Consider the following 225,338-nt stretch of genomic DNA (forward strand, 5'->3'; position numbering starts at 1 on the left):
GCTGGTCCACGTCCCGATGGGCCGGTTCGGTGAGCCAGACGAGATCGCGGCCGCGGTCGCCTTCCTGGCCAGCGACGACGCCTCCTTCATCACCGCCAACACGTTCCTGGTCGACGGCGGCATCTCAGGTGCCTATGTGACGCCGCTCTAGTCTGGTGTCATGGTTGCCCAGGCAGACGACGCGTTGTTCCGGCCGGTCCGGACCGGCAACCCGTTCGAGGAAACGGTCGAGCGGTTGCTGCAGGCAATCAAGCTGGGCGTCGTCGTGCCGGGTGACCGACTGCCGTCCGAACGCGACCTGGCGGCCCGGCTGAACGTCAGCCGGGTCACCCTGCGCGAGGCGATCCACGCCTTGACCGAGGCCGGGTACGTCGAGTCCCGGCGCGGACGGTACGGCGGTACGTTCGTCAACGAGCAGCTCCCGGCCCCCCGACGTACCTCGGCCAAGCGGTTGGCCCGCGAGCTGGGCAACGGCCTGGACGATGCTCTGGTACTGCGTTCTGCCTTGGAAACCGGCGCCGCGGAGGCGGCCGCATCCAGGGTGCTGAGCGCCGGCGAACGCGAACACCTGCAGCGCTGCCTCGCCGACACCTCGGCGGCGAAGTTGTCGGACTACCGCCGCCTGGACTCCCGTTTGCATCTCGCGATCGCCGAGGTCACCGGCTCGCCGTCGTTGACCTCCGCGACCGCTGACGTCCGGATGCGGCTCAACGAACTGCTGGACGCGATCCCTTTGCTGGAACGCAATATCCAGCACTCCAACGAGCAGCACGAGGAAATCGTCGACGCCATTCTGGCGAGCGACCCGGAGGCAGCTCGCCGGGCGATGCAGGAACATCTGTCCGGCACGGCGGCTCTGCTCAGAGCCTTTCTCAGTTTCCCTTGACACCGCATGTGGTAGGTGCCTCAATTGGTCAAAGGTCTGGGGGAAGACCATTGAGGCCGTACCGCTGCTGCCCTAGGAGGCCCGGTGAGCAAGGACGAGAGTGTTGAGCCCACGACCCTGAGCGAGGACGAGAAACGCCTGCACCAACTGGGATACGCGCAGGAGTTGTCCCGGACGATGTCCGGCTTCTCCAACTTCGCGGTGTCGTTCACGATCATCTCCATCCTGTCCGGCTGCCTGACCCTGTACGGGTTCGGGATGAACACCGGCGGCCCGGTGATGATCGTCTGGGGCTGGCCGATCGTCGGCCTGATGACACTGTTCGTCGGCCTCGCGATGGCGGAGGTGTGCTCGAGCTATCCGACCGCCGGCGGTCTGTACTACTGGTCCGCCAAGCTCGCGCCGTCCAATGGTCCGGCCTGGTCCTGGTTCACCGGCTGGTTCAACTTCCTCGGTCAGGTCGCGGTGACCGCGGGCATCGACTTCGGTGCGGCCTTCTTCCTGAACGCGTTCCTGGATCTGCAGTTCGGGTTCAGCGCGACCCCCGGCCACACCATCCTGTTGTTCGGCATCATCCTGCTGGTCCACGCTCTGCTGAACTCGCTCGGCGTGAAGCTGGTCGCGCGGCTCAACGACATCAGCGTGTGGTGGCACATCGTCGGCGTCCTGTTCATCGTCGGCGCGCTCGTCATCCTGCCGGACAAGCACCAGTCGGCCGGGTTCGTGTTCGGCGAGTTCGTCAACAACACCGGCTGGGGATCGACCTTCTACGTCGCCCTGCTCGGCCTGCTGCTGGCGCAGTACACCTTCACCGGGTACGACGCCTCCGCGCACATGACCGAGGAGACGCACGATGCGGCCCGGTCCGGTCCGCGCGGGATCGTGATGTCGATCCTGGTGTCACTCGGTGCCGGATGGGTGCTGCTGATCGGCCTGACCTTCGCGATCCAGAGCTACGACGGTTCGCTCGAGAGTGAGACCGGCGTACCGCCGGCCCAGATCTTCATCGACGCGGTCGGGCTGACGATGGGGAAGGTCCTGCTGCTGGTAGTTATCGGGGCGCAGCTGTTCTGCGGGATGTCGTCGGTGACGGCGAACTCGCGGATGATCTACGCATTCTCCCGCGACGGCGCGCTGCCGGGATCGAAGTTCTGGCACCGGATCAACCACAAGACCCGGACCCCGACGAACGCGATCTGGCTGGCCGCGGGCGGGTCGTTCCTGTTGGGTCTGCCGTATCTGTGGAACACGACGGCGTACGCCGCGGTGACGTCGATCGCCGTGATCGGCCTCTACATCGCCTACGTGATGCCGACGCTGCTCCGGCTGCTGCAGGGCAACAACTTCCAGCCTGGTCCGTGGTCGCTGGGCCGCTGGAGCCGCCCGATTGGCATCATCGCGATCGCCTGGGTGGTGTTCATCACGGTCCTGTTCATGCTGCCCCAGGTCAGCCCGGTCGGCCCGAGCACCTTCAACTACACCCCGATCGCCGTCCTGGTCGTGCTCGGCTTCGCCGGCGTCTGGTGGCTCGTCTCCGCCCGCAAGTGGTTCACCGGCCCGAAGGTCCAGGGCTCCGAGGAGGAACTGGCCGCGATCGAACGCGACCTCGAATCCATCTGATTTTCAACCAACCGAACGCGAGCGGCCGGGTCCCGGGAAACCGGGGCCTGGCCGCTCGGTCGTGCATTGTCGACAACCGGCCTGCCCCATTGGTGCCCCGGCATCATCGTGCCGTCCAGACTGCTCTGATCTGGGCAGCGACGGGTGACAGGATGGTGACGGGATGGTTTCCTCATGTGACACTCGCCGTGTCGGATGGTCGTTGACTGTGATAATCGGCGAGGGTAAACCTTCGAGGAGTTACGTGATCGATGACTGACGACGAGCTGGTCGGGCGGGCCGGGCTGGTCGAGCGTGCGCGGAAGCAGCTCGAGACCAGCGGCAGCGTGCTGCTCTACGGCCCGACCGGGATCGGCAAGTCCGCGCTCGGCCGGGCGCTCGTCGCGGACCGCACCCGGGCCGGTTGCCGTGTGCTCAGCGCAGCCCCGTCGCAGTCCGAGGCCAGCCTCCCGTACGTCACGCTCCTCGACCTCCTCTCCCACCAGCTCGAGCTCGCCTGGCAGGTCCTGCCCGACCACCTCCGCCAGCCCCTCGAGGTCGCCCTGCTCAAGGCGAGCGCGCCAGACACTGTCCGGGACGAGTTGGCCGTGCGCCTCGCCGTACTGCATGTACTGCGCCGCCTGGCAGCGAGCGGTCCCGTGTTGCTCGTCGTGGATGACATCCAGTGGGTGGACCCGTCCAGCCTCGAAGTACTCACGTTCTGCGCTCGCCGGCTGTCCGACGGCGTACACATGCTCGCCACCGAACAGGTGGCCGACGGCGACCTCCCGGTGATGGCAGAGGCGTGCCCGGAGCCGGTGCTGCAGCTGGAGGTCCCGCCGCTCACGGAGCCCGACGTACTCGGTCTGCTGCGTCAGCGTCTCTCCAACCCGCTCCCGGTGCGCACGGCACGCAGGATCTTCACCGCCAGCGCCGGCAACCCGTTCATGGCGCTGGAGCTCGGCCGAGCAGTACTGCGGCATCCGCAAGGCGTCTCGCCCAACGACCCGCTCCCGGTGTCCAGCCGGCTCAAGACCCTGCTCGGCGACCGCCTGTCCGACCTGTCCACCGGGACGCACGAGCTCCTGCTGCACGCAGCCTCGTCACCACGTCCGACGACGGCTCAGCTCGCCCAGTCGCTCGAGCGGTCGATCGACACCGAACTCGCCGAAGCGGAGGACCTCGGGCTGATCGACGTGTCCTCTGAGCGACTGCGGTTCACCCACCCGTTGCTGAGGGAGTTCGTGTACGCCGAGGCGACCTCAGCGGCCCGTAGACAGGCTCACGCCCAGCTGGCCGCCGTGGTCGACGAGCCGGTCGAGAACGCGACGCACCGCGCGCTCGCCACCCAAGAGGCCAACCCGGAGCTCGCCGTCACCATCGAGGAGGCCGCCGCGGTCGCGGCCGGCCGTGGCGCGCCCGGAGCCGCCGCAACGTTGTGGCGGTTGGCGGCGGAGCGTACGCCGATCAACCTGCAGGACGAGCGGGCTCGCCGCCTGACCCGGGCCGCTGATGACGCCGCGGCCGCCGGGCATCTCGCGGAATCGGCTGAGATGGCGCGTCTCGCCGTCATCGCGGCCACGAAGCCAGAGACCAAGGTGCCCGCGCTGTTGCTGCTGGTGGATGCTGCCTGGCCCGATCGCGACCGCCGGGTCGAGTTGCTGGCCGAGGCGTTCGAGGCCGCGGTCGGGGACCAGCGGCTCGAGGCGCGGGTGCGGATCATGCGCAGCCACAGTGAGTACTTCGACCGCCGTCTGGACGAGGCGCAGGAGGACGCTCGGGTCGCCGAGGCCTTGGCTCGGGAGTCCGGTGACATCGAGGCAGTCGTGGACGCGCTGAGCGCGGCGAGTTCGGTGCAGATCGCCCGGGACGCCGAGCAGACCGCGGACGCGCTGCTGCAGGAGGCCGCCGACCTGTCGCATGACCTTCCGCTGACCAAGACCGTGGTCAACGCGCGGCAGATGGCGGCGATGCGGGAGCTGTTCCGCGGCCGGACCGGCGAGGCGATCAAGGCGATCAGCGAGCTGGTCGACGAGGTTCGCGACGGCGGTGCGATGCGCTGGCTGGCATCCGTCCTCATCTCGGCGACCGCGATCTACGAGCGGAGCGGCCGTGGCGCGGACGCGCTCGCGGCGGGTCACGAGTGCTACCAGTTGATGCAGGACATCGGCGAAGAGGCCGAGGTCGGCATGATCATCGCCAGCCGCGCGGAGTGGGTCGGCGGTTCGGCGGCGATGGGACGGCAGCTGGCCGAGGCGGCGCTGGAAGGTGTCCGCCTGGTCGGGAACGACGAATGGACCGGCCCGGCGTTGGCGAGCCTGGGCCTGATCGGCGTACTGACCGGAGATCCGCAGCGTGCGGTCGAGGCGTTCGACGCGATCGCGGACTCGGGCGAGGCGGCGATGCCGTTCGACCCGGCCGTCATTCCTTGGCACGCGGACTACGCGGAGGCGCTGGTCGCGGCCGGACGCCTGGAGGACGCGGCTGCGCTGATCGCCGACATCCGGGCACGCGCGGAGACGCTGGACCGCGAGGTCGTGCGGGTCGGTCTGGCGCGCTCGGAGGCCCTGCTGATCGCGAAACAAGGTGACCCGGCCGCCGCGCTGGATCTGCTGGAAAAGACGATCAGTACGGCGGGGGACCGCGTCTACCCGCTGGACCTGGCCCGCTGCGAACTCACCCGCGGCCGGGTGGCCCGCCAGGCCCGCCGCCGTTCGGTCGCGCGGACGGCGTTCCTGGACGCGATCGAGCAGTTCGAGACGTACGGCGCCCCGGCCTGGCGCGAGGTGGCCGAGACCGAACTCGCCCGCCTCGACGTCCCGAGCCGCAGCCGGCAGCCCTCCGAGCTCACCGACAACGAGCTACAGATCGTCTCGATGGTCCGCGACGGCTCCACCAACCGTGAGATCGCTGCAGCCCTCTACCTCAGCGTCAAGGCGGTCGAATCCCAGCTGACCCGTCTCTACCGCCGCTTCGGTGTGGCCAATCGCACCCAGCTGCTGCGGATGGTCGATCGCCCGCAGGGCTGACGTTTTCGGTTGAACGTGGTACGGGTCTGCAGGGAAACCCTTGAGGTGACCCGTGGGTAGCTTCGGATGTCTTGCTGTCCGCCGACTGATGGACAAGTGTCGTTCGGGTGAGCTCGCCCCTCGCCCCGGGGCGGCCGAGTGAGGCGCGGCCGCCCCGTTTCGAGCGCTTGCGACAATGACCAGGTGAAACTCGAACGCAAGCACGCGCTGGTCCTGCTCGGGATCGCGGTCTGGAACGTCGTCACCTACCTGCGCTTCATCAAGGCCCTCGCCGACACCGAGGGCCGCCCGACCGGGTACTACGTCGCACACACGATCCTGATCGTGGTGAACCTGCTCATCGCCGCCCTGCTCGGCACCTGGGGCGTCCGGGCGTACAAGGCGTCGAAGGTCAGCCCTTCACAAAACTCGTCGGTGTGACCCCGAGCATCTTCCGGAAGTGCCGGTTCAGGTGTGACTGGTCGTAGAAGCCGGCCAGCGTCGCCACCTCGGCCGGCGGGCGCCCGTCGAGCAGGTACCGCCGGGCCAGATCGACCCGTCGCCCGGTCAGGTACCGATGCGGCGGCATCCCGTACTCCCGGCTGAACGCCCGGACCAGATGCGCCGGATGCGCATGCACCAGCGCCGCCGCCTGGTCCAGCGTGATCCCTTCTGGCACTGCCTCATCCAGTACTTCGCGCAGCCGTTTCGCCACCCCGGCATCGCGCCTGTCCGGTGGATCGGTGACGTTGCGGCGGAGGTGCTGCCGCAGTCGCTCCTCGATCAGGGTGAGCCTGCTCTGTGCCTCCAGGTCTTCCTTGCCGTCTCGTAGTACGCCGTGCAACTGGTGAATGCGGTGTCTCAGGACGGGATCGACGTACTCGGGCTGGTCGACGGCCGCACCGATCAGGTTGTCGCTTTCGCCGAGCCGATCGGGCTCCAAGTACAGCACCCGCTTGCGGAACCCCTCCGGCCGGACCGATCGGCCGTCGTGCGGCACGTTCGGCGGCAGGAGTGACACCTGCGCCTGAGCCAGCCCGTGTTCGCGGTGGTCGAGGTCGTACTGCACCGCGCCCTCGTCCACGATCAGCACGGTCCAGGCGTCGTGCGTGTGGCTCGGGTACGCGTGCGAGGGGAAATGGGCGTGCAGAACCTCGACGACGCCGCTCAGCGCGGGCCGCCACGCCCTGACCTCGGCGCCACCGCTCACGTCTTAGAACATACGCTGCCTGCCGTGAAGGTATACGTGAGTGTGGACATGGAGGGCATCACCGGGCTGGTCGACGCGGAGGACGTCCAGCCACCGGGACGGGACTACGAGCGCGGCCGGCTACTGATGACCGAGGACACGAACGCGGCCGTCCGGGGTGCGTACGACGCGGGCGCGACCGCCGTACTCGTGAACGACGCCCACGGCCCGATGCGCAACCTGCTCCCCGACCTGCTCGACCCGCGCGCCACGCTGATCAAGGGCCGCCCGAAGCCGATGGGCATGATGGAGGGCCTCACCAGCGAGTACGACGCCGTCCTCTGCATCGGCTACCACGCCCGCGCCGGCATCCTCGGCGTCCTCAGCCACAGCTTCATGGGCCACGAGATCGAGGACATCTGGCTCGACGACCAGGTCACCGGCGAGATCGGCCTCCTCCACGCCGCCGCAGCCGCGTACGGCGTACCGGTCGTGGTCCTGACCGGCGACGACACCGCCTGCGCCGAAATGAACGCCTGGGACCCAGCGGTCGCCACAGTCCCGGTCAAATACGCCAAGGACCGCTTCGCCGCCCAACTCGTCCCGGTCGCCGAAGCCCAAGCAGCCATCGAGTCCACCACCCTCACAGCCCTGCAGAACCTCCCCACCATCACGACGGACCCCACCGCCTTGCGCCGCCTCACGGTCCGCTGGCAATCCGCCTCAGTCACCTCCCACCTCACCGCCATCCCTGGCGTCACCCGCCAAGACGACCGCACCGTCACCGTCGAAGCCGACATGCTCCACCTCTACCGCCTCTTCAACCTCTTCCTCCGAGTAGCCACCGCAGTAACCACCAACCCGCCCTACTGCTAAGCCCCCGCCGAAGGACACCGCCTCCGGCGGCGGCTCTACTTGCCCGCCTTGGGCGGTTGGCGCCGACTGATTGCCCGGGTCGGCGGGGAGGGCGGTCAGCCACCCACCGCCGCACCCCCCGCTACTGCTGGGCAACGCGTCTTTCCGGAAGAAAAGTTGCATCGAGTGGCACCAATCATCCGGAAAGGCTTAAAACGTACAAGCCTCGGGTTGGGCGGGCGGTGGAGATTGGGCAGGTGGACAACGTGAGCGAGCCGGTCAGGTTCGAGACGAAGATTGCTGTGTTGTTGCGGGACGATCTGGCGACCTGGCAGCGGCTCAATGTGACGGCGTTTCTGGTGAGTGGAATTGCTGGGACTCACCCGGAGGTGGTGGGCGAGGCGTATCAGGACGCGGACGGGCAGGAGTACCTGCCGATGTTCAGGCAGCCGGTGTTGGTGTTCGAGGGGTCCAAGGAGTTCATGAGTACGGCGCACGAGCGGGCGCTGAAGCGGGAGATCGAGCACGCGGTGTTCACTCAGGAACTGTTTGCCACCGGCAATGATCGGGACAACCGGGCCGCGGTGAAGGCGGTGCGCACCGGTGAGCTGGATCTGGTGGGGATCGCCTTGTACGGCCCGAAGAACGCGGTGGACAAGGCACTCAAGGGCGCGCGGATGCACCACTAGTGCCTCCGGGGTGACGTGTGCAGTTCGACAGGAGGTGTCGGGCGATCGAGCCGTGTTACCGGTCCGCCCAGGGCGTGCGTCGCCGGCAGTGGCCGTATACGTCCTGTCGAACTGCAGCCAGCCAACGGTCCACGGGCCGTGTCAGCGGTTGGTGGGTTGGGAGGACAGCCGCCGCCGGAGGTGGTGGCTGTTGAGGGGGTAGCGGTTGGGGGTGAAGGGGTGTAGTTCGGGTGGGCGGAGGTTTTCCAGGACTAGGGGTACTACGTGGCGGGCGGTGCCGGGGGCCAGGGTTAGGCCTAGCATGCCGTGGCCGGTGGCTATGTAGAGGCCGGGGTGGTTGGGGATGGGGCCGATGAGGGGGAGGCTGTCGGGGGTGGCTGGGCGCATGCCTGCGAACGTTGCTGTTGACAACCCGGGGCGCCAGTCGGCGAAGTACGGCGCGGTGCGGTCGAGGATGGTAGCGAGGCGTCGTTCGGCGATCGGGCCGCCTGGTCGGCCGAGGTCCAGGCGGGCGGCGACGCGTACGCCGTCCGCGAAGGGGGTCACCGCGATGCTCGGTTCGACCAGTTTCACCGCGAGGTGCGGCGCCCGGCCGGTGCCGGGAGTGGTGATGCTGTATCCCGTTGCTGCCAGCAACGGAATCCGTACGCCGAGCACCGCGAGCAGCTCGGTCGACCACGCGCCCGCGGCGACCAGGAGCCGGTCGGCCGTGAAGGTTCCGGCGCTGGTCTCGACCCGCCAACCCGAATCAGCAGGCCCGAGCCGGCTCGCCGTACCGATCACGAGCCGCCCGCCGGCCTCAGACAGTTGTTCGCGTAAGGCACGCAGTACCTGCTCCGGCCGCACCTGCACCTCATCCACAGCGTGTACGGCGCCAATCACCGCAGAACCCAGCGCTGGTTCGCGAGACCGTGCCGCCTGGCCGTCGAGGATCTCGTAGCCGCCCTTGTAGCCGGCCGCCGTCGTGGCCTCGGCCAACTGGGCGACCTCGTCCAGACCGGCCTGCGTGACAGCGGCCATCAGCAACCCGGTCTGACGAAGTTCCAGGTCGGCCGTCTTCTGCAACCGGGCGAAGTCGTCCACGCATCCGGCACCGAGATCCAGTACGGCGCGCAGACCCGCGGTGTATTGCTGAGCGGAACCACTGCGAACGAAACCGACCAGCCAGCGCAGCAACGCGGAAGTGAGTCGGGGAGCAACGCTGAACGGGGCTTCTCGATGGAGCGCCTGGCGTGCCGAGTGCATCAGTACGCCGGGACCGGACAACGGAGCCGACAGCGCCGGCACGACCCACCCGGCCGCAGCCGGTGACGCGAAGCCGGCCTGCGGGCCCGCGTCCAGCACAGTCACCTCGGCCCCAGCACGGGCGAGCTCCAAGGCGGACCAGAGGCCGATCACCCCACCGCCGATCACGATGATGCGCATGCCTACTGCCCGGCCGCGTACGACGCGAGGAAGGTTCGCGTCCGGAGCTCACGCGGCCGGCCCAGCACCTCGGACGGCTCGCCTTCCTCGACGATCCGGCCGCCGTCGACGAAGACGACCCAGTCCGCCACCTCACGGGCGAATGGCAGTTCGTGCGTCACCAGCACCATGGTCATCCCGTCGTCGGCGAGCTCTCGCATCACTCGCAGTACCTCCGCGGTGGACTCGGGGTCCAGTGACGAGGTGGGCTCGTCGAACAGCAGGACCTTCGGCCGCAGCGCGAGCGCCCGGGCGATCGCCACGCGCTGCTGCTCACCACCCGACATCTGCTCCGGATACGCGACACCGCGGTGCGCGAGGCCGACCCGGCGGAGGAGCTGGATCGCCCGTTCCAACGCGTCGTGCTCGGGAACCCCGGCCCGCAATTGGGCGAGCATCACGTTCTCGACCGCGGTGAGGTGGGGGAACAGGTTGAAACGCTGGAACACCATACCGACGGACTGCCGCAGCTTGGCCAGGTCGCGACAGCGCATCTCCTCGCCGGAGAAGATCGTCTCGCCGGCGACCTCCAGCAGGCCGTGATCCGGTCGTTCGAGCAGGTTGAGGCAGCGCAGCAACGTGGTCTTGCCGCCGCCGCTCTGGCCGATGATCGCGACGATCTTCTTGTGCGGGACGATCAGGCTCACCTCGTCGAGCACCAGCCGTCCGTCGAAGGACTTGCTCAGGTTCTCGATCCGTACGACGACATCAGTGAGAGCGCGAACGGTCATGCCGATGCTCCGTTCTGCGCCAGGAGTTCGCGAGCGGCCTTGAGTCGCCGCCGCCGTTTCGGTGACAGCGGTACCCCGGCCCGGATCCGGCGCTCCAGCCAGAGCAGGCCCTGGGAGAGCGGGTAGCAGAGGACGAAATAGATGGCCGCGATCACCAGATAGACCTCTAGCGCGCGGAACGTCGCCGAGGTGATCAGCCGCCCCTCGGACATCAGTTCGGCCGCCGAGATGGTGACCAGCAACGACGTGGACTTCAGTAGGTCGACCAGCATCGTGTTGGTCCCGGGCAGTGCCGACCGCAGTGCCTGCGGGAAAACGACGTACGCGAAGGTGCTCACCCGGCCGAGCCCCAGCGCCTCCGCGGCCTCCTGCTGGCCGCCGTGCACACCGACGATCGCGGCGCGGAAGATCTCCGAGAGGTACGCGGCGTAGAACACGATCAGACTCACGCAGCCGGCGCTGAAGACGTCCAGCTTGAGTCCGGCGGACGCCAGCCCGAAGTACGTGACGAAGATGATCGCCAGGAGTGGGATGTTCTTGAACACCTCGGTGTAGACGGCGGCCGGCACCCGCAGCGCGCGGTGCCGGTTCACCCGCAGCAGCGCCAGCGCGAGGCCGAGAACCGCGGCGCCGGCGAAGCTCGCGACCGTGTACGCGACCGTCTTTCCGAGTCCGTCGAGCAGGGCGGGTGCGTAGTCCGACCAAGGCACCTCGAAGAGTTGCGTCAGCATCAGGAGTCCTCAGATGGTCGGCGGTTGCCAGTCCGCGGGCCGGTCGACCCCACGCCGGGTGGCGGCGATCTCCGGTGACGGCTTGAGGAACTGGTCGGGCGCGCCGCCGTACTTCTCGATCAGCTTGGTCAGCTCGCCGCTGGTGTACATCGCCCGGATCTGCTCCGAGATCGCCTTCTCCAGCGCGGTCGCCTGCTTGGGCAGGTAGAAGCTCGTCATGTACGGGCGGAAGTACTCGTACGGCGGATGCGCCTTGAGCTCCGCGTCGGACGGTGGGGTCAGGTACTGCGTCTCGACCTTGAGCTCCGGCCGTTCCTTCTGGGCCGCGAGCACCAGCAGCGGATCCAGGAAGCCGACGTTGATGCGGCCGGCGCCGAGGTCGTCGAAGACCCCGTTGCCGTCCGGGTACGCGTGCAGCTTGGCACCCGGGACGGCCTGGATCGACTTGACCCACACGTACCCCTCGACGGTGCCGAGATCCTTGCCCTGCAGGTCGTTCACGGTCTGGTAGTGCTCGCCGGCGCGGACGGCCATCGCGGGTGGCGAGTAGTACGGCGGATCGGTGAACAGCCCCTGCTTCTGCCGCTCGGCCGTCCAGGCGACACCGCCGATGGTGATGTCGACGCGGCGGGACTGGACGTTCGCGAGCATCCCGGCGAAGTCGGTGACCTCGGGCTTCACGGTCAGCCCGAGCTTCCCGGCCACGGCATTGAGGATGTCGGCGTCCAGGCCGGTCATCTTGTCGCCGACCATCGAGGTGTACGGCGCGTACGGCTGGATGGCGACCTTGAGGACACCGGGCTCGAGCGTGCCGAGCGCGGCGGCCGCGTCGGAGACCGGCGCCTTGGACTCGCCGCCGCACGCGGTCAGCGAGCCGAGTCCGAGGGCGAGTACGGCGAGCAGGTGAGCGGCCCGTGGGATCCGGGTGAGCGGAGAGTTCGACATCGCGTGCCTTTCGTGGCGGCGGCCCCCGGCTGACCTCCTCAAGGCTAGGGATCCGGTACGGCGAAGTCATTGGACGACTGATCCGGGATTCGGTGCTGAAACCGGGCTCTCGTCGTACGCTTCGTACAATCGTCCGGAGAGGGGAGCGCCATGCTCTCGGCCTCACTCGCCCAGCAGATCGCCCGGGACACGTCCGAGGTGATCGGCTACAACGTGCTCATCACCGACGAACACGGCATCGTCATCGGCAGCGGTGACACCGGCCGGCTGGGCAGCTTCCACGAGGCGTCGGTCGACGTACTGGCATCGCAGCAGGCGGCCTGGCACACGGCCGCCGAGGCACAGCGACTGCGCGGGGTGAAGCCCGGGATGACGTTGCCGATCGTGATCGACGGGGAAGCGGTCGGGACGGTCGGCATCACCGGGTCGCCGCGGCAGGTCCGGCGGTTCGGCCTGGTGGTCCGGCGGCAGACCGAGATCTTGCTGCAGGAGTCCGTCGAGCTCCGGTCGCGGCTGCTGCGGGAACGGGCGCTGGAGGAGTTGGTCCGCGACATCGGCTCCTTCGACGCCGATGTGGTCGACCCGGCCTTCGTGGTCGCGCGGGCGAAGGAGCTCGGCTACGACCTGACCATCCCGCGCACGGTGGTGATCGTCGACGTGGATGAGCCGGTGCCGGTCGGCACGGGCAACGGCGGTGTGCCGGATGTCGCCACGCTTCGGCCAGAGGTGCTCCGGACCTTGCGCCAGACCTTCGGATCGGCGGACCTGGTGGCCGCGATGACGGCCGGCCGCTTCGCCGTACTGCCGGTGCTCGACCGCGGCCGCGGTGCCGCAGACGACAGGAATGGCCGCGGCAGCGGGGCCGACCACAGGTTGCGGTTGGCGGAGGTCGCCGTACGCACGATCGCTGCGGAGCATGGGTTCGCGTCGCGGGCGGGTGTTGGCGGGGTGGCGCGCGGGATCGCTGCGCTCCGGGAGGCGCACGCCGATGCAGGGGACGCGCTCCGATTGGGTAAGGGGCCCGAGTCGGCGTACGTGATCGACGATCTGCGTGGACACCAGGTGCTGGCGGCGGTCGGGCACCGGGCCCGCGCCCGGCTGGTGTCACTCGTCGCGGGTGACCTCGCGACCCACGCCGACTGGCCCGAGCTCCGCGCCACCCTGATCGCCTGGTGCGAGAGCGGCTTCAACCTGGTGCGAACCGCGGAGGCCCTGCACATCCACCGCAACACCCTCATCTACCGCCTGGAAAAGATCGAACGCCTCACCAACCACCCCTGGCGCGACCACAAAGCCACCCTCACCACCTACCTAGCCTGCCTAGCCTCCCAACTAGACACCCCAGAACCCGAACGTCCGAAGAACTGAGGGCTATAGGCCACAGTTCTTCGGACGCAAGCACCAGGCGTGCTCAGACGCGGCGGAAGATCAGGGCTCGTTTCACTTCCTGGATGGCTTTGGTGACCTCGATACCGCGGGGGCAGGCGTCGGTGCAGTTGAAGGTGGTCCGGCAGCGCCAGACGCCTTCCTTGTCGTTCAGGATCTCGAGCCGCTGCTCGGTGCCCTCGTCGCGGCTGTCGAAGATGAACCGGTGCGCGCCGACGATCGCCTGCGGGCCGAAGTACTGGCCGTCGGACCAGAACACCGGGCAGGACGTCGTACACGCGGCGCACAGGATGCACTTGGTGGTGTCGTCGAACCGGTCCCGGTCGGCCTGGGACTGGATCCGTTCCCGGGTCGGCTCGTGGCCGCTGGTGACCAGGAACGGCATCACCGAGCGGTACGCGTCGAAGAACGGCTCCATGTCGACGACCAGGTCCTTGAGCACCGGCAAGCCCTTGATCGGCTCGACGGTGATCTCCTTCTCCGGGTTCAGGTCCTTGATCAGCGTCTTGCAGGCCAGCCGGTTGCGGCCGTTGATCCGCATCGCGTCGGAGCCGCAGACACCGTGCGCGCAGGACCGGCGGAAGGTCAGCGTGCCGTCCTGGTCCCACTTGATCTTGTGCAGCGCGTCCAGCACCCGGTCGGTCGGCTGCAGGGTGACCGAGTAGGTCTTCCACTCGGCCTCGTCGACGACCTCGGGGTTGTACCGAAGGATCTTGACCTTGACGTCCATCAGTACTTCCGCTCCATCGGCTTGTAGCGAGTCTGGACGACCGGCTTGTAGTCCAGCCTGATGTTGATGTTGCCTTCGGCATCGACCTCGCGGTACGCCATCGTGTGCCGCATGTAGTTGACGTCGTCGCGCTTGTCGTAGTCCTCGCGGAAGTGACCGCCGCGGGACTCCTTGCGCTCCAGCGCGGACACCACCAGCACCTCGGCCAGGTCGAGCAGGAAGCCGAGCTCGACCGCCTCGAGCAGGTCCGTGTTGAACCGCTTGCCCTTGTCCTGGACGCCGACCTGGGTGAACCGCTGCTTGAGCGCCGCGATGTCGACCAGCGCCTGCTTCAGCGAACCCTCGGTCCGGTACACCTGCGCGTTCAGGTCCATCGTCGCCTGCAGGTCGGCCCGGATCGCGGCGATCCGCTCCTCCCCGGTGGAGGTACGCAGACCCTCGACCAGCTCGACGACGTACGCCTCCGGGTTCTCCGGAAGCTCCTCGAAGGCCGCGGTCTCGGCGTACTCGGCCGCGGCGATCCCGGCCCGCCGGCCGAACACGTTGATGTCGAGCAGCGAGTTCGTGCCCAGCCGGTTCGCGCCGTGCACCGACACACAGGCGACCTCACCCGCGGCGTACAGACCGGGGATCACGTCCTCGTTGTTGGCGAGCGCCTCGCCCTTGATGTTGGTCGGGATACCGCCCATCGCGTAGTGCGCGGTCGGGAACACCGGGATCTGCTCGGTGTACGGCTCGACGCCGAGGTACGTCCGGGCGAACTCGGTGATGTCCGGCAGCTTCGCGTCGATGTGGGCCGGCTCGAGGTGGGTCAGGTCGAGCATCACGTAGGCGCCGTCCGGGCCGCAGCCGCGGCCCTCGCGGACCTCGTTGGCCATCGCCCGGGCGACCATGTCACGCGGCGCCAGGTCCTTCACGGTCGGCGCGTACCGCTCCATGAACCGCTCGTTGTCCTTGTTCCGCAGGATTCCGCCCTCGCCGCGGGCCGCCTCGGACAGCAGTACGCCGAGACCCGCCAGGCCGGTCGGGTGGAACTGGAAGAACTCCATGTCCTCCAGCGGCAGGCCCTTGCGCCAGACGATGCCCATCCCGTCACCGGTCAGCGTGTGCGCGTTGGAGGTGGTCCGGAAGACCTTGCCGAACCCGCCGGAGGCGAACACGACCGACTTGGCCGAGAAGATGTGCAGCTCGCCGGTGGCCAGCTCGTAGGCGACGACACCGGTGGAGCGGCCGTTCACCATCAGCAGGTCGAGCACGTAGAACTCGTTGAAAAACTCCACGTTCTGCTTGATGCACTGCTGGTACAGCGTCTGCAGGATCATGTGGCCGGTCCGGTCGGCCGCGAAGCAGGACCGTCGTACGACGGCCTCACCGTGGTTGCGGGTGTGGCCGCCGAAGAACCGCTGGTCGATCTTGCCCTCGGCGGTCCGGTTGAACGGCAGGCCCATCTTCTCCAGGTCGAGGACCGCGTCGACGGCCTCGCGGCACATCACCTCGGCCGCGTCCTGGTCGACCAGGAAGTCACCACCCTTGACCGTGTCGAAGGTGTGCCACTCCCAGTTGTCCTCTTCGACGTTGGCCAGCGCGGCGCACATGCCGCCCTGGGCCGCGCCGGTGTGTGACCGGGTCGGGTAGAGCTTGGTGAGCACCGCGGTCCGGGTCCGCTTGCTGGACTCCAGGGCGGCGCGCATTCCCGCTCCACCCGCGCCGACGATGACTACGTCGTACTGATGCCGCTGCATCTGTGAACTGTCCTTACTTGTTGCAGACCGACAGCGTGCTGCTGGGGTCCAGGCAGGGGTCGAAGGTGAAGATCACCAGGGTGCCGAGTACGACGATCACGATCGACGCGGTGATCAGCAGGGACTTCAGCCAGAACCGGGTCTGGTCCTTCTCGGCGTAGTCGTTGATGATCGTGCGCAGGCCGTTGGTGCCGTGCAGCATCGCCAGCCACAGCATCAGCAGGTCCCAGACCTGCCACAGCGGGTTGGCCCACTTGCCGGCCACGAAACCGAAGTCCAGCGCGGTGATCCCGCCGCCGAGCATCAGGTTCACGAACAGGTGGCCGAGCACCAGGACGACGAGGGCGAGCCCGGACAGCCGCATGAACAGCCAGCTGTACAGCTCGAAGTTGGTCTGACCGGACCGGTTCCGGCCGCCGCCCTTGAGCGAGCGGGAGCGGGAGCTGGACCGGGGTGCCGCGATGTCCGACATCTCAGCCTCCGAAGACATGTGAGAGGTGCCGGATCACGAACGGCACGAACAGAACCACCCAGACCACGCCGACACCGATCATCAACTGCCGCTGGTAGCGCGGCCCGCGCGCCCAGAAGTCCACCAGGATCAGCCGGATGCCGTTGAACGCGTGGAACAGGATGGCCCCGACCAGGCCGACCTCCATCAGGCCGACGATCGGGTTCTTGTAGGTGCCGATGACCTCGTTGTAGGCCTCCGGGGAGACCCGGACCAGCGCGGTGTCGAGCACGTGCACCAGGAGGAAGAAGAAGATCCCCACTCCGGTGATCCGGTGCGCGACCCATGACCACATGCCCTCCCGGCCGCGGTACAGCGTGCCGGCTGGTTTGCTGGGCAAACCGATCCTCCGATCGGACGTCAGACCGAGAGCCGATGCACGCGGCACGCCGGGACCTGAAGTGGGCCCGCGCAGATTCACGGGACGGCCGCGATCGGCTCGGCTCGGCGAAAACCGGGCCGGTTCGATGCTAGTCCTGCCGGTCGGCCCATTTTGTCCTGACAGGTGTGACATCGCTCTCCAACCCGCTCCCCAAGTGGCCCGTCGGGCGGGCCCGCGAGTGGCCCTCGACGGGCCGCCGGTCATGTTCTTGACTTCAACTGAGCTTGACATCCGAGACTCTGGAACCGAACCGGGATGTCGCCCGGGTCACAAGCGAGGGGAGAACACGGTGAGTTTCTGGATCTGTGCGACCTGTGCGGTCGAGCACTCCGAGCAGGTGGAGGTGTGCGCGATCTGCGCCGACGAACGCCAGTGGGTGCCCGCCGACGGTCAGCACTGGACCACACTCGACGAGCTGGCCGCGGCCGGCACGGAGGTCACCATCGACGAGGTCGAGCCGGACCTGTACGGCGTCCGGTCGAAGCCGCCGGTCGGGATCGGCCAGCAGTCGATGCTGCTGCGGACCGCCGGGGGCAACCTGCTCTGGGATCCGATCGGGTACCTCGACGACGACGCCGTACGGCGGGTCCGGGAGCTGGGCGAGGTCGTCGCGATCATCGCGAGTCATCCGCACATGTACGGCGTACAGGTCGAGTGGAGCCACCGGCTCGGCGGCGTACCCGTGTACGTCTCGGAGGCCGACGCCGAGTGGGTGGCCCGGCAGGACCCGGTGATCCAGACCTGGTCGGGCAAGCTCACCCCGCTGCCCGGTGTGACGGTCATCCAGCCGGGCGGGCACTTCCCGGGCAGCGCGGTGGTGCACTGGGCCGAGGCCGCGGACGGCAAGGGCGTCATCCTGTCCGGCGACACCATCTTCGCCAACCCCGACCGCACCTCGGTCAGCTTCATGCGCAGCTACCCGAACCGCATCCCGCTGTCAGGCGCCGTCGTCGACCGGGTCGCCCGCTCCCTCGACCCCTTCGACTACGACCGCCTCTACAACAACTTCGGCGCTCTCATCCCGGCCGACGCCAAAGCCATAGTCCGCCGCTCCGCCGACCGCCACGCCGCCTGGACCCGAGGCGACTACGACCACCTGACCTGAGTGGTACCGAAGAACAGGACGTGTATGCCTACTGGCCTCGTCGGGCACGCTCAGAGCGACCCGCCGAACGGCTGGATTCGGCACTACCTCCTGTTCTTCGGTCCGGTCAGGCGGCCAGTCGGGACTGGGTGAGGCGGGTGTGGAGGGCGAGCATGCGGTTGACGCAGGTGTTCCAGTCGTAGAGTTCGGCCCGGCGGCGGGCCGAAGCTCTGCGGCCGGGCACCTGCGTCAGCTCGAGTACGGCGTCTGCTAGGGCGGTTGGGGTTGCGGGGGCCCAGCGGCCGCAGGAGTCGTCTACTAGTTCGCGGGCGCCGCCGGTGTTGGCGGTAACTACTGGGGTGCCGGCGGCGAGGGCTTCCAGGACGGCTAGGCCGAAGGTTTCGCCTGGGCAGACGGACAGGGCGATGTCGGCCTCGGCGAGGTGGCGGGCGAGGGTACGGCGGCCGTCGACGTACCCGTGGAACGTCACCGGCGCCGAGCCCGCGATGGCGACCAGCTCGTCGAGGTGTGGGCCGGAGCCGTACACGTCCATCCGCATCCGCACGCCCCGGCGGTGGAGCTCGGCGGCTGTCGCCACAGCCAGATGCGGGCTCTTCTCGCGGGACAGGCGGCCGGCGTGGACGAGTTTGAGTACGCCGTCGTCCACCGGCTCGGCCAAGGACGGGTGGAAGGTGTCCAGGTCGACGCCGAGCGGGATCCGGACCAGCGGTGTGGTCACCTCGTCGAACTCGGCCGCCGCATAGCGGGACGTCACCACGACAGCGTCGTACGTCCGGCTGAGGAGTTTGTAGAGCGCGCCCACTCCGGCCGCGACACCCAACTGGCGGCCGGTTCGCAGCGACAGCATCGCGTCGAGTCGCTCGTGGCTGAACAGCACCGAGCCGATGTCGTTCTTGCGCGCCCAGCGGGCCACCGGCAGCAGCGTCGACTTGTCCGAGATCTCCACCGTGGTGGGCCGGAACTGCTCGAGCGTGTCGATGACCTTCCACGGATCGGTGATCAGCCGGTAGCCGCCGCCGACCTTCGGTGCCTTGATCCGGATCACGGTGCCGGCCTCGGTCTCGACCACGGTGTCGCGTTCGCCGGGCGTGATCACGATCCGTTCCGCGCCGGCGTCGACGTACCCCTGCCCGAGGTGTTCGATCGCGGTCCGCATCCCACCGGACGTCGGCCCGACGAAGTTGGCCAGCTGGGCGATCCGCAATCTGCTCATGCGACCCGCCGAACGGCCGCGGCTTCGGCCAGGACCTCGGCGTAATGCCGGTCGACCAGGTCGTCGACCACCGCCGGCCAGGTTCGGCTCTGCACCCGCTGGAGCCCGTTGGCGGCCATCCGGCCTCGGGCGGCGGGGTGGTCGAGCAGGGTCTTGACCGCGTTCCGCAACGAGCCCGGCTGCCCTGGCTCGAACAGCAGCCCGTTGTCACCCGGACGGATCAGGTCGAGCGGACCACCCGCGGCCGGGCCGACCGTCGCGACCCCGGAGGCCTGCGCTTCCTGGATGGTCTGGCAGAACGTCTCGTGCTCGCCGGTGTGCACGAACACGTCGAGTCCGGCGAAGACCGTGGCCAGGTCGGCGCCCCGGCGCATTCCCAGGAAGGTTGCGTTTGGCAAGGAGTTCTCCAGGGCGGCGCGGTCGGGGCCGTCGCCGACGATGACGACGCGGCAGTCCAGGTCGGTCAGTTCGGCCAGCCGGCGGACCTTCTTCTCCGCGGCCAGCCGGCCGACGTACCCGACGATCGGCTTGCCGTCGGGGGAGATCTCGCGCCGCCAGCTCTCGTCCCGGTGGCGCGGATCGAAGAGGTCCAGGTTCACGCCGCGACCCCACAGATGAACCCGCGGTACGCCGCCCTGCACGAGCTGCTGGACGGACGCGGTGGACGGCGCGAGGGTCCGGTCGGCTCGTGAGTGCACCCGTCGTACCCAGCGCCAGACACCGCGATCGGCGGCGGCGAACCAGGGGTACTGACGGGCGAACCCGGCGATGTCGGTCTGGAAGATCGCGACCGTCGGCAGGCCGAGCTTGCGCGCGCTGCGCAGTCCGTAGGCGCCGATGATGAACGGAGACGCCAGGTGAACGAGGTCCGGCTTGAACTCGGCCATCGCCCGCTCGATCGAGGGGTCGGGCAGGCCGACCGGGAACTCCTTGTAGCCCGGGATCCCGAAGCTCCGCGCCCGCAGTACCTGGACGTCGCGGTAGGTGTCGGGACCGGGGCCGGCGGCAATGATCAGCAGCTCGTGCCCACGGGCACGCAGCCGGTCGGCGACATGGCGAGCCGTGTTCGCCACGCCATTGATCTGCGGCAGGAAGGATTCAGCGACCATCACGATGCGCACACCTCGGAGGTTCCCCACCGCGCATGAACCCTCGGCGACACTCTCGTGACACCGCGTCGATTCCCTGTCGACGCGTACAGAGACATGAAGTGTCCTTCAGGTAGCCATCCGGCGGTGCCCGGTTAGTGCCACGCGAACACGAAGTGGTCAGCTCATGACCAGCCAGACTTCCTCGTTGAAGAGGGTCAGCCGGACTTGCTGACCCACCACCTGGAGGTCGACCCGCCAACCGGCCACGTAGGCGATGTGCGAGCGACCGTCGAGGTGCTGGTTCACCCAGTCCCGCACAGGCTGTACCGCGTTGCCGCTCAGGTGCCGCAGGACCTGCTCGAAGTCCGCTGAAGCGGCGGCGGTGGCGACCAGATAGGTGATGCCCACGTCGGGTCCCGAGAACTTCAGTGCCAGACCGGGCTTGCGCTGACACGTCTCGTTGTCGGCCGTGCAGGACAAGCCGTCGGCGCGCAGAGCGTCGGCCAGACCGGATTCGGTGGTGTCGAGGTGGAGGACCGGCACCTTGAGCTGGGTGCTGTTCAGCTTCGCCGCGCTGATTTCGGTCTTCTCGCCTCGGCCGACGATCTCGTATTTGCCCCAGGCACCGTCGACCCATCCGCCCCAGGCCCGGAGGACGTTGTTCACTCGCGGCAAGTCCGCGGGGAACACGATCGGCCCCACCGTGCCGGCCAGGGACCGGAGTGCGGGACCTGTCTCCCCGGTGGCCCGCACCTTGATGGTCAGCGCGGTGACGCTGCCGTCGGGCCGGTACTGGACGACGACCGCTGACGTGGTCCGCCCTGCCAGGGCGAAGCAACCCGCATGCCCGCCGTCCGCGCTGGTGAAGCGCACACTGCACTCCAGGCCGCGCGCCGTCAGAGCATCGGCGAGCGTCCGCGCCTGACCGGTGATCGAGCCGCCGGCGGTAACCCCCTCGGCCAGGGTGAGCCGGGCAGCAGCCGTGTCGGCGGTGGCCGTGTCATCCCGCCGTACGACGAAGAGCGCTGTCAGGGCGACGACCAGAAGGCCGGCGAGGAGGCCGGAGAGGATGAAGGGCCACAGTCGTCGGTGGGGACGGTGTGCCGGTGCAGGACGGTGCAGCGACATCGGGTTCCTTCCAAGGTGTGAGGAGCGCGAATGTATCCCACGGCTGTGCTGGAGCCCACACCGATGGCGTGCGCTGGTGCATACCAGTGCGGGGGTGGTTCGGCCTACCGTGGGGGGATGAGTCATCGGAGTGAGTCGGGGTTCGAGTTCGCGCCGGTGTACGGGCCGGAGGTGCTGGCCGGGTTCGAGCCGGACGCCAAGCTGGGTGAGCCGGGGCGGTACCCGTTCACCCGCGGGGTCTACCCGACGATGTACACCGAGCGGCCGTGGACCATGCGCCAGTACGCCGGTTTCGGTACGGCGGCCGAGTCGAACCAGCGGTATCACCAGCTGATCGACCACGGCACCATGGGCCTGTCGGTCGCCTTCGACCTGCCCACCCAGATGGGGTACGACTCCGACGCCCCGATCGCGCACGGCGAGGTCGGCAAGGTCGGAGTGGCGATCGACTCGATCGACGACATGCGGGTCCTGTTCGACAAGATCCCGCTGGACCAGGTGTCCACCTCGATGACGATCAACGCGCCCGGATCGGTGCTCCTGCTGCTCTACCAACTGGTCGCCGAGGAGCAGGGCGTGGCCGGTGACAAGCTCACCGGCACGATCCAGAACGACGTACTGAAGGAGTACATCGCCCGCGGCACCTACATCTATCCGCCGAAGGAGTCGCTGCGGCTGATCAGCGACATCTTCGCCTACTGCCAGGCGGAACTGCCGCGCTGGAACACGATCTCGATCTCCGGCTACCACATGGCCGAGGCCGGGGCGACGCCCGCGCAGGAGATCGCCTTCACGCTGGCGAACGGGATCGAGTACGTCCGGGCCGCGGTCGCCTCCGGGCTGGACGTGGACGAGTTCGCACCGCGGCTGTCGTTCTTCTTCGTCGCCCGGACCACGCTGCTGGAGGAGGTGGCGAAGTTCCGCGCCGCCCGCCGGATCTGGGCCCAGGTGATGCGGGACGAGTTCGGCGCGAAGAACCCGAAGTCGCTGATGCTGCGGTTCCACACCCAGACCGCCGGCGTGCAGCTCACCGCGCAGCAGCCCGAGGTGAATCTCGTCCGGGTTGCGATCCAGGGCCTGGCCGCCGTACTGGGTGGAACGCAGTCACTGCACACCAACTCGTACGACGAAGCGATCGCGCTGCCCACCGAGAAGGCGGCCCGGCTGGCGCTGCGGACCCAGCAGGTGCTCGCCTACGAGACCGACATCACCGCGACGGTCGACCCGTTCGCCGGTTCGTACGTGGTCGAGTCACTCACCGACGAGGTGGAGGCGGCCGCGCTCGAGCTGATGGAGCAGGTCCAGGAGTACGGCGGTGCGGTCGCGGCGATCGAGAAGGGCTTCCAGAAGCAGGAGATCGAGCGATCGGCGTACCTGATCGCGCAGGAGATCGACTCGGCCGAGCGGGTCGTGGTCGGGATGAACAAGTTCAAGATCGCCGAGGAGGAGCCGTACGAGCCGCTCCGGGTGAACCCGGCGATCGAGGCCCAGCAGATGGAGCGGCTGGCCAAACTGCGGGCCGAGCGGGACCAGGCGGCGGTGGACGAGGCGCTGGCCGAACTGCAGGCGGCGGCGCGTGGGTCGGAGAACTGCCTTTACCCGATGAAGAAGGCCCTGCTGGCACGCGCCACCGTGGGAGAGGTGTGCAACGCCCTGCGCGACGTCTGGGGCGTGTACGTGCCGGCCGACACCTTCTGATCCTTCAGTCCAGCAGGGCGCAGGACGCCAGCACCGTCATCCCGACGGCGATGGCGTCCTCGTCCGGGTCGAAGCCCGGCGTATGCAGATCCGCGGCGTTGTCCACACCGGCCGGGCGGACACCCAGCCGGGCCATCGCTCCTGGCACGTGCTCGAGGTACCAGGCGAAGTCCTCGCCGCCCAGGCTCTGATCGGTCGGCGCCACCGCCTCGCGCCCCATCGACAGCTCGGTGGCGCGCTGCAGCACACCAATCGCATCCGGATCGTTTATCACCGGCGGCACGCCGTGCGTCACCTCGGTGCTGACCTCGACGCCGTACGGGGAGATCAACTGCGCGGCCAGGCTCGGGATGAGGTCAGCGGCGAGCCTCCAGACGTTCGCGTCGAGGCACCGCAGGGTGCCCTCTGCCTCGCCGCGGGACGGGATCGCGTTGGCCGCCGAGCCGGCCGTGATCCGGCCCCAGACCAGCGACAAGCCGGCCCGAGGATCGACCCGGCGGGACAGGGCCGCCGGCATCTCGGTGACCAGGGTGGCGAGGGCATAGACGAGATCGCCGGTCAGGTGCGGCCGTGACGTGTGTCCGCCGTCGCCGGTCAGCCGGACGAGAACGCGGTCGGCCGCTGCGGTCAACGCGCCGATCCGGAGACCGACCTGCCCGACCGGCAATCGGGGATCACAGTGCAGGCCGTAGATCCGCCGTACGCTTTCCATCCCACCCGCCGCGATCACACCGAGTGCGCCACCGGGCATCACTTCCTCGGCCGGCTGGAAGATCAGCCGGACGCGGTGGGTCAGCAGGCCTTCGGCCGCCATCCGCGCGAGCACCACCGCGGCGCCCAGCAGGATCGCGGTGTGCATGTCGTGGCCGCAGGCGTGCGCCACACCTTCGTGGGTGGAGCGAAAAGGGGAGTCGACACCGTCCGTCACCGGCAGGGCGTCGATGTCGGCCCGGAGAGCGACGCAGGTGTCGCCGGAACCGATGTCGCAGATCAGGCCGGTGCCCGTCGGCAGCACCTGCGGGGACAGCCCGGCCGCGACCAGCCGCTGCCGGATCAGCTCGGTCGTCCGCACCTCGTGCCAGCCGAGCTCCGGGTAGGCGTGCAGGTCGCGACGGATCGTCACGATCTCGTCCCGGACCTCGGCGACACGGCTCTGCAGGTCGCTGAGCAGCACCTGCTGCGAAATCGTCATGGCGGCGATTCTCGCATCGCCGCCGCGAGACGCCGGTCCCAGGCTCCGAGACCGGACCGATCCGGTCAACCACAGCTCACCCGGCGCGTTGGTGTTCTGGCTGAGCGTCACGGCGGAAACTACGATTGAGTAACGAGCATTTCAGTCACGCATTGTCAGTGGCTGGGGGGTCTTGCCGGGTCTATCGTGTCGCTGCGAACGCCTGCACGGGGCGATCTGGATCGAGGAGGCATCTTGCGGCACACGACGAAGCTGGCGGCTCTCGCCGTCACCGTGGCGCTGGTGGTGGCGGGCTGCGCGAAGAAGGAACAACCCGGTGGTGCCGCCGCCAGTGACGAGCTGTGCGCAGACAAGTCGGGGGCGGGTCCCAAGATCGGTCTGGCCTATGACATCGGCGGTCGTGGTGACCACTCCTTCAACGACCTCGCCGCGGCGGGTGTGAAGAAGGCTCTGGAGGACCTTGACGCCACTTGTGAGGAGTCCGAGGCGGCGCTCGACGAGCCCGACTCCACCAAGGAGGAGCGGCTGCGCACGCTGGCCGAGGCCGGCTACAACCCCGTCATCGGGGTGGGCTACGTCTACACCGAAGAGGTCAACAAGGTCGCCAAGGAGTACCCGAACATCAAGTTCGCCGTGGTCGACGGATTCGCCGAGGGCGCGAACATCACCAACCTGGTGTTCTCGGTCGAGCAGGGCTCGTTCCTGGTCGGTGTCGCCGCGGCGCTGAAGACGAAGACCAAGAAGGTCGGCTTCATCGGCGGCGTCCGGGGCCCGATCATCGACCCGTTCGCGGCCGGCTACAAGGCCGGGGTGGCCGCGGTCGACCCGACCATCAAGGTCGACATGAAGTGGCTGTCAGACACTGCCGACGCGAAGGCGTTCGCGAACCCGGCCGGTGCCAAGACCGCCGCGACCGCGCTGTACGACGGTGGTGACGACGTGGTCTTCCACGCCTCCGGCCTGTCCGGTGGTGGGCTGTTCGACACCGTCGCCACGAAGCCGGACGGTGTCTGGGCGATCGGCGTCGATGCCGACCAGTACCAGACCGCGACCGCGGACCAGCAGAAGCACATCCTGACCTCGTCGCTGAAGAAGGTCGACGTTGCCGTCTTCGACTACGTCAAGATGGTCAAGGACGGCACCTCCAAGGCCGGCTACGACCTCTACGACATCAAGCGTGACGGTGTCGGGTACGCCACCAGCGGCGGGCACATCGACGACATCACCGCCAAGATCGACGAGTACAAGGCGAAGCTGGTCTCCGGTGAGCTCAAGGCGCCGTCGAAACTCTGACGACTGAAACCCTCGGGCTCGGGCCGGTGACGCGGTAGCGTGCTGGCCCGGGCCCGAAGCTCGTCCCGGCGACAACGGGGTCGCCGCAGGAGATCTGGGAGCGTGTGACATCAACACCATGACTCAGACGATGGCCGTCCGGCTGAGGGGAATCGGCAAGAGTTTTCCCGGTGTGGTGGCCAACCACGACGTCGACATCGACGTGCGGAGCGGAACCGTGCACGCCCTGGTGGGCGAGAACGGCGCCGGCAAGTCGACGTTGATGAAGATCCTGTACGGCGTGCAGAAGCCGGACGAGGGCACCATCGAGATCAACGGCGAACAAGTCGTCCTGCACTCGCCGGCCGATGCCATCAAGCAGAGCGTCGGGATGGTGTTCCAGCACTTCATGCTGGCCGACAACCTGACCGTGGTGGAGAACGTCGTCCTCGGCGCCGAGAAGCTGTACGGCATCGGCGACCGGGCCCGGGCCAGGATCAAGGAACTCTCCGACGCCTACGGCTTCGGCCTCTCGCCCGACGACCTGGTCGAGGACCTCGGTGTGGGCCAGCGGCAACGGATCGAGATCCTCAAGGTCCTGTACCGCGGCGCCAAGATCATCATCCTGGACGAGCCGACCGCCGTACTGGTGCCGCAGGAGGTCGACGCGCTGTTCGGCAACCTGCGCGAGCTCAAGGCGGAGGGCTACACGCTGCTGTTCATCTCGCACAAGCTCGACGAGGTGCTCGCGGTCGCCGACGACGTCACCGTGATGCGGCGCGGTACCACGGTCGCCTCGGTGCACCCGAAAGACATCACTGCCCGCCAGTTGGCCGAGCTGATGGTGGGCTCGGAGTTGCCGTCGCCTAGCACGGAGGAGTCGACCGTCACCGAGGACGTCCAGCTCACGCTCGAGAACGTGACGCTGGCCGGTGCCGGCGACCGCGCTCTGCTGGACGACATTTCGCTGCGCATCCACCGCGGTGAGGTGCTCGGGATCGCCGGTGTCGAGGGCAACGGCCAGACCGAGCTGGTCGAGCTGATCATGGGGATGCGGCCGGCCACCTCCGGGCGGGTCCTGCTGGTCGACAAGGACATCACCGGCTGGAGTACGGCGGACCGCCGCAACGCCGGTATCGGGTACATCCCCGAGGACCGCCACCGGCACGGCCTGCTGCTGGACTTCCCGCTCTGGGAGAACCGGATCCTCGGCCACCAGGACCGGTCGCCGAGCGTCCGCGGACCGTGGATCCACAAGGCCGGCGCCCGCAAGGACAGCGACCGTATCGTCGAGCAGTACGACGTCCGGACGCCGTCGATCGAAACCACCGCCCGGGCGCTGTCCGGCGGTAACCAGCAGAAGTTCATCGTCGGCCGGGAGATGAGCGGCGATCCGGTGCTGCTGATCGCGTCCCATCCGACCCGGGGCGTGGACGTCGGCGCCCAGGCCGCGATCTGGGACCACATCCGGGAGGCGCGGCGCCAGGGGCTGGCGGTGCTGCTGATCTCCGCCGACCTGGACGAGCTGATCGGCCTGTCGGACCAGATCCAGGTGATCCTGCGCGGCAAGCTGGTCGGCGAGTTCGACCCTGACACGGTCACCCCGGAGCAGCTCGGCTCCGCCATGACCGGGGCCGGAGAAGAGGAGTGATGGGCAAGCTGGACCTGCGCAGGATCGGGCTGGCGCTCGCCGCCCCGGTGCTCGCCATCATCGCCGCGCTGCTGATCACCTGTGTGATCCTGCTGGTCGCCGGCAGTTCGGTCTCGGGCTTCCTCAGCACGATCTTCTCGGCGCCGGCCGAACGCAACGTCATCAACATCCTGAACAACGCGTCGATCCTGTACCTGTCCGGCCTGGCGGCCGCGATCGGGTTCCGGATGAACCTGTTCAACATCGGCGTCGAGGGGCAGTACCGGGTGGCGGTCTTCGCCGCCGCGGTGTTCGCCGCGCAGGGCTGGTTGCCGGGTCCGCTCAACGTGGCCGTCGCCATCATCCTGGCGATGGTGGTCGGCGCGGTGTGGGCCTCCATCGCCGGTCTGCTGAAGGTCACTCGCGGGGTCAGCGAGGTGATCTCGACGATCATGCTGAACGCGATCGCCGTCTCGCTCACGGCGTACCTGCTCCGCAAGGTCGGTGTGTCGACGGGCAGCAACCTGGCCACCGAGGAGATCCCGAAGGACAGCTGGGTGCCCGGCATCCCGTTGTTGCCGGGGGCACCGAACGACCTGCTCGGCCTGTCCTTGCTGGCGGTCCTCGCCGGCATCGGGTACGCCGTCCTGCTGAACCGGTCGAAGTTCGGCTTCAACCTCCGGGCCACCGGTACGTCGGCCAGCGCGGCCGTTGCCAGCGGCATCGACGTCCGCCGGATGGTGGTCACGTCGATGGTGATCTCGGGTGCGGTGGCCGGCCTGATCGGACTGCCGCTGCTGTTCGGCAGCTCGCACAGCTACGGCACCACGTTCCAGGCTGGGATCGGCTTCGCCGGGATCGCGGTCGCGCTGCTCGGCCGCAACAACCCGATCGGCATCGCGTTCGGCGCGCTGCTGTTCTCCTATCTCACCGAGCAGAGCAACCTGCTCGAGATCAACGCGCAGGTCTCGCCGGACATCGTGGCGATCAGCCAGGGTGTCATCGTGCTCGCCGTCGTCATCGCCTACGAGGTGGTACGGCGGTACCGGAACGCGCTGGAGCAGCGGCAGGTGGCGGCGGAACTCAGTAGCTCGGCTCCGGCCGAGGCGACCTCGGAGGCGACCCGATGACGATGGCTCCCGAAGAGCTCCGGCCGGCCGGAGCCCCGTCCGAGGGACTCGTACCGCGCCGCCGGATCAGCATCTGGATCTGGCTGCTGATCGGCCTGGCGCTGCTGTCCGCGGTCCGGGTGCTGACCGGTGCCCACGAGGTCGACTCGGCCGGCACCATGCGCGAGGCCGTCAACGCCTCGGTCCCGATCGCCCTCGCGGCGCTGGCCGGTCTGTGGTCGGAGCGGGCCGGTGTGGTCAACATCGGCCTCGAGGGCATGATGATCCTCGGCACCATCGGCGCCGGGTACTTCGGCTACTGGTACGGACCCTGGACCGGCATCGTCGGCGCGATGATCTTCGGCATGATCGGCGCCGCGCTGCACGCGCTGGCGACGGTGACGTTCGGCGTCGACCACATCGTCTCCGGCGTCGCCATCAACATCATCGCGCTCGGCGCCGCCGCCTTCCTGGCGGACACCTGGTTCTCCGGTCTGCAGGGCGGCGGCCCGACCCAGTCACCGCCGCTCGACGCCCCGCTGTCGATCACGATCCCCGGGGTCTCGGACGCGATGATGGACCTGCAGGACAAGCACTGGTTCATCGTCTCCGACCTCGCCTCGATCGTCGCCGCGGTGACCACCGGACTGTCGACCATGACGATCCTGGCGATCGTGCTGATCGTCGGCAGCGCCCTGCTCTTGTGGCGTACGGCGTTCGGCCTGCGGCTGCGGTCCTGCGGTGAGAGCCCGGTGGCGGCCGAGACCCTGGGCGTCAACGTCTACCGCTACAAGTTCATCGCCGTCCTGACGTCGGGTGCGATCGCCGGCGCCGGTGGAGCGTTCATCGCGCTGGTCTCGTCCGGGATCTACCAGAACGGGCAGACCGGTGGGCGTGGGTACATCGGCCTGGCCGCGATGATCTTCGGCAACTGGCGACCGGCCGGCCTGGTGATGGGCTCGGCGCTGTTCGGCTACACCGACGCGCTGCAGTTGCGGGCCGGCGGTGAGGCGGTGCACGCGCTGCTGATCATCGTCACGATCATCCTGCTGGGTGTCGCCGTCCTGCAGTACCGCCGGGGACTCAAGATCGCCGCCACCAGTTCGCTGGTGATCGCGATCGCCTTCGCCGTCTGGTTCTTCACCACCGACGAGGTTCCGGCCGACTTCACCCGGATGACGCCGTACGTGACGACCATCCTGGTGCTCGGGCTGGCCGCACAGCGGCTGCGGATGCCTGCCGCCGACGGAGTCAGATACCGACGTGGTCAGGCGGGTTAGCGCCGTGCCTTCGACCGTCGACTGGCCGGCCCTACGGTCGGCTGCGGTCGAGGCGATGGGTCGGGCCTATGCGCCGTACTCCCACTTCCCGGTCGGTGCCGCGGCGCTCGTCGACGACGGGCGGGTCGTGACCGGGTGCAACGTCGAGAATGCGTCGTACGGTCTGGGACTGTGTGCCGAGTGCGGACTCGTGTCGGAGCTGATGAACACTGGTGGCGGGCGGCTGGTGGCGTTCACCTGTGTGGACGGCCACGGTGACCTGCTGACGCCGTGTGGCCGGTGCCGCCAGTTGTTGCACGAGCACGGCGGTCCCGAACTGTTGCTCGAGACAACGACGGGGAGCCGGCCGTTGGGCGAACTCCTTCCGGACGCGTTCGGGCCGGAGTTTCTGAAGGAGGAGAAGTGAGCTTCGACGCCGTCGACGTGATCCGCACCAAGCGGGACCAGGGTGAGCTGAGCGACGGTCAGATCGACTGGGTGATCGACGCCTACACCCGCGGCGACGTCGCCGACGAGCAGATGTCCGCGCTGGCGATGGCTATCCTGCTGAACGGGATGAACCGGCGCGAGATCGCCCGCTGGACCGCGGCGATGATCGCCTCCGGTGAGCGGATGGACTTCGCCGGGCTGTCCCGGCCGACCGCGGACAAGCACTCCACCGGCGGCGTCGGCGACAAGATCACGTTGCCGTTGGCCCCGGTGGTGGCCGCCTGCGGCGTCGCCGTACCGCAGCTGTCCGGACGCGGCCTCGGCCACACCGGCGGCACGCTGGACAAGCTCGAGTCGATCCCGGGCTGGCGGGCCACGCTGTCCAACGACGAGCTGATGCGCCAGTTGGAGGACGTCGGCGCGGTGATCTGCGCCGCCGGTGACGGGCTCGCGCCGGCCGACAAGAAGCTCTACGCGCTGCGGGACGTGACTGGCACGGTCGAGGCGATCCCGCTGATCGCCAGCTCGATCATGAGCAAGAAGATCGCCGAGGGGACCGGCGCACTGGTGCTGGACGTGAAGGTCGGTTCCGGCGCCTTCATGAAGGACCTGGCCGACGCCCGTGAACTGGCCGAGACGATGGTTGCGCTCGGCACCGACGCCGGCGTGAAGACCGTTGCCCTGCTCACCGACATGTCCGTCCCGCTCGGACTGACCGCCGGCAACGCGCTGGAGGTGCGCGAGTCGGTCGAGGTGCTGGCCGGCGGCGGACCGGCCGATGTGGTCGAGCTCACCGTCGCCCTGGCCGCGGAGATGCTGGCTGCCGCGGGGGTGACCGATGTCGACCCGGCCGAGAAGCTTCGCGACGGTACGGCGATGGACGCCTGGCGGGCGATGATCGCGGCCCAGGGCGGCGACCCGTCTGCCGAACTCCCGGTCGCGCCCGAGCAACACGTCGTACCAGCGCCTTCCTCGGGAGTCCTGTCGAAGCTGGACGCCCTGGCCGTCGGCGTCGCCGCCTGGCGCCTCGGCGCCGGCCGGGCCCGCAAGGAGGACCCGGTCTCCCCGGTCGCCGGCGTCGAGCTGCACGCCAAGCCCGGTGATCAGGTGGTCGCCGGGCAGCCCCTGATGACGCTCCACACTGACGACCCAACCCGCTTCGAGCGCGCCCTGGAGTCCCTGACCGACGCGGTCGACGTCTCAACGTCGTACCAGCCGAGCCCTTTGGTGATCGACCGCATCACAGCCTGACTCGGGTCACACGTGGTCGAGGTGCAGGCTGTGGCGCGATGACTCAGTGACTACTGTGAGTAGTTTGAACCCCTGACGCGGTACCGTGTGCGGACTCGTACCGGATTCTCGGAGGTGTTCGTGGCCCGCGCACGTCTCGCCGCGCTGTTGGTGGCGCCGCTCGCTTTCGGCCTGACGGCCTGCGGCGGTGACGACACCGGCGGCCTGCCGACCGTGAGTTCGGCACCGACCGAGTCCTCGAGCAGCACGCCGGCGACGTCGGCCACGCCGACCGTGGCCCCGACGACGGCGCCGGCCAGCACGACGCAGAAGTACGGCGCGTTGACGCTCGTGATCAACCACAAGCCGACGCCGCCGGCCAACGCGACGCTTGTGCTGCAGGCGTACGACGAGTTCGAGCAAAGCTCCAACAAGGCGCAGGCGACGAACGTCGAGGACCAGGTTCTCGCCAGACGAGCCACTGGGGCGGCGCTGCAATACATTCGCGACGCGTTGAAGGAGCAGAAGGCCGCGAAGGAACGCACCGGCGGCCAGATCACGGTGACCACCAAGGTCGCCAAGATCGGCTCCGGGGTCGCCGGACTCGACACCTGCTACGACCAGTCGAAGTCCACCCTGATCCGTGCCGACGGGACGAGCTACCGAGATTCCGTACTCAAGCAATATCCGCGCCTGAAGGTGAGCGTGATCCTCGTGAACATCAGTGGGATCTGGAAGGTTTCGGAGTACAACGTGAAGAGTGAGGCATGCTGACCCGGCGGGTGGCGCTGCTGGCCACCCTGGCACTGGCTGTACCTGGAGCCCTCGCGACTGCGACGCCGGCTCAGGCCAAGCGCGGCCCCGGCAACCCGACACCGGACACGTCCGGCGGCACCATCAGCATCACGGTCACCGGGACCGGCGTCCGCGGTGGTTCCGACGGCACCGGAGGCGGCACCCGGACGGTCTCGACCCCGGTTCCTTGCACCTACATCCAGTCGATGACCGGCAAGGAGTACTACGAGTACGTCAAGGGCGGCGGTCCGATGGGCCGCGACGTCGACGGCAACCCGTTCGAGCCGTACCCGGGCTATGAGCAGTACAAGGACGACGACAAGGGTCACTGGTACGGCGGGATGTGTTCGTCCGCGAACTTCGACGGCAACCTCGACGAGTTCTTCGACTTTGCCGACAAGTGGTTCGACGAGCACAAGGGTGTGTATGTCGAGGCCGGCGGCACGCCGCCGATCCCACCGGTCCCGCCGGAGATCCTGCGGAACGTGGCCTTCGACGAGTTGACCGTGCCGGCCCCGACGCTGGACTGGAACCCGAAGCACAACGGTGACGCCGCCACCCTGGTCAACCTGGACACCTGGGTCTGGCTGACCGACCGCCGGGAGGATCTGTATGTCCGCGCGTCCGTCGACACCATGGCCGGACCAGTCTGGGCGCAGGTGGACGCGAAGCTGACCGGCATGACGGTCTCGGCGCCGAACGCGGACACGGTCGAGTGCCCGGGCGGCGGCGTTCCGTACTCCGCCGGCGCGACCGGCGAGTGCGCCCTCACGTTCTTCAAGGCCAGCCCTGGCGGCGGCACCAGCCCGGTCACGGCCAAGACCAACTGGTCCACGACCTGGATCTCGTCCACCACCGCCCGGCAAGCCACCCCCGAGCAACTCGACCCGCCCCCCGCCACCACCAACATCCGCGTCATCGAGGTCCAGGTCCCGAACCGCTGACGGGCCGTCGTACCCCGGTTGTCCAGGTCAGGACCCTGAGATCTGGTACAACCGGGGGATGGTGAAGACATGGGGGACCATTGGCTGCGGGGTGGTCTTGATGGCGAGCCTTGCCGCCTGTACGGGGGGACCGTCGCTGTCCGAGCTGGGTTCTCGGCTGCAGAAGGACGGGTCCGCCCTGCTCGACGGGGCGGCCGACAGCGAGGGCGCTGACGGAGTCAAGCCCACGGTCACCGATGACGGGACCAAGGACGTGGCGTGTCCGGACGGCAAGGTGAGGCGGGTCTACGCCGGCTCGTTCCCGTTCAAGCCCAACAGCGACGTCGACACCACCTTCGACCTGGCCTTCAAGTCCGTGCTCGGACAGCTCGACAACGAGCGCTACGAGCTCACCAAGCCGCCGGACTCCGACGACCTGACCCGCCGGGAATTCGTTGCTACCAGCAAGGACGACGACGGCGGGATCACGCTGACGGTCACCTTCACCGCGAACTCCGCGCCGACCTTCGCGCTGCGCGGCGAGACGAAGTGCGTGGACAGCTGACCGTTCCGGTGACTCACCACTTGATCGTGGAGGCCAGGCCCTCGGCGTACTCGGTGCCGCCGATGAAGACCTTCTCGCCGTGGTCGATCTTGTTGTCGAGATAGTACGGCGGCTTGTCGGCCGAGTCGCTCCACTCGAAGAACTTCTGCAGCTTGGTGTCGTCCTTGGCGATCTCGTCGACGCTCAGCAGGTTGCCGTCCGCGCCGCGGATCTCGGCCGGGATGTCCGGGTGCGGGTAGTCGGCCTCCACCAAGGTGGCGGCGGAGCTGTACTTCATCGCGAGCGTCTCCTGCAGGTCCTGGCTCTCCAGCAACTGGACCCGGGTCACGCCACCCTTGACGTACTCCTTGAGGCCCGCGCCGACCAGCTTGGTGAAGCCCTTCCAGGCCCACTTGGCGGCGAAACCGGTCGGAGTGGGTACCTTGCCGATGCCGAGGGTGACGAGCTTCGACAGGGTCTCGCGGACCTTCTTGTCGAAGGCGTCCATACTGCCCCGGACATCCTTCATCGCCTGGTACTGCAGGCCGGCCAGGCTGCCGAAGGCGTCCATCGAGATCTCCCAGTTGCGCGGGTCCTGCCCGCCCTGCGCGATCACGTCGCGGTCCTTCTGGGCGGCCAACTGGGTGACCTGCTGTTGCAGGGTCCCCATCGCCTCGTCGAACGGCTCGGACAGGTTGTCGTCGTCGGCGAAGCCGTGCAGGAAGCGGTAGGTGTCCTCCGGACTCAGGAAGAAGGCGGGCGTCACGCCGGGCAGGTCGGTGAAGTCGCCCGGCTTGGTGAAGCCCGAGTCACGGGTGCCGGCATCATCGGTGCGGCCGCCGGTGAGCATTTCGTGGCTGTAGGAGCCCGCCACCTTGCCCAGGCTGTCCTTGATCGGCCAGGGGACCTCCTTGTGCTCACCGGAGGCGAGGATGAAGTCGTAGGTGAACTTGGCGGCCTCGGGGCTGTGTTTGCCTGGCTCCTCGGTGCCGGAGCCGGTGCCGGCCTCGATGGCCAGGCCGAAGGCGTCCGCGACGGTGTCGCCGGTGCCATAGCTCTTCGAGTAGCCGTAGACGCGGTCGACGACGTCCTTCATCGAGCCCATCGAGCCGATCGCGTCCCGGGCTGCCTCGGGGTTGTTCTCGAGCGCTCCGAAGGCGAGCGCCAGCACGTCCTCGGGCAGGCCGGTCGCCTGGACCTCGAACGTCGTACCACCGCGGAAGTCGGTGTTGTCCGCGTCGTCACCGGCGAAGGTGTCCAGCCCGTTCGCCCGGACCACCTTGGTCAGCCACTCCGGCGGGAAGTCACCCTCCTGCAGCAGGGCCAGCCGGCCCCAGGCGGCGGGCGTGACCAGCCTGCCGTCGTCCATCGGCGGCTCGGTGAACTGGTTCATGATGTCGACCAGGCCCTGCGGCGGGTCGGTGTCCTTGGTGGCGGCCGCGAACGCCAGGCTGAACATCTTCATGTCCTCCGCCGCGGTTTCGCTGCCGGAGGCCGTCATGATCGAGGCGAGCATCGGGGTGTGCTGCGGCCCGAGTTCGGCGAAGAAGGCGGACATCAGGTCCGGGTCGTACCCGGACGCGGCCAGCTCCAGAGCGGCCTCGTGGTAGAGCTTCGCCCCCTCCTCGTCGGTGTAGTTGTGGTTCTTGAGCCCTTCGGCGAGCTCCTTCATCCGGGCCAGGTCCTCGGCGCTCGGCAGCTTGACCGGCTCGGTCAGTTTCACCGGCTGCCCGGGGCCGGCCTGCGCCTCCAGCGCCTGCGCCAGAGTCAGCCGGCGACGCAGCATCGGCAGCTCGTCGTCGATCCACTGGCCGACGTTGATGATGTTCTGGAACTCTTTCGACCCGATCCCGAACTCGCCGGCCTGGCGTTTCAGGCCGCTGTAGCCCTGCAACTGCTCCGACTTGGCGGCGAGATCCTTGATCATCTCCGCCAGCGAACCGGGGCTGATCGCCGAGATGTCGGCGCTGCCGCCCCCGCCTTCGTCCAGCCTGTTCACGCCTCAGTACCCCCGGGTCCGTTGGTCGTTGTGGTACACCCGCGCCTCGCTCGCGGTGACCTGGGTGGGCATGGTCGAAAGCTTCGTGTCGATCTGCGCGATGATCTCGTCGATCCACGGTCCGAGCTGTTTCTTCCGCCCGTCGAGCTCGGCTTTCCAGTTCTTCGCCGCGGTCGGCCCGGTCCAGGTCCGGTTGTCGGCCATCTTGGTCGCGGCCGCGTCGAGCGCGCCGGCGATGCCGTCACGCGCTGTGGCCAGCGTATTTCGGAGGGTCGCCAGCTGCGCGCGCAGCGGATTCCCCACCATGACTTCTTCCGGCTCAGCCATCGCTGCCTCCGTGTCCACCCCGGACCCCCGTCGGCCCGCCGTGCGAGAACGACCTACGCCCCCGTGACCTGAAAAAGTACCAACCCGAAGGGGTCACTGGCACAGACCGGTTGGTGACCGGCCGTTCTGAGAGGATGCCCAGCGTGAGGACGATCAGATGACGACGCCCGCCGAGCTCGACGCGAAGGCAGCCCGGTTGCGGGAGATCGCGAGTGACCTGCGCAAGGAAGCGACCGCGGTCACCGGCTTGCTGAGTGGCGTCAAGGACCTGCACGACGACCAGACCTGGCAAGGGCCGGTGGCCACCGAGTTCAGCGGCACGCTGACCGCCTGGAAGTCGCGGATCGACGGCGCCCAGCAGGCCATCCTGGACGCGGCCGCCACCTTCGACAAGGACGCCAACGACCTGGAGACCCAGGCCGGCGACCAGCGCCGTGAGGAGAAGGACAAAGAGGAGAAGGAGAAGGGGCCGAAATGACCGGGTACGTCTCGATCACCCCGAGCCGGGTGCGGGAGCTGGTGAAGGCGCTCAGCGACGCCAGCAGCGCGGCCGAGGCCCGGCGGACCAAGTTCCGGACCCTGCTGGACCAGGGCGTCCAGAACGGTGGCAGCCCGTTGCCGCAGGTGATGGAGAACCTGCCGTTCGGCAGCGGGGCCTCCGGCAAACTGCGCGGCCTGGCCTCGGAGGCCACCGACTCCTCCCAGGCGTACACCCGCCGGGTCGACCGGTTCGAGCAGATGATGAAGGCCGTCAAGGAGGGCAAGCCGGCGCCGGATCCGCAGACCTGGTTCAACGACATGGGCCCGGTCGACCAGGCCAAGGTGGACGAGGCGACCAAGGCGGTCCGCGGCGTCATCGACGACTTCGTCCTGCTGTCGAGTGACGACCGGAACAAGGTGATGGGCCAGCTCAAGGGCCTCACCCCCGCCGAGTTGGAGGCCGTCCTCGCCAACCTGAACGACAAGGAGCTCGGCGACTTCCTGGACCGGATGAAGGACGGCGGGATGCTCGACGGGGGCTTGGACTCCACCGGCGAGCGTGAGCTGCTCAACCTCTTCGGCTCCAACGTGTCGTTGCCTGTCATCCAGCGGATGTGCAAGGTCTCGGAGTGGGCCAACGGCTACTTCCGCCCCACCACCGAAGGCGCCGGCGACTTCAAGGGCTACTCGTGGGATCCGATCACCGGGACCCTGTTCGCCCAAGGCGCCGGCGAGCGAGGCGGCGCCGACCGGACCGATGTCGACCAGATGAGCATCGGCGACTGCGGATTGCAGGCCACCCTGGCCGCGCTGGCGGACAAGAACCCCGAGCTGCTCGAGAAGATGGTGACCACCAACGCCAACGGCAGCTACACCGTCACCTTCTACGAGGACGGCAAGCCGATCCAGATCGTCGTACAGCCTGAGGTACTGCGGAAGGCGGACGGCACTCCGATCACCGGTTTCGGGGACACGCCGGACGGGGCCAATCCCGAGCTCTGGGCGGTCGTGGTCGAGAAGGCGGCGGCGCAGTGGAAGGGTGGCTACGAGCACATCCAGGGGCGCTGGCCGGGAGACTGGATGGAGGAGCTCACCGGTAAGGAGTCCGAGCGCACCGACGCGGACGACATCAGTTCGGTCGACGACATCCAGGCCCGGCTGGACGAGGGCAAGTCGGTCACCTTCAGCACCCAGAGCCCCACGGACCACCCGGGGATGAACGACATCAAGCCGAAGCCGCTCTACGGACCACACGCCTACACGGTGATCGGTGTCAAGGGCGACAAGGTCTTGCTGCAGAATCCCTGGGGCAGCGGCGAAGGCGTGACGGAGATCTCGATCGACGAGCTGAACAAGTACGGGACCAAGGTGGAGGCAGTCGATGTCAGCTGATCGCGAGGGAACTGTGACCGAGGTACGCGTACCGCAGGGCACCCGGACGAACGAGGGTGACCTGGTCATCGGCCTCGGCGGCGTCCTGCTCGACCCGCTCCGGGCGATGCTGTCGGTGTCCGACCGCAGCCGCCGGGACCAGCTGTCCAGCGACGTCACCCTGGCCGTCGGCGAGGAGACGCAGTACGGCGCCTGGACGCTCGAGCTCCTGGACATCCAGCCCGCGTACGGCGTCGACGTGGCCCGGATCGCGGTCCGGACGGAGGAGACCCGATGAAGTGGGCCGCGGTCGCGGTGCTGCTGCTGATCGGCGTGACCGGCTGCAACAAGGACGAGGCCGACCCGCGCGGCTTCAGCACCCCGACGGACGGGTCGGTCCGGATCTCGCAGGGGACGACCGGTACCACCGGCGGTGTCGAGGTCGGCGTGGGCGGTGTGCTGAAGGATCCCGACCGGGCGATGCTCTCGGTGATGAAGAAGGGTGCGGAGTCGGTGCCGCTGACTCTGGCCGTGGGCGAGAAGGGCACTGCGTTCGGGCAGACGGTGACCGTGTCCGCGATCGAGTTCGGTGATCACGACTACGCCTGGGTTAAGGTCTCGCCGAGCTGACTCGGGGTGCGGGCCGGCAACCAGAACGACGAATGGGATTGACGTATGCGGCTCATGCTCACGGTGGTCGACCCGGTCAAGGGAGTGAGTGCCGATGTCGTCGTCGACGCGGATCCCGGTCTGACCATCGGCAGTCTGTCGCCTCGGCTGGTCGAGGCCGTCGGGCGGCGGGTCGCCGTACCGGGCGCGGGCAACGTGATCGACCTTCGTGGTGCGGACCCTGCGCCGGTGGGCGGGCCACCGCTGTTCGTCGACGGGTACCCGGTCGACCCTGAGCTCTCGCTGGCTGCCTCGCCACTGCGCGAGGGGACTCTGGTCAGCGTCGGCGACTCGCGCGGCTGCGCTCCGCCGGAACCGCACGGCCTGGTCGAGGTCCGGGTGGTGAGCGGCCCCGGTGCGGGCGCCGTCCACCGGCTCGGCCCGGGCAACTACTCGATGGGCAGCGCGCCCGACGCGGACATCCGGCTGGCGGGTGGTGGAATCCCGGGGCAGGTCGCCACCCTGGCCGTGACCATCGTCGGCGAAGTCACCTTGCGGGTCGAGGAGCCCGACGGGATGACGGGAATGGAACGCCCGGTGGATCCCACCTTCGGGCCGATCGTGATTCCGGACGAGACGGGAGCCGAGGAGACGACGTACGTCCTCGAACAGGGCCAGCGACCGGGGCTGGTCGAGCTGGATCGCCGAGAGTTGGAGCAGTCCGGCGGCTGGGCCGGCTCCGAGTGGGAGCCGGGGATGCAGCTCACCGTCGGCCCGGTGATGCTGGCGCTGGCGGTGGTGGAGGCGCCCGATGCTTCGCTGTCGCCCAACCCGGCCGGTGGGCTGGTCGACTTCAACCGGCCGCCCAGGCTGCTGCCGCCGCCGCGGATGACCGACTTCTCGCTGCCGGCCGAGCCGGAGAAGTCGCAGAAGCCGACGTTCCCGCTGCTGGTGATGATGCTGCCGATGCTCGGGTCGATCGGGCTCGCGATCTTCATGAAGCAGCCGGGGATGCTGCTGTTCGGCCTGCTCACACCGTTGATGTACGTCGGTCAGTACTTCCAGAGCAGGCGCGAGGGCAAAACGACGTACAAGGAACGGATGGCGCAGTACAAGGAGCGCAAGGCGCGGGTCGAACAGGACGCCCGCCGTGCGCTGGTTGCCGAGCGCAACGCCCGGCGGCGCGATCTGCCGGACCCAGCCGCGGTGCTGCTGTTCGCGACCGGCCCACGGGCGCGGTTGTGGGAGCGGCGGCCGACGGACCCGGACTGGCTCGAGTTGCGGCTCGGGATCGCCGACCGGCCCAGCGAAGTGATGGTCGAGGACGCGACGCTGGACACCCATCTGCGGAAGCGGACCTGGACGGCTCCGGATGTGCCGGCCACCGTCCCGCTGGTCTCGGTCGGGGTGCTCGGTGTGGCTGGAACCGGAGGTACGGCTCAGCAGATCGGCGGCTGGCTAGCCGGGCAACTGGCTGCCCTGCACAGCCCGCGGACGCTTCGGCTGGTGGTGTTGTGTACGCCGGACGCGGCGCCGGCGTGGCAGTGGATGCGCTGGCTCCCGCATGTCCGGGGCACGGAGGACGACGGCTTCCTCGGGTTGTTCGGCAACGACGACGAGACCACGATGCGCCGGGTCAACGAGCTGGCCAGGCTGGTGGAGGCCCGGCGGAAGGCGTTGAACAGCTCCAACCCCGTCCCACAGCCCTCCCTGTTCGCCGAACAGATCGTGGTCGTCATGGACGGGGCCCGACGGCTCCGGATGATGCCCGGAGTCGTCGGCCTGCTCAAGGAGGGCCCGTCCGTCGGCGTCCGGTTCATCTGCCTGGACAGTGACGAGCGGCAGTTGCCGGACGAGGCGCACGCCGTGGTCGCTCCGCACGGCAACTGGTGGCGGCTGCGGCAGACCGGCGCCCCGACCGTGGACGGCATCCGGCCGGATCTGGTCAGCCCGCAGTGGATGGACCGGCTGGCGCGCTCACTGGCCCCGATCCAGGATGTCTCCGGCGGTGACGAGGCCACCGCGATCCCGGGCTCGAGCCGGCTGCTCACCGTTCTCGGGTTGGAAACGCCCGAACCGGACGGGCTGGCGCAGACCTGGGCACGCGGCGGCCGGACCACCCAGGCAGTGATCGGCGAGGGCGCCGAAGGGCCGTTCGCCGTCGACATCGTCCGGGACGGTCCGCACGGTCTGGTCGCGGGCACCACCGGCGCCGGAAAGTCGGAGCTGCTGCAGACGATCATCGGCTCGCTTGCCGTTGGCAACAGACCGGACGAGATGACCTTCGTGCTGGTCGACTACAAGGGTGGCGCGGCCTTCAAGGACTGCAACCACCTGCCGCACACGGTCGGTATGGTCACCGACCTCGACGGCCACCTGACCACCCGCGCGCTCGCCTCCCTGGCCGCCGAGCTGCACCGTCGCGAACATCAGCTGAAGGGTGCCAACGCCAAGGACATCGAGGAGTACCTCGAGCGGATGGGCCCGGACGACGAGCGGATGCCGCGGCTGCTGATCGTCATCGACGAGTTCGCCGCGATGGTGTCGGAGCTGCCCGACTTCGTCACCGGCATCGTCGACATCGCTCGCCGGGGCCGGTCCCTCGGCGTCCACCTGATCCTCGCGACGCAGCGCCCCGCGGGTGTGGTCACCAGCGACATCAAGGCGAACACGAACCTGCGGATCGCGCTGCGGGTCACCGACGCGGGCGACAGTGCGGACGTGATCGAGGCGCCGGACGCGGCGCACATCTCCAAGTCGACCCCGGGCCGCGGGTACGCCCGGCTGGGGCACTCGTCGCTGATCCCGTTCCAGACCTCCCGGGTCGGTGGCCGGCCGCCTGGCCTGGTCGCGGCGGCCGACATCGGCATCCGGCCGGTGGGCTGGCGGGATCTCGGCCGGCCGGTGCGGTTCGAGACCGAAGAGGCCGAGGACGACGTGATGGTGCCGACCGATCTGGCCACCTTGGTGAAGGCGCTGCAGGGCGCGGCCAAGGTCGCCGGGATCAAGACACCGCCGAGCCCGTGGCTGCCGCCGCTGCCGGAGATCGTCACCCTGGACGACCTCGAGGCAGCCAAGCCCGGGACCGACGGGAGCCTGCCGCCGATCCCGTTCGGATTGGCCGACGTACCCAGCGAGCAGGCCCGGTCGGTGGCGACGTACGACCTGGACGCCGCCGGCCACCTCGCCATCATCGGCGCCCCCCGGAGCGGCCGTTCCACCGTCCTGCGCGCGCTGGCCGGGTCCATCGGCCGGTTGATCGAGCCGAGCGACGTCCACCTGTACGGCGTTGACTGCGGCAACAACGCCTTGTTGCCGATGATCGGCCTGCCCCACACGGGTGCCGTGGTCGCGCGGGACCAGGCCGATCGGCTGACCCGGCTGACCGCCCGGCTGCAGGCGACCATCGGCCAGCGGCAGCAGGAGCTCGCCTCGAAGGGCTTCGCCGATCTGACCGAGCAACGCCGCGCCAGCCCGCCGGACGAGCGGATGCCGTACCTGCTGGTGCTGCTCGACCGCTGGGAGGGGTTCGTCGCGGCGTTCGAGTCGGTCGACGGCGGCCGCCTGGTGGACGCCTGGATGCAGATCCTGCAGGAGGGCGCCGGCGCCGGTGTCAAGGTCGTCATGACCGCGGACCGGTCCGCGCTGATGGGCCGGATCTCTACCCTGATGGAGGACCGGTTGATGCTGCGGATGACCGACCCGTCGGACTTCCTGCTGATCGGGATGCCGACCAAGGAGGTCCCGGAGAAGTTCCCGGCCGGCCGCGGGTTCCGCGCCCAGGGGCTGCTGGAGACCCAGGTCGCGCTGCTGACCGATGACGACGACGGGACCGCTCAGGTGGCCGCGCTGCACCGGATCGGGGCCGAGGCGACGCCGGTGAGCAAGATCCCGCAGCGGCAGCGCCCGTTCCGGGTGGACGCGCTGCCTGCGTCGATCGAGCTGTCGGCGGCCCTCGAGATAGCCTCCCGGCCGGTGCGGACGACCGAGGTCGTGGTCGGGGTCGGCGGCGACGACCTCGACGTACGGGCGTTCGACGCGTTCGACCACGGCCCAGGCCTGGTCGTGGTCGGGCCGCCACGATCAGGGCGCAGTACGACGCTCCTGACCATGATCAACTCGATGACGTCCAGGGGCTGGCAGGTGGCGGCCGTCGTACCGCGCCGGAGTCCACTACGGGACCTGGTCGGTGCTCCGGGCATCGCCGGGGTGTTCGGGGCGGATGCCGACGCGGAGCAGGTCAAGACCGTGCTGGACGGCCTGAGCAGCCCGCACGCCATCGTGATCGACGACCTGGAGTTGCTCGGCCAGGACAGTCAGCTGGCCGAGCTGATCGAGGCCCGGGTCGCGATGCTGCGTGACACCGGCAACCTGATGATCGGCGCCGGGACCGGATCCGACCTGACCAGCATGTACCGCGGGCCGGTCGTGGCGATGAAGAAGTCGCGGGCCGGGATCGTGCTCAACCCGCAGAAGTACGACGACGCGGAGATCTTCGGGATCCAGTTGCCGCGCGGGATGGCCGGTGGCGCCCCGCCCGGCCGGGCCTTGCTGGTGGCCGGCGGCCGCTGGGAGTCGATCCAGGTCGCCCGGAGCTGAGAGCCCCTGGTACGGCGAAAGCCGGCCGGACCGCGAGGTCCGGCCGGCTTTTGGTGCTTCGCCGCAGCGGTGCTGCCGGTCGATCAGCCGCCGGTCGCGGTCTGGATCGCCTGACGGTTCTTCTCGACCGCCTGGGACGCGTTCTGAAGATCGGTCTCGATGCTGGAGATGTTCTTCTTGCACTGCTCCCAGGCCGTGCGGAAGTCGTCCGCGTACTTGCCCTTCCACGTGGTGCTGGTCACAACACCCGTGGACGCGGTCTTCAGCTGGCCCAGCTCCGTCTGGAACTCTGAGAGCTTCTTCTTCAGAGCATCCATCTCCGGCAGGCTACCGCCGACCATGTCGTTCATAGGACTCCCCATCTCTGGTGGTGGTGCCTTGGCCGCACCTGTTGGCGCCAACCGTAACCACGTCATGGGGCCACTGAGCTCCATGACGCCGGCCGGCGTGACGGGATCGAGTTGCATCTTGATGCAATCGAGGGATATCACTGGCGGGGTTTGACCCCGCGCAGAGGTTAAATGTCGCGAAAGCCAAACGGGTTCTGGGCGCCGCCGAGCAGGTGTCGCCCGCTGACCCGTGGGAAACAACAGGAGGCGGGCCAGATGTCCAGTCCCGGCACGGAAGTCGTCGACCGGCAGCGGCAGCGTGCGGACCGCGCCGCCGGGCGCAAGCCGGGCGGCAGACTGCCGTCGGCGTCGAAGCGACGCCGGCCGGCCGTCGCGGCACTGGCCGCGCTGCTGATCGTCGGCGGTGCCCTGATCGCCGGTGTGCTGGCGGTCCGGATGGACCAGCGGGTCGCCGTGGTCCAGGTGTCGCACGACATCGCGGTCGGGTCGAAGATCACCAAGGAGGACCTGGCCCAGACCCGGGTGTCCGGTGACTCGCTCGACCTCGTTCCGGCCGATCGGGTCCAGGAGATCATCGGCACCTACGCGAAGGTCAACATGGTCAAGGGGCAGCTGGTCAACCCCAAGCTGCTGACCAAGTCCTCGCCGATGGAAGAGGGCAAGGCTGCGGTCGGGGTCGTGCTGCTGGATGGCCGCGTCCCCTCGGCCGGGCTGCGACCGGGCGATGAGGTCCAGCTGATCCGGATCGGCCAGGGCAACACGCCGCCGAGCGTGCTCGGCGATGCCGTCGTACTCGACGCGCCCCGGACGGCCGACGAGGGCAGCGGCCTGGGTGAGAAGGCCGCGACCGCGACCACGGCGACCATGCTCGTCGACATCTCCGATGTGACTGCCATCACCGATGCTTCCGGCAACAACCGGATCGCGGTGGCGTTGCTCGGCAGTGGCGCTTCGGTTGGTGGTAAGTAGATGGGCCTGTACGTCGTCGCCTCCGCGAAGGGCTCGCCCGGAGTCACCACGACGGCCGTTGTGCTGGCCGGCGCGTGGCCGGTCGAGCCGGTGCTGGCCGACCTCGACCCGGCCGGCGGTGATGTGGCTCTGCGCTACCGCGACGGGGCGGGTGTCCCGCTCGACCCGGACCGTGGTCTGCTGTCGCTGGGTGCGGCGGTGCGGCGAGGCAGCAGCGAGGCGCGGTTGGCCGACCACGTGCAGCAGGTGTCCGGGGGCTTGGAGGTGCTGGCCGGCGTCAGTTCGCCGAGCCAGGTCCAGGGTCTCGGTCCGGCCTGGCTGCACCTGGCCAGATTGCTGCGTGAGGTCCCCGAGCGGGACGTGATCGCGGACTGCGGCCGGCTGCTGCCGGGCTCCGCGACGGTGCCGGTGTTGCAGAACGCCGACGCGGTCATGCTGGTGGCCCGTCCGACGGTCGAGGGCCTCGCGCATCTGCGGGAGCGCCTGCAGAGCTTCGCCGAATCGCTCCAGTTCGGTACGTACGAGGCCGTTCCGGTCGGAGTCGCGCTGGTGACGTCGTACCGGGACAGCCGGGTGGTCGGCGACGTACAGGCCATCCTGGACCGGTCCCGGCTGCCGGTGACCGTGCTCGGGATCGTGGCCGAGGACCTGAAGGCCGCGGACGCGATCCGCGCCGGTGACGGGCGGCGGGCCCGCAAGTCGCTGCTGGTGCGCTCCGGCGCCGAGCTGGCCGAGCGGCTGTACCGCCTGGGCCGGCCGCGGCCGCAGGCGCAGGCTGTCGAGTGGGGGGTCGCCTGATGGATCAGGCACTGGTCCGCCGGCTCCGCGAAGAGGTCGCCGAGGTACTCGCCCGGCAGCGTCGCGAGGATGCCGCCAACGGCCTGCCCCAGATGACCGCCGAGGACGAGCGCCAGTTCGCCCGGGCGGTCGTCGGTCGCGTGCTGGAGAACCACGCACGCGGCGAGATCGCGTCCGGCCGGACGCCTCCGGGGGCAGGCGAGGAGCAAGAGCTTGCCGACGGCATCCATGCCGCCCTGTTCGGCGTCGGTCGCCTGCAGCCGCTGCTCGACGACCCGATGGTGGAGAACGTCGACATCAACGGCTGCGACAAAGTCTTCATCGGGTACGCCGACGGTCGTGAGGAACTGGGTCAGCCGGTCGCCGAGTCCGACGACGAGTTGGTCGAGCTGATCCAGACCCTGGCGGCGTACTCCGGCCTGGCCAGCCGGCCGTTCGACTCGGCCAACCCGCAGCTGGACCTGCGGCTGCCCGACGGCAGCCGGCTGTCCGCCCTGATGGGGGTCTGCCCGCGGCCCTCGGTCTCGATCCGGCGGGCCCGCCTGTCCCGGGTCTCGCTCGAGACCCTGATCGAGTACGGCACCGTGACGCCGGACCTGGCGTCGTTCCTGTCGGCGGCGGTCGCGGCCCGGAAGAACATCATGATCGCCGGCGCCACCAACGCCGGAAAGACCACCCTGCTGCGCGCACTGGCGAACGAGATCCCGCCGGAGGAGCGGCTGATCACGGTCGAGCGGTCGCTGGAGCTGGGTCTCGGCGAGTTCGAGGACCTGCACCCCAACGTGCTCGCCTGTGAGGAGCGGCTGCCCAACAGCGAGGGCCAGGGAGCCATCGTGATGGCCGAGCTGGTCCGCCGCAGCCTGCGGATGAACCCCAGCCGCGTCATCGTCGGTGAGGTACTCGGCGACGAGATCGTGACCATGCTGAACGCGATGAGCCAGGGCAACGACGGCTCGCTGTCGACCATCCACGCGAACTCGTCGCTGGAGGTCTTCAACCGGATCTGCACCTACGCGATCCAGTCGGCCGAGCGGTTGCCGGCCGACGCGACCATGATGCTGATCGCGGGCGCCATCGACTTCGTCGTGTTCGTTGAACGACGCAACGACTTCTCCCGCGGCGGCGGCCTGCGCCGGATCATCACCTCGGTCCGCGAGGTCAACGGTGTGGACGGGCGGGTGCTGTCCAGCGAGATCTTCCAGGCCGGCCCGGACGGCATGATCCACGCCGCCGCCCCGATCGCCTGCCTCGCCGAGCTCCAAGCAGTCGGCTACAAGGGCAGCGCCCCAGCCGGGTGGGCATCGTGACCGCACCCTCCTTGGACCTGGTGCTGATCGTTCTGCTCGGCGCCTTGGTCGGCGGCGCGGTCCTGGTCTTCGTCTGGGCGCTGGTCCCGCGGGCCGAGCCCGAGACGATGCGGGGACCTTCGTCGATCGTCGCGGCTCTGAAGACGGCGGGCACCCGGGTCCCGATCGCGGTGGGGGCGGCGCTGCTGGTGCTGCTGTTCACCAGGTGGCCGGTCGCGGCCGTGGCGACCGGGGCGCTGGCCTTCGCATGGCCGGCCCTGTTCGGTGGGGCGGCGGCCGAGACCAAGGCCATCGCCCGGCTGGAGGGCCTGGCCGCCTGGACCGAGTCGTTGCGCGACACGGTGGCCGGCGCGGTCGGCCTCGAGCAGGCGATCCCGGCGACCGCCTACGCGGCCTCGCCGGCGATCTCCACGGAACTGACCGCACTCGCGGACCGTCTCAGGGTCCGTGTACCGCTCCCGCAGGCGCTGCAGAAGTTCGCCGACGAGATGAACGACTCCAGCGTGGACCTGATCGTCGCCAGCCTGATCCTGAACTCCAGGCTGCGCGGCCCCGGCCTGCGTGACGTGCTCACCTCGTTGTCGGAATCGGCCCGGGCGGCGCTCGACATGCGCCAGCGCGTCAATGCCGGCCGGCGCAGTACCCGGCGCAGCGTGCAGATCGTGATGGTCGTGACGGTGGCGTTCGTGCTCGGGTTGTCGCTGTTCAACCGCAAGTACGTCGAGCCGTACTCGACCGCGATCGGGCAGCTCGTGCTGCTGCTGATCCTCGGCCTGTTCGCGGCCGGTTTCGTCTGGCTGCGCAGGCTGGCCAGCTTCGAGACCCCGGCGCGGTTCCTGCACGCACGGGATCGCGTGCCGACCGCCGACGGGGGAGGTCGCTGATGACGTTGGTGATGCTCGCCGGCGCGATGGTCGGCCTTGGCGTCCTGCTCGCCGTCCGGCTGGCCGGTGGGTCGGCGCCCAGCGGTGCGGCCGGGCTGCTGCAGCTCGACGCGGATCTGCGCCGGCAGCGCCAAGAGGTCAAGCTGACGGCGGATCGGCGGCACCGGGAGGAATCGCTGCGGATGCGGCGGCTCGGCTCCGGCCTGCGCCGTGCCATCGAGGCGCGCGGTTACCAGGTGCCCCCGTCGATCGCGGCCGACCTCGGTATCGCCGGCCGATCGGTGGAGACCCATCTGGCGACCACTCTGGTGGGAGCACTCGCGGGCTTCGTCGTACCGTTCCTGATGCTCGCGCCGCTGAGTGTCGTCACCGGCAGCCTGCCCGGCGTCGTACCGATCTGGCTCGGGATCCTGGGTGCCGCGATCGGCGCCGTACTGCCGACGGTGCAGTTGCGGACGGCCGCGGCCGATCGTCGGCGTGACTTCCGCCATGTCGTCAGCGCGTTCCTGGATCTGGTCGCGATGAACCTGGCCGGCGGCCGGGGCGTACCGGAGGCGCTGTCGTCCGCGGCCGGGATCAGTGACGGCTGGGCCTTCGTCCGGATCCGGGACACGCTCGAGACCGCCCGGTTGCAGGGCATCACGCCGTGGGCGGCGCTCGGCGAACTGGGCGACGACCTGGCCATCGACGAGTTGCGCGATCTGTCCGCCGCACTGGCCCTGGTGGCCGAGGACGGGGCCAAGGTGCGAGACTCTCTGGTCGCGCGTGCGGTCTCGATGCGGCGGCGCGAACTCGCCGACACCGAAGGCCGCGCCCAGGCGCGGTCCCAGTCCATGCTGATGGCGCAGATGCTGCTCTGCGTGGGCTTCCTGCTCTTCCTGACCTATCCAGCTGTAGCCCGGGTGATGGGGCTGTGACCCGTCACGTCGGTCCCGAGGAGGGAAACTCATGAACCAGACCATCGTCTTCCTGCGCGTCGTGCTCGCCGGACGGATCGCGCGCGCCCGGCGCGCCGAGCGAGGCGCGTCCGCGGTCGAGTGGGTGCTGATCTCGGCGCTGCTGATCGGCGTGGCGATCGCCGTCGGCGCGATCATCATGAACAAGCTCAAGGGCAAGGCCGACTCGCTGGACCTGGGCTGATCCTCGGCGATGACAGGTCAGCGATGGATCAGGCGGTTCCGGCGCCGGTGTGCCCGGAAGCGGAACGAGCGCGGTGCGAGCACCGTCGAGCTCGTTCTCTACATGCCTATCCTGATGCTGGCCATCTTCCTGACGATCCAGTTCGCGCTGATCTACCTGGGCAACCAGGTGGCGTCCGCGGCGGCTCGTGAGGCGGCCCGGGTGGCGCGGACGTCGCTGGACAGCGGCCAGGCCGAGGCGGCGGGCTACGCCTACACGGCCGACATCGGCACCGGGATCCTCGAGGACGTGCGGGTGATCGTCACCCCGGTCGGCACCGAGCAGGTCCGGGTCGAGGTGACCGGGCACGCGCAGAAGATCACGCCGTTCGTCGATCCGCCGACGGTCACGCAGGTCGTCCAGGGACCACTGGAGGAGTTCCGTGCCGACAACTGATCGCCGGCGCAGACTCCGCCGCCGCACCGGGCGTGGCTCGATGGCGGTGGAGATCGTGCTGCTGGCTCCGGTGATGATGGCCTTCATGCTGCTCGTGGTGGCCGGCGGCCGGTACGTCGCGGTTCGCGGCGACGTCGAGGCGGCCAGCCGGGACGCCGTCCGCGCGGCCAGCCTGGAGCGGACCGAGGCCGCCGCCCGCGCGACCGCGGTGGACACGGCCGACGCGGCGTTGCAGGATGTCGGCCGGTGCCAGAACGCCGCCCTCAGCGGGAACTTCGTGTCCGGCGGCACGATCACGGTCACGATCAGCTGCGAGGTGTCGTACGACGGACTCGGCCTGATCGGACTGCCTGGATCGAAGACCGTCACGATCAGCAGTTCCGCCCCCATCGACCTGTACCGGAGGACCGGATGACGAGGCTGTTCCGGAGCATCCACCGGGCGCTCACCACCCGCGGATCGCGCAGCCAGCGCGGATCCGCCACCGTCTTCATGCTCGGCTTCGCCGCCGTGCTGATGGTCGGTGCCGGGCTCGTCGTCGACGGTGGCCTCGCGCTGAACAAGCGCAGCCAGCTCACCGACGACGCCGAGCAGGCGGCCCGCGCCGGTGCCAACGCGATCGACCTGGCCGCGCTGCGCGATCGCGGCGAGCTGGTCGTGGATCCCGGACAGGCCCGCGCGGTGGCCAGCGGGTTCCTGGCCGAGCGCGGCTACACGAACATTTCGGTGACGGTGAACGGCAACCGGGTCTTCACCTCGGCCGAGTCGACGGCGGACACGGCGATCCTCGGGCTGATCGGCATCGACTCCTTCACCGTGCGCGGCGATGCGGTCGCCGAGCCTGAGACCGGGATCGGCTAGGAGACACCCATGACGCAACAGTCGAGATCCGGCCGGTTCCTGGCGAGCCCGCCGGATCCGTCCCGCTTCCAGCAGGACACCCCGCCGGAACGCCGGTCGGCCGGCCAGGTCGTGCTGGCCGCGCTCGCGCTGCTCGTCCTCGTCGTCGGCGTACCGGTCGCGCTGTGGGTCCTGAGCGGGCCGCCGCCGTTCCCGGACGGCTGGCCGACGCGGGAGGACCTGACCGCACCGATCGGTGTGGAGACACTCCTGACGGTACTGCGCGCCGTCGTCTGGATCGCGTGGTTCCACTTCCTGGTGTGCGTGGTGGCCGAGTTCTCGAGTGCCGTCCGTGGCCGCGGCGTACCGCGGGCGATCCCGCTCGGGGGTGGCAGTCAGCAGCTGGCCCGGATCCTCGTCAGCGCGTTGCTGCTGACCGGGATCGCGGCCGGTCAGGCGGCTGCGGCGACCGGCGGCGGCGCCCCGGTCGAGCCGCGGTCCCAGGTCTCCATCAGCGCCACCACGGCCACGACCCAGGCGCCGGCGACCGAGTCCATCCAGCCGATCGACCACAACCGGTTCGAGGGCCACACGGCCGAGGCCGGGACGAAGAATCCGCTGGCCGGCAAGAAGGTCTACACCGTCAAGGCGCCGGTCGGGCACCACCACGACAGCCTCTGGGACATCGCCGAGAAGCACCTGGGCGACGGCCGCCGCTACAAGGAGATCTACGAGCTCAACAAGGAGCGGGTCCAGCCCGACGGTCAGCACCTGCACCTGGCCCGGCTGATCATGCCGGGGTGGGAGCTGATCATGCCGGAGGACGCCGTCGGCGTACCCCGCGTGCCGACCGAGACCCCGGCCAAGACCACGGTCCGCACCACCGAACAGACCGGCCAGAACGAACAGGGAACGCAGACGCCCAGGACCACTCAGGGCGAGGAAAAAGGCATCAGCATCGGTGGCGAGAGTGGTGGCGGCAGCGGCGCTGTCGGTGGCAGCGGCGATCACTCGTCGGTCGACGGCGGCCAGACGCAGGACTCTCGCTGGCGGCTGCCCAATGACCTCCTCGGCGGCGGTCTGGTGGGTGCCGGCCTGTTGATGCTGCTGCTGGTCGAGCGGTATCGCCGGCGTGGACGTGATCCGGAAGCAGCGGCCACGGCCGCCGAGGTGGCGCTGCGGGTCGGCGCGGACCCGGCCCGATCGGACGCGCTGGACCGGGTCATGCGGGCCTTGGTGCGGCAATGCGAGGCAGCCGGGATGCCGCTGCCCTCGCTGTTCGGCGCGCTCGTCGACGACAACGGGGTCGAGTTGCTGCTGGCGCCGGCGCAGGAGACCGCCCCGGCGCCGTGGGTGGCGCTCGACAACGGCCGCCGGTGGCGGATCGCGCGGGCCGACATCGCCACCGAGCGGTCCGGTCCCGCGCCGTTCCCGGCGTTGGTGTGCCTGGGACGCGACGAGTACGACCGCGACGTCCTGGTCGATCTGGAAGCCGCCAGCGGTGCACTCAGCCTGGAAGGCGACACGGTCGTGGCGCGCGAGGTCGCGACGTCGGTCGCGGTGCAGCTCGCCACCAACCCGTGGACGGATCTGCTCCGGGTGACGACCTCCGGCCTGCCGGACGCGATCGAGGACGTGCTCGCCGACCGGCTGCGGGTGGTCAACGACATCGACGAGGTCCTTCCGGATCTCGAGCAGGGCACGATCGAGACCGAGGTGCTGTCCGGTCGGGTCAGCCGGTCCGCGGACGCTTCGCCGCAGTACGTCGTACTCGGAGCGCCGCCCAACGAGGTCACGGCTCAGCGGCTGACTGCGCTGGCGTCGCGGACCCGGGCAGGGTTCGGGCTGATGGTCGCCGGGACCGTCGCCGGTGCGCGGTGGCAGTTGCGGGTGGACGAGTCCGGCACGTTGCGGATCCCCGCGCTCGGGTTGACGCTGTCGGCCAGCAGGCTGTCGGAGCCGACGGTCGAGTCGCTGACCGAGTTGCTGGCGGCGGCGCGGACGCCGTCCCAGCTGCAGACGGGTCAGAACCGGATCCGGGTGCCGAACAGCGGCCGGCCCGGCGATGACGCCAGCTGGTGGACGGCGAACGTGCGGATCGGTGTGCTCGGTCCGATGGACATCCGGGCCACGAACCGCTTGGAGGCGGAGCGGCTGCCGCTCGCGACCGAGATCGTCGCGTTCCTGGCGCTGCACCCCGGCGGAGTACACCCGAGTGTGCTCGGGGCCTCGATCTGGCCGCGTGGCGTCACCAACGAGGTGCGCGACTCGACCGTCGAGCGGGTCCGGCAGTGGCTGGGGACCGACGCCACCGGTGCTCATCACCTGCGGCAGGACTCCGGTGGGCGGCTGTACCTCGGGCCCGAGGTCGCGGTCGACTGGGACTGCTTCACCGAGCTCGTACGGCGGAGCCGGACAGCCCAGACAGTGCGGGACGAGCGCGAGCTGCTGCGGCGTGGTCTGCAGCTGGTCCGTGGACCGTTCCTCAGTGGGCGGCCGCGCGGCGGGTACTCATGGATCGCCCGGGTGCACCTGGAGCGGCTGGTGCCGGATGTCGTGGTCGACGCTTCGCACCGGTTGTGGGAGCTCACCATGGGTGGGGACGATCCCGCCGGTGCGGTGAGCGCGGTGCAGGCCGGGCTGCGGCTGGCCGACAACTCGGACCTGCTGTGGCGGGACCTGCTGACGGCAGAGCACCGCTACGGCGGTGTGCCCGCGGCCGAGAAGGTGGTCGAGGCACTCGGCGAACGCATCCAGCGTCACGGCCTGATCCTGAGCCCGGAGACCGAAGCCCTGATCGAGGACCTGCTCCCGGCGTCAGCCCCCCGCTCCCGCCACGCCGGCTGAAGCCGGAACCGCCGTGTGGTGGGTCAGCCTACGAGAGTGTGGGTTGGCCCACCAGATTCCGGGGTTCCAACCCCCGCTCTGGCTAGCTGACCCACCAGAGGGTGCTAGCTCGAGGTGGAGGTGAGGCGCGCTTTCTGCTGCGTGGCAAGGGTTTTGAGGAGGGCGGTGTCGGGGCGGGGATTGGTGTCCAGGGCACCGATCTCGCGGACGGTGAGCTCGGCGACGAGAGAGCCGACGACGAAGCTGACCTCGGCGACGGCCTCGGACTGACCGGTGCCGCCGTCGTACTGGACGCGCGCGTCGCTCAACGCGTTCGGTACGCCGAAGCCCTGCTCGTGGGTGTCCTGGTTCCAGAATCCCTGCTGCAGGCCCCTCGCCTTGGCCGGGCTCGCGGCCTTGAAGAGCTGCACCGTGAACTGTTTCTTCTTGTCCGGGCTCAACCGGCTGGCGCGATAGCCCTCGATGAAACCGGCATTGAGCAGCAGCGCGCGATCGACGGCGGGGTCGGCCGACCAGTTGCCCAGGAACGCGGTGGCGGTGAAGGCACCGCTGCTGCTCCGAGGATCAGCGATGTAGCCGCGCGGCAGCACGACCAGACCGGCCAGCGTGGTCTTCGCTGCCTTGTCCCGCACGCCTGCCGGCGCTTTTGTTGCCGAGGGCGTCTGCAAGGTACCGGTCGAGGCGCCGGCATCACTTCCACAACCTGTCACGCCGAGCAACAGCGCGGTCACCACAGCGGCAACGCCTGGCGCAGTCCGCGTCATGGCTTTCTCTCCGTCCGACTTCTCACCCCGAGAGCATCAGAACGATTCCGGGCTGATGTCATCAGAGAAAGGTGAACGCCGGGCGAACGTACTGCAAATCAGCGGGAGCGTGCCCAGGCCGTGTCTGGCGATCCCGCGCCTACGGCGCGGGATCGCCAGACACGACCTACGTGAGAAGCACCTCGATCCGGCGCCTGGCGGCCTTGGGGTGCAGGGGTTCGCAGCCCGCGTCGATACAGCGGCGGACCACCTCCGGGTCGTCGCGGAGCAGCAGCAGACCGCGGCGCAACAGGGTGTACGGCGGCTTGCGGTGCTCCCGCAGATCGCGCTGGAACCGCCGGACGAAGGTGACGATCCGGTGGTGCCGGACGCAGATCGCGGCGGCGAGCAGCCCGCGATCACGCAGTACGCCGACGATCCGGTCGGCGAAGATGCCCTCGGCAATGATCAACGGGGATCCCTCGGTCGACACGGGTCGGTGCCCGACCGTCCCGTCCGCGGCGATGTCATAGATCGGCAGGTCCGCCGTACCCGTCGCACACAGGGTCTCGAGCGCCGCGACGGCGCGGTCGCCGTCCCAGGAGCGTGGGTCGTCCCAGTCCACGATTCCGAGCGGGGAGCGCGGCATCGCCTCGTCGTCGCCGTCGCGGTAGAAGTCGTCCAGCCGTACGATGGGCAGCCCCACCAGCTCGGCCAGGTGCGACTTCCCCGTCCCCGAAGGCCCCGCCAGCAACACCACACGCGAACTCACCGGGCTATTCTCTGCCACTTCCTGCAGTAACAACCAACCAGCTCCCCGCGATAGGCCGACTAGACAACCGTGAGGAGCCCCCGTGCCGAAGCTGAAACTGGGTGCGGCCTTCTATGGGCTCATCGCGATCGGCCTGGTTGTGTCGGCCGTCATGATCCTTCGTCAGGTCGGTAGTTACGCCGGAGTGCACGGCTGGCCCCTGATCGCGACGGCGGTTGTGGTCGCGCTGACGGGCTTGGTGCTCGCCGTCGGTGCTGTGACCCGCCGAGGGCTCGTCGCCGCCGACGGACCGTGGATCTGCCGGCGCGGCTGGCTGTTGGTGGTCGGGCTGACTGCTGCCGCGGCGATCATTACGTTCCTGAGCGACCAAGAGCTCACACCGTTCCCGATGGGCCCGGTCCTCCTCCTGCCGCACTTCGTCCGGCGGTTGCAGGAGAAGTACTACGACGGTGTCGCCGAGGCTGAGGTGGAGATCAGAGCAGGGCGCGGCGAAGAGTCTCCGCCTGGTCCTTGAACCACTGGTTGGTCCGGTCGGTCAGGTCAGCCTCGCCGGTGGTCCAGCGTTGGTGGAACCACGGGTGGCCGGTCTCCGCGCCACGCCGTACGTAGTCCATGCACCACTCGTGGTTGCGGGCGGTCGCGTCCACGAGCCGGGTGCGGTCTGCGCCGGAGAGCCCGTAGGCGTCCGCGAATCGCCGGAGCCGGGTCAGCGTGCGACCTCGTCGTACGTCGGTGATGTCGGCATCCGGCCGCAACGGCGCCCACAACCGGATCGCGGTCGCCACGTCCCACAACGCGGATCCCGGTCCGGCCAGGTCGAAGTCGATCAGGGCGACGGCCACACCGTCCCGGAACACCACGTTGTCCAGGTTCGGGTCGTTGTGGCTGACGAGATCCTCGACGTACGCCGATGGCACCGGCTCGGCCCAGTCCAGGCCGGAGGGATCGAATCCCGCGACCGCCTGGTGGTACTCGCGCAGCAGCCGGGCGACGCTGTCGAGCGCTTCGTCCGTCATCGACCAGGCCGGGTACGGCGCTGTGACGGTTTCGCCCGGGAGATACGACAGCACCTCCCGGCCGGTCGCGTCGATCCCGAGCAGGGTCGGCGCACCCTCGAAGCCAACCTGTTCGAGGTGTTGCAGCAGCGCATGTGTCGCCGGGCTGCTCGACCGCACCGGTCGTCGGACCGTGTCGCCGACGCGCACGACGAGGCCGCGGTTGGCGGTACCACCGAGGAGTTGAGTCTCCACCTCGCCCATCACCGCATCAGGATGTCTCGCCCAGTAGTGCTTTAGCGAGTGGAGCGTGTGTCACCAGGCCGTTGACCAGGCCGCTGCGGACCGCGGCGCGGACGGCCTCGACCTTCGCCATCCCATAGGGGATCGCGATCACCTCGTCGATCGCGTCCATCTGCTCGGCGCTGATCGCGATCACCCGGTCGGTCACCCTGGTCTGCACCGGCTCGCCATCGGCACCGACGAAAACGCCCGAGATGTCGGCGGCGACACCGCGGCGGCGCAACTGTTCACGGGCCTTCTCGTCCATCGCGTCGTACAGAGTCGACTGGCCGGCGGCCCAGGAGCCGAGCCCGACCACCGCCTTGGTGACGGACTCGAAGTGGCTGATAGCCTCGGCCACCTCCGGCTGCTGCCGCAGCGCCCGCGCGGTCGCGGCGTCCGGCACCACGAGCGGGGCATAGAAGAGGTAGGCCGGTCCACCCGACAGGCGGGCGGTGTGTCGGACGAGCTCCACCGAGTTCGCCTCGACATCCGGCCGGGTCAGGGCGCCGGTGAGCTGGACGACCGGGACCGGGGCCAATGAGGTCAGCTGCTCGGTCATCGCGGTGACTGCCCGGGCCCAGGCCAGACCGAGGACGTCCTCCGGTGTGACGATCTCGGACAGCAGGTCCGCGGCCGCTTTGCCGAGCTGGAGCCGCAGCGCCGCCGGCTCCTCCTCGGGGGTGTCCACCACGATCGCCCGGCGCAGACCGAGCGACTCCTGCAGCCGGGCGGACAGGTCGAGGTCGATGGAGCCCGGATGGCTGATCTCGATCCGGACCAGCCCGCTGTTGCGCGCCTGGTCCAGCAACCGCGCCACCTTGAACCGGCTGAGCCGGAACTCGTCGGCGATCTCCACCTTCGATCGCCCGTCGACGTAGTACCGGCGCGCGATCGACGCCGTCAGCACCAGCTGTGCCGGGCCGAAGGTGCTCTCCATGAAGCCTCCCCGCCTGTCCGGGTCCGCTCATATGAGCGGGCCTGCGCCCTAGTGTTGCACAGACTCTTGACAGGTCAAGGGGCTTGCCGGTTCACTTCTGGAGTGAGCAGACCCCTGCTCAAATGAGCGAACCCCTCGATCATGAAGGAGCGGCTCGTGTCGGGACAGCGGAAACGCCTCGGAGCGGTAGCGATCGCATTCCTGGTGAGTGTGGTCAGCGGCTGCGCCGGGTGGGGCGGCGGTGCGGGCGGCGGCGGGGCCGACAGCATCAACGTGCTGATGGTGAACAACCCGCAGATGGTCGACCTGCAGAAGCTGACCGCCGACCACTTCACCAAAGAGACCGGGATCAAGGTCAACTTCACCGTGCTGCCGGAGAACGACGTCCGGGACAAGATCAGCCAGGAGTTCTCCAGCCAGGCCGGTCAGTACGACGTGGCGTCACTGAGCAACTTCGAGATCCCGATCTACGCGACCAGTAAGTGGATCGCACCGCTCTCGGACTACATCGCGAACGATCCGTCCTTCGACCAGGACGACGTACTGAAGCCGATGACGGAGTCGCTGTCCGGTGAGGACGGCAAGGTGTACGGCGAACCGTTCTACGGCGAGTCGTCGTTCCTGATGTACCGCAAGGACGTGCTGGCCGCGAAGGGCGTCACGATGCCGGCCAAGCCGACCTGGCAGGAGGTCGCCGACATCGCGGCCAAGGTGGACAACGCACAGCCGGGGATGCGCGGGATCTGCCTGCGCGGTCAGCCCGGCTGGGGCCAGGTGTTCGCGCCGCTGACCACGGTGGTGAACACGTTCGGCGGGACCTGGTTCACCGAGGACTGGCAGGCGAAGGTGAACGCGCCCGAGTTCACCGAGGCGGTCAAGTTCTACGTCGATCTGGTCCGCGCCCATGGCGAGCTCGGCGCACCGCAGGCCGGCTTCACCGAATGCCTCAACAACACGGTCCAGGGCAACGTCGCAATGTGGTACGACGCCACCTCCGCGGCCGGATCGCTGGAAGCGCCGAACTCCCCGGTGAAGGGCAAGATGGGCTACGCCCCGGCGCCGGTGGTGAAGACCGACAGCTCCGGCTGGCTGTACGCGTGGTCCTGGAGCATCCAGGAAGCCAGCAAGAAGAAGGACAACGCCTGGAAGTTCATCTCCTGGGCGTCCGGCAAGGACTACGAGAAGCTGGTCGGCGAGCAGCTCGGCTGGTCCCGGGTCCCGGCCGGCAAACGCGCCTCGACGTACGAGAACCCGGCGTACCTGAAGGAGGCGGCCGCGTTCGCGGAGCCGACCAAGCAGGCGATCGAGACCGCGGACCCGCGCAACCCGGGCACCCAGCCACGGCCGGCGATCGGGATCCAGTTCGTCGACATCCCGGAGTTCCCGGATCTCGGCACCCAGGTCAGTCAGGACGTCAGTTCGGCGATCGCCGGGCGGATGAGTGTGGACGAAGCGCTGAAACGCGGGCAGGAGCTCGCCGACGACGTCGCCGAGCGGTATCGCTCACGAGAAGCGAAGTAGGGGAGAGCCGTCATGACCGTGACTACCGAGAAGCCGAAGAACCGGCACTCCGCTCCTCCGCCCGGCTCGCAGGGTTCGGTGATGCGCAAGACCGGCGACTGGGCCCGGCGGGCACCGTTGCTGCCGGCCCTGATCTTCATGATCATCGTCACCCAGCTGCCGTTCCTGGTCACCATCGTGGTGTCCTTCATGGACTGGAACGCCTACTACCCGGACGAGCGCGGGTTCGCCGGGATCGACAACTTCCGCCGGGTGCTGACCGACGCGAACACCCGGAACGCGATCTGGGTGACGATCGTGCTGACCGCGGGTGTCGTGCTGATCAGCCTGGTCCTCGGGCTGCTGATCGCGTTGCTGCTGGACCGCAAGTTCCGCGGCCGTGGGGTGGTCCGGACAATGATGATCACGCCGTTCCTCGTCGTACCGGTGGCGGCGGCGCTGCTGTGGAAGCACGCGCTGTACAACCCGACGTACGGGCTCTTCAACGGCGTGCTGAAGTGGTTGTTCGGCGACAACGCGCCGCAGCCGGACTGGATCAGCAACCAGCCGTTGTGGTCGATCATCTTCGCGCTGGTCTGGCAGTGGACGCCGTTCATGATGCTGATCCTGCTGGCCGGTCTGCAGAGCCGTCCGCTGGACGTGATCGAGGCGGCCGGGATCGACGGTGCGAACCAGTGGGAGATCTTCCGCTACATGACACTTCCGCACCTGCGGCAGTACCTGGAACTGTCCGCGCTGCTCGGCTCGATCTACGTCGTACAGAACTTCGACGCCGTCTTCACCATCACCTCCGGCGGCCTCGGTACGGCGAACCTGCCCTACTCGATCTATCAGACCTTCTACACCGCCCACGACTACGGCCGGGCCTCCGCGGCCGGCGTCATCGTGGTCATCGGCACCATCCTGATCGCGACGTTCGCGCTGCGGTCGGTGTCCACGCTGTTCCGAGAGGAGACGGGCCGGTGAACGAGCGAAGCGAGTTCACAATCAAGCACAGTGCGCCCCGCACATCGGCGCCCGGAGCGAAGCGAGGACGTCGATGAGCGGCCAGGTGACCATTGTGAAGGGGCATCAGCGGCGCGGTGGTGGCTGGGCTCTGAGCGGGCTGGCCTGGATCGTGGGCATCCTGTTCGTGCTGCCGGTGCTGTGGATGCTGCTGACGTCGTTCCACTCCGAGGAGGACGCGGCGAAGAACCCGCCGGACATCGCGGCACCGCTGACGCTGGACGGCTACCGGTCGTTCTTCGACACCGGGCCCTGGCCGTCGATCGCGAACTCGCTGACCGCGAGCATCCTGTCCACGGCGCTGGTGATCCTGCTCGCGTTCCCGGCCGCGTACGCGCTGTCGATCCGGCCTGTGCGCAAGTGGACCGACGTCCTGTTCTTCTTCCTGTCCACCAAGATGCTGCCGGTGGTGGCCGGCCTGCTGCCGATCTACCTGTTCGCGCAGTCGGTCGGGTTCCTGGACAACATCTGGCTGCTGATCATCCTCTACACCTCGATGAACCTGCCGATCGCGGTCTGGATGCTGCGCAGCTTCCTGTCCGAGGTGCCGGTGGAGATCCTCGAGGCGGCCTCGGTCGACGGCGCGAACCTGACCCGGACCCTGCGTTCGGTGGTCGCGCCGGTGGTGACACCGGGGATCGCGTCCGCGGCGCTGATCTGCTTCATCTTCAGCTGGAACGAGTTGCTGTTCGCCCGGGTGCTGACCGGCACGGTGGCGCAGACCGCGCCGGTGTTCTTGACTGGATTCGTGACCAGCCAAGGATTGTTCCTCGCCAAAGTCTGTGCCGCCTCCATCGTGGTGTCGTTGCCGGTGCTGATCGCCGGGTTCGCCGCGCAGGACAAGCTGGTCCAGGGGTTGTCGCTGGGGGCGGTCAAGTGACTGTGCTGTCCGCTGCCGCTTTGAGTGCCTTGGGCAACGAGGTGGGCGTGCCGTCGTACGACCGTACGGCGGTGCCCCCCGGCATCGTGCACTTCGGTGTCGGCGGTTTCCACCGGGCCCACCAGGCGATGTACCTCGATCAGCTGATGAACGACGGCAAAGCACTGGACTGGGGGATCGTCGGGGTCGGCGTACTGCCGCAGGATCGGCGGATGTACGACGTCCTGAAGACGCAGGACTTCCTGTACACACTGGTGGTGAAGTACCCGGACGGGACGCTCGAGCCGCGGGTGATCGGGTCGATCGTGGACTACCTGTTCGCGCCGGACGATCCGGCCGCGGTGCTGGACCGGCTGGTCGATCCGGAGACGCGGATCGTCTCGCTGACGATCACTGAGGGCGGGTATCACGTCAACCAGGTGACGGGTGAGCTCGATGCCTCCGATCCCGGGCTGGCGGCGGATCTGCAGCCGGGTGCTGTGCCGGTCAGTGTGTTCGGGTTCGTGGTCGAGGCGCTGGCGCGGCGGCGGGCGGCCGGGGTGGCGCCGTTCACGGTGATGTCGTGCGACAACATCCCCGGGAACGGGCACGTCGCGCGGAAGATGCTGACCTCGTTCGCCCGGTTGAAGGATGCTTCGCTGGCAGCGTGGATCGCGGACGAGGTTCGCTTCCCGAACTGCATGGTCGACCGGATCACACCGGTGACCGCGGAGTCCGATCGCGAGGCGCTCGCTGAGCGGTTCGGGGTCGAGGACGGCTGGCCGGTGGTGTGCGAGCCGTTCACGCAGTGGGTCCTGGAGGACGACTTCGGTGGCGATCGGCCGCCTTACGAGGATGTCGGCGTACAACTCGTGGAAGACGTCGAGCCGTATGAGCTGATGAAGCTGCGGCTGCTGAACGCGAGTCACCAGGCGCTGTGCTACCTGGGCTATCTGGCCGGCTACCGGTACGCGCACGAGGTGTGCCAAGACAAGCTGTTCGTCGACTTCCTGCTCGGCTACATGGACGTCGAAGGTACACCGACCCTGCCGCCGGTGCCCGGGGTCGACCTGGATCGCTACAAGCATCAACTGATCGAGCGGTTCGCGAACCCCGAGGTGCGAGACACCCTCGCGCGGTTGTGCGCGGAGAGTTCGGACCGGATCCCGAAGTGGCTGCTGCCAGTCGTCCGTGAGCAGCTGGCGGCAGGCCGGGAGATCGGGCGGTCGGCGCTGGTGGTCGCGTCCTGGGCCCGGTACGCCGAGGGCGTCGACGAGCAGGGTGAGCCGATCGAGGTGGTGGACCGGCTCCGCGACAAGCTGGTCGAGCGCGCGCAGCACAACCGGGAGGATCCGCTGACGTTCATCTCGGATCCGGACCTGTTCGGTGATCTGGCAGCCGATCCTCGCTTTGTCGCGGAGTACACCTCGGCGCTGCGATCCCTGCACGAGCACGGCGCCCGGGCGACGCTCGAAGGTCTTGGCGGTTGATGGACGCGGATATGCGAGTCGCCGTGCTTCGGGGCGTCGGAGACGTGGTGATGGAGCGGCGGGCCGTGCCACGCCCGGGTCCCGGCGAGGTGCTGGTGAACCCCCGCGACCACACCAGGTCCGGCTGCGGGTGCCGGTCCGCTTGTGGACAACGTGGTACGCGTTTTCTCGCGGGCGGTTAGGGTTGGTTTTCGCTCGCAGGACCGGCGCTGACATGGAGGCCCGAACATGAGTCAACCCAGGCTGGTCGCCGGTGTGGACTGCTCCACCCAGGCGACCAAGGTGGTCGTGTGCGATGCCGACACCGGCGCGGTACTGCGGGAGGGTCGAGCACCGCATCCGGACGGGACCCAGGTGGACCCGGCCGAGTGGTGGAAGGCGTGGGAGATCGCGTCCGACGGTCTGCTCGACGGCGTCGAGGCGATCTCGATCGGTGGCCAACAGCACGGCATGGTCCTGCTGGACGACTCTGGTGAGGTCGTCCACCCGGCCGTTCTGTGGAACGACACTGCCTCCGCCGACGCGACCCTGGAGCTGGTCTCCGAGCTCGGTGGGCCGGCGGCGTGGGCAGACGCGGTGGGCTCGGTGCCGGTGCCGAGCTTCACGGTGACGAAGTTGCGGTGGGTCCGTGGGGCCGCGCCTGACGCGGCTGCGCGCGCTGCGGCCGTCGTACTGCCGCATGACTGGATGACGCATCGGCTGGCCGCGGGCCGGAGCGGGATCTCCGGGATCACGACCGACCGGGGTGACGCATCCGGCACTGGCTGGTGGTCGCCTGGTTCGAACACCTACCGACCTGACCTGGTGGAGCTGGCTTTCGGCCGCTCCCTGGAGTTGCCGCGGGTCGCCGGGCCGGCCGAGATCGTCGGGCACACCGCCGGCGGGGCCGCATTGGCCGCCGGGACCGGCGACAACATGGCCGCTGCGCTCGGCCTGGATCTGCAACCGGGTGACGTGGCCGTCTCGCTGGGCACGAGTGGGACCGCCTTCGCGCGGTCGGCCGCACCAACCGCCGACCCGACCGGCCTGGTCGCCGGGTTCGCCGACGCGACCGGGGGATACCTGCCGCTGGTCTGCACGCTGAACGCTGCCCGGGTGCTGTCCGCGACCGCTGAACTGCTCGGCCTCGACCTCGACGCCTTCAACGAAGCCGCTCTCACGTCCTCGGGCAGCGACGGCCTGGTTCTCCTGCCGTACCTGGACGGCGAGCGTACGCCGGACCTCCCACACTCCACCGGCTTGATCTACGGCCTCACCCGCGCGACCGCCCGCCCCGCGACCATGGCGCGCGCCGCCGTCGAGGGGCTGCTGTGCGGTCTGGCCGACGCGGTCGACGCCCTCCGCGCCCAGGGTCTCCCGGTCCACCGCATCCTCCTGCTCGGCGGCGCCGCCCGCTCCCGCGCCGTCCAGGCCCTGGCCCCGGCCCTCCTCGGTGCCGAGGTCATCCTCCCCGAACCAGCCGAGTACGTCGCTCTGGGCGCTGCCCGCCAAGCCGCCTGGGCCCTCTCCGGCGCCGACACCCCACCCACCTGGCAAGTCCCAGCCGGCAAACCCGAGCCCTCCGCCATGACCGACGCGGAAGCAACACAGGTGCGCGCCCTCTACGCCCAGGTCCTCACCAACACCCGCCCCCTCCTCTCCACCCCCTACAACCGGTCTGTCTGAGGAGCGGACCGGCCCGCTGACGCGTCCCACGAACGTGAAACAGCGTGGCGGACGGACCGGCCGGCGACAGGGCAAGTACCGCGCCCACGGCCAACGCCGGTCGCGTCGGCAGGAATGGCGCTTGGGTGAGGAGCGGACGTGGCGGTCCGACCTCGAGAGCGTGATGTGCTTGGTCGCGGCGGTGATCATGGGGTTCGTCGGCTACCTCATACTGTCGGACCTGTACCTGCTGGAGCATCGTGGCGAAGTCGTGAGCGCCACCGTGCTGGACAAGTACTCCGACGGCGGCGGGTCAAGGATCGAGGTCAGGTTCGTGACGCGCACCGGCGAGACCGTTCTGGGCGACACCACGAACTACGTCGACGCCGAGGTCGGGGAGACGATCCAGATCGTCTACGACCGCGAGAACCCGGGCCGAATGCAGGCCGCCGACTATGGCTTCGACTACTGGCTACCCGGCGGCATCTTCGGCGGTGTAGCCGTCTTCTTCATCGTTTGGGGGTTACGCGGTCTCTGCCTCAGCGCTCGCCAACGGAGCTGGCGGAAGTCCGGAGGCGGTGCCTGCTGACCCGCGCTGACTACAGGCGGGGGCCGAGGGGGTCTTCGTCGGGTGGGGTCGGGGTCCGGCGCGTGGTGTTGGTGAGGGAGCGCTCGGGGAGCCAGAGGATGAAAGTGCTGCCGACGCCTACTTCGGAGTGGAGGGCGACGGTGCCGCCGTGGGACTCGGCGATCTGGCGGACGATGGCGAGGCCGAGGCCGGCCCGGCGTTGGCCGGTGGACGGGACGGTGGCCGGGGACTGGCGCTGGCCGGAGCGGAAGAAGCGGTCGAAGACGCGGTCGGCGTCCTCGGCGGCGATTCCGGGACCTTCGTCGCGTACGGCGATCCACGCCCAGCCGTTGCGGCTCCCCACAGCCAGGACCAGTTCGCTTCCACCGCGGGCCAGCCGGACCGCGTTGGAGAGCAGGTTGTCGACCGCCCGCCTCAGCGCCGACGCGTCCCCGGCCGCGGTCGGTCCCGGCGACAGACGCCGTACGACGTGAAGCTCGCGATCGGCCGCGAGGAGCTGGTACTCCTCGGCGGCCTCGCCCGCGATCGCGGCCAGGTCTACGTCCGCGTCGACGAAGGCGGGTGACGAACGGCGGGCGGACGCGAGCAGGTCCTCGACCAGCCGGGTCATCCGCTGGATCGCGCGGCTCACGATCGCGGTCGCCTGGGCCCGGTCGTCGGAGGTCGTGTCGTCATGCGCGAGGACGGCGTCCACGTTCGCCTGGATCACCGCGAGCGGATTGCGCAGCTCGTGCGACGCGTCGTCCACCAGTTGCCGCTGGGACACGAACGCCGACTCGAGCCGGCCGAGCATGTCGTCGACGGTGTCGGCCAGGTTCCGCAACTCGTCCCGGGGGCCGTCCAACGCGATCCGCCGGGACAGGTCGGTGGCCGAGATCTCCTGTGCGGTCGCGGTGATCCGCCGTACCGGACGCAACGCGCGACCCGACAACCACCAGCCGGTACCGAGGCTGACCAGGAACAGGGCGCCGATCCCCGCCACCGAGTAGTTCCGCAGCGTCTGCAGGGTCTGGTAGTTGACCGCGGACTCGATACTCGAGATCTCCGCGGCCTCGATCACATGGCCTTCCTTGACCTTCAGGTTGCCGTGGGCATCTTTGTAGACCTTGTTCACCGTGATCGGACTCAACGGCTTCGGGTCCAGGAACGCGGACAGCGCGACGTACACGCCACCGAGCAGCAACGCCGACAACGCGATCAGTACGGCGGAATACGTCAACGTCAGCCGGAACCGGATCGTCTGGGTCCAGGGCGGGCGCTTGATCTTCATGTATCACCTCGGAGCCGGTAGCCGCGGCCGATCACGGTTTCCAGGACGGGCTCCTCGCCCTCCTGGGTGAGCTTGCGGCGCAGGGTGCCGACGGTCACCCGGACGCTCTGGGTGAACGGATCGGCGTTCTCGTCCCAGACATGCTCGAGGAGCTCCTCGGCCGAGACGACGTGTCCGGGGCGGGACATCAGATAGCGCAGTACGCCGAACTCCTTCAACGTCAACGGGAGTTCGCGGCCCGAGCGGGTGGCGAGGTGGCGGGACGAGTCGAGCACGAGGTCGCCGACATGCAGTTGGGTGCTGCCGTTGGTGACGTCCCGGCGCAGCAGCGCGCGGATCCGGGCGAGCAGCTCGACCAGCGCGAACGGCTTGGTCAGGTAGTCGTCCGCACCCTCGTCGAGCCCGCGGACCCGGTCCGCCAGCGAGGCGCGCGCGGTGAGCATCAGCACCCGCAGCTCCCGGCCGGACGCCACCTCGATCTCACCCCGGCGTACGGCGCGGCACAGGTCGAGGCCGCTGGTGTCCGGCAGGGTGATGTCCAGGATCGCCAGGTCGTACGCCGTGGTCGCGAGCTTCTCCATCGCCTCGGCACCGGTCAGCGCCGTGTCCACGGCATAGCCGGCCCGGCCGAGTCCGGAGCGCAGCGCGCTGACCAGGCCTTCCTCGTCCTCCACCACCAGTAGTCGCACGAGACCAAGGTAGCCGCACGGGGCAGTGCGTCCAGCCTGCGCTTTCGCTGGACTTTCGCTCCGCTTTCCGGTCGTTTTCGCACTCCTTTGATGGTCTGGGGCCAATCGATCGAAGGAGTTTTGATGAACGTCCCAGGTAAACGGCTCATTCTCGGTGCGGCGGTCGCGGTGGCGGCCCTCGGCGTCGGCGGGATCGCGTACGCGGCGACCGACGACCCGGCTCCTGAGCAGGGCTACGTGACCATCGAAGAGGGCGCCACCACCCCGTCCCCGGGCACCGGCTCGGAGAACGGTCAGCAGGGCAACGGCACCGAGGGCCAAGGCACGCCGGGCAGCGGCAGCGCCGGCCGCAACGGCGCCGACTGCCCGGAGAAGAACGGCCAGGGCCAGGGCGAGCAGACCCAGCCGTCACAGCCCCAGACCCAGCCGTCCCAGCCGGAGCAGACCCAGCCGTCGCAGCCGTCGCAGCCCGAGCAGACCCAGCCGGACGCGGCCGAGAACGCATGACAGGCCCGCTCCGGTCGCCCCACCCGGCTTCGGTGGGGCGACCTGCAGATCACGTGGAGGTAGGTGTGGAGAGGCGTACGGAGATTGGGGTGTCGTCGGCCTTGCTCGAGCACGCGCTGTTCGAGGTGAAGCGAGTCGTGGTGGGCCAGGACCATTTGGTGGAGCGGATGCTGGTCGGGCTGCTGGCCCGCGGGCACTGCCTGCTGGAGGGTGTGCCCGGCGTTGCGAAGACGCTGGCGGTACGGACGCTGGCCGAGGTGATCGGCGGCCACTTCTCGCGGCTGCAGTTCACGCCGGACCTGGTCCCGGGCGACATCATGGGCACGCGGATCTGGCGGCCGTCGGCGGAGGGGTTCGACACCGAGCTCGGCCCGGTGTTCGCCAACCTCGTCCTCGCCGACGAGATCAACCGCGCACCGGCCAAGGTGCAGTCGGCGTTGCTCGAGGCGATGGCCGAGCACCAGGTCAGCATCGGCGGCACCAGCTACAAGCTGCCTGAGCCCTTCCTGGTCCTCGCGACCCAGAACCCGATCGAGTCCGACGGTGTGTACGCGCTGCCCGAGGCACAGCGGGACCGGTTCTTGCTGAAGATCACGGTGGACTACCCGACCCCGCTCGAGGAGCTCACCATCCTGCAGCGGATGAGCGCACACCGGCCGCACGCGAACGGCGTGCTCACCCCGGACCAGGTCGCTCAGTTGCAGGAGGCAACGGACGACGTGTTCGTCCACAACGCGGTGGCGGAGTACGTCGTACGCCTGGTGCATGCGACCCGGGTGCCGCAGCAGTACGGCATCAACGACCTGCAAGGCGTACTCGAGTTCGGCGTCAGCCCACGGGCCACGCTGGGCCTGGTCGCCGCCGCGCGGGCGCTGGCGTTGCTGCGCGGCCGGGACTACGTCCTGCCTGCCGATGTGTACGACGTCGCCCTCGACGTGATGGCGCATCGTCTGGTCCTCACCTTCGACGCCCTCGCTGACGGGGTCGACCCGCGATCCGTGATCTCGCGCATCCTGCACACCATCGAGCAACCGCACGTCGTCCCGGCAGACGACGCCCAGGGGTCGGCAGCATGAACGAGCGAAGCGAGTTCATCATCAAGCACAGTACGACTCGTGGCTCATCCGCGCCCGGAGCGAAGCGAGGACGTGGATGAGTCTCTCCGGGCCGGACCTGCTCAAGGGGCGGGAGCGGGCGTTGCGCACCCTGGAGCTTTCGGTCAAGCGGAAGCTGGAAGGCCTTCTGCACGGCGAGATCACCGGACTGCGGAGTGGTCCGGGCAGCGAGCCGAACGAGGCGCGGCCGTACCAGGCCGGCCAGGACGACGTCCGCCGGATGGACTGGAACGTGACGGCTCGATCTCTCGAGCCGCACGTCCGGGCGCCGTTGGCCGAGCGTGAGCTGGAGACCTGGGCGTTTCTCGACGCATCGGCCAGCATGGACTTCGGCACCGCGCTCAGCGAGAAACGGGATCTCGCCATCGCCGTCGTCGGGGCGGTCGGCCTGCTCGCCGACCGGCCCGGCAACCGGCTCGGTGTCCGCATCGCCGTCGGTGACCAGTTGTCCCGGATCCCCGACGTCGGTGGGGCCGCGGCCCTTCGCCGTACCCTGCGCACGTTGTTGTCGTTGCCTAGGGCAACACCTGGCGAACACCCGGCTGTCCCGCTCGGTGCGGCGATCACCCGGTTCAACCGGGACCACCCGCGGCCCGGCCTGCGGGTGGTCGTCTCGGACTTCCACGACGAGACCTGGGCGGATCCGCTGCGCCGGTTGGCGGCGCGGCACGAGGTGATCGCCGTCGAGGTCCTGGACCCGCGCGAGCTCGAGCTCCCCGAGGTCGGCCTGCTCACGCTCGTCGACCCGGAGACGGGCCGGCGGCGCGAGGTGCAGACCAGTAGCCGGAAACTGCGCCGGAGGTACGCCGACGCGATGAAAACCAAACGTGAACAGACCATTCGGGACATCCGGGCCGCCGGCGCGGCGCACCTCGTCCTGCGGACCGACACCGACTGGGTCCGCGACGTGGCCGCCTTCGCCACCGCCCGCCGCCGGGCGAGCGTCCGCCGGAACCCGATGGGAAGGACCGGTATCCGATGAGATTCGAGCAACCTCTGTGGCTCTGGCTGCTGGTGCTGGTCGTGGCGCTGATCGCCGCGTACCTGGTCGCCCAGCGCCGCCGCAGCAAGTACGCCGTCCGCTTCGCGACCCTGCCGATGCTGGAGAAGGTCGCGCCGAAGCGGCCCGGCTGGCGCCGGCACGCGCCGGCCGTGGCGTTCCTGGCCGCGCTGACCGTGCTGACGATCGCGATCGCCCGGCCGGTCGCCGATGTCCGCGTCCCGCGCGAACGCGCCACCATCGTGGTCGCGATGGACGTCTCCAACTCGATGGCCGCGACCGACGTCGCGCCGAACCGGTTCGAGGTGGCGCAGCAGGCCGCGGTCGAGTTCGTCCAGGAACTGCCGGAGAAGTTCAACGTCGGCCTGGTCGCGTTCGCCCGGACCGCGACCGTGGTCGCACCGCCGAGCACCAACCACCAGGCCACCGTGGACGCGATCAACAGCCTCACGTTGACCGACAGCACCGCGATCGGGGAGGCCGTGCTGACCAGCCTGGAAGCGGTTCGGACGATCGACCCGGACGACCCGCCGCCGAGCCGGATCGTGCTGCTCTCCGACGGTGGGAACACCTCCGGCCGGCCGATCGACGAAGCCGCCGAGGCGGCGACCCAGGCCGGCGTACCGGTCTCGACGATCGCGTACGGAACCCCCGAAGGCACCGTGAACCTCGAAGGCCGGGACATCCCGGTCCCCGCCGACACCGAGGCGTTGCAGGGCCTCGCCGACGCGACCAGCGGCGACTTCTACGAGGCCGAGAGCGACGAGCAGTTGCGCGACGTCTACTCCGACCTCCAGTCGTCGATCGGCTGGACCACCGAACCACGCGAGATCACCAACCTGGTGGCGGGAATCGCCTTGGTCGCGGCCTTACTGGCCGCCCTCGCGTCGCTGCTCTGGTTCTCTCGACTGCCGTGAAGGAGCCTTCGATGAGCCCTCATCTCGGTCACCCGTTCCGCGGGCCGCACTACGCGCCCGGTCCACCTCCTGCGGCGCCGCCGGCACCGGAACCGCAGGACCCCTTCTCCGTCACCCCGGCCTCCGCTGGGTCGGCTCCCCCCTCTCCGGCCGCGGCACCTCGGGCCGGGGTGACGGTCTCACCTCCCATTTCCGGCGCCGGTACGACGACCCGCCGGGGACGGGTCCTGGTCGCCGGCGTCGCGCTGTCGATCCTGGCCGGCGGGCTGGCCGGCGCGGTGACGGGATCGCGTGATCCCGAGACCGCGACGGCCGAACTGCCCCAGGCGGCCGCACCACCCGCGGCCGCTCAGGGCTCGATCACCGCGGCGGCGGCGAGTGTGCTGCCCGGTGTGGTGTCGGTACGGGCCGGCCGCGCGACCGGCTCCGGGTTTGCGATCGACCAGCAGGGACACGTGGTCACGAACGCCCACGTGGTGGAAGGAGCGAGCGATGTCTCGCTGGTGCTGTCGAACGGACGCCGGGTCGACGCCGAGATCATCGGATCGGACGAGGACAACGACCTCGCCGTACTCCAGGTCTCGACCGCCGATGCCGAGGGACTGCGTGCGCTCACGCTCGGCCGGTCCGCACAGCTGCGGGTCGGCGACCCGGTGCTGGCCGTCGGCTCACCGCTCGGGCTGGAAGGAACGGTGACCGCCGGTATCGTCAGCGCGGTCGACCGGCAGGCGCGGTTCGGCGACAACGGCAACCGCCAGTCGGCGATCCAGACCGATGCCGCGATCAACCCGGGCAACTCCGGCGGCCCGCTGGTCAACGCGGCCGGTCAGGTGGTCGGCGTCAACACGGCCATCGCCACCCTCGGCACCAGCTCCCGCTCCGGCAACATCGGCATCGGCTTCGCCATCCCGGTCGACCGGATGACGACCATCGTGCAGGGGCTGTTGGACTAGGGGACCGGACCGCCAGGCCATCACAATCGGCCCCATCACCGCAGGCCGGGCGTGGTGCCACCGCGTGAGCGCGGTTGTGATGGCCTGGCCGTCCGCCCGCCTACAGTGGGCAGATGGTGATCTTCGGTACCCTCCTCGGCCTGATCGGCCTCGGAACCCTGGTGTTCCGGGACGCCGAGGTCGTCGGCCTACCGGCGGCCGGTGTCGGAGTGGGCCTGCTCCTGGTGGGCGCTGCCGTGGCCGGACTCGGTGTCCTACGACGTAAGCATCTGCGGCGCCGTCGGCGGGAGCGGGGTGAACCGGAGCCGATCGGGGACGTGTTCGAGCGGGCTCGCGCGTTGCCGCGCCTGCTGAGGGCCGCGCGGCGCGGCGACTATCCAGGGCTACCCACGAGCCGGATGGCCCTGTGGGGACTCGCCTTGGTCTACCTGGTGTCGCCGATCGACATCCTGCCGGAACTGCTGCCGGTCATCGGGGTCGCCGACGATGCCGGAGTGGCGGTCTGGCTGCTCACGAGCGTATCGACGGCGACGGGCCTCTACCTCCGCCACGAGCGTGATCAACTGCCTGATCGGCGAGCCAATCCGTGATGTCGGCAGCGGCCTCCTCGGGATGCTCGTAGGCGAAGAGCTGCAAGGAGTCGGTGGGCCGGGCCGACCCGTTGAGACGGGTGGCCGCGGCCAGGAGTTGATGGGCTGACGCCAGCACGAGCTCGGCGTGAGCAACGGCCTCGGCGGGGTCGTGCAGCGTGACCGCTGACCGGGCGAGGTCGGCTACTTCACAAGCCTGGTAGGCCATCGCCAACTGAGCGCGGTTCATCCGAACGCTCGCAGGAAGAAGAGCACGGTCATCGCGATCGCGGTGGTGAGGACCAGAGCACGCAGTATGGCGGCCGGCAGCCGACGAACCAGATGAGCACCGGCATAGCCACCGATGACGGCACCGAGTAGGAGTGCGACCAGCCGGAACGGTTGCCCGGTGACGTCGGCGGCGAAGAGGAAGATGACGCCGGCCGTGAGATAGACGGCGGCGACCTGGATCACCCGCAACGGGTTGCCTTTGGCCGGGTCGAGCGAGGTGGTCGCGGTCCAGAACGCGAGCATCATCAGCCCGACCGCTCCACCGAAGTACCCGCCGTAGATCGACAGCACGAACTGCCCGGCCAGGATAACCGCCGGCCCCGGCGTGCCCAACCGGATCGCCTGGGTGAGTCGCCGCCCGAAGGCGAGCACGATCGTCGCGAATGCCAGCAACCACGGCACCGCCGCGTCGAAGGACTCCGACGGCAACCACAGCAGCAACCCGGCGCCGAGCGCGCCGCCGACCACGCTGGCCAGCGTCAGGCCGAGCGTCGACGGCTGCGCGAACGAGTGGATCTCGCGCCGGTACACCCACGCGCTGGTTGCGTTGCCCGGTAGCAGCGCGACGGTCGTGGTCGCGTTAGCGGTGACCGGAGGCATGCCGCTGGCGACCAGCGCGGACAGTGCCACGAAGCTCCCGCCACCGCCAACGGCGTTGAGCGCGCCGGCCGCGACACCGGCCAGGAGGATCATCAGCACCCTTCGAGGATCAAGGCTCGGCCGGTCCTCCACAATGCGCGATCCCCGTAGCCAGCCTAAGGCTGAGCCGTAGGCTAGGCCTCATGCGGTACGACCTGGACGATCTCAGGCTGTTCACCCATGTCGCTGCGGAAGGCTCGATCACCGCTGGCGCGCGGGTGATGCACCTGAGTCTGCCTTCGGCGAGCGCACGGGTCAGAGCCCTCGAAGCGCAGGCTGGCGTACCCCTCCTGATCCGTGAACGCCGAGGCGTTCGCCTCACCCCCGCGGGAGCCACCTTGGCCCGGCATGCCCGCGAAGTGCTGGCCGAGACCACCCGCCTCGACAGCGCCGTCGCGTCGTACGCCGTCTCCCGCACCGCACCCATCCGCCTGGTCGCCGGCGGTTCAGCGATGCACCAACTCGTCCCCGCCGCGCTCGCCACCTTCCTGCGCGACCATCCCGAGTACGACGTGAACGTGAGCGAACGCCGGACGATCCGCAGCGTGCGCCTCCTCGCCTCCGGTGAGGCCGATCTCGGCGTCATCCTCGACGACGAACCCACCAACCTCCGGACCGAGCCCCTCGCCGACGACTCGCTCGTCGTGATCGGCCAGGCCGGCGGCGTCCTCTCCGGCCGCACCTCGATCGCGTACGCCGAAGTCGCCGAACATCCCCTGGTCGGGTTGGACCGCGGCTCACCCCTGACCCAATGGATGGACGAGCGGCTGGGTCCGCACGCCCCGGCTCCGCGTTACCGGACCGTCGTACCGACACTGCACACGCTGATCACCGTAGCCACCGCGGGCGCCGGTCTCGCGATCGTGCCGCGCCGGGCGGTCGACGCCAACACAGCCGTAGAGATCTGCCCGCTCCAGGACTCCTGGTCCACCCGCGCCCACCTGCTCTGCTACTCAGCCACAGCTCCGCAGGCCGCGCACCTCCTGGCCACCCACCTCCACGCGGCGGCTAGCTCTTGAGGCGGTTCTCGATACCGTCCAGCAGGTAGCCCAATCCGAGCTCGAACACCTCGGCGGCATCGCGGTGCTCGCCGTCGTGGACCATCTCGGCCAGGACCGGATAGTCGCCGGTGGCGAGCATCCTCAGCAGGCGCGGTGCCATCGAATGCTGCCATTCCCGGTCGTCGAGGCCGCTGGCCCGTTCGGCTCGTCGGCTGGCAACCTCGCTGCGGACAGCACCGGTGAGATAGACGGTCAGGACTTCGATCGTGCTCATCATCAGGTCGATGTCACCGAGGCCGGCGGCACGCAACGCGGCCAGCGCGGCATCGCCGCGGGCGCAGGCCGCCGGGCCGATGTGCGGGCGGCTGCCGAGCAGGTCGGCGAACCATTCGTGCCGCAAGGCGGCATCCCGGGTGCCATGAGCGAACGACCGCGCGACCTCGCGCCAGCCGGAGCCGGTGGGCGCCGGGATTTCGGCGTACACGGCGTCGATCATGAGCTCGAGCAACTCGTCCTTGGTGTCGATGTAGCGGTAGAGCCGCATCGGCCCGGCGTCGAGCGCCGCCGCGACCTTGCGCAGTGAGACGGCCTCGATGCCCTCGGCGTCGGCCAGCGTCACCGCGGCGCGCACGATCCGCTCCCGGCTCAACGGACTGAGCGCACGCCGCTCGGGCGGCTCGGGCCGCTCCCAGACCGACGGGCTGTCTGCCACCTCACACCTCCGACGGCTTGCACAATACACCGCCTCGACCGATACAGTGTATCGAGAAATACAGTGTATCGACGAGAGGAGTTCAGCATGATCGCGATCATCGGAGGCGGTCCCGGCGGCCTCACGCTCGCGCGGATTCTGCACGTCCACGGCATCGACTCTGTCGTGTTCGAGCGCGACGCCGGACCGGATGCCCGCGGCCAGGGCGGCATGCTCGACTTGCACACCGACACCGGGCAGGCCGCCCTGCGTGCCGCCGGCCTCGAGCAGCAGTTCCTCGCGGCCGCCCGCCGCGAAGGCCAAGACATGCGGTTGCTGGACCACACCGGCACACTGCTGCTCCAGGAAGACACCCCGGACGATGCGCCGATGGCCCGCCCGGAGATCGACCGGTCGGATCTGCGAGACCTGCTGCTCGCGTCGCTTCCGGCCGGCACAGTCCGTTGGGGCAGCGTCTTCAGTCACGGCGAATCACACGCCGGCGGGTACGTCGTGCATTTCGCCGACGGCAGCGTGGTCGAGTGCGACCTGCTCGTCGGCGCGGACGGCGCCAACTCCCGCGTCCGCCCGCTGCTCACGGACGCACAGCCCGAGTACGGCGGCAGCACCGCGGTCCAGAGCGCCATCCATGATGCCGACCGCACCCAGCCCGAACTGGCCGCGATGGTTGGCCGCGGCAACTACTGGGTCTTCGGCCCGGACCGGCACCTGTCCGCCCAGCGCAACGGCGACGGCACCATCCGGATGGGCATCTCGCTGGCGGGCACTCCCGATCTCGACAGTGACCTGCTCCCCGGCTGGCATCCCCGGTTCCGTCGGCTGTGGGCCGCGCGTGACGAGCCGCTCGTGGTCCGCCCGGTCACCGTGCTGCCGATCGGCCTGACCTGGCCGCGCCGGCGCGGTGTCACCCTGCTCGGCGACGCCGCCCACCTGATGCCGCGGGTCGGAGTGGGAGCCAACCTGGCCATGCTGGACGGTGCCGACCTCGGCCGGGCCATCGCAGCTCACCCGGGCGATCTGGATGCCGCGTTGGCGGACTACGAACCGGCGATGCTGTCCCGCGCCGCCGAGAACGCGAAGAGGTCGGCTGCGATCGCGGAGATGATGACCGGCCCGGACGCAGCGCAGAAGCTACTGCGGTTCTTTCAACCAGAGCGGGTCGACTAGCGTGCAGGCATGAGTGACGAGGCCATCCCGCTGCAAGCGTTCAGTGCGTTGCTGTACAGCGACAACGTCGCCACTGTCTGCAGGGCGCTGAACATGTACCAGGTGGCTGCGTCGTACACGCGGTTGTCCGGGGGTAATCCGCTGGAGCCGCTCGGTGGTGAGGTGCGGCAGGTTGCGCGGGCGGTGTTGTCGCGGCCGCCGGTGGCCGGTGATGCGGAGATGCGGGCGGCGTTCGATCATCTGAGTGCGCTCAACGTGCTCACGAGTCTTGCCGAGGCCGAGGATGCGGGCTTGATCGCGGAGGTGCTCGAAGGCACCGGGGACGCGGATGTGCGTGCGACGGCTCTGCTCGCGGCGGCCGCCGTACCGGCTGATCCGGGCGCGCGGCTGGTCGGTGTGCTCGATGCGATGGTTCTGGACGAGACGCTCGATGAGCGGGATCGGGCGCGGGCGCATGCTGTCCGCGAAAAGCTGACGGGTTCCTAGGGGCTCTCGGATAGCGTGCATTCATGCGCGCGCTGACAGTCGAAGAGGCCCGGCGACGGGCGGCAGACCTTGCGGTTCGGTCGTACCAGGTGGACTTCGATCTGACCGGACCTGGCGACACGTTCGTCACGACCAGCCGGATTCTGTTCGGGGCGACGAGCGACTCGACCTGGGTGGATGTGAAGCCCGAGCGGCTGCTCGCGGTCGAGCTGAACGGCGTCGCGCTGGACGTCGGCCTGCTGGCGGAGGGCCGGTTTCCGCTGACCGGTCTGCAGGCCGAGAACGAGGTCGTGGTGACCGCGGAGCTGAAGTACTCCGTGGACGGCGAGGGACTGGTGCGATCGGTCGATGCGGCCGATGGGCGCGTCTACACCTACGGGATGTCGTCGCTCGAGTCGGCGCCGCGTTACTTCCCGTGTTTCGATCAGCCGGATCTCAAAGCGCCGTACACGGTGAAGGTGAAGAGCCCCGAGGACTGGGTTGTGCTGGGCAACGGTGCGGCGACCGCAGTCGGGCCAGGAGAGTGGGAACTGGCCGAGACGAAGCCGCTGGCGTCGTACTTCGTCACGATCGTTGCCGGCCCGTATCACCTGATCAGGAGCGAGTACGACGGGATCCCGCTCGGACTGGCCTGCCGGCAGTCGTTGAAGGAGCACCTGGAGCGGGATGCGGACGATCTGTTCCGGACGACTGGGCAGGCGTTCGACGAGTACCACCGGATGTTCCGGCAGCGGTATCCGTTCGGTGAGTACTGGCAGGCGTTCGTGCCGGACTTCAACCTCGGCGCGATGGAGAACCCGGGCTGCGTGACGTTCGCCGACCACCTGGTCTTCCGGAGCAAGGTGACCGAGGCCGAGCGCAGTACTCGGGCCCGGATCGTCGTCCACGAGATGGCGCACATGTGGTTCGGCGACCTGGTCACCATGAAGTGGTGGAACGACATGTGGCTGAACGAGTCGTTCGCCGAGTACATGGCGCACCGGGTGTCCGAGGATGCGACCGATTACAAGGGCAACTGGACCGACTTCGCCTTCGTCCGCAGGTGGTGGGGCCTGCAGACCGACCAGAGCAGCTCGACCCACCCGGTCGCGCCGGACAGCCTGAAGGACGCGCGTCAGTCGCTCGACGACTTCGACGGGATCTCGTACGCCAAGGGTGCCGCGGTGCTCAAGCAACTCGCGAAGTACCTCGGTGACGACGTGTACCTGAAGGGGGTCAACGCCCACCTGGAGTCGCACGAGTACGGCAACGCCGACCTGCACGAGTTCATCGCGAAGCTCACCGAGGCCGGCGCCAACGACCTGGACAACTGGTCCGAGCAGTGGCTGCGGACCTCCGGCCTGGACACGATCACGGCCGAGCGCACCCCGACCGGCATCGTCCTGCACCGCACCAGCCCGGACGCATCCCGCCGGCCGCACAAACTGAGCGTTCGTGGGTACGACGCCGACGGCACTGGAACAACTATCGACGTCATGTTGGAAGGCGACGCGGTGGAGGTTGCCCTCAGCAATGACCTGATCGTGCCGGACGCCGATGACGACACCTGGGCGAAGATCCGGCTCGACGCCACCAGCCTGGCGAACCTGCCGGCCGTGTTGCCGAAGATCGCCGACGGCACCACCCGCGCGGTGATCTGGAACTCGATCCGCGACGCGACCGCGCACGCCGAGCTCGATCCGCGGCAGGCGCTCGAGCTCTTCGTGACCGCGATCCAGCACGAGGACAGTGATGTCGCCGTCGGCTCGCTGGTCCGTTGGCTGGAGGACCGCGTGCTCGGCGGCTACCTTCCGTACGACGAGTCACGCGCGGCCGTCGCCGATGCCCTGGGCAACAAGCTGGCGACCACGGAGCCTGGCAGCAGCCTGCAGCTCGCGACTGTGCGCGGCTTCATCGCGACTACTGCTGACACTTCGTTGCTGCAGTCCTGGCTAGCGGGTGACAAGGCGCCGGACGGTCTGGAGATCGACGCGGATCTGCGGTGGGCGCTCGTACTGCGGCTTGTCCGGTTGAACGTGTTCGGTGCGGCGGAGATCGACGCCGAGCTGGCCCGGGACACCTCGACCGAGGGCGTCAACCACGCCGCCCGCTGCCGGTCGGCGTTGCCGGACGGGAAGGAAGCCGCCTGGACCCGGATCATGACGGATCCGACCGTCGGGGTGCAGGAGTTGCTGGCCGCGGCCGAAGGCTTCTGGCATCCCGGTCAGGCCGCGATCACAGCGCCCTACGTGGAGCGCTTCTTCACCGACATCCATCGGACGGCCGAGATCCGGTCCGGCATGGTGGTGGCGCTCACCGTGGCCCGGATCGTGCCCGAGTTCGTGATCGAGCCGGACGTGCTGGTCCGGGCCGAGGCGCTGGCCGCGGACGAGACCGTTGCCCCGAGCATCCGTCGGCAGACGGCCAACTTCGCCGACAACCTGCGGAAGGCGGTCGCGGTACGCCGGACGTTCGGCTAGCCTGGTTACGCAGAGTGTCGCCCCGAGTCCGAGGAGTCACCGTATGCGTCTGGTCAGGCTGCTGTTGGTGCTCGGACTGGTCGCCTTGGGGACGACGGCGGCCGCCGTACCCAAGGATCCGGTGGGCGAGGTGCGGGCGCGGTTGGAGGGGGTCGCCGGGCTGCGGATCGAGAGCGGGCGGCTGATCAACGGCAAGCCGTTCTTCGTGCTGTGGTTCCGGCAGCCGGTGGACCAGCATCGGCCGGACGGTGAGCAGTTCGAGCAGCGGATCACCTTGTGGCACAAGGGTTTCGACCGGCCGATGGTGCTGCACACCACCGGGTACGGCGGGCTCGGCGGCGTGTTCACCGCCGAGCCGACCCGGCTGGTCAACGGCAACCAACTCAACGTCGAGCAGCGGTTCTTCGGCAAGTCGACACCGGCGAGCAAGGACTGGACCAAGCTGGACATCTGGCAGGCGGCGACCGACCACCACCGGATCGTCCAGGCGTTCAAGGCCTTGTACGGCGGCAAGTGGGTGTCGACCGGGGCAAGCAAGGGCGGGATGACGTCGGTCTACCACCGTCGCTTCTACCCGGCCGACGTGGACGCGACGGTCGCCTACGTGGCCCCGCAGGACGTGGTGAACGAGCAGGACTCGTACGTCGACTTCGTCCAGCAGGCCGGATCAGATGCCAAGTGCAACGAGGCCCTGCGGATGGTGCAGTGGAATGCACTGCATCGTCGTACCGCGATGGTCGCCAAGCTGGTGAAACTGGGCCTGAAGTACGAGCAGACGTATCAGTCGGCGGACCGTGCCTTCGAGGCGGCGGTGCTGGACACGCCGTTCGCGTTCTGGCAGTACCACTCACAGGCCAGTTGTCTGCTGGTGCCGGGACGCAGCGCGACGTACCAGCAGCTGTTCGACTTCATCGATCAGATCGCCGACTGGTCCTTCTATTCCGATGAGGGGACGGCCGACTTCACGGCGTACTACTACCAGGCGACAGCCCAGCTCAACTGGCCGGACGTCTCGACCGGCACCACGTGGTTGAAGGGCCTGCTGCGCTATCGGGAAGCCGGTGCCGCGCCGGCCGCCGTACCGGACGCGATCGAGCCCAAGCACGACGCGGCGGCGATGGCGGACGTCGACAAGTGGCTGAAGGCCTCGGGCAGTCGTTTGATCTTCGTGTACGGCGAGAACGACCCGTGGAGCGCGGAGAAGTTCGAACCCGGCCCGGGCACCCGGGACTCGCATTGGTTCACCGTCCCGGCCGGCAACCACAACGCCACGATCGCCGGTCTTCCGACCGCTGTCCGTGCAGAGGCGACCAAGATCCTGCAGACCTGGCTCGGCGTCCCGGTCGATACGACGATTCGGGCTCTAGTGGACCGTGAGCCGCTCGGCCACGGCCTTCCGGGCCTGGTGGATGCGGGCCTTGACCGTCCCCAGCGGGACATCCAGTTCGTCCGCGATCTCGGCGTACGACATGGCGCCGAGGTCCCGTAGAACAAGCGGCTGAACCAGTTGGGGATGGCTGGATTCCAGGTTCTCGAGGGCTTCCAGCAGGTCGAGCCGGGAACCGGCGATCACCGATGTCGTCCGCGGATCGACGGCCTCCGGCAGTACTTCGGCGGACTGCTCGACTGCGCGCCGCTTGAGCGAACGGTAGGTCTGGCGGGCCTGATTGGTGGCGACGATCGTCACCCAGCCGGCGAAGCTGCCGGTGCCCTTGAACGTGTGGATCTTGTTCGCCACTTGGAGCAGGGTGTCCTGGACCGCCTCCTCGGCGTCCTCGTGGTACGGCAGGAACTTGGCCACCCGCCGCTGGATCTGCGGCCGGATCGCCTGCAGGATCTCCGGCACGACGGATTGATCCCCCGCCGCGGCCCGGGCCGCGAGTTCCTCCAGCTCCTCGTTCATGCTCCCCCAGGGTGGTGTTCGCCTGACAGCTCGGCTGTGGTCGACAATAGCCCGGATGGATGTCATCGGGAGATACCGGCTGCAGGACAAGATCGGCGCGGGCGCGTTCGCGACGGTCTGGCGTGGGTACGACGACGACCTCGACGTCGACGTGGCCGTCAAGGTGCTCGCCGACAACTGGGCGTCGCGCGCCGACGTGCGGGAGCGATTCCTGTCCGAGGCGCGGCTGATGCGCCGGATCGCCAGCGACCGGGTGGTCCGGGTGTTCGACCTCGGCAAACTGCCGGACGGCCGCCCGTACTTCGTCATGGACTACGTCGGCGGCGGCACGCTGGCCGAGGTGCTGCGGTTCGGGCCGCTGGATCCGGCCGAGGCTTTGTGGTGGGGTGCGGACCTGGCCCGCGCGGTCGCCGCTCTGCACAACGAGGGCGTCGTACATCGTGATGTCACGCCGGCCAACCTGCTGCTCCGGCCCAACCAGGGCGACGAGTCCGGCGGCGGCACCCACCGGATCGTGCTGGCCGACCTCGGCCTGGCCAAGCGGGCCGCGGAAGCGTCCGGACTGACCCAGGCCGTCGGTACGCCGTCGTACATGGCACCCGAGCAAGGCCGGGGCGACGGTGGATTCGACGAACGGGCGGACATCTACGCGGTCGGTGCGGTGACATACGCGCTGCTCACCGGGCATCCGCCGTACGCTGTGTCCTCGATCAGCGACGTGCTCAACCGCGACCCGGACCTGCCGCCGCCGAGCCTACGGCCGGTGCTACGCGACTCGGTCGGGCAGCTCGACGACATCTTCGCCCGCGCGCTGGCGTACCACGTCAGCGACCGCTGGGAGCGGGCCGACACCCTCGCCGAGCGGCTGGAAGCGGAGGCATACCGGCTCGAGCAGGAGGCACCGCTGCGCGCCATGGAGCGGACCCATATCGCCGACGACGATGACGACCTCCCGACAACGGTCGCAACAGACCCTCCGCCACGCCGAAGCCGCCGGGGACGAGCGCTGTTCCTCCTCACCCTCCCGATCGTCTTCGTCCTCGCCGGCGTGGGCGGCTGGTACCTGTTCGGCCAATGAGACGCGGGGTTTCTCTCGCGGTCTGGATGCTTAGAGTAGTTGTATGGCTACTCTGCGCAGTGGGCTGATTCTCGGGGTCGCCGTACTCCCGCTGCTGAGTGCGACCGGGGCCGAGGCGGCGCCGACGGCGAGTTACGCGTGTCGGGCGGATACGAAGTTCGGCCGGCATCTGCTGTCGCTGCGGCAGGGGGTTGACGCGAAGGCGCCGGGCACGGTGCCGCCGAATACCAGGTTCACGATCGCGGTCGACCTCAAGCCGGGGTCGCTGCCCGGTGAGGTCAAGGGCTTCAAACTGAAGGAGGTCCGGGATCTGGCGCTCCGGGTCCCGATCCCGGCGAACTCGTCGTACGTGAGCGCCACCCTGACCGGCGGCTCCGGCCTCAACTCCACGCCGACGGTGCACCTCGACCACGGCATCGTTGTGGTGAAGGTCGCCGGGCCGATCCCGGGCGGCGCCAACTACCAACTCCCGTCGCTGTCCGTCCGGCTGAAGTCAGGCCGTCGCGGCGCCGTCATCGAAACCAGGCTCAAAGGCACCAGCTACGACGACCCCGGCCTAACCCTCCAAGCCAAAATCAAATGGAAGTTCCTCACGACAACCTCGCCTGTGTCGTGCTTCCCCGACCCCAACCCAGCCCTGACCCGAACAGTGGTCCGCTGACGCCGGCTGCGATCGGCCGCATGAGCAGCACTGCTGTGGAGCGGGCCGCTCCGGGTCGGGCGGACGTGAGGTCGGGTGCTCCGGTCGGGCGGGGTGTGGTGATTGGTGGTGAGGCGGACTGTGGTGTCGCGGCTCCGGGCTGCGTGATGGTGCTAGTCGGGGTGGCGGGCGTCAAGTGCGCCTTCGGCGTCCGCTGCGCGGATCGAACAAGTTCGACACTTGACTCCCACCGCCCCGACCAGGGAAGGGCGCAGCTATCCCGGAGCTGCTCACCCGAGTGGTCTCACTCCCTGGGGTGGACACGGGAGCTGGCTGTGGAGCCGGGGGTGATGACGGGGTTGTGGGTGGGCTGGGTGCGGTGGGTCGGTGTGGTGTCGGGGTTGTGTGGATCTGCATCGGGTGGCCGGGTGGGGGGATTCGGTGGTCTGGTGTCGGTGGTGGCTCTCGTGTCCGTTATGCGGGCAGATTGCGGCCAGTGGCCGGGATCTGGGACAGGAAACGGCTGGCTGGGACCTGATATTTCGTGTCTCCGCTGCCGGTTTCTTGTCTCAGGTCCCGCCGGTTGCGCGGTTTCGGGGTTGTGGTCTCGGGATCCGGACCGAACCGGCCGGATGCTGGTCAAACCGGGCGAATCCCCGGACCTCGTACACCGGGTGGGGGCCTCGGACACCTGGTCAGATGTCCGAGGTCCCCGCCGGGTGTTCAAGGTCCAGCCGATTGCACCAAATCCCCCGGATCCAGGCCCGCCCACCGGATCCACCCCACAGCCGTGACCACTCGGGTGAGCAGCTCCGGGATAGCTGCGTCCTTCCCTGGTCGTGGTGGTGTGGGTCAAGGGGCGAAGCTCCCGCAGGGACGCCGAAGGCGCCCTTGACGCCCGCCACCCCGACTAGCACCATCAAGCAGCCCGGAGCCGCGCCACCACAGTCGCCTTCTCGCAGCACCCGACAACCACAGTCACCCTACCGAGCACCCGACGACCACAGTCGGCTTACTGGGTCACGCGAGAACCACAGTTGCCCAACCGAGCACGCGACCCCGCACTCGGCCGGCTGCGGGGGATCAGTAGGTGACGGTGATGCGGGATTCGGCTGGGTCGAGTCGGGCTTGGCCCCCGTACGGGACGACCTGCTGCGGATCGGTGTGGCCGATGTCTACGCCGAACACCAACAGGGCTGAGGGGTTGTACTCCGCCAACGCACGACGGGCGGCGGCGTATTGGGATTTGATGTACGACGTGGCTTGCTCAGGCGTCGTGTGGTTGTCGAGGGACCAGGACTTGGGGCGGCCCCAGAGGACGGCGTCGAAGCGTTCGAGCAACCCGCGTTCACCCATGTTGCGGAGGATGCGGTAGACCGTCGCATCGGTGGGCATCTCCTCGCTCGTCTCCAGGAACAGGATGCCGTCGTACGACGTGACCGGCAGCATCCAGTGGTTGGTCGAGAGTTGCCAGTCGAGGATCTCGAGGCACCCGCCCCATAGCCGACCGCTCACCGGCTCAGAGCCGCCGTACCAGGTCCAGCCGGTGCCGGGGAAGAGCGGCGGTTCCGTCTCGAGCAAGGAGGGATCGGCCCAGTCGCGGTCGTGGTCTGTCCAGCCGGTTGCCGGGGTCAGGTCGAACTCGCCCGGGGTGAACAGGGCGGCGCGCAAGGAGCTCTCGGTATCGGGGTGCATCGCGCCGCCGCGGCCGAACTGCACCATCACGCTGCCACCGTGGTACGCCGGCAAGCCCAAGGAATACAGGAAGTTGAGCAGGTTCGTGTTGTCGCTGTAGCCGAAGAACGGTTTCGGGTTCGCCTGGAAGACAGCGGGATCGAGGTGCTTCAGGACGGTGATCTGGTCGTCGCCGCCGATCGTCGCGATCACCGCGCGGATCGATGGATCCGACCAGGCCGCGTGCAGATCGGCGGCCCGGTCGGCCGGCGTCGTGCCGAGCTTGCGGGTCGTCGGGTACTCGACCGGCTCCACACCGAAGTCGCGCAGTCGCCTCAGCCCGAGCTCGTACGGCGCCGGAAAGATCTCAGGCAATCCACCCGACGGCGAGACGATCGCGACCTTGTCACCAGGTTGAACCATGCGGCGACTGTACGACGCTTCTCCTGCCGGGGTGACTGATTTAAACGCCGATCGGATGCCAGACGGTCTTCAGTTCCAGGTACTGCGTCAGGCGCGACAGACCCGGCGACTCCGACCAGTCCTCCTCGGCGGGACGCCGTACCCGCTTCAGGTTCTCGGCGGCCGCGGCTTCCAGGTCGCGGGCCTCGTCGGCGGACTCGATACCGCACAGGTCGATCGCGTTGACGTCCATGTGTGACGCCAGCCACGGGCCGATCTCGGTGGCGGATCCGGTCAGGATGTTGACCACGCCACCCGGCAGGTCAGAGGTCGCCATCACCTCGCCCAGCGTGATGGCCGGCAACGGACGCTCGTACGACGAGACCGCGACGACCGTGTTGCCGGAGACGATCGCGGGGGCGATCACGCTGGTCAGCCCGAGCAGGCTGGAGTCCTGCGGGGCCAGCACCGCGATCACGCCGGTTGCCTCAGGCAACGAGAAGTCGAAGTACGGGCCGGCCACCGGGTTGCTCGAGCCGACCACCTGGGCCAGCTTGTCGGCCCAGCCGGCGTACCAGACCCAGCGGTCGATCGACGCGTCCACGATCGCGCGGGCCTTCGCCGCCGACAGCCCTTCGGACGCGGCCACCTCGGCGGTGAACTGCTGGTGCCGGCCCTCCATCACCTCGGCGATCCGGTAGAGGATCTGGCCGCGGTTGTACGCCGTCTTGCCGGACCAGCCGCCGAACGCCTTCCGGGCTGCGACCACCGCGTCCCGGGCGTCCTTGCGGGAGGCCTGCGACGCGTTCGCCAGGAACTTGCCCTTGGCATCGTTCACGACGTACGAACGGCCGGATTCGCTGCGTGGGAAGGCGCCGCCGACGTACAGCTTGTAGGTCTTTCGCACCTCGAGCCTCGGCGTCTCTTTAGTGGGCAAGGTAGGCCTCCAGACCGTGGCGACCGCCCTCGCGGCCGTAGCCCGACTCCTTGTACCCGCCGAACGGCGAGGTCGGGTCGAAGCGGTTGAACGTGTTCGCCCAGACCACGCCGGCGCGCAGCTGGTTGGCCATCCACAGGATCCGGGAGCCCTTCTCGGTCCAGATCCCGGCGGACAGCCCGAACGGAGTGTTGTTCGCCTTCTCCACCGCCTCGGCCGGGGTACGGAAGGTGAGCACCGACAGCACCGGCCCGAAGATCTCCTCGCGGGCGATCCGGTGCGCCTGCGAGACCCCGGTGAAGACGGTCGGCGGGAACCAGTAGCCCTCGGCGGGCAGCTCGCACTCCGGCGACCAGCGCTCGGCGCCCTCGTCCTCGCCGATCTGGGACAGCTCGCGGATCTTGGCCAGCTGGGCCGAGGAGTTGATCGCGCCGATGTCGGTGTTCTTGTCCAGCGGGTCGCCGACCCGCAGCGTGCTCATCCGGCGCTTCAGTCGCGCCAGCACCTCGTCGTACACGCTCTCCTGGACCAGCAGCCGCGAACCCGCGCAGCAGACGTGACCCTGGTTGAAGAAGATGCCGTTGACGATGCCCTCGATGGTCTGGTCGATCGGCGCGTCCTCGAAGACGATGTTCGCCGCCTTCCCGCCCAGCTCCAGCGTGACCTTCTTGTCCGACCCGGCGACTGCCTTGGCGATCGACCGGCCGACCTCGGTCGACCCGGTGAACGCGACCTTGTCGACGTCCGGGTGCTCGACCAGCGCCTGACCGGTCCGGCCCGCGCCGGTGACGATGTTCACCACACCGGGCGGCAGATCCGCCTGCTGGCAGATCTCCGCGAACGCGAGCGCGGTCAGCGGTGTCGTCTCGGCCGGCTTCAGTACGACGGTGTTGCCGGCGGCCAGCGCGGGAGCGATCTTCCAGGCCAGCATCAGCATCGGGAAGTTCCACGGGATCACCTGGCCGGCGACCCCCAGCGGCTGCGGGTCCTCGCCGGCACCGGCGTACTCGAGCTTGTCCGCCCAGCCCGCGTAGTAGAAGAAGTGCGCCGCCACCAGCGGGATGTCGACGTCGCGCGACTCGCGGATCGGCTTGCCGTTGTCGAGTGACTCCAGCACCGCCAGCTCGCGGGAGCGCTCCTGGATCAGCCGCGCGATCCGGTACAGGTACTTCGCCCGGTCCCGGCCGGCCATCGGCCCCCAGACCTTGTCGAACGCCTTGCGGGCGGCCTTGACCGCCTTGTCGATATCAGCCGGACCGGCCTCGCTGACCTCCGCGAGCACCTCCTCCGACGACGGGCTGACGGTCTTGAACGGCTTCCCGTCGGTCGCCTCGACGAACGCCCCGTTGACGAAGAGCCCGTACGACGACTTGATGTCGACGATGGCCCGCGATTCGGGGGCCGGTGCGTACTCGAATCTGCTCATGCCTCAGTCCAGCGTGAAGTAGTCGGGTCCGGGGTAGTGCCCGGTGGCCAGCTTGGTGCGTTGCATCAGCAGGTCGTTCAGCAGGCTGGAGGCGCCGAAGCGGAACAGCTCCGGGTCCAGCCAATCGGGTCCGGCCGTCTCGTTGACCGTGACCAGGTACTTGATCGCGTCCTTCGCGGTCCGGATCCCGCCGGCGGGTTTGACGCCGATGTGCAGCCCGGTGGCCTCGTGGTAGTCGCGGACCGCCTCGAGCATCACCAGCGTGACCGGGAGGGTGGCCGCCGGGGACACCTTGCCGGTTGAAGTCTTGATGAAGTCCGCACCGGCCAGCATGGCCAGCCAGGACGCGCGCCGGACGTTGTCGTAGGTGACCAGCTCACCGGTCTCCAGGATCACCTTCAGGTGCGCGTCGCCGGCCGCCTCGCGGATCGCGGCGACCTCGTCGAAGACCAGCCCGTAGCGGCCGGACAAGAAGGCGCCGCGGTCGATGACCATGTCGACCTCGTCGGCACCCGACGCGACCGCGTCCTTGGTGTCCTGGATCTTGATCGCCAGGCTGGAACGCCCACTGGGGAACGCGGTTGCGACACTCGCCACATTGATCCCCGAGCCGCGCAGCTCGTGCTTGGCCGTCGCCACCAGGTCCGGGTAGACACAGACCGCGGCCACCTGCGGTGCGGTCGGATCGGCCGGGTCGGGCCGTTTCGCCTTCGCGCACAGGGCCCGCACCTTGCCGGGGGTGTCCTGTCCCTCCAGCGTGGTCAGGTCGATCATCTGGATCGCCAGGTCGAGTGCGTACGCCTTGGCGGTGGTCTTGATCGACCGGGTGCCCAGGGTGGCGGCCCTCGCCTCGGCGCCGACCTGGTCGACGCCCGGCAGGCCGAGCAGGAACCGGCGCAGCCGGTCCTCGGACGAGGTCACGTCGGCCAGGGTGTCGACGCCAGTGTCGGTGGTGGTCACCCATGGGAGTCTAGTGCCGATTCTGACGGCCGGTTACTTTGTGCTGGTGAAGCAGACGTCGCCGGAGAGCGAGCAGTACCTGTCCACGTCGAACCGGATCACCGGGGTCATCGTCCTGGTGATCGGCCTGGCCGGGCTGCTCGACATCGTGCTGGAGTGGCGGACCGCCAGCGGCCTGCTGGTCGCCTCCGTCATCGGCATCCTGATGGTGCTCGCGTACGTCGGCCTGATCCGGCCGTCGGTCACGCTCAGCCCCGAGAACCTCGTCCTGCGTAACCACCTGCGCGACCACACCATCCCGTGGCGCAAGGTCACCGGCGTCGACGTCACCGACATCCTCCGCGTGCACACCGACACGAACCGGTTCCGCGCACCCGGCGTCCAACTCGTCATGCGTGACATGAGGAAACAGCGCGTCGGCGGCCGCAAGCTGTCGGACGACAGTTCCATCTCCCGGGCCGACTTCGTGGTCAACCGGATCGAGAGCCACATGGAGCAGTACGGCGAGAAGTCCGACGGCGAGGTGGTCACCAGTTGGGCTCGGCCGGAGCTCGCCGCCCTCGGTGTGCTGGCGGTGGTCGCCGTACTGGCCGCCCTGTTCCGCTGATCGACGCGGGGACGTCGATGCGCTCGCTGTCCCGCCGCACACTGATCCGGACCGGCGTGGCCGCAGCGGTCACCGGAGTCGCTGCCGTGGCCGGGCTGGAGACCGGCGTCATCCCCGGTCGCGCCCGCGTGCACGACGTACTCGGGCTGACCGGCCCGGACGGCGTCGTACCCGATGTGCCTGCCGGACCGGTCGTGTCAGGGAAGTTCGAGTCGTTCGGCCGCCGTACGACGGTCGGCTACAACATCATCTATCCACACGGCTACGGGCCGGCCGCCGAGCTCCCCGTCGTACTCGTGCTGCACGGACGAGGCGGCGACCACACGTCCGCCGTCAACGACCTCGGCATCGACCGCTACCTGACTGCCGCGGTTGAGTCGGGTACGCCGCCCTTCGCGCTGGCGACCGTTGACGGAGGCAAGGACACCTACTGGCATCGCCGGGCCGCCGGCGAGGATCCCGGGTTCATGCTCGACCAGGAATTCCTGCCCCTGCTGGCGAACCGCGGCCTGATCACCCAACGGTACGGCCTGCTCGGCTGGTCGATGGGCGGGTACGGCGCTTTGTTGTGGGTCGCACTGCACTACTGGCAGCGACGCGTCCGGCCGGGGACCAGGGCGGTCGCGGTGGGCGCGCTCAGCCCGGCGCTCTGGCGTCGCTTCGAGGACACCACACCGGGTGCGTTCGACGGCGAAGGCGACTTCGAGAACAGTCAGGTGTTCGGCCGCAAGAGCGGTTTCCGGGATGTTGCCGTGCGCATCGATTGTGGGCGGGACGACCCGTTCGCGGAGGCGGCCGACGACCTGCGGACGGAGCTGGGTGCCGCGGGAGGCCTGCAGTTGGGCGCGCACACGCCCGGCTACTGGCGGCGGATGCTGCCCGACCAGCTCCGGTTCCTCGGCGCCGAACTCGTCGGCTGAACTCGTCCGCGGTGGGAACTGTGGCGTAGTTCGCGGCGTCGGAACCCGTGTTCAGCCTGGGATGGACCCCTGTTCACTCCAGGATGGGCACCGACAGGTCCCTAACTCGAGAGTGGAGATCATGCCCAACCTCTCCCGCAACACCCTGCGTGGGCTGGCCGGCGTCGCTGCCGTCGCCGCCTTCGCGGCCTTGACACTTCCGAACGCGCAGGCCGCCCCGACCGCGGCCGCGGGCTACCCGGTGCTGCCGCAGCCGGCCGAGACCCCGGACCAGGCGGTCAGCACGCCGCCGGCGGGCGAAGGCGTGACGGCCATGGCCTCCTCGACGACGAACATCGTGCGTTACAACCGGCTCTACAACACCCCGGCGATCACGCCGTCGAAGTGCGCGGAGGTCTACGTCTCGCTGCGCACGATCTCGGGCGTCCAGGCCTACTCCAGCAAGCTCTGGACCTGCATGTACGCGGCCTGGGCCGTCCCGCTGAAGGCGGCCGGCGCGGCGTACAAGGTGAAGCCGAAGCTGGTCGTGCACGGCGGCACCAAGATCAACACCGGCTGCGGGATCGCCTACAACACCACCGGCTACTACTGCAGCGCGGCCAACGGTGTCATCTACATCCCGGCCGCTCAGATCATGAACACCTGGAACCAGAACCCGACCTACGCGCGGGCCTGGCTGACCCAGATGATGTCGCACGAGTACGGTCACCACGTCCAGTTCCTGACCGGCATCCTGAACGCGTCGTGGCAGCGTCAGCGGGCCTTCAGCACCAACGCCGCGCGGCTCGAGGAGAGCCGTCGCCGTGAGCTGCAGGCGTCCTGCCTGGGCGCGGCCTACGTCGGCGCGAACAAGCGGTACTACCCGATGAGCGGCGGTCTGCTGACGCAGTACAACTACCTGATCACCCACATGGGCGACCAGCCGGGCCAGGTCCGTGACCACGGCTCGCCGAAGAATCACGGGTTCTGGTCGACGGCCGGCTTCAACGCGCGGCACACCTACACCGTCGCGGGCAACTGCAACACTTGGAACGCGTCCTCGACGTATGTCGCCTGACCTGTTCGACGGTCTAACGTAACTCAGCCGCCCGGTACGCGTTGGCGTACCGGGCGGCTGTTGCGTTTTGCCGACACGTACACGATCTGCGATCGTGTGGTTACTTGTTTCGGGTCGCACGCCGTACAGTTCTCCAGCGAGCAGTCTCACGGCAGGAGTAGGACAGTGAACTACGACGAGTTCAACACCGAGTACGCCAAGGTGCTGGACAAGATCAAGAGCGGCAGGTGCAGCTGGTCCGAGCTGTCCGGTCACGTGACCCGGCTGCGCCAGGCGACCGCCGGCATCACCGTGCCGGTGGAGCGGACCCAGGTGGACCACGATCTTGCCGCGCTGAGCCAGATGGTCGACATGTCCCGGCGGACCAACGACAAGGAGGACGTCTGGACGGTCACCTCCGACGCGATCCGCAAGGCCAGCAGCCAGGAGGGTACGGTCGCGGACCGGATCGCCCGGATCGAGGCCAGCATCAACGACATCGTCAGCCTCGCCAACCGGAATCCGGACGAGCGGGACGCGCTGATGCAGTCGACCAGCACGCTGCGGATCCTGCACTCCTCGCTGCAGAGCTCGCTCCGCGCCGAAGAGGCCGACGCCGCCGCTGCGGCACGCTGATCTCCGCCGGGGAGCTACCCGCCAGGTGCTCCCGGTCGTCGAACGTCAGCCGCTGACCCCCTGAGGGGTCGAGCGGCTGGCGTTTCGTGCGTTCAGAGCCCCAACGTTCAGAGCCCCAAGGCGACCGACAGGGACTGCTTCACCGCGGCCAGGTCGTCGGCCGCCTGGCTGCGGGCGGCCGAGACGTCCGAGTCCGTGACCGGGATGACCACCTCGAGGTAGCACTTCAGCTTCGGCTCGGTGCCGGACGGGCGCACCACGACCCGAGCACCCTCGGACAGCGTGTACCGGAGGCCGTCGGTCGGCGGCAGGGTCGCGGAGCCTTCGCTGAGATCGTCCACCCGCTCGACCGTGTGACTGCCCAGCGACGTCGGGGGAGTGGCCCGTAGCCGCTGCATGGCAGTCGTGATCAGCGACAGGTCCTCCACCCGGACGGACAGCTGGTCGGTCGCGTGCAGGCCGTGCTTCACCGCCAGGTCGTCGAGCAGATCCAGCAGCGTACGACCCTCGGCCTTGGCCCCGGCCGCCATCTGCAGCACCCGCACGAGCGTCGACACGCCGTCCTTGTCCTTCACCGCGTCCGGGTCGACGCAGTACCCGAGCGCCTCCTCGTAGCCGAACACCAGCCCCGGCACCCGACCGATCCACTTGAAGCCGGTCAGCGTCTCGACGTACTCGACGCCGTACGACGCGGCGATCTTGCCGAGCAGCGACGACGACACGATCGAGCACGCGGCCACCCCGGCCGGCCGCGACGCGAGCAGGAACTCACCGAGCAGCCCGCCCAGCTCGTCCCCACGCAGCATCCGCCAACCGCCCTCGGCCGCAGGATCCGGTACGGCGACCGCACACCGATCCGCATCGGGATCGTTCGCCACCGCGATGTCAGCGCCCACCGACCGGGCCAGCTCGAGCGCCGCGTCGATCGCGCCCGGCTCCTCCGGGTTCGGGAACGACACGGTCGGGAAGTCCGGGTCCGGCTCCGCCTGCGATGCCACCACGGCCGGTACGGCGAACCCCGCGCGGGCGACCGCGTCCTCGACCAGCGTCCGCCCGACCCCGTGCAACGGCGTGTAAGCCACGTTCAGCGCCCGCGGCGCGTCCTCGGGTACCAACTCCGCGATCCGGTCCAGATAGGCGCCCAGGAGCTCGTCACTGGTCGTCTGCCAGTCATCCCCGCGCGGCACCGAGTCCAGCGGCCCGACAGCGGCGATGGCCGCCGCGATCTCCTCGTCCGCCGGCGGCACGATCTGGGACCCGTCGCCCAGGTACACCTTGTACCCGTTGTCCTGCGGCGGGTTGTGCGACGCCGTCACGACCACTCCGGCCACGGCCTTCAGATGCCTGATTCCGAAAGCAACCACCGGCGTCGGAGCCGGCCGGTCCAGCAGTACGGCGTCCAGGCCGGCACCGCGCACCACGGCCGCGGTGTCCCGGGCGAACACATCGGACTTGTGCCGGGCGTCGTACCCGATCAGGACCGGGCCGCCGGTGAGTCCCTTCGCCTTCAGGTAGGCGCACAGGCCGGCGGCGGCGCGGATGACCACGACCCGGTTCATCCGGTTCGGCCCGGCGCCGACAGCGCCGCGGAGCCCCGCTGTACCGAACTCGAGGGTGCCGGCGAAGCGGTCGGCCAGCTCGCCGGCGGCGCCGATGTCCAGCAACTGGGCCAGCTCGGCGCGCGTGTCGGGGTCGGGGTCCTCGCTCAGCCAGGCTTCGGCGGCGATCCGGAGGTCATCATTGACGGTCACCTCCGAAAGATAACTAATGCCCGGACGACTGGCAGGGGCGCGCGCGGAGGTCGGCGACGTAGTCGTCCGGGGCGCCCGCGGCCTCGGCCGCCTCGGCCAGGATGCCCAGGTAGCGAGCCGAGGGGAGGCCGCCCTCGTAGGCGTTCAGCACGTACATCCAGGCCAGCTGCTCGCCGTCCAGGGTCTGCACGCGGACCTGGATCTTGCTGTAGACGTCCTGGTCGATCCATTCCCACTCGTCCAGCCGCTCGACGTCCTTGGGATGGACGTCGTACAGCGCCACGAAGACCTGGTTGGCGGGGTTCGACGGGTCCTCGACGACGGTGGCCATGGCGCCCTCCCAGCCGAGCTCCTCCCCGCCGAAGGTGAGGCGCCAGCCGGTGATCCAGCCGGTCCCGCGCAGGGGCGAGTACGGGCACCGCTCGGCCATCAGGTTCGGGTCCAGATTCGACGCAAACGCGGCGTACAGGGTCACGACGAAACAGGATACGGAAGAATGACCTCCCGTGGCGCGAGTTGTGATCATCGGTGGCGGTCCAGGCGGGTACGAAGCGGCCAGTGCGGCCGCTCAATTGGGCGGGGAGGTGACGGTCGTCGATTCCGACGGAATCGGCGGTTCAGCCGTGCTCACCGACTGCGTCCCGAGCAAGACGCTGATAGCGACGGCCGAGGTGATGACCGAAGTCGAGGAGGCCGGTCAGCTCGGCGTCCGGCTGGAGGACGGTGACGACGATCCGGCGAACTCCGTGCGTGTCGACCTCTCCGTCGTCAACCAACGGGTCAAGCGGCTGGCGGCCGCGCAGTCCGACGGCATCAGCCGGCGGCTGGATCGGGACAAGGTCCGGGTCATCCAGGGCCGCGGCCGGCTGGACGGGCCGGAGACCGTGGTCGTCGGCGACGAGCGGCTCGAGGCGGACGTCGTCCTGATCGCCACCGGGGCCAGGCCGCGGATCCTGAAGGGCTCCGAGCCCGACGGCGAGCGAATCCTGACCTGGGAGCAGGTCTACGAGCTGGAGGAGCTGCCGGAGCGGCTGATCGTGGTCGGCTCCGGTGTCACCGGTGCGGAGTTCGCCAGCGCGTACGACGCCCTGGGCAGCGACGTCGTCCTGGTGTCGTCGCGGGACCGGGTGCTCCCCGGTGAGGACGCCGACGCGGCCGCCGTACTGGAGGACGTGTTCAAGCGCCGCGGACTGACCGTGCTGGGCAAGTCCCGGGCCGAGTCGGTCAAGCGGCACGGCGACGGGGTCCTGGTGACCCTGACCGACGGCCGGACGGTGGAGGGTTCGCACGCGCTGCTCGCGGTCGGATCGCTCCCGAACACCGATGACATGGGTTTGGTCGAGTCGGGCGTGTCGCTGGGTGACGGCGGCTTCGTCACGGTCGACCGGGTCAGCCGGACGACGGCCCGCGGGGTCTACGCGGCTGGCGACTGCACCGGCGTACTCATGCTCGCCTCGGTCGCCGCCATGCAGGGCCGGATCGCGATGGCGCACGCCCTCGGCGACGCGGTCACCCCGCTGGACCAGTCGACCGTCTCCGCGAACGTCTTCACCGCCCCGGAGATCGCCACCGTCGGCGTCACCCAGGCGGTCGTCGACGCCGGCGGCAGTACGGCGATCGTCGTCAAGGTCCCGCTGGCCGACAACGCCCGGGCCAAGATGCAGGGCGTCCGGGACGGCTTCGTCAAACTCTTCTGCCTCCCGAACACCGGCATCATCGTCGGCGGCGTGGTCGTCGCCCCCCGCGCCAGCGAACTCATCCACCCCATCTCCCTGGCCGTCGGCGCCCGCCTCACCGTCGACCAGGTGGCCCAGTCCTTCACCGTCTACCCCTCCGTCTCCGGCTCCGTTGCCGAAGCAGCCCGCCGCCTCCACCTGAGGAGCTGACCCCGCCGGCCCCACTGGAGGTTTGATTGGTGCAATTCGACAGGAGGTGTCCGGCGATCGCATCGGATCCCTGGTGAGCTCAGGCGGGGAGTGGCCGGCAGTGGGTGTATACGTCCTGTCGATTTGCGCCTCGCCGACGGTTCGGCACTCCTTCGGGTGCCCGGTCTACTACCTCAAGACCTACAACGAAGCCGCGCCGTTGTTTGGAGGGTGACGTAACTTTTGCGGCCGGGGCCGTATCAAGCTCTTCGAGAGAGGGGACTTCTTGATGAGCTTGAGACGAGCTTCGGCCGCTGCGGCAACCGCCGTACTGGTTGGGACCTTGGCAACCATTCCCGCTGGTACGGCGGTTGCGTCGCCGGCTGCGGCCTGCACGATGACCGTCGGATCGATCACGAGTGGCGGTGACCTCGGCTACACGGGTATCACCGCGTCGGCGCCGCCGACCGCCAAACCGTCGACCGGCGTCCACCTGTTCACTCCCGGTGCCGCGAAGGTGAGTTCGACCTGGAGTTGGGACCCGGTTCCGGCCGGGGATGTCACCACCGCCTATGTTGTCCTGGGGTCGTCGCTGTACTCGGCGTCGTACGGCCACACTGAAACGGGCGAACCGACCAGTCGGCTGACCAGGGTCGGCGGTGGTTGGGGCAACTTCACCATGGTCGAGCAGTCTTTCTGGGGCACGTACCCGACCACCCGCTCCGCCCGGTACGGGTTGCGGTCCGATGGTGTGCTGTTCCGGTGGACGAACGGGTTCCGCACGGTTGCGTCGTACCCGGGCTTCTCCGCGGTGAAGGCGATGACGCTGATCAGTGAGACGAAGACGTACGACACGTTCCTGGCCACGACCCGCGGCGGTGCGCTGTACACGATCCGGATCCCGGCCACGACTCCGATGAAGCCGATCGTGAAGCAGGTCCGCGCGTCCACCTGGCAGGGCTTCGAGCACCTTGTCGCCGAGAAGTGCGGTGCGCAGAGCACGCTGCTGACCGCGATCGACAAGGACACCGGCTCGGCGTACCTGTACGCCGTTGGTCACGCCAACGGTACGTCGACCGTCATCAAGGGGCTCGGCAAACTCCCGGGCAGCTACCAGGACCCCGTCTACTCCCTCTACACCGCCGACGCGGCACCGCCGCTGTTCGGCGAATGACGATCCACCAGGGGAAGGGAAACCAGAGATGAAACTCAAGCGAACCGCGATGGCGGTGGCCGGGCTGGGGCTTGCGGCCGGGCTGATCACCGGCTCGGCGAATGCGGCCACGCCGAAACCGGGGCCGGCGCTGAAGGAAGGACCGCGGAAGGAGGCAACGGCCGCCAACGTCTGCGGCATGTACGTCGGGTCGATCGATGCGGCCGGCAACAGTGGCGGGGCGGACGTCGTCGCCACCCGGCCGCCGACAGCGGAACCGTTCACGCCGATCAAGCTCGTCCAGGCCAAGGAGAGCACGACCTGGTACTACAGCGCCCTGACCGCGGAGTCGTGGTGGTACGGCAAGGTGATCAGTGGCACCGGCCTGTACTCGGCCGAGATGCGCTGGGACGGGGCCGAGCCGGAGCCGGTGGTCACGACGCGCCGAATCGGCGGTGGCTGGGACCGGTTCAAGCAGATCGAGGAGTCGGACGCGGCCTTTGTCAGCAAGCCGCACAGCTACCTGTACGGCTTGCGCGACGACGGTGTGCTGTTCCGCTGGGACACCAACGGATTCCGGTCGCTCGGCTCGTACCCGGGCTTCTCCTCGGTGAAGACGATGGCGATCGTCAGCGAGACCGGGACCTACGACACGCTGCTTGCCACCACCCGCGGCGGGGCCCTCTACACCATCCGGATCCCGCTGACATCGCCGATGAAGCCGATCGTCAAGCAGGTCCGTTCCCGCACGTGGCAGGGCTTCGAGTCGATCGTCGCGTACAAGTGCGGCAAGCAGGGCACCCTGCTGACCGGCGTCGACCACGACACCGACACCGCCTACCTGTACGCCGTCGGCCACGCCAACGGCACGTCCACCATCATCCAGAGCCTCGGCAAGATCCCGGCGGCCTTCCCCGGCGTGACCCACTTCGCCATGACCGGCGAAGCCGAGGACCTCTTCGGCGAGTAGGACTCTCGGCGCTTGATGGAACGAGCCCCGGCGACCGCTGTGGTCGCCGGGGCTCGTGGTGAGCTCGGGTCAGAAGTCTCCGCCGAAATCGCCGCCGAAGTCCCAGCCGCCGCCGTCGCCGCCACCGAAGTCGCCGCCACCGTCGCCGCCGCCGTCACCCCCGCCGTCGCCGCCGCCGTCGGACTGACCGTCTTCGTAACCGGCCGCGTAGTCGCCGTACCCGCCGCCGGCGAACATGCCGCCGAGCATGGTGCCGAGGAACATACCGGTCATCACGCCGCCGAGGGCGCCGAACATGCCCTGCGCGTACGGCGAGTAGGCCGGGCCGGCCTCCCAGTATGGAACCCGCTGCGGGCCGACCATGACCTTGCGGACGTCCGGCTCGGCGCCGGCCCGGACCCGCTCGGCGTCGGCCGCACAGGCCGGCACCTCACGTGGCGCGCCACCCGGCGGCGACCAGGTCACGTCCTCGACCGACGGGCCGTGCTGCGGGTTGAAGAAGCAGGACGGGCGGCGCTGCGGCAGCGGCTCGCCGTTCACCCGGGCGCGCACGCACGCCGCCGCGTAGCGGCCGTCCTCGAGGATCTCGATCACGTGCTTGATCTCCTCGGCCTGGGTCACCTTGCCGACCGCTTCCTTGGCCGACTCGTAGGAGTCCAGGGCGCGTTGGTAGTCCTGACGGGCCCCGTCACCGAGGTCCTTGCCGACCATGTCCAGATCCAGGTCCTGCAGTTCCTCACCGAACCTGGTGATGTCCTCGTCGGCGGTGCGCTTGACCGACTCGAGCTCGGCGGCGGTGATCTCGTGCTGCTTACGGGTCTGCAGCTGGGTCCGCCGGTACGACCGGTATGCCAGAACGGCGATCACCGCGACAGCGATGATCAGGATGAGTTCCATGACGGGCCTCTTCTGCCTCTAGGGCTGGGTTCGCAGGGCTTTATGCCGAGCCTATCCAATCGCTCAACCGGAGATGTCGCCTGGGAACCCGGATGGCGCCACGCAGGGTGACCACAATCCCCGGAAAGCGGTCACCCAGCGCGCATAATCGATTACCGCCGCCCAGCGACCGTTGTACCTCCGCCGGAAGGCAGTGCCATGAGCAAGACCTCCCGACTCGTGACGCTCGCGGTGACGGGGCTCGCCCTCGCCGCTCCGCAGGTCCTGCCGGACCGCCAGTCCGTGCCTCCCACGACACCACAGCCGGCTCCGGTCGAGGCGTCGTACCAGGAACTCGCACTCGACGGTCCGTCGGTTGCCGCCGAGACTCAGCCCTTCGCGATGGTGGGCATCACTTGGCCGACTGGCGTGCAGGCTGTGCAGGCGAGGGTGCGGGTCAAGCACGGCGATCAGTGGACCGAGTGGGAGTCACTGCGGGTCGAGGACGAGCACGGCCCCTCTACCCCTGAGGGTGTCGAGCGATCCGGCACTGAGCCCCTATGGGTGGGCGACGCGACCGGTGTGCAGGCCAGTGCGGTGACATCCGCCGGTACGACGGTTGACGACGCGAAAGTGGTCCTGATCCAGCCCGGTGTGCTGGCCACGGACGCCGATGAACCAGCAGTGCAGGTCGTCGAGCCTGAGGCGACCAGAGCGCCGTACCCGATGCCGGCGTTGGTGAGCCGTAAGGCATGGGGCGCCGACGAACGGCTGCGCAGTCACAACGGCAAGGCTTGTGTGCGGCCGAAGTACACGGCGACCGTGCAGGCCGCGTTCGTTCACCACACCACCGATCGCAACGACTACACCCGGACGCAAGTCCCGGCGATGGTGCGCGCGATGTACGCGTACCACGTGAAGAGCCGCGGCTGGTGCGACCTCGGCTACAACTTCCTGGTCGACCGCTTCGGCCGCGCCTTCGAGGGCAGGTACGGCGGTGCGCAACTCCCCGTGCTCGGCGCCCACACCGGAGCGTTCAACGCGAACTCGTTCGGCGTCGCCCTGATCGGCAACTTCGAGAAGACCGCGCCGACGCAGGCGATGCTGGAGAAGACGGCCCGGGTGATCGCCTGGAAGATGGACGCGAACTACCGGTCGCCGCTGGCCACCATCGTGCTCGACGGCAGTCGGCTGCACACCGTCTCCGGGCACCGCGACACCAAGGCGACGGCCTGCCCGGGCAACCAGTTGTACAGCAGACTCGGGTGGCTGAAGCAACGGGTCAACGTACTGATCGGCGGCAGCGTCTCCACTTCGATCTACCGGTTCGCCAAACGCATCGGCTTCCGCAGCGTGGGCCAGCCGTTCTGGGGTGAACACCGGACGAAGACGGGCTGGGCGACGTACTTCGGCACCCGCGACGTCTTCTATTCCGTTGCCACCGGCACCCATTCGACCGTCGGCGTATTCCGGGCGCGATACCGCCAACTCGGCCCGGACACTCTGTTGGGTCTGCCCACTGGTGAGTATCGGAACAGCTCGGCCGGTGTGAAGGTGCAGCCGTTCCGCAACGGCGCGCTCTACTGGTCGAAGTCGATCGGCACCCGTCCGGTGGCCGGCCTGATCCACCGCAAGTACGCCGCTCTGGGCGCGGAGCGGTCGCGCCTCGGCCTGCCGATCACCGATATGTACAAGGTGAAGGGCGGCCTGCGGCAGAAGTACCAACGCGGCTGGCTCACCTACAACGAGCACCGCAACAAGGTCTACGTCCAGTTCCGGAGTGCGTCATGAAGAAGCGTGCGATCGCGGTCGTCGTCCTCGCGTCCACGGTGATCAGCGCGACGGCCGAGGCCCGGGAGATCGATCCGGCCGCCGTGCCGGACACCACCATCAGCGGCCGCGGGTTCGGTCACGGCCGGGGAATGTCGCAGTACGGCGCCCAGGGCGCGGCGATCGCCGGCAAGTCGGTGCATCAGATCCTCGACTTCTACTACCCCGGTACGACGACCGGCAAGGCGACCGGGGGCATCCGGGTCCGGATCACCGCGGACACGACTGACGGCATCCGCGTCGGCACGGTCAACCACCTGAGGGTCCGCGATCTGAAGGCCGGCAAGGTCTACACGTTGCCCAAGGCATCGACTCGCAACCAGTGGTCGATCGACCCGTACGGCGACCACGGCACCAAGGTGAGCTCGTACGACGCGAAGACGCGGAAGTGGACGCTGTGGAAGACCTTCACCGGCATGACGCAGTTCGAGGGCGCAGCGGTGACGGGCCTGATCCTGCCCAGTGGAGCGGTACGACGCTATCGCGGTGCACTCCGGGCCGTCGACGTGTCGGGAGCACACCTGGACACGGTGAACGTCGTGTCGTTGGAGCACTACCTGCGTGGCGTCGTACCGCGAGAAGCCCTGTCCACTTGGCGTCCGGCGGCTCTCCAGGCTCAGGCCGTTGCCGCACGCACCTACTCGGTCTTCCATCGGAACCGGGCGACGCGGCGCGCGTACGACTTGTGCGACACCATCTCCTGTCAGGTGTACGGCGGCTACGACTCGGAGAAGACGTCCACGAACACCGCGATCGCCGCGACCGCCGGACAGATCCGGCTGTACCAGGGCAAGCCGATCATCGCCGAGTTCTCGTCGTCGAACGGCGGTGCGACGGCGACCGGCTCGACGCCGTACCAGGTGATGCAGCTGGACGGCTGGGACGCGTACCCGGGGAACGGGAATCCGAATGTCACCTGGACCGTGACGCGGACGGCGCCCGAGATGCAGGCCGCGTTCGACGTCGGGTCGATCCGCAGCCTGCGAGTGCTCAAGCGCACCGGCGTCGGGCCGAGCGGCGGCCGGGCGCTCACGGTGGAGGCAGTCGGGTCCAAGGGGCGGCGGGTGCTGACCGCCGACCAGCTCCGCGGCCGGCTGCATCTGCGCTCGTCCTGGATCGCCTTCGTGCCCAGTCCGCTTGATATACCAACTATCCCTGATCAGATCGGCGGTCGCTGAGCCATTGACGCGATTCCCCTGCGCCGGTTAGAACGTGACATCGATGTCAACCGCCACCGCCCAGGAGGAGCAGGTCGATGCGCAGGAAAATTGGTATATCAACCAGGATCGCGGCCGGTGTGCTGGCGGTCGCCGTACTCGGGTCTCTGCACCTGACCTCGGCTGACGCCGTGACCAGTCCAGCGGACCGTGCCAGAGCGTCGTACGAGGCGCTGAACAAGTACTTCGACGCGGGGAACGATCTCCTGCTCGAGGAGTACCCGAACACGCACCCGAACCCGTACGCCTACGTCTGGCCGTACTCGCAGGCGGCGATCGCGGCCGAGAATCTGGCCGGGATCCCGGGCGCCGGGCTGAAGGCGTCGCAGGAGGCCGATCGCCGGATCGCGGCGTACGAACCGTACTGGAACGCGGAGACGACGCCGAAGGGGTACGACTCGTACGTGCGCCCGCCGCTCGGTCAGGGTGGTGACAAGTTCTACGACGACAACGAGTGGATCGGGTTGCATCTGATCCAGCACTACAAGCGCACCGGCGACCGCGCGGCGCTGGCCCGGGCTCGCGAGATCTTCGACCTGGTCGTGTACGGCTGGGACACCGACCCGACGCACCCGTGTGCCGGTGGGGTCTACTGGACGCAGGCGCCGTGGAGCCAGGACCGCAACACGGTGTCGAACGGACCGGGTGCGGAGCTCGGGGCGCACTTGTACCTGCTCACTCGCGACCGGTCGTACCTGACCTGGGCGAAGCGGATGTACGAGTGGACCCAGGACTGCATGCTCGCGCCGAACGGGCTGTACTGGGACCACATCGACCTGGCCGGCACCATCGAGAAAACGCAGTGGAGCTACAACCAGGGCGTGATGCTCGGTGCCGGCGTGTTGTTGTACAAGGCAACGGGTGACCGGCAGTACCTGGACGACGCCAAGTCGGTGGCGAACGCGTCACTCGCCTTCTACGGTGCCGAGGACCGGCTCTGGAAGCAGCCGACCCGGTTCAACTCGATCTGGTTCAAGAACCTGCTGATCCTCGACTCGGTCGCCCCCGACCGCCGCTACAAGCAGACCATGCAGGCCTACGCCGACCGAGCCTGGACCGAAGCCCGAGACCCCGCCACCGGCCTCTACCACTTCGTCGACGGCCCGGTCCAGCTCCTGGAGCAAGCCGGAATAGCCCAAATCCAAGCCCTCCTAGCCTGGCCCCGCACCAAGTACAACCTCCTAGCCTGAAAGCTCTTGCGTCCGAAGAAGTGAGGCCTATAGCGCTCACTTCTTCGGACGTAACGCGGTTCAGGCTGCTGCGGTGGCTGTCTTGATTTCGACCGGAGTCAGCGGAGTGCCGTCGGTGGGGCCGTTGACGGGGGTGACGCCGGCCTCGGCGACCTTGTCGATCAGCTTCAGGCTGGGCTCGTCGATGGTGCCGAACGCGGTGAAGTTCGGGCTGAGACCGGACGCGTCGCCGTACACGATGAAGAACTGGCTACCGTTCGTGTTCGCCCCCGAGTTCGCCATCGCGATCACACCACGGCCGTACTTCAGCGTCGGGTAGACCTCGTCCGCGAAGCTGTACCCCGGCCCGCCGCTGCCGCTCCCGGTCGGATCGCCGCACTGCAGCACCTGCAGGCCCTCGCCGACCGTCAGCCGGTGACACTTCGTGTTGTCGTAGAACTTCTGCCCGACCAGGCTGAGGAAGCTCTTCACCGCACACGGTGCGAGCGAACTGTCCAGGGTCAGCTGGAGATCGCCGATCGAGGTGTTCAGGCTGACCTTCGGCGTACCCGAAGCCTTGGTCTTGCCGTCGGCCGGCGGGTTCACCTTCTTGGCGGCCGCCTCGGCGCCCTTCTTGTACGTACACGCCACCTCGGCCGGCAGCGGGGTCTCCCGCTTCGGCGCCGCCGCGAGCGCGGTCGGGATGCTCTTCGGCTTGTTGTCCGGACCGGCCGACGCCGGCAGTTCGTTCGCCGGCGTGTCGTCACCGTTGCCGAGCACCACGAAGACCCCCACCACGACCACGACCACCGCGGCGATTGCCGTGATCGTGATCGACAGGTTCCGCCGCTGCCGTCGCCGCTCCGCGGCCCGCTCGGCCTGCCGTTGAGCCTTCCGCGCCGCCAGCTGCTGCTGATGGGTCTTCTTGGACATGCAGAACCCTCCTCACGAATGCCTGCACGGAACCTACATCCTCAACCTGAGAACTGTCTGTTAATCCCGCCGAGAAACCCGCCCGGAAAGGACACGCCTCCGGCGTGGCTGTTCTGTCGGCCGCCTCCGGCGGCGCGCGCACCGGATCACGCGTCCACGCGATACGCGAGCAGACTGCCCTCGGCGCGTGTTCTGCCCTACCCGCTGCCTGTCATACCCTGCTCATCCAGCTCGACCAGGTTCCAGCGGAGGCGGCCGTCGTCGAGGTAGGGGTGCCAGGCGCGGGGCGCTGGAGACCACGGGTCGGCCGCGTGGTTTCTGCGCGCGTAGTCCTGGAGAGCGGGCTGGTCCAGGATCAGGGCGTCGGCGACGTCGGCGAGCATCTCGGTGATGCTCATCCAGCGCGGCGTACTGAAGCCACCTGCCGGGGCGTCGTACTGGCCGACGCAGCCGTACAGGTCTCCGTCGCGAAGGTCGACGAACAGTTCGACATCGGTCCCGGCGTCCCCGATCGGGAGGAACCCGTCCAGCCATTCGAAGGTGCGTGTGCCCGCCGGTTGCTGCTCGCCCGGTCGTGCCGAGTCGGCGCAGATCCCGCGCAGCATCTCCCGTCGACCGAGCATCTCCTCGCACATCATCGGGGTGTAGAAGACCGGCAGGATATTGCCGAAGCCGCCACGGGGCTTGATGCCGTTGTTGAGGTTGAGCCAGGCGAGCAGGTCGCTGGGCAGCCTGCGACCCATGCCGGCGCGCACGGCCGAGATACTGCTCCAAGGTGCGGGTGGCTGAAGCCGCTCGTACTCACCCGGCAGGTGTTCCGCCAGCCAATCGGTGATCGTTGCCCAGGACTCTGCGACCGAACGTTCCACGAGGGCATCTTTGTGCACCGGTTGACCACGACACGCCGGGGGTGGGTGAGCAAACGGTGCACAAAGTGGTCAGTTGGGGGTTCGGGTGAAGAGGCGGCCGGCTAGGTCTATGCCGGTGATGGTGCCGTTGGGGTTTCGGCTGAAGTAGCCGCGTTGGCCGGTGAGGCCGCCTTCGATGACTATGTACTCGTCCTCGGCGGGCAGGAAGCCGATCTCGGCGGCGGGGTAGTCCGGCGGCATCTCGACGTTCGAGGCGGCGCGGAGCTCCGGCTTGATGCCGACGGCGAGGGTGAGCCGGGAGCCGTCGGTGGTGACGTCCAGGTTCATCGCGTCGATCTCGTACCGGCCGGCCACCTCGCGTGCGCGCTGCTCGTCGTACGGGATCGGCTCGGGGTCGCGCTCGACCAGGCCGAGGTAGTGCTCGAGCGCCCAGCGAACGACCGCCTGGTTGAAGGAGTACCCGTCCGGTCCGGCGTTGGTGAGCGAGACGATGGCGAAGTCACGTTCCGGTACGACGAGCAGCTCGGCGAACTGCCCGTTGCCCGAGCCGCCGTGCCCGATCGTCCGGACACCGTCGACCTCGCGCCGGAACCAGCAGATGCCGAACCCGTCCCCGAGGGTGCTGGCTCGCAGCCCGACGGTCTCGTCCCGCATTCCGTGCAGCACCTCGGCCGGCATCAGACCGTCGCCGGTGCCGAGGTGGAACTTTGCCCAGCGCAACAAATCGCTCGTCGTCGAGACGACCCCGCCACCCGGGTTGTTGCCACGCTCACCGGCTCGGTTCGCCTTCCACGGCACCGCCGGCCGCAACGTCCCGTCCTCGTCGCGGTTGTGCCCGACGACGAACTTCCGGACGATCACGTCGTCCAGGTCGTAGACCGTGTTCGACAGCTCGAGCGGCTCCAGCAACAGCGCGGCGATGGCTGTCTCGAACGGGAGACCGGTGACGTTCTCGACGATCCGCCCAGCCAGGTTGTAGCCAGCTTGACTGTACGACGCCCGCGCACCGGGCGGAGCGATCAACGGCAATTCGGCCAGCCCGGCGACGAACCCGGCCAGCGAGTCGTCCTCGACATCAATCAGGTTCCAGTCGAATCCGGCGGTGTGGTTGAGCAGATTCAGCACGGTGATCCGCTCGGCGACGTCCCCGTCCTTCAGTTCGAGCTCCGGGACATACCGACGTACCGGCGCCGTCAGCTCGACCTTGCCCTCCGACACCAGCCGCATCAACGCAGTGGCCGTGAACGTCTTGCTCACCGACGCGACGTGGAACAGCGTCCGCTCGTCGACCGGCTGCGGGTTGTCGGCACTCGTCACGCCGTACGACGCGAACTTCTCCTCCCCACCGACGAGCACCCCGACCGCGACCCCGGGAATCCCGAACTCCTCCGCCTGCGCCGCCACGAACTCCGCCAGCTCCGCCATATCCCTCACCCTTCCTGATGACTTGAACTAAGTTCAGGAGGAGCCTACGACGGGACTTGAACTATGTGCAAGAGGTTTCCTGAACATAGTTCAACCCGAGGACGGGGGAGTTCGCGCCAGCGGTCTCCGCCGGTGCTGCGGGCGTAGTTGCGCCAGACGTACCGCCACGTCGCGTCAGGCTCGGGCTCGGCGGGATGTGGGGCGGCGGATGATCCATTCGGCGATGGCGGCGTTGATGATCCAGCCGGAGCTGACGGATAGGCCGGTGCTGAGGTCGGTGGTTCCGAAGAGGCCCTCGCCGATGCCTTGGGTGAAGACCTGGGTGCCTGCGGCCACGGCGAGGGCGTAGGCGCGGATCATCCAAGCGCGGTGGGCAGCGATGTCTCGGCGCCGGATGGCGGTGAATCCGAGGATGATGCTGGTCGCGACCGCGGATCCGGCGATCAGCCGCACGGTCCACAGCAGGTCGCCACCGGGCGCACCGGGGTAGAACAAGGTCATCCAGAGCCCGGAGCCTGCGACGACCAGACCGGCTCCGACGAGGACGCGGCCGGCTCGGCGGTGCCAGGTGCGGTGCTTGCGGCGTATCCGAGCGGAGAACTGGAATGATCCGACGATCGCGTACACCGCGGCGCCGACGACGTGCAGGACGAGGGGGACTGGCGACGCGTCGATGCGCGGGTTGGTGGGCAACACCTGTGGACCTCCCGCGAGCTCGAGCAGCCGGAGCGATCCAGCGACGAGCGGGAAGATGGTGAGCCCTAGTAGTGCGGCGGGAACCCGCCAGTTCGATCCCGTGGGCTCCGGGTGCGTCGGCGTACCGGCGTTCCGGGGACCCGGCCGGCGCCGTGACGCCGGACGGGTCCGAGCGGCGGCGTACTCGGTCATTCCGCAACCGCCGTGGTGGCGTGCGGGGCGCGAACCGCGGTCGGCTGCGTCGTGCGGGCCGTGCGCCACAGCGAGTACCCGAGGCCGATCATCGCGATGCCGTTCGGGTAGGCCAGGAGCCGGTAGAAGGCGTCCGGCATCAGGGCGAGCGCGGCGGAGACGACACCACCGACGGCGAGGAGCACGGTCGCCCAGCGGGCCAACACGCGTGCCCGGTACAGCGCGATACCGAAGACGAGGCCGCCGGCAAGGTAGCCGAAGCCCTGCACCTGCTGGGCGGTCTGCAGCGCCCCGATGTCACCGGTTGCGGAGCCGCCGGTGAAAGCGGCGATGACGTCGTTCACGTAGCCGGGGCTCGTCTCGGCGATCGACGGCAGGACGTAGGCGGAGACGAAGGTGGTGAACATGATGACGAGGTAGCCCAGCGTGAGGACCAGGTAGCCGACGAGTCCAAGGAGCCCGTTCCGGCGGACCTGACTCAGGTACATGCCGGTGAAGCCTGCCAACGCCAGCGCGACCATCAGGATCTTCAGCGTGTTCCGCAGTACGACTTCGGTCGTGGTGATGGAGGCGACGTCCACGTGCGGGTGGCCGATCTGGACGCCGATGAAGATCAGTCCCGCGGCGACGGCAGAGGCGCCGGCGGCCCGGGTCAGGGTGGTTGGCGTGATGGTCATGTCCGGCTCCTTGTTCCTGCTGGTCCGTGGCGGGTGCCTCGGGATGTTCAGAACGTACGGCGCGACGTTGTGACCGGGGATCACCACATGTGGTGACTGGCGATGTGAAATCTGGCTGCGCTGAACTAAGTTCAACTAAGCTGCCGGGTATGCCGAGGGACACGTTGACTGCGGATCAGATCGTCACTGCCGCCATCGCGCTGCTGGATGAGGAGGGGCTGGACGGGCTGAATATGCGGGCCCTGGGCAACAGACTCGAGTCTGCGGCGACCGCGATCTACTGGCATATCAAGACCAAGGACGAGCTGGTGCGGCTCGCGGGGGACGCGATCTGGGGTGAGATCGAATTGCCGGATCTCGAGGGCGCCGACTGGCGAGAAGCCGCGACCGCGATGGCCACCGGGTTGCACGAGATGCTGACGCGGCACCCGTGGTTCGGCCAGGCGCTGGGGAGCTATCTGATGTACGGGCCAGGCAAGTCGCGGTACGACGACCGCAGCCTGGAACTCTACGAGCAGGCGGGATTCTCCCCGGCCGACGCGGACCGGGCTGCCGCGACCGTGTTCATTTACGTCGCCGGCAGCGCCCTCGGATCAGCCGCGCACGTCTCGCTGACCCGACGGCTGAGCCGCTCCGGCCGCGACGCCGACAAGGCCCTCCAGGACACGGTCGAGCAGGCCAAGGCTGTCGCGATGGACTTCCCCAACCTCCGCAAACGCCTGGACACCACCGCCGCCGAACAGTACGCCGCCGCCCCCGACAGCACCTTCACCTTCGGCCTCCAAACCATCCTCACCGGCCTCGAATCCCGCCTCACCGAGTCCCCCATCTCTGGGGTTGCCCCCTGAGCCGGTGGGTTCACCTGCCCGCATGCGAGTGGGCAACCCCCAACCCGAGCGGGCAACCCTTGAGCTCGGGTTGCCCGACCCACACGCGATGGCCCCGCCGACCTGGCGACACGCGAGCCGGGGGCAACCCCCGAGTCGAGGGGTTAACCCCTCAGATGGTGGGTTTGCCTACCTGTATGCGAGGGGGCAACCCACCAGCTGAGGGGTTAACCCCTGAGATGAGCAGGCACCGGCCGCCCTGTGCAGGCGGCCGCAGTACCCGCCGCGGCAGCTGAACCCCGCCGCCGAAGTTGTCAGTCCGTGCGCGTATCACGGTGGCGCGCATTCAGATCGGCGCACGCCGCCGGAGGCGGCCAGAAGGACTGCCGCCGCGGAGCGGTGTGGTTGTCAGTCTTTGATTTCGCAGAGGATGGCGCCGGCGGTGACGGTGGTGCCTACTTCGGCGGTGAGGGCGGTGATGGTGCCGGACTTGTGGGCGTTGAGGGGTTGTTCCATCTTCATCGCCTCGAGGACGACGATCAGGTCGCCTTCGGCAACGGTTGCGCCTTCTTCGACGGCGATCTTGACGATGGTGCCCTGCATCGGTGACGTCAGCGAGTCGCCCGACGCCGCCGAACCCTTGCCGGAGCCGCCAGCCCGCCGCGTCGGCTTCTTCTTGCCGCCGGCCGCACCTCCGGCCGCGACCGTCGACGAGCCGAGACCGGCCGGCAGGACGACCTCGAGCCGTTTCCCGCCGACCTCGACGGTCACCTTCTCGCGTTCAACGGATTCGGCGGGCTCAACTCCCGGTCCGTCGTACGGCGGGATCTGGTTGTCGTACTCGGTTTCGATCCAGCGGGTGTGGACCTTGAAGCCGTCGTCGCCGACGAAGGCCGGGTCCGACACGACGGCGGCGTGGAACGGGATGACCGTCGGCATCCCCTCGACGACGAACTCGCGCAGCGCCCGGCGGGACCGCTCGAGCGCCTGGGTCCGGTCGCGGCCGGTCACGATCAGCTTCGCGACCAGCGAGTCGAACGCACCCGGCACCGTCTCGCCCTGGTCGTAGCCGCCGTCGAGCCGGACACCTGGACCGGAGGGCGCGTGCCAGCGGGTCAGCGTGCCCGGTGCAGGCAGGAATCCACGGCCGGCGTCCTCGGCGTTGATCCGGAACTCGATCGAGTGGCCCGACACGACCGGATCGTCGTACCCGAGCTCCTCGCCGTTGGCGATCCGGAACATCTCCCGGACCAAGTCCAGACCGGTGACCTCTTCCGAGACCGGGTGCTCGACCTGCAGCCGGGTGTTCACCTCGAGGAACGAGATCAGCCCGTCCTGTCCGACCAGGAACTCGCAGGTGCCGGCACCGACGTACCCGGCCTCACGCAGGATCGCCTTGGACGCCGAGTACAACGTCTCCATTTGCTCATCGGAGAGGAACGGAGCGGGCGCCTCCTCGACCAGCTTCTGGTAGCGGCGCTGCAGCGAGCAGTCCCGGGTGGAGACGACCACGACGTTGCCGTGGGCATCGGCCAGGCACTGGGTCTCGACGTGTCGCGGCTTGTCCAGGTAGCGCTCGACGAAGCACTCGCCCCGCCCGAAGGCGCTCACCGCTTCACGGGTCGCCGACTCGAACAGCTCCGGCACTTCCTCCAGTGTGCGGGCGACCTTCATGCCGCGGCCGCCACCGCCGTACGCCGCCTTGATCGCGATCGGCAGGCCGTACTGCTCGGCGAACGCAACCACATCGGAAGCGTCCGCGACCGGGTCCGGCGTGCCGGGGACCTGCGGGGCGCCCACCTTGTCGGCGATGTGCCGCGCCTTGACCTTGTCACCGAGGGAGTCGATCGCCGACGGCGGCGGGCCGATCCAGATCAGCCCGGCGTCGATCACGGCCTGGGCGAACTCGGCGTTCTCGGCCAGGAAGCCGTACCCCGGGTGTACGGCGTCCGCACCCGAGCGGGCCGCGACGTCGAGGATCTTGGCGATGTTCAGGTAGGAGTCGGCCGGTGTGGCGCCGTCCAGCGAGTACGCCTCGTCGGCGAGCCGGACGAACAGGGCGTCACGATCCTGCTCGGCGTACACGGCGACACTGCTCAGCCCCGCGTCGGCGGCGGCGCGGACGACCCGGACGGCGATCTCGCCCCGGTTGGCGACCAGCACCTTGGTGATCTGCTTGCTGTCGGACACAGCGACTCCCTTCGGCCAGCCCGAGTCTAGGGTCAAGCCGCCCCTTGGGGAGACAGGGCGTTTGTCACACCTTGCCCCGGATCGGCTTGTCTTCGATCGCCTTCCCCTGGATCCTGGCGCACTGCTCGGCCTCGTACGCCTTGGCCGCGGTCCACGCCTTGCCGAGCAGTTTCTCCAGCGTGTCGCGCTCGGACGGGGTGAGCGCCTGCAGGGGCGGCGAGTCGGTACCGCGGATGTCGTTCATCCGCTCGAGCATGGCCCGGCCCTCCGTCGTCACCACCAGCGTCTTCACCCGCCGGTCGTGCGGGTCGACCTGACGCTCGACCAGGCCGGCCTTCTCCAGCCGGTCGACGAACGGCGTCACGTTGGACGGGTCGCAGCCGAGCATCGAGGCGAGCGCGCGGGTCGGCACCGGGTGGTCGGGGTCCAGTTGCAGCAGGGACCGGGCCAGGGTGTCGGTCAGGCCGAGGTCGGCGGCGAAGCGCTGGTTGTAGTGCCGCGCCATCCACAGCGAGACGTCCATCACCTCCTGGGCGAGCCCGGCCAGTTGATCCCGTTCCGAAGCCATGGGGTGAGTTTACCCAAGGATCTCGATAGTTGACTTCCTCCAGCATCTGGTTGCAAGATTAATGGAGATTCTCCATTATTGATGATCTCCAGAGAATGAGGCTCCCGATGTCCGCAACAGCAGTCGCCCCCGTCCGCACCCGTCGTACCTCCCGAGCGGTCGCCGCCGGATTGGCCGCGGTCGGCGCGCTTCTCGTCTGGCTGGTCGCCGATCCACTGCTGGGCGTCGACTTCGAGGTGACCAGATCCGGTACGACGACAGTCGTCGGCCCGGGCATGGTGGTCTTCATGGCGCTCGGCGCCGGCCTGGTCGGCTGGGCGTTCCTGGCGCTGCTCGAGCGATTCACCGAGCGGGCTCGCCGGGTGTGGGTGATCACGGCGTCCGTCGTACTGCTGCTGTCGCTCGTGATGCCCTTCAATTCAGGCGAGATCGCCACGGACGCGAAGGTGTCCCTGCTGCTGATGCATGTGGTCGTCGGCGCGGTGCTGATCCCGCTCTACGCCCGTACGGCGGGCGGTCGCTCGAAGAAGGACTCGAGTACGACGACCTGATGCAGTGCGCGGAGGGTGGCCTGGAGGTCTCAGCTGTACGTCGTGGACACCCCGGCGAAGCACATCCGCCGCTTCGACGTGGACGGCGACAAGCTGCTCGGCGGCGAGGTGTTCGCACCTTGCGAGGCCGGGATGTTCGACGGCATCAGGCTGGACAGCGCCGGCCGGGTCTGGGCGGCGACACACGAAGGCGTCCACTGATTCGACCCGGACGGCACTCTGATCGGCAAGCTCCTGCTGCCCGACATCGTGTCCAACCTGTGCTTCGGCGGCCCCAAAGGCAACCGCCTCTTCATCACCGCGACCACCTCGGTCTGGTCGTGGTTGCTGACCGCGAACGGAGTTTGATCAGCGATAAGACTTGGAGACGGCGTCGAGGAGGTGTTCGAGGGTGTCGTAGGTGGGCGTGTCGACGACGTCGAGGACCTCTCTGGCCACCGGCACGTTCTGCCGGCTGACGACCTTGTCGAACTGGTCCGCGTCGGCCGTGCGGAACCCGTGCTCAGCCGCGAGCTGCTGAAGCTCCGGATCGGTGGTCAGCAACTGGCCGAGGTTCTCGCCCTCGGGGGTGAGCGACAGCAGCGTGTGCTTGGACTGCACGGTCGGCGACGGATACATCAGCACCATGCCGGGCTTGAGCTTCTTCTGTACGGCGGCGTCCACGAACTGCGCCTCGTAGATGCACACCATCGGCGTCTTGCCCATGCCGAGCGACAGATAGTCGTCGAAGGGTCCTTCGCTCGAGTTGTCGGTGTACCCCTGGTTGACGAACATCGGCGTGACGAACGGCAGCACCTTCTGCTCCGCCTCGGCGCCCTGCACCACCGTGTAGTTGTTGGCCACATAGCTGGCGATCGACAGGAACATCGCCGCCGAGTTGGAGGTCCGCGGATCGGTCGTGGTGACCAGGATGCGCTTGCCCACCGGGTACGTCGTGTTGCCGCGGATGTCGTCCCAGCGCAACTGGGCCCGGGCGATGTCGACGTACTTGCGGATATCGAACGTCCAGATGCCGTCGACCTGTTTCGCGATGCCCTTCGCCGAGAGCAGGTTGACGATCGGCTGGAAGGTCGCGATCGCCATCGGCGACGAGAAGACGGCGTACGTCTTGCCGGTGACGCCGGGCCGGTTGCCGCTCGGCTGCTGGATCCGCTCCGCCGCGACCGTGCTGGACGGGAACGCGAATTCGTAGTTCTTCAGGTCGACCGAGGTGGCGATCTGGCGGGAGCCGGCTGTGTCGACCTTCACCGCGAGGCCGTGCTTGGCCAGTGCGGCCTGGACGTCGGGATCGTCGAAGAAGGCGCGCTTCTCGGAGCCGATCACGCCGGAGATCGTGGTGAGGCCAGGCGTCGTCTGGGCCTGTACGTCGTTGCCGTTCCGGACGATCACGACGGTGGCGATGGTGGCGACGACGAGCACACCGGCGACGGCCGCCGGCAGCGCCATCCGCCGCCGCGACCAGTCGAACCCAGCGGCAGGCGGCGTACCGTCGCCGGCCGCACCGCCGTCGTCACCGGCCGCCGAGGTGTCACCGGCCGCCGAGGCGTCGGTGGGCGCGGGGTCTTCGGCTGTGGTTTGGACCGAGGCGGCTCTGGTCCACTTCGCCATCCGCTCGGACGGCGGTTCAGTCGGATCGGGGTCGGGTGCCAGTTCCTCGCGGACGATGCGCTCGACCAGGATCGGCACGTAGTCGCGGACCGGACGATCGGCGAACTTCTGGTGGGCCGTCTGTACGGCGGCCTCGATGTCGTCGGGGCTATGGAGGTCGGCGAAGGACTCGGTCAGCCTGCGGGTCAGGTTGAGGATGGCCTTGTCCTCGCGAACGGTGTCCAGCTTCAAGGGGATTTCTCCACATCGCAGTGGGTCGACTTCTCGGGCGGCGCCGGCTCGTCGAGTCCCCGTCCGGGCGCCACGCACATCGTTCCGTACCGAGAGGTCCATTCGCCGGTCTCTCGGCAGCACCCCGGTGCGGGAAGGAATAGGCTTCCCGGACGGACCTGCAGGCGAGTCATGAGGAGCGACGATGACGGGCATTCTCGAGCCGCTGGCCGGTACGGCGCCGGCTGTCTGGGAGAAGCTGGACGACCGGTTCGCCGGGATCCGTGGAGATCGGCTGCTGGAGCGGCTGTGGACCGGTGGACGGTGGGTGGAGGGACCGGTGTACTCACCGGCCGGCCGGTATCTGCTCTGGAGTGACATCCCGAACGACCGCATCCTGCGCTGGGACGAAACGTCGTACCAGGTCTCGATCTTCCGGCACCCGGCCGGGAACACGAACGGGCACACGCTCGACACCGAGGGCCGACTCGTCAGCTGTGAGCACGGAAACCGCCGGGTCACCCGGACCGAGCACCACGGTGCCGTCACCGTGCTTGCCTCCGAGTACGACGGGAAGCGGCTGAACAGCCCGAACGACGTGGTGGTCAAGCGCGACGGCTCGGTCTGGTTCACCGACCCGGCGTACGGGATCGACACCGACTACGAGGGGTACAAGGGTGAGATCGAGACGGGTGGTTGCCACGTCTACCGGGTCTCGCCGGATGGGGTGCTGACCCGGGTCGCCGACGACTTCGACCGGCCGAACGGGCTGGCCTTCTCGGTGGACGAATCGTTGCTCTACATCACCGATTCCGAAAAGGGGACGATCCGGGTCTTCGGGGTCGACGGCGACAAGCTGACCGGGGGCGAACTGTTCGCCGAGTGCGGCAACGGGATCTTCGACGGTATCCGGCTCGACAGCGAGGGCCGGATCTGGGCGTCAGCCGCCGACGGTGTCCACGTCTACCACCCGGACGGCACGCTGCTCGGCAAGCTCCTCGTCCCCGAGACCGTCTCCAACCTCACCTGGGGCGGCCCGAAGCGCAACCGCCTCTTCCTCACCGCCACCACCTCGATCTACTCCCTCTTCACCACCGTCAACGGCGCCCCCGGCCCCTACGGCCCACGCCGCTGACCTCGCCGTACGGCGGCCCGACCCCGCAGACCGCCGTACTCGCGCCGAAGGGGCCATTTGAGGAGGTAACCCCTCAAATGGCCCCTTCTTCCGTCGAAATCCGGCCGGAGAACCGGCAACTTCAGGGGATATCCCCTCAGATTGCCGGCGGCCGGTGTGGGTCAGAAGTTCTTCTTGACCTGGTCGATGACGGTGAAGACGGCGAGGAAGCCGAACGCCAGGAAGGAGAACAGCATGATCGCCGCGCGGAGCGGGCTGATGCGGATCGACTTCGGCAGGGCGTGCGAGTTCATCCACCAGAGCAGGCCGGAGTAGAAGAACATCATCGTGCCCGCGGTGCAGGCGGAGATCACCAGCAGGACCAGCGGCTGGGTCAGGCCGGCCAGCAGCACCAGGATGCCGAAGGCAACGAGTCCCCAGACCAGATAGAAGTACAGCTTGGACTCGCTCAGCTTCGACTCGCGCAGGTACCGCGCCTTGATCATGTCCGCGGTCAGCCGGGAGGTGTAGTCGACGATGCCGGCCGCGGCCGCGAACAGCGAGAACGCGCCGATCGCCCAGAACAGGTAGCCGAACCAGCCGCCGACCACGTTCTGCAGGGTGGTGCCCTCGATCTTCAGGAAGCTGATGTTGTTCTTGACTGCCGAGTCCCCGAACAGGGTCGCGTGCGCCAGCATCGAGGTGAACACAATGGTGACGATGGTGATCGCCACGAAGGTCAGCGCCTGCTCGAGGTTGGCGAACTTCCACCAACGCCGCCAGCGGGCCATGTTCGGTTCGTCGATGGTGAAGACGTAGCCGTTCGCAGTCGGGTCCGCCTCTTTCTCACCGGTGATCGGCGAGGTCAGCCGCGGCACGTGCACACCCATCCCGAATCCCTTGTCCCGGATCCAGTTGCTCTGCACCAGGTTCTGCCCGCCACCGGCACCGGCGTACGCGATCGCACCCATGATCAGCGCGAACCCGAGCTTGTCGGCCGGGAACTGCGGGTTTGTGACCGCGTCGCCGAGCGCGCTGTACGTCTTGCCCCGAATGGCGAACGCCAGCGCCAGTACGACGAGCAGCGCGACGGCGGCGATCTTGACGAAGATCAGCCGCTCGAGCATCACGTAGACGACCGGAGCGAAGGTCAGGATCAGGCCGATCGCGGCCAGGATGCCGATCGCGATCCAGCGTGGATCACCGGCTCCGAACAGATAGGTGAGCATCGACGCCGAACTGGTCGCCCAGCCGGGCCACATGTTCGCGAAGTACGTCATGATCGCGAAGAACAGGCCCCAGTGCTTCCAGTAGCGGTTGAAGCCGGTCAACGCTGTCTCACCAGTTGCCAGCGTGTACCGCTCGATCTCCATGTTCAGGAACCACTGGATGATCACGCCGATCAGGGCGCCCCAGAGGAACACCAGGCCGACCTGACTGGCGATATAAGGCCAGAGGATGAACTCGCCCGAGGCCAGGCCGACACCGGCGCCGACCATGCCTGGACCGATGATCTTCCAGGTCTGGGTGGGTGGTTCGGGTAGGTCGCGAACCTGCGGTCCGGGCAGGTTCTTTGTGGGCAACGCGAATCTGCCATGTTCACTGGTCGTGATTTCTGCCATGGGCTCCTCACTTCCTCGGCCCCCGCACTATGTCCGGACCTTAGCGAATACTGTCGACAACGGCGACCCGACACAGCCGGGCTGGCAGACTGCGGTTCATGAGTGGGGTGACCGTGCTGGTGGCGTCGTACGCCGGGGCCGCGAGCGCTCCCGCGCATGTCCGGCTGGCGGATCTGGCCGGCACGCTGCCGGGAGAGATGCTGGTACGGCGTGATGTCACCGGGCCGGTCGTGGTGTTCGATGATCCGGTCGAGGCGATCGCGGCGGCGCGGGTCTTGCGGGCGGCCGTGGCCGACGCACCGGCGGGGGAGCTGGTGCGGATCGCCGTACACGCAGGCAATGCGACAGGCTCCGCGGTACGGCATGCCGAACAACTACTGGAGATCGCGAACCCGGGCCAAACGTTGCTGACGGCATCAGTGCCGGTGCCGCCGGAAGAGGTGACCGACCTCGGCGTACACCGGCTGCGCGACCTAGGGTCCCCCGAACGCATCTTCGAGCTGACTTCAGCTACAACCCCTGGCGCGGACCTCCGTTCACTGAACACCGTGCCGAACAACCTGCCGGTGATGTTCACCAGCTTTGTCGGCCGCCAGACCCAGTTGGCGGCGCTCAGAACCAAACTATCCGGAAATCGGTTGGTGACGCTGACCGGTCCGGGCGGAAGCGGGAAGACCCGATTGGCCGCGCACGTCGCGGCCCAACTGGCGGAGCGCTGGCCCGACGGTGTCTGGTGGGTCGAACTCGCCGCCGTCACCGAGAGTGCGCAGATTCCCGAGGCGATCGCGGCGTCGGTCGGCGTCCTGGTCGAGTCGGGTGACAGCACTCGGCTGCTGATCGGGCAATTGAGGGCCAAGCGAACGGTGCTCTGCCTGGACAACTGCGAGCAGGTGATCGACGGCGTCGCGGAGTTCGTGCTTGCTCTGCAGACGTCGTGTCCGGAGGTCTCGGTCCTGGCGACGAGCCGGGAGCCGTTGGACGTTCCGGGCGAGGAGGTCTGGCGGGTGCCGTCGCTGGCACCGGATGAGGCGATGACGCTCTTCACCGAGCGGGCCGGATCGGAGTTTCCTGAGTCCGAGCAGGCGATCAGGTCGATCTGCGTCCGCCTCGACGGGATGCCGCTGGCTCTCGAGTTGGCGGCGGCCTGGGTACGCATGTTGACGCCCGAACAGATCGAAGCCGGCCTGGACGATCGCTTCGGCCTGCTCACCCGGAACACCAGAGGAGTGGCCGCGCGACAACAGACCCTCGCCGCATCGATCGACTGGAGTCACGACCTCCTCGACGCGGACGAGCGTCAGGTCTTCCGCCGGCTCGCAGTCTTCGCCGGCGGTTTCACCCTCGACGCAGCACAGTCGGTCTGCGGCACGTCCGCCGTACTGGAGGTTCTTGCGCGGCTTGTCGACAAATCGCTGATTGTCGCCGAGGGTGGGCGGTATCGGCTGCTCGAGACGATTCGCGAGTACGCCGGTCTGCGGTTGGCCGACTCTGGTGACCGGGTGCAGGACCTTCACCTCGACTACTTCCTCACCGCGGCGGAAGCGGCAGAGCCCTTGCTGGACAGGGATCGGGACAAGTGGCGAGCCGTGATCGAGCCGGACCGGGAGAACTACCGGGCGGCGCTCGACTACGGTGTGGCGACGGACCCCGGGCGCGGCCGGCGGTTGGCGGCCGCGCTGCGGTGGCTGTGGAATCTCCGGGCGACCGGGTTCGAGGGGATCGGCTACCTGCGGCGAGCGATCGAGTCCGCGCCGGACGACCGAACGTTGCTCCAGGCCCGTTTGCTGTACGGCTACGCAACCGTCGCCGACACCGTCGATCCGTTCGGGTACGACGCGGCCGGCCGCGGACTGGAGCTCGCCACCGAGCTCGGCGACGACCGGCTGCGTTCGCTCTTCCTCGCGCTGGTTGCTGTTGGCAAGTTCTTCACCGACTTCGGGGAAGCCTGGGAGCTGGCTGCGGAAGGCCGGCGGCTGGCCGAGGGGATCGGGAACGAGCCGGCCCGCGAAGCCAATATCGCCTTACAGTGCGTCCTGCTGGCGCTGTGGGATCGGCACGACGAACTTCGACCGCTGCTCGAGCTGGTCACCGAGGGACTGATCTCCAGCGGCGAACGGGGAATCGCGTCGACCGTGCTCACGGTCTGGTCCGAGAGCCTGGCGTCGACAGGAGACTTGCACAGGGCCGTCGAGGTCGCCGAGCAGGCGCTTGCGGCAGCCGAACCGCTGGCCGACTTCCACCGGGTCGGAGCGGCGCGTGCCCAACTGGCGGCGTTGCTCGTGCGGACCGGCCGGCTCGCTGAGGCACGTGAGCTGATGGCCCCGCTGCTCGAGCTCGCCGAAACAGCTGGTGCCGTGGTGCCGAACCTCGGCCAGGCGATGGGCGTCATCTCGTACTGGAGTGGCGAGTACGACGCTGCCGTCGAGTGGATGGCACGAGACACAGCACCCGACAGTCCACTCGCCCGTACCTTCGCCCCTGCGATGCTGCTGCCTACAGTTGCGGCCGCGCTCCGCGCAGGTGGGCACGAGGCCGAGGCCGCCGAGACCCTGGAACGGGCGGTGGAGCTTGCGCGGCACTACAACCTGCCGAGGATCGTCGCCGACGCGCTCGATCAGCAAGGTCGGTCGCTGATCACCGAGCAGCCGGACCGGGCGGCAGATCTTCTGCACGAGGCGCTGACCATCAGGGTCGATCACGGGCTGCGAACATACCTCGTCGACAGCCTGGAATCCCTTGCCCTGTTGGCGAATCGCACCAACCGCACCGCGGATGCGGCCCGCCTAGCGACCGCGGCTTACGCCGCGCGTTCAGAGATGGTTTACGCCGCTCCACCTGACCTACCGACGTTGCCGAGTACGGATGAGACTCCGCTGACGCTCGACGAGGCCGTCGCGTATGTACGCCGTACCCGAGGAGCACGGGGACGGCCGTCGTCCGGGTGGGCCAGCTTGACGCCGACCGAGAGAGAGGTCGTCGCGCTGGCCGTGGAGGGGCTGAGCAATCCGGAGATCGGTGAGCGGCTGTACATGAGCCGCGGCACGGTGAAGACACATCTCGCCCACGTCTACGCCAAGCTAGGTGTCGCCAACCGCACCGAGCTGGCCTCACTCAAGCAAGCATCTCCAGAGCCTTCGTGATCCGGCGGGCCCGGGTCTCCGGCTTCTTGGCGTCGTTGATCGCGTTCACGTGCTCGCGCCGGTGGCTGTAACTCAGCGCGTCGAACGCCTTCCGCAGCCCAGCCTCCTCGAGCGCCGCAGCGAAATCTGCCGGCACCTCCACCGTCCGCTCAGCCGCGTCCCGCTCAACCGTCACAGTGACCGAATCCCCATCACCCTTACCCAGCTGACCCCGGATGCTCTTCAGCAACCCCAGCGCCATACACCCGCCCATCGACGCGATCGACCCGCGATACGCCACCCCGTCAAAGGTAGCCTGCACCGGAATCCGCCCACCCCCACCAAGCGCCGCGACCACCTCCCCCGGCACCTCAACCCAGGCACCCCCGCCGTCGTTCACCACGATGGTCCCCTCGAACGTCGCCATAGGTGAAGGATAGGAATGGAGGACGGAGATTGATATTGCCCAGCCGGCACGACCGCCGAGGAACTGCACGGGTGATCGTCCGCCGTCCCCGCGAGTGAGATTGCCGAAATGGGAGATCGTCGTGACGTGTGCAATTCCCGTGCAGGTGGATCACTGGGAGGACTGCGTGGAGCTCTCGACGGCGTACGCCGGTCCGAGCCACCGAGATGTTGATGGCGCCAATACCAGGTGTGGTCTCTCAAGCGGCAAGCCCGAGTCGGGCCAAGTCAGTGCACACCTGCCCAGTTGATCAGGGCGAATGTGGCGGCGCACGACCTGGATGGCAATCGGGACGTTGGGCAGGTTCTCGGTGGACCTTCGGCCCTGCTCGTCCTTGTACAGCCGCGATGTGGTGGTGCTGAGGGGTCTGTTCCACATGGAACCAAGACCCGGAGGGAGTGGTCTCAATGACGACTGCCATAGCGGTCTCCGGACTGGTGAAGGACTTCGGTCCCAGGACCCGGGCCCTCGACCGTCTCGACCTGCAGGTCGAGACAGGAGAGGTGCACGGATTCCTTGGGCCGAATGGTGCCGGGAAGACGACCACCATCCGCGTTCTGCTCGGGTTGCTGCGCGCCGACGACGGGCACGTCACCCTCCTCGGTGGTGACCCTTGGCGCGACTCGGTGGGGTTGCACCGACGTCTTGCCTACGTCCCTGGTGAGGTGAACCTGTGGCCCAACCTCACCGGCGGCGAGGTGATCGATGTGCTGGGCGACTTGCGGGGCGGGCTGGACTCGTCTCGCCGCGACGAACTGCTCGAGCGCTTCCAGCTCGATCCGACCAAGAAGATTCGCTCCTACTCCAAGGGCAACCGGCAGAAGGTCGCACTTGTGGCGGCGTTCTCGTCCGACGTGGAGCTCTACCTGTTGGACGAGCCCACCTCTGGGCTCGACCCGCTGATGGAGGCGGTGTTCCAGGACTTGGTCCAGGAGTTGCGTGCCGACGGACGGAGCGTTCTGCTCTCCAGCCACATCCTGTCCGAGGTGGAAGCGCTGTGCGACCGGGTCACAATCATCCGGGCGGGCCGGGCTGCCGAGAGCGGCACCTTCGACGACCTGCGTCACCTCACCCGCACATCCGTGGTGGTCGACACCGCCAAGCCGTTGGAGTCTGTGGCGCTGTGGCCCGGCGTGCACGACGCTCGGGTGCACGACCGCCACGCAGAGCTCAGCGTCGACCCGGGCGAGCTGAACCACGTGCTCGCGCACCTGGTCGACCTCGAGGTGCGGTCGATGATCACGTCGCCGCCGACGCTCGAGGAACTGTTCATGCGGCACTACGGCGACGACATCGGCGTAGCTGCCCGGGATGCTGCCGAGGTGGTGACGGCGCGATGAGCGGCTTCACTGGCACGATGCGGCTGGTTCGCCTCGCGCTGCGGCGTGACCGGATCACCCTGCCCGCGTGGATCCTGGGTATGGCTGGGTTCCTGGCCGCGACGACGGCCATGTTCGAGGACAGCTACGCGAAGCACCCCCAACTCCTGGAGCCGGACACCCGGATCGTGGTCGAGAATCCCGGCATGCGGGTGCTGGGCCTGGTGACGGGCTCGAGTGTCGGGGGTTACACCTTGCACCGGGATGCTCTCACCTTGGCCGTGCTCGCGGCGATGATGAGCGTGCTTGCAGTTGTCCGGCACACACGTCAGTCCGAGGAGCTCGGGCGTGAGGAGATGCTGGGCGCCGGCGTGGTCGGCCGCTACGCCTCCCTGGCCGCGGCCGTCCTCGTTGCGCTTGCTGCGAACGTGGTGCTGGCGGGCCTGCTCGGGCTCGGCATGGTGGTCGCTGGGCAGCCGGCGGCCGGGTCTCTGGTCGCCGGCGCGTCGGTTGCCTTGGCGGGCGTCGCCTTCACCGGCGTCGCCGCCGTGACGTCACAGCTGTCGTCGACCGCGCGCGGAGCGATCGGTCTTGCCGGCGCGGGCCTCGGCGTCTCCTTCATGCTTGCGGCTCTGGGCAACATGCTCGGGACGGTCGACTCCGCAGCGCTCCGGGTCACGAGCGCCTGGCCGGCCTGGCTCTCGCCAATCGGCTGGGGGCAGCAGATGCGGCCGTTCGCGGACAATTCCTGGTGGCCGTTGGGCCTCGCCGTGCTGGTCATGGCCTCGCTTTGCTCGTTGGCTGTCATCCTCGTCGGCAAACGCGACGTAGGTCGGGGGATGTGGCCCGAGCGCCGGGGTGCCGCCCACGCGAGCCCGGCCCTGCTGAGCTCGGCCGGCCTTGTTTGGCGGCTACAGCGTGGAGCGCTGCTGGGCTGGGTGATGGGCCTGCTCGGGTTCGGCCTGGTGTTCGGGGGGCTGAGCGACCAGATCGGCGGCCTCGAGGGGGAGGCGACCGAGTGGTACGCCACCTTCGGCGGTGACGTCGACCTGCTCGGCGCGTATTGGACCTCGATGATGCAGATGGCCGGAATGGCCGTGGCGATCTACGTGGTCACACTCCTGCTTCGACTGCACCACGACGAGGCGCAGGGGACGCTCGAGCCGGTGCTCGGCACCGCGGTTTCGCGACTTCGCTGGCTGGGGGCGTACGCCGTCAACGCGCTGATCGGGGCCGTGTTGCTGCTCCTGGTCTTCGCCGTGGCGATGGCCATCACCGGTGGTCAGGTGCTCGGCGGCACCGGATCGCTGCTACGTGACCTGATCGGCGCTGCACTTCTCCAGCTTCCTGCCATCGGTGTCCTGGGTGCCGCGGTCGTCACCGTGATCATGTTGCTACCGCGATGGTCGGTCGGTCTGTCCTGGGCATTCGTGGTTGGTTCGATCTTCGTCGGGCCGATGTTCGGCCCCTCCCTGGGGTTGCCGACATGGCTACTGGACCTGTCACCCTTCACGCACGTGCCCAACGCACCGGCCGTTGATCCCACCATCGGACCGATCTTGGGTCTGTGCCTCGCCTGTGGCCTGCTAGCAGCCACGGCAGTCCTGTTGCTGCGCCGCAGGAACCTCACCCTCCCGGCGTGACCGGCGCGTGGGGCCCGGCGCGGTCTTACGGCTCGGTGACCGAGCCTTCAACGAGTGGGCATCGAACGCCGTCTGCGTGGCAGCGTGGACACATGATGATTCGCCTGTCCGACGGAGACCGCGACCTGTCCGGACCGTCATGAACACCGACCGATCAGCCCTGTTCTGTGATGCCGACCTGGCCGAGCGGATCGAGCGGGTCGAGACCCAGCTCATCGAAGCCGCGGCCCGTGCCGCTCACCGGCGCCTCGCCGACGGGCGGGGTTTCGTGATCCCGGTCGCAGGTGGTCTCGCGAGCTTCGCCGATGACGACTCGCCGTTCAACAAGGTCGTAGGGCTCGGCTTCGGCGGAGTGCCGACCGCTGACGAGCTCGACGAGATCGAGCACAGGTACGCCGCCCTCGGTGCACCCGTGCAGGTCGAACTGCCGCACCTCGCCGACCCACACATCGGCACGGTCCTCAACCGGCGCGGATACGAGCTGGAGTCGTTCGAGAATGTGCTCGGCATCGCCGTCGACGAGCAGCATGATGTGCTTCTGCCCGACGCGATCGAGATCCGGCGCAGCGGTGACGACGAGTTGGACAGCTGGCTGGAAATGATGGCCGACGCCGTCGGCGTACCTGACACCCAAGGCGTCCCATGGCGTGAGCACTTCCCACGCGACGCCTACATCGAGGCAGAACGGGACGCCGCAGCGGCTGACATCACCCGTTACGTCGCCTTGCTGAACGGAAAAGCCGCCGGCGGCGCCGGACTACGAATCGCAGAAGGCATCGCTCAGTTCGCCGGCGCCGCCACGCTCCCCGCACACCGGCGCCACGGCATCCAATCCGCACTCCTCTCCACTCGCCTCGCCGACGCCGCGTCGACCGGCTGCGACATCGGCGTCATCACCACCCAACCGGCGTCCAAGTCCCAACAAAACGCCCAACGCAGCGGCTTCGGACTCCTCTACACCCGAGCCGTCCTCGTCAAACACCCCGGACTGTCCTGACCACCCCACCGAAATCGCCACTGCACTGACCGGGGGCACGCTGACCGGCTGCCTTACTTCTCTTGGTTGGCCAGCCTGCTGGGCCACCAGACCTTCTTGTTGAGGTCGTAGGCGAGGGCGGGGACGAGGAGGGAGCGGACGACGGTGGTGTCGAGGAGGACGCCGAAGGCGACCATGAAGGCGATTTGGACCAGGAAGAGGATCGGGAGTACGGCGAGGGCGGAGAAGGTGGCGGCGAGGACGACGCCGGCTGAGGTGATGACGCCGCCGGTGACCGCCAGGCCGACCAGGATGCCCGGTCTGGTGCCCTGTTCGCGCGACTCCTCCCGGACCCGGGTCATCAGGAAGATCGAGTAATCGATGCCTAGGGCAACGAGGAAGACGAAGGCGTAGAGCGGGATACTCGGGTCCGCGCCGGGGAAGCCGAACACGTGGTTGAACGCCAGCGCGCTGACCCCGACGGTGGCGCCGAACGAGATCACGTTCGCGACCACCAGCAGGACGGCCGCCACGATCGAGCGCAGCAACAGCATCAGGACGAGGAAGATCACCGCCAGGATGGCCGGGATGATCACCCGCAGGTCGCGCTCGCTCGCATCGAGCACGTCCAGGTTGATCGCGGTGTTGCCGCCGACCAGGATGTCCGGGCTGACCTTGTCGAGTTCGGTTCGCAGGTGTTCGACCACCTTGGTCGCCTCCGGCGAGTCGGCCCGCACCTCCAGCGTCGCCTGGACCAGGACCTTGCCGTCGACAACCTTCGGCGGTACGCCGGGTGCCACCGAGGCGGACGCCGTACCGACGCCGTCGACCTGTGACGCGGTCTGGATCACCTGGTCGGCCTGGGCGACCGGGGTCAGGATCTGGACCGGCGTACCGGCGCCGGCGTCGAAGTGCTTGGCGAGCTCAGCCTGGCCGATGACCGACTCGGGCTTGTCGAGGAACAGGTCCTCCTGTGAGATCCCGCTGGCCTTGAACGTCGGCAGGAACGCGGCACAGGCCAGTAGTGCGAGTGCGGTGATCGCCCAGACCTTGCGCGGACTGCGACCGACCAGGCCGGACACTCGTCCCCAGAGGCGACGGCCGCCGACCTGGTCGCGGGCGTGCACGTGGTCGACGTGCGGGATCGACGGCCAGAAGATCCGCCGGCCGAAGGCAAGCAGGATCGCCGGCAGAAAGCTCATCGAGGCGACCAGCGCGCCGGCGATACCGATCGCGCCGACCGGACCGAGGCCCTTCGTACTCCCCAACTCCGACAACAACAGACAGAGCAGACCGAGGATGACGGTCGCCGCGCTGGCCGCGATCGGCTCGATCGACGCCCGCCACGCGATCCGCATCGCCTCGTACTTGCTGGTGTAGTCGTGCAGCTCCTCCTTGTAGCGGGAGACGAGCAGCAGCGAATAGTCGGTCGCGGCCCCGACGACGAGGATGAACAGGATGCCCTGACTCTGCCCGTTCAGTTCGAGTACGCCGTTCTTGGCCAGCGGATACACCACCAGCGCGGCGAGGGCGAGACCGAAGACAGCGGTCAGCAGTACAGCGATCGGCAGAACCGGGCTGCGATAGACGATCAGCAGGATCACGAACACCACCGCGAGGGCGACCCCGAGCAGGATTCCGTCGATGCCGCCGAAGGCCACCACGAAGTCCGCGAACACGCCGCCCGGACCGGTCACGTAGACCTTGAGACCAGTTGGTGTGAGGTCTTGTTTGATCTCGGTCCGCATGCTGTCGGCGACGGCGTACAGCACCGTTTCGCCCTCTTTGACCACTTCGTCGGCGCGGTCTCCGTCCAGCTCGACAGTGAGTAACAGGGCCTTCTTGTCCGCCGACGGGATCACCGTCTTCGCGGGTGCGGCGAGGTACTCATCGATCGTTGTGCCGTTGCCGAGCTCCAGCGTCGGCACCTTGGCGAGGAACTCGTTGGCCTTCGCCAGGTCGGCCGGAGTGAGACCGGCGTCACGCTCGATCAGGACGAAGTACGGCAGCGCCTTCGAGTCGACGAACTTCGCGGACTCGTTACTGACCAGCGTGGATTCGGCTTGTTTCGGTAGGAAATTGGCGTTGTCGTTCTCCTGGACCTCACTCAACCGCCCGACTGTCGGGCCGCCCAGCGACCCCAGCACCAGCCAGGCGATCAGTACGGCGGCGATTCCCGCCCGCCAGGCCCAGCGTCCACCAGACCGCCCGCCCCGGCCTGCGTCCCCAGTCTCCAGACCTGCCTGCTCAGTGGTCTGCTCAGTCTGTTTCAACGTTGTCCCCTCGCCGTCGGTACCCGGCACAGTACCCAGCGGCCGGGCTTCTTCTCTCACCACCCGGCGACGGGTGTGCGGGAGCCGTTTCGGCGGCGTAACAACAAGATGACTACTCGGAAACACCCCGGTCATAGCGTCCTGGCCTAATCAGTGAGGTCGGATGATCGGAGATTGCGATGACGCTCGAGGCAGGACCAGACGTCGTCACCACGCGCGACGGCAGTGGTGCGGTGGGGACGGTTGAGGCGCCGCGGCGCGGCCGCTGGATCGATGTCTGGGACCCGGAGGACGCCACATTCTGGGCCGAGAAGGGCCGCAAAGTCGCGCGCCGCAACCTTTGGCCGTCCATCTTCGCCGAGTTCCTCGGCTTCTCCGTCTGGCAGCTGTGGAGCATCGTGGTCGTCTCGATGCCGAGGGCCGGCTTCGACTACACCACGAACCAGCTGTTCTGGCTGATCGCGCTGCCGAGCCTGGTCGGCGCGACGCTGCGGCTGCCCTACACCTTCGCGGTGCCGAAGTTCGGCGGCCGGAACTGGACCATCGTGTCCGCGTTGCTGCTGCTGATCCCCACCATCGGGCTGTCCTACTTCATCACCCAGCCGGACACACCGTTCGTGCTGATGGCGCTGGTCGCGGCCACCGCGGGTGTCGGCGGCGGCAACTTCGCCAGCAGCATGACGAACATCTCGTTCTTCTACCCGGAGAAGGAGAAGGGCTTCGCGCTCGGCATCAACGCGGCCGGTGGCAACCTCGGCGTCGCGGTCGTCCAGCTGGTGGTGCCGGTGGTGATCGTCCTCGGTGCCGGCCTGTCCCTGAACCGGGCCGGTCTGCTCTGGATCCCGCTGATCCTGCTGGCCGCCTTCCTGGCCTGGAAGCTGATGGACAACCTGTCCGCCGCGACCTCGTCGTTCAAGGCGTCGATCGCGGCGGCGAAGCGGCCGCACACCTGGATCATCTCGTTCCTCTACATCGGCACCTTCGGCTCGTTCATCGGGTTCGGTGCGGCCTTCCCGCTGCTGATCAAGACCAGCTTCCCCGAGATCACGGTGTCCCACGTCGCCTTCCTCGGTGCCCTGGTCGGGTCGGTCGCGCGGCCATTCGGCGGCAAGCTGTCCGACAAGCTCGGTGGCGCCTGGGTGACGGTCGCCGCCTTCGTGGTGATGGGTCTGGGCATCCTGTCCGCGATCGTGTCGCTGAACGCGGGCAGCTTCCCCGCGTTCCTGATCAGCTTCCTGGTCCTGTTCGTCGCCAGCGGTGCCGGCAACGGGTCGACGTACCGGATGATCCCCGCGGTGTTCCGGCTGACCACGCCGGACGACCTGGGCCGGGCCAAGCGCGAGGCGGCGGCCTGCATCGGGATCGCCTCCGCGATCGGCGCGTACGGCGGCTTCCTGGTTCCCCGCGGGTTCGCGGTGTCGACCAGTAGCTTCGGCTCGCTGATCCCGGCGCTGTACGTGTTCTGCGGCTTCTACGTGATCTGCCTGGCGGTGACCTACTTCTGCTACCTCCGCAAGGGTGGCCCGCTCAGCCGGGAGCGCGTGTGACGGGAATTCCCTCCCATTGCCCGTACTGCGCTCTGCAGTGCGCCACCTCCCTGCACCCGGTCGACCGGCCGGGTGCAGTGGAGGTGTCGCCTCGAGACTTCCCGACCAACAAGGGTGGGTTGTGCCGGAAGGGCTGGACGGCGGCTGAGGTGCTGACCGTGCCGGACCGGCTCACCAAGCCGCTGGTCCGGGACGCGGCCGGCAACCTGGTGGAGACGAGTTGGGACGAGGCACTCGACTTCGTCGCCGACCGGATCCGGTCGCTGCAGGCCGCGCACGGCAACGACGCGATCGCCGTCTTCGGCGGCGGTGGGCTCACCAACGAGAAGGCGTACGCGCTGGGCAAGTTCGCCCGGGTGGCGCTCAAGACCGCGAACGTGGACTACAACGGCCGGTTCTGCATGTCGTCCGCGGCGGCCGCGACGAACCGCGCCTTCGGGATCGACCGAGGGCTGCCGTTCCCGCTGGCCGACGTGGCCGGTGCCGGTGCTGTCCTGCTGGTCGGCAGCAACATCGCCGAGACGATGCCGCCGGCGGTCTCACACCTCCAAGCCGTACGGGACTCGGGTGGGCTTCTGGTCGTCGACCCGCGCCGTACGGCGACCGCCACGCTGACCGAGGACGGTGCCGGCATCCACCTGCAGGCGACGCCGGGGACCGATCTGGCCCTGGTGCTCGCGATGACCCACGTCGTACTGCAGGAGGGCCTGGCCGACACGGCGTACCTGAGCGAGCGGACCGACGACCCGGACGCGCTGTTCCGCTCGACCGCTTCCTGGTGGCCCGAGCGGGCGGAACGCGTGACCGGTGTACCGGCCACGACGATCCGGCGAGCAGCGCGGGCGCTGGCTGCCGCGGCACCCGTGCACGGGGGCGCCGGAGCGTTCATCCTGACCGGTCGCGGTGCTGAGCAGCACAGCAAGGGCACTGACACCGTGACGGCCTGCATCAACCTGGCACTCGCGTTGGGACTGCCCGGTCGCCCCAGCAGCGGCTACGGCTGCATCACTGGTCAGGGCAACGGGCAGGGCGGCCGGGAGCACGGTCAGAAGGCTGACCAGCTTCCTGGTTACCGCAGCATCTCCGACCCGGCGGCACGGGCCTACGTGGCTGGTGTCTGGGGTGTGGACCCGGACGACCTGCCAGGCCCGGGCAAGAGTGCAGTCGAGCTCATCAACTCCCTTGGTACGACGGGTGGCCCGAAGGCACTGTTGGTCCACGGCAGCAACCTGCTCGTGTCGGCGCCGCGACTGGCGTCGGTGCGGGAGCGCCTTGCCTCACTGGATCTGCTGGTGGTGGCGGACGTCGTACCGTCCGAGACCGCTCTGCTGGCGGACGTCGTCTTCCCGGTCACGCAGTGGGCCGAGGAGGAGGGCACGATGACCTCGCTCGAGGGCCGGGTCATCCGGCGCCGGGCAGCCATCACACCGCCAGGTGATGTGCGCAGTGACCTGGCGATCTTCGCGGGTCTGGCCGACCGCCTTGGGAGCGTGCCTTTCTCGACCGACCCGGCTGAGGTGTTCGAGGAGTTGCGGCTTGCCAGCAAGGGCGGCAAGGCCGACTACTCGGGCATCACCTGGGACCGGATCGATGCGGGCGAGGCGCTCTTCTGGCCGGTGCCCTCCGAAGACCACCCCGGTACGCCGCGGCTGTTCGCGGACTCGTTCAGTACGCCGGACGGCCGCGCACACGTGGTCCCGGTTGATCACCGCCCGGTCGCCGACGACCTGAACGCCGGAGCGCCGATTTACCTGATCACCGGCCGGCTGCTGCAGCACTACCAGAGCGGCGCTCAGACGCGCCGGGTGGTGGAGTTGCACGAGGCCGAGCCGGAGGTGTTCGCCGAGATCCACCCGCGGGTGGCCACTCAGCTGGGGATCTCCGACGGGCGCCCGATCCGGTTGCGGACCGCGCGCGGTTCGATGGTCCTTCCGGCCCGGGTGACGGCCGACGTCCGTCCGGACACGGTCTTCGTGCCGTTCCACTACGGCGGCGCCGGCGCGGTCAACGAGCTCACCAACGACGCTCTCGACCCGGTGTCCCGGATGCCCGAGTTCAAGGCCTGTGCCGTCGAAGTCACAGCCGCCAGCCTTCCGGCGACTGGAGTTCCGGCATGAACGAACGAGTGGTGATCGTCGGGGGTGGCATGGCCGGTCGACGGCTGGCCTCGCTGCTTCCGTCGTACGACGTGACCGTCCTCGGCGACGAGGGGTCGTACAACCGTGGCCGGCTGACCGAGTACGTCGCCGGTCGTGCGGCCGAGCCGGTCGTCGGTGCCGAGCCGCGGGCGACCGCGGCCCGGGTGGACCGGGCCCGTCGGGTGGTCACCGATGTCGAGGGCCGCGAGTGGGCGTACGACCGGCTGGTGCTCGCGACGGGAGCGACGCCGATCGTTCCGAAGGGCGTCGCCGACGCGCCAGGGATCCGCACGCTGCGGTCCGCGGAGGACGCACGGACGATCGTCGAGGAAGCTTCGCGAGTACGTCGCGCGGTCGTCCTCGGCGGTGGTGTGCTCGGTGTCGAGACGGCGTGCGCACTGCGCGAGCGCGGTGTCGCGGTGACGCTGGTCCACGACGGCGAAGCCCTGCTGGACAAGACGATCCGGCTCACCGCGGGCCGCCGGATCACCCGGGCGGTGCGTGAGCTCGGTGTCGAGGTGCTGCTCAACACGACCCTCGAGGGCACCGATCTGCGCGACGAGCGGTTCCGGGCGTTGCGGTTGCGCGGCGGCCGGCAGGTGTTCGGTGAGCTGCTCGTCGTCGCCTGTGGTGTGAAGCCCAACACCAACCTCGCCGCCGGCTTGACGGTCCGGACCGGCATCGTCGTCGATCAGACGTTCACCAGCCCGGACGACCCGCGCGTGCATGCGATCGGGGACTGCGCCGAGATCGACGGCCGGGTCACCGGCACGGTCGCGTCGGCGTGGGCCCAGGCCGAGGCACTGGCACAGCAGTTGCTGGGCACGCCGGCCGACGTACCGGACAACGAGGTGGTCCGGATGACGTCGGGTGGGCTGGATCTGCTTGTCCTCGGCGACAAGGAGGACGAGGGCGAAGTGGTACGGCTCGAAGACGGTGAGCGGTACGTCCGCGCCGTACTGCGGGACGGCATCGTGCGATCGGCCGTTGCGGTCGGTGCGCCCGAGGTGGCCGCGGAGCTGGTGCTGCTGGCGGACCGGGGTACGCCGGTCGCGGCCGAAGGATTGCTGGCGACTCCCGACGTACCGACGAAGAAGGTGGCCACCGTCTGCAGGTGCAACGGGGTCACCAGGGCCGCACTCGAGGCGGCCTGGCGTGGAGGTGCCGACAGCGTCGCCGGCATCGCCGCGAAGACGCGGGCGACGACCGGGTGCGGCAGTTGCACCGGCGCCGTCGGCGATCTGCTCGACCGCTTCCGCCGCGGCGAGACCGAACCAGTACCAACCAGGAGGGCGACGATGACAGAGCTGAACAAGGCCCGGCACGTAGTGGTGGTGGGCGGAGGAATGGTCGCTCACCGGTTGGTCGAGGCACTGCGTTCCCGCGACACCGAGATCCAATGGCGGATCACCGTGCTGGCCGAGGAACCGCGGCTCCCGTACGACCGGGTGGCGCTGACCAGCTACTTCTCCGGCCGCGACCCGCACGACCTCGCGCTGGGCGACCCGGAGCTCTGGGACGACCCCGCCGTGACCCTGCGCAAGGGCGTGCAGGTCACCTCGTTCGACAAGGACGCGAAGGTCGTGACGACCTCGCGTGGCGAGCAGATCGAGTACGACGAACTGGTCCTGGCGACAGGCTCGTCGGCCTTCGTGCCGCCGGTGAAGAACAACGACGCGCAGGGCTGTTTCGTCTACCGCACGGTCGACGACGTGGCCGCGCTCCGCGTGTACGTCGAGCGGCTGAAGTCGGAAGGCAAGGACGTCAGCGGCGTCGTGGTCGGTGGTGGTCTGCTCGGTCTCGAGGCAGCTGGTGCGCTCCGAGCCCTCGGTGCGGCGACCAAGGTGGTCGAGTTCGCTCCGCGGCTGATGCCGCTGCAGGTCGACGAGGGCGGCGGCGCGGCGCTGGCCCGGCTGATCGAAGGACTCGACGTCGAGGTGATGGTGTCGACCCAGTGCACCCGGGTCAAGCTCACCTCGCAGGGTGCCGCTCGTGCGATGGCGCTCGCCGAGGGCCCCGATCTGCCCGCCGACGTGGTGGTGTTCGCGACCGGTGTCCGGCCGCGGGACGAGCTCGCCCGGGAAGCCGGTCTGGCGCTCGGTGAGCGCGGTGGTGTAGTGGTCGACGAGGCTTGCCGGACCTCGGTGCCGGGTGTCTGGGCGATCGGTGAGGTCGCTTGTATCGAAGGCCGCGTCTGGGGTTTGGTTGCCCCCGGCTACACGATGGCCGAGATCGTCGCCGACCGGCTGCTCGGTGGCGAGGCGACGTTCCCGGGTGCGGACACCTCGACGAAGCTGAAGCTGCTCGGTGTCGACGTGGCCAGCTTCGGCGATGCCTTCGGTACGTCGGAAGGCGCGCTGGACATCGTCTACGCCGACCCGATCGCAGGCGTTTACAAGAAGCTCGTGCTGTCCGATGACGCGCGGACATTGCTCGGCGGCATCCTGGTCGGCGATGCGTCGGCGTACTCGGGACTTCGCCCGATGGTCGGCCGCGAGCTCGGCGCGGACCCGGCGGCGTTCCTGCTGCCCGAGGGTGCCGGGCCGGTCAAGCTCGAGCTGCCGGACGACGCGCCGGTCTGCTCCTGCAACAACGTGTCGGCCGGGACGATCCGGTGCGCCGTTCGCGACGAAGGCTGCACCGACATCAAGTCGGTGTGCGGCAAGACCAAGGCCGGAACCAGCTGTGGCTCCTGCCTGCCGATCGTGAAGAACCTGATGAACACCGAGCTGACCAAGGCCGGTGTCGAGGTCAGCAAGGCTCTGTGCGAGCACTTCGCGCTGTCCCGGGCCGAGCTGTTCGACGTGGTCCGGGTGACCGAGCTGCGCACGTTCAGCGAGATCGTCGAGCGGCACGGCACCGGCCGCGGCTGCGACATCTGCAAGCCGGTGGTCGCGTCCATCCTGGCCAGCCTCGACCCGGCCGGTCACGTGCTCGAAGGCGAGCGGGCGACGCTGCAGGACACCAACGACCACGTGATGGCCAACATGCAGAAGGACGGCACGTACTCCGTCGTGCCGCGGATCCCGGGTGGCGAGATCACCCCGGAGGGCCTGATCACGATCGGCGAGGTGGCCCGCGACTTCGGCCTCTACACCAAGATCACCGGCGGCCAGCGGGTCGACCTGTTCGGCGCCCGGATCGAGCAGCTGCCGGCGATCTGGAAGCGGCTGGTCGACGCCGGCTTCGAGTCCGGGCACGCGTACGGCAAGGCGCTGCGGACGGTGAAGTCGTGTGTCGGCTCCACCTGGTGCCGGTACGGCGTACAGGACTCGGTCGGGATGGCGATCGCGCTGGAGCTGCGGTACCGCGGGCTGCGGTCGCCGCACAAGCTCAAGCTCGGTGTGTCCGGTTGCGCCCGGGAGTGCGCGGAGGCGCGCGGCAAGGACGTCGGCGTGATCGCGACCGAGAAGGGCTGGAACCTGTACGTCGGCGGCAACGGCGGGATGACGCCGCGGCACGCCGAACTGCTCGCCTCGGACCTCAGCGACGAGGAGCTGTTCCAGGCGATCGACCGGTTCCTGATGTACTACGTCCGCACCGGCGACCGGCTGCAGCGGACCTCGGTCTGGATCAACGAGATCCAGGGCGGCCTGGACCACGTCCGCGACGTCGTCCTGAACGACAGCCTCGGCATCGCCGCCGACCTGGACGCCGCGATGGCCAAGCACGTCGACGCCTACGTCGACGAGTGGCGCGCGACCTTGAACGACCCCGACAAGCTGTCCCGGTTCGTCTCCTTCGTGAACGCCCCGGACCAGCCCGACGCCGACCTGCGGTACGTGGTCGAGCGCAACCAGCCGCGGCCGGCCACCCCGGCGGAACGCGGACAGTTGGAGCCGGTGCTGCTGGCCGGCCCCCGATTGGAGGTACGCCAGTGAAGGAGCGAAGCGAGTTCACAATCAAGTACAGCGTGCTTCGTGCCTCATCCGCGCCCGGAGCGAAGCGAGGACGCGGATGAGTGTGACGGCGATGAGCCAGACTGTGGTCTGCCGGTACGACGTACTGCTGCCTGAGCGAGGGGTTGCGGCGTTGATCGGGGATGTCCAGATCGCGCTGTTCCGCACTCACGACGGGTCGGTGTTTGCCATCGGCAACCAGGATCCGTTCAGCGGTGCGAACGTGATGTCCCGCGGCATCGTCGGCAGCCGGGGTGACGTCCAGACGGTGGCGTCGCCGATGTTCAAGCAGGTCTTCGATCTGCGCACCGGGGTCTGCCTGGACGACCCTTCCGTTTCATTGCCGGTATTCCCGGTAGAGGTTGTCGACGGACAGGTGATGGTGAACCTCGGTGAACAGTAAGCCCGGGCCGCTCAGTGGCTGCACGATCGCGATCACCGCGCACCGCCGCGCGGAGGACCTGATCGCCTCGTTCGAGCGTCGCGGCGCCAAGGTGCTGCACGCGCCGACCCTGCAGATCGTGCCGGTCGCCGACGACCACGCGCTGATCGAGGCGACCCGGCGGGTGATCGCGAACCCGCCGGACGACGTCGTGGTCACCACCGCGGTCGGTTTCCGCGGCTGGATCGAGGCAGCCGACACGGCCGGGCTCGCCGCCGATCTGCTCGTCACGCTGGAGCAGTCGCGCATCCTCGCCCGCGGTCCGAAGGCCCGGGGCGCGATCCGGGCCGCCGGACTGGTCGAGCACTGGTCCGCCCGGTCGGAGACGACCGCCGAGGTGGTGGAGTGGCTCCGCGACCAAGGGGTCAACGGGCGGAAGATCGTCGTACAACTGCATGGACTGTCGGACCCGGGCCTGCAGGACTCCCTGCGGGCCGGCGGGGCGTCCGTGCGCGGCCTGGAGGTGTACCGCTGGGGTCCGGCGCCGGACCCGGCGGTGGTCGAGCGGATGATCGGGCAGATCTCCACCGGTGCGGTGGACGCGGTAGTGCACACGTCAGCGCCCGGTGCGCAGGCCATGCTCGACGCTGCGGCGCTGTCCGGTCAGTACGACGCACTCGTCTCGTCACTGCGGACGGGACGGGTGCTGAACGCGTGTGTGGGTCCGGTGACAGCTGTGCCCTTTCACACGTTGGGATTGGAACCGCTCGTCCCGGATCGGTTCCGGCTGGGCGCGTTGATCCGGATCGTGACCGATCGGCTTACGGACGACAATGCGCGGTCGATCGAGACCGAGTTCGGGCAACTGGTGATTCGTGGTGGTGCCGCGGTCCTGGACGGTGTGGTGCTGCCACTCGGTCCGGGGCCGCGCGCCGTACTGGCCGCCCTGGTCGCGGCCGGTGGTGATGTCGTGTCGCGACCGGAGCTGCTCGCGGTGCTTCCTGGAGCTGAGGACGTACACGCGGTGGAGGTCACGGTGAACAGACTGCGGACGGCGGTCGGCCGGCCAGAACTGGTGCGCACGGTAGTGCGACGCGGCTACCGCCTCGCCGTCGAGCCGGCCGGGGTCGCGTCATGACTGTTGACCTGATCGCGGCTGCACACGGTACGGCGGATCCGCGAGGGATCCGCGAGATCCACGCGCTGGTCCGGTTGATGGCCGCTCAGCGTCCCGACGTACCGGTATCCCTCGGGTTCGTCGATGTCGACGTACCCGCGCTGCCCGGCCTGGTCAGCCGCGTGGTTGCCGACAGCAATCAAGCCGTCGTGGTGCCGTTGCTGCTGTCGAGCGGCTATCACGTGTACGTCGACATCGCGGCGGAGGTGGATCGTTGGCGAGGCCGCGTCGACGCAGCCCCCGCACTCGGACCCGACCCGGTCCTGGCCGACGTCATGGCCGACCACCTCGGCGACCTGAGCCAGATCGGCCGGGTCGTCATGGCGGCCGCCGGCTCCTCAGATCGCCGGGCCTTGAACGACTGCGTTGAGACGGCCGAGTTGCTGTCGGCCCGCATCGATCGTCCGGTCGACGTCGGCTACGTCTCCGGCGCCGGCGAACACCTCACCTCAGTCCTCGCCCGAACCCCAGGCCGAGTCGCAGTGGCAACGTACCTGCTGGCCCCCGGCTTCTTCGCCGACCGAGTCCGCCGCATCGCCGCCACCCGCCCCGTCAGCGCCCCCCTCGGCGCCGACCCCAGAATCGCCGCCCTCGCCCTAACCCGCTACCAGGCTGCCCTCCGAGAAGCTGCGATCGCCGTCTAATCTCCGCGGCCGGCGTACCCGAAGGACGGGTAGTAGTGGGCGTGCCGCCCCGGTTGAGCGGTCTGCCGCGGTCTGCCGGTGCGGGGACTGCCGACGACTACCCGTCCTTCGGTACGGCGTGCGGCCTGCACGAGCGAGGTGCGCGCAGATCGACAGTCAGGCCGCGTCGAGCGCCGGGCCCAGGTGGGCTTCCTCGTAGGTGTAGTGGGCTTCGAGATCGGCGGCGATCCGGTTGAGGTCGTCGCGGAGCAGTACGGCGATCTCACGCGAAGGTGCTGTGGACAGCTGTTCCAGAGTCTCGGTGATTTGGGTGTTGAGGGTGGCTACGGTCTCGTGCTCGCGGGTGAGTCGGTCGAGGGTGGGCTTCAGCTCGGGGAAGTTTGCGGCGAGGGTGGGGAAGACGCCGTCCTCGCGGGAGTGGTGGGCGTGCAGGGCGCCGCAGAAGGTGAGGCAGTGGCGTTGGAGTTCGTTGGTTGAGGCGGGGAGTTGCCCGTCGCCGGTTAGGTAGGCGTCGACTGCCTTGAGCGTGTCGGCCAGCTGCTTGCGGAGGCCGGCGTGGATTTCCTTCAGTTGCGCGGTTGCGGCTCCGAGCCGGGCGGGGGTGAGTGCGACCACCTGGATCACGCGTGAGGTGTTCTGCTGGTAGGCGGCGAAGGCAGGGTCGCGGGTGGCCTGCTCGTCGTACAGGCGGTCGCGTTCGGCGCCGGTGAGCTCGGTGGCGATGGCGTCGTACCTGGTGTCGCCGATCTCGACGGTGACGGTCGGGTTGGCGCGGAGGTTGTGCAGCCAGGCAGGCGACTGCGGCCGCCCGGCGTTCGAGGCGAAGATGATCAGGCGGCCGGCGTCCTCGGCGTACACGGTCGGTGTGGTGACTGGGCGGCCCGATCGGGCGCCGGTGGTGGTCAGCAGAAGCAGGTTGGTGTCCTTGAACAGGCCGCCGAGCGCTGCCGGGACACGGCCGGAGTTGGCCCGGAACTCGTCGATGACCTCGCGATTGGGGTCCACGCGGTTACCCTCACTGTTGGATGAAGTGATTTAGCTTTGCAAGCAAAATAGTTTTGAGGACAAAGGTATGTCAAGTGTCGACGACAGCATCCGCACGTTGCTGCTGCTGATGCCGCGGATGGTGGGGCGCACGAAGCGGCTGAAGGTGCCTGACGAACTGGCCGGCATGAACCTCGCGCCGCGGCACCTCAGCTTGTTCGCCTACCTGCTCTTCGACGGTCCGCTGGGTGTCAACGAACTGGCCGAACGCCTCGAAGTCACGCCCGCCACGGTCAGCCTGATGGTCGGCGAACTCACCCGGAAAGGCATCCTCGACCGCCGCGAGGACCCCGCCGACCGCCGTCGCGCCATCGTCAGCCTGTCCGACGCGCATCGCCAGGCCATCGACAGCTGGCTGGCCCGCGGCGCCCACGCGTGGCGCCAGGCCCTCGAACCCCTCACCGACGAAGAGCGAGCCCTCTTCGTCAACACCCTGAAGGCCTACGAAGACGCTCTCTGAGTGCGGAGGTTCTTGAGGTCGGCTTGGCAGCGAGCCTCGACCTCGTCCAGTTCGTGGAGGGTTTCTTCGATGTCGCGGCGGCGTTGTTCGAGGTCGGCGCGGCGGGTGGTGATCTGGTCGAGGAGGTAGACGAGCTGGCCCTCTTCGCCGGGCTCGGCGTCGTACATGTCGACGATGGTGGCGATCTCGTCGAGGGAGAAGCCGAGGCGTTTGCCGCGCAGGATCAGGCCCAGGCGGACCTTGTCACGCGGGTGGTAGACGCGGACGGTGCCGCGGCGCTCTGGGGTGAGCAGGCCGCGGTCCTCGTAGAACCGGATGGTTCGCAGCGTGACGTCGTACTCGGTCGCCAGTTCGGCGATCGACCAGGTCTGCGCGGGCACCCGGATATTGTGCACACACCCCAGCGTGCTTTACGTTTACGTAAGCGTCAAGCACGAGGGAGTGCGTCATGTTCGAACTGTCCGAAGAGCACCGCGAGTTCCGCCACAGCGTGCGCGACTTCGCCGAGGCGGAGATCGCCCCGCACGCCGCGGAGTGGGACCGTAAGCACTACTTCCCGGTCGAGGTCGTGCAGAAGATGGGCCGGCTGGGCCTGTTCGGCCTGACCGCCCCGGAGGAGTACGGCGGTTCGGGCGGGGACTTCACCAGTTTGTGCGTGGCGATCGAGGAGATCTCCCGGGTCGACCAGTCGATGGGCATCACGCTGGAGGCCGCGGTCGGGCTCGGCATCAACCCGATCCTCACCTTCGGCACCGACGAGCAGAAGGCGACCTGGCTGCCCGACCTGGTGGCGGGGCAGAAGCTGGCCGGATTCGGCCTGACCGAGCCGGAGTCGGGGTCGGACGCGGGCGCGACGAAGACCCGCGCGGTCCTCGACGGCGGCGACTGGGTGATCGACGGCTCGAAGCAGTTCATCACCAACTCCGGCTCCAGCATCACGTCGTGCGTGACCGTGACCGCGCGAACGGGCGAGAAGCCGGACGGCAAGCCGGAGATCTCCACGATCATCGTCCCGAGTGGTACGCCGGGCTTCACGGCCGAAGCGGCGTACGACAAGCTCGGCTGGCACGCCTCGGACACGCACCCGCTGTCGTTCGCGGGCTGCCGGGTGCCGGAGAGCAACCTGCTCGGCGAGCGCGGGAAGGGCTTCGCGCAGTTCCTCGCCACGCTGGACGACGGGCGGGTGGCGATCGCGGCGGTCGCGCTCGGCTGCATCCGGGCCTGCCTGGAGATGTCGGTCCAGTACGCCGGTGAGCGGAAGACGTTCGGGGTTCCGATCGGGCGTAAGCAGGGTGTCGCGTTCCAGATCGCCGATCTGAAGGTGATGGCGGACGCGGCCGAGCTGCTGGTCTATCGGGCCGCCGCGCTGAAGGACTCGGGCGCGTCGATGGCCGAGTTCAAGCAGGCGGCCTCGGTGGCGAAGTTGTACGCGACCGAGTCCGCGGTGACCGCGACCCGGATCGCGACCCAGGTGTTCGGCGGCTACGGCTTCATGGAGGAGTACCCGGTGACCCGGTTCTACCGGGACGCCAAGATCCTCGAGATCGGCGAAGGTACGTCGGAGGTCCAGCGCATGCTGATCGCCCGAGGCCTCGGTCTCCCGGTGGAATGATCTGTTGCGTCCGAAGATCTGTGGCCTATAGCCCTCGGATCTTCGGACGTAACAGGTAGAAAGGCAGATATGACCCACGATCACTGGACCGAGGTCAAGGTCGCTCGCGAGGCGACGTTGGCGCCGCCGGAGAAGGCGGCGGCCAAGCTCGCGTCCCAGCACAAGCTCTACGTCCGGGACCGGATCGCGCTGCTGGTCGACGAGGGCAGTTTCGTCGAGGACGCCCAGCTGGCGAACGCGCTGAACCCCGGCCTGCCCGCCGACGGCGTGGTCACCGGCCGCGCGCTGGTCGACGGCCGGCCGGCGCTGATCGTCGCCAACGACCCGACCGTGAAGGCGGGGTCGTGGGGTGCCCGGACGGTGGAGAAGATCGTCCGGATCACCGAGGTGGCGATCCGCGACGAGCTGCCGGTCTTCTGGCTGATCGACTCCGCCGGCGCCCGGATCACCGACCAGGTGCAGCTGTTCCCCGGCCGTCGCGGTGCCGGGCGGATCTTCCACAACCAGGTCGCGCTGTCCGGCAAGGTGCCGCAGATCTGCTGCCTGTTCGGCCCGTCCGCCGCGGGTGGTGCGTACATCCCGGCGTTCTGCGACCTGGTGATCATGGTCGACGGGAACGCCTCGATGTACCTGGGCTCGCCGCGGATGGCCGAGATGGTGGTCGGCGAGAAGGTGACGCTGGAGGAGATGGGCGGCGCCCGGATGCACACCAGCGTGTCCGGCTGTGGTGATCTGCTCGCGGCCGACGACGCCGAGGCGATCGAGCTGGCCAAGCAGTACTTCTCCTACCTACCCGGTTCGTGGCAGTCGAGGCCGCCGTCGTACGACGCCTCGCCGCCGGCCCGCGATTTCACCCGCGACCTGGTGCCGGCCGAGGAGAGTGTCGGGTTCGACATCCACGACGTGATCGACGCGGTCCTCGACGCGGACACGTTCTTCGAGCTCAAGCCGTCGTACGCGCCGGAGCTCGTGACCGGGTTCGGGCTGCTGGCCGGTCAGGTGGTCGGGATCGTGGCGAACCAGCCGGCCGTCAAGGGTGGCGTGTTGTTCGTCGACTCGGCGGACAAGGCCGCGCGGTTCATCTGGCTGTGCGACGCGTTCAACGTGCCGCTGGTGTACCTGTGCGACGTACCGGGGTTCATGATCGGCAGCGAGGTCGAGCGGGCCGGGATTATCCGGCACGGCGCGAAGATGATCACCGCGGTGTCCGAGGCGACCGTGCCGACGGTCTCGGTGATCGTGCGCAAGGCGTACGGCGCCGGGCTCTACGCGATGTGTGGACCCGGCTTCTCACCGGACGCGTGTGTCGCGCTGCCGACCGCGAAGATCGCGGTGATGGGGCCGGAGGCGGCGATCAACGCCGTGTACTACAACAAGATCCAGGAGATCGCCGACGAGACCGAGCGGGTCGAGTACGTCTCCCGCCTGCGCGAGGAGTACGAGACCGATATCGACATCCTCCGCCTCGCCGCCGACCTGGTCATCGACGCCATCGTCGAGCCGGAGGACCTCCGCACCGATCTGATCGCCCGCCTGGCCGCCGCCCAATCCAAAGACCGCCACTTCAGCACCCGCCGCCACGGAGTCCCCCCGGTCTGAGACGCCTGCGGTGCGAGCCTGACGCAGTACTAGGCTCGACAAGCGCTGTCCGCCGTCGAAGGAGGAGCTTTGGGGTCGAAGGAGTTCGCCGACAAGATCCGGGCCAGGGAGAAGCTGGTCGGGTACTGGGTGGTGCTGGATGCGCCGGTGGCGACTGAGCGGATCGCGCGGGTCGGGTACGACTATGTCGTGCTGGATGGGCAGCACGGGCTGATCGGATATCAGGGTTTGCTGACCGGGTTGCTGGCCGTGGACGCGGGTGCGTCGCTGGGGAGCGGGTCGGTCGGGCTGGTGCGGGTCGAGGCGAACCACCCGACGCCGATCGGCCGGGCGCTGGACGCTGGGGCGGCCGGGGTGATCGTGCCGTTGGTGGACAGTTCCGAGGACGTCACGCGGGCGGTGCAGGCCGCCAAGTACCCGCCGGCCGGCGTGCGGTCGTACGGTCCGATGCGGTCGGCTCTGCGGGTCGGTCCGGTCCCGGCCGACGCCGACGCGGCGACCGTCGTACTGGCGATGATCGAGACGCCGCTCGGGCTGAAGAACGTGGCGGAGATCTGTGCGACGCCCGGGCTGGACGGGGTGTACGTCGGCCCGTCGGATCTCGGATTGTCGGTCGGGGCGCGGTTCCCGGGAGACCCGGAGGTCGCCGGGCCGTTCGAGGAGGCGGTCGAGTTGATCGCCCGTACGGCGCAGCAGACCGGCATCGCGGCCGGGATCCACACCCCGGACGGCGAGACGGCGCAGCGGCGGCTGAGCCAGGGCTACACGTTCGCGACCGTAGCCTCCGACCTCACGCACTTGGAGGCCGTCGCCGCCTCCCACCTCGACACCGCACGCTCGTAGGAACACACCGGGGCCTTCTCGGGTTAGGTTCGGAGAGGACCGCACACCGAGGAGGCCTGGTATGAGGGCGCCCGAGCGAGGAGCACTGCCGCTGCGGCTGGCCGAGACACTGGGCCGGACGTACGGCCGAGTGACCGAGACCGTGCAGGGCCTGAGGGACGCCGACTTCGACCGCCCGACCCGCTGCGAGGGGATGCCGGTCGGCCCGCTCCTGGTCCATCTCCTGTACGACGCCGAGCGTGCGCTGATGGCGTTCGCCAGCCCGGCCACCGCCGTACCGGACCGGGACTTCGTCACCTACTGGTTGGACTCCCCGCCAGGGTCAGAAGGAGACGACGACTTCGTCCGGGCCGTCGCGGCGGCGTATCGCAGACCGGCAGTCCTGGTGCAGCACTGGCGTGAGCTGTCCGAGGCCGCCGTACGTGCGGCGACGGTTGCACTGGTGGACAAAGGGCGGCGAGTCGAGACCCAGGGGCACGTACTGCGAGCGACCGACTTCGTAGCGACGTTGGTGCTGGAGGCAACGGTGCATCACCTCGACCTGATCGTGGACCTGCCAGGAGCGCCGGAGCCGGATCCCGAGGGTCTGCAGGTCACCGCACGGACGCTGGACGGGCTGTTCGGTCCGGAGGCGTGGGACGTGATCGGGTGGGACACCACGACGTACGCTCTCAAGGCGACCGGCCGGGTGCCGCTCGACGAGGACGACCTGGAGATGCTCGGCCCGCACGCGGACCGCCTCCCGCTGCTCGGTTAAAGCGACCTAGAGCACGCCTGCGAACGGGTCGTCCAAGTCCTGCCAGTTCAGGCTGGCGAGCTCGGACTCGGTCAGCAGGCAGGCGTCCAGGATCGCCTGCAGCCGGGCCGGATCCAGACCCATGCCGGTCGCGACCACCGTGCACTCGGCGAGGTGCTCGGTGTCGGACCACTCGCCCAGCATCCCGAGGGACGCGCTGTACCCGGCGGACTCCCACCGCACCCGTTGCGTCGGCCGGTTGGCCAGCCAGACCACGCCTCTACTGCGTACGACGCCGTTCACGATGTCCTCGAGCGCGTCGTTCAGCCGGGCCGGGTGCAGCGGCCGGGTCGACCGCCACAGCACGGTTGTCACGCCGTCACCACTCGGCTGGACGCGGTCCGAGGCGGCGAGCTCACCGGCCCACGCCTCAGCGGCTTGGAAGTCGAACAGCCCGGTCCGCGCGACCGGACCGGTCGGCACGCCACCCGGATCGGCCGCGACAACCGTCGTACGCGGGTTCAGATGCGTCAGCAGGTTGTGCAGTCGCTCCGGCGCTGCACTGCGGTGTGCGTTGGCGAGTACGCAGACGTCGGCGTACTCGATCTGCCGTGCGGTCAGCTCGGCGACGTTGCGCCGGTCAGGCGGGCCGAGAGCCAGTCCGCGCTCGTCCAGGAGCTCGTCGCCGGAGAGTTGCTCGACCAGCAGTACGGCGTCGACCACGCAGGTGACCGTGTCGACCCTGATCTCGGGCATCGACGCCACCAGCGTGCCCGCCAGTGGGCGGGCTTCCATGGCCGGGGGAGCAGCCAGTACGACGTGGTCCCAGTGCTGACGTGCGACCAGGGTCTCCAGCAGCGGTAGCAGCGACTCGATCAGCTGACACGCACCGCAGTCGTCGCCAACGGTGAACTCTCCGGAGTCGATCGGACCGGATGCGTTGAGCACCCGCCAGGACAGCACGCCCCGCCCGGGCAGCTCGTCCTGGTCCACCACCACGGCCACGGTGGTGGCGTCCACCATCGTGTGCAGCACGGGTTCGCGGAGCGTCGTCGACAGGCCGACCAGCAGGGACAACGAGGTTTTCGATTGGGCGGTCATGGGGTGAGTATATGAAAACGGTTTTCATCAGTCCAGAGCGGGGGATGGCCGACTTTCCCGTCAGAACGGGAAATTTCCCGACCTCCCGCGGAATCGGCTCGGCAGACGCTGTTAACAGTTAAGGGGCCGAGGTCTGGCCCAGAACCGATGAGCTGCTTAGTGTCCGCAGTGGGGATCGGCCGGAGGTGTCGGATGGGTGAGCGGGAGTTCGCCGAGGTGTTGCGCGAGGCCATTCGGGCCCGCGGACTGGGGCTTGAGCGGATCCGCGAGCGCCTGCTGGCCCAGGGCGTCTCTGTCAGCCTGGCGACATTGAGCTACTGGCAGTCCGGACGGTCGCGGCCCGAGCGGCGCGACTCGCTCGCTGCTGTCCAGCTGCTGGAGTCGGTGCTCGAGGTTCCGGTCGGTACGTTGTCCGCCTCGCTCGGTCCGCCGCGGCGGCGGGGGCGGTGGTTGAGCACGGTGCCGGATCGGCCCGACGTGGCGGCGTACTGGCCAGAACCGGACACGGTCGAGGACGCGGTCAGTGGAGTCGACCTCCGGTGGGATGAGCGGCTGACCCGGATCAGTCAGCACGACCGGGTCTACATCGGCGCGGAGGGCGGCGAGCGCTCGTACCACTCCCGTCAGGTCCTGCGTGCCGAGGCGGACGGACCGGACCGCTGGGTGGTGATCATGCACCTCGACGAGCACGACCGCCCGCTGCCGGCGATCTGGCCGCTCCGGCACTGTCATCTGGGTCGGACGGTACGACGTCCCGCCGACGGACTGCTCGTCGCCGAGCTGCTCTTCGATCGGCCGCTCCGCAAGGGCGAGACCGTGATCACCGAACACGAGCTGGTCAACGTCGCGCCGTACCCACCGGCGACGAACTACGAGCGGAAGTTCCGGCTGCCGGTGCGCGAGTTCGTGCTGGAGATCTGCTTCGACCCGGGGCGACTGCCCGCGGTGTGCACCGGGTTCTCGCAGCTGGACGACGCCGAGGAGATCGTCCGGCCGGTCGACGTCGACACCGAGGTGCATGGCGTCGTCCTGAACTTCGGACCCGGCCGCTACGGCTTCCGCTGGAGCTGGCCGGAGTGAACTGTTAAGCCCCGGAGACTTAACAGTTAAGGGGCTTCCGGCGATTCCGCGCCGTCGTACGACCTTCTACGTTCGGGTCCACCGTCCCCGCCCGAACGCAAGGAGTCCAACCATGAAACGGCATGTGAAAGCGGCGGTCCTGCTCACTGGCGCGCTCGTCGTCATGCCCTGTCAGGCGATCGCCGCCGAACCCGGTCCACAACAGATCTCCGCCAATCTCCCGACGTCACCCGGCCAAGCCGGTCGCTGGATCTCCGATGGCAAGCTGATGGTTGCTGTGGTCAACGAGGCAGCTGCGGACCAAGTCCGCGCGGCAGGCGCCGTACCGAAGCACGTCGCGCGCAGTCAGGGCGAACTGGATCGCCTGTTCGCCCAGGTGGACAAGATCGCGCGGACGCAGCGCGGTCTGCAGAGCTGGGGGATCGATCCGATCGCCAACAAGGTCGTCGTCAAGGCGCGGGATGGCTACGGAGCCTTCGCCGGTCTTGGCGACGGGGTGCAGGTCGTGCGGGTGACCACCGACTTCCGTCAGCAGGCTGGTGAGGTGAACCCGGGTGACCCGTGGTGGCCGGGCGGCGAGAGCAACTGCTCGGTCGGCTTCCCCGCAACGGATGCCCAAGGAAACAAGCACTTCCTGACCGCGGGCCACTGCACCAACGACCCGAACCAGGCCGCGAACGGCGCGAGCGGTCAATCCAACCGGATCGGTACGTCGAACGTCGGCGGAACCCGCAGCGTCAACGTCCGCGAGGGTGACATGGGCGTCGTCGCGGTGATCGAGACCGGCTGGAGCATCTCCCCGAACGTCAACACCTGGGGACAACCGGCCGTCACGGTCACCGGCTCGGCCGACGCGATCGTCGGCGAGACCGTCTGCCACAGCGGCAACACCGCGCCGAACTGGGAGTGCGGCAAGGTCACCGCGATCAACCAGACCATCGACTACGGCAACGTGGTGATCGAGGGGCTGACGACGACCACCGCGTGTTCCCAGGGTGGCGACTCCGGCGGCGCCTGGCTGCGTGGCGACCCGATCCGGGACTTCCAGGTGACGGTCAGCCGGGTCCAGTCGACCGCGAGCGGCCGGACGGTGAGCCCGGTCAAGGTGACGGTCGAGGGCAACCACAGCTGCCTGGAGGACCTCAACATCAACCTCGTCTCCCCGAGCGGCCGGTGGTACTCCCTGCAGCGGTACGGCGGGGCGACGTGCCACCCGATGCCGGCCGGCAAGACGTACGACGTACCGGCTGACGAAACCGCGGCCGGGACATGGACGTTGCGGATCGGCGACAACGGCTACGCCGACACCGGAACCCTCACCAACTGGTCGATCACCCTCTAACCCCTGCACAGGCACCGACCGGCCACCGCAAACGCCGGCCGGTGCACTCCCCGGGACGTGGCGCCCGACGTCGTGGATCGCGTGAGTGCTGGTGGTTGCATGAAGCAGAACCTCGGACACCCTTTGGGGAGTTGGGACATCTGGTCAAATGTCCGAGGTCCCGATGTGCTGTCCGAGGTCCCGACGGTAGCCGTGGCCCGGGATCTCGCCGATGCGGACTCGCCAGACGCCGGATGCGGCGCGAGCCGGGACCTGAGACACCTAACGGCGAGCTGGGACCTGACATAGCAGGTCTCCGCCCACGCTTTCCTGTCCCAGGTCCCGGCAAGGTATCCGGTTCGGGAGTCCCGGAACGTGGACCAATCTGCCCACCTGCCGGCGGCGCGGCACTCCCTGGGAACCCAGTGCGCACTCGGTGCGCATTCTTTAGGCACTTCGCCGAAAACCCTGCGTGGTTTGTCTCGATCGTCTGGTAGGCAAGGGGGTATGGCGATCGAGATCGGGCGGTTCGAGGGTGACTGGGATGAGCTTGTGGAGCTCGTCGACCTGGCGTTCGCTGCGCCGTGGAGCGAGGAGCAACTGGAGGCCGAGCGGCGGGTGTGGGAGCCGGAGCGGAGTACGGTCGCTACCGACGACAAACAGTTGGTCGGGCACACTGGCGCGTTCTCGTTGCGGATGACCGTGCCGGGTGCGCAGATACCGGTGGCCGGGGTGACCCTGGTCGCGGTCCGGCCGACGCACCGGCGCCGCGGGATCCTGCGCGACCTGATGCGTGCCCAGTTGACCGAGATCCACGAGGCGGGCACCGAGCCGATCGCCGCGTTGACCGCGAGCGAGCCGATCATCTACGGCCGGTTCGGGTACGGGCTGGCCTCGGATCACCAGGAGATCGTCATCCGGAAGGCATCCCGTGCGCTGCGGCCGGTGGCCGGCGTGGACGACGTACGGATCAGGACCGTCCCTGTGCGCGAGGCGCTGGCCACCTGTGCGGCGCTGCGCAACGACTTGGCGGTCGACCGGCCGGGCATGTTCCAGCACGACGAGCGGTGGCAGGAGTACGTCGTCGGCGACAACGTCACGAGCAATCCGGCCAACGGCTCGCCGCGACGCTGCGTGATGGCCGAGCGAGACGGTGAGGTGACCGGGTTCGCGTACTACCGGAGCAAACGCGCGGACAAGGGGTTCATCCAGGTCGGCCGGGTCCACGCGATCGACCTCGCATCGCATGTCGCGCTCTGGCGGTTCCTGCTGGAGCCGGACCTGCTGAGCGAGACGCACTGTGGGAACCTCCCATCGGACGATCCGCTGCTCGAGCTGCTGCTCGATGCCCGGGAGGCGTCGCCGATCACGCGGGACGGGCTCGGGGTCCGGCCGGTCGACGTCGGCCGTGCCCTCGCGGCCCGGACGTACGCGCGGGAGATCGACGTGGTGCTCGCGGTCACCGACGACTTCCTGCCGTGGAACGTGGGTAGTTGGCATCTCGCCGGAGGACCGGCCGGGGCGACGTGTGAGGCGACATCGCGGCCGGCTGACCTGACCATCGACGTACGGGATCTGGGCGCGGTCTACCTCGGCAGGCCGTCACTGAGTCGGCTCGGGGCGGCAGGGCTGGTGCAGGAGCACACGTCCGGCGCGCTCGTGGCAGCCTCGGAAGCGTTTTCCGTCAGCCGCCTTCCGTGGCTCGATACGGGCTTCTGATCGGTTAGCCTTCCGAGATGCAGCGGAGCCGTCGGGGAGCGCTGACGCTGGCTGTCGTGCTGATGCTGGGCGTCGCGGCGGTCGGCTTCGTGGTGCTCGCGTCAGCGGGCGGGCCGGTGCGGCCGGTGAGTGAGAGCACCCTTCGGTCCACGCCGCAGCCGGAGCCCACGGACCCCTCGAGCGAAACCGTGCAGGCGCCGACGCCGGCCCCACCCCCGCCCGAGCGGGAGGTGAAGCAGCGGCCGATGCCGGAGTGGCTGCAGGCGCTGTGGCAGGCGTTGGTCTGGCTGGCGGCCGCGGCCGCCGCGGTGTTCCTCGGGTGGTTGATCTACCGGGTCGTCCGCAAGGTCCAGTTGCCTGAAGCCGAGACCGAGGACACCGACTGGGAGCGGATGAAGGCGGACCGGCTCGCGGAGGCGGTCGACACCGGCCTGGCCAGGATCGACTCCGGTACGGCGACCGACGCAGTGATCGCGTGCTGGGTCGCACTGGAGGACGCGGCCGCGTCGGCAGGTGTGGCCCGCGATCCGGCGGAGACTCCGGCCGAGTTCACCGTCCGTGTCCTCGGCGTCGGCGGCATCTCCGAGCCGGAACTCGTCCGCCTCGGCGAGCTCTACCGCGAGGCCCGCTACTCCACCCACGGCTCCTCGGAACAAGCCCGCGCCGAGGCCCGATCCGCCCTCCTCCGCCTACGCAACGAGCTGGCCGCGTCCAACGCAGGGGTGGCCGGATGACGTCGTCATACCAGTGGACGCCGTTGGAAGACTCACAGCGGCAGGGGGAGGGGCAGCCGCGGGGGCGGTCTGTGCGGTTGAACAAGGTGATCGTGCAGCACGTTGGAATCACCGTGCTCGGGAGCTTGCTGCTGGTCGGGGCGTTCGGGGTGGCGGGGATGTCGCCGCGGCCGTTGTGGTTCGTCGCGACGGCGCTCGCGCTCGGGTTCGGGTCGCTGGCGGTCCGGCTGATCGTGCCGCAGGTGCTGGAGACCAACTGGCCGGCGCGGCACGACGAGCGACTGGCCGCGCTGCGGCACCGGAGCAACGACAACCGGACCCAGTTCATCGCCACCTGGTTGCAGGAGGCCAGCCGTGAGCGCCGTGCGGGTGAGGGATCGCAGATGTTCGCCCGCCGGATCCAGCCGCTGCTGCTGGAGCTGACCACCGACCGGTTGGTGCACCGCCACGGCGTCGACCCGGTACAAGAGCCGGAGAAGGCCCGCGAGATCACCGGCGAGCAGTTGTGGAGCCTGATCACCGGGGACGAGAAGCGCACCGCGTCCTTCGACGAGATCGAGTACGCCGTCCAGACCATCGAGAAGCTGTGAGGAACCGTGTCTGATCCAGAACTGCGCACCGAGGACGCCGGGCGGGAGCTCGCGGTGGAGGAGGTTTCGGCGCTCAGCCGGGAGGTGCTGGATCGGGTGAGCGAGGCGGTGGTCGGGAAGACCGGCGCACTGGAGCTGGTGCTGGCTGGGATCCTCGCCGGCGGACATGTCCTGCTCGAGGATTATCCAGGGCTGGCGAAGACGCTGGCGGCGCGGTCGTTCGCGCAGGCGTTGGGGTTGGAGTTCCGGCGGGTGCAGTTCACACCGGACCTGTTGCCCTCGGACGTGACCGGCGCCTTCGTGTACGACCAGAAGGAGTCCGAGTTCGTCTTCCGGCCGGGCCCGATCTTCACCGGCTTGCTGCTGGCCGACGAGATCAACCGGACCCCGCCGAAGACGCAGGCCGCGCTGCTGGAGTCGATGCAGGAGCACCAGGTCACCGTCGAGGGCCAGACCTTCCCGCTGCCCACCCCGTTCCACGTGCTCGCAACCGCGAACCCCGTCGAGTACGAAGGCACCTACCCGCTCCCCGAGGCCCAGCTCGACCGCTTCATGCTGCGGATCGGTTTCGGGTACCCGAGCGCCGCGGAAGAGTGGGAGGTACTGCGCCGCCGGATGAGCCGCCGCAAGGAGGATCAGACCGTCGAGCCGGTCACCGACGCGGCCGGACTGCTCGCCGCACAACGCGCGATCGAGATCGTCACGGTCGACGACACTGTCGGTCAGTACTGCGTCGACCTCGCGGCCGCGACCCGTCGCGACTCGCAGGTCCTCGTCGGTGCGTCGCCGCGTGGATCGCTCGCGTTGTTGCTGACGGCACGTTCGTACGCCGTGATCCAGGGCCGGGACTACGTCGTACCGGAGGATGTGAAGGCGGTCGCCGTACCGGCGCTGGCGCATCGGATCACGGTTCGTCCGGAGCTCTGGCTGCACGAGGTGACCGGTGCGACCGTCGTACGGACTGTCCTCGGCTCGGTCCCGACTCCGCCTACCGTCGTGGGCGCATCCCGGTGAAGTGGCAGCCGACACACGCTCAGATCCGGGCGGTTTGTGCGGCTGGGCTGTTGCTGCTCGTGGCGGTGCTGGCCCGGCGGCCCGATGCCGCCGTACTCGGGCTGCCGTTGGCGTTCGTCGCTGTGTGGGGGCGGTACTTCCGGCCGCGGGAAGAGCCTGAGGTACACACCGAGCTCGATTCGGATGTGCTGTTCGAGGGGCAGGCGACGACGTACCGGCTGCGCGTCGCCGGGACGATCGATCCCGATATCGATCTGATCGTGGCGGCACTGCCGCGGACGCAGTGGTTCCAGTACGACCCACCGCAGGCCGCGGTCGCCGAGCCGGTGACCGACGGCGTGGTGACGCTCGAGGTCGGGCTGCGGTCGAAGCGGTGGGGTACGCGTGCGGTGGAGCGGCCGACCGTTGTGGCGACCTCGGTGCTCGGTGCGTATCGGATCCCGGTCACATCGGTGGAGCCGCTCGCCGTGACCACGTTGCCGTTGCGCGAGGGCTTCGAGGCGGTCGACTCCGTACCGCGTCCGGCTGGTCTGGTCGGGTTGCACCGGTCGCGGCGACCTGGTGAAGGGACCGAGCTGGCCGGCGTACGGCCGTTCCGGACGGGGGACCGGCTGCGGCGGATCAACTGGGCTGTGTCGGCGCGGACTCGTGAGCTGCACGTCACGTCGACCTGGTCCGACCGCGACACCGAGGTGGTGATCCTGCTCGACACCGGCGGTGAGATCGGTGTGAGCGAGGGGATCGACGGGCGGTCCAGCAGCCTGGACACCGGCGTACGGGCGGCCGCGTCGATCGCTGAGCACTATCTCCGCCACGGCGACCGGGTCCGCCTGATCGACACCGGGAACCTGGTGCGCGGCGTGCGCTCCGGCAGCGGGCGCGGGCATCTGCGCCGGATCCTGGACGCGTTGGTCCATGCGGATCGCCGCGGCCGGCAGCAGGACGAGCAGCAACTCGTGCGACGCAACCGGATCAGGTCCGACAGCCTCGTCGTGGTGCTCAGCCCACTGCTGAGACAGGCGATTCTCGGGTACGTCGTGACGCTCGTGCACTCGGGTTGCACAGTCATCGCCGTGGACACGCTGCCTCCGGACGTCGCGTCGGTGATCGATCTCGACGAGCACGACGTACGCGCCTGGCCGCTCGCCTGGCGGTTGCGGATGCTCGAGCGGCGTGGCGAACTCGACCGACTCAGCGACTTGGGCGTCCCCACCGTCCCCTGGCGCGGCGCCGGCACCCTCGACGAGGTACTGCGGGATGCATCGCGGCTGGCGGCTGCACCGAGGATCAGATCATGAACGAGCGAAGCGAGTTCATCATCAAGCACAGTCTCCCTCGTGCCTCATCGGCGCCCGGAGCGAAGCGAGGACGTCGATGAGCTTCGCCGAGAAGATCAGCTTGTGGCTGGCGCAGTTGCGGGCCTCGGGGCGGGCTGCGCAGTTGGCGCGGCTGACCATCGCGGTCGCGGGCGGGGTGGCGTTGCTGGTGTCGGCGATCCAGTCATGGGATCAGCTGGATCTGATCCCGCTGATCGCGATTCCTATGCTGCTGGCGACGGTCGTGCTACCGGACTCGTTGGCCGGGTTGATCTTCATCGGAACGGTCGCGATCGGGTGGCTGGTGCGGGCGCCGAGTGAGGTGAGCTGGAGTCTGGTGCTGACCGGGATCGCCTTGCTGGTGGTGCATCTGGCGACCGCGTTCACCGCACAGCTTCCGTCGTACGCGCTGGTGCACCAGCAGGCGCTCCGCCGTTGGTTGTTGCCGGGGGCAATCGCCTTGCTGCTCGGGCCGGTGGTTGCGGTCGCGGCCGCGCTGATCCAGGGCGCCGACGTGCCGGGTTCGCTGCTCGTCACCGTCACCGCACTCGTCCTCGCCACCGCGACGATCTGGTTCGCCGCCGGCCAGAAGGTCGGGCGGGACTAGTCCTCCGGGTCGTGAAAGGTCGCGGAGATCTCGTCGGCCCAGGGGAGGCTGATCGCGTCCGGACCGAGGACCTGCATGGCCGACATCACGGTGAGCAGCATGCCGGTGGAGAGAAACACCCTGGCCTCCTCGGGTGATGCCCCGGTGACCTCGCGAACGAGCCGGTAGATGCCGCCGAAGCGCTCGCGGACGACGTCGCCGATGGCGGGCTCGCCGCTGGCCGAGAAGCCGTGCAGGAGGACGAGCAGGAGTTCGCGCTCGGCCATCAGCTCGTTGTAGCTGTGGCCGAGGCTGGCCAGCGTCGGCTCACGCTCCGCGGCCTGGCGGAAGGTCTGCTCGATGGTGTCGCAGACGGTCTGCACCGCGGCCAGGAAGAGCTGCTGCTTGGTGCCGAACAGGCGGATCACGTACGGCTGGGAGACGCCGGCCAGCCGGGCGATCTCGTCCGTCTTCGTGCCGTTGTACCCGGACGCGCCGAACGCCTGCACCGCCGCCCGCAGCACCTCCTCACCACGCTCAGCCGCCGTCAGCCGCACCCTCGCACCCATGTCTCTCCTTCCAAGTCCCTTGACATGTTATCAGTCGATGCATACTTTGGTCATCAAGCTTGTTATCAGTGGATTACAACTAGGAGTTCATCATGACGTCGACCGCTCTCGATGAGAGGCTCGAACCCCCTGCGTCACCGGGTCGCAAGGCCGGGCTGGGCGCCGTACTGACCGCGGTGGGCATCCCTACCTTCATGGTCACGCTGGACAACCTGGTCGTGACGAACGCGCTGCCGGTGATCAAGGCCGAGCTCGGTGCGTCGCTGTCCGACCTGCAGTGGTTCGTGAACGCGTACACGCTGTCCTTCGCGGCCCTGCTGCTGACCGCGGCCGCGATCGGTGACCGGCTCGGCCGCCGGCGGATCTTCATCGCCGGGATCGCGCTGTTCACGCTCGCCTCGGCCGCCTGTGCGCTGGCGACCGAGCCGTGGATGCTGATCGGCGCTCGGGCGATCCAGGGCGTCGGTGCGGCAGCGGTCATGCCGTTGTCGCTGACGCTGCTGGCGGGCGCCGTACCCGAGAAGATGCGGAGTGCCGCGATCGGGATCTGGGGCGGCATCTCCGGTCTGGGCGTCGCCGTCGGCCCGCTGGTCGGCGGAGCAGTTGTCGACGGCATCAACTGGCAGTGGATCTTCTGGCTGAACGTGCCGGTCGGTGTGGTCGCCGTACTGCTCGCCGCTCGGGTTCTGAGCGAGTCCCGGGGTACGGCGCAGCGGCTGGACCTGGCTGGGTTGGTCCTGGCTACGGGCGGCGTACTGGCGATCGTCTGGGGAGTCGTGCACGGTGCTGACGACGGCTGGACGTCGGGCGGCGTACTCGGGTCGCTGGTCGGCGGGGTGGCGCTGCTGGCCGCGTTCGTGGCGTGGGAGCGTCGTACCGCGGCTCCGATGCTGCCGCTGCGGTTGTTCTCGGTACGGGCGTTCAGCGTCGTGAACATCACCGCGTTCACGTTCTCGGTCGGCGTCTTCGGCTCGGTGTTCCTGCTGGCGCAGTTCTTCCAGGTGGTGCAGGGCTACAGCCCGCTCGAGTCCGGCGTCCGGACGATGCCGTGGACGATGGCGCCGATGGTGGTCGCACCGATCGCCGGGATGATCGTCGACCGGGTCGGGGCGCGGGTGCTGATCGCGACCGGACAGGTGTTCCTCGCGGCAGCGCTCGGCTGGATCGCGTTGATCACCACGGCCTCGACGCAGTACGGCGAACTGGTGCTGCCGTTCATCCTGGCCGGTATCGGGATGGGCCTGACCTTCGCGCCGTCGGCGAGCGTCGTGATGGCGAGCGCTTCCGACGCCGACCGCGGCGTGGCGTCCGGGACCAACAACACGATCCGCGAGGTCGGTGTCGCGATGGGCGTCGCCGTACTCGCGTCCGTCTTCGCGTCAGCCGGCTCGTACGAGTCGCCGACCAGCTACGCCGACGGGCTCATCCCCGCGGTCTGGACCGGCGCCGCCATCGTCGCCGCAGGGGCGGTCGTCGCCCTGCTCCTCCCGGGACGCAAGCGCTGACATTAAGGTGTCTGCGTGCTGGGTGCAGATGACGTACGACGGATCGCGCTGTCCTTCCCGGAGACGGTGGAGAAGGAGCGCTGGGGTCACCCGACCTTCGATGTGGCCGGCCGGATGTTCATCACCATCCCCGACGACCAGACGTCGTTTGCGGTGCGGTGTCCCCGGCTGGAGCGGGACGAGCTGATCGCGGCGGAACCCGACAAGTTCTGGGTTCCGCCGCACGAGGCAGGTTCGAACTGGGTTCGCGCCCGCCTGTCCGCCCTCGAGGACGCCACCGAACTCCACGACATCCTCATCGACTCCTGGCGCCAGGTCGCCCCATCCGAACTCCACGACCACTGAGTCGAGCAACCACCGCACCACGGCTCGAGTGCCATGCCGAGCAATACAGGCTGGTGTGAGGCGTTTGGGCGTTGCCCGGCCGGCGGGATTCCTGAGCCGGAGAGGGTCTGCCGTGGTGATCTCGGGAGGGTTTCTTGCAGATACGGGGGTGGAGACCTCCCATGTCGCGGCGCTCGGAGCCGCGAACCTCGATCGCCGAGGCCATCCACCCCACCTCGCTCGCGGGAGCCCCAGAGCTGCGTCATCCCCTGGTGAATGCGAGGGGTCAGCCCACCGCACGGTGGGTTGGCCAACCAGAATCCGGTGGGCCAACCCACACTCTGGTTGGCTAACCCACCACAGCGGCATCGGCCCGACGGCAGTACCAGGCCGGATAGTTGCTGTCCACGGTTCCGGCGATCACGGGTGATCCGGGCCGGCGTGTGCAGTTCGACAGGAGGTGTCCGGCGATCGAGCAGGTTACCGGTCTGCTCAGGCGTGCGTCGGCGGCAGTGGCCGCATACATCCTGTCGAACTGCAGGCCAGCCGCCGCTTACGACCCCAACGTTCCTTGACGCAGCACTAGTATCGCGGCGTGCCTTTGCTCGTCGATCCGGCCTTGCCACGGGGGACACTGCGGGACGCCGCGCAGCCGCGTCTGGCGACCAACGACGGGCTGGTACTGCGGCCGTGGCGGGGGAGCGACGCCGCGGCGGTGCGGACCGCGTTCGCCTGCCCTGACATCCAGCGTTGGCACGTACGGCGACTCGACACTCTCGAGGAGGCAGGTGAGTGGGCCGGGCAGTGGGCCGACTGCTGGGACTCCGAGGCAGCGGCGAGCTGGGCGGCTGTCGATGCAGACGACCAGCCGCTCGGCCAGGTCGGACTGCGCAACATCTCTCTGGCCGAGGGCTCAGCCGCCTTGTCCTACTGGGTGACCCCGGCGGCCCGGGGCCGAGCCATCGCCGCGAGATCAGTGGAAGCCTTGTCCGCCTGGGCTTTCGGGCAGATCGGGTTCAACCGGCTGGACATCCACCACTCCACCGCCAACACCGCGTCCTGCCGGGTCGCCGAGCGCACCGGGTACAGGCTCGAGGGAACGCTGCGCCAAGCGATCAAACACGCCGACGGCTGGCACGACTGGCACCTCCACGGCCGCCTGCACACCGACACCTGAGCGACCACCTGGAGAAAATTTGGCCGGCGGTGTCGGATCGGGGTGGAAGTGTTCGTTGCAGAGGTGAGCGGGGGCGCTCGCCTCCGCTACTGACAGACTGTGAGTACGGCGTGACGCCTGACGTCGGCGTTGGCGTCGTACTCGCCGGACAACCGAGGAAAGGCACTATGAAGCTTCTTCTCACTTCCGCTGGCATCAAGAACGCGAGCATCCAGGACGCGTTGGTTGAGCTGCTGGGGAAACCGATCGCCGAGTCCGATGCCCTCATCATCCCCACCGGCATCTACCCCTTCCCCGGCGGGCCGCGCTTCGCTTGGCGGGCGATCAGTGGCGAGGGTGCATCGGCGTTGGCTGGATTGGGCTGGAAATCGTTGGGGATCCTGGAGCTTTCGGTGCTACCAAGCATCGACGAGGATGCTTGGGTGCCAACGGTCCGCGACACCGACGCACTGCTGGTGTGGGGTGGCGACCCACTGTTCATCGCGAACTGGATGCGGCGCTCCGGGTTGACCGATCTCCTGCCGACGCTGCGCCCCGAGGCGGTCTACGTGGGGGTGAGCGCCGGGGCGATCGCCGCTACCTCCACCTTCGTCGAGACCTACCCCGAACCGCCCCGCGGGACCGATGGACCGCTGAAATCGGAGGACGTCGTCTTCTCCACGCCCCAGGGTGACGTCGACAGAATCCTGGTCACGGGACAGGGCGCGGGACTCGTTGACTTCGCGGTGATTCCGCACCTGGACCACCCGGACCACCCCGACGCTTCCATGCCCAACGCGGAGAAGTGGGCGGCACACATCCCTGCGCCGACCTACGCGATCGACGACCAGACCGCCATCAAGGTGACCGACGGCACCATCGACGTCATCTCCGAGGGCCACTGGAAGCTGTTCCCGTAGCGGGCCCCCGGCAGAACCGGTCGCTTCGACAAACGACGCTCAAGCGCGTGTGATGTGGTACGCCTCGAAGATCCGCGCTTGGCCTGTGCACGAGACGACGTCGATGACGGTTGCTTCTACGAAACCTCCACCGACCTCTACCTCGTCGCCCAGCCGGCAGGCCAGCTGTCCAGTCGCATCAATCAGGGCAGGTGTGCCGTCACGGAGCGCGACACTCCAGCCTGGAGGCCAGGCCACATCGATGTCGACGAGCCTGTCGGTGCCGCCAGGAGTGCCGATTGGGGTGCGGACCACCAGGCAGTTCGTTGACGTGTCGATCTCGATGGTTCCGACCAACCTGGCCTGCATCGCCACGACAGGGACTTCACGTTGAACAGTCAACCCAGGCATCGGACCACCGTGGCTCTGCTTCTCGCCGCGATTCATCAGACCATCTCAAGAGGCCAGTTGCTGCGGTGTGCGGCGGGTGTGGGTCAGGTGCCGCTGCCGTAGGGGCGGGTGATGATTTCCAGCCAGTGGCCGTCGGGCCCTTCCCAGTAGAGGCCTCGGCCGCCGTCGCCGTGGTTGATCTCTTGGGGTTGGCGCTTGAAGGGGTCGGCCCACCACTGGCGGCCGTCGTCCCGCAGGCGACCGAGGATGAGGTCGAACTCCTCCTCGCTCACCAGGAAGGCGTAGTGCTGGCCGTGGATCTCGCCTTCGGTGTCCATGAAGTCCAGGCTCGCCGCGTTGTCCAACTTCAGCTCGGCGAACGGGCCATAGGCTTTCGCCTCCGGTAGCCCGAGTACCTCGGCGACATCGCGAGCCGCAGCCCAGCGGTCCTTCACGTGCACGATCGTGTGGTTCAGCTCAACACTCATCGGACTCCCCCCGGATACCGGTCATCAGCAGGCGCGTGCCCACCACTGTGCACCCCCGAACCCGTCTCCGTGAAGACCGGGTGCGGGGGTGCGACCGTTAGCTGACGTTGTTGGGGGAGGCGCTGAAGGTGTTGCAGGTGGCGGGGTTGCCGGTTTTGAAGGACTGGCCCATGAAGCGGGCCTGGCTGGCCTTGCTGCCGTGGGTGCCCTCGTTCGGCTTGTCGCCGGCGGTGACGACCCACTTGTTCCACACCTGCAGCATCAGCCCGTTGATCGGGTAGCTGCGTTTGTTGACGGCGAGGAAGACACCGGCGAAGCAGTTCGCCTGGAGTTCGGTACGGCGATTCATCCGCAACCGGTCGGCGTACGAGTTGGCGTCGTACTTGAGATCGTGAGCGGCCTCGAGGATGCCGGTGAGCTCCTGGACGTGGTGGCCGTACTCGTGCGCGATCGAGCGGGTGTACCACATCCGCGAGTACGCCTTCGACTCCGCGTCGGGGTACTCCATGTAGGTCTTCACGAAGACGTCGACCTTCATGTACATCGTCTGGTTCGACGGGCAGTAGAACGGCACCGCGACCGGGCCGCTGCCGCACGGAGTGCTGTAGCTGCTGCCCGCCCAGTACGTCATCTTCGGCGCCTGGAACTTGTAGCCGGCCTTGGCGACCAGGGGCGCCCAGCCCTGGTCCAGGCACGGCTTGACCGCGGCCCAGTACGCGGCCGCGTTGCGCTGGTTGGTCGGGCGGACCCGCGGCTCACGGCAGTTCGTGGTCGCCATCTGGCCGACCGTGTACAGCTTGTTCTTGGCGACGACGTCGATGGCCGCCGGCTCCTCGCCGTTCGTGCTGGTGCTGGTCGGCTGCTCCGTCGGCTCTTCGGTTGGCTCGGAGGTGGAGGTCGGGGAGGGCGTGTAGCGGCCCGTGCTGACCGGCGGGGTGTAGTCGTCGTCGGCGTTCTTCTTGACCGTGTTCCAGACGAACAGGCCGGCGACCGCCACCGCGAGAAGACCGAGCACCAGGACGGCGGGTCCCTTCGACTTCTTCTTCGGTCGCTGCGGTTGCCACCCGGGCTGGAAACCAGGCTGGAAGCCGGGGCCACCCGGTCCGCCGAAGCTGGGTCCCCAGCCGAACCCCTGCCCCTGCTGCGGCGCCACGGAGCCCGGTCCGTACTGCGGCTGCCCGCCGTACTGGCCGGGTGGCGGACCGTAAGGGCCCGGGGGACCCTGCGGCGGGCCCGGCTGCTGGTACGGCGGGTACTGCGGATTCTGTCCCTGCGGACCGCCGAACGGTGTCTGGCTCAACCCCGTTCCCTTCCCTCAACGTCGAAAAGCTGCACTGGACAGCGACGGCCACAGTATCGGCAGAAACGGTCAGCCGAGCGGGGGGCCTGCGGGGTAGGGTCGGCCAGGTGACAGATGCCACTGTTCCTAACAGCCCGATCGACCAGCTCTCCGAGCGCTACCTCGAGGAGTACGTCGAGCTGTCGCCGACCGCGGCGACGTTCATGGGGATCGAGGGCCACGACCACGAGTTGCCGGACTTCACCCCGTCCGGGTTCGAGGCGCGGATCGACCTGACCCGGCGGTCCCTGGCCGAAGCCCAGTCCACCGCGACCGGCAGCGCCCGCGAGGAGGTCGCCAAGGACGCGTTCCTGGAGCGGCTCGGTCTGGAGCTGGAGACGTACGAGGCCTGCGTTCCGCAGCACCAGCTGAACGCGATCGCCTCCGTCCCGGCCGAGATCCGGCAGGTGTTCGACCTGATGCCGACCGCGACCGAGCAGGACTGGGAGACGATCGCGACCCGGCTCAACCAGGTCGGTACGGCGCTGGACGGCTACCGCGAGACGCTGCTCGAGCAGGCCGGGCACGGCCGGGTGTCGGCGCTGCGGCAGGTGAACGACCTGGCCAACCGGATCGGCAGCTGGACCGGCGCCGACGGTGACGACTTCTTCGCCGGGCTCGCCGCCCAGGCGCCGGACAGCGCGGTGAAGGCGAGCGTGGAGGCGGCGGCCGCGTCGGCGCGGAAGGCGTACGAGCAGTTCGGTGGCTGGCTGACCGCCGAGATCGCGCCGCGGGCGCCGGAGAAGGACGCCTGCGGTCGTGAGGTGTACGAGCTTGCCTCCCGCAACTTCCTCGGTGCGACCATCGACCTGGAGGAGACCTACGCCTGGGGCTGGGAGGAGCTGGCCCGGATCGAGGGCGACATGCAGGCGATCGCGGCCGAGCTGACCGGCGGCGACCGCGGTATCGAGGCCGCCGCGGCGATCCTGGACAACGACCCGGCCCGCAAGATCCACGGCAAGGACGCGTTCCGGGACTGGATGCAGCAGCTGGCCGACGCCGCCGTGACCGAGCTGGGCGGCACCCACTTCGACATCCCGGACGAGATCCGCACCATCGAGTGCATGATCGCGCCGACCTCGGACGGCTCGATCTACTACACGCCGCCGAGCGAGGACCTGACCACCCGGCCGGGCCGGATGTGGTGGGCGGTGCCGAACGGTGTCGAGGACTTCGCCACCTGGCGCGAGGTCACCACCGTCTACCACGAGGGCGTGCCCGGGCATCACCTCCAGTGCGCCCAGACGATGCTGCGCACCGACCTGCTGAACCGCTGGCAGCGGATCGCCTGCTGGGTCTCCGGTCACGGCGAGGGCTGGGCTTTGTACTCCGAGCGCCTGATGGAGGAGCTGGGCTACCTCGAGGAGCCGGGAGCGCGGTTCGGGATGCTGGACGCGCAGGGATTCCGGGCGGCCCGGGTGATCATCGACATCGGTATGCACCTGGAGCTGGAGATCCCGCGGGACAACCCGTTCGGCTGGCGCCCGGGTGAGCGGTGGAACGCCGAGCTCGGGTTCGAGTTTCTCCGGGCGCACTGCCGGATGGAGGTCGAGTTCCTGCGTGCCGAGCTCAACCGCTATCTCGGCTGGCCCGGGCAGGCACCCTCGTACAAGGTGGGCGAGCGGATCTGGCTGCAGGCGCGGGACGAGGCCAAGCAGCGCAAGGGATCCGCGTTCGATCTGCGTGCCTTCCACTCCGACGCGCTGAACCTCGGCTCGATCGGGCTCGACCCGCTCCGTCGCGCCCTCGTCAAGCTGTGAGCGTCCGGTTCGTGCTCGCGTCGGCGTCGCCGGCGCGGCTGAAGACGTTGCGCGGCGCCGGGGTCGAGCCGGAGGTGATCGTCTCCGGGGTCGACGAGGACGACATCACCGCCGAGAACCCGGGTGAACTCGCGCGCCTGCTCGCGACGCTCAAGGCCCGGGCCGTGGTCGCCAGTCTGACCGAGCACGCGACCGTGCTCGGCTGCGACTCGGTCCTCGAGATCGACGGCGAGCCTTATGGCAAACCCGGTACGCCGGAGGCCGCGAAGGAGCGGCTCCGGTCGATGCGCGGCCGGACTGGCGTACTCCACACCGGGCATTGCCTGATCGACACCAACTCGAAGCAAGAGCTGCGTGAGCTCGAGTCGACCACGGTGTACTTCGCCGACCTGACCGACGAGGAGATCGACGCGTACGTCGCCACCGGCGAACCGCTCGTGGTGGCCGGCTCGTTCACCGTCGACGGGCTCGGCGGCCCGTTCGTCACCGGGATCGAAGGCGACTACCACAACGTGGTCGGCGTATCCCTGCCGTTGCTGCGCCGGATGCTGGCCGAGGTCGGCATCAGCTGGCCGGCGCTCTGGCAGTCGTCGCCGCGGATCGAGTACGACGAAGCCGAGGCCGAGAGGTACGACGACACCCGCGGCGGACCCGTTCGCGCCCAGGCCGCCGCGGAGGCGGTCGACTCCCTGCTGCCAAAGGGCGGACGGGTTCTCGAGCTCGCTGTCGGGACCGGTATCGTCGGCGCCGAACTCGTTGCTCGTGGCAACCTCGTGCACGGGGTCGACCTGTCCACCGCGATGCTCCGGCACGCCCGGGTCCGGCTGCCTGGTCACGTCGCGGCGGCCGACGCGGCCACGCTGCCGATCGCCGACCGTCGCTGCGACGCGGTCGTCGCCATCTGGTTGCTGCACCTGCTCGACGACAGCGAGCCGATCATCGCCGAGGTCGCCCGCGTCCTCCGCCCGGACGGTGTCTTCATCACCACCACCGAGAAGTCCGACGCCAGCCGCTACGCCGACGGCCGCGCCCCGAACGAGTCCCGCTCCCAGGACGCCCTCTCCCTCCTCGTCGCCACAGCGACCCGTCACGGCCTCACCCTCGACGCCGCGACCACCTTCCCCGGCCCACCCCGCAACACGGATCAGTCCCCGCTGTATCCGTTGGTCCGATTCCGCCGTACCTGACCTATCGTTCGCCTGGTGAACGAGTACATCGACGGCGTCCGGGTGCTGCGGCACAGCGGTACGCAGAGCCACACCGACGTCACCTTGACCTTTGCAGTCGGCTCGCGGGACGAGACGCTGCGGACCATCGGGGTCGCGCATGTGCTCGAGCACCTGGCGATGCACGCCGTCCGCGGGCTGCCGATCGAGATGAACGCCGAGGTCGATCTGATGACCACCACGTTCGTCGCCTCCGGGTCGGCGGCGCGGGTGGGGGAGTTCCTGACGGGGTTGTGCCGTGCGCTCGCAGAGCCGCCGGTCGAGCGGCTGGCGGTGGAGGCCGGTGTGCTCGCGGCTGAGGACGGTCACGTCGCGCATCCGGTGGTGGCGCAGTTGCTGAACGTGCGGTACGGCGCTCGCGGCCCGGGGCTCGCCTGGTTGGAGGGGCCTGGGTACGACGGGCTGACGCCGGAGCACGTCACCACGTTCGCCCGGACGTGGTTCGTACCGTCGAACGCCGTACTGCAGGTGAGCGGTCCCCTGCCGGACGGACTGAAGCTCGAGCTGCCCAGCGGGTCCGCGCCGACCCGGGTTCATCCCGTCGGGCGCTCGTTCGACGGTCCGACCGTGGTCGGGTACGGCATGCCGGCGGCCGGTGTACTGCTCACGGTCCCGCCGGACGACGACGTACGGATCTCCACCCTGACGATCGACGTACTGCGGCACCGGGTCGAGGAGGAATGTCGTCACGTCGGCGGGCACAGCTATGACATCGGTGCCGACCTGGTTGCCGGTCCGGGAGGGAGCAGCGACTGGGTCGTGTACGCCGAAGCCCGGGAGGGCAGCGAGGAGGCGGTGGCCCGGGCGTTCGTCGAGGCGCTGACCGACCTCACCGAGAACGGTCCGACCGAGGCGGAGCTCGCGTTCCAGATCGCTCGGTGTCAGGAACGTCTCGACGCCGACGAGCCCGAGTTGCGCCGTACCTTCAGCAACACGATGGGCCGGATGTTCGGCGAAGACGAGCTCGCGCCGGTCGACCGGGATCGATTGGCCGGACTGCAGCCGGCCGAGGTTGCCGCCGTACTGAAGGCTGCGCTTCCTGCCGCGGTCGGCTATGCCTACGAAGAGGCCCTGGAGGTGTGGGAGCAGGCCGGGTTCCGCCGGGGATCGGTCTGCCCGGTGATCCCGGAGTTGCCGGCCGGCAAGACGTTCAAGCCGCCGTTCGCGGCGCGTGCGTTCGTCAAGGAAGCCCGCTCGATGCTCTGGGTGCGAACCGACACAGCCCTGGTACTGCGGGATGACGACGGCATTCACGAGATCCGCTGGGACGAGATCGCCGGCGTGATGCGCAGCGAGGACGGCACGACGATCGTCCTGGGCCTGAACGGCTGCGCGATCCCGATCGACTCCGACATGTTCCGCGGCGCCGACACCCTGATCACCGAACTCACCGACCGAGTCCCGCAGGCACTCTGGTTCGACGAGACGAAGCTCGAGGTCTAGGCGGTCAGCCCCGACTTCTTGTCGAGGAGTTGGAGCAGGTCGTGGGCGGCCAGCTCGACGGCTTTGTGACGCCACTCGGAGGCGCGGTAGACGGACGCGATCAGGGCGGTCCGGTGGATCCGCCGGAAGTCACCGATGACGAAGCCATACCGGGCCTTGGTCTCGTCCTGCGGGCCGACCGTGAGGCCCAGGTGCCAGGCGCCGTACTCCTCCCAGCTGTGGTTCTCCAGATACGCGTTCTGCTGCTCCGCCCGAGGCTGCACCTCACCCCAGTCGCTGTCCAGCACGTACTGCCGGCCCTCGATCAGCCGCTTGGCCTGCTCGACCGCCGCCGCATTGACCTCGTACTTGGCCATACCGCGATTGTGACAGGCAAACGCGGAATGAACTGTTCATTGCGCGTACGTCGGGAGTGGCCGGGACGAACCGGGAGGCTGCGAGCGTTGGGTGATGGCCGACAAGCAGGTGCACGATCGGGTGTGGGAGCTGCTGCAGCGGATGCGCGACTCCGCCGAGTACGTCGGACGGTTCTACGGCGGAGGGCGACTGCAACGGCCCGACCTGGCGCGACCGCTGGTCGACCGGCATCGGCGCGGGGTGCACACGTCAGGCCGCCCGGTGATCTACGGCGCGGAGGAGCACCAGGCGCTCAAGGACTGGATCACGCCCAAGCGGTTCGGTCGCCGGCCGGGTGCGGAGGCCAAGGAGCAGCACGACAACTGGGCGATCCGGCGGGCCACGCTGATCGGATCGCTCCGGACTGCGGTGGGGACGGCTGACGGGCGGTACGGCGGAATGCAGGAAGCCGTCACCAATGCCTGGATCGCGGCGCATCTCGATCGAGTGGTGGACGATCTGCGCGGCAGCGGGCACCTGCCGTCGAACGCGGCGGAGTTCAGGCTTGAGTGGGACACCGCCGGTGACGACGAAAAGCAGCGGTTGCTGGCTGACATCCATCCGAACGCGCCGACGGCGTACGCCTTCGCCGAAGCTGTCGGTGAGCGAGCCGGCATGTCGGCCGAACGCACGCTGCACTGGCTGAACAACGCGCCGCCCTACGCGACCGCCGACGTCGCCGCGGGCCTTCTGATGCGCGACTCCGAGCAGAGCGCGACGGTGAAGGCTGAGGTCTCTCAGCTCATTCGAACCGAGTTCGAGAACGCGACGCCAGGTCGTCGTACCGCCGAACTGGCGATCGAGTTGATCGACCGGCCTGCGGTGCGCGAGCAGGCCGAGATCCAGCTCGACCCACGCGTCGGCGTAAAGGCGCCGGGCAGCCCGAGCAACGGCGCCGGCCAAGCCACTTCTGGAACGGCTACCCCGGCGACGAGCCCCGGACGATCGTTAGGGATGGGCTGACGCGCGCCACTGGCCTGGACCCGGGTGGAAGGGCTGACGGGCGTTGCGCCAGTAGGTCGCCCAGTTGCTGGCCCGCTCCGGTTCGGCCGGTACGACGGTTGCCGCCGAGCGGGTCGTGATGACGACGACCAGCGCGGCGAGCTCCTCGGGGGTCGGGTCGCCCTTGGTGACCCGCAGGATCTCGCTCACAGTGGGATGTTCCCATGCTTCTTGGGCGGCAGGGTGTCGCGTTTGGTGCGGAGCAGGCGGAGGGCGCGGATGATCTCGGCGCGGGTTTCGCTGGGTTTGATGACCGCGTCGATGTAGCCGCGCTCGGCCGCGACGTACGGGTTGGCCAGGTGGTCCTCGTACTCGGTGATCAACTGCTGGCGACGGGCCTCGGGGTCATCCGCGGCGGCCAGTTCCCGGCGGTACAGGATGTTCACCGCACCCTGCGCGCCCATCACCGCGATCTGGGCGGTCGGCCAGGCGATGTTCATGTCCGCGCCCAGGTGCTTCGAACCCATCACGTCGTACGCGCCGCCGTAGGCCTTGCGGGTGATCACGGTGATCATCGGCACGGTCGCCTCGGCGTAGGCGTAGATCAGCTTGGCGCCGCGGCGGATGATGCCGTTCCACTCCTGGTCGGTGCCGGGCAGGAACCCGGGTACGTCGACGAACGTGAGGATCGGCAGGTTGAACGCGTCACAGGTCCGGACGAACCGGGCCGCCTTCTCGGACGCGTCGATGTCCAGGGTGCCGGCGAACTGCATCGGCTGGTTCGCCACCACGCCGACCGGGCGGCCCTCGACCCGGCCGAAGCCGACGATCATGTTCGGCGCGAACAGCGTCTGCACCTCGAGGAAGTCGCCCTCGTCCAGCACCGCCTCGATCGCGGTGTGCATGTCGTACGGCTGGTTCGGCGAGTCCGGGATCAGGGTGTCCAGGGCCAGATCGGTCTCGGTGGGTTCCAGGTCGGCGGCGAAGTCGTAGACCGGCGGGTCTTCCAGGTTGTTCTGCGGCAGGTGACCGACCAGCGCCTTCACCCACTCGATCGCGTCCTCCTCGTCGCTGCCGAGGTAGTGCGCGTTACCGGACTTGGTGTTGTGCGTCCGGGCGCCGCCGAGCTCTTCCTGGGTGACGTCCTCGCCGGTGACGGTCTTGATCACGTCCGGCCCGGTGATGAACATGTACGACGACTCGTCCACCATCACGGTGAAGTCGGTGACCGCGGGGGAGTAGACCGCGCCGCCGGCGCACGGGCCCATGATCAGCGAGATCTGCGGGATCACCCCGGAGGCCCGGACGTTGCGGCGGAAGATCTCGCCGTACAGGCCGAGGCTGACCACGCCCTCCTGGATCCGGGCGCCGCCGGAGTCGTTGATACCGATCAGCGGGCAGCCGATCTTCATCGCCAGGTCCATCACCTTGACGATCTTCTCGCCGAACACCTCACCGAGGCTGCCGCCGAAGACGGTGAAGTCCTGGGCGAACACGCAGACCTGACGGCCGTCGATGGTGCCGAACCCGGTCACCACGCCGTCGCCGTACGGGCGGTTGCCGTCCAGGCCGAAGGCGATGGACCGGTGCCGGGCGAACTCGTCCAGCTCGGAGAAGGAGCCCTCGTCCAGCAGCAGCGCGATCCGTTCGCGGGCGGTCTTCTTCCCGCGGGCGTGCTGCTTCTCCACCGCGCGTTCCGATCCGGCGTGCACGGCCTCGTCGAGCCGGTGCTCGAGGTCCGCGATCTTCCCGGCGGTGGTGTGGATGTTCACGGTCTCTCCCATAATCGGGCAGCCTAACCGTGTGTACGCCGGAACGTGCTGTGACGTCCGCCGCAGCACACCAGCGTCCCCGGTGTGGCCCCGGTCACGGCTAGGTTGCTGTCCGTGGCGGACCCGAAGGCTGAAGCCCTCCTGCGCAAGCTCAACGATCTCGTCCGCGCGCGGACCCGTCGCCCGCCGGCGGCCCCGGACGCCCGGCTGCCCGAGCTGAATCCGATGAACGAATGGCTGTTCAGGCAGCTCGCGGACAACCTCGACATCCCGGCGAGACTCGCGCCGACTCCCGCGGCGCTGCTCAACCCCGGCACCTGGGAGTCGCGGGACCGGCAGGCGGGCATCCGGGCCGCGATGACGCAGATGGTGGCGGCCTGCGCCGAGAACCTGGAGCCGAACAGCTTGCTGCCGGCACCGGAAGACCAAGGCCACAGGGATCGTCTCGGGGCGGCCCTCAGTGAGGCCTTCGCCGTACAGGTGACGCCGGAGGTGGTGCCGGGGCTGATGCCGAACGGACGACCGGGCGACCTCGGGGTGTTCACGCCGCCCGTGCTGGAAGGGGATCCCGCGGCTGCCCGGGCACTCGCGCTCGCGATCGGCGCGCGGACCCGGCAGACCGACGAGCAGGTGCTGACCGCCCTCGTCGGCGCCGGCCGCGGCGGCGCGGCCCCGGCCGCTGCCCGCATGCTGCTGGACACCAAGCCTCGCTTCGCAACCCTGCCGCGACCCGAGCAGGAGGCGGTCGTGGGGAGGGTGGCCCAGGAGCTGGAGACCCGGTTCGCCTCCCGTGACCTGTCGCGGGCCCAAGCCCGCAAGCTGACCGAGGAGGTGGAGAACCGGCGCGAGGACATCACCGGGGGAGCGACTGCGGTCGACGAGGCGGGCAAAGTGGCCGCGGAGGAGATCCGAGACCTCCACGAGCTGATGGACAAACTGCCGGCGTCGCACCGCGCCAACCAGGCGAGAGCAGCTGCCGAGGCACTTGCGTCAAAGCCAGAGTCGGTTCCGCAGCTGTTCGAGCGGGTCCAGGGCGCGGTCGGTGAGCTGACCGGTGCTCCCGGCACCCTTTGGAACGGCCAGATCGAACAGATGCCGCCGGAGGGTGCCGGCCGGCGGATCGCGCAGTCCCGCGACGGAACCATCTTCATCAGTGCGCAGACGGAGGCAGCGCTCCAAGCGCTGACCGGGCCGAACGGGCGGCTCGATCCGGAGCAGGTGGCCGATGCGCGAGCGGGGCTGCAGGCGGTCAGCGGGACGCTTGCGCAGCTCGCCGTACCGGAGGATCACACCGCGGCGCACGAGGCGGCGGCCGACACGGTGTCACCACGGTTCAAGACGTTGTCCAACGCGGTGAGTCAGGCGTTCTCGGAGGACTGTCTGAACGAGATCGTCAAGCGGACCCTGCCGCCCGAGATCGCGCAGCAGCTGACGGCGCCGGAGCCGCCGCAGGCCGAGACGCGGTTCGCCCCGGCCGCCCGCGGGCTGGCGAGTGCGGTCGATGCGGCCGCGGACCGGCCGGCGGGCGAGACGTTGCGGCGAATGGCCGGCGAGGGTCGTTCCGGGATGTCGATCGCGGCCGCGGAGGTGGTCGTGTCGGACTCCGCCATCCCGAAGGTACAGCGGCCGTTCGCGGTGGCGGAGATCGCCGAGTCGATCGACAAGGGGTTCGACGACCTGCCGACGGCGGCTGCGGCGTGGGGTGACGACGCCGCCGGGCAGTCGCGCACGTACGGCGAGAACCTCGGACAGCAGGCACTCAGCATGGCCCGGGAGTTCGAGCCGCCTGGCCAGGACGCCACCACGAGGTTCTTACCAGGTCTCGACCCCGCCGTGTCAGCCCTGGACGGTGTCGATCCCCAAGCCGCCCGTCCGGGCACCGCCGCCAACGCAGCCACGGCCAACGAAGGCAAGTCGACAGGTCTCGACTCGCGCTGAGTCAGGCCGGGCCGACGGCGAAGATCTTGGTCAGGCGGGCGGCCATGGCGAGGTCGCCGCGAACCGAGAGGCGTTGTTTGAGGACAGCCATGACCGGATCCTCGACACCGGTGACCACCCGCAGCAGCGTGGCCGGGTCGGTCCGGATGGAGATGTCGGAGCCGTCGGGCTGATCGTCGAGCAGGGTGCAGCGGCCGTCGCTGATCCGGATCCAGAACTCGTCGATCTCGGCGGGACCGCCCGCCCCCGTGATCTGCCAGGCGACGACTGCGTCGAACCCGGCAGCCCGGGCGGGTCGGAGGTACTCCGGCATCCGGCGAAAGATCTCGCGCAACGCGATCTCCCGCACTCCCCCGATGAGCCGATGCCGAAGCTCCCGCTCCGACGTCCGGTCGACCAGCCGGGCCAGCTCGGCGGCGTCCAGCGACGTCAAGCCGTCCGACTCCAGCCACCCGGCAGTGCCTCGTTCGGTCACTCGACCACCCCCGGGCAGCTTCCTACCAGACCGTAGGAATTTCCTACGATGAGGTAGGTTTGTCAAGTGGTGGAGGACGGAGAACCGCGTCGCCGGGCGGCCCATCTCGGCCCGGAGCGCCGGCGCCCGATGATCCTGGACGCGGCCCTGGAAGTCTTCGCCGAAAAGGGCTACGCCGGTACGACGATGCAGTCGGTGGCCGATGCCGCCGGGGTGACCAAGCCGGTCGTCTACGACTGCTTCGCCAACCGCGACGAACTCCTGCTGGCCCTCCTCGCCCGCGAGGAACAGCACCTGGTCATCTCGATCGTCGCCGCGCTGCCGGCCGACCCGAGCGTCGGCACTCCCGAGGAGCACGTCCTCGACGGCCTGACCGCTTTCCTCAGCACCGCCGCGAAGCATCCGCAGTCCTGGCGGATCGTCTTCGGGGCTCAGTACGGCGCGGCGCCGGTGGTGGCCGAGCGGGTCCGGGCCGCCCGCGCGTTCCTGGTCGAGGGCCTGCGGCTGACCCTGCTGAAGTCGTTGCCCGGTGTCACCGACCCGGACGCGAACCTGCCGGTGCTGGCCGAGATGCTCGCGTCGATGACCGAGGCCTGTGCCCGGATGCTCGTCGTCGACGGCACCGACCGCACGCCGGCCGAGCTGGCCAGGGTCGTGTCGCAGGTCGTCGGCGGCGGTTTCGGCAACGTCTGAGCGTCGTACTGTGAAGTAGCTGGCGATGGGGTCACGATCGGGCTTCCAGCAGGCGGACTATGCGGCGCGGGCGGGCGCCCGCCGATAGGGTGGGCGAACGTGACCGAGACCGGTAGTGAGACCCGTACCCGCGCGCGTTTCGAGGTGCCCGAAGAACTTCGGGCCGACGTGCGCCTGCTCGGCGAGATTCTCGGCAAGGTGCTGGTCGAGTACGCCGGTCAGCCGCTGCTCGACGATGTCGAGAAACTCCGCGAACTCACCATCGCCGGCGACGGCGCGGCGGCCGAGCAGCTGGTCGCGTCCTGGCCGCACGAGCGGGCCGAGGACGTCGCCCGGGCATTCACCTGCTACTTCCACCTGACCAACCTCAGCGAGGAGCTGCACCGCGCCCGCGTGCTGCGCGAGCGCGACCGCGCCGGCAACGCGCCAGTCGTGTCCGAGCTGGCCCAGGCCGTCGAGCAGATCTCCCTGGAGAGCGGCGAGCAGCAGGCACGAGCGCTGCTGAACGGGCTCGAGTTCCGCCCGGTGCTGACCGCGCACCCGACCGAGGCCCGGCGTCGCGCCGTCCTCGCGACCATCCGCCGCATCTCGTCGTTGCTGGAGGAGCGGACCGACCCGCGGGCCGGCGACAGTGAGCTGGCCGAGAACCGGCGGCGGCTGATCGAGCAGGTCGACATCCTCTGGCGTACGTCGCAACTGCGCACCAGCCGGCCGTCGCCGCTGGACGAGGTGCGGTCCGCGATGGCCGTGTTCGAGGAGACCCTGTTCGATGTCGTCGGCAACGTCTACCGCCGGCTCGACGACGCGCTGGCCGGTGACGCGGCCGGGACGAAGCTCCCGGTGGTGGCGCCGTTCGTCCGGCTCGGCTCGTGGATCGGCGGCGACCGCGACGGCAACCCGAACGTCACCGCCGCGATCACCCGCGAGGCCATGCAGATCCAGGCCGACCACGTACTGCGTGCGCTCGAGCGGGCCACCGACGCACTCGGCCGGGCGATGACCCTGGACGCCGCGACCACTCCGCCGTCCGCGCCGGTCCGCCGCATCCTCGAGGACGCCCGCGCGGTCAACCCGGAGCTGATCGCCGACATCGAGACCCGCTCGCCGTCCGAGCCGCACCGCCAGCTCCTGCTCCTCGCAGCTCGCCGACTGGCTGCCACCCGCGCCCGTGACGCGGACTTCGGGTACCCGCGGGCCTCTGACTTCCTGCACGAGCTCAAGGTCCTGCAGGACTCGCTGGTGACCGCAGGAGCTCCGCGGCAGGCGTACGGCGAGCTGCAACAGCTCATCTGGCAGGTGAACTCGTTCGGCTTCCACCTGGCCGAGCTGGAGGTCCGTCAGCACTCTTCGGTGCACAGCAAGGCGCTGGAGGAGGTGCTGGGTGGTGGTGAGCTCTCCGACCAGACCGAAGAGGTGCTCGCGACTCTCCGGGTGATCGGTCAGATCCAGCAGCGCTTCGGTCCCGAGGCCTGCCGCCGGTACGTCGTTTCGTTCACTCGCAACGCGGGTGACCTCGCAGCGGTCTACGAGCTGGCGGATGCGGCGATGGACGGGCGTCCGATCGAGCTGGACGTCGTACCGCTGTTCGAGACCGGTGAGGACCTGCAGAACTCGGTAGAGGTGCTGGACAACGCGATTCAGCTCACCCGGGTCCGGCACCGGCTCACCGCCAACGACAGGCGCTTCGAGGTCATGCTCGGGTACTCCGACTCCGCCAAGGACGTCGGGCCCGTGTCAGCGACTCTCGCCTTGTACGACGCGCAGGCGCGGATCACCGCGTGGGCACAGCGCAATGCGGTTCGGCTGACCCTGTTCCATGGCCGCGGTGGTGCTCTGGGGCGTGGCGGTGGTCCTGCGAACCGCGCCGTACTGGCACAAGCTCCCGGGTCGGTGGCTGGGCGCTTCAAGCTCACTGAGCAGGGTGAGGCGATCCCCGCTCGGTATGGCAACGCCGCGATCGCGCAGCGGCACATCGAGCAGGTGACCGCGGCAACGTTGCTGGCGTCCACTCCGGCTGTGGAGGAGCGGGCTGCTGCGGCGGCCGAGCGGTTCTCGGTGGTGGAGAAGACACTCGACGAGGCTGCGCGTACGGCGTACCACCGGCTGGTGAAGGCAGACGGCTTCGCAGAGTGGTTCGGCCGGGTTACACCGCTGGAGGAGCTCGGACAACTGCCGCTCGGGTCGCGGCCTGCTCGCCGTGGTGTGGCGGTGTCGTCGCTGGAGGACCTGCGGGCGATCCCGTGGGTGTTCGCGTGGTCGCAGGCCCGTGTGAACGCGCCCGGCTGGTACGGCCTGGGCTCGGCGTTGGCCGCGGTCGGAGACGTCGCCGTACTGCGTGACGCGAACCAGAACTGGCCGCTGTTCCAGGTGATGCTCGAGAACGCGGAGATGTCGCTGGCGAAGACCGACCGGCGCATCCTCGGCCGGTACCTCGAGCTGGGTGACCGGCCGGACCTGACCCAGCTGATGCTGAACGAGCACGCCCTCACGACCGAGTGGGTGCTCAAGGTGCTTGACCAGGACCGCCTGCTGGCCGGACGCCGCGTGCTGGGCCGTGCGGTCGAGCTGCGCAACCCGTACGTCGACGCACTCAGCTACCTGCAGTTGCGGGCGCTGCGGACCCTGCGGACGGACGACTCGCTGGACGAGGAGCAGATCGTCCGGACCAGGCGACTGCTGTTGCTGACCGTGTCGGGTGTTGCCGCCGGCCTGCAGAACACCGGCTGATGTTCGGCGACCTGGAGCGACCGCCACTCGACGCACGCTTCCTGCAGGGCAGACTGGTTCGACCCGGCTCGCTGTGGACGCAGATCGACGTACTGGCCGAGACGGAGTCGACCAACGCAGTCGTAGCCGCTGCAGCGCGTGCAGGCGCGTCTGAGGGGCTCGTGGTCACTGCGGAGCACCAGTCGTCGGGTCGTGGGCGGCTGGGGCGTACGTGGACCACTCCGGCCCGGTCTGCCTTGCTGACGTCCGTTCTGCTGCGTCCGACGGCTGTGTCGGCGGCTCGGTGGCCTTGGCTGGGTCTACTGGTGCCGCTGGCTGTTGCGGCCGCCGTACGACGGGTGGGGGAGATCCCGGCCCAGGTGAAGTGGCCGAACGACGTACTGGTCGAGGACCGCAAGCTGGCCGGCATTCTGCTCGAGCGGGTGGACGGACCGGCCGCTGTGGTGGGTATCGGGCTCAACGTGACGCTGCGGGAGTCGGAGAAGCCGCATCCTGCTGCGACGTCACTGGCGCTCGAGGGTGCTGCGACGACCGACCGGGCAACCGTGCTGGCCGCCGTACTGCGTGAGCTTGCGACTCGCTATCAGGCGTGGGTCGATACCGACGGAGATCCGTCGACGATCCTGCCGGAGTACCGCGAGCACTCCGCGACGCTCGGCCGTCTGGTCCGGGTGGAGCTACCTGACGGCACCTTCCTCGAGGGCCGGGCGCGCGACCTGGACGACGACGGACGGTTGATCGTCGACACCCCCGACGGCCCGAAGCCCTTGGCCGCCGGGGATGTGACGCACCTCCGCACTAGCTCGTGAAGATCTTCGCGGCCGTGATGAGCGTCTGGATGATGCCGTAGCCGAGCAGTACGGCGACCAGCAGCCAGGAGATCACCAGGCGTGGGGTCTGGTTCATTTCGCCGCCTCCATCGTCGACTCGGACCGCTCGTGGAACCGGTCCGCGACCGGGCGGATCAGCAGGTTGGCGACGAAGCCGACGGCCAGCACGCCGACCATCGTGAACAGCGCCGGCCGGTACGCCTCGGCGGTCAGCGTGCCCGGTTTGCCTTCCCGGTCGAGGAATCCGTTGATGATCAGCGGCCCGGCGATCCCGGCCGCCGACCACGCGGTCAGCAGCCGGCCGTGGATCGCACCCACCTGGAAGGTGCCGAAGAGATCCCGCAGGTACGCCGGTACGGTCGCGAAACCGCCGCCGTAGAAGGACAGGATCACCGCGGCCAGCAGGACGAAGATCACCGTGCTGTTGTGGCCGGCCGTGGCGAGCAGGAAGTAGGCGACGATGCCGACGCCGAGGTACATCGCGTAGATGGGCTTGCGGCCGATCACGTCCGACGTACTGGACCAGCCGAACCGGCCGGCCATGTTGAAGATCGACAGCAGGCCGACGAACCCGGACGCCGCGGCGACCGCCACCGTTGACTTGCCGTCGCCGCCGCGGAAGAAGTCCTGGATCATCGGGCTGGCCTGTTCGAGGATGCCGATCCCCGCGGTGACGTTGCAGAACAGGACCACCCACAGACACCAGAACTGCGGGGTCTTGATCGCGTTCGCGGCCGACACGTGGTTGGTCGTGACGAGCGCCTTCTGCTTGACCGTCGCCGGGTCGAAACCGTCCGGCTTCCAGCCGTCGGCGGGCACCCGGATGTTGACGACGCCGAACATCATGATGACGAAGTAGCCGATGCCCAGGGTGAGGAACAACGCCACCAGCGCCCCGCCGCCGGCCACCGACGCACTGTTGCCGGGGTCGTAGTTGTCGTCGTACAGGCTGAGCAACTGACGCGACAGCGGACTGGCCACCAGGGCGCCGCCGCCGAAGCCCATGATCGCCAGGCCGGTGGCGAGACCGGGCCGGTCCGGGAACCACTTGATCAGCGTCGAGACCGGGGAGATGTAGCCGATCCCGAGCCCGATCCCGCCGATGAAGCCGTAGCCCAGGTAGACGATCCAGAGCTGGCCGGTGCCGATGCCGAGGGCACCGACGGCGAAACCGGTGGCCCAGAAGCAGGCCGACACGAACATCGCCTTGCGCGGCCCGTTGCGTTCCACCCAGGTCCCGCCGATCGCCGCGGACAGGCCCAGCATCACGATCGCGATGCTGAAGATCACCCCGATCGCGGTCTGACTGGTGTCGAAATGCTTCACCAGCGACGTCTTGTAGACGCTGGTCGCGTACGCCTGGCCGATGCACAGGTGGACGGCCAGTGCGGCCGGCGGGATCAGCCAGCGGCTGTACCCCGGCGGCGCGACGGTGTGCTCCCGATCGAGTATCGACAAGATGGCCATCACGGCTCCTTCTCTTGCCCCCCAGTAGTTACCCCTCGCGCATACTGGCGCACTGTATGCAGTTTGTGAAGTGTTAAACCACTGAGTGGAAGCCAGGTCTGCCCGCACGGGCAGTGGTAGGCCGTAACAGGGGCAGTCGTGTCGGGACGGGACAAGCGAACCCGGGAACTGTGACACTGGGGGTATGGCGATCTCGGCGAAGTTGTTGGGTGAGGACGAGTACGTCGTCGTCAGCACCCGGACGCACTGGAAGGCGCTGATCTTCCCGGTGTTCGTGCTGCTCGTGGTGGTCGGCGTGGGGAGCTTCCTGGCCGCGATCGTGCCGTCCGGCAGCCTGCAGACGCCGGCCCGGATCGCGATCCTCGCGGTCGGCGTGGTGATGCTGGTGGCGTTCGCGGCCAAGCCGTTCCTGAACTGGTTCTTCTCCACCTACACCCTGACCAACCGCCGGCTGATCACCCGCCACGGCATCCTCACCCGGACCGGCCGGGACATCCCGCTGATGCGGATCAACGACGTCTCCTACGAGCACGGCCTGATGGACCGCATCCTGCGGTGCGGCACCCTGCACATCGAGTCCGCCGGCGAACGCGGCCAGGTCATCCTGCCCGACGTACCGCACGTGGAACACGTCCACCTGCAGATGTCCGACCTGCTCTTCGGCGGCCCCGAGGGCAAACCCGGCGACGGCATCCTCGACAACGAAGAGCCCCCCGACCACATGCGCCGCCGCCCCGACCCCGCTCCCGACTCCCAAACCCTCTTCAGCTCCGACGACAAGTAGACGGGCTGATCAGGTCGCCGGAGACGTTCTCAGGCGAGGCCTTTGAGGAGCTGGCGGGCCATCACGATCCGCTGCACCTGGTTGGTGCCTTCGTAGATCTGGGTGATCTTGGCGTCGCGCATCATGCGTTCGACCGGGTAGTCGTGGGTGTAGCCGTAGCCGCCGAGGAGTTGGACGGCGTCGGTGGTGACGGCCATCGCGACGTCGGAGGCGAAGCACTTGGCGGCGGCGCCGAAGTAGGTCAGGTCGGCGTCACCACGCTCCGACCGGGCCGCGGCGGCGTACGTGAGCTGCCGGGCCGCCTCGATCTTCATGCCCATGTCGGCGAGCATGAACTGCAGGCCCTGGAACTCGGCGATCGCCTTGCCGAACTGCTTGCGCTCCTGGACGTAGCCGAGCGCGTAGTCGAGCGCGCCCTGGGCGATCCCGAGTGCCTGCGCGGCGATCGTCACCCGGGTGTGGTCCAGCGTCGCCATCGCAGTACCGAAGCCGGTGCCGAGGTCCCCGATCAGCCGGGAGGCCGGGATCCGGACGTTGTCGAAGTACACCTCGCGGGTCGGCGACCCCTTGATGCCGAGCTTCTTCTCCGGCGCGCCGAACGAGACACCCTCGTCGGACTTCTCCACCACGAACGCGCTGATCCCCTTCGAGCGCGCGTCCGGGTCGGTCACCGCGAACACGGTGTAGTAGTCGCTGACCCCGGCGTTGGTGATCCACCGCTTCACGCCGTTCAGGACGTAGCTGTCTCCGTCGAGCACCGCGCGGGTCTTCATCGAGACAGCGTCCGAGCCGGCCTCGGGCTCCGACAGGCAGTACGAGAACATCGCGTCGCCCGCGGCCACCGGCGGCAGGTAGCGCTGCTTGACCTCTTCGGACGCGGACAGCAGCAACGGCAGCGAGCCGAGCTTGTTCACGGCCGGGATCAGTGAGGTCGAGGCGCAGGCCCGGGCGACCTCCTCGATCACGATCACCGTCGCGAGCGCGTCCGCCCCGGCGCCGCCGTACTGCTCCGGGATGTGCGGGGCGTGGAAGTCGGACGCCTTCAGCGCGTCGTACGACGCCTTCGGGAACTCGGCCAGCTCGTCCACGTCACCGGCGTGCGGTGCGACCTTGGCGTCGCAGACATCGCGCACCGCCTCCCGGATCGCCTGGTGCTCCTCGGTCAGCGCGTACAGATCGAAAGAGTTACTCACGAGTTGCACTGTACGACGCAGAGCCCGCGAAACGGCACCCATCGGACGCCGAAAGTGACCAACAGCGCACGTGCCAGACATGAGCCGGTCACCGGCTGATAACCGCGGTGGGTAAAGTCCCCGGCATGAGTGAAGCGACCTCCCGCCCCCTGCGGATCGCCGTGATCGGCACCAGCTACCTCGGCGCGAACACCGCCGCCTGCATGGCCGAGTTCGGTTTCGACGTGATCGGGGTCGAGATCGACGAGCACCGGCTGAAGCTGCTGAACGACGGAAAGGCCCCGCTGTACGAGCCTGGGCTGGACCCGCTGCTGAAGAAGCACACCGACTCCGGCCGGCTGCGATTCACCAAGGACTACCGGCAGATCGCCGACTGGGCCGACGTGCACTTCATCTGCGTCGGCACCCCGCAGCAGGAGGGCAACGAGGCGGCCGACCTGTCCCAGGTCAACTCGGTCGTCGACATGCTCGCGCCGCTGCTCACCCAGCCGACCCTGATCGTCGGCCGGTCCACCGTGCCGGTCGGTACGTCGAAGGTCGTCGAGGCCCGGTTCCACGCCGAGGCCCCGGCCGGTACGGCGGTCGAGATCGCCTGGCAGCCCGAGTTCCTCCGCGAGGCGCACGGCGTGGACGACACGCTGCACCCGGACCGGCTGGTGTTCGGCGTCCAGTCCGCGGCCGCCGAGGCACGGCTGCGGGAGGTCTTTGCCACCCCGATCGCCGAGGGTTCGCCGGTGGTCGTCTGCAACCTGCCGACCGCGGAGCTGGTCAAGGGCGGCGCGAACGCCTTCCTGGCCACCAAGATCTCGTTCATCAACGCGCTCGCCGAGCTGGCCGACGCGACCGGAGCCGACGTCACCCAGCTCGCGGACGCGCTCGGCTACGACAAGCGGATCGGCCGCGGCATGCTGAACGCGGGTCCCGGGTACGGCGGCGGCTGCCTGCCGAAGGACCTGCGGTCGTTCATGGCCCGCGCCGGTGAGCTCGGAGTCGAGGAAGTGATCACGCTGCTGCGCGAGGTGGACGACATCAACCACCACCGCCGGGCCCGGATCGTCGACCTGACCCACGAGGTGCTCGGGGCGGAGTGGATCGGCCGCAACGTGACCGTCCTCGGTGCCGCGTTCAAGGCCGGGACGGACGACGTCCGCGACTCGCCCGCCCTGGACGTGGCCGGCCGGATCCAGCTGCACGGCGCCAACGTCACGGTCTACGACCCGGAGGCGATGGAGAACGCCCGCAAGGTCCGCCCGACGCTGCGGTACGCCGCTTCGGCGGTCGAGGCCTGCCAGGACGCCCACGCCGTACTGCATCTGACCGAATGGCCCGAGTTCCGCGAGCTCGACCCGGTGGCGCTGAAAGGGGTCGTGGCCATCCCGGCGCTCATCGACGCCCGGTTGCTGCTGGACCCGGCCCAGTGGCGCGCGGCGGGCTGGACCTACCGCGCACCGGGACGGCCCTGACGGGTCAGGAGACCCTGGCGTTGCGGATCGCGGGGCGGCTGAGGGCAACCAGGCCGATCAGCGCGGACGCGATCCCGATGCCCAGGAAGACGCGGTTGATGCCGACGTCGTCGAGGTCGGCGAGACTGCCGAGCAGGGGGTTCATCACGACCAGGGCCAGGCTCTGGCACAGCACGACTACCGACTGAAGTCGTGACTGGTACTCACGGTCCATCGAGTTCATCAGCAACGGCAGCACGTGGCCGGTGAAAGTGCCGACGCCGATGCCGCTGAGGATGGCAGCAGCCATGGCCAACGGCAGCGGCTCGAAGGCGGACAGGCCGACGATGCCCACCGCGGCGAGCAGCAGGCCGGTCATGGCCACGATTCCGGGGCGCTGGAACGCTCCGCGCATCAGGATCCGGATCGCGACGACACCGACTCCGACGCTTCTGGTCGCGATCAGCAACGCGGCGGTCTTCGCGTCCCACTGGTGATCCCTGGCCAGCAGCGGCAGCAGGAGCGCGTCCATCGGCATCAGCAGACCGGCTGCGACAGTCATGGTGATCAGCAGCGCTCGGGTGAGCGGCAGACTGAACGCGGTCTTCACGCCGTCGACGATCGAGCGGAACATGCCCGCGGTCCGCGACCCGTGCGGCGCGGTCGCGTCGCGCAGGATCAGCAGTACGACGATCATCGCGCCGAAGGTGAGGGCGTCGAAGCCGGCCGCGGCGGTGATGCCGTGCCAGCTGACCAGGAGACCTCCGACCGCGGTGCCGGTGACGGCGAAGACGACCCCGGTGACCTGGAAGCTGGCCAGCGCCCGCGGCACCTGCTCCGGCGTGACGAGCAGCCGGGGCATCGAGCGCGACGACGGCAGGAAGAACGCGTCGATCACGCCGATCACCAGGGCCAGGCCGACAAGCAGCGCGATCGGCTCGCCCACCACCAGCGTGGCCGGGACCAATGCGGCCGTGACGACGAACATCGCCAGACAGCTGACCAGGAGAACCCGGGGTGCGCCGAATCGGTCGCCGACCGCGCCGCCGACCAGCAGGAGGGCGGCCCGGGGAGCGGCGGCGAGGAGCAGGATCAGACCGGCGACCTGGCCGCCGTGTTGGCTGGCGGACCACCCGACGGCGAACGTCATGGTGAGGTCGCCGAGCATGGACACGGCAGCGCCGAACAGCCAGATCCAGTAGCGGACCGGGATGCGCTGCGTATCCGATTCAGCGGGCGGAGTCACGATCGACGACCTTAGACGACAACAGTTGGGATCTCACGGCTACCCGCCCCCGCCTTGTGGAAAACCGGCCTAGCTCAGCTCTTTACGCAGCTTTGCCGCGCCGTCACGGACAGTACTCCCCTTGGCCCGGGCGACGTCGGCCAGCGATTCCTGGAACGCGATCATCCGGTCCCGCAGTTTCTCATCCGACGCGGCCAGGATCCGGATCGCCAGCAGGCCCGCGTTCCGCGCGTTGCCGATCGAGACCGTGGCCACCGGCACCCCGGCCGGCATCTGCACGATCGAGAGCAGCGAGTCCATCCCGTCCAGGTACTTCAACGGCACCGGTACGCCGATCACCGGCAGCGGAGTCACCGACGCGAGCATGCCGGGCAGGTGCGCGGCCCCGCCGGCGCCCGCGATCAGCACCTTGAGACCCCGCTCGTGCGCTGACCGGCCGTAGTCGATCATCTCGGCCGGCATCCGGTGCGCCGACACCACGTCTGCCTCGAAGGGCACGTCGAACTCGGCACACACCTCGGCCGCCGCCTGCATCACCGGCCAGTCGGAGTCCGACCCCATCACGATTCCAACGGACACGTCGCCACTCCTACTCGTCGATGGTGCCGGTCAGGTACGCGGCCGCGTGCCGGGCGCGTTCACGGACGTCCTCGAGATCGTCGCCGTACGCCGTGACGTGGCCGATCTTGCGGCCCGGCTTCACGGCCTTGCCGTAGAAGTGGACCTTCAGCCCGGGATCCCGGGCCATGCAGTGCAGCAGCCCGCGATGCATGTCCTCGACGTCCCCGCCGAGCACGTTGACCATCACCGTGTACGGCGCTCGCGCGGCCGGCGATCCGAGTGGCAGGTCGAGCACCGCGCGGAGGTGGTTCTCGAACTGGGAGGTGACCGCGCCGTCGATCGACCAGTGGCCGGTGTTGTGCGGGCGCATCGCCAGTTCGTTCACCAGCAGGCGGCCGTCGCGGGCCTCGAACATCTCGACCGCGAGGATGCCGACCACGCCGAGTTCGCCGGCGATCTTCAGCGCGGTCTGCTGGGCCTGGGCGGCCCGGTCCGGGGCGAGGCCGGGCGCGGGTGCGGTGACCTCGACGCAGATGCCGTCCCGCTGCACCGATTCGACGATCGGGTAGGCGACCGCCTGGCCGTGCGGCGACCGGGCCACGATCGCGGACAGTTCGCGGACGAAGTCGACCTTCTCCTCGGCCAGGATCGGCACGCCACTCGCGAACGCGATCGCGACCGCCGCGTCGTCCGGGCCGTCGACGAACCAGACGCCCTTGCCGTCGTACCCGCCGCGGGTGGTCTTCAGGATGATCGGGAAGCCGCCGACCCGCTTGGCGAAGTCCTCGACGTCGGCGGCCGACTCGACCAGTTGGTGGGCCGGGGACGGCGCGTCGAAGGTGTCGAGGCGCCGGCGCATGACGGCCTTGTCCTGGGCGTGGACCAGGGCGTCCGGGCCCGGGTGGACCGCGACGCCGTCGGACTCGAGGGTGTGCAGCAGGTCGGTCGGTACGTGCTCGTGGTCGAAGGTGACCACGTCGCACTCAGCGGCAAAGCGCCGTACCGTCTCCGGATCGCGGTAGTCGCCGACGGGCGCGTCGGCCACCGCCTGGGCCGCCGACACCGTGGGTCCCTCGGCCAGCACGCGGAGCTGGACGCCGAGCGCGACCGCGGTTTCCTGCGTCATCCGGGCCAGTTGCCCGCCGCCGACCATGCCGACCACCGGCGTACCGACGGGGAGGTCCTTCCGTTCGAACTTCACAGTCTGGAGCCTAATGTCCATACATCACCGCGCCCGCAGCGGGCCGTCTCGGCACGCGGGGGATTTCGGAGTCGGCCGGGTCGCCGGGTACCGTGGGAAGCTGCCCTCCCGTTGCGGTGTGATCACAGAAGGTTCCGGAGACCGTTGAAGCTCGTCACCACGCTGTATCGCCAGGTCGAGCACCTGGTGCACGAAGTGGCCAAGTTCGGTCTGGTCGGTCTGCTCGGCATGGTCGTGGATCTGCCGATCTACAACTGGCTGGTCTTCAACAACCCGCTGGTCATCGCCGACTCCGGTGTCGGCATGCTGCACCACAAGCCGCTGACCGCGAAGTTCATCTCGGTCACGGCCGCGACCATCGCGACGTACCTGGGCAACCGGCACTGGACCTGGCGGCACCGCGAGCGCACCGGGCTGCACCGCGAGTACGTGCTGTTCTTCGTGCTGAACGGCGTCGGCCTGCTGATCGCGGCCGCCTGCCTCGGCTTCTCCCGCTACGTGCTGGACCTGCACAGCTGGCTGGCCGACAACATCTCCGCGAACGTGATCGGCCTCGGCCTCGGCACCCTGTTCCGCTTCTGGTCCTACCGCAAGTTCGTCTTCCGCGAGGAGATCGAACTCGACGAGGCCGAACACACCCCCGCCCCGGACTCCCCAGCCGAACTAGACGGCGAATCCACCGGCGACCTCCCAGCCGTCCGCTGACCGCCTGATCCGCTCTTTCAGGTGCTCGGCCAGAGCACGGGGTTGATGATCGGGTCGGTGTAGTCGGGGGCGTTCGTCGCTGGGTCGGTGCGGACGAGGGTGTCGTTGGGGTGCGGTCCGCCGGGGCGCCAGCGGTTGTCGCTGGGCTGGAGGTGGATGGCGAGGGAGCGCCGGGGCGCCGTACTGCGGTTGGCTGAGCTGCCGTGGACGGTTCGGCAGTGGTGGAAGCTGACCTGTCCTCTGCGCATCCGGGGTGTGACCGGGGTCGGGTCGAAGCCCTGCGCAACGAGTGCGGCATCGAGGGCCGCGCTGTCCTGGGAGAAGAAGTCCAGCCCGGTGACGTCCCACTTGTGGCTGCCCGGCAGGAACGAGACCGCGCCGTTGGTCTCATCGACGTCGTGGAAGCCGACCCAGGCCGTGAGCATGTCGTCCGACGTACACGACTGCCAGTACTGCCGGTCCGTGTGCCAGCCCACCCGAGCCTCACCGCCCGGCGGCTTCCTGAGCAGCTGGTCGTGCCACAACCGGATCCCGTCCGCGCCGGACAGCGCGGCCGCGATGGCCCCGATCGCCGGGTGCCGGACCAGCGCCGCCAGTTCATCGACCCGGAGCGAGGCGTAGTCGTTCTTCCGCAGTACGTCGCCATCGGACGGCTGCCAGCCACGTGTCGTCGGCAGGTCGGGCAGCGCGTGATCGTGGTCGCCGGCGTAGAAGCGCTCCATACCGCGCTCGGCAGCGTCGAGTACGTCGGGCGCCAAGATCACCGGCGAGATCCAGTAACCGTGCTCACGGTAAAACGCGATGTCATCAGATCCCGGCCGCATCCTGAAACCCTAGGAAGCGGCCGACGACCGGGCAAACGAATAGGGCGAGCTACGGCCTGGCCCTGAAGACGGCACGCACGGCGGCCTCGTCGCCTTCGATGTCGACAAGTTCGAGGCCCTCGTCGATGGGGAGCGCACCTGCTGCCAGCCCGAGCACGAGAGCCGCGTCGGCGTGCACGACAGCATCGAGATCGCGACCGTCATGCAGGCTTACCGTTATGCCGGAGCGCGTCGCCCGCACCTCGACCAGTTGGCCGTCGACCGCGATCCCCACTGTCGATGACCGGCGCGGGGCTGCTCTGCCGACGAGTAAGGCCTGGAGGGCGACGAGCAGCCATTCGGTGCGGAAGCGGTCGTCGCCCGGCCCACGTGCCATCAGAGGCGTGGACCAGCGGACGAGGCCCTCGATCGGCTCCCGCAGCTCGGCGCCCCACGGGGTGAGCGCATACACGATGGCGTTGCCCTCCTCGGCCAACCGCCGCTCGATCACTCCTGCGGTCTCGAGGTCGCGGAGCCGATCGCTGAGCAGGTTCGTGGCCACGCCGGGAAGTCCGTCCAGCAGCTCGCGATAACGGGCCGGCGCGATCAGGAGCTCGCGGACGATGAGCAGATTCCACCGGTCGCCCACGACGTCGAGCGCCCGGGCGAGACCGCAGTACTGGCCGTAGCTTCGACTCATTCCGCTACTTTATAATCTCAAGCTCGAAAGACAATATCCAGGAGATCGAGGAGAGGGGGCGCGGTTGTGGCTGACCCGGCAAGGCCTGCGTGGGTCGACGATGAGCTGTTCCCGTTCGAGAGCCGCTTCGTCAGCATCGACGGGCACAACGTCCATTACGTGGACGAAGGATCGGGGCCGACACTGCTGCTGTTGCACGGCAACCCGACCTGGTCGTTCGTGTATCGCGACGTGATCCGCGCCCTGCGGAACGAGTTCCGCTGCGTCGCCTTGGACTACCCCGGCTTCGGGCTGTCGTCGCCCCGTCCGGGCTACCGGTATCTGCCCGAGGAGCACGCCGAGGTCGTCACCGCCTTCGTCGACACCTTGGGCTTGAGCGGCGTCACCCTGGTGGCCCACGACTGGGGCGGACCTATCGGCCTGGCAACCGTCGAACGGCGGCCTGCCGCCTTCGAGGGGCTCGTGCTGGCCAACACCTGGGGCTGGCCGATCACCGGCGACCTCCACTTCGAGGCGGTCTCCCACCTGGTGGGTGGCCCGCTTGGGCGCTTGCTGGTCAGGCAGTTCAACCTGTTCGTCAACGCGTTGATCCCCGTGGGACACCGGCTGCGTAAGCCATCCGCCGCAGAAATGACCCAGTACCAAAAGGCTCAGCGCGACGCGTCCGCCGTACTCCCCGGGCGCATCACCGGCAGCCGGGCCTTTCTCGCCGATGTGGAGGCCGGGCTCCCCGATCTCGCGTCACTCCCGACGCTCATCGTGTGGGGCGACGCCGACTTCGCTTTCCGGGCCAAGGAACGGCGGCGATGGGAGCAGGAATTCGCCGACCACCACACCGTGATCGTCGAAGGCGCCGGCCACTTCGTGCAGTCCGACGCTCCCGACCAGTTCGCGGTGGCGATCCGCGACTGGCGGTTCGCGCCCGGCAGAGCTCGCGCCACGGACTGAGTCGATGACCGCACCCGAGACCATGGCCCAGGCCCGTGCGGCGTTGCGGGACGTTGTCCCCAACCTCGTCACCCTCCTGCAGAGCGTCCCTGACGCCAACTCAGTCTCGGTCGGAACCTGGACCGTCGGCGAGGTTGCCGCTCACCTGTCTCAGGTCTTTCGCTTCGACACCGACGCCGTCGCCGGAAAGCCCGTCCCGGAAGCCACGGTGACGACGGCGGGAATGGCCGAGGTCAACGCGAAACTGCTGGCCGACGACGCCGAACGGGACCCAGCCGCACTCGCGGATCGCATCGACACGCTGGCAAACGAGTTCGACGACGTCGCGTCGCGTTCGCGAGCAGCCACGATCGATTGGCTGCAAGGAACCCGCTTGCCGCCTTCAGTAGTGGCGTGTCACCTGCTCGAGGAATGCCTGATCCACGGTCATGACATCGCCAGAGCCAGTGGGCGCCCGTGGCCGATACAGCCTCACCATGCCCTGCTCGCGGTCGAAGGCGGCGCGCTTCCACTCATCGCGGCGCTGCCGCCGACCGCTTTCGTGGACCAGGAGCAGGCCGGATCCTTCCAAGCTCGCTTCGCGATCCACCTCCGCGGCGGGCGATCCACCGTGCTCGTCTTCGACCATGGCTCGTTGACATTCGAGGCAGCGGGCGCACGTGACGTCGACGCGCACATCTCTGCCGACCCCACCGCTCTCATGCTGGTGTTCATCGGCCGACAGGGAATCTGGAAACCGCTCCTTGGCGGGAAGGTCGCCGCTTGGGGTCGTCAGCCATGGAAGCTCGCCCGCATGCTCACCGCCATCAGCCCGCCGTAGCCAGCTGAAAAAGCGCGGGCGGTTGTCGGTGGGGCGTGTGAGGATGCCAGGGTGACTGGATTCGAGGTTCGTACGGCGGTGGCCGAGGAGTACGACGAGGTCCGGGCGGTGTTCGCCGGTGCCCTCATGTTCGAGGGGGAGGCGGATGACCTGGACCGGGAGATGTTCGAGCCGGGTCGGGCGCTGGTCGCCGTCGACGCCGGCGAGATCATCGGGACCACCAGGGCATTGACCCGTGATCTGTCCGTGCCGGGTGCCGTCGTACCCGCCGCGCACGTGACCGGCGTCGGCGTCCAGGCGACCCATCGGCGGCGCGGTGTCATGGCGGAGCTGATCACCCGGCAGTTGCGCGACGTGCCGGAGGCGATCGCGGTCCTCTGGGCCAGCGAGTCCGGCATCTACGGACGGTTCGGGTACGGCGCGGCCGCCTGGGGACTGTCGTACGAGATCGATCTGCACCGCGTCGGGCCGCCGGCCGGGCGGATCCGTCCCGGCGAGCTCAGCGAGCTGGCGCCGGACGACGCCGCGAAGCAGCTGGCGCCGCTGTTGCGGAGCCTGCAGGAGCGGCGGCCAGGAGTCTCCGGCCGGTCCGAGCTCGACTGGCAGAAGCGGCTGCAGGACAAACCGGAAAGGCGTGGCGGAAGCGTGGCCCGCCGGATTCTGGTGCACCGGGACGAGACCGGCACCGTGGACGGCTACGCGCTGTGGCGCGGCAAGATGAACTGGGGCTCGACCGGCCCGGCCAACGAGGTGAGCCTCGAGGAGCTGGTCGCGCTCGATCCGACGGCGTACCGGGCCCTGTGGCAGCACTTGCTGACCATGGACCTGGCCGCCAAGGTCGCGTTCGGTCACGCCGCGGTGGACGAGCCGCTGCTGCAGCTCGTGACGACCCCGACGGCTCTGGACCGGCGAGTGTCCGAGTCGCTCTGGGTCCGGGTGACGGACGTCGCCCGGGCGCTCGGTCAGCGACGGTACGCCGTTCCGATCGACTTGGTGATCGAGGTTGCCGACGACCTCATCCCGGCCAACGCCGGCCGGTTCAGGCTGACGGCCGGTGGCCCGGCGGCGGAGGCGCGGTGCGAACGCACCGAGGAGCCGGCTGACCTGAGCCTGGAGATGGCCGCGCTCGGCTCGGCGTATCTCGGTGGCCGGTCATTGGCCGAGTTCGCCGCCACCGGCCGGGTCACCGAGCACACTCCCGGCGCCCTCGCCACGGCCAGTGCCGCCTTCGGTTGGCCGATCCTCCCGGTCAGCATCGAGATCTTCTAGATGGTCGCGATCGCGGTGACGCCGATGGCGATGCCGACGGCATAGGTGCCCAGGGCCCCTATATCGCGGAGCGGGCCGTGCGAAGCCAGCGACTTCGACGTGAGCATGCCGACGGCGTGTGTGGTGCGCACGAAGAGAGCAGCGACGGCCAGTGCGCCGACGAGCCAGCTGTCGGAGAGCGCTGAGCAGACGAGTAGCAGGACGATCATGGTCGGGATGTACTCGGCGGCGTTGCCGTGCGCACGCACCGCGATCAGCAGCGGGTCGGCCGGGTCCGTCGGCGCCTGGTTGCCGCCGCCGCGCATCGCGCGATGACGGGTCACGTTCGCGCCCAGCACGAACAGCAGGATGCCCATGAGGGCAACAGAAACGATCGTCAAGGTGCTCATGCGGGTACTCCTTCATAGTGATGGGTGAGGCGGCTGACCATCGTGTGACTGAGCCGCGTGCCGAGCAGGGCGTCGGTCTTGTGCATCCCGCCGGGGCAGGTGACGTTGACCTCGATCAGCCGGCCGCCGATGACGTCGGCACCGGCGATGGCCAGGCCGTGGCGGACCAGCAGCGGCCGGAGCGCGTCGGCGATCGCGAGATCAGCGTCGTCGATCGCGGCCGGCGCGACCGGCGCTCCGATCCGGAAATCATCGGCGCACGGCCGCCGCAGTACCGCCCCGACGATCTCGCCGTCGAGCAGGAACAGGCGTTTGTTGCCGTACTCAACGGCCGGCAGGTACTGCTGCGCGATCACCTGCCGGCGCCCGCCGCGCGTGGCCGACTCCAGCAGCGCGACCGCCGCGTGATCGTTCGGAACCAGCCAGACATCGATCCCGGCGAACCCGTCGACCGGCTTGACCACCGCCGTCCCGACCCGCGCGACGAACTCGCGCAGTTCGTTGACCGACGTACCGACGTACGTCGGCGGGCACAGCTCGGGGAACCGCAGTGCGACCAGCTTCTCGTGGACCATCCGGATTCCGTCCGGCCGATTGACCACGCGGGTGCCGGCGAGATCGAGCAGGTACGTCGCGTGCAGATACCGATCGTCGACCGGTGGATCGATGCGCAGATGCACCACCTCGAAGTCGGCGGTATCGACGACAGCGACCTCGAGTTCGTCCCACCAGGTCGGGTCGACCACCCAGCGGTGGTCCACGCCGGGCCGTCGCGGCCGCAGCCGGATCTTGTGGGCGTGGGCCCGAACCCGGCCGTCGACGACAGCGAGCTCCTCCGGCGCACAGCTCCACACCTCGAGGCCGAGCTCCTGGCTGGCGTTCATCAGGCCGATCGTGGCGTCGATCTCGGCGAGCAGCCCGGCGAGCGGATCGGTGACGAACAGGACGCCGTTCATGCGACCAGCTCCACATCTGGAATCAGCTCGTAGCCACGAGCCGCGGTGGCCGGATCGCCCGCAGCGGCCGAGCGCCAGTGCTCAGCCAAGTGAGCACGCTCAGGCTCGAGTGCCCGCAATGCGTTGCGCCGGCGATCGTCGTCGTACACCAAACTCGTCAGTGCGCTGATGACCAGGCCGAGGCCGGCCGGCTCTTGTACGTCGAGGAAGCGGACCTCGAGGTACGTCGCCCGCGGCCGGATCGGCGGGAACATCGTGGTGAGGTGCTCGACCGGGCCGCCGCTCGTGAAGACGGTGGCACCGGCGGCGAACGCGGTGTAGGCGGCGACCGGGTCGTCGCCATGGAGGACGCGATCGTCGAATCCGGTCCGCGCCGGGTCGACCTCGAGCCACGTAGTGAGCCGTCCTTCGCGCCCAGCGCTGCGAGCGAACGCCGCGGCCAGGAACGGGCCCGCGAGGTTGAGGACCCGCCACTGCTCGGCGCCGGCGCGGCCGGGCCACCAGTCGAGGCACACCTGCGTCGAGGCGGTACGACGCATCATCCGGCGACCGGCCGGGCCGATCGAGTCGAAGTGCCGATGCATCGCGACGTACCTCGGACTGGTCAACTGCAGCGGCACCTCGTGTTCGGGGCGCGGGTCGACCGGAAGTGCGTAGGTGCTGATGTGTGCGGCAGCGAGGTGACGCTGCAGGTCGTCGGTGAGGGTGCGGACCTGGGTGACCGGGTCGAGGGTGCACGGCAGGCTCAGCTCGAGTTGGCCGCCCGGCTCGAATCCGACGTACGGCGACGCGATCGCGGCTGCGGCCGCCCGGCGGACCCGCTCGATCGGTACGGCGGCGCCCGTCGTGCTGTCGGCGACGAGGAGCTCCTGCTCCACGGCGACCCGGACGGTCCGGCGGCGGCCCTGGGCGAACAGGCCGGCGACGACCGGGCGTAGCTCCTTGGGATTCATGGATGCTCCTGATACTGTAAGGATGCCTGTCAAAATATTGGAAGGAATCCTTACGGATGTCAAGAGTCGACCTACCCCGGCTCGACCGTAAGCCGTTCATCGCACTGGTCGACCGGGCCAATCGGGCCCTGCAGACGGACATGGTCCAGACCGGGCATCGCCGCGGTCACCCGGAGCTGAAGCCAGCGCACAACGCGGTCTTCGGGACGCTGCTTCCGGACGGTTCCCGGGCCGCGGACATGGCCGTGCGGGCCGGGATCACCCGGCAGTCGATGGGCGAGGTGATCCGCGACATGGTGGCCGTCGGCATCCTCGAGATGCGCCCCGATCCCGAGGATGGCCGGGCCAAGCTGGTCACGTACTCCGAGCACGGTCGCCAGGTCGCCGCCGACGGCTACGCCCACCTCAAGGATCTGGAGGAGCGCTTCGCCGAGGAGTTCGGCGAGGAGGACTACGACACTGCCCGCAGGGTCCTCTCCCGCATCGCCGAGCTCCTCGAGCGCTGGTCCGCGGAGGAGGACGACCAGTTGTCGGCCGTTGACGGCGAAGCGGGGTAGCGCGGTCGCGCTGTGTCAGGGCTATCTTCGGATTGGGTTCGGGGAGGGGGAGGTTCGGATGGTGACACGAGAGGCGGCTCGGTCGGCCGAGGGGGTGGCCGTCGGTGCGGCCAGGTTGATCGCGCTCGGTGGTCTCTGTGGACTGGCCTGGGCGTCCGGACTGCGCGGATTCATGTCGCAGGTTGCCGGGGACGAGGCGGGGGTCGAGTGGGTCGGCACCTTTGTCTGGGTGTTGCTGCCTGGTGTGCTCGTCGGTGCGCTACTCGGGTGGGCCGAGTACATCCGTCGTACCGGCGGCCGTCCGCACTGGCGGTGGCTGGCACTGTCGCCGTTGCTCTTTGCGGCGGTGCTGACGCCTGATCCACTCGGTGTACTCGAGGAAGGCATCGGTGGCGGTGCCATCGGCGTACCGCTGTTCGGCATTCTCGGTGGTTACGCCATCGCCGGCCGCGGTCGCCTGGTGCTCCGCCTGATCGCCGGTGTCCTGGCGTTCATCTTCGTACCGGTCTGGGCGCTGACGGTCGGGTCTTTCGCGCCGCATCTCACCCTCGATACGCCGGCCGGTCTGTGGGTCGCCTTGTACTTCTACTCCTTCATGGCGCTCCTCATCCTCGCCTGCACGATCCCGCACCGGCCGGTGGTTCAGGCCTCTTGAGGCGGCGGCAGGGTGGGGTAATCGAGGATCGGGTAGAGGCCGACGGTGAAGCCGTAGGTCGTGTCGCCGGAGCGGGGGAGCTGGTCGAACTCGTGGATGATCCGGTCGACCTGCTGCCAGAACTCGCGCGCCCGCTCCTCCGGGATCCGGGCGTGCCGGATGAAGGACCGGAGCTCGCCGGCGTCGTACGCGGGGGTGGACTCCTTCGCGGCGACCTCGAAGTCGTTGAAGTCCGGGGGGAGCTGGACGCCGTCCGGTGACCGGCCGAGGCCGACGTAGAACATCCGCGCGGCGCGGCCGTAGAAGCGTTCCTCGATGGCCCGGACGCGGCGGGTCCGGACCACGCGCAGGATGCCGGCATCGGCCAGCACCTTCACGTGGTGGGCGACCGTGCTCTTCGGTCGTTTGACCGCGGTGGCCAGCTCGGTCACGGTCGCGGCCCGCTCGTGCAGCAGGCCGAGGATCGTCGTTCGCAGCGGATCGCTGATCGCGCGGACCTGCTCAGCGGTGGTGAGCTCGATGGTGTCCTCGAGCTCGTAATCCGGCACCGGAGTATTGATCGACATGATCGGATTAGACTAGCATCGCCGATTGTTCGAGATAATTGGATCATTGGAGTGATCATGGCCGAGATCGTGCTGTACCACCACTCGCAGGGACTCACCGATGGGGTGAAGGCCTTCGCCGACGAGTTGCGCCAGGCGGGGCACACCGTCCACCTGCCCGACCTGTACGAGGGACACACCTTCGCGACCCTCGACGAGGGCATGGACTACGCCCGGACGACCGGCTTCGGCACGATCAAGGACCGCGGCGTCAGCGCCGCCGAGGACCTTCCGCAGGCAGTCGTCTACGCGGGCTTCTCGCTCGGTGTGGTGCCGGCGCAGCAACTGGCCCAGACCCGCCCCGGCGCCAAGGGAGCGCTGTTCTTCTACTCGTGCCTGCCGGTGGAAGAGTTCGGCGCGTGGCCGGACGGCGTACCGGTCCAGATCCACGGCATGGACGAGGACCCGTTCTTCACCGAGGAAGGCGGCGACCTCGACGCCGCCCGCGCCCTCGTCGCCGCCACCGACCAGGCCGAGCTCTTCCTCTACCCCGGCAAGGAACACCTCTTCGCCGACTCTTCCCTCCCGGGGTACGACGAAGCAGCCGCCACCCTCCTGATGCAGCGCACCCTCGCCTTCCTGGACAAACTGGCCGGGTGACGGCGACTGGCCCGGACGACGGTCCGGCCCGGTCGAGAGTGACCGGGCCGGAAGTCGGAGGGGAGGGGTGTGGGGGGCAGACGTCAGAGGGCGTGGAGCTTGGGGAACGGGGCGAGGATCCGCATGAGCTTGCCCTCGCCGAAGTCGACCACCACCGCGTGGCCGCCGTCGACCGAGCTGATCCGGCCCAGGCCTTCCTTGTCGTGGGACACCCGCTGGCCGACCTCGAAGACCTTGACCGGGTCCGGCACGCGGGGTTTGAAGGGGCTCGTGCTGAGGTGACGACGCGTCGTCGCGCGGTAGGAATCCATCAGGGTTCCAGTATGCGCCAATCTCAAGCGCTGAGAACCTTCTCGGTCAGGAAACCGTGGCGCCGGCGGTCTGGGCCGGTACCGGTTCGGTGGCCTGAGCAGGGCGGCGCGTGGGGATGAACGAGGCAATCGCCAGCGCGGCCAGGGCTGCCGCTGCACCGATGATCAGCACGACCCGGAACCCGTTCTGGGACGGCAGCGTGTAGCCACCCAGGTTGATGGTCAGCTGGGCCAGGATGACCCCGGCGACGGCGCTGGACACCGAGGTGCCGATCGAGCGCATCAGGGTGTTCAGGCTGTTGGCGGCAGCGGTCTCCGAGACCGGTACGGCGGCCATGATCAGCGCGGGCATGGCGCCGTACGCGAGGCCGATACCGGCACCGATCAGGACCGAGACCAGGACGAGTTGCCAGACCGCGGACATCAGCACGGTGCCGACGCCGTACCCGGCGGCGACCACCACGGCACCCAGCATCAGGGTGACCTTCGGGCCGCGGGTCTTGGAGATCTTGGCCGACAGCGGCGCGGTGAGCAGCATCACCAGCCCGGACGGGCCCATCACCAGTCCGGCGCCGAGCATCGACTGACCGAGGCCGAAACCAGTGGCTTTCGGCATCTGCAGCAGCTGCGGCAGCACCAGCGACATGGCGAACATCGCGAACCCGAACACCATCGACGCGAGGTTGGTCAGCAGTACCTGCGGACGAGCCGTGGTGCGCAGGTCGACCAGCGGTTCAGGGGCACGGCGTTCCCACCAGCCCCACACCAGCAACGCGACGACCGCCAGCGCGAACAGGCCGAGCGTGCGTCCGTCGGTCCAACCCCAGTCGGCGCCCTGCGAGATGGCCAACAGCAACGAGATCAGGCCGGTCGACAGCCCGATGCCGCCGAGCAGGTCGAAGCGTCCGCCCGACCGCACCGAGGATTCCGGGACGAACCGCAGTATCAGCCCGAAGACGATCACGCCGAGTGCCGCGGAGATCCAGAAGAGTGTGTGCCAGTTGAAGTTCTCGGCGAGCAGTGCGGCCGCCGGGAGGCCCAGGGCACCACCGACGCCGAGTGACGCGCTCATCTGTGCGGTCGCCGTACCGAGCTTCTCGGACGGCAACTCGTCGCGCATGATGCTGATGCCCAGCGGGATCACGCCGGCAGCCAGGCCTTGCAGGGCGCGGCCGGCGATCATCGGCGTCAGCGAGGTGCTGAGCGCGGCGACGACCGAGCCGGCGACGAGCATCGCCACGCTCAGCAGCAGCATCCGGCGCTTGCCGTACATGTCACCGAGCCGACCGACGATCGGCGTGGCGACGGCGGCCGCGAGCAGCGTGGCGGTGATCGCCCAGGCGGTGCCGGAGGCCGAGGCGTTCAGCAGTCTGGGCAGTTCCGGAACCAGCGGGATCACCAGCGTCTGCATCAGCGCGACCGTGATGCCGGCCGAGGCGAGCACTGGTACGACGGCGCCGGCGCGCACCGGCGGCGTCTCGACCGACGAGGGGACAGCGGACATCACAGGCCTCCGAAGAGCAACTAGATAGTTGGGTTATGCAACTAGATTTTAAGTCAGGCAGTTGACTTAAACAAGTCCAACGGGCAAGCTGGAGCAGAAATCAACTCGGAGGTGGTTTCACGTGACGCACAGTGATGAACAACAGGCGGTCGTCGACTACCCGATGCCGCCGGTGGGTGCGATCGACCCGCCGCCGGACTGGGAGCGGCTCAGGCAGCAGTGCCCGGTCGCCCACGTCCGGCTACCCAGTGGCGACCAGGCGTCGCTGCTGACCCGATATGACGATGTGAAGCAGGTGCTGTCCGATCCGCGCTTCACCCGCACCGCGGAGGACGCGGCGCGAGTGAGCGACAGCGAGTCCGGCGGCGTGTTCAACAGCGAGATGGCGATGGCGCTGCCGCAGGCCGGCGACGCGCACCAGCGCTGGCGGCGGATGATCACCAAGTGGTTCACCGCCAAGCGGATGAACGCGCTGCGGCCGGACATCGAGGCGATGGCCGAGCGGCTCATCGACGAGCTGATCAAGCAGGGTCAGCCGGCCGACCTGAAGGCGAGCCTGGGTTTCCCGCTTCCTGTCTGGGTGATCTGCGATCTGCTCGGCGTACCGGAGTCCGACCGGGACCGGTTCGCGTACTGGTCCGACACCCTGCTGAACCTGACTCGCTACGAGCAGGCCGAGATCGACGCGGCGCAGGCCGAGTTCGTCGCCTACATGGCCGGGCACATCGCGGCGAAGCGTGAAGCGCCTGGCGAGGACCTGCTGAGTGAGCTGATCACCGGCACCGACTCCGCCGGGGAGCGGATGACCGATCGGATGCTCGTCGCCACCGGCATGGGTCTGCTGGTCGCCGGGCACGAGACCACCGCGAACATGATCGGCAAGATGATGGCGATGCTGCTGGCCGACCGCAGTCGCTGGGAGCAGTTGCTCGCCGACCCGTCGCTGGTCCGCACGGCCGTCGAGGAGGTGCTGCGGTACGACGCCAACCCCGGCTTCGGCATGATCCGCTACCTCACCGAGGACATCGAGGTCTCCGACGGTGTCCTGCCGGCCGGTACGACCGCGGTCTGCAGCATGGGGTCGGCGAACCGGGACGAGAACGTCTTCGCGGGCGCCGCGGGAATGGACCTCACCCGCAGCCCGAACCTGCACCTGTCCTTCGGGGCCGGTCCACATTCTTGTATCGGGCAACCACTTGCGCGGGCCGAGCTGCAGGTGGTGGTCGAGGTGCTGCTGCGCCGGCTGCCGACACTGGAGCTGGCTGTTGCGGTAGAAGACCTACGTCCCGTCGAAGGGCTCGCAGTCGGCGGGCTCCGGGAAGTGCCGGTGAAGTGGTGATGATGATGGCGAAGGAAGTCCGGACCGAACGGGTGAACGCGACCCGCGAGCTGATCATGGCGACGGCGGAACGGATGTTCGCCGAACGCGGTGTGCACGAGGTCTCCAACCGGCAGATCAGCGAGGCGGCCGGCCAGGGCAACAACACGGCGGTCGGGTATCACTTCGGCACCAAGACCGACCTGGTGCGAGCGATCGTGCGCAAGCACTCCGAGCCGATCGAGGCGCGACGCCGTGAGCTGGTGGCCGAGGTCGGAGCCACGCCGGACGTGCGGGACTGGGTGACCTGCCTGGTCCGGTCGGCGACCGACCACATGGGCAGCCTGGGGACGCCGAGTTGGCTCGCGCGGTTCAGCGCGCAGCTGATGAACGATCCGTCGTTGCGCAAGATCCAGATCGAGGAGTCGCTCACGTCGCCGACGCTGCAGCAGATCCTGGAAGGTCTCAACGAGTCCCTGGCCGATCTGCCGTTGCCGGTGCGGATGGAACGCAATGACATGGCCCGCCACCTGATCATCCAGATGACCGCGGAGTTCGAACGCGCCCTGGCCGAGGGAACGCCGACCGCGCGGGCCACCTGGGCGGAGATGGCGGACGGCCTCATCGACGGGATCGTCGGATTGTGGACAGCCCCGGTGACAACGTGACCGCAGTGATCGTCGGCGCCTCCGCGGCTGGGCTGTCGACGTTGGAAGCCCTGCGGCGTAAGGGGTATCAGGACAGGATCACCGTCCTGGGCGCCGAGTGGCACCTGCCGTACGACCGGCCGCCGCTCTCCAAGCAGTACCTGGCGGGCACGTGGGACGAGGACCGGACGAAGCTGCGTCCGGACGAGTTGCTCTCGAAGCTCGACGCCGAGTTCGTGCTCGGCGAATCCGCGGTCGGTCTCGATGTGGAACGCCGTACCGTGCACACCGCGTCCGGGCGGGAACTCCAGGCGGACTCGATCGTGGTCGCGACCGGCCTGCGGGCGCGGACGCTGCCGGGACAGGGCGAGCTCGAAGGGGTTCACGTACTGCGGACCTTGGACGACGCGGCCGCGTTGCGGAAGGACCTCCTGGAGGCATCGCGGTTGGTCGTGGTCGGAGACGGCGTACTCGGGGCCGAGGTCGCAGCCACCGCGCGAAAGATGGGGTTGACTGTCACGCTGGCTGGTCCGCAATCCACAACACTTGAAAGCCAGCTGGGCCCGGTGGTTGGCGGGTTGCTCAGTGAGCTGCACGCGGCAGAAGGTGTCCAACTAAGGCTTGGTACGGCGGTGACCGGACTGACCGAGGTGGACGGCCGCGTCACCGGCGTACTACTGGACTCCGGCGACGTACTGCCGGCCGATGTGGTCGTGGTCGCACTCGGTGCAGCGCCGGCGGTCGATTGGCTGGCCGACAGCGGGCTCACGATCGACAACGGTTTGGTGTGCGATGCGCGGTGCCAGGCTGGACCCGGCATCTACGCCGCCGGTGATGTCGCTCGCTGGCGTCAGCTGGATTCCCTGCTCCGGTTGGAGAATCGGACCAACGCGACCGAGCAGGCTGCCTGCGTCGCGGCCAACATCGTCGGCGATCCGCAGTGCTACACGCCGGTGCCGTACTTCTGGACCGACCAGTTCGACGCCAAGCTCCAGGTCCACGGCGTGCCGGCCGCGGACGCCGAAGTGACAGTTGCTGAAGGCAACATCGAGGAGCGGCGCTTCGTCGTCCACTACCGCCGCGACGACCGCGTTGTCGGCGTACTCGGCTGGAACATGCCGAAACAGACCCGCCTGCACCGGCAACAGCTGGTGCCCGCGTAACAACAGACCTTTCTGGGGAAGGATCTCTATGCAGACCGAGGAACTCCCGTCGTATCCGATGACCCGGGCCTCCGGATGCCCGTTCGACCCGCCGCCGAAGCTGAAGGAGCTGCAGGCGGAGGCGCCGCTGGTCAAGGTGAAGGTGTTCGACAAGACCGCCTGGCTGGTCACCCGGTACGCCGACCAGCGCAAGCTGCTCGCGGATCCGCGGCTCAGCGCCGACGTCACCACTCCCGGCTACCCGAGCCAGACCGCCATGGCGCCGACGTCCGAGGAGGGCGTCGGGATCGGGTTCATCCTGATGGACGACCCCGAACACGCCAGGCTGCGCCGGATGGTGACCGCGCCGTTCATGATCAAGCGGATCGAGGCGATGCGTCCCGCGGTGCAGAAGATCGTGGACGGGCTGATCGACGACCTGCTGGCCGGGCCGAAGCCTGTCGATCTGATGGAGCAGTTCGCCCTGCCGGTGCCGTCGCTGGTGATCTGCGAGCTGCTCGGCGTCCCGTACGCCGACCACGACTTCTTCCAGCAGAACAGCAAGCAGCTCATCAGCCTGACCGCGACCCCCGAGGAACGCGGCCAGGCGCACGGGAACCTGGGTGGATACCTCTACAACCTGGTCGGCGAGAAGCTCGAGCACCCGGGTGACGACCTGCTGTCCGGTCTGACCGAGCGGGTCAAGGCGGGCGAGCTGACCAAGCAGGACGCGGCCGGCATGGGTGTGCTGTTGCTCCTCGCCGGACACGAGACCACCGCGAACATGATCGCGCTCGGCACCCTTGCGCTGCTGGAGCATCCCGAGCAGCTCGCCGTACTGCGGGAGACCGACGACCCGAAGGTGGTCTCGGCCGCGGTCGAGGAACTGCTGCGGTACCTGAACATCACCCACAACGGCCGGCGCCGGGCGGTGCTGGAGGACATCGAGCTCGACGGGCAGGTGATCAAGGCCGGCGAGGGCCTGATCTTCCCCAACGACATCGGCAACCGCGACCCGGAGGCGTTCGAGGACCCGGACCGGCTGGACCTGCACCGCGACGCCCGGCACCACGTGGCCTTCGGCTTCGGCGTCCACCAGTGCCTCGGGCAGCCACTGGCACGGATGGAGCTGCAGGTCGTCTACAGCACCCTCTACCGCCGCATCCCGACTCTGCGCCGGGCGGCCGAGCTGGACGAGATCCCCTTCAAACACGACGGATCCGTGTACGGCGTCCACTCGCTGCCCGTCACCTGGTAAGAAAGGCTCATCCCCATGAAGGTCATCATCGATCAGGACAAGTGCGTCGCCTCCGGCCAATGTGTCACGGCCGCGATCGACGTGTTCGACCAGCGCGACGAGGACGGCATCGTCGTTCTGCTCAACGAGAACCCGCCCGACGACCTGGCCGCCGACGTCCACCAGGCCGCCGCCGTCTGCCCCGCCCTGGCGATCGTCATCGAGGACTGAAGGCACCCGCGTTCCGGCCGGCCCAGTCCTGAAAGGTCCGGGCCGGCCGACCGATGAGCTCCTGCACGGTCGTGGTGACGAGGTCGGAGCGCGGTCGCCGTTCGGCGCTTGTGAGCAGAGCATCGACGAGCGCCGGTGGCCGGCCGTCGGCGAGCATCTGGGCACGGGCCTCGTCGAACGGCGTCGGCTCCCAGGTGAGGGTGCGGCCGAGCGTCGTACCCAGGATGTCGACCTGATCGGCGCGACTGAGCACCTCTGGGCCGGTCAAGGTGTGGGTGGTGCCGGGTTGTGGCTCCAGCAGGACGTGTGCGGCGGCCGCGGCGATGTCGGCGGGGTCGATCACGGCTGTGGCGGCGTTGTCCGGGCCGCGGACGACGTCGCCGGCCTGGATCTGGCCGGCCCAGCCCAGTGCGTTGGATGCGAACGTGTCGGCGCGCAGGACGGTCCACCCGGCGCCGGACTGCTGGACGGCGTGTTCGAGATCGGTGTGCAGTCGGGTGATCGGGTCCGTGTCGCGACCGAACCGGGCGGCGGACGAGGAGAGGTAGACAACCCGCTCGGCGTACCGGGCGATCACGTCGAGCGTCGCCGTCGCGCCCTCGGCGGTGAGGAACGGCCAGATCAGGAACACCGTGTCCACGGCCTTGAGCGGCTCGGTCAGAGTCTCCGGCCGACTGAGGTCGGCGCCGGAACCGCGGTCGAGGATGCAGACCTCGTCCGCGGGCAGCCGGGCGACGAGTTCGCGGCCGACGTTCCCGGTGGCACCTGTCACGAGGATCATCTTTGGCACAACCCACGCGCTCGGCCGAGGTATTCCGTAGGTTTCGGGGTATGCGAGAGTTCAGGATCGATGTCCCGGACGAGGCGCTGACCGATCTGGCCGAGCGGTTGCGGCGGGTTCGTTGGCCGGAGCAACTGCCTGGGGACGGGTGGGAACGCGGGGTTCCGGTCGGCTATCTGCGCGAGGTCGTGGAGCGGTGGAAGACCTATGACTGGCGCACGTGGGAGGCGCGGCTCAACGGGTATCCGCAGTACACGACCCGGATCGATGAGCAGACGATCCATTTCGTTCATGTGCGGTCGCCACAGCCCGACGCGATGCCTTTGGTGCTCACGCACGGGTGGCCGGGGTCCGTTGCCGAGTTTCTGCCGGTGATCGGGCCGCTCACCGACCCGGCGTCGTACGGCGGTGATCCGCGGGACGCCTTTCACATCGTGGCACCGTCAGTGCCGGGGCACGGGTTCTCGGTGCCGCTCGAGTCGACTGGATGGAACCACCGCCGGATCGCGTACGCCTGGGCCGAGTTGATGGCGCGACTCGGTTATCAGCGGTACGGCGCTCAAGGCGGGGACACCGGATCCGTCGTGTCACCGCTGCTCGGTCACGTCGACGCCGAGCACGTTGTCGGCGTACACATCAATGGCGGCTTGGCTTTTCCGGCGATCGAGCCGGGTGATGTCGAGCTGCTGAACGACGTCGAACGGGCTCGGCTGGCGGCTGCGGAACGGCTGCGTGAGGTGGGGACCGGATACGCCGAACTGCAAGGGACGCGACCGCAGACGGTGTCGTTCGGGTTGAGTGATTCGCCGGTCGGGCAGCTCGCGTGGATCCTCGAGAAGTTCTGGGAGTGGACCGATCCGGCGCGCGCGTTGCCCGAGGACGCGATCGAGCTCGACCACCTGTTGACGGACGCGTCCATCTACTGGTTCACCAACACCAGCGCCTCATCGGCCAACCTGTACTACGAGAATCGCGTCGCAGCCGATGATCCGGCCGAGCCGTCCGGGGTGCCCACCGGGGTCGCGGTGTTTCCGACCGACCCCGCGATCCGGCGAGTGCTAGCGCGCCGGCACCGCATCGTCCACTGGTCGGAGTTCACTCGTGGCGGTCACTTCGCCGCCCTCGAGGCCCCGGACCTCCTGGTCGACGACATCCGGACGTTCTTCCGAAGTCTTCGCTGACACCAGGAAGTTGATCAGCGCCCCGTCGCGTTCGACCGTGGCGTCGGGCCATCGGCGGCGGATCATCCGGGCGGTCAGGTCGTTGGCCGGACTGACCACGAACAGGAATCGCGTCGCTCCCGCGGCGACCGCGTCCGCGGCCGCGATCGACAACATCCGTACGCCGAGACCGCGGCGTTGCTCGGGTTCGCTGATGACGGCGGCGAGCTCGGCGGTCGGCTCGCCGTCGCCGTGAGCCCAGGCCCACATCGCGTGGCCGACGATCGTGTCACCGCGGGTCGCGACCCAGGCACGCCCGGACGGGCAGAGCATGCGCAGCACCAGCGCGGGTCGCGGCGGCCGGCCGATGGCGGTCTGGAATCGGAAGTAGAGGCTGAGATCGGTCAGCCCGGACAGCATCGTGGTCAGGTCCTCCGCGTCGGGTTCACCGGCCGGGCGGATCTGCGGCGCCTGAGTCTGGTTCACGGATTCAGCCTTGCCTGACTTGGCTGAGTCTGTCAAGCGGACTTATCCTCGAGGTATGAGTGAGCAGGCGCCCGAGGCGATGCGCTGGTCGACGGAGAACTGCACGATCTCGCGGACGATGCAGGTCCTCGGCGACAAGTGGACCTTCCATGTGCTGCGGGAGCTGTTCGTCGGCGTCCGGCGGTTCGAGGACATCCGGGCCCGGTCCGGGATCCCGCGGCAGGTGCTGACCGAGCGCCTCGCGGCGCTGATCGAGCGCGGTCTGCTGCGGCGGCACCCGTACCGCCTGCCCGGGCAGCGGGAGCGGTACGAGTACCGCCTGACCCAGGCCGGCCTCGACCTCTATCCGGTCCTGGTGGCGATCATCCAGTGGGGCGATCAGTACCTGCCGCTCGACGGCGGACCGCCGATCATCCCGGAGCATCGCGACTGCGGTGAGCGGGTGAGCGTCGTACTGCGCTGCGAAGCCGGCCATGAACCCGACGCACGCCAGGTCGCGATCCGCCCCGGCCCGACCGCCAAACCTCGAGCCCTCGCCGGCTGACCCCCACCTCCCCGTCCCCTTTGGTTGGCTGACCCACGAAGGTGTGGGTTGGCCAACCGGATCCCGGGGTGCGAACCCACACTCAGGTGGGTCAGCCAACCAAACGGGGACCGTCAGAGGAGGTCGATCGCGTTGCGGATCAGGCGTTCGGACTCGCGGGGCTGGGCGGCGGAGATGGACAGGGTGTCCATCGTGATGGTGTAACCGTCCACCTCATCGCGTTTGTCCACGTAGACGGCGCTGGTGAGGTGCTCGATGTAGACGATGTCCGGCAGGTCGGCGTCGTTGAAGCGGAGCAGGGTGAACGCGCCGCCGGTCGCGCAGTACCCGCCGGTGTCGAACGGGATGATCTGCAAAGTGACGTTGTGCCGCTTGGACGCCACGATCAGGTGTTCCAGCTGTGCCCTGAGGATCTCCTTGTTGCCGATCGGCCGGCGCAGCACCGCCTCGTCGATGACGGCCCACAACCGGGCCGGACGTTGCCGGGTGAGCACCTGCTGACGCGACATCCGCAACGTGACAAGGCGTTCCCGCTCCTCCGGCGGCATCGGCTTGTCCCGGCCGAGCTGGAACACGGCCCGCGCGTACTCCGGTGTCTGCAGCAGGCCAGGCACGAACTGCAGCTCGAAGGTACGGATCAGGTCGGCCGCCATCTCCAGGCCGAGATACGAGTGGAACCAGGTCGGTGTGACGTCGTCGTACCGCTGCCACCAGCCGGGGTTGTTCGCCTCGCGGGCCAGGTCGAGCAACCGCTCGCGTTCGGCGTCGTCCTCGAGTTTGTAGAGCGTGAGCAGGTCGTTGACGTCGCGGACCTTGAAGCCGACCCGGCCCAGTTCCAGCCGGCTGATCTTGGACTCCGAACCGCGGATCGCCCAGCCCGCGTCGGTCCGGCTGATCCCGGCCTCCTCACGGAGCCGGCGCAGGTGAGACCCGAGCATGATGCGCAGGGCGGTCGGCCCGCCGTACGCGCCCGGCTCAGTCACCCTCGCCTCCCCAGAAGTCACCATGCGGCCGACCGATCATTTCACAACGGAATGTGACACCGTCCAACCCGACGCGCGTGACGACGTGTCCACCGGCCCTCACGGTCAGTAGAGTCGTGCCACAGACATCCCGACTCCTGCGAGGTTCGCTGATGCCCGATGCCACCAAGGCACCCAGTTCGATTCCGGTGGGCGTGGACACCACCCGGGCCAGCATCGCCCGCGTGTACGACGCCGCGCTGAACGGCAAGGACAACTACGAGATCGACCGCGAAGTGCTCCGCCAGGTCGCCATGGTGGCCCCGCAGGTCAACGATCTCGCCTGGTCCAACCGGAACTTCCTGATCCGGGCCTGCCGTTTCCTGGCCGGCCAGGCGGGCATCACGCAGTACCTGGACTGCGGCTCCGGTCTGCCGACCGCGGAGAACACCCACCAGGTGGTGCAGCGGCTGAAGCCCGAGGCCAAGGTGCTCTACATCGACAACGACCCGGTGGTGCTCGCGCACGGCCGCGCGCTGCTGGAGGAGAACGACAACACCCTGTTCGTCAGCGCCGACATCTTCGAGCCCGACGACGTGCTCGGCCTGCCCGAGGTGCACGAGTTCCTCGATTTCAGCAAGCCGATCGCGGTGATCCAGAACGGCACGCTGCACCACTACATCGGCGACGACGGCCCGCAGATCATGCAGAAGTACGTCGACGCCGTCGTACCGGGGTCGTACACGGTGATCGCGCACTTCTACGACCCGCAGACGCCGGCGCACTCCGAGATCGCGCGGAAGATGGAGGAGAAGTTCGTCCACAGCCCGATGGGCAGCGGCGTCTTCCGTACCCGCGACCAGCTCCTCGAGCTGTTCCCGGACCAGGAACTGGTGCCGCCCGGCCTGGTGCTGTGCGACGACTGGTGGCCGGACGGCCCGCGGGTCAAGCCGCTCAACCAGGTCGAGGAATGCATCGCCGGAGGAGTCGGCCGCAAGGTCTGAAGCATCGTTGCCCGGAGCATCTCTTGCTCCGGGCAACGTTTTTGTCAGGTGTGCTCCGAGACCAGGACGGCCGCGGTGCCCTCTTCCAGCGCCTGGAAGACGTGCGGGAGATCGCCGGGGTAGGCGAGGTAGTCGCCCGGGCGTAGCTCGATGGGGTCGTCCGCCGGGCCGACCAGCGCGAGGCCCGAGCTGAGCACGACGTGTTCGACGACGCCGGGCATGTGTGGTTCGGATTTCCGGCCGGGGCCGGGGGAGGCGACGATGCGGAAGATGTCGCGGCGGGCGTTCGGCGGGCAGGACGCGACCAGAGTGGCGCTGTACTCGGCCTGGTCGGAGTAGATCACCGGGCCCTCGCCGGCTCGGATCACCTGGACCTTCGGCCGGGGTGGATCGAGCAGCGCGGCGAACGGGGTGTCGAGCGCGACGGCCAGCGCCCACAGGGTCTCGACGCTCGGGTTGCCGGTGCCGGACTCCAGTTGGGACAGCGTCGACTTCGCGACGCCGGCGCGTTTCGCCACCTCGCTCAACGACAGCCCCGCGCGGGCCCGGTGCCGGCGTAATGAGGCCGCGATGACGTCGAGCGGCGCCTTGGTGTCCATCAGTGTTCGCTCCATCGGTCTAGTCGTTCGGGTTGACGAACAGGCGGAGTGCTGTTCATCATAATGCCCATGCGTTCGATCTGGCGAACACTCGACCGAGGACTGGCCCGCGACATCGGGCTGGTCTGCCTCGCCGACGGCGTCGTCGGACTCTCGTACGGCGCGATCAGCGTCGGCAACGGCCTGCCGCTGTGGGTGCCGGTGGTGTTGTCGATCGTGGTGTTCGCGGGTGCGTCGCAGTTCCTGTTCGTCGGGATCGTGGCGGCCGGCGGGAGCCCGATCGCGGCGATGATCGCCGGGTTGCTGGTGAACACCCGGCACGTCGCGTTCGGGCTGGCGGTCAGCGACGTGATCGGCGGCGGCTGGCGGCGGGTGCCGGGCAGTCACCTGATGACGGACGAGAACGTCGCGTTCGCGCTGGGACAGGACGAGCTCAGGCAGAAGCGAGCCGCGTACTGGGCCTCCGGGATCGGGATCTTCGTCTGCTGGAACGTCGGCGTCCTGGTCGGCGGGCTGGCCGGGACCGTGATCACCGACACCGACGTGTTCGGACTGGACGCGGCCTTCCCCGCGGTGCTGCTCGCGCTGGTGCTGCCCGCGTTGCGTGACAAGTCGACGCGTACGGCGGCCTTGATCGGAATCGTGGTCGCCCTGGCGGCAACGCCGTTCCTGCCGGCCGGTCTTCCTGTACTGCTCGCCCTGGTGGGGTTGGTGTTCTACCGCACCGACAAGCCCGCATTGGAGGTCTCCCGATGACTGTACTGATGCCACGCCTCCGGCGCGGCGGGTCATGGGGCTTTGACTCCCGCCCTTCCCTCGTCGCTTCAGTCGCTTCGCTCCCTACGCTCCTCAGTCCAGGGCGGGAGGCCCCATGACCGGCACACCGCTGCTGCTGGCCGCGATCGGTATCCTTGCCGTCGGCACCTTTGCCTTGCGGTTCGCCGGGCCGATGATGCGCAGCCGGTTCGAGGTGCCGGAGCGGGCTCAGCAGGTCCTCGGCGCCGCGGCGATCGTCCTGCTGGCCGCCTTGGTCGCAACCGCCGCACTGACCGACGGCCACAGTCACGCCGGCATCGCGCGCCCCGCCGGCGTCCTGGTCGGCGGCATCCTCGCCTGGCGCAAAGCCCCCTTCGTCCTGGTGGTAGTAGCCGCCGCCGTGACCGCAGCCGTCTTGAGACTGCTCGGCGTACCGTAAACCGGGGGTGGCGCTACCGTTCTGGCATGAGTACCTATCCCGGGCAGCCTGTGCCGCAGAAGAAGACGCTGACGTGGATCGCGATCGCGTGCTTTGTGGTGGGGCTTGGGTTGACCGGGTTCTTCGTCTACCGGATCGTGGCGACGGCGCCGCGGACGCCGGAGCCGATCGATGCGGGTGTCGTCACGCTGGAGAAGGAAGGGCTGACGATCTACGCGTCGGTCCCGGTGCTCACGCCGCCGTGCACGGCGAAGGACTCCAGTGGTGCCGACGTACCGCTCGAGGAGCCGAGCGGCTCGGAGCAGATCACGGTCAACTCCGAGACCTGGTACGTCATCGCCCGCTCGGTGGACCCGGTGCCCGCGGGTGACTACAGCATCTCCTGCACCGACGACGAGACCGGCGCGACGTACGCCGCCGGGCCGCGGATGTCGGTGGTCGCGTTCGTCGTCTCGATCTTCGGGGTGATCGGCTCGCTGCTGATCTTCATCGGCCTCGGCGTCGTCTTCCTGGTCGTCGGCGCGGTCAAGAACCGCCGCCGCACCCCGCCAGGCCCCACGTTCCCCGGCAGCGGTCCGGGGCAAGGTGCTCCAGGCAACTACCCGCCGCCTGGAAACACCTTCCCGAACCAGTCTTTCCCGCCCTACAACCCGGGACCGAACCCGGATCGCCCGCAGGACCGCTAACTTCGAACGACTGTGCGGACCTTCGGGGTCAGCAGGAACGCTCCCACGTAGAGCAGGGCGGCGACGATCAGCAGTCCGTCGAAGCCGATCAGCAGTGCGGCGTACTCGAGGCAGCCGCCCAGCATCGCACCGAGCAGGTTGGCCCCGAACGACGCCGTCCCGTCCGCGGTGTCGGTGAACCGCTTGGCGAAGATCACGTTCGCGGCGAAGATCGGCAGGAACGCGATCAGTACGGCGACCAGCGCGCGCAGGCCGACCGGCATCGCGAGCAGCCACTCGTCGGGGAAGATCCACGACAACGCGAGTCCACCGAACAGGACGACGTACATCACCTTCAAGGGTGGTGTTCGGAACCGTCTGGTGACTTCGACAGCGGCCAGTACGGCGACCAGGACGCCGGCGAACACGATCGCGTTGACCACCCACGTCGTACCGAACAACAGGGCGAACCCGGTGATGCTCTTGGTCTCCAGCAGCATGAAGCCGGCGCCGAGCAGGAACAGGTCGGCGTACGGCTTCATCCGCCGGTACGACGATCCGCCGCCGGCGATCCCGACACCGATCAGACCGGCGACCATGATCAGGCCGAGGGTGACCAGGTAGAGCGACGGGATCCGGTCGGTGAACAGGTACAGGAACGGCCGGTTGTCCGTCGCGGGCGGCGGGGTGATCGCCGTCGGCCCGGCCCACGCCTTGTCACCACAGGTCTGGTCGGCCTCGGTCAGCCCGACCGTCACCACCGCCTGCTGCAGGTCGTCGCCGACCTGGTCCACACACGGCTTGTGCCCGAACGCGGTCTGCGCGGTCGACGCGAGCCGGTCGATCAGCCAGGTCTCGCGGTAGTAGTTGTACATCGCGAACGCGCCACCGGGGTTCAGGTGCTCCTTGGCGCTCTTGAACGCCTCCTCGGTGAACAGGTAGCTCTCCAGCCGCAGCGAGCTCGCGCCGTTCACCAGCGTCAGCGAGTCCGGCAGGGCCAGCAGGATCAGGTCGTACTTCTTGTCGGTCCGGGACAGGAACGCCCGCCCGTCGTCGATGTGCGACGTCACCCGCGGGTCCTGGTACGGACGGTCCGGGTGCAGTTCCTTACCGAGGTCGCGGATCCGCGGGTCGATCTCGACCGCGTCGACGTGCTGCGCGCCCTTCTTCAGCGCGATCGCCACGTCCGAACCCGAGCCGGCACCGATGATCAGCACGTTCTTCGGGGCCTTGCCGGCATTCGCCCGCTCGTACGGCAGGCCGTACTGCGGCTCCCACTGCAGCCGCGCGTCGGCCGGGATCGCCTGCTGGTGCGGCACGCCGTTCACCGTGATCGTCAGCAGGGGAACGCCCTGCCACGTGTAGCTCTTGGTCTGCACCTTGTAGTACGGCGACCAGCTGTTCTCCGGCTGGCGCGACTCGTGGAACAGCACGCCCAGCATCACCAGCAGCGGTGACAGCGTGATCACCGCACTGAGCCCGGTGGCGACGACCCGCCGACCGGATCCCGCGGTCCGCGGGATCATCAGCGCGCCGAACATCCAGGTGACGATCGCGCCCCACCAGATCGGCGGCGCGCCCAGGAACGAGAGCGCGGTGAACGCCGCGATCCCGATCAGGCTGCCGACCAGGTCGAACCGGTACGCCGTCAGTCGCGGCAGCTCGGCGAAACACCGGCCGACCAGCTCGGCCGGACCGGCCAGGATCACCGCGGCGGCGATGAAGACGATCGGCAGGATCACCCAGGTCGGCGGACCGGTGGTGTTCAGGCTGGTGAAGTAGATGACGCTCTCGGAGGTGCCGCGGTTGACCGTGACCGGCTTCCAGGCGATCACCAGGACGAGCAGGCCGAGCATGACCGGTGAGTAGTACGGCAGGCGTTTCGCCCGGCTGGACCGGAGGATGCCGATCCCGATGCCGAGGAACGAGCCGAGCAGCACGAAGTTCGAGAAGTAACTGAGATGGACCACGTTCGAGCCGGTCCATCGGATCAGCGCGAGCTCGAGGAAGAGCATCAGCGCACTGGACGCGACCAGCCTGGTCCGGACCCCGAACGGGCTCGGCCATCGTGCATCGCTGACTTGGTCAGTGGAGGTGTCGACTGCCATGCGCCGCGACGTTACCGGATGTCAGGTGTTATGCGTCACTCGTACGGTGTCCCGCCCGGCCCATTTCAGGGGTCAACCCCTCTGGTTGCGGGTTGCGGAGGCAGATTTTGGGTCCGCAACCCACAAGCTCGGGGGTTGACCCCTGAAATGGCGTGAGGTGGGGGTCAGTGGCGGCGGGACGGTTTGGGGAGCTGGCAGCCGGACTTGTTCAGGTCGAGGGCGCGGGTCGCGGTCAGGCAGGTGTAGATCCACCAGGTCTGCTGGCCGTAGGCGGCACCCTGGTCGACGGTGATGTTGCCATTGGCGTCGACCTCGCACGGGTTGTTCACCGTGCAGCGCTCGCCGTCCTCGTTGCCCGTGTTGTTCACGCCGATGACCTCACCCGTCGAGGTGCTCACCACCGGGGATCCCGACGTACCGCCGATCGTCTCGCAGCCGGGCTGCTGGTACTTGATCGAGCTCTGCCAGGTCCAGTCGCCCTCGCGCAGTTGCGGGATCGTCGCCTGCACCGAGCAGGTGTAGATGCGCTTCCAGTAACCGGACACGACCGCCATCCCGGCGCCGTTCGCCGGACCCTGCTTGGCCAGCGTCAGCGGGGTGACGTTGAGCCGGGACTTGATCGACGCGTACGACTCGTTCACCTCGTAGACGAGCATGTCAGTCTTGGTCATGGTGCCGAAGACGATCCGGCTGGCCCGAACCGTGCCGGCCCGGCTCGAGTCCGGCCGGAGCAGCGTGATCGAGCGGCTCGACGGACGGTTCACCAGTACGACGCCCGGGTTCAGGAACCCGCCTTCGTAGCAGTGCCCGTTGGTCAGCACCAGCGCGCGATCCGTGTCGGCCGACTCGGCGTACCGGACCAGGGAGGCGGAACAGTTGCTCAGGGCTGCGATCCCGGCGAAGTCCGCACCAGGCGCTTGTACGGCGGGTTGCGGTGTTGCGGCCTCGAACGCCTGGGCCGAACTCGTGCCGACCAGAGTGGTGGTGACAGCCGCGGTGGCGGCCAGAAGTGTACGGAACAGTTTCATGGGCGGTTTCCTGTCCTCACTGAAGGTGCGTGCAGCACTTCGTAACGCATCCACCCACCGGCCACCATCACAACTGCGTGAAACCCGGGGTCCACAGGGTGTCTGCAGGGGTTTTCCTGCGCTGAGTGAGAAGACTGCTACTCTTCGTCTCCGGATCCGCCTCTGCTCGAACCATCACACCGCTCGGCACGTCTACTCAGTGGTGGTGGGGACGACAAGGTACGGTCGGCAGCAGCCCGCCGTACGGAGAACGGAAGGACGTCATGCCGCAGGAGAAGCCTGACCTGCGCAGTCTCAGCGAGCCGGTGCGATTCAAGCGGGCGTTGACGCTGGTGCTGATGACCCTGGTCTTGCCGGGGTCGGCGCAGATCGTGGCCGGCAGCAAGCGGGCCGGCCGCTGGGCCTGGCGGGTGATCGCCGGGCTGATCGCGATCGTCGTCTTCCTGGTCGTGCTGTCGCTGATCTGGCGGTCCGGCACGATCAACCTGATGGCCCGGCCGGGCACCCTGCGGATCGTCCAGATCCTGCTGATCGTGCTCGCGATCGGCTGGGCCGCGCTGTTCGTGGACGCGTACCGGCTCGGCCAGCCGCTGATGCTGGAGCGCAACCACCGGCTCGCCACCAGCATCCTGGACGCGGTCCTGGTGTTCGCGGTGGTCGGCGCACTGATCTACGGCAGCGTCATCGTGAACACGCAGCGCGACTTCGTCGCCAGTGTGTTCGGCAGCGGCCAGAAGTCGAAGGCCGAGAAGGGCCGCTACAACGTCCTGCTGCTCGGCGGCGACTCCGGCGCGGACCGGATCGGCACCCGGCCGGACAGCATCACGCTGGCCAGTATCGACGCCGACACCGGCCGGACGGTGCTGATCGGCCTGCCGCGGAACCTGACCAAGGTGCCGTTCCCGGCCGGTACGGCGATGGCCAAGCAGTTCCCCGAGGGGTTCACCTGGAAGAACTGTGGGTCGAACTGCCTGCTCAACGGCGTCTTCATGTACGCCTCCGAGCACAAGAACCTGTTCCCCGGCGACCCGCACCCCGGCGTGACCGCGACCAAGCAGGCGGTCGAGGCGACCACCGGGCTCAAGGTGAACTACTACGTGCTGATCGACCTGGCAGGATTCCGGGACCTGCTCAACGCGGTCGGCGGGATCACCCTGGACGTCGGCAAGCGGGTCCCGATCGGCGGTGGCAGCTCGCCGATCAAGGGCTACATCGAGGTGGGCAAGAACCAGCATCTGGATGGCTACCACGCGCTCTGGTTCGCCCGGTCCCGGGAGGGATCGACCGACTACGAGCGGATGACCCGGCAGAAGTGCGTGATGTCGGCGATGCTGAACCAACTGTCGCCGCAGACCGTGCTGACCAAGTTCCAGGGCATCGCCGCGGCCAGCAAACAGGTCGTCCAGACCGACATTCCGGCCGGCGAACTGGGCACCTTCACCGACCTCGCGCTGGACGCGAAGAAGCTCCCGGTGTCAAGCTTCTCGGCGGTCCCGCCGTTGATCCGCACCGGCGATCCCGACTTCGCGCTGATCAGGACCAAGGTCGCGGAGGCGGTCGGGAAGTCGGAAGCGCTGGACAAGGCGGGCTCGGAAGGAGACGGTAAGACCTCGAGCACTCCGCGTAGTGCGACCAGCAAGCCGACCACCAGCACCACCAAGAAGACCCCGAAACCGAGCAGCTCACCGTCCACACCCACCAACGACGTCGACGACGTCGCTTCGATCTGTAAGGCCTGACCTGATATGCCGCTGTCCCACTGGCCGCCCGTGTCCGTTGTGATGCCCGTGCTGAACGAGGAACGCCACCTGGAGGAAGCGGTCGGCCGCGTCCTCGACCAGGACTATCCCGGTGAGCTGGAGGTCGTGCTCGCCATCGGCCCGAGCAGGGACCGGACCCAGGAGATCGCGGACAAGCTCGCCGACCGCGACCCGCGGATCACGATCGTGCCGAACCCGACCGGCAAGACGCCGGCCGCGCTGAACGTCGGCATCGCGCACGCCAAGCACGACATCCTGGTCCGGGTCGACGGCCATGGAGCCCTCACCGACGGCTACATCACCCGCGCGGTCGAGGTGCTCGACGAGAGCGGTGCGGACAACGTCGGCGGTGTGATGGCGGCCGAGGGCCGGACCCCGACCGAGATGGCGGTCGCCTGCGCGTACCGGTCCCGGCTGGGCCTCGGTGCGTCGACGTTCCACCAGGGCGGCAAGGCCGGTCCGGCCGACACGGTCTACCTAGGGGTGTTCCGGCGGGCAGCGCTGGAGCGGGTCGGCGGGTTCGACGAGACCATGCACCGGGCCCAGGACTGGGAGCTGAACTACCGGATCCGCAAGACCGGCGGCCTGATCTGGTTCAGCCCGGACCTGTCCGTCACCTACCGGCCGCGGTCGTCGCTGTCGGCGGTGGCGAAGCAGTTCTTCCACACCGGCCAGTGGCGCCGTGAGGTGATCCGCCGGCACCCGGAGACCGCGAACAAGCGCTACCTGGCGCCGCCGGTCGCGGTGATCCTGCTGGCGGTCGGCACCATCCTCGGCATCATCGGCCTGATCACCGGCAACAGCTGGCTCGACCTGGGCTTCCTCGCCCCGCTCGGCTACGCGTTGCTGCTGCTGGCCGGCTCGGCCTTCGAGGGTCGCTACCTGCCCTGGAAGGCGTTGTTCTGGATGCCACTGGTCTGCGCGACGATGCACGTCTCGTGGGGCCTGGGCTTCCTGGTCGGCCTGCGCGAGAAGCCGTCAGCCGCGAGTTGATTTGATGTAGGCGGCGACCACCTCGTCGGCCGGGCCGTCGAGGCGGAGCACGCCCTGGTCCAGCCAGATGGCCCGGTTGCAGGTGTCCAGTACGACGTCCAGGCTGTGGCTGACCAGGAACACTGTGCCGGCCTGGTCGCGCAGTTCGCGGATCTTGCGTTCCGACCGGACCCGGAACTCGGCGTCCCCGGTCGCGAGGGCCTCGTCGACCAGCAGGATGTCGTGCGTCTTCGCCGACGCGATCGCGAACTTCAGCCGGGCCGCCATCCCGGACGAGTACGTTGACATCGGCAGGTCGATGAACTCGCCGATCCCGGAGAACTCGACGATCTCGTCGTACCGCCGGTCGATCTCGGCGCTCGACATCCCCATCGCGAGGCAGCCGAGGACGACGTTGCGGTCACCGGTGAGGTCGTTCATCATCGCCGCGTTGACCCCGAGCAGCGACGGCCGGCCGCCGGTGTAGATCGCGCCGGACGCGGGTGGCAGCAGGCCGGCGACCGCGCGCAGCAGCGTCGACTTGCCGGAGCCGTTGCGGCCGATCACGCCGATCGCGTCGCCCTTGTAGGCGGTGAAGGTGACGTCCTTGACCGCGTGGACCTCGCGGATCGTCGGCCGGTCCTGACGCTTCAGGATGCGCCGGAACGCGGTGGCCGCCGTACCCTTGCCGCCCTGGCCGGCGATCACCTTGTAGATGATGTTGACGCCGTCGGCGATGACCGTTGGTTCAGCCCCAGAATCAGCCACGACCATAGCGGTCCTCCGCGCGCCAGAAGTAGACGAATCCGCCGGCCAGCGCGACGACCGACCAGCCGACCGCGATCGCCCAGGCGTGCGGCAACTGGTTCACCTCGTGCTCCTCGAGCAGCGAGCGCCGGACGATGTCGATGTACGCCGAGATCGGGTTGAACGCGAGGACATGGATCACCCAGTCCGGCGCGTTCGCCTGGGTCAGCTTGGCCGGCAGCGAGAAGAAGATGCCGGACGCGTACAGCCAGGTCCGGGTGATGAACGGCAGCAGCTGACTGACGTCGGAGATGAACGTGCCGATCCGGGCGAAGATCAGCGTCATCCCGATGTTGAACATGGTCTGCAGCAGCAACGCCGGTACGACGAGCAGCCAGCGCCAGGCGAGTCCGTCGGTCACGCCGACGATGACGAACAGGATGCCCATCGAGACGAGCATCTGGTTCAGCTCGTTGAGCACATAGGCCAACGGGAGCGTCGCCCGCGGGAAGTGCAGGGTGCGGATCAGCGACAGGTTGAGGGCGAGAGACCGGGAGCCCTCGGTCATACAACGCTGCGTGTAGGTGAAGACGAAGATCCCGCTGAGCAGGAACGCGACGTAGTTGTCGATCCCGTTCTTGGTGCCGAGCAGGACACCGAACGCGAGGTAGTAGACGGCCGCGTTCAGCAGCGGGGTCAGCACCTGCCACACCGAGCCGAGCCGGGCGCCGGCGTACATGGCGTAGGTGCGTGCGGTGGCGTAGCTGAGGACGAACTTGCGACGGCTCCAGAGTTCGCGCACGTAGGCGCCGAGCGATGGGCGGAGCGAACTCTTGGTCAGCCCGTAACGTTCGGCCAGCGCCGCCGGGTCTGTCGCTCCGGTCGGCTCGGCGGCGGTCGGCATGCTGGCCAATGTACTGCGCTACGTGATGCCCTTGTGACTCAGGTCAGTCGCTTGCGCAACCGGTCGAGGTCGTCGGTGGTGAGGCCGCCGTGGCGCAGGTACGCCTCCGGGCCGCCGTACTTGTCGTCGAGGTGGCGCAGGATCGCGGTCATCGACTCGGCCCGGGTGTCGCGGAACTCGATCATCTCCGGGTGCCGCGAGGCGTCCGGCTCGTCCGCGAGTTGCTTGGCCAGCCAACCGGCCAGCCGTTCCTGGGTCAGGAAGTAGTCGCCGACGATCTCTTCCTCGGGTACGCCGGCGATACTCAGCGCCAGCGCGACGACCATGCCGGTGCGGTCCTTGCCGCCGTGACAGTGCACCACCACCGCGCCGTCCGGTGCGTCCGCAATCGCCTTCACCGCGGCCGCGAACAGCTCCGGCCGCCGGTCGAGCATCCAGGTGCACGCGTCCACGATGGTCGCCTGCCCGTGATCCGGATCCGCCGGATCCTGCAAGGCCTGCCGAACCCCCAACGGATCCCCGGTGAACGGCGTCGGCCAGTCGGCCACCTCACCATCACCGCGCAGATCCAGGATCCGTCCGACGCCGGCCCGCCGTACCGCCTCAACGCCCTCAGCGGACAGAAAGTGCAGACTGTCCGCCCGAATCAGCACCCCCTCCCGCACGACCTGCCCGTCGCGCGTAGGCAACCCACCCACATCCCGCACATTCCGGCACCCCGCCCAGTCAAGATCCACAGCCCCACCCAATCAGGAATCGAGCCAATCAGGAATCCAGGTTCCGGCCCTCGGGGGTGACCGGGGACTGGGTGCGGGCGTGGGCGTGGTCGTTGAAGTCGTGGACTTTGGCGGTGATGCGTTCGGGGGTCAGGGCGGCTTCTTCGAGGACGGTGAAGCGGCCTGGGCGGGTCTGCGGGGCGAAGGCGACGATCTCGGCGAACTCGTCCAGGGTGAAGCCGAGCTCTCGTGGCGTGACCGGCAAGCCGTGGCGGTGCAGACAGTCGACGGTGGCGTGGAAGCGGTCGAGGTCGCCGCGGAGGAACCACGCGAAGGCCGCGCCCAGCCCGACCTGCTCGCCGTGGAATCCGCTCCGCTCCGGGTACAGCAGGTCGATCGCGTGCGAGATCTCGTGACACGCCCCGGACGACGGGCGCGAATTGCCGGCGACCACCATCGCCATCCCGGACAGCACCAGGGCATCGGCCAGCGTGGTCAGGAACGCGTCGTCGCCGAGCGTGCCGCGATGGTCCATCACCGCCTGGGCCGCAGTCCGCGACAGCGACACGGCCAGCCCGTCGATCGCCTCACCGCGCAGGGTGTGCGCGGCCTCCCAGTCGGCGGTCGCGGACAGGTTCGACACGATGTCGCCGATCCCGCTGCGGACCGACCCGGCCGGCGCCTGGCCGATCAGGTCCAGGTCGACCAGGACCCCGATCGGCGCCGGCACGCTGTACGAGCCGCGGCCGGCGTCGTTGTCCAGGGTGCTGATCGGCGAGGCGATCCCGTCGTGCGCGAGGTTGGTGGCGACCGCGACCATCGGCAGGCCGAGCCGGGCGGCGGCGAACTTGGTCACGTCCAGCACGGTGCCGCCGCCGATCCCGACGATCGCGTCGTACTGCTGCCGCCGGATCTTCTCGACCAGTTTGATCGCGGCGTTGATCGTGCACCCGTCGACGGTGAACCAGTCCGCGCCGACCAGGCCGGGCTGGAAGGTCTCCCGGATCATCGGCCCGTGCGTCGGGCCGATCGCGATCGCCACCCGCCCGGACGGCGAGATCCGCTGGTCGGCCAGGATCTTCGCCAGGTCGCCCAGAGCTCCGCGCCGTACGTCGACCACCAGCGGCGCCGCGATCAACCTCGCTAGGACGGGCATACGATCTCTCGCGCCCGGGCCAGATCGTCGTGGTTGTCGATCTCGACCCAGTCGACGGTGCCGATCGAGGCGACGTCGATCCGGAAACCTTGGTCCACCAGAATCTGGTACCCATCTTCGTAGTACAGGTGCGGATCGCGTTCCCACGTCGCGCGGAGCGCGTCGGCGAGGTCCTCGGCGGCGGTCGGCTCGATCAGGGTGACACCGATGTACTCACCGGTGGCGGTGGCCGGATCCATCAGTTTGGTGATCCGCTGGACGCCGGTCTGCTCGGACCAGATCACCTTCATCTCCTCCTCGGCCAGCTTCTTCTCGGTGTCCAGCGCGAGGACGATCCGCCGGTCCTCGCCCCGGGCGTCGAGCAGCGTGCGCTGGACCGAGGCCGGATGCACTGTGTCACCGTTGGCGAGCATCACGCCGTTCTTCAGCAGATCGCGGGCGCACCACAGCGAGTAGGCGTTGTTCCAGGTCTCGGCCTTGTCGTTGTGGACCAGTTCGAGGCGTACGCCGTACCGCTCCTCGAAGCCGTCGACCCGGGCCTCGACGGCCTCGGCGGCGTACCCGACGACGATCGCGACATCGGTGATCCCGACCTCGGCGTAGTTGGCCAGGGTGAGGTCCAGCACGGTCGTCTCGGAGTCGATCGGGACCAGTGCCTTGGGCAACGTGTCCGTGTACGGGCGGAGGCGGCGGCCGGCGCCGGCGGCGAGTACAAGTCCGATCATTGCCTGATGGTACGGGTTCGGCCCGTTTGCGCGCCCTGTGTTGCGGAGTGGTGGCAGGATCGAAGACATGACGTGGCTCGTGACTGGTGGTGCCGGATACATCGGGGCGCATGTGGTGCGCGCGTTCCTCGCGGACGGTATCGACGTGGTGGTGATCGACGACCTGTCCAGCGGGAAGGCCGAGTTCGTGCCGGACGGAGTCCCGTTCGTGCGCTCGAACCTGCTCGACGGTACGGCGGTCCGCGACGCGCTGGACGGGGTCAGCGGAGTCGTGCACCTGGCCGGGTTCAAGTACGCCGGTGTGTCGGTGGACCGCCCGCTGCACACCTACACGCAGAACGTGACCGCGATGGTGTCGCTGCTGGAGGCGATGGCGGACAAGGAGATCCGCAACATCGTCTTCTCGTCCAGCGCGGGGGTCTACGGGACGCCCAAGGACGAGGTGGTCACCGAGCAGACGCCGCCGGACCCGCAGAGCCCGTACGGCGAGTCGAAGCTGATCGGGGAGTGGTTGCTCCGGGACCAGGCGCGCGCGGTCGACCTGCACCACACCTCCCTGCGGTACTTCAACGTGGTCGGCTCCGGCGACCCCACGGTGTACGACGCCAGCCCGTACAACCTGTTCCCGATCGTGTGCGACCTGTTGACACAGGGCAAGACGCCGCAGATCTACGGCACCGATCACCCGACCCCGGACGGCACGTCGGTCAAGGACTACGTCCACGTCGCCGACCTGGCCCGCGCCCACGTCGCCGCCGCCCGGGCGCTCGAGGCCGGGAAGACGCTGGAGCGCGTCTACAACCTCGGCAGCGGCACGGGTACGTCGGTCCGCGAGATCATGGACGCCGCACGCAGAGTCACGGGCATCGACTTCACCCCGACCGAAGGCCCCCGCCGACCCGGCGACCCGTCCCGGGTCGTGGCGACCGGTGAACTGGCCGCCCGTGACCTGGGCTGGAAGAACACCTCCACGGTCGACGAGATGTTCGCGACCGCCTGGGAGGCCTGGCCGAAGGGCTAATACTCCTTCCGGAAGGGACCTGACGGGGTCAGGTCCAGTGCGCCGGGACCGGTGAGGACGCCGCCTTCCACCGGGAGGGTGTGGCCGGTGATCCAGGAGGCATCGTCGGAGGCGAGGAACGCGACCGCGGCCGCGATGTCCTCGGGTTCGCCCACGCGTCCGAGCGGATACATCTTCCCGAACCTCTCCAGGGTGCCGGGCTGGTTGTCCCAGTTCGGGGTCCGGATGGTGCCCGGCGCGACGACGTTGAAGCGGACACCCATCCCGCCGTACCGAGCCGCGTAGTTCACCGTCATCGCGATCTGGCCGGCCTTCGCGGCGGAGTACTCGATGTTGCCGAACGCGGCGATGCCGTTCACCGAACTGATGGTGACGACGTTGCCGCGGGTCTTCACCAGCTGTGGGAGGGCAGCCTGGATGCAGCGGGCCGCGCCGACCAGCGTGAGGTCCAGCTGCTGGTGCCATTCCTCCGAGGTCGCGTCCTCGGGCACCGACGTGACGATGCACCCGCCCGCGTTGTTCACCAGCACATCCAGCCGGCCGAATCGCTCGATCGCGGCCGCGACCGCCGCGTCCACCTCGTCGCGGTTCGTCACGTCGACCCGTACGGCGATCGCCTGCTCACCGAGCTCTTCGGCGACCTGAGCGAGTTTCTCCTCCTGGAGATCCGTCACCACCACCGAGCCACCCTCGGCCGCGATCCGCCGCGCCACCGCGGCGCCGATTCCCTGCGCCGCCGCCGTGACCAGCGCTACCCGTCCCTCGAACCGCTGCACGTCAGCCCTCCACCACTCGGTCGACCTTTTCGTCGGACACCCGCCGCTCGAGCTTCGACGCGTCGAGGTTGCGGCAGAGCACGATCGAACCACCTCCGGCGATCACCCCGACCAGCAGGCCCACGCCTTCCCGGCTGACCAGGTCGCGGGTCACCAGGATCCGGTCAGCGATGGGTTCCGCCGTACTGATGAGGTCGTCGTGTGTCAGGTCGTCGTACGCCGGTGATGTCGGGGACGGTGGATCGAACGGGACGAACAGGTCCGGGTGGTTGTACACCTCGGCGCCGTAGTCGTGGATGCCGTCGGGGAGCGGCTCGCGGAACCGGCCGCCGAGCGGCAGCAGCGCGGACGCGACGGTCTCCCGCTCGCCGCGGATCGCGAAGTCCGGCCCGGTGATCGCGAGCGCGCCCGTGCCGCTGGTGAGCGAGGCGCCGGCCGACCAGGCCGACAACGCCCAGACGACGCCGAGCCAGTGCGGCGGGAGCCCGATCGCGACCGTCTCGCCGGCCTCCAGGTCGTACTCGTCGACCAGCAGGTTGGCGGTCTTGGCGACCCAGTTGGCGGTGGTGACGGCGCTCAGCTCGATCCGCTCACCGGTCGCGTCGTCGTAGTAGGTGAGGAAGGGGGCGCCACCGTCGCGGCTGACCGCGGCGGCGAAAAGTTCCGGCAGAACTCGTGACATATGGCCCACCCTACGGTTCGCCGGCGGACGTACCGTGGCGAGGGATTTCCGGGAAGAAGGAATTGTCATGGTGCCACTGCTCGAGCTGCCCCAAGGCGGCGAATGGATCGTCATCCTGGTCATCGTGGTGCTGCTGTTCGGGGCGAAGAAGCTGCCCGAGCTCAGCCGGAACGCCGCCCGGGCGATGGTCGAGTTCAAGAAAGTCACCGACGGCAAGGACGAGGAGAAGCCCGACGCCAAACCCGCCGAGGAGCACCGCAGCGCCTGACGTCCACCTCGACGTGTCCGCTGGGTGTCGCGCAGCACGCAGGGAGCCGAGGGACGTGCCATAGAGTCAGTGCATGCTGATCCTGGCCGGCCTGGGCCTCATCCTGGTGCTGACCATTGCCACCGGCTACTTCGTCGCGCAGGAATTCTCCTACGTCGCGGTCGACCGCCACCGGCTGCACAGGCTGGCCGAAGGCGGTAACGCCGCCGCAGCCCGGGCGCTGAAGGTGACGGCCCGGCTGTCGTTCGTGCTGTCCGGTGCGCAGCTCGGGATCACCATCACCGCCCTTCTCGCCGGGTACGTCGCCGAGCCCTACCTCGGCGAGGGGCTGGCCAACGTCCTCGGTGCGGCCGGCGTACCGGAGGCGGTCAGCCTGTCCATCGCGGTCGTTCTTGCCTTGCTCGCGGCAACGATCATCCAGATGGTGCTCGGCGAGCTGGCGCCGAAGAACCTGGCGATCGCGAAGGCCGAGGCGATCGCGCTGAGCCTGTCCCGGTCCACGCTGATGTACCTGGCCGTCGCGGGACCGCTGATCCGGGTCTTCGACGCGACCTCGAACCGGATCCTGCGCCGGGTCGGTATCGAGCCGGTCGAGGAGCTTCCACAGGGGGCGACCGCACAGGAGCTGGACCGCATCATCGTCACCTCGTACGAGCAGGGTCTGCTGGACGAGGACACCATGCGGCTGCTGGACCGCGGCCTCGACTTCCGCGGCCGGATCGCGGGTGAGGCGATGCGACCACGCCCCGACGTGATCACCATGCACCAGGACGATCCGCTCACCCGGGTGGTCGAGTTACAGGACACCGGGCACAGCCGGTTCCCGGTCATCGCGGACTCGGTGGACGAGGTGGTCGGCGTGATCGCGATCGGCGACGTGGTCGAGGTCGAACCGGCCGACCGGAACCACGTCACCGCCGGGTCCCTCGCGTCGCCGCCGGTCGTCGTACCGTTCACCCTGCCGCTGCCCGCCGTACTGGAACGGCTGCGGTCGTCGCATCGCCAGCTCGCGATCGTGGTGGACGAGTACGGCGGTTTCGCCGGGATCGTGACGCTGGAGGACATCGCGGAGGAACTGGTCGGTGAGATCCGGGACGAGGACGATCTACCGGAGACCGGACTGGTCCAGGGAGCGGACGGGTCGTGGGTGCTGCCTGCGCGCTGGCGGCTCGACGAGGTCGCGGAAGCCACCGGGATCCACCTGCCGGAGGGTGACGACTACGAGACGGTGTCCGGCCTGGTGATGGCGCAGCTCGGCCGGATCCCGGTGGTCGGTGACGACGTGATGGTGGAACTGCCCCGGCGGTTCGACCACGACGGCCGGCCGATCCCGCCCGAGATCGTCCAGTTGACGGTCCAGACCATCGAGCGGCACGTGCCGGGGATCGTCGTGATGGAGCGGGTGACGTGAGTACGACGCTCGCCTTGCTCATCTCGGTGTTGCTGCTGATCCTGAACGGCTTCTTCGTCGCCGCGGAGTTCGCCCTGGTCGCGTCGAAGCGGCATCGGCTCGAAGAAGCCGCCGCGTCCGGCAGCCGATCGGCGCGGGCCGCGATCGCCGGCGTGAGCGAGCTGTCGCTGATGCTCGCCGGCGCCCAGCTCGGCATCACCCTGTGCACCCTCGGCCTCGGATCGCTGGCCGAACCCGCGGTCGCGCACCTCCTGCATCCGCTCTTCGAGCTGATCGGCCTACCGGAAGGCGCCGGCCACGTGATCGCGTTGATCATCGCCGTCGGTGCCATTGGTCTGCTGCACGTCCTGCTCGGCGAGATGGCCCCGAAGTCCTGGGCGATCAGCAATCCCGAACGCTCCGCGCAGCTGCTGGCCCTGCCCTTCCGCGGTTTCACCTACCTCTTCCGCCCGCTGCTCCTGGTCCTCAACTGGCTCGCGAACCTCTGTGTCCGCGCGCTCAAGGTGACCCCGCAGAACGAGCTGGCCAGCGCCCACGGCCCGGACGAACTCCGCCTGCTGATCGAGTCGTCCCGGCAGCACGGCACCCTCGAAGCACCCGAGCACGACCTCCTCACCGCGATGCTCGCACTGCAGAACACCACCGTCCTCCAGGTGATGACGCCGATCTCCCAACTCAGCACGGTCCCGGCCGACGCCTCGGCCCGCGAGGTCGAGCTCACCAGCCGCCGCGAAGGCCGCTCCCGCCTCGCGGTCGTCAGCTCCGGTACGACGATCTGCGGCATCGTCCACGTCCGCGACGCGGCCCGCGCCACCACGGGCGGCGGTACGACGCTGCACGCCTCCGACCTGATGACGGCACCGCTCCACGTGTCGGCCGACACCCCGGTGGCGACCGCGATCCGGACGATGCGCGATCGCCGTTCTCAGCTGGCCGTCGTACTGGCTGATGATCAGCCGCTCGGGGTGGTCGCGCTGGAGGACCTGCTGGAGGAGGTGATCGGGGAGTTCGACGACGAGACGGACCCGATCATCAGCGCCGCGCGGGGAGAATCACCGGAGAAGTAGTGTCCGGGTGCGGCCTGACCTGCACCGGATGGCGGTAGACCTCACTCAGCAGCTCGGCCGTCAGCGTCTCCTCCGGCTCCCCGTAGGCGGCGAGCGCGCCGTGCGACAGGACGGCGACCTGGTCCGCGTACCCGGCAGCCAGATTCAGATCGTTGCCTGCTGCAACATCACGGCCCGGAGCACGCTCATCGCGACCTGCGACCAATGCTGCAACGGCTCACCGGCCAGGAACACCTCGCCCTATGAACACCGATCATGCCGATCACTCGCTGGAGATCGTCCGGGTGCCACGTTTGCCGCTGAAGTTGCTGATGGCAATCAAGTTGCGGTGCTGGTGCCGTGGTCGGAGGAGATCACCGAGCGGCCGCAGTTCCGCGCCGAGTTCGCCCGGATGTTCCGGGAGGCGACGCACGAGGTCCCGGGGGCGGGCGGGTGATCGCGGCGACCTGGTGAGTAACGGTCCTCCGGGTGGTTGGCTACCTTTGAGGCAGTAACCGTCCGGAGGAGGACTGTCGTGCCTGTGCGCCGGCTTGGGCTTGTTGTTCACGAGGGGCGTCCGCTCGCCGTGCAGACGGCCGGGACCGTGCGGGCGTGGGCCGACCGGCACGGGATCGGGTGCACCGACATCGATGTCTGGAAGGCACACGAGGACCGGCGCAGCGGCATGGACGAGCTGCATCATGCCGGCGACCCGGATCTGGTGGTCACGCTCGGCGGTGACGGTACGTTCCTGCGTGGTGCCCGGATCGCGGCCAAGAACGATGCCGCCGTACTGGGTGTGGACCTCGGGAAGGTCGGTTTCCTGACCGAGGTGGCGTGCCGGGACGTGGAGGCGGCGCTCGAGGCGGTGCACCACGGCGGGGCCAACTACGAGGAGCGGATGACGCTGACGATGCGGGCGTCCCGTCCGCTGGAGATCCCGGCCGGGATCGAGTCGCTGCTGCGGTACGGGCACGGTCCGTCGCTGCCGCCGCCGACGGTTCGGCCGGAGAGCACCGAGGGTGACGGCTGGGGTGTCGCGTTGGACGTGACGGCGTTGAACGACGTCGTACTGGAGAAGCTGGCCAGGGACCATCAGGTGGCGCTTGGTGTGTACCTGTCCGGTCGGCTGCTGGCGTCGTACTCGGCGGATGCGGTGATCGTGGCGACGCCGACCGGCTCGACGGCGTACAGTTTCGCGGCCGGTGGGCCGATCCTGTCGCCGAACACCGAGGCGATCGTGTTCACCCCGGTCGCGCCGCACATGACCTTCAACCGCTCTGTCGTGGCAGCGCCCGACGAATCGATCGGGCTGCGCGTGCTGCCGCACTCCGGGCAGGCCGCGGTCAGCATCGACGGGCAGCTGCGCGGCGTCCTCGACCCCGGCGACTGGATCGGCGTGTACGGCGCACCCCGTCGTCTGCGCCTGGTCCGGTTGCGTCCGACCGACTTCTACGGCCGGCTGCGCGATCGCTTCCGCCTGACCGACGCGCCCGCGACCGCCCAAGACGGCGAATCCGACGCCTTCTGGCGCCCGACGACACCGGTTCCGCCGGACCTCGCGCATCTCCGGCTCCCCCTACCACCTGACGACGCCCGGTAAGGTCTCTCCTCATGCGAAACGTGGTGATCCTGGCCGGAGGTTCGGGGACGCGGCTGTGGCCGATGTCCAGGGACGACAGGCCCAAGCAGGTGCTGCCGCTGGCGGCCGGGCAGTCGCTGCTGCGGGTGGCGTACAACCGGCTCCGCGGCCTGGTCGAGCCGGAGAACATCTACGTGTGCACGGTCGGTGCGTACACCGAGGTGGTCCGCAAGGAACTCCCCGAGCTCGGCGAGCACAACATCATCGGCGAGCCCGCCCGCCGCGACACCGCCAACGCCGTCGGCCTGGCCTCCGCCGTGGTCGCCCGCAACGACCCCGATGCGGTCGTCGCCTTTGTCGGCTCGGATCACCTGATCAGCCCGGAGGACGAGTTCCGTGCCGCGATCGAGAGCGGTTTCGCGGTGGTCGAGCAGCGCGCCCGGTCGCTGGTGACGTTCGGGATCGAGCCGACCCATCCGCACACCGGCCTCGGCTACATCGAACGCGGCGAGCCCATCGAGGGCACCGCGGCGTACGTCGTCGACCGCTTCCGGGAGAAGCCGGACCGGGCCACCGCCGAGGAGTACCTGGCCACCGGCCGCTTCTGGTGGAACTCCGGCATGTTCGTCTGGCGGGCCGAAACCGTCCTCAGCGTCCTCGACGAACTCCTCCCCGAGTCGGCCGCCCGCCTACGCCAGGTCGCATCCGTCTGGGACTCCCCCTCGCGTGAAGAGACGCTGGCCGAGATCTATCCGAACCTGCGCAAGATCAGCGTCGACTACGCGGTGATGGAACCCGCCTCCCAGGGCAAGGTCGACGCCGACGTGGTCGTCGTACCGATGCCAGTGCATTGGCTCGATGTCGGCTCTTGGGCCGCTTTGGCCGGCACGTACGACGCCGACGCCTGCGGCAACCGTACCGACGGGACCACGCTGAGCTGCCTACTCGACTCCCACGACAACATCATCGTCACCGACGACCCCGACCACCTGATCGCCGCCGTCGGCCTCCGCAGCCACATCATCGTCCACACCCAAGACGTAACCATGGTCTGCCCCCTCGCCGACGGCGAACGAGTAAAAGACCTAGTAGCCCAAGTCCAAGAAACCCACGCGGAGCGCTACATCTAAAGGACACCGCCTCCGGCGGGCCGGCCGGCCTGGTAGCTGCATGTAGGTGATCGGCGAATGGACTGCGGTCCCTCGACGACCGGACACCACCACCTCCGGCGGCGGCTGTTCTCTTGCCGCCTCCGGCGGGGTCGCGCGGCGTGGTAGCTGCATGCAGTCGATCGGCGAATGGACTGCGGACACGTACACGCAGCACTCTGCGCATGCGCCAATGTGCGTGCGCAGTGGGCCCTACATCAAGCCCGGACGCCACTTGAGCAGCCGCCGCCAACGGACACCACGTTCGGCGGGTCGCTCGGCAGACAACCGCGTTCGGGTGATACGCGGGTGGATGCGGACGGTGTCCGCACCGCACTCGAGAATGACGACCGTCGGTCGTGCGCTCGGGGGACGGCGGCTTGGGAGCACGTGCTCACTGGGCGGCTGTGGTGTCGCGGCTCCGGGCTGCGTGAGTGTGCTAGTCGGGGTGGTGTGCGTCAAGAGCGCCTTCGGCGTCCGCTTCGCGGAGCGAGCGAGCTCGCCTCTTGACCCACACCACCCCGACCAGGAGGGCGCAGCTATCCCGGAGTTGCTCACCCGGGTGGTCGCCTGCCTGCGTGGATGCGGTGGGGGCGCGTGGATGCGGGTGGTGAATCTGGATGGGTGGTGACTCGGGACCGGGTGGTGGTCCGTCCGCGTCATGTCACCAGCGGCTCGCTGCGACGCGTCCAGCGACGCCTGCAGCAGCCCACCATTTGAGGGGATAACCCCTCAGGTTGGGGGTTGCCCACTCAGATTTTCAGTGGGCAACCCGCAATCTCGGGGGTTATCCCCTCAAATGTCGGAGGGGCGATGGCCCGGCCGACTGGGTGCTCGCCGCGGTGGAGATCCAAGTGCTGCGCTGTTGCCGAGCAGGCGCCGGGGTCAGGACCGCAGGGCTGCGACGCTGCGGAGGAGTCCGACGTGTTCGAGGGAGTCGAGTGTGTCCTCGACTGTGCTCGGAGGGTTCCGGAAGCTGTCGGCCATGCGTTGAACCTGGGCGTAGACCGCTTGCCGGTTCAGGTCGATCAGTCCGAGCACGAAGTCGTCGGCGGTCTGAGCAGCTAGGTTCCAGGGGATCAGCACTTCCGGAGGGAAGTCCTTCGTGTTCTCTGTGACGATCAGGTGTGCATTGGCCTTGATCGCCGCGGCGAGAACATGCAAGTCGTCAGGATCGGGAAGATCCAGGATCTCGATGAGCGGTTCGTGGCCGGTGACGAGGACATCTCGAATCGCCTGGTTCATCAGCTCCCGAGTCCGGTCGAGCTTGCGCGGATCGAGGTCGGGCCGATGGTCCTTGAGATTGCGGAAGGTCTCATCGAGTATCTGGTCGGTCCACGTCGCCTGGACCAGGCCGGCCTGCGCGATCCTGATGAGCAGGTCGCGAAGGCTGTTGGGATAGAGAACGTTGGCGTCGTACATGACGATGAACGGCACGTCAGTAGAGGCCCATCTCCCGGGTGAGCTGCGTTAGCTCGTCGGCGGCCTCACGGCGGGCGTGGTCGTCTCTGCGCCTGTAGTCCAGCAGCGAGTCGGCACGCACTCGACGGTGCTTCCCGACCATGCGGTACTCGATCTCACCTGCGTCGAGTAGGCCAATCAGGTATGGCCTGGAGACGTTCAGCAGATCGGCAGCCTGCTGTGTCGTCAGCTCGGCATGGGCGGGAACCACCGACACGGCTTGGCCGGCTGCCATGTGCGCAAGGACGCGAGCCAGGAGCTCCACAGCACTCCGGGGGAGAGACAGAGCGTTGTCGGGGTCTCCCTCCACAACCACGCGGATGTCACGCTCCTCGGCGTGGCTGGCCAGGTAGCGCTTGACGCGGCGCACCGCGACGTCGGCTGTCTTGACCTCAGCAGCATCCGGCTGCACGGCGGCAAGTTCTGCGGCACTCATGGCTTCTCCTCCCGCGGGCGCTGGCCCTGATGCGCCCACAACCGAATTATCCGCAACAAACGCAACAAACGCAACGCCGGGTCGCGTGGATGCGGAAGGTGTGGGGAGCCGGCGGGCGGCGGGCGGCTCGTGGCGCCCGTGCCTGCTGCGACTGGGGCCGTCCATGCGTGCGGCTGACCAAATGAGGGGTTAACCCTTCAGGTTAGGGGTTGCCCACTCGGATTTTCAGTGGGTAACCCGCAAGTTCGGGGGTTATCCCCTCAGATGTCGGAGGGGGTGGCCTGGCCGGGGGTTGGGTGCTCGCCGTGGCGGCGGGGCGCCTGCTGTTTGAGGGGATATCCCTTCGGGTCGTGGGTTCACTGCTCGTATGAGAGGGGAGAACCCATAACGCCAGGGGTTATCCCCTGGAATGTCGGAGGGTGGCGGGTGGGCGGCGGGACGGGGCGGACGGGCGGTTCGAGTCGGCGTGGAGTCGGCGCGCGTTGGGTGGTCCGGCGTGCGGTGGGTGGTGCGGGTGTGGCGCGCGGTGGGTGGTGCGGGTGCGGGGCGAGGGGAGGGGGTGGTACGACGAACGCCCCCGCGGATTGTGGTCCGTGGGGGCGTTCGGGGGGCTTGGGTGGGTTAGCCGCCGTTGGGTTCTTGGGCGTCGGAGGCGGGGTATTTGTCCATGAATTGCTGGAGGGCTTCGCCGCTGACGGAACCGCAGAACTGGCGGTGGCCGAAGGCAGTGGTGGCGCTGGCGGCGTTGCCGCTCCAGTGGGAGAACGCGATGTTCTTGCCGTCGGGCCAGGGCTTGCCTTCGGACTCCTTGAAGGGGGCCGCGATGAACTTGCCGATCGAGCTGTCCGGGAGCTTGGCCTTGGAGATCTTCTCGATCAGGTCGATCTGGTCCTTGGCCAGGGTGTCGCGGTACCAGAGGATCGTGTAGCCGTGTTCCAGGTTGTGCACCAGGTTCGCGACCGCGGGGCGGTCCTCGACGGTGTAGAACTTCTTCCCGAACGGCGCCCAGGTGGCGTAGTGCGGGCCGGACGACGGCGGTGACACCGGGTAGGCGATGACCTCGCCGTCGGGCTTGTGGTCCTGGGTGCCGGAGGCCGGGTCGTCGATGACCTTGTCGCAGGAGGCGGATCCGGCCGCGACGCCGAGTTCGGTGATCGCCTGGTTCCTGGTCCGGGAGTCCTGGATCAGCCGGATCGCCGGGTAGGCGATGATGGCCAGCCCGACCACGATCGACGCGACCACGATGAAGAGGGTCCGGTTGCGGTCGGCCCGCGCCTGGTCCCGCTGCATCTTCTCGATCATCTCGCGGCGCGACTGCTTCTGCGACGACGCTTTACCCACAGTGTTGGTCTTCCCGGATCGGGGCGGCCGAGTCGCCGCCGTGCGGATGCAGTGTACGCATCGACCCTGAGAGGTTGCCTAGAAAACTATTTCGACCGTGAGCCGAACGTGACCGTGGCTTCACTCCCAGGTCCGGTCCGGACGGTGACGCCGTACCCCTCCGCATGCAGGAGTACGGCGAGCCGCTCGGCGATCACGCCGACCGCGACGGGTTCGTCACCGAAGACCGTGACAGCGTTGTCAAGCAGCTCGACGTGGATGTCCTCGACCTCGTCCAGCAGCCCGTCCCACAACGACGGATCGACCTCTCGAGGCCCGTCCGGCGCAGAACGGTCGAGTACGGCGGCCCGCGCGGCCTCCCGCGTCCCCAGGCTGAACATGTCCGACGAAGCGTCCCGGACCAGCGCCCGGGCACCCGGCCCGTGCTCGCCGATCGGGAGTACGACGTCCTGCAGTCCACGCAGTACGGCGACCGGCACGCCGTCGGCCTTGCCCTTGACCAACTCGCTCGCGCTCGCGATCTCGTCGGCCAGCGCCGGCTCGGTCACCGCGAGGACGTTGCCGTGGCTGTCCGTCGTACCGCGAAGGTCTTCGACCACGCGGACCCCGGCGGCGCCGATGGCCAGGTCGATCTGGCCGTTGCGCCAGGGGCGGCCGAGGGTGTCGGTGATGATGACGCCGACGTTGACGTCGTACCGCTCCTTCAATGCGGTGCGCAATTCTCGTGCGGAGAGGTCGGGGTCGACCGGGAGCAGGAGGACCGTGCCGGGCGCGGTGTTGGACGTGTCGGTGCCGGCGGCGGCCATCACCAGGCCGTGCCGGGTCTGCACGATGCGGGTGTCGCCGCGTTGGGCGACGACCCGGACGAGCTCGGCGTCGACCGCTTCCTGACGGGTCCCGGTCGTCAGCCGCCCCTCGGCCTTGCTGACGATCTTCGAGGTGACCGACACGACGTCGCCGTCGCGCAGGTCGGCCTCGTCGCCGATCATGGCGGCCAGGTCGGCGCCGGCCGCGACCTCGGGCAGGCCGGTGACCGGGTAGATCTCGAGGTGCTTCCTCATCGCCGGACTGCCTCCGCGAGGGTCAGCGCCGCGTTGGCCATGGCGGCGGTCTTGGTCTCGTCAGTCATCCACAACGGCACCGCCTGGACATGAATTCCGGCTCCGGCGATCGAATCCTGCTGGGCGTAGTCCGAGGTGTCGATCAGCCAGCCGTCCAGTACGCCGCCGGACGCCCGCGAACCGTAGTACCGGGCGACGGCCGAGGCGGTGGAGGCCACACCGACGGCGGCCAGCACCTTGTCGGCCATGCCGCGGACCGGAGCGCTGCCGATGATCGGGGACAGGCCGATGACTGGTGCGGAAGTCTCCCGGACGGCCTCCCGGATCCCCGGGACGCCGAGGATGGTGCCGACCGAGACGACCGGGTTCGACGGCGGCAGGATCAGTGCGTCGCAGTCCGCGATCGCGTCCAGTACGCCGGGCGCCGGCTTGGCCTTCTCCTGGCCGACCGCGACGATCTGGTGTGCGGTGATCTCGGCGTGCCAGCGGACCCAGTACTCCTGGAAGTGGATCGCCTTGCGTCGGCCGGGCTGGTCCGGGTCGTCGACCACGACATGCGTCTCGACCCGGTCGTCGCTCATCGGCAGGAGCCGCACCGGCAGCTTCCAGCGGGCGCACAGCGCCTCGGTGACCGCGGTCAGCCCGTAGCCGGCGTCGAGCATCTGGGTGCGGACCAGGTGGGTCGCCACGTCCCGGTCGCCGAGGCCGAACCAGGTCGGCTCCACGCCGTACGCGGCCAGCTCCTCCTTGATCACCCAGGTCTCGTCTTCCCGGCCCCAGCCGCGCTCGGCCGAGATGCCGCCGCCCAGGGTGTACATCACCGTGTCGAGGTCCGGGCACACCCGCAATCCGAACAGGGTGATGTCGTCCGCGGTGTTCCCCACCACGGTGATCTCGGCGTCCGGACGGGCCTTGAGCAGCCCGCGCAGGAAGGTGGAACCGCCGATGCCACCGGCGAGCACTGTCAATCGCATGGGAAGAGTCTGCACGAGTCGTCAATGCGTCGGACCACCGCACGACTATGCTGCGGTGGGTCATAACCAAACCGCACAGCTTGTTGTACGGCCCCCAACATCCCGAGGAGCCCTCGTGGTCACCGACGCAACCAAGAAGCTCAGAGAGCCGGTCGCGTATATCCTGCTCGTTTTCGCCGGCCTGATCGCGCTGGCTTCGCTGATTCGCCTGTTCGTCGGTGGTGCCGGCTTCACCGCGGCCGCCGGAGGTGTGCAGGGCACGCTCACGCCGCCCGGACTCACCGCGCTGGTGATCCTTCTCTCGCTGGTCGGCTCGGTCTGGCTGGTGAACGAACTCGGCGAGCGCACCCCCAACGCGCGGACCGTCACCCTCGCCTCGCTGGTCATCACCGGCGTGGTCGTGCTGCTCGGCCTGATCACGGCGTTCGCCGGGTTCGCCGAGACCAGCACCGCCGGCCTGAAGATCGTCGGCTTCATCTACGCCCTCGGTGGCCTTGCGCTGTACGGCGCTGCCGGGATCTACATCCTCAAGACCTACCAGACCCTGCCGGCACCGGTTCGCGTGCCGAAGCAGGG

At 68.7% G+C, this 225,338-nt stretch carries 215 protein-coding genes and 3 pseudogenes (2 of these 218 cut by a window edge); 132 read left to right on the forward strand and 86 right to left on the reverse strand.

Annotated elements, in window-relative coordinates; all coding sequences use genetic code 11:
- The 5 genes from V9K99_RS28695 to V9K99_RS28715 all read left to right on the forward strand — a co-directional run.
- Positions 1 to 151: the 3' portion of a 3-oxoacyl-ACP reductase gene (locus V9K99_RS28695; protein WP_337011731.1), read on the forward strand. Its footprint begins 629 nt before the window's first position; the window shows 151 of its 780 coding nt (coding positions 630-780); its start codon lies off the left edge, out of view; the stop codon is at positions 149 to 151.
- Between the two features lie 9 nt (positions 152 to 160).
- Positions 161 to 886, forward strand: a complete 726-nt coding sequence (locus tag V9K99_RS28700) for a FadR/GntR family transcriptional regulator (RefSeq protein WP_337011729.1) — start codon at positions 161 to 163, stop codon at positions 884 to 886.
- Positions 887 to 970: 84 nt separating this feature from the next.
- Entirely contained in the window at positions 971 to 2,506 is a 1,536-nt protein-coding gene (locus tag V9K99_RS28705) for an amino acid permease (protein ID WP_337011727.1), read from the forward strand.
- 251 nt (positions 2,507 to 2,757) lie between these two features.
- Positions 2,758 to 5,514, forward strand: coding sequence for a helix-turn-helix transcriptional regulator (locus V9K99_RS28710; protein WP_337011725.1), 2,757 nt, complete (start codon positions 2,758 to 2,760; stop codon positions 5,512 to 5,514).
- A gap of 183 nt (positions 5,515 to 5,697) precedes the next feature.
- The gene (locus tag V9K99_RS28715; RefSeq protein WP_337011723.1) at positions 5,698 to 5,934 is read left to right on the forward strand and encodes an SCO4848 family membrane protein; all 237 of its coding nucleotides are present in this window, start codon (positions 5,698 to 5,700) and stop codon (positions 5,932 to 5,934) included.
- Here V9K99_RS28715 and V9K99_RS28720 read toward each other — a convergent pair.
- A complete protein-coding gene (locus V9K99_RS28720) occupies positions 5,906 to 6,703 on the reverse strand; it encodes a helix-turn-helix transcriptional regulator (RefSeq protein WP_337011721.1) in 798 nt (265 codons plus the stop codon). The genes V9K99_RS28715 and V9K99_RS28720 overlap by 29 nt on opposite strands.
- A 24-nt stretch (positions 6,704 to 6,727) precedes the next feature.
- Between V9K99_RS28720 and V9K99_RS28725 the strand changes: the two genes are divergently transcribed.
- Positions 6,728 to 7,558 carry a M55 family metallopeptidase gene (locus V9K99_RS28725; protein WP_337011719.1) on the forward strand — a complete coding sequence of 277 codons (831 nt, stop codon included), beginning with the start codon at positions 6,728 to 6,730 and terminating at the stop codon, positions 7,556 to 7,558.
- Positions 7,559 to 7,803: 245 nt separating this feature from the next.
- Complete coding sequence (locus V9K99_RS28730; protein WP_337011717.1) at positions 7,804 to 8,226, forward strand: DUF2000 domain-containing protein; 423 nt, start codon at positions 7,804 to 7,806, stop codon at positions 8,224 to 8,226.
- Positions 8,227 to 8,367: 141 nt separating this feature from the next.
- Here V9K99_RS28730 and V9K99_RS28735 read toward each other — a convergent pair whose 3' ends face one another.
- Genes V9K99_RS28735 through V9K99_RS28750 form a run of 4 tightly spaced genes read right to left on the reverse strand, consistent with a single transcriptional unit; the run spans position 8,368 to position 12,097 of the window.
- Positions 8,368 to 9,651, reverse strand: coding sequence for an NAD(P)/FAD-dependent oxidoreductase (locus V9K99_RS28735; protein WP_337011715.1), 1,284 nt, complete (start codon positions 9,649 to 9,651; stop codon positions 8,368 to 8,370).
- A 2-nt stretch (positions 9,652 to 9,653) separates the two neighbouring features.
- Entirely contained in the window at positions 9,654 to 10,421 is a 768-nt protein-coding gene (locus V9K99_RS28740) for an amino acid ABC transporter ATP-binding protein (protein WP_337011713.1), read from the reverse strand.
- Complete coding sequence (locus V9K99_RS28745; RefSeq protein ID WP_337011712.1) at positions 10,418 to 11,152, reverse strand: amino acid ABC transporter permease; 735 nt, start codon at positions 11,150 to 11,152, stop codon at positions 10,418 to 10,420. The genes V9K99_RS28740 and V9K99_RS28745 overlap by 4 nt, the downstream gene beginning before the upstream one ends.
- A 9-nt stretch (positions 11,153 to 11,161) precedes the next feature.
- Entirely contained in the window at positions 11,162 to 12,097 is a 936-nt protein-coding gene (locus V9K99_RS28750) for a substrate-binding periplasmic protein (protein WP_337011710.1), read from the reverse strand.
- A 150-nt stretch (positions 12,098 to 12,247) separates the two neighbouring features.
- Here V9K99_RS28750 and V9K99_RS28755 point away from each other — a divergent pair, with 150 nt between their 5' ends.
- Entirely contained in the window at positions 12,248 to 13,465 is a 1,218-nt protein-coding gene (locus tag V9K99_RS28755) for a CdaR family transcriptional regulator (protein ID WP_337011709.1), read from the forward strand.
- 43 nt (positions 13,466 to 13,508) lie between these two features.
- On the opposite strand, the gene V9K99_RS28760 is transcribed toward V9K99_RS28755, so the two are convergent.
- Genes V9K99_RS28760 through sdhC form a run of 4 tightly spaced genes read right to left on the reverse strand, consistent with a single transcriptional unit; the run spans position 13,509 to position 16,806 of the window.
- Positions 13,509 to 14,213 (reverse strand): succinate dehydrogenase iron-sulfur subunit, encoded by a 705-nt coding sequence (locus V9K99_RS28760; RefSeq protein WP_132326561.1) that lies wholly within the window; start codon positions 14,211 to 14,213, stop codon positions 13,509 to 13,511.
- On the reverse strand, positions 14,213 to 15,955 hold the full coding sequence (sdhA, locus tag V9K99_RS28765) for a succinate dehydrogenase flavoprotein subunit (protein WP_337011705.1): 1,743 nt from the start codon (positions 15,953 to 15,955) through the stop codon (positions 14,213 to 14,215). The genes V9K99_RS28760 and sdhA overlap by 1 nt, the downstream gene beginning before the upstream one ends.
- 13 nt (positions 15,956 to 15,968) lie before the next feature.
- Positions 15,969 to 16,427 (reverse strand): succinate dehydrogenase hydrophobic membrane anchor subunit, encoded by a 459-nt coding sequence (locus V9K99_RS28770; protein WP_337011703.1) that lies wholly within the window; start codon positions 16,425 to 16,427, stop codon positions 15,969 to 15,971.
- A 1-nt stretch (position 16,428) separates the two neighbouring features.
- On the reverse strand, positions 16,429 to 16,806 hold the full coding sequence (gene sdhC / locus V9K99_RS28775) for a succinate dehydrogenase, cytochrome b556 subunit (protein WP_337011701.1): 378 nt from the start codon (positions 16,804 to 16,806) through the stop codon (positions 16,429 to 16,431).
- Positions 16,807 to 17,137: 331 nt separating this feature from the next.
- Between sdhC and V9K99_RS28780 the strand changes: the two genes are divergently transcribed.
- Entirely contained in the window at positions 17,138 to 17,953 is an 816-nt protein-coding gene (locus V9K99_RS28780; protein ID WP_337011699.1) for an MBL fold metallo-hydrolase, read from the forward strand.
- 106 nt (positions 17,954 to 18,059) lie between these two features.
- Here V9K99_RS28780 and V9K99_RS28785 read toward each other — a convergent pair whose 3' ends face one another.
- The 3 genes from V9K99_RS28785 to V9K99_RS28795 form a co-directional block, all read right to left on the reverse strand.
- On the reverse strand, positions 18,060 to 19,166 hold the full coding sequence (locus V9K99_RS28785; RefSeq protein ID WP_337011697.1) for a glycosyltransferase: 1,107 nt from the start codon (positions 19,164 to 19,166) through the stop codon (positions 18,060 to 18,062).
- Complete coding sequence (locus tag V9K99_RS28790; RefSeq protein ID WP_337011825.1) at positions 19,163 to 20,275, reverse strand: glycosyltransferase family 4 protein; 1,113 nt, start codon at positions 20,273 to 20,275, stop codon at positions 19,163 to 19,165. Before V9K99_RS28790 ends, V9K99_RS28785 begins: the two co-directional genes overlap by 4 nt.
- Before the next feature lie 159 nt (positions 20,276 to 20,434).
- Complete coding sequence (locus tag V9K99_RS28795) at positions 20,435 to 21,385, reverse strand: hypothetical protein (RefSeq protein WP_337011695.1); 951 nt, start codon at positions 21,383 to 21,385, stop codon at positions 20,435 to 20,437.
- Positions 21,386 to 21,502: 117 nt separating this feature from the next.
- On the opposite strand from V9K99_RS28795, the gene V9K99_RS28800 reads away from it, so the two are divergent.
- Positions 21,503 to 23,083: an acyl-CoA mutase large subunit family protein gene (locus V9K99_RS28800; protein ID WP_337011693.1), complete on the forward strand. Its 1,581-nt coding sequence runs from the start codon at positions 21,503 to 21,505 to the stop codon at positions 23,081 to 23,083.
- A gap of 4 nt (positions 23,084 to 23,087) precedes the next feature.
- Here the strand turns inward: V9K99_RS28800 and V9K99_RS28805 are convergent, their stop codons facing one another.
- Positions 23,088 to 24,275 carry an amidohydrolase gene (locus tag V9K99_RS28805; protein ID WP_337011691.1) on the reverse strand — a complete coding sequence of 396 codons (1,188 nt, stop codon included), beginning with the start codon at positions 24,273 to 24,275 and terminating at the stop codon, positions 23,088 to 23,090.
- A gap of 234 nt (positions 24,276 to 24,509) precedes the next feature.
- Between V9K99_RS28805 and V9K99_RS28810 the strand changes: the two genes are divergently transcribed.
- The 9 genes from V9K99_RS28810 to V9K99_RS28850 all read left to right on the forward strand — a co-directional run bounded on the left by V9K99_RS28810 (position 24,510) and on the right by V9K99_RS28850 (position 33,508).
- Positions 24,510 to 25,568 carry a BMP family lipoprotein gene (locus V9K99_RS28810; protein WP_337011689.1) on the forward strand — a complete coding sequence of 353 codons (1,059 nt, stop codon included), beginning with the start codon at positions 24,510 to 24,512 and terminating at the stop codon, positions 25,566 to 25,568.
- 118 nt (positions 25,569 to 25,686) lie between these two features.
- Complete coding sequence (locus V9K99_RS28815) at positions 25,687 to 27,198, forward strand: ABC transporter ATP-binding protein (RefSeq protein WP_337011687.1); 1,512 nt, start codon at positions 25,687 to 25,689, stop codon at positions 27,196 to 27,198.
- Positions 27,198 to 28,307, forward strand: a complete 1,110-nt coding sequence (locus V9K99_RS28820) for an ABC transporter permease (protein WP_337011685.1) — start codon at positions 27,198 to 27,200, stop codon at positions 28,305 to 28,307. Before V9K99_RS28815 ends, V9K99_RS28820 begins: the two co-directional genes overlap by 1 nt.
- The gene (locus tag V9K99_RS28825; RefSeq protein ID WP_337011683.1) at positions 28,304 to 29,566 is read left to right on the forward strand and encodes an ABC transporter permease; all 1,263 of its coding nucleotides are present in this window, start codon (positions 28,304 to 28,306) and stop codon (positions 29,564 to 29,566) included. The genes V9K99_RS28820 and V9K99_RS28825 overlap by 4 nt, the downstream gene beginning before the upstream one ends.
- A gap of 4 nt (positions 29,567 to 29,570) precedes the next feature.
- On the forward strand, positions 29,571 to 29,972 hold the full coding sequence (locus tag V9K99_RS28830) for a cytidine deaminase (protein WP_337011681.1): 402 nt from the start codon (positions 29,571 to 29,573) through the stop codon (positions 29,970 to 29,972).
- Positions 29,969 to 31,246 carry a thymidine phosphorylase gene (locus V9K99_RS28835; RefSeq protein ID WP_337011679.1) on the forward strand — a complete coding sequence of 426 codons (1,278 nt, stop codon included), beginning with the start codon at positions 29,969 to 29,971 and terminating at the stop codon, positions 31,244 to 31,246. Before V9K99_RS28830 ends, V9K99_RS28835 begins: the two co-directional genes overlap by 4 nt.
- 120 nt (positions 31,247 to 31,366) lie before the next feature.
- Positions 31,367 to 31,999, forward strand: a complete 633-nt coding sequence (locus V9K99_RS28840; RefSeq protein ID WP_337011677.1) for a hypothetical protein — start codon at positions 31,367 to 31,369, stop codon at positions 31,997 to 31,999.
- On the forward strand, positions 31,993 to 32,964 hold the full coding sequence (locus tag V9K99_RS28845; RefSeq protein WP_337011675.1) for a hypothetical protein: 972 nt from the start codon (positions 31,993 to 31,995) through the stop codon (positions 32,962 to 32,964). Before V9K99_RS28840 ends, V9K99_RS28845 begins: the two co-directional genes overlap by 7 nt.
- 100 nt (positions 32,965 to 33,064) lie before the next feature.
- Positions 33,065 to 33,508, forward strand: coding sequence for a hypothetical protein (locus tag V9K99_RS28850; RefSeq protein WP_337011673.1), 444 nt, complete (start codon positions 33,065 to 33,067; stop codon positions 33,506 to 33,508).
- Between the two features lie 13 nt (positions 33,509 to 33,521).
- On the opposite strand, the gene V9K99_RS28855 is transcribed toward V9K99_RS28850, so the two are convergent.
- Positions 33,522 to 35,486 carry a hypothetical protein gene (locus tag V9K99_RS28855; protein ID WP_337011671.1) on the reverse strand — a complete coding sequence of 655 codons (1,965 nt, stop codon included), beginning with the start codon at positions 35,484 to 35,486 and terminating at the stop codon, positions 33,522 to 33,524.
- Positions 35,487 to 35,489: 3 nt separating this feature from the next.
- Positions 35,490 to 35,813, reverse strand: coding sequence for a hypothetical protein (locus tag V9K99_RS28860; RefSeq protein WP_337011669.1), 324 nt, complete (start codon positions 35,811 to 35,813; stop codon positions 35,490 to 35,492).
- A gap of 157 nt (positions 35,814 to 35,970) precedes the next feature.
- On the opposite strand from V9K99_RS28860, the gene V9K99_RS28865 reads away from it, so the two are divergent.
- The 5 genes from V9K99_RS28865 to V9K99_RS28885 are packed head-to-tail and all read left to right on the forward strand — an operon-like array spanning position 35,971 to position 42,872.
- Complete coding sequence (locus V9K99_RS28865) at positions 35,971 to 36,291, forward strand: WXG100 family type VII secretion target (RefSeq protein ID WP_337011668.1); 321 nt, start codon at positions 35,971 to 35,973, stop codon at positions 36,289 to 36,291.
- Positions 36,288 to 37,685, forward strand: coding sequence for a C2 family cysteine protease (locus V9K99_RS28870; RefSeq protein ID WP_337011666.1), 1,398 nt, complete (start codon positions 36,288 to 36,290; stop codon positions 37,683 to 37,685). Before V9K99_RS28865 ends, V9K99_RS28870 begins: the two co-directional genes overlap by 4 nt.
- Positions 37,675 to 37,962 (forward strand): hypothetical protein, encoded by a 288-nt coding sequence (locus V9K99_RS28875; protein ID WP_337011664.1) that lies wholly within the window; start codon positions 37,675 to 37,677, stop codon positions 37,960 to 37,962. The genes V9K99_RS28870 and V9K99_RS28875 overlap by 11 nt, the downstream gene beginning before the upstream one ends.
- On the forward strand, positions 37,959 to 38,294 hold the full coding sequence (locus tag V9K99_RS28880; RefSeq protein ID WP_337011662.1) for a hypothetical protein: 336 nt from the start codon (positions 37,959 to 37,961) through the stop codon (positions 38,292 to 38,294). The genes V9K99_RS28875 and V9K99_RS28880 overlap by 4 nt, the downstream gene beginning before the upstream one ends.
- A 45-nt stretch (positions 38,295 to 38,339) precedes the next feature.
- Positions 38,340 to 42,872: an FtsK/SpoIIIE domain-containing protein gene (locus tag V9K99_RS28885; RefSeq protein WP_337011660.1), complete on the forward strand. Its 4,533-nt coding sequence runs from the start codon at positions 38,340 to 38,342 to the stop codon at positions 42,870 to 42,872.
- An 83-nt stretch (positions 42,873 to 42,955) separates the two neighbouring features.
- On the opposite strand, the gene V9K99_RS28890 is transcribed toward V9K99_RS28885, so the two are convergent.
- Positions 42,956 to 43,189 carry a hypothetical protein gene (locus V9K99_RS28890; RefSeq protein ID WP_337323601.1) on the reverse strand — a complete coding sequence of 78 codons (234 nt, stop codon included), beginning with the start codon at positions 43,187 to 43,189 and terminating at the stop codon, positions 42,956 to 42,958.
- Positions 43,190 to 43,477: 288 nt separating this feature from the next.
- On the opposite strand from V9K99_RS28890, the gene V9K99_RS28895 reads away from it, so the two are divergent.
- From V9K99_RS28895 to V9K99_RS28940, 10 genes are read left to right on the forward strand one after another with little or no spacing between them, the layout of a single operon-like run.
- Positions 43,478 to 44,191, forward strand: coding sequence for an SAF domain-containing protein (locus V9K99_RS28895; protein WP_337011656.1), 714 nt, complete (start codon positions 43,478 to 43,480; stop codon positions 44,189 to 44,191).
- A complete protein-coding gene (locus tag V9K99_RS28900; RefSeq protein WP_337011654.1) occupies positions 44,192 to 44,989 on the forward strand; it encodes a hypothetical protein in 798 nt (265 codons plus the stop codon).
- On the forward strand, positions 44,989 to 46,296 hold the full coding sequence (locus V9K99_RS28905) for a CpaF family protein (RefSeq protein WP_337011652.1): 1,308 nt from the start codon (positions 44,989 to 44,991) through the stop codon (positions 46,294 to 46,296). Before V9K99_RS28900 ends, V9K99_RS28905 begins: the two co-directional genes overlap by 1 nt.
- On the forward strand, positions 46,293 to 47,180 hold the full coding sequence (locus tag V9K99_RS28910) for a type II secretion system F family protein (protein WP_337011650.1): 888 nt from the start codon (positions 46,293 to 46,295) through the stop codon (positions 47,178 to 47,180). The genes V9K99_RS28905 and V9K99_RS28910 overlap by 4 nt, the downstream gene beginning before the upstream one ends.
- Positions 47,180 to 48,097: a type II secretion system F family protein gene (locus V9K99_RS28915; RefSeq protein WP_337011648.1), complete on the forward strand. Its 918-nt coding sequence runs from the start codon at positions 47,180 to 47,182 to the stop codon at positions 48,095 to 48,097. Before V9K99_RS28910 ends, V9K99_RS28915 begins: the two co-directional genes overlap by 1 nt.
- Positions 48,098 to 48,128: 31 nt before the next feature.
- Positions 48,129 to 48,320, forward strand: a complete 192-nt coding sequence (locus tag V9K99_RS28920) for a hypothetical protein (protein ID WP_337011646.1) — start codon at positions 48,129 to 48,131, stop codon at positions 48,318 to 48,320.
- 9 nt (positions 48,321 to 48,329) lie between these two features.
- Positions 48,330 to 48,755, forward strand: coding sequence for a TadE/TadG family type IV pilus assembly protein (locus V9K99_RS28925; RefSeq protein WP_337011644.1), 426 nt, complete (start codon positions 48,330 to 48,332; stop codon positions 48,753 to 48,755).
- Positions 48,742 to 49,170: a TadE family protein gene (locus V9K99_RS28930; protein ID WP_337011642.1), complete on the forward strand. Its 429-nt coding sequence runs from the start codon at positions 48,742 to 48,744 to the stop codon at positions 49,168 to 49,170. The genes V9K99_RS28925 and V9K99_RS28930 overlap by 14 nt, the downstream gene beginning before the upstream one ends.
- Entirely contained in the window at positions 49,167 to 49,616 is a 450-nt protein-coding gene (locus V9K99_RS28935) for a TadE/TadG family type IV pilus assembly protein (protein ID WP_337011640.1), read from the forward strand. The genes V9K99_RS28930 and V9K99_RS28935 overlap by 4 nt, the downstream gene beginning before the upstream one ends.
- Before the next feature lie 9 nt (positions 49,617 to 49,625).
- Positions 49,626 to 52,442 (forward strand): BTAD domain-containing putative transcriptional regulator, encoded by a 2,817-nt coding sequence (locus V9K99_RS28940; protein WP_337011638.1) that lies wholly within the window; start codon positions 49,626 to 49,628, stop codon positions 52,440 to 52,442.
- Positions 52,443 to 52,546: 104 nt separating this feature from the next.
- Here V9K99_RS28940 and V9K99_RS28945 read toward each other — a convergent pair whose 3' ends face one another.
- Positions 52,547 to 53,206 (reverse strand): hypothetical protein, encoded by a 660-nt coding sequence (locus V9K99_RS28945; RefSeq protein ID WP_337011636.1) that lies wholly within the window; start codon positions 53,204 to 53,206, stop codon positions 52,547 to 52,549.
- A gap of 166 nt (positions 53,207 to 53,372) precedes the next feature.
- Positions 53,373 to 53,957 (reverse strand): uridine kinase family protein, encoded by a 585-nt coding sequence (locus V9K99_RS28950; protein ID WP_337004926.1) that lies wholly within the window; start codon positions 53,955 to 53,957, stop codon positions 53,373 to 53,375.
- An 82-nt stretch (positions 53,958 to 54,039) separates the two neighbouring features.
- Between V9K99_RS28950 and V9K99_RS28955 the strand changes: the two genes are divergently transcribed.
- A complete protein-coding gene (locus V9K99_RS28955) occupies positions 54,040 to 54,471 on the forward strand; it encodes a hypothetical protein (protein WP_337004928.1) in 432 nt (143 codons plus the stop codon).
- Here V9K99_RS28955 and V9K99_RS28960 read toward each other — a convergent pair.
- Together V9K99_RS28960 and V9K99_RS28965 are read right to left on the reverse strand one after the other, a co-directional pair.
- Positions 54,431 to 55,216, reverse strand: a complete 786-nt coding sequence (locus tag V9K99_RS28960) for a phosphotransferase enzyme family protein (RefSeq protein ID WP_337005574.1) — start codon at positions 55,214 to 55,216, stop codon at positions 54,431 to 54,433. The genes V9K99_RS28955 and V9K99_RS28960 overlap by 41 nt on opposite strands.
- A gap of 7 nt (positions 55,217 to 55,223) precedes the next feature.
- The gene (locus V9K99_RS28965; protein WP_337004930.1) at positions 55,224 to 56,174 is read right to left on the reverse strand and encodes a sugar-binding transcriptional regulator; all 951 of its coding nucleotides are present in this window, start codon (positions 56,172 to 56,174) and stop codon (positions 55,224 to 55,226) included.
- A gap of 156 nt (positions 56,175 to 56,330) precedes the next feature.
- Between V9K99_RS28965 and V9K99_RS28970 the strand changes: the two genes are divergently transcribed.
- The 6 genes from V9K99_RS28970 (at position 56,331) to V9K99_RS28995 (ending at position 63,282) form a co-directional block, all read left to right on the forward strand.
- On the forward strand, positions 56,331 to 57,695 hold the full coding sequence (locus V9K99_RS28970; protein WP_337004932.1) for an ABC transporter substrate-binding protein: 1,365 nt from the start codon (positions 56,331 to 56,333) through the stop codon (positions 57,693 to 57,695).
- A gap of 12 nt (positions 57,696 to 57,707) precedes the next feature.
- Positions 57,708 to 58,661: a carbohydrate ABC transporter permease gene (locus V9K99_RS28975; protein WP_337004934.1), complete on the forward strand. Its 954-nt coding sequence runs from the start codon at positions 57,708 to 57,710 to the stop codon at positions 58,659 to 58,661.
- A gap of 85 nt (positions 58,662 to 58,746) precedes the next feature.
- Entirely contained in the window at positions 58,747 to 59,580 is an 834-nt protein-coding gene (locus tag V9K99_RS28980) for a carbohydrate ABC transporter permease (RefSeq protein WP_337004936.1), read from the forward strand.
- Positions 59,577 to 61,049, forward strand: coding sequence for a mannitol dehydrogenase family protein (locus V9K99_RS28985; protein ID WP_337004938.1), 1,473 nt, complete (start codon positions 59,577 to 59,579; stop codon positions 61,047 to 61,049). Before V9K99_RS28980 ends, V9K99_RS28985 begins: the two co-directional genes overlap by 4 nt.
- A 228-nt stretch (positions 61,050 to 61,277) precedes the next feature.
- Positions 61,278 to 62,714, forward strand: a complete 1,437-nt coding sequence (gene xylB, locus V9K99_RS28990; protein ID WP_337004940.1) for a xylulokinase — start codon at positions 61,278 to 61,280, stop codon at positions 62,712 to 62,714.
- Positions 62,715 to 62,835: 121 nt separating this feature from the next.
- Positions 62,836 to 63,282, forward strand: coding sequence for a DUF3592 domain-containing protein (locus tag V9K99_RS28995; protein ID WP_337004942.1), 447 nt, complete (start codon positions 62,836 to 62,838; stop codon positions 63,280 to 63,282).
- Positions 63,283 to 63,292: 10 nt separating this feature from the next.
- On the opposite strand, the gene V9K99_RS29000 is transcribed toward V9K99_RS28995, so the two are convergent.
- Positions 63,293 to 64,552 (reverse strand): sensor histidine kinase, encoded by a 1,260-nt coding sequence (locus V9K99_RS29000; protein ID WP_337004944.1) that lies wholly within the window; start codon positions 64,550 to 64,552, stop codon positions 63,293 to 63,295.
- Positions 64,549 to 65,241, reverse strand: a complete 693-nt coding sequence (locus tag V9K99_RS29005; RefSeq protein ID WP_337004946.1) for a response regulator transcription factor — start codon at positions 65,239 to 65,241, stop codon at positions 64,549 to 64,551. The genes V9K99_RS29000 and V9K99_RS29005 overlap by 4 nt, the downstream gene beginning before the upstream one ends.
- A 123-nt stretch (positions 65,242 to 65,364) precedes the next feature.
- Here V9K99_RS29005 and V9K99_RS29010 point away from each other — a divergent pair, with 123 nt between their 5' ends.
- From V9K99_RS29010 to V9K99_RS29035, 6 genes are all read left to right on the forward strand, one after another.
- A complete protein-coding gene (locus V9K99_RS29010) occupies positions 65,365 to 65,748 on the forward strand; it encodes a hypothetical protein (protein WP_337004948.1) in 384 nt (127 codons plus the stop codon).
- Positions 65,749 to 65,813: 65 nt separating this feature from the next.
- Positions 65,814 to 66,824: an AAA family ATPase gene (locus V9K99_RS29015; RefSeq protein ID WP_337004950.1), complete on the forward strand. Its 1,011-nt coding sequence runs from the start codon at positions 65,814 to 65,816 to the stop codon at positions 66,822 to 66,824.
- A gap of 76 nt (positions 66,825 to 66,900) precedes the next feature.
- Positions 66,901 to 67,845, forward strand: a complete 945-nt coding sequence (locus tag V9K99_RS29020; RefSeq protein ID WP_337004952.1) for a DUF58 domain-containing protein — start codon at positions 66,901 to 66,903, stop codon at positions 67,843 to 67,845.
- Complete coding sequence (locus V9K99_RS29025) at positions 67,842 to 68,780, forward strand: VWA domain-containing protein (RefSeq protein WP_337004954.1); 939 nt, start codon at positions 67,842 to 67,844, stop codon at positions 68,778 to 68,780. Before V9K99_RS29020 ends, V9K99_RS29025 begins: the two co-directional genes overlap by 4 nt.
- 11 nt (positions 68,781 to 68,791) lie before the next feature.
- Positions 68,792 to 69,733 (forward strand): S1C family serine protease, encoded by a 942-nt coding sequence (locus V9K99_RS29030; protein WP_337004955.1) that lies wholly within the window; start codon positions 68,792 to 68,794, stop codon positions 69,731 to 69,733.
- 113 nt (positions 69,734 to 69,846) lie between these two features.
- Positions 69,847 to 70,323, forward strand: a complete 477-nt coding sequence (locus V9K99_RS29035; RefSeq protein ID WP_337004957.1) for a YkvA family protein — start codon at positions 69,847 to 69,849, stop codon at positions 70,321 to 70,323.
- A gap of 225 nt (positions 70,324 to 70,548) precedes the next feature.
- On the opposite strand, the gene V9K99_RS29040 is transcribed toward V9K99_RS29035, so the two are convergent.
- Positions 70,549 to 71,286 (reverse strand): sulfite exporter TauE/SafE family protein, encoded by a 738-nt coding sequence (locus V9K99_RS29040; protein ID WP_337005576.1) that lies wholly within the window; start codon positions 71,284 to 71,286, stop codon positions 70,549 to 70,551.
- An 89-nt stretch (positions 71,287 to 71,375) separates the two neighbouring features.
- On the opposite strand from V9K99_RS29040, the gene V9K99_RS29045 reads away from it, so the two are divergent.
- Complete coding sequence (locus tag V9K99_RS29045; protein ID WP_337004959.1) at positions 71,376 to 72,251, forward strand: LysR family transcriptional regulator; 876 nt, start codon at positions 71,376 to 71,378, stop codon at positions 72,249 to 72,251.
- Here the strand turns inward: V9K99_RS29045 and V9K99_RS29050 are convergent.
- The gene (locus V9K99_RS29050; protein ID WP_337004961.1) at positions 72,241 to 72,945 is read right to left on the reverse strand and encodes a TetR/AcrR family transcriptional regulator; all 705 of its coding nucleotides are present in this window, start codon (positions 72,943 to 72,945) and stop codon (positions 72,241 to 72,243) included. The genes V9K99_RS29045 and V9K99_RS29050 overlap by 11 nt on opposite strands.
- 87 nt (positions 72,946 to 73,032) lie before the next feature.
- Between V9K99_RS29050 and V9K99_RS29055 the strand changes: the two genes are divergently transcribed.
- From V9K99_RS29055 to V9K99_RS29070, 4 genes and pseudogenes are all read left to right on the forward strand, one after another.
- Positions 73,033 to 74,112, forward strand: a complete 1,080-nt coding sequence (locus V9K99_RS29055; protein WP_337004963.1) for an FAD-dependent oxidoreductase — start codon at positions 73,033 to 73,035, stop codon at positions 74,110 to 74,112.
- Between the two features lie 9 nt (positions 74,113 to 74,121).
- The gene (locus V9K99_RS29060) at positions 74,122 to 74,598 is read left to right on the forward strand and encodes a hypothetical protein (protein ID WP_337004965.1); all 477 of its coding nucleotides are present in this window, start codon (positions 74,122 to 74,124) and stop codon (positions 74,596 to 74,598) included.
- 23 nt (positions 74,599 to 74,621) lie between these two features.
- Positions 74,622 to 77,057, forward strand: a complete 2,436-nt coding sequence (gene pepN, locus V9K99_RS29065; protein ID WP_337004967.1) for an aminopeptidase N — start codon at positions 74,622 to 74,624, stop codon at positions 77,055 to 77,057.
- Between the two features lie 43 nt (positions 77,058 to 77,100).
- Positions 77,101 to 78,390, forward strand: a pseudogene (locus tag V9K99_RS29070) (S28 family serine protease); the annotation flags it as partial.
- A 30-nt stretch (positions 78,391 to 78,420) separates the two neighbouring features.
- On the opposite strand, the gene V9K99_RS29075 reads toward V9K99_RS29070, so the two are convergent.
- Positions 78,421 to 78,960, reverse strand: a complete 540-nt coding sequence (locus tag V9K99_RS29075) for an RNA polymerase sigma factor (RefSeq protein WP_337004968.1) — start codon at positions 78,958 to 78,960, stop codon at positions 78,421 to 78,423.
- A 55-nt stretch (positions 78,961 to 79,015) separates the two neighbouring features.
- Between V9K99_RS29075 and V9K99_RS29080 the strand changes: the two genes are divergently transcribed.
- On the forward strand, positions 79,016 to 80,038 hold the full coding sequence (locus V9K99_RS29080) for a serine/threonine-protein kinase (RefSeq protein WP_337004969.1): 1,023 nt from the start codon (positions 79,016 to 79,018) through the stop codon (positions 80,036 to 80,038).
- Between the two features lie 43 nt (positions 80,039 to 80,081).
- Entirely contained in the window at positions 80,082 to 80,699 is a 618-nt protein-coding gene (locus V9K99_RS29085) for a hypothetical protein (RefSeq protein ID WP_337004971.1), read from the forward strand.
- A gap of 1,062 nt (positions 80,700 to 81,761) precedes the next feature.
- On the opposite strand, the gene V9K99_RS29090 is transcribed toward V9K99_RS29085, so the two are convergent.
- The 4 genes from V9K99_RS29090 to deoC are packed head-to-tail and all read right to left on the reverse strand — an operon-like array spanning position 81,762 to position 86,077.
- The gene (locus V9K99_RS29090) at positions 81,762 to 82,775 is read right to left on the reverse strand and encodes a S66 family peptidase (protein ID WP_337004973.1); all 1,014 of its coding nucleotides are present in this window, start codon (positions 82,773 to 82,775) and stop codon (positions 81,762 to 81,764) included.
- A 40-nt stretch (positions 82,776 to 82,815) separates the two neighbouring features.
- Positions 82,816 to 83,661 (reverse strand): aldehyde dehydrogenase family protein, encoded by an 846-nt coding sequence (locus V9K99_RS29095; protein WP_337004975.1) that lies wholly within the window; start codon positions 83,659 to 83,661, stop codon positions 82,816 to 82,818.
- Between the two features lie 19 nt (positions 83,662 to 83,680).
- Complete coding sequence (locus tag V9K99_RS29100) at positions 83,681 to 85,117, reverse strand: aldehyde dehydrogenase family protein (RefSeq protein WP_337004977.1); 1,437 nt, start codon at positions 85,115 to 85,117, stop codon at positions 83,681 to 83,683.
- 3 nt (positions 85,118 to 85,120) lie between these two features.
- The gene (deoC, locus tag V9K99_RS29105; protein WP_337004979.1) at positions 85,121 to 86,077 is read right to left on the reverse strand and encodes a deoxyribose-phosphate aldolase; all 957 of its coding nucleotides are present in this window, start codon (positions 86,075 to 86,077) and stop codon (positions 85,121 to 85,123) included.
- A 46-nt stretch (positions 86,078 to 86,123) separates the two neighbouring features.
- Between deoC and V9K99_RS29110 the strand changes: the two genes are divergently transcribed.
- The 4 genes from V9K99_RS29110 to V9K99_RS29125 all read left to right on the forward strand — a co-directional run bounded on the left by V9K99_RS29110 (position 86,124) and on the right by V9K99_RS29125 (position 89,276).
- A complete protein-coding gene (locus V9K99_RS29110) occupies positions 86,124 to 86,684 on the forward strand; it encodes a PH domain-containing protein (protein WP_337004981.1) in 561 nt (186 codons plus the stop codon).
- A 17-nt stretch (positions 86,685 to 86,701) separates the two neighbouring features.
- Positions 86,702 to 87,604, forward strand: a complete 903-nt coding sequence (locus V9K99_RS29115; protein WP_337004983.1) for an alpha/beta hydrolase — start codon at positions 86,702 to 86,704, stop codon at positions 87,602 to 87,604.
- Positions 87,605 to 87,725: 121 nt separating this feature from the next.
- Positions 87,726 to 88,661, forward strand: a complete 936-nt coding sequence (locus V9K99_RS29120) for a neutral zinc metallopeptidase (protein WP_337004985.1) — start codon at positions 87,726 to 87,728, stop codon at positions 88,659 to 88,661.
- Positions 88,662 to 88,826: 165 nt separating this feature from the next.
- Positions 88,827 to 89,276: a hypothetical protein gene (locus tag V9K99_RS29125; RefSeq protein ID WP_337004987.1), complete on the forward strand. Its 450-nt coding sequence runs from the start codon at positions 88,827 to 88,829 to the stop codon at positions 89,274 to 89,276.
- A gap of 107 nt (positions 89,277 to 89,383) precedes the next feature.
- On the opposite strand, the gene V9K99_RS29130 is transcribed toward V9K99_RS29125, so the two are convergent.
- Together V9K99_RS29130 and V9K99_RS29135 are read right to left on the reverse strand one after the other, a co-directional pair.
- On the reverse strand, positions 89,384 to 91,027 hold the full coding sequence (locus tag V9K99_RS29130) for a phospho-sugar mutase (RefSeq protein ID WP_337004989.1): 1,644 nt from the start codon (positions 91,025 to 91,027) through the stop codon (positions 89,384 to 89,386).
- Between the two features lie 13 nt (positions 91,028 to 91,040).
- Positions 91,041 to 91,502, reverse strand: coding sequence for a gamma-glutamylcyclotransferase (locus V9K99_RS29135; RefSeq protein ID WP_132324358.1), 462 nt, complete (start codon positions 91,500 to 91,502; stop codon positions 91,041 to 91,043).
- Positions 91,503 to 91,533: 31 nt separating this feature from the next.
- Here V9K99_RS29135 and V9K99_RS29140 point away from each other — a divergent pair, with 31 nt between their 5' ends.
- From V9K99_RS29140 to V9K99_RS29150, 3 genes are all read left to right on the forward strand, one after another.
- On the forward strand, positions 91,534 to 92,913 hold the full coding sequence (locus V9K99_RS29140) for an NAD(P)H-quinone dehydrogenase (RefSeq protein ID WP_337004993.1): 1,380 nt from the start codon (positions 91,534 to 91,536) through the stop codon (positions 92,911 to 92,913).
- A gap of 268 nt (positions 92,914 to 93,181) precedes the next feature.
- Complete coding sequence (locus tag V9K99_RS29145; RefSeq protein ID WP_337004995.1) at positions 93,182 to 94,066, forward strand: hypothetical protein; 885 nt, start codon at positions 93,182 to 93,184, stop codon at positions 94,064 to 94,066.
- 28 nt (positions 94,067 to 94,094) lie between these two features.
- Positions 94,095 to 95,015, forward strand: a complete 921-nt coding sequence (locus V9K99_RS29150; RefSeq protein WP_337004997.1) for a hypothetical protein — start codon at positions 94,095 to 94,097, stop codon at positions 95,013 to 95,015.
- Between the two features lie 69 nt (positions 95,016 to 95,084).
- On the opposite strand, the gene V9K99_RS29155 is transcribed toward V9K99_RS29150, so the two are convergent.
- On the reverse strand, positions 95,085 to 95,912 hold the full coding sequence (locus tag V9K99_RS29155; protein ID WP_337004999.1) for a hypothetical protein: 828 nt from the start codon (positions 95,910 to 95,912) through the stop codon (positions 95,085 to 95,087).
- Positions 95,913 to 96,110: 198 nt separating this feature from the next.
- Between V9K99_RS29155 and V9K99_RS29160 the strand changes: the two genes are divergently transcribed.
- The 3 genes from V9K99_RS29160 to V9K99_RS29170 all read left to right on the forward strand — a co-directional run bounded on the left by V9K99_RS29160 (position 96,111) and on the right by V9K99_RS29170 (position 100,128).
- Positions 96,111 to 97,682, forward strand: a complete 1,572-nt coding sequence (locus tag V9K99_RS29160; protein WP_337005001.1) for an N-acetylmuramoyl-L-alanine amidase — start codon at positions 96,111 to 96,113, stop codon at positions 97,680 to 97,682.
- Complete coding sequence (locus V9K99_RS29165; RefSeq protein WP_337005003.1) at positions 97,679 to 98,899, forward strand: SpoIID/LytB domain-containing protein; 1,221 nt, start codon at positions 97,679 to 97,681, stop codon at positions 98,897 to 98,899. Before V9K99_RS29160 ends, V9K99_RS29165 begins: the two co-directional genes overlap by 4 nt.
- Before the next feature lie 77 nt (positions 98,900 to 98,976).
- On the forward strand, positions 98,977 to 100,128 hold the full coding sequence (locus V9K99_RS29170; protein WP_337005005.1) for a glycoside hydrolase family 76 protein: 1,152 nt from the start codon (positions 98,977 to 98,979) through the stop codon (positions 100,126 to 100,128).
- Positions 100,129 to 100,188: 60 nt separating this feature from the next.
- On the opposite strand, the gene V9K99_RS29175 is transcribed toward V9K99_RS29170, so the two are convergent.
- The 5 genes from V9K99_RS29175 to V9K99_RS29195 form a co-directional block, all read right to left on the reverse strand.
- Positions 100,189 to 101,040: a peptidylprolyl isomerase gene (locus V9K99_RS29175; protein WP_337005006.1), complete on the reverse strand. Its 852-nt coding sequence runs from the start codon at positions 101,038 to 101,040 to the stop codon at positions 100,189 to 100,191.
- Positions 101,041 to 101,237: 197 nt separating this feature from the next.
- On the reverse strand, positions 101,238 to 101,909 hold the full coding sequence (locus V9K99_RS29180; protein ID WP_337005007.1) for an SMI1/KNR4 family protein: 672 nt from the start codon (positions 101,907 to 101,909) through the stop codon (positions 101,238 to 101,240).
- A gap of 69 nt (positions 101,910 to 101,978) precedes the next feature.
- Positions 101,979 to 103,334 (reverse strand): serine hydrolase domain-containing protein, encoded by a 1,356-nt coding sequence (locus tag V9K99_RS29185; RefSeq protein ID WP_337005009.1) that lies wholly within the window; start codon positions 103,332 to 103,334, stop codon positions 101,979 to 101,981.
- Between the two features lie 174 nt (positions 103,335 to 103,508).
- Positions 103,509 to 104,222 carry a DUF2306 domain-containing protein gene (locus tag V9K99_RS29190; protein WP_337005011.1) on the reverse strand — a complete coding sequence of 238 codons (714 nt, stop codon included), beginning with the start codon at positions 104,220 to 104,222 and terminating at the stop codon, positions 103,509 to 103,511.
- The gene (locus tag V9K99_RS29195; protein ID WP_337005012.1) at positions 104,219 to 104,899 is read right to left on the reverse strand and encodes a hypothetical protein; all 681 of its coding nucleotides are present in this window, start codon (positions 104,897 to 104,899) and stop codon (positions 104,219 to 104,221) included. The genes V9K99_RS29190 and V9K99_RS29195 overlap by 4 nt, the downstream gene beginning before the upstream one ends.
- Before the next feature lie 149 nt (positions 104,900 to 105,048).
- Here V9K99_RS29195 and V9K99_RS29200 point away from each other — a divergent pair, with 149 nt between their 5' ends.
- Complete coding sequence (locus V9K99_RS29200) at positions 105,049 to 105,747, forward strand: TetR/AcrR family transcriptional regulator C-terminal domain-containing protein (RefSeq protein ID WP_337005014.1); 699 nt, start codon at positions 105,049 to 105,051, stop codon at positions 105,745 to 105,747.
- Positions 105,748 to 106,134: 387 nt separating this feature from the next.
- Here the strand turns inward: V9K99_RS29200 and V9K99_RS29205 are convergent, their stop codons facing one another.
- Entirely contained in the window at positions 106,135 to 107,916 is a 1,782-nt protein-coding gene (locus tag V9K99_RS29205; protein ID WP_337005016.1) for an acetyl/propionyl/methylcrotonyl-CoA carboxylase subunit alpha, read from the reverse strand.
- A gap of 64 nt (positions 107,917 to 107,980) precedes the next feature.
- Positions 107,981 to 108,484, reverse strand: coding sequence for a MarR family winged helix-turn-helix transcriptional regulator (locus V9K99_RS29210; protein WP_337005018.1), 504 nt, complete (start codon positions 108,482 to 108,484; stop codon positions 107,981 to 107,983).
- Between the two features lie 107 nt (positions 108,485 to 108,591).
- Between V9K99_RS29210 and V9K99_RS29215 the strand changes: the two genes are divergently transcribed.
- Positions 108,592 to 109,035: a DUF6069 family protein gene (locus tag V9K99_RS29215; protein ID WP_337005020.1), complete on the forward strand. Its 444-nt coding sequence runs from the start codon at positions 108,592 to 108,594 to the stop codon at positions 109,033 to 109,035.
- 15 nt (positions 109,036 to 109,050) lie between these two features.
- A pseudogene (locus V9K99_RS29220) lies at positions 109,051 to 109,383 on the forward strand (SMP-30/gluconolactonase/LRE family protein).
- On the opposite strand, the gene V9K99_RS29225 reads toward V9K99_RS29220, so the two are convergent.
- The gene (locus tag V9K99_RS29225) at positions 109,384 to 110,874 is read right to left on the reverse strand and encodes a three-helix bundle dimerization domain-containing protein (protein ID WP_337005022.1); all 1,491 of its coding nucleotides are present in this window, start codon (positions 110,872 to 110,874) and stop codon (positions 109,384 to 109,386) included.
- Positions 110,875 to 111,058: 184 nt separating this feature from the next.
- On the opposite strand from V9K99_RS29225, the gene V9K99_RS29230 reads away from it, so the two are divergent.
- On the forward strand, positions 111,059 to 111,988 hold the full coding sequence (locus tag V9K99_RS29230; protein WP_337005024.1) for an SMP-30/gluconolactonase/LRE family protein: 930 nt from the start codon (positions 111,059 to 111,061) through the stop codon (positions 111,986 to 111,988).
- Positions 111,989 to 112,149: 161 nt separating this feature from the next.
- On the opposite strand, the gene V9K99_RS29235 is transcribed toward V9K99_RS29230, so the two are convergent.
- Positions 112,150 to 113,589: an Nramp family divalent metal transporter gene (locus V9K99_RS29235; RefSeq protein WP_337005026.1), complete on the reverse strand. Its 1,440-nt coding sequence runs from the start codon at positions 113,587 to 113,589 to the stop codon at positions 112,150 to 112,152.
- A gap of 98 nt (positions 113,590 to 113,687) precedes the next feature.
- Between V9K99_RS29235 and V9K99_RS29240 the strand changes: the two genes are divergently transcribed.
- Positions 113,688 to 116,729: a helix-turn-helix transcriptional regulator gene (locus V9K99_RS29240; RefSeq protein ID WP_337005028.1), complete on the forward strand. Its 3,042-nt coding sequence runs from the start codon at positions 113,688 to 113,690 to the stop codon at positions 116,727 to 116,729.
- On the opposite strand, the gene V9K99_RS29245 is transcribed toward V9K99_RS29240, so the two are convergent.
- Positions 116,701 to 117,135 (reverse strand): YdeI/OmpD-associated family protein, encoded by a 435-nt coding sequence (locus V9K99_RS29245; protein WP_337005030.1) that lies wholly within the window; start codon positions 117,133 to 117,135, stop codon positions 116,701 to 116,703. The genes V9K99_RS29240 and V9K99_RS29245 overlap by 29 nt on opposite strands.
- A 446-nt stretch (positions 117,136 to 117,581) precedes the next feature.
- On the opposite strand from V9K99_RS29245, the gene V9K99_RS29250 reads away from it, so the two are divergent.
- The 3 genes from V9K99_RS29250 to V9K99_RS29260 all read left to right on the forward strand — a co-directional run bounded on the left by V9K99_RS29250 (position 117,582) and on the right by V9K99_RS29260 (position 121,133).
- Positions 117,582 to 118,514: an ABC transporter ATP-binding protein gene (locus tag V9K99_RS29250; RefSeq protein WP_337005032.1), complete on the forward strand. Its 933-nt coding sequence runs from the start codon at positions 117,582 to 117,584 to the stop codon at positions 118,512 to 118,514.
- Positions 118,511 to 120,136, forward strand: a complete 1,626-nt coding sequence (locus V9K99_RS29255; RefSeq protein ID WP_337005034.1) for an ABC transporter permease — start codon at positions 118,511 to 118,513, stop codon at positions 120,134 to 120,136. The genes V9K99_RS29250 and V9K99_RS29255 overlap by 4 nt, the downstream gene beginning before the upstream one ends.
- 139 nt (positions 120,137 to 120,275) lie before the next feature.
- Positions 120,276 to 121,133, forward strand: coding sequence for a GNAT family N-acetyltransferase (locus V9K99_RS29260; protein WP_337005036.1), 858 nt, complete (start codon positions 120,276 to 120,278; stop codon positions 121,131 to 121,133).
- A gap of 53 nt (positions 121,134 to 121,186) precedes the next feature.
- On the opposite strand, the gene V9K99_RS29265 is transcribed toward V9K99_RS29260, so the two are convergent.
- Positions 121,187 to 123,385 (reverse strand): MMPL family transporter, encoded by a 2,199-nt coding sequence (locus V9K99_RS29265; protein WP_337005038.1) that lies wholly within the window; start codon positions 123,383 to 123,385, stop codon positions 121,187 to 121,189.
- Between the two features lie 179 nt (positions 123,386 to 123,564).
- Between V9K99_RS29265 and V9K99_RS29270 the strand changes: the two genes are divergently transcribed.
- The 6 genes from V9K99_RS29270 to V9K99_RS29295 all read left to right on the forward strand — a co-directional run bounded on the left by V9K99_RS29270 (position 123,565) and on the right by V9K99_RS29295 (position 133,172).
- Entirely contained in the window at positions 123,565 to 124,932 is a 1,368-nt protein-coding gene (locus V9K99_RS29270) for an MFS transporter (RefSeq protein ID WP_337005040.1), read from the forward strand.
- The gene (locus tag V9K99_RS29275) at positions 124,929 to 127,049 is read left to right on the forward strand and encodes a molybdopterin oxidoreductase family protein (RefSeq protein ID WP_337005042.1); all 2,121 of its coding nucleotides are present in this window, start codon (positions 124,929 to 124,931) and stop codon (positions 127,047 to 127,049) included. Before V9K99_RS29270 ends, V9K99_RS29275 begins: the two co-directional genes overlap by 4 nt.
- Positions 127,046 to 130,951: a nitrite reductase large subunit NirB gene (gene nirB / locus V9K99_RS29280; protein WP_337005044.1), complete on the forward strand. Its 3,906-nt coding sequence runs from the start codon at positions 127,046 to 127,048 to the stop codon at positions 130,949 to 130,951. The genes V9K99_RS29275 and nirB overlap by 4 nt, the downstream gene beginning before the upstream one ends.
- Positions 130,952 to 131,042: 91 nt before the next feature.
- The gene (nirD, locus tag V9K99_RS29285; RefSeq protein ID WP_337323602.1) at positions 131,043 to 131,372 is read left to right on the forward strand and encodes a nitrite reductase small subunit NirD; all 330 of its coding nucleotides are present in this window, start codon (positions 131,043 to 131,045) and stop codon (positions 131,370 to 131,372) included.
- Positions 131,362 to 132,489, forward strand: a complete 1,128-nt coding sequence (locus tag V9K99_RS29290) for a uroporphyrinogen-III synthase (RefSeq protein ID WP_337005048.1) — start codon at positions 131,362 to 131,364, stop codon at positions 132,487 to 132,489. The genes nirD and V9K99_RS29290 overlap by 11 nt, the downstream gene beginning before the upstream one ends.
- A complete protein-coding gene (locus tag V9K99_RS29295) occupies positions 132,486 to 133,172 on the forward strand; it encodes a sirohydrochlorin chelatase (protein WP_337005050.1) in 687 nt (228 codons plus the stop codon). Before V9K99_RS29290 ends, V9K99_RS29295 begins: the two co-directional genes overlap by 4 nt.
- A gap of 156 nt (positions 133,173 to 133,328) precedes the next feature.
- Here V9K99_RS29295 and V9K99_RS29300 read toward each other — a convergent pair whose 3' ends face one another.
- Complete coding sequence (locus tag V9K99_RS29300; RefSeq protein WP_337005052.1) at positions 133,329 to 134,177, reverse strand: nitroreductase/quinone reductase family protein; 849 nt, start codon at positions 134,175 to 134,177, stop codon at positions 133,329 to 133,331.
- Positions 134,178 to 134,244: 67 nt separating this feature from the next.
- Here V9K99_RS29300 and V9K99_RS29305 point away from each other — a divergent pair, with 67 nt between their 5' ends.
- Positions 134,245 to 134,676 carry a MarR family winged helix-turn-helix transcriptional regulator gene (locus V9K99_RS29305; protein ID WP_337005054.1) on the forward strand — a complete coding sequence of 144 codons (432 nt, stop codon included), beginning with the start codon at positions 134,245 to 134,247 and terminating at the stop codon, positions 134,674 to 134,676.
- On the opposite strand, the gene V9K99_RS29310 is transcribed toward V9K99_RS29305, so the two are convergent.
- Positions 134,658 to 135,056: a MerR family transcriptional regulator gene (locus V9K99_RS29310; protein WP_337005056.1), complete on the reverse strand. Its 399-nt coding sequence runs from the start codon at positions 135,054 to 135,056 to the stop codon at positions 134,658 to 134,660. The two genes, V9K99_RS29305 and V9K99_RS29310, sit on opposite strands and share 19 nt — an antisense overlap.
- A 68-nt stretch (positions 135,057 to 135,124) precedes the next feature.
- Here V9K99_RS29310 and V9K99_RS29315 point away from each other — a divergent pair, with 68 nt between their 5' ends.
- The 4 genes from V9K99_RS29315 to V9K99_RS29330 all read left to right on the forward strand — a co-directional run bounded on the left by V9K99_RS29315 (position 135,125) and on the right by V9K99_RS29330 (position 139,487).
- Entirely contained in the window at positions 135,125 to 136,288 is a 1,164-nt protein-coding gene (locus tag V9K99_RS29315) for an acyl-CoA dehydrogenase family protein (RefSeq protein WP_337005058.1), read from the forward strand.
- A 69-nt stretch (positions 136,289 to 136,357) separates the two neighbouring features.
- Entirely contained in the window at positions 136,358 to 137,887 is a 1,530-nt protein-coding gene (locus V9K99_RS29320; RefSeq protein ID WP_337005062.1) for an acyl-CoA carboxylase subunit beta, read from the forward strand.
- 69 nt (positions 137,888 to 137,956) lie between these two features.
- A complete protein-coding gene (locus V9K99_RS29325) occupies positions 137,957 to 138,730 on the forward strand; it encodes an HpcH/HpaI aldolase family protein (protein WP_337005064.1) in 774 nt (257 codons plus the stop codon).
- A 61-nt stretch (positions 138,731 to 138,791) separates the two neighbouring features.
- The gene (locus V9K99_RS29330; protein WP_337005066.1) at positions 138,792 to 139,487 is read left to right on the forward strand and encodes a maleylpyruvate isomerase N-terminal domain-containing protein; all 696 of its coding nucleotides are present in this window, start codon (positions 138,792 to 138,794) and stop codon (positions 139,485 to 139,487) included.
- Positions 139,488 to 139,493: 6 nt separating this feature from the next.
- Here V9K99_RS29330 and V9K99_RS29335 read toward each other — a convergent pair whose 3' ends face one another.
- A complete protein-coding gene (locus tag V9K99_RS29335; protein WP_337005068.1) occupies positions 139,494 to 140,567 on the reverse strand; it encodes a CobW family GTP-binding protein in 1,074 nt (357 codons plus the stop codon).
- Positions 140,568 to 140,759: 192 nt separating this feature from the next.
- Between V9K99_RS29335 and V9K99_RS29340 the strand changes: the two genes are divergently transcribed.
- The 8 genes from V9K99_RS29340 to V9K99_RS29375 all read left to right on the forward strand — a co-directional run bounded on the left by V9K99_RS29340 (position 140,760) and on the right by V9K99_RS29375 (position 148,948).
- Positions 140,760 to 141,647 carry a helix-turn-helix domain-containing protein gene (locus V9K99_RS29340; RefSeq protein WP_337005070.1) on the forward strand — a complete coding sequence of 296 codons (888 nt, stop codon included), beginning with the start codon at positions 140,760 to 140,762 and terminating at the stop codon, positions 141,645 to 141,647.
- 112 nt (positions 141,648 to 141,759) lie between these two features.
- Positions 141,760 to 142,989, forward strand: a complete 1,230-nt coding sequence (locus V9K99_RS29345) for a proprotein convertase P-domain-containing protein (RefSeq protein ID WP_337005072.1) — start codon at positions 141,760 to 141,762, stop codon at positions 142,987 to 142,989.
- A 486-nt stretch (positions 142,990 to 143,475) separates the two neighbouring features.
- Complete coding sequence (locus V9K99_RS29350) at positions 143,476 to 144,687, forward strand: GNAT family N-acetyltransferase (RefSeq protein WP_337323603.1); 1,212 nt, start codon at positions 143,476 to 143,478, stop codon at positions 144,685 to 144,687.
- 17 nt (positions 144,688 to 144,704) lie between these two features.
- Positions 144,705 to 145,421 carry a DUF4129 domain-containing protein gene (locus tag V9K99_RS29355; protein WP_337005076.1) on the forward strand — a complete coding sequence of 239 codons (717 nt, stop codon included), beginning with the start codon at positions 144,705 to 144,707 and terminating at the stop codon, positions 145,419 to 145,421.
- Entirely contained in the window at positions 145,418 to 146,011 is a 594-nt protein-coding gene (locus V9K99_RS29360) for a hypothetical protein (protein WP_337005077.1), read from the forward strand. Before V9K99_RS29355 ends, V9K99_RS29360 begins: the two co-directional genes overlap by 4 nt.
- 6 nt (positions 146,012 to 146,017) lie before the next feature.
- A complete protein-coding gene (locus V9K99_RS29365; protein ID WP_337005079.1) occupies positions 146,018 to 147,025 on the forward strand; it encodes an AAA family ATPase in 1,008 nt (335 codons plus the stop codon).
- Positions 147,022 to 148,323: a DUF58 domain-containing protein gene (locus tag V9K99_RS29370; protein WP_337005081.1), complete on the forward strand. Its 1,302-nt coding sequence runs from the start codon at positions 147,022 to 147,024 to the stop codon at positions 148,321 to 148,323. The genes V9K99_RS29365 and V9K99_RS29370 overlap by 4 nt, the downstream gene beginning before the upstream one ends.
- Before the next feature lie 76 nt (positions 148,324 to 148,399).
- On the forward strand, positions 148,400 to 148,948 hold the full coding sequence (locus tag V9K99_RS29375) for a hypothetical protein (RefSeq protein WP_337005083.1): 549 nt from the start codon (positions 148,400 to 148,402) through the stop codon (positions 148,946 to 148,948).
- Here V9K99_RS29375 and V9K99_RS29380 read toward each other — a convergent pair.
- Entirely contained in the window at positions 148,945 to 149,496 is a 552-nt protein-coding gene (locus V9K99_RS29380; protein ID WP_337005085.1) for a TetR/AcrR family transcriptional regulator, read from the reverse strand. The genes V9K99_RS29375 and V9K99_RS29380 overlap by 4 nt on opposite strands.
- 92 nt (positions 149,497 to 149,588) lie before the next feature.
- On the opposite strand from V9K99_RS29380, the gene V9K99_RS29385 reads away from it, so the two are divergent.
- From V9K99_RS29385 to V9K99_RS29400, 4 genes are all read left to right on the forward strand, one after another.
- Positions 149,589 to 151,001 (forward strand): MFS transporter, encoded by a 1,413-nt coding sequence (locus V9K99_RS29385; protein WP_337005087.1) that lies wholly within the window; start codon positions 149,589 to 149,591, stop codon positions 150,999 to 151,001.
- A gap of 15 nt (positions 151,002 to 151,016) precedes the next feature.
- Positions 151,017 to 151,346, forward strand: a complete 330-nt coding sequence (locus V9K99_RS29390; protein WP_337005089.1) for an MmcQ/YjbR family DNA-binding protein — start codon at positions 151,017 to 151,019, stop codon at positions 151,344 to 151,346.
- Positions 151,347 to 151,920: 574 nt separating this feature from the next.
- Positions 151,921 to 152,502 carry a GNAT family N-acetyltransferase gene (locus V9K99_RS29395; RefSeq protein WP_337005091.1) on the forward strand — a complete coding sequence of 194 codons (582 nt, stop codon included), beginning with the start codon at positions 151,921 to 151,923 and terminating at the stop codon, positions 152,500 to 152,502.
- A 167-nt stretch (positions 152,503 to 152,669) separates the two neighbouring features.
- Positions 152,670 to 153,401, forward strand: coding sequence for a Type 1 glutamine amidotransferase-like domain-containing protein (locus V9K99_RS29400; protein WP_337005093.1), 732 nt, complete (start codon positions 152,670 to 152,672; stop codon positions 153,399 to 153,401).
- Positions 153,402 to 153,440: 39 nt separating this feature from the next.
- Here the strand turns inward: V9K99_RS29400 and V9K99_RS29405 are convergent, their stop codons facing one another.
- The 3 genes from V9K99_RS29405 to V9K99_RS29415 all read right to left on the reverse strand — a co-directional run bounded on the left by V9K99_RS29405 (position 153,441) and on the right by V9K99_RS29415 (position 155,558).
- Complete coding sequence (locus V9K99_RS29405; protein ID WP_337336413.1) at positions 153,441 to 153,791, reverse strand: hypothetical protein; 351 nt, start codon at positions 153,789 to 153,791, stop codon at positions 153,441 to 153,443.
- 83 nt (positions 153,792 to 153,874) lie between these two features.
- Positions 153,875 to 154,258: a VOC family protein gene (locus V9K99_RS29410; RefSeq protein ID WP_337005097.1), complete on the reverse strand. Its 384-nt coding sequence runs from the start codon at positions 154,256 to 154,258 to the stop codon at positions 153,875 to 153,877.
- Positions 154,259 to 154,355: 97 nt separating this feature from the next.
- Positions 154,356 to 155,558, reverse strand: a complete 1,203-nt coding sequence (locus V9K99_RS29415) for a neutral zinc metallopeptidase (protein WP_337005099.1) — start codon at positions 155,556 to 155,558, stop codon at positions 154,356 to 154,358.
- Positions 155,559 to 155,665: 107 nt separating this feature from the next.
- Between V9K99_RS29415 and V9K99_RS29420 the strand changes: the two genes are divergently transcribed.
- From V9K99_RS29420 to V9K99_RS29430, 3 genes are read left to right on the forward strand one after another with little or no spacing between them, the layout of a single operon-like run.
- A complete protein-coding gene (locus tag V9K99_RS29420) occupies positions 155,666 to 157,357 on the forward strand; it encodes a DUF885 domain-containing protein (RefSeq protein WP_337005101.1) in 1,692 nt (563 codons plus the stop codon).
- The gene (locus V9K99_RS29425) at positions 157,354 to 158,544 is read left to right on the forward strand and encodes a Maf family nucleotide pyrophosphatase (RefSeq protein WP_337005103.1); all 1,191 of its coding nucleotides are present in this window, start codon (positions 157,354 to 157,356) and stop codon (positions 158,542 to 158,544) included. The genes V9K99_RS29420 and V9K99_RS29425 overlap by 4 nt, the downstream gene beginning before the upstream one ends.
- A 15-nt stretch (positions 158,545 to 158,559) precedes the next feature.
- Positions 158,560 to 160,026, forward strand: a complete 1,467-nt coding sequence (locus V9K99_RS29430; RefSeq protein ID WP_337005105.1) for a hypothetical protein — start codon at positions 158,560 to 158,562, stop codon at positions 160,024 to 160,026.
- Here the strand turns inward: V9K99_RS29430 and V9K99_RS29435 are convergent.
- The gene (locus tag V9K99_RS29435; RefSeq protein WP_337005107.1) at positions 160,023 to 160,382 is read right to left on the reverse strand and encodes a hypothetical protein; all 360 of its coding nucleotides are present in this window, start codon (positions 160,380 to 160,382) and stop codon (positions 160,023 to 160,025) included. The two genes, V9K99_RS29430 and V9K99_RS29435, sit on opposite strands and share 4 nt — an antisense overlap.
- Positions 160,383 to 160,476: 94 nt before the next feature.
- On the opposite strand from V9K99_RS29435, the gene V9K99_RS29440 reads away from it, so the two are divergent.
- Positions 160,477 to 161,385, forward strand: coding sequence for a hypothetical protein (locus V9K99_RS29440; protein ID WP_337005109.1), 909 nt, complete (start codon positions 160,477 to 160,479; stop codon positions 161,383 to 161,385).
- Here the strand turns inward: V9K99_RS29440 and V9K99_RS29445 are convergent.
- Together V9K99_RS29445 and V9K99_RS29450 are read right to left on the reverse strand one after the other, a co-directional pair.
- A complete protein-coding gene (locus V9K99_RS29445) occupies positions 161,371 to 161,574 on the reverse strand; it encodes an acyl-CoA carboxylase subunit epsilon (protein WP_337005111.1) in 204 nt (67 codons plus the stop codon). The two genes, V9K99_RS29440 and V9K99_RS29445, sit on opposite strands and share 15 nt — an antisense overlap.
- On the reverse strand, positions 161,571 to 163,148 hold the full coding sequence (locus tag V9K99_RS29450; protein ID WP_337005113.1) for an acyl-CoA carboxylase subunit beta: 1,578 nt from the start codon (positions 163,146 to 163,148) through the stop codon (positions 161,571 to 161,573). The genes V9K99_RS29445 and V9K99_RS29450 overlap by 4 nt, the downstream gene beginning before the upstream one ends.
- Positions 163,149 to 163,250: 102 nt before the next feature.
- Here V9K99_RS29450 and V9K99_RS29455 point away from each other — a divergent pair, with 102 nt between their 5' ends.
- A complete protein-coding gene (locus tag V9K99_RS29455) occupies positions 163,251 to 165,074 on the forward strand; it encodes a hypothetical protein (RefSeq protein ID WP_337005115.1) in 1,824 nt (607 codons plus the stop codon).
- A gap of 1 nt (position 165,075) precedes the next feature.
- Here the strand turns inward: V9K99_RS29455 and V9K99_RS29460 are convergent, their stop codons facing one another.
- The gene (locus V9K99_RS29460) at positions 165,076 to 165,549 is read right to left on the reverse strand and encodes an SCP2 sterol-binding domain-containing protein (protein ID WP_337005117.1); all 474 of its coding nucleotides are present in this window, start codon (positions 165,547 to 165,549) and stop codon (positions 165,076 to 165,078) included.
- Positions 165,550 to 165,615: 66 nt separating this feature from the next.
- Here V9K99_RS29460 and V9K99_RS29465 point away from each other — a divergent pair, with 66 nt between their 5' ends.
- The 3 genes from V9K99_RS29465 (at position 165,616) to V9K99_RS29475 (ending at position 169,778) form a co-directional block, all read left to right on the forward strand.
- Positions 165,616 to 166,242: a TetR/AcrR family transcriptional regulator gene (locus V9K99_RS29465; RefSeq protein ID WP_337005119.1), complete on the forward strand. Its 627-nt coding sequence runs from the start codon at positions 165,616 to 165,618 to the stop codon at positions 166,240 to 166,242.
- Positions 166,243 to 166,341: 99 nt separating this feature from the next.
- Positions 166,342 to 168,969 carry a phosphoenolpyruvate carboxylase gene (locus tag V9K99_RS29470; RefSeq protein WP_337005121.1) on the forward strand — a complete coding sequence of 876 codons (2,628 nt, stop codon included), beginning with the start codon at positions 166,342 to 166,344 and terminating at the stop codon, positions 168,967 to 168,969.
- Positions 168,969 to 169,778 (forward strand): biotin--[acetyl-CoA-carboxylase] ligase, encoded by an 810-nt coding sequence (locus V9K99_RS29475; RefSeq protein WP_337005124.1) that lies wholly within the window; start codon positions 168,969 to 168,971, stop codon positions 169,776 to 169,778. The genes V9K99_RS29470 and V9K99_RS29475 overlap by 1 nt, the downstream gene beginning before the upstream one ends.
- Here the strand turns inward: V9K99_RS29475 and V9K99_RS42775 are convergent.
- Positions 169,768 to 169,875, reverse strand: coding sequence for an MFS transporter small subunit (locus V9K99_RS42775; protein WP_439649122.1), 108 nt, complete (start codon positions 169,873 to 169,875; stop codon positions 169,768 to 169,770). The two genes, V9K99_RS29475 and V9K99_RS42775, sit on opposite strands and share 11 nt — an antisense overlap.
- A complete protein-coding gene (locus tag V9K99_RS29480) occupies positions 169,872 to 171,266 on the reverse strand; it encodes an OFA family MFS transporter (protein ID WP_337005126.1) in 1,395 nt (464 codons plus the stop codon). The genes V9K99_RS42775 and V9K99_RS29480 overlap by 4 nt, the downstream gene beginning before the upstream one ends.
- Positions 171,267 to 171,450: 184 nt before the next feature.
- On the opposite strand from V9K99_RS29480, the gene V9K99_RS29485 reads away from it, so the two are divergent.
- The gene (locus V9K99_RS29485) at positions 171,451 to 172,050 is read left to right on the forward strand and encodes a PH domain-containing protein (protein WP_337005128.1); all 600 of its coding nucleotides are present in this window, start codon (positions 171,451 to 171,453) and stop codon (positions 172,048 to 172,050) included.
- A gap of 29 nt (positions 172,051 to 172,079) precedes the next feature.
- Here the strand turns inward: V9K99_RS29485 and V9K99_RS29490 are convergent, their stop codons facing one another.
- A complete protein-coding gene (locus V9K99_RS29490; protein WP_442914734.1) occupies positions 172,080 to 173,285 on the reverse strand; it encodes an acyl-CoA dehydrogenase family protein in 1,206 nt (401 codons plus the stop codon).
- 83 nt (positions 173,286 to 173,368) lie between these two features.
- Here V9K99_RS29490 and V9K99_RS29495 point away from each other — a divergent pair, with 83 nt between their 5' ends.
- Positions 173,369 to 174,706: a UDP-glucose dehydrogenase family protein gene (locus tag V9K99_RS29495; protein ID WP_337005132.1), complete on the forward strand. Its 1,338-nt coding sequence runs from the start codon at positions 173,369 to 173,371 to the stop codon at positions 174,704 to 174,706.
- Between the two features lie 4 nt (positions 174,707 to 174,710).
- Here the strand turns inward: V9K99_RS29495 and V9K99_RS29500 are convergent, their stop codons facing one another.
- The 3 genes from V9K99_RS29500 to V9K99_RS29510 form a co-directional block, all read right to left on the reverse strand.
- Entirely contained in the window at positions 174,711 to 175,931 is a 1,221-nt protein-coding gene (locus tag V9K99_RS29500) for an MFS transporter (protein ID WP_337005134.1), read from the reverse strand.
- Between the two features lie 69 nt (positions 175,932 to 176,000).
- A complete protein-coding gene (gene purE / locus V9K99_RS29505) occupies positions 176,001 to 176,492 on the reverse strand; it encodes a 5-(carboxyamino)imidazole ribonucleotide mutase (RefSeq protein ID WP_337005578.1) in 492 nt (163 codons plus the stop codon).
- Positions 176,493 to 176,520: 28 nt separating this feature from the next.
- Positions 176,521 to 177,693, reverse strand: coding sequence for a 5-(carboxyamino)imidazole ribonucleotide synthase (locus V9K99_RS29510; RefSeq protein ID WP_337005136.1), 1,173 nt, complete (start codon positions 177,691 to 177,693; stop codon positions 176,521 to 176,523).
- A gap of 144 nt (positions 177,694 to 177,837) precedes the next feature.
- Between V9K99_RS29510 and V9K99_RS29515 the strand changes: the two genes are divergently transcribed.
- Entirely contained in the window at positions 177,838 to 178,398 is a 561-nt protein-coding gene (locus V9K99_RS29515) for a GtrA family protein (RefSeq protein ID WP_337005138.1), read from the forward strand.
- A 17-nt stretch (positions 178,399 to 178,415) separates the two neighbouring features.
- Here V9K99_RS29515 and V9K99_RS29520 read toward each other — a convergent pair whose 3' ends face one another.
- Both V9K99_RS29520 and V9K99_RS29525 read right to left on the reverse strand, forming a co-directional pair.
- Positions 178,416 to 179,222, reverse strand: coding sequence for a phytanoyl-CoA dioxygenase family protein (locus V9K99_RS29520; protein WP_337005140.1), 807 nt, complete (start codon positions 179,220 to 179,222; stop codon positions 178,416 to 178,418).
- 49 nt (positions 179,223 to 179,271) lie between these two features.
- A complete protein-coding gene (locus V9K99_RS29525; protein WP_337005142.1) occupies positions 179,272 to 179,901 on the reverse strand; it encodes a winged helix-turn-helix transcriptional regulator in 630 nt (209 codons plus the stop codon).
- A gap of 66 nt (positions 179,902 to 179,967) precedes the next feature.
- Between V9K99_RS29525 and V9K99_RS29530 the strand changes: the two genes are divergently transcribed.
- From V9K99_RS29530 to V9K99_RS29540, 3 genes are read left to right on the forward strand one after another with little or no spacing between them, the layout of a single operon-like run.
- Positions 179,968 to 180,849 (forward strand): alpha/beta fold hydrolase, encoded by an 882-nt coding sequence (locus V9K99_RS29530; protein ID WP_337005144.1) that lies wholly within the window; start codon positions 179,968 to 179,970, stop codon positions 180,847 to 180,849.
- Between the two features lie 4 nt (positions 180,850 to 180,853).
- Positions 180,854 to 181,669, forward strand: coding sequence for a maleylpyruvate isomerase N-terminal domain-containing protein (locus V9K99_RS29535; RefSeq protein WP_337005145.1), 816 nt, complete (start codon positions 180,854 to 180,856; stop codon positions 181,667 to 181,669).
- Between the two features lie 51 nt (positions 181,670 to 181,720).
- A complete protein-coding gene (locus V9K99_RS29540; RefSeq protein WP_337005147.1) occupies positions 181,721 to 182,938 on the forward strand; it encodes a GNAT family N-acetyltransferase in 1,218 nt (405 codons plus the stop codon).
- On the opposite strand, the gene V9K99_RS29545 is transcribed toward V9K99_RS29540, so the two are convergent.
- From V9K99_RS29545 to V9K99_RS29555, 3 genes are read right to left on the reverse strand one after another with little or no spacing between them, the layout of a single operon-like run.
- Positions 182,935 to 183,327, reverse strand: a complete 393-nt coding sequence (locus V9K99_RS29545) for an MAPEG family protein (protein WP_337005149.1) — start codon at positions 183,325 to 183,327, stop codon at positions 182,935 to 182,937. The two genes, V9K99_RS29540 and V9K99_RS29545, sit on opposite strands and share 4 nt — an antisense overlap.
- Complete coding sequence (locus V9K99_RS29550) at positions 183,324 to 184,283, reverse strand: hypothetical protein (protein WP_337005151.1); 960 nt, start codon at positions 184,281 to 184,283, stop codon at positions 183,324 to 183,326. Before V9K99_RS29550 ends, V9K99_RS29545 begins: the two co-directional genes overlap by 4 nt.
- On the reverse strand, positions 184,280 to 185,236 hold the full coding sequence (locus V9K99_RS29555) for a glutamate-cysteine ligase family protein (protein WP_337005153.1): 957 nt from the start codon (positions 185,234 to 185,236) through the stop codon (positions 184,280 to 184,282). Before V9K99_RS29555 ends, V9K99_RS29550 begins: the two co-directional genes overlap by 4 nt.
- Positions 185,237 to 185,292: 56 nt before the next feature.
- Between V9K99_RS29555 and V9K99_RS29560 the strand changes: the two genes are divergently transcribed.
- Both V9K99_RS29560 and V9K99_RS29565 read left to right on the forward strand, forming a co-directional pair.
- Positions 185,293 to 185,793: a MarR family winged helix-turn-helix transcriptional regulator gene (locus V9K99_RS29560; protein ID WP_337005155.1), complete on the forward strand. Its 501-nt coding sequence runs from the start codon at positions 185,293 to 185,295 to the stop codon at positions 185,791 to 185,793.
- Positions 185,794 to 185,851: 58 nt separating this feature from the next.
- Entirely contained in the window at positions 185,852 to 186,448 is a 597-nt protein-coding gene (locus V9K99_RS29565; RefSeq protein WP_337005157.1) for a hypothetical protein, read from the forward strand.
- On the opposite strand, the gene V9K99_RS29570 is transcribed toward V9K99_RS29565, so the two are convergent.
- The gene (locus V9K99_RS29570) at positions 186,436 to 187,014 is read right to left on the reverse strand and encodes an ArsR/SmtB family transcription factor (RefSeq protein WP_337005160.1); all 579 of its coding nucleotides are present in this window, start codon (positions 187,012 to 187,014) and stop codon (positions 186,436 to 186,438) included. The two genes, V9K99_RS29565 and V9K99_RS29570, sit on opposite strands and share 13 nt — an antisense overlap.
- A gap of 57 nt (positions 187,015 to 187,071) precedes the next feature.
- Between V9K99_RS29570 and V9K99_RS29575 the strand changes: the two genes are divergently transcribed.
- Positions 187,072 to 187,653: a dienelactone hydrolase family protein gene (locus V9K99_RS29575; protein WP_337005162.1), complete on the forward strand. Its 582-nt coding sequence runs from the start codon at positions 187,072 to 187,074 to the stop codon at positions 187,651 to 187,653.
- Between the two features lie 83 nt (positions 187,654 to 187,736).
- Here the strand turns inward: V9K99_RS29575 and V9K99_RS29580 are convergent, their stop codons facing one another.
- Both V9K99_RS29580 and V9K99_RS29585 read right to left on the reverse strand, forming a co-directional pair.
- Positions 187,737 to 187,964, reverse strand: coding sequence for a hypothetical protein (locus tag V9K99_RS29580; RefSeq protein ID WP_337005164.1), 228 nt, complete (start codon positions 187,962 to 187,964; stop codon positions 187,737 to 187,739).
- A 46-nt stretch (positions 187,965 to 188,010) separates the two neighbouring features.
- Positions 188,011 to 189,468 (reverse strand): MFS transporter, encoded by a 1,458-nt coding sequence (locus V9K99_RS29585; RefSeq protein ID WP_337005166.1) that lies wholly within the window; start codon positions 189,466 to 189,468, stop codon positions 188,011 to 188,013.
- Positions 189,469 to 189,589: 121 nt separating this feature from the next.
- Here V9K99_RS29585 and V9K99_RS29590 point away from each other — a divergent pair, with 121 nt between their 5' ends.
- The 5 genes from V9K99_RS29590 to V9K99_RS29610 are packed head-to-tail and all read left to right on the forward strand — an operon-like array spanning position 189,590 to position 194,043.
- Complete coding sequence (locus tag V9K99_RS29590; protein ID WP_337005168.1) at positions 189,590 to 190,807, forward strand: cytochrome P450; 1,218 nt, start codon at positions 189,590 to 189,592, stop codon at positions 190,805 to 190,807.
- 5 nt (positions 190,808 to 190,812) lie between these two features.
- On the forward strand, positions 190,813 to 191,454 hold the full coding sequence (locus V9K99_RS29595; protein ID WP_337005170.1) for a TetR/AcrR family transcriptional regulator: 642 nt from the start codon (positions 190,813 to 190,815) through the stop codon (positions 191,452 to 191,454).
- Entirely contained in the window at positions 191,451 to 192,596 is a 1,146-nt protein-coding gene (locus V9K99_RS29600; RefSeq protein WP_337005172.1) for an NAD(P)/FAD-dependent oxidoreductase, read from the forward strand. Before V9K99_RS29595 ends, V9K99_RS29600 begins: the two co-directional genes overlap by 4 nt.
- Positions 192,597 to 192,624: 28 nt before the next feature.
- The gene (locus V9K99_RS29605) at positions 192,625 to 193,833 is read left to right on the forward strand and encodes a cytochrome P450 (protein WP_337005174.1); all 1,209 of its coding nucleotides are present in this window, start codon (positions 192,625 to 192,627) and stop codon (positions 193,831 to 193,833) included.
- Between the two features lie 15 nt (positions 193,834 to 193,848).
- Entirely contained in the window at positions 193,849 to 194,043 is a 195-nt protein-coding gene (locus V9K99_RS29610) for a ferredoxin (RefSeq protein ID WP_337005176.1), read from the forward strand.
- Here V9K99_RS29610 and V9K99_RS29615 read toward each other — a convergent pair.
- Positions 194,030 to 194,824, reverse strand: a complete 795-nt coding sequence (locus tag V9K99_RS29615) for a nucleoside-diphosphate sugar epimerase (RefSeq protein WP_337005178.1) — start codon at positions 194,822 to 194,824, stop codon at positions 194,030 to 194,032. The two genes, V9K99_RS29610 and V9K99_RS29615, sit on opposite strands and share 14 nt — an antisense overlap.
- 50 nt (positions 194,825 to 194,874) lie before the next feature.
- Here V9K99_RS29615 and V9K99_RS29620 point away from each other — a divergent pair, with 50 nt between their 5' ends.
- Positions 194,875 to 196,005, forward strand: coding sequence for an epoxide hydrolase family protein (locus V9K99_RS29620; protein ID WP_337005179.1), 1,131 nt, complete (start codon positions 194,875 to 194,877; stop codon positions 196,003 to 196,005).
- Positions 196,006 to 196,080: 75 nt separating this feature from the next.
- On the opposite strand, the pseudogene V9K99_RS29625 reads toward V9K99_RS29620, so the two are convergent.
- Positions 196,081 to 196,404: pseudogene (locus V9K99_RS29625) on the reverse strand (GNAT family N-acetyltransferase); the annotation flags it as partial.
- A 121-nt stretch (positions 196,405 to 196,525) separates the two neighbouring features.
- Between V9K99_RS29625 and V9K99_RS29630 the strand changes: the two are divergent.
- Entirely contained in the window at positions 196,526 to 197,014 is a 489-nt protein-coding gene (locus tag V9K99_RS29630) for a winged helix-turn-helix transcriptional regulator (RefSeq protein WP_337005180.1), read from the forward strand.
- A 113-nt stretch (positions 197,015 to 197,127) separates the two neighbouring features.
- Here V9K99_RS29630 and V9K99_RS29635 read toward each other — a convergent pair whose 3' ends face one another.
- On the reverse strand, positions 197,128 to 197,997 hold the full coding sequence (locus tag V9K99_RS29635) for a helix-turn-helix domain-containing protein (RefSeq protein WP_337005183.1): 870 nt from the start codon (positions 197,995 to 197,997) through the stop codon (positions 197,128 to 197,130).
- Positions 197,998 to 198,149: 152 nt separating this feature from the next.
- On the opposite strand from V9K99_RS29635, the gene V9K99_RS29640 reads away from it, so the two are divergent.
- Entirely contained in the window at positions 198,150 to 198,980 is an 831-nt protein-coding gene (locus V9K99_RS29640; RefSeq protein ID WP_337005185.1) for an SAM-dependent methyltransferase, read from the forward strand.
- Between the two features lie 44 nt (positions 198,981 to 199,024).
- On the opposite strand, the gene V9K99_RS29645 is transcribed toward V9K99_RS29640, so the two are convergent.
- A complete protein-coding gene (locus tag V9K99_RS29645) occupies positions 199,025 to 199,594 on the reverse strand; it encodes a helix-turn-helix domain-containing protein (RefSeq protein ID WP_337005187.1) in 570 nt (189 codons plus the stop codon).
- 54 nt (positions 199,595 to 199,648) lie between these two features.
- On the opposite strand from V9K99_RS29645, the gene V9K99_RS29650 reads away from it, so the two are divergent.
- The 3 genes from V9K99_RS29650 (at position 199,649) to V9K99_RS29660 (ending at position 201,460) form a co-directional block, all read left to right on the forward strand.
- Complete coding sequence (locus V9K99_RS29650; RefSeq protein ID WP_337005189.1) at positions 199,649 to 200,335, forward strand: AzlC family ABC transporter permease; 687 nt, start codon at positions 199,649 to 199,651, stop codon at positions 200,333 to 200,335.
- A gap of 115 nt (positions 200,336 to 200,450) precedes the next feature.
- Positions 200,451 to 200,774, forward strand: a complete 324-nt coding sequence (locus tag V9K99_RS29655; RefSeq protein WP_337005191.1) for an AzlD domain-containing protein — start codon at positions 200,451 to 200,453, stop codon at positions 200,772 to 200,774.
- Between the two features lie 26 nt (positions 200,775 to 200,800).
- Entirely contained in the window at positions 200,801 to 201,460 is a 660-nt protein-coding gene (locus V9K99_RS29660) for a hypothetical protein (protein WP_337005192.1), read from the forward strand.
- On the opposite strand, the gene V9K99_RS29665 is transcribed toward V9K99_RS29660, so the two are convergent.
- Entirely contained in the window at positions 201,457 to 203,547 is a 2,091-nt protein-coding gene (locus tag V9K99_RS29665) for a spermidine synthase (RefSeq protein WP_337005194.1), read from the reverse strand. The two genes, V9K99_RS29660 and V9K99_RS29665, sit on opposite strands and share 4 nt — an antisense overlap.
- Positions 203,548 to 203,711: 164 nt before the next feature.
- Positions 203,712 to 204,575 (reverse strand): S1 family peptidase, encoded by an 864-nt coding sequence (locus V9K99_RS29670; RefSeq protein ID WP_337005196.1) that lies wholly within the window; start codon positions 204,573 to 204,575, stop codon positions 203,712 to 203,714.
- Between the two features lie 263 nt (positions 204,576 to 204,838).
- Here V9K99_RS29670 and V9K99_RS29675 point away from each other — a divergent pair, with 263 nt between their 5' ends.
- Entirely contained in the window at positions 204,839 to 206,314 is a 1,476-nt protein-coding gene (locus V9K99_RS29675; RefSeq protein WP_337005198.1) for an LCP family protein, read from the forward strand.
- Positions 206,315 to 206,320: 6 nt separating this feature from the next.
- Positions 206,321 to 207,328 (forward strand): glycosyltransferase family 2 protein, encoded by a 1,008-nt coding sequence (locus V9K99_RS29680; RefSeq protein ID WP_442914735.1) that lies wholly within the window; start codon positions 206,321 to 206,323, stop codon positions 207,326 to 207,328.
- Here the strand turns inward: V9K99_RS29680 and V9K99_RS29685 are convergent.
- Genes V9K99_RS29685 through V9K99_RS29705 form a run of 5 tightly spaced genes read right to left on the reverse strand, consistent with a single transcriptional unit; the run spans position 207,314 to position 211,555 of the window.
- The gene (locus V9K99_RS29685; RefSeq protein WP_337005200.1) at positions 207,314 to 208,075 is read right to left on the reverse strand and encodes an ABC transporter ATP-binding protein; all 762 of its coding nucleotides are present in this window, start codon (positions 208,073 to 208,075) and stop codon (positions 207,314 to 207,316) included. The two genes, V9K99_RS29680 and V9K99_RS29685, sit on opposite strands and share 15 nt — an antisense overlap.
- Positions 208,068 to 208,958, reverse strand: a complete 891-nt coding sequence (locus V9K99_RS29690; protein ID WP_337005202.1) for an ABC transporter permease — start codon at positions 208,956 to 208,958, stop codon at positions 208,068 to 208,070. Before V9K99_RS29690 ends, V9K99_RS29685 begins: the two co-directional genes overlap by 8 nt.
- Positions 208,959 to 208,996: 38 nt before the next feature.
- Positions 208,997 to 209,695, reverse strand: coding sequence for a tyrosine-protein phosphatase (locus V9K99_RS29695; protein WP_337005204.1), 699 nt, complete (start codon positions 209,693 to 209,695; stop codon positions 208,997 to 208,999).
- Positions 209,696 to 209,723: 28 nt separating this feature from the next.
- The gene (locus V9K99_RS29700) at positions 209,724 to 210,830 is read right to left on the reverse strand and encodes an iron-containing alcohol dehydrogenase family protein (RefSeq protein WP_337005206.1); all 1,107 of its coding nucleotides are present in this window, start codon (positions 210,828 to 210,830) and stop codon (positions 209,724 to 209,726) included.
- Positions 210,818 to 211,555, reverse strand: coding sequence for a phosphocholine cytidylyltransferase family protein (locus tag V9K99_RS29705; RefSeq protein ID WP_337005208.1), 738 nt, complete (start codon positions 211,553 to 211,555; stop codon positions 210,818 to 210,820). Before V9K99_RS29705 ends, V9K99_RS29700 begins: the two co-directional genes overlap by 13 nt.
- A gap of 67 nt (positions 211,556 to 211,622) precedes the next feature.
- On the opposite strand from V9K99_RS29705, the gene galE reads away from it, so the two are divergent.
- Positions 211,623 to 212,576, forward strand: a complete 954-nt coding sequence (galE, locus tag V9K99_RS29710) for a UDP-glucose 4-epimerase GalE (protein WP_337005210.1) — start codon at positions 211,623 to 211,625, stop codon at positions 212,574 to 212,576.
- Here galE and V9K99_RS29715 read toward each other — a convergent pair.
- Both V9K99_RS29715 and V9K99_RS29720 read right to left on the reverse strand, forming a co-directional pair.
- The gene (locus V9K99_RS29715) at positions 212,573 to 213,352 is read right to left on the reverse strand and encodes an SDR family NAD(P)-dependent oxidoreductase (RefSeq protein WP_337005212.1); all 780 of its coding nucleotides are present in this window, start codon (positions 213,350 to 213,352) and stop codon (positions 212,573 to 212,575) included. The genes galE and V9K99_RS29715 overlap by 4 nt on opposite strands.
- Position 213,353: 1 nt before the next feature.
- Positions 213,354 to 214,034 (reverse strand): TIGR03089 family protein, encoded by a 681-nt coding sequence (locus V9K99_RS29720; protein WP_337005214.1) that lies wholly within the window; start codon positions 214,032 to 214,034, stop codon positions 213,354 to 213,356.
- 67 nt (positions 214,035 to 214,101) lie between these two features.
- Between V9K99_RS29720 and tatA the strand changes: the two genes are divergently transcribed.
- The 5 genes from tatA to V9K99_RS29745 all read left to right on the forward strand — a co-directional run bounded on the left by tatA (position 214,102) and on the right by V9K99_RS29745 (position 219,471).
- Positions 214,102 to 214,302, forward strand: a complete 201-nt coding sequence (gene tatA / locus V9K99_RS29725; RefSeq protein WP_337005216.1) for a twin-arginine translocase TatA/TatE family subunit — start codon at positions 214,102 to 214,104, stop codon at positions 214,300 to 214,302.
- 73 nt (positions 214,303 to 214,375) lie between these two features.
- Complete coding sequence (locus V9K99_RS29730) at positions 214,376 to 215,713, forward strand: hemolysin family protein (protein ID WP_337005218.1); 1,338 nt, start codon at positions 214,376 to 214,378, stop codon at positions 215,711 to 215,713.
- A complete protein-coding gene (locus V9K99_RS29735) occupies positions 215,710 to 216,780 on the forward strand; it encodes a hemolysin family protein (RefSeq protein WP_337005220.1) in 1,071 nt (356 codons plus the stop codon). The genes V9K99_RS29730 and V9K99_RS29735 overlap by 4 nt, the downstream gene beginning before the upstream one ends.
- A gap of 514 nt (positions 216,781 to 217,294) precedes the next feature.
- A complete protein-coding gene (locus tag V9K99_RS29740; protein ID WP_337005222.1) occupies positions 217,295 to 218,362 on the forward strand; it encodes an NAD(+)/NADH kinase in 1,068 nt (355 codons plus the stop codon).
- Between the two features lie 11 nt (positions 218,363 to 218,373).
- Positions 218,374 to 219,471 (forward strand): mannose-1-phosphate guanylyltransferase, encoded by a 1,098-nt coding sequence (locus V9K99_RS29745; RefSeq protein ID WP_337005224.1) that lies wholly within the window; start codon positions 218,374 to 218,376, stop codon positions 219,469 to 219,471.
- A 903-nt stretch (positions 219,472 to 220,374) separates the two neighbouring features.
- On the opposite strand, the gene V9K99_RS29750 is transcribed toward V9K99_RS29745, so the two are convergent.
- The 5 genes from V9K99_RS29750 to cofD all read right to left on the reverse strand — a co-directional run bounded on the left by V9K99_RS29750 (position 220,375) and on the right by cofD (position 224,762).
- The gene (locus V9K99_RS29750) at positions 220,375 to 220,926 is read right to left on the reverse strand and encodes a PIN domain-containing protein (RefSeq protein ID WP_337005226.1); all 552 of its coding nucleotides are present in this window, start codon (positions 220,924 to 220,926) and stop codon (positions 220,375 to 220,377) included.
- A 1-nt stretch (position 220,927) separates the two neighbouring features.
- Positions 220,928 to 221,386, reverse strand: coding sequence for a helix-turn-helix domain-containing protein (locus V9K99_RS29755; protein ID WP_337005228.1), 459 nt, complete (start codon positions 221,384 to 221,386; stop codon positions 220,928 to 220,930).
- Positions 221,387 to 222,007: 621 nt separating this feature from the next.
- The gene (locus V9K99_RS29760) at positions 222,008 to 222,727 is read right to left on the reverse strand and encodes a DUF3105 domain-containing protein (protein WP_337005230.1); all 720 of its coding nucleotides are present in this window, start codon (positions 222,725 to 222,727) and stop codon (positions 222,008 to 222,010) included.
- 86 nt (positions 222,728 to 222,813) lie between these two features.
- The gene (locus tag V9K99_RS29765) at positions 222,814 to 223,788 is read right to left on the reverse strand and encodes a coenzyme F420-0:L-glutamate ligase (protein WP_337005231.1); all 975 of its coding nucleotides are present in this window, start codon (positions 223,786 to 223,788) and stop codon (positions 222,814 to 222,816) included.
- A complete protein-coding gene (gene cofD / locus V9K99_RS29770) occupies positions 223,785 to 224,762 on the reverse strand; it encodes a 2-phospho-L-lactate transferase (RefSeq protein WP_337005233.1) in 978 nt (325 codons plus the stop codon). Before cofD ends, V9K99_RS29765 begins: the two co-directional genes overlap by 4 nt.
- A 115-nt stretch (positions 224,763 to 224,877) precedes the next feature.
- Between cofD and V9K99_RS29775 the strand changes: the two genes are divergently transcribed.
- Positions 224,878 to 225,338: the beginning of a hypothetical protein gene (locus tag V9K99_RS29775; protein WP_337005235.1), read on the forward strand. It continues 784 nt past the right edge of the window; the window shows 461 of its 1,245 coding nt (coding positions 1-461); the start codon lies at positions 224,878 to 224,880; the stop codon falls past the right edge of the window.

Origin of the sequence: Kribbella sp. CCNWLW201, assembly GCF_037203805.1 — a bacterium.
In the GTDB taxonomy this organism is placed as follows: Bacteria; Actinomycetota; Actinomycetes; order Propionibacteriales; family Kribbellaceae; genus Kribbella.

Excerpts from the sequence above, each read along its gene's own strand:
- V9K99_RS29560 (WP_337005155.1), top strand. The coding sequence starts at position 185,293 with ATGTCAAGAGTCGACCTACCCCGGCTCGACCGTAAGCCGTTCATCGCA.
- V9K99_RS28755 (WP_337011709.1), top strand. The coding sequence starts at position 12,248 with ATGCTCTCGGCCTCACTCGCCCAGCAGATCGCCCGGGACACGTCCGAG.
- V9K99_RS29305 (WP_337005054.1), top strand. The coding sequence starts at position 134,245 with ATGTCAAGTGTCGACGACAGCATCCGCACGTTGCTGCTGCTGATGCCG.
- V9K99_RS29440 (WP_337005109.1), top strand. The coding sequence starts at position 160,477 with ATGGCCGACAAGCAGGTGCACGATCGGGTGTGGGAGCTGCTGCAGCGG.
- V9K99_RS29010 (WP_337004948.1), top strand. The coding sequence starts at position 65,365 with ATGAACGTCCCAGGTAAACGGCTCATTCTCGGTGCGGCGGTCGCGGTG.
- V9K99_RS29235 (WP_337005026.1), bottom strand. The coding sequence starts at position 113,589 with ATGGCAGAAATCACGACCAGTGAACATGGCAGATTCGCGTTGCCCACA.
- V9K99_RS29545 (WP_337005149.1), bottom strand. The coding sequence starts at position 183,327 with ATGAGCACCTTGACGATCGTTTCTGTTGCCCTCATGGGCATCCTGCTG.
- V9K99_RS29350 (WP_337323603.1), top strand. The coding sequence starts at position 143,476 with ATGGCGATCGAGATCGGGCGGTTCGAGGGTGACTGGGATGAGCTTGTG.
- V9K99_RS29565 (WP_337005157.1), top strand. The coding sequence starts at position 185,852 with ATGGTGACACGAGAGGCGGCTCGGTCGGCCGAGGGGGTGGCCGTCGGT.
- tatA (WP_337005216.1), top strand. The coding sequence starts at position 214,102 with ATGGTGCCACTGCTCGAGCTGCCCCAAGGCGGCGAATGGATCGTCATC.
- V9K99_RS28800 (WP_337011693.1), top strand. The coding sequence starts at position 21,503 with ATGAGTCATCGGAGTGAGTCGGGGTTCGAGTTCGCGCCGGTGTACGGG.
- V9K99_RS29340 (WP_337005070.1), top strand. The coding sequence starts at position 140,760 with ATGGGTGAGCGGGAGTTCGCCGAGGTGTTGCGCGAGGCCATTCGGGCC.
- V9K99_RS29595 (WP_337005170.1), top strand. The coding sequence starts at position 190,813 with ATGGCGAAGGAAGTCCGGACCGAACGGGTGAACGCGACCCGCGAGCTG.
- V9K99_RS28945 (WP_337011636.1), bottom strand. The coding sequence starts at position 53,206 with ATGACGCGGACTGCGCCAGGCGTTGCCGCTGTGGTGACCGCGCTGTTG.
- V9K99_RS28770 (WP_337011703.1), bottom strand. The coding sequence starts at position 16,427 with ATGTCGGACATCGCGGCACCCCGGTCCAGCTCCCGCTCCCGCTCGCTC.
- V9K99_RS29075 (WP_337004968.1), bottom strand. The coding sequence starts at position 78,960 with ATGAACGAGGAGCTGGAGGAACTCGCGGCCCGGGCCGCGGCGGGGGAT.
- V9K99_RS29640 (WP_337005185.1), top strand. The coding sequence starts at position 198,150 with ATGCCCGATGCCACCAAGGCACCCAGTTCGATTCCGGTGGGCGTGGAC.
- V9K99_RS29645 (WP_337005187.1), bottom strand. The coding sequence starts at position 199,594 with ATGGAGCGAACACTGATGGACACCAAGGCGCCGCTCGACGTCATCGCG.
- V9K99_RS28885 (WP_337011660.1), top strand. The coding sequence starts at position 38,340 with ATGCGGCTCATGCTCACGGTGGTCGACCCGGTCAAGGGAGTGAGTGCC.
- V9K99_RS29335 (WP_337005068.1), bottom strand. The coding sequence starts at position 140,567 with ATGACCGCCCAATCGAAAACCTCGTTGTCCCTGCTGGTCGGCCTGTCG.
- V9K99_RS29495 (WP_337005132.1), top strand. The coding sequence starts at position 173,369 with ATGAGTGAAGCGACCTCCCGCCCCCTGCGGATCGCCGTGATCGGCACC.
- V9K99_RS28740 (WP_337011713.1), bottom strand. The coding sequence starts at position 10,421 with ATGACCGTTCGCGCTCTCACTGATGTCGTCGTACGGATCGAGAACCTG.
- V9K99_RS29660 (WP_337005192.1), top strand. The coding sequence starts at position 200,801 with ATGAGTACCTATCCCGGGCAGCCTGTGCCGCAGAAGAAGACGCTGACG.
- V9K99_RS29175 (WP_337005006.1), bottom strand. The coding sequence starts at position 101,040 with ATGTCCAAGAAGACCCATCAGCAGCAGCTGGCGGCGCGGAAGGCTCAA.
- V9K99_RS29040 (WP_337005576.1), bottom strand. The coding sequence starts at position 71,286 with ATGATCCTCCTGGCCGGTGTCGCGGCCGGCGCGCTCAACGCCGTTGGC.
- V9K99_RS29575 (WP_337005162.1), top strand. The coding sequence starts at position 187,072 with ATGGCCGAGATCGTGCTGTACCACCACTCGCAGGGACTCACCGATGGG.
- V9K99_RS29155 (WP_337004999.1), bottom strand. The coding sequence starts at position 95,912 with ATGGAACTCATCCTGATCATCGCTGTCGCGGTGATCGCCGTTCTGGCA.
- V9K99_RS29245 (WP_337005030.1), bottom strand. The coding sequence starts at position 117,135 with ATGGCGACGTTCGAGGGGACCATCGTGGTGAACGACGGCGGGGGTGCC.
- V9K99_RS28875 (WP_337011664.1), top strand. The coding sequence starts at position 37,675 with ATGTCAGCTGATCGCGAGGGAACTGTGACCGAGGTACGCGTACCGCAG.
- V9K99_RS29475 (WP_337005124.1), top strand. The coding sequence starts at position 168,969 with ATGTTCGGCGACCTGGAGCGACCGCCACTCGACGCACGCTTCCTGCAG.
- V9K99_RS28905 (WP_337011652.1), top strand. The coding sequence starts at position 44,989 with ATGGATCAGGCACTGGTCCGCCGGCTCCGCGAAGAGGTCGCCGAGGTA.
- V9K99_RS28710 (WP_337011725.1), top strand. The coding sequence starts at position 2,758 with ATGACTGACGACGAGCTGGTCGGGCGGGCCGGGCTGGTCGAGCGTGCG.
- cofD (WP_337005233.1), bottom strand. The coding sequence starts at position 224,762 with ATGCGATTGACAGTGCTCGCCGGTGGCATCGGCGGTTCCACCTTCCTG.
- pepN (WP_337004967.1), top strand. The coding sequence starts at position 74,622 with ATGCGCGCGCTGACAGTCGAAGAGGCCCGGCGACGGGCGGCAGACCTT.
- V9K99_RS29525 (WP_337005142.1), bottom strand. The coding sequence starts at position 179,901 with ATGAGTCGAAGCTACGGCCAGTACTGCGGTCTCGCCCGGGCGCTCGAC.
- V9K99_RS28790 (WP_337011825.1), bottom strand. The coding sequence starts at position 20,275 with ATGGTCGCTGAATCCTTCCTGCCGCAGATCAATGGCGTGGCGAACACG.
- V9K99_RS29160 (WP_337005001.1), top strand. The coding sequence starts at position 96,111 with ATGAGCAAGACCTCCCGACTCGTGACGCTCGCGGTGACGGGGCTCGCC.
- V9K99_RS29255 (WP_337005034.1), top strand. The coding sequence starts at position 118,511 with ATGAGCGGCTTCACTGGCACGATGCGGCTGGTTCGCCTCGCGCTGCGG.
- V9K99_RS28860 (WP_337011669.1), bottom strand. The coding sequence starts at position 35,813 with ATGGCTGAGCCGGAAGAAGTCATGGTGGGGAATCCGCTGCGCGCGCAG.
- V9K99_RS29450 (WP_337005113.1), bottom strand. The coding sequence starts at position 163,148 with ATGGGAGAGACCGTGAACATCCACACCACCGCCGGGAAGATCGCGGAC.
- V9K99_RS29240 (WP_337005028.1), top strand. The coding sequence starts at position 113,688 with ATGAGTGGGGTGACCGTGCTGGTGGCGTCGTACGCCGGGGCCGCGAGC.
- V9K99_RS29060 (WP_337004965.1), top strand. The coding sequence starts at position 74,122 with ATGAGTGACGAGGCCATCCCGCTGCAAGCGTTCAGTGCGTTGCTGTAC.
- V9K99_RS29520 (WP_337005140.1), bottom strand. The coding sequence starts at position 179,222 with ATGCGGCCGGGATCTGATGACATCGCGTTTTACCGTGAGCACGGTTAC.
- V9K99_RS29585 (WP_337005166.1), bottom strand. The coding sequence starts at position 189,468 with ATGTCCGCTGTCCCCTCGTCGGTCGAGACGCCGCCGGTGCGCGCCGGC.
- V9K99_RS29720 (WP_337005214.1), bottom strand. The coding sequence starts at position 214,034 with ATGTCACGAGTTCTGCCGGAACTTTTCGCCGCCGCGGTCAGCCGCGAC.
- V9K99_RS29650 (WP_337005189.1), top strand. The coding sequence starts at position 199,649 with ATGCGTTCGATCTGGCGAACACTCGACCGAGGACTGGCCCGCGACATC.
- V9K99_RS29115 (WP_337004983.1), top strand. The coding sequence starts at position 86,702 with ATGCGCTCGCTGTCCCGCCGCACACTGATCCGGACCGGCGTGGCCGCA.
- V9K99_RS29745 (WP_337005224.1), top strand. The coding sequence starts at position 218,374 with ATGCGAAACGTGGTGATCCTGGCCGGAGGTTCGGGGACGCGGCTGTGG.
- V9K99_RS28865 (WP_337011668.1), top strand. The coding sequence starts at position 35,971 with ATGACGACGCCCGCCGAGCTCGACGCGAAGGCAGCCCGGTTGCGGGAG.
- V9K99_RS28735 (WP_337011715.1), bottom strand. The coding sequence starts at position 9,651 with ATGCGCATCATCGTGATCGGCGGTGGGGTGATCGGCCTCTGGTCCGCC.
- V9K99_RS28915 (WP_337011648.1), top strand. The coding sequence starts at position 47,180 with ATGACGTTGGTGATGCTCGCCGGCGCGATGGTCGGCCTTGGCGTCCTG.
- V9K99_RS29200 (WP_337005014.1), top strand. The coding sequence starts at position 105,049 with ATGCCGAGGGACACGTTGACTGCGGATCAGATCGTCACTGCCGCCATC.
- V9K99_RS28900 (WP_337011654.1), top strand. The coding sequence starts at position 44,192 with ATGGGCCTGTACGTCGTCGCCTCCGCGAAGGGCTCGCCCGGAGTCACC.
- V9K99_RS28845 (WP_337011675.1), top strand. The coding sequence starts at position 31,993 with ATGCTGACCCGGCGGGTGGCGCTGCTGGCCACCCTGGCACTGGCTGTA.
- V9K99_RS29035 (WP_337004957.1), top strand. The coding sequence starts at position 69,847 with ATGGTGATCTTCGGTACCCTCCTCGGCCTGATCGGCCTCGGAACCCTG.
- V9K99_RS29670 (WP_337005196.1), bottom strand. The coding sequence starts at position 204,575 with ATGAAACTGTTCCGTACACTTCTGGCCGCCACCGCGGCTGTCACCACC.
- V9K99_RS28815 (WP_337011687.1), top strand. The coding sequence starts at position 25,687 with ATGACTCAGACGATGGCCGTCCGGCTGAGGGGAATCGGCAAGAGTTTT.
- V9K99_RS29055 (WP_337004963.1), top strand. The coding sequence starts at position 73,033 with ATGATCGCGATCATCGGAGGCGGTCCCGGCGGCCTCACGCTCGCGCGG.
- V9K99_RS29615 (WP_337005178.1), bottom strand. The coding sequence starts at position 194,824 with ATGATCCTCGTGACAGGTGCCACCGGGAACGTCGGCCGCGAACTCGTC.
- V9K99_RS29680 (WP_442914735.1), top strand. The coding sequence starts at position 206,321 with ATGCCGCTGTCCCACTGGCCGCCCGTGTCCGTTGTGATGCCCGTGCTG.
- V9K99_RS29570 (WP_337005160.1), bottom strand. The coding sequence starts at position 187,014 with ATGTCGATCAATACTCCGGTGCCGGATTACGAGCTCGAGGACACCATC.
- V9K99_RS29295 (WP_337005050.1), top strand. The coding sequence starts at position 132,486 with ATGACTGTTGACCTGATCGCGGCTGCACACGGTACGGCGGATCCGCGA.
- V9K99_RS28975 (WP_337004934.1), top strand. The coding sequence starts at position 57,708 with ATGACCGTGACTACCGAGAAGCCGAAGAACCGGCACTCCGCTCCTCCG.
- V9K99_RS29145 (WP_337004995.1), top strand. The coding sequence starts at position 93,182 with ATGAGCTTGAGACGAGCTTCGGCCGCTGCGGCAACCGCCGTACTGGTT.
- V9K99_RS29490 (WP_442914734.1), bottom strand. The coding sequence starts at position 173,285 with ATGGGTGCCGTTTCGCGGGCTCTGCGTCGTACAGTGCAACTCGTGAGT.
- V9K99_RS29330 (WP_337005066.1), top strand. The coding sequence starts at position 138,792 with ATGAGGGCGCCCGAGCGAGGAGCACTGCCGCTGCGGCTGGCCGAGACA.
- V9K99_RS29215 (WP_337005020.1), top strand. The coding sequence starts at position 108,592 with ATGTCCGCAACAGCAGTCGCCCCCGTCCGCACCCGTCGTACCTCCCGA.
- V9K99_RS29185 (WP_337005009.1), bottom strand. The coding sequence starts at position 103,334 with ATGGCGGAGCTGGCGGAGTTCGTGGCGGCGCAGGCGGAGGAGTTCGGG.
- V9K99_RS42775 (WP_439649122.1), bottom strand. The coding sequence starts at position 169,875 with ATGAACCAGACCCCACGCCTGGTGATCTCCTGGCTGCTGGTCGCCGTA.
- V9K99_RS29020 (WP_337004952.1), top strand. The coding sequence starts at position 66,901 with ATGAGTCTCTCCGGGCCGGACCTGCTCAAGGGGCGGGAGCGGGCGTTG.
- V9K99_RS29555 (WP_337005153.1), bottom strand. The coding sequence starts at position 185,236 with ATGAATCCCAAGGAGCTACGCCCGGTCGTCGCCGGCCTGTTCGCCCAG.
- V9K99_RS29435 (WP_337005107.1), bottom strand. The coding sequence starts at position 160,382 with ATGGCCAAGTACGAGGTCAATGCGGCGGCGGTCGAGCAGGCCAAGCGG.
- V9K99_RS29380 (WP_337005085.1), bottom strand. The coding sequence starts at position 149,496 with ATGGGTGCGAGGGTGCGGCTGACGGCGGCTGAGCGTGGTGAGGAGGTG.
- V9K99_RS29315 (WP_337005058.1), top strand. The coding sequence starts at position 135,125 with ATGTTCGAACTGTCCGAAGAGCACCGCGAGTTCCGCCACAGCGTGCGC.
- V9K99_RS28880 (WP_337011662.1), top strand. The coding sequence starts at position 37,959 with ATGAAGTGGGCCGCGGTCGCGGTGCTGCTGCTGATCGGCGTGACCGGC.
- V9K99_RS29355 (WP_337005076.1), top strand. The coding sequence starts at position 144,705 with ATGCAGCGGAGCCGTCGGGGAGCGCTGACGCTGGCTGTCGTGCTGATG.
- V9K99_RS29675 (WP_337005198.1), top strand. The coding sequence starts at position 204,839 with ATGCCGCAGGAGAAGCCTGACCTGCGCAGTCTCAGCGAGCCGGTGCGA.
- V9K99_RS28795 (WP_337011695.1), bottom strand. The coding sequence starts at position 21,385 with ATGTCGCTGCACCGTCCTGCACCGGCACACCGTCCCCACCGACGACTG.
- nirD (WP_337323602.1), top strand. The coding sequence starts at position 131,043 with ATGAGCCAGACTGTGGTCTGCCGGTACGACGTACTGCTGCCTGAGCGA.
- V9K99_RS29730 (WP_337005218.1), top strand. The coding sequence starts at position 214,376 with ATGCTGATCCTGGCCGGCCTGGGCCTCATCCTGGTGCTGACCATTGCC.
- V9K99_RS29485 (WP_337005128.1), top strand. The coding sequence starts at position 171,451 with ATGGCGATCTCGGCGAAGTTGTTGGGTGAGGACGAGTACGTCGTCGTC.
- V9K99_RS28745 (WP_337011712.1), bottom strand. The coding sequence starts at position 11,152 with ATGCTGACGCAACTCTTCGAGGTGCCTTGGTCGGACTACGCACCCGCC.
- V9K99_RS29535 (WP_337005145.1), top strand. The coding sequence starts at position 180,854 with ATGACCGCACCCGAGACCATGGCCCAGGCCCGTGCGGCGTTGCGGGAC.
- V9K99_RS29385 (WP_337005087.1), top strand. The coding sequence starts at position 149,589 with ATGACGTCGACCGCTCTCGATGAGAGGCTCGAACCCCCTGCGTCACCG.
- V9K99_RS29665 (WP_337005194.1), bottom strand. The coding sequence starts at position 203,547 with ATGGCAGTCGACACCTCCACTGACCAAGTCAGCGATGCACGATGGCCG.
- V9K99_RS29375 (WP_337005083.1), top strand. The coding sequence starts at position 148,400 with ATGAGCTTCGCCGAGAAGATCAGCTTGTGGCTGGCGCAGTTGCGGGCC.
- V9K99_RS29480 (WP_337005126.1), bottom strand. The coding sequence starts at position 171,266 with ATGGCCATCTTGTCGATACTCGATCGGGAGCACACCGTCGCGCCGCCG.
- V9K99_RS29630 (WP_337005180.1), top strand. The coding sequence starts at position 196,526 with ATGAGTGAGCAGGCGCCCGAGGCGATGCGCTGGTCGACGGAGAACTGC.
- V9K99_RS29610 (WP_337005176.1), top strand. The coding sequence starts at position 193,849 with ATGAAGGTCATCATCGATCAGGACAAGTGCGTCGCCTCCGGCCAATGT.
- purE (WP_337005578.1), bottom strand. The coding sequence starts at position 176,492 with ATGGGGTCGGACTCCGACTGGCCGGTGATGCAGGCGGCGGCCGAGGTG.
- V9K99_RS29085 (WP_337004971.1), top strand. The coding sequence starts at position 80,082 with ATGGCTACTCTGCGCAGTGGGCTGATTCTCGGGGTCGCCGTACTCCCG.
- V9K99_RS29550 (WP_337005151.1), bottom strand. The coding sequence starts at position 184,283 with ATGAACGGCGTCCTGTTCGTCACCGATCCGCTCGCCGGGCTGCTCGCC.
- V9K99_RS28805 (WP_337011691.1), bottom strand. The coding sequence starts at position 24,275 with ATGACGATTTCGCAGCAGGTGCTGCTCAGCGACCTGCAGAGCCGTGTC.
- V9K99_RS28935 (WP_337011640.1), top strand. The coding sequence starts at position 49,167 with ATGACGAGGCTGTTCCGGAGCATCCACCGGGCGCTCACCACCCGCGGA.
- nirB (WP_337005044.1), top strand. The coding sequence starts at position 127,046 with ATGAACGAACGAGTGGTGATCGTCGGGGGTGGCATGGCCGGTCGACGG.
- V9K99_RS28825 (WP_337011683.1), top strand. The coding sequence starts at position 28,304 with ATGACGATGGCTCCCGAAGAGCTCCGGCCGGCCGGAGCCCCGTCCGAG.
- V9K99_RS28750 (WP_337011710.1), bottom strand. The coding sequence starts at position 12,097 with ATGTCGAACTCTCCGCTCACCCGGATCCCACGGGCCGCTCACCTGCTC.
- V9K99_RS29605 (WP_337005174.1), top strand. The coding sequence starts at position 192,625 with ATGCAGACCGAGGAACTCCCGTCGTATCCGATGACCCGGGCCTCCGGA.
- V9K99_RS28870 (WP_337011666.1), top strand. The coding sequence starts at position 36,288 with ATGACCGGGTACGTCTCGATCACCCCGAGCCGGGTGCGGGAGCTGGTG.
- V9K99_RS28820 (WP_337011685.1), top strand. The coding sequence starts at position 27,198 with ATGGGCAAGCTGGACCTGCGCAGGATCGGGCTGGCGCTCGCCGCCCCG.
- galE (WP_337005210.1), top strand. The coding sequence starts at position 211,623 with ATGACGTGGCTCGTGACTGGTGGTGCCGGATACATCGGGGCGCATGTG.
- V9K99_RS29190 (WP_337005011.1), bottom strand. The coding sequence starts at position 104,222 with ATGACCGAGTACGCCGCCGCTCGGACCCGTCCGGCGTCACGGCGCCGG.
- V9K99_RS29210 (WP_337005018.1), bottom strand. The coding sequence starts at position 108,484 with ATGGCTTCGGAACGGGATCAACTGGCCGGGCTCGCCCAGGAGGTGATG.
- V9K99_RS29030 (WP_337004955.1), top strand. The coding sequence starts at position 68,792 with ATGAGCCCTCATCTCGGTCACCCGTTCCGCGGGCCGCACTACGCGCCC.
- V9K99_RS29360 (WP_337005077.1), top strand. The coding sequence starts at position 145,418 with ATGACGTCGTCATACCAGTGGACGCCGTTGGAAGACTCACAGCGGCAG.
- V9K99_RS29250 (WP_337005032.1), top strand. The coding sequence starts at position 117,582 with ATGACGACTGCCATAGCGGTCTCCGGACTGGTGAAGGACTTCGGTCCC.
- V9K99_RS29230 (WP_337005024.1), top strand. The coding sequence starts at position 111,059 with ATGACGGGCATTCTCGAGCCGCTGGCCGGTACGGCGCCGGCTGTCTGG.
- sdhA (WP_337011705.1), bottom strand. The coding sequence starts at position 15,955 with ATGCAGCGGCATCAGTACGACGTAGTCATCGTCGGCGCGGGTGGAGCG.
- V9K99_RS28895 (WP_337011656.1), top strand. The coding sequence starts at position 43,478 with ATGTCCAGTCCCGGCACGGAAGTCGTCGACCGGCAGCGGCAGCGTGCG.
- V9K99_RS29090 (WP_337004973.1), bottom strand. The coding sequence starts at position 82,775 with ATGGTTCAACCTGGTGACAAGGTCGCGATCGTCTCGCCGTCGGGTGGA.
- V9K99_RS29195 (WP_337005012.1), bottom strand. The coding sequence starts at position 104,899 with ATGACCATCACGCCAACCACCCTGACCCGGGCCGCCGGCGCCTCTGCC.
- V9K99_RS29045 (WP_337004959.1), top strand. The coding sequence starts at position 71,376 with ATGCGGTACGACCTGGACGATCTCAGGCTGTTCACCCATGTCGCTGCG.
- V9K99_RS28920 (WP_337011646.1), top strand. The coding sequence starts at position 48,129 with ATGAACCAGACCATCGTCTTCCTGCGCGTCGTGCTCGCCGGACGGATC.
- V9K99_RS29345 (WP_337005072.1), top strand. The coding sequence starts at position 141,760 with ATGAAACGGCATGTGAAAGCGGCGGTCCTGCTCACTGGCGCGCTCGTC.
- V9K99_RS29150 (WP_337004997.1), top strand. The coding sequence starts at position 94,095 with ATGAAACTCAAGCGAACCGCGATGGCGGTGGCCGGGCTGGGGCTTGCG.
- V9K99_RS28890 (WP_337323601.1), bottom strand. The coding sequence starts at position 43,189 with ATGGATGCTCTGAAGAAGAAGCTCTCAGAGTTCCAGACGGAGCTGGGC.
- V9K99_RS29000 (WP_337004944.1), bottom strand. The coding sequence starts at position 64,552 with ATGAAGATCAAGCGCCCGCCCTGGACCCAGACGATCCGGTTCCGGCTG.
- V9K99_RS29120 (WP_337004985.1), top strand. The coding sequence starts at position 87,726 with ATGCCCAACCTCTCCCGCAACACCCTGCGTGGGCTGGCCGGCGTCGCT.
- V9K99_RS28965 (WP_337004930.1), bottom strand. The coding sequence starts at position 56,174 with ATGGAGAGCACCTTCGGCCCGGCACAGCTGGTGCTGACGGCGTCGATC.
- V9K99_RS29025 (WP_337004954.1), top strand. The coding sequence starts at position 67,842 with ATGAGATTCGAGCAACCTCTGTGGCTCTGGCTGCTGGTGCTGGTCGTG.
- V9K99_RS29080 (WP_337004969.1), top strand. The coding sequence starts at position 79,016 with ATGGATGTCATCGGGAGATACCGGCTGCAGGACAAGATCGGCGCGGGC.
- V9K99_RS29405 (WP_337336413.1), bottom strand. The coding sequence starts at position 153,791 with ATGCCTGGGTTGACTGTTCAACGTGAAGTCCCTGTCGTGGCGATGCAG.
- V9K99_RS29165 (WP_337005003.1), top strand. The coding sequence starts at position 97,679 with ATGAAGAAGCGTGCGATCGCGGTCGTCGTCCTCGCGTCCACGGTGATC.
- V9K99_RS28940 (WP_337011638.1), top strand. The coding sequence starts at position 49,626 with ATGACGCAACAGTCGAGATCCGGCCGGTTCCTGGCGAGCCCGCCGGAT.
- V9K99_RS29170 (WP_337005005.1), top strand. The coding sequence starts at position 98,977 with ATGCGCAGGAAAATTGGTATATCAACCAGGATCGCGGCCGGTGTGCTG.
- V9K99_RS29755 (WP_337005228.1), bottom strand. The coding sequence starts at position 221,386 with ATGAGTGCCGCAGAACTTGCCGCCGTGCAGCCGGATGCTGCTGAGGTC.
- V9K99_RS29400 (WP_337005093.1), top strand. The coding sequence starts at position 152,670 with ATGAAGCTTCTTCTCACTTCCGCTGGCATCAAGAACGCGAGCATCCAG.
- V9K99_RS29655 (WP_337005191.1), top strand. The coding sequence starts at position 200,451 with ATGACCGGCACACCGCTGCTGCTGGCCGCGATCGGTATCCTTGCCGTC.
- V9K99_RS29410 (WP_337005097.1), bottom strand. The coding sequence starts at position 154,258 with ATGAGTGTTGAGCTGAACCACACGATCGTGCACGTGAAGGACCGCTGG.
- V9K99_RS29320 (WP_337005062.1), top strand. The coding sequence starts at position 136,358 with ATGACCCACGATCACTGGACCGAGGTCAAGGTCGCTCGCGAGGCGACG.
- xylB (WP_337004940.1), top strand. The coding sequence starts at position 61,278 with ATGAGTCAACCCAGGCTGGTCGCCGGTGTGGACTGCTCCACCCAGGCG.
- V9K99_RS29705 (WP_337005208.1), bottom strand. The coding sequence starts at position 211,555 with ATGATCGGACTTGTACTCGCCGCCGGCGCCGGCCGCCGCCTCCGCCCG.
- V9K99_RS28925 (WP_337011644.1), top strand. The coding sequence starts at position 48,330 with ATGACAGGTCAGCGATGGATCAGGCGGTTCCGGCGCCGGTGTGCCCGG.
- V9K99_RS28850 (WP_337011673.1), top strand. The coding sequence starts at position 33,065 with ATGGCGAGCCTTGCCGCCTGTACGGGGGGACCGTCGCTGTCCGAGCTG.
- V9K99_RS29690 (WP_337005202.1), bottom strand. The coding sequence starts at position 208,958 with ATGCCGACCGCCGCCGAGCCGACCGGAGCGACAGACCCGGCGGCGCTG.
- V9K99_RS28760 (WP_132326561.1), bottom strand. The coding sequence starts at position 14,213 with ATGGACGTCAAGGTCAAGATCCTTCGGTACAACCCCGAGGTCGTCGAC.
- V9K99_RS29765 (WP_337005231.1), bottom strand. The coding sequence starts at position 223,788 with ATGAGGAAGCACCTCGAGATCTACCCGGTCACCGGCCTGCCCGAGGTC.
- V9K99_RS29620 (WP_337005179.1), top strand. The coding sequence starts at position 194,875 with ATGCGAGAGTTCAGGATCGATGTCCCGGACGAGGCGCTGACCGATCTG.
- V9K99_RS29260 (WP_337005036.1), top strand. The coding sequence starts at position 120,276 with ATGAACACCGACCGATCAGCCCTGTTCTGTGATGCCGACCTGGCCGAG.
- V9K99_RS29700 (WP_337005206.1), bottom strand. The coding sequence starts at position 210,830 with ATGCCCGTCCTAGCGAGGTTGATCGCGGCGCCGCTGGTGGTCGACGTA.
- V9K99_RS28960 (WP_337005574.1), bottom strand. The coding sequence starts at position 55,216 with ATGGGCGAGGTGGAGACTCAACTCCTCGGTGGTACCGCCAACCGCGGC.
- V9K99_RS29580 (WP_337005164.1), bottom strand. The coding sequence starts at position 187,964 with ATGGATTCCTACCGCGCGACGACGCGTCGTCACCTCAGCACGAGCCCC.
- V9K99_RS28785 (WP_337011697.1), bottom strand. The coding sequence starts at position 19,166 with ATGAGCAGATTGCGGATCGCCCAGCTGGCCAACTTCGTCGGGCCGACG.
- V9K99_RS29100 (WP_337004977.1), bottom strand. The coding sequence starts at position 85,117 with ATGAGCAGATTCGAGTACGCACCGGCCCCCGAATCGCGGGCCATCGTC.
- V9K99_RS28700 (WP_337011729.1), top strand. The coding sequence starts at position 161 with ATGGTTGCCCAGGCAGACGACGCGTTGTTCCGGCCGGTCCGGACCGGC.
- V9K99_RS29270 (WP_337005040.1), top strand. The coding sequence starts at position 123,565 with ATGACGCTCGAGGCAGGACCAGACGTCGTCACCACGCGCGACGGCAGT.